Origin of the sequence: Synechococcus sp. MIT S1220 (assembly GCF_047303025.1) — a bacterium.
Taxonomy (GTDB): Bacteria; Cyanobacteriota; Cyanobacteriia; order PCC-6307; family Cyanobiaceae; genus Parasynechococcus.
In genome coordinates, this window is record NZ_CP138939.1 from 739,040 (window position 1) to 969,725 (window position 230,686).

179 protein-coding genes, 5 tRNA genes and 2 pseudogenes (2 of these 186 cut by a window edge) are annotated in these 230,686 nt (G+C 53.8%); 86 read left to right on the plus strand and 100 right to left on the minus strand.

The features are described from left to right. Nucleotides 1-591, minus strand: partial view of a UDP-glucose 4-epimerase GalE gene (gene galE, locus SIB64_RS03580; protein ID WP_413441945.1) — the 5' portion only. It extends 444 nt beyond the left edge of the window; the window shows 591 of its 1,035 coding nt (coding positions 1-591); the start codon lies at nucleotides 589-591; its stop codon lies beyond the left edge, outside the window. Between the two features lie 99 nt (nucleotides 592-690). Here galE and SIB64_RS03585 point away from each other — a divergent pair, with 99 nt between their 5' ends. From SIB64_RS03585 to SIB64_RS03620, 8 genes are read left to right on the plus strand one after another with little or no spacing between them, the layout of a single operon-like run. Next, a complete protein-coding gene (locus SIB64_RS03585) occupies nucleotides 691-1,446 on the plus strand; it encodes a peptidylprolyl isomerase (protein ID WP_413441946.1) in 756 nt (251 codons plus the stop codon). Further along, nucleotides 1,443-4,409 carry a type I secretion system permease/ATPase gene (locus tag SIB64_RS03590; protein WP_413441947.1) on the plus strand — a complete coding sequence of 989 codons (2,967 nt, stop codon included), beginning with the start codon at nucleotides 1,443-1,445 and terminating at the stop codon, nucleotides 4,407-4,409. Before SIB64_RS03585 ends, SIB64_RS03590 begins: the two co-directional genes overlap by 4 nt. 2 nt (nucleotides 4,410-4,411) lie before the next feature. Then, nucleotides 4,412-5,713: an HlyD family secretion protein gene (locus SIB64_RS03595; RefSeq protein ID WP_413441948.1), complete on the plus strand. Its 1,302-nt coding sequence runs from the start codon at nucleotides 4,412-4,414 to the stop codon at nucleotides 5,711-5,713. A 5-nt stretch (nucleotides 5,714-5,718) separates the two neighbouring features. After that, nucleotides 5,719-6,969, plus strand: a complete 1,251-nt coding sequence (locus SIB64_RS03600; RefSeq protein ID WP_413441949.1) for a glycosyltransferase family 4 protein — start codon at nucleotides 5,719-5,721, stop codon at nucleotides 6,967-6,969. Between the two features lie 36 nt (nucleotides 6,970-7,005). After that, nucleotides 7,006-8,295 carry a histidine--tRNA ligase gene (gene hisS, locus SIB64_RS03605; RefSeq protein WP_413441950.1) on the plus strand — a complete coding sequence of 430 codons (1,290 nt, stop codon included), beginning with the start codon at nucleotides 7,006-7,008 and terminating at the stop codon, nucleotides 8,293-8,295. Between the two features lie 57 nt (nucleotides 8,296-8,352). Then, nucleotides 8,353-9,315 (plus strand): UDP-glucuronic acid decarboxylase family protein, encoded by a 963-nt coding sequence (locus SIB64_RS03610; protein ID WP_413441951.1) that lies wholly within the window; start codon nucleotides 8,353-8,355, stop codon nucleotides 9,313-9,315. Then, on the plus strand, nucleotides 9,312-10,748 hold the full coding sequence (locus SIB64_RS03615; RefSeq protein WP_413441952.1) for a nucleotide sugar dehydrogenase: 1,437 nt from the start codon (nucleotides 9,312-9,314) through the stop codon (nucleotides 10,746-10,748). The genes SIB64_RS03610 and SIB64_RS03615 overlap by 4 nt, the downstream gene beginning before the upstream one ends. Beyond that, nucleotides 10,745-11,770: an NAD-dependent epimerase gene (locus tag SIB64_RS03620; RefSeq protein WP_413441953.1), complete on the plus strand. Its 1,026-nt coding sequence runs from the start codon at nucleotides 10,745-10,747 to the stop codon at nucleotides 11,768-11,770. The genes SIB64_RS03615 and SIB64_RS03620 overlap by 4 nt, the downstream gene beginning before the upstream one ends. Before the next feature lie 104 nt (nucleotides 11,771-11,874). On the opposite strand, the gene SIB64_RS03625 is transcribed toward SIB64_RS03620, so the two are convergent. The 6 genes from SIB64_RS03625 to SIB64_RS03650 all read right to left on the minus strand — a co-directional run bounded on the left by SIB64_RS03625 (nucleotide 11,875) and on the right by SIB64_RS03650 (nucleotide 14,100). Next, the gene (locus tag SIB64_RS03625) at nucleotides 11,875-12,075 is read right to left on the minus strand and encodes a photosystem II reaction center protein J (protein WP_413441954.1); all 201 of its coding nucleotides are present in this window, start codon (nucleotides 12,073-12,075) and stop codon (nucleotides 11,875-11,877) included. Nucleotides 12,076-12,085: 10 nt separating this feature from the next. Beyond that, nucleotides 12,086-12,205 (minus strand): photosystem II reaction center protein L, encoded by a 120-nt coding sequence (locus SIB64_RS03630; RefSeq protein ID WP_413441955.1) that lies wholly within the window; start codon nucleotides 12,203-12,205, stop codon nucleotides 12,086-12,088. Between the two features lie 14 nt (nucleotides 12,206-12,219). Next, the gene (gene psbF / locus SIB64_RS03635) at nucleotides 12,220-12,357 is read right to left on the minus strand and encodes a cytochrome b559 subunit beta (RefSeq protein WP_413441956.1); all 138 of its coding nucleotides are present in this window, start codon (nucleotides 12,355-12,357) and stop codon (nucleotides 12,220-12,222) included. Between the two features lie 5 nt (nucleotides 12,358-12,362). After that, the gene (gene psbE / locus SIB64_RS03640) at nucleotides 12,363-12,611 is read right to left on the minus strand and encodes a cytochrome b559 subunit alpha (protein ID WP_413441957.1); all 249 of its coding nucleotides are present in this window, start codon (nucleotides 12,609-12,611) and stop codon (nucleotides 12,363-12,365) included. A gap of 71 nt (nucleotides 12,612-12,682) precedes the next feature. Continuing rightward, complete coding sequence (locus SIB64_RS03645) at nucleotides 12,683-13,696, minus strand: photosynthesis system II assembly factor Ycf48 (RefSeq protein ID WP_413441958.1); 1,014 nt, start codon at nucleotides 13,694-13,696, stop codon at nucleotides 12,683-12,685. Continuing rightward, nucleotides 13,696-14,100: a rubredoxin gene (locus tag SIB64_RS03650; RefSeq protein ID WP_413441959.1), complete on the minus strand. Its 405-nt coding sequence runs from the start codon at nucleotides 14,098-14,100 to the stop codon at nucleotides 13,696-13,698. The genes SIB64_RS03645 and SIB64_RS03650 overlap by 1 nt, the downstream gene beginning before the upstream one ends. 83 nt (nucleotides 14,101-14,183) lie before the next feature. On the opposite strand from SIB64_RS03650, the gene SIB64_RS03655 reads away from it, so the two are divergent. Genes SIB64_RS03655 through SIB64_RS03665 form a run of 3 tightly spaced genes read left to right on the plus strand, consistent with a single transcriptional unit; the run spans nucleotide 14,184 to nucleotide 15,856 of the window. Continuing rightward, nucleotides 14,184-14,546, plus strand: a complete 363-nt coding sequence (locus tag SIB64_RS03655) for an NAD(P)H-quinone oxidoreductase subunit 3 (protein ID WP_413441960.1) — start codon at nucleotides 14,184-14,186, stop codon at nucleotides 14,544-14,546. An 18-nt stretch (nucleotides 14,547-14,564) separates the two neighbouring features. Next, nucleotides 14,565-15,296: an NADH-quinone oxidoreductase subunit NuoB gene (gene nuoB / locus SIB64_RS03660; protein ID WP_413442859.1), complete on the plus strand. Its 732-nt coding sequence runs from the start codon at nucleotides 14,565-14,567 to the stop codon at nucleotides 15,294-15,296. After that, a complete protein-coding gene (locus tag SIB64_RS03665) occupies nucleotides 15,293-15,856 on the plus strand; it encodes an NAD(P)H-quinone oxidoreductase subunit J (protein WP_413441961.1) in 564 nt (187 codons plus the stop codon). Before nuoB ends, SIB64_RS03665 begins: the two co-directional genes overlap by 4 nt. Nucleotides 15,857-15,870: 14 nt before the next feature. On the opposite strand, the gene SIB64_RS03670 is transcribed toward SIB64_RS03665, so the two are convergent. Further along, nucleotides 15,871-16,944, minus strand: coding sequence for a glycosyltransferase family 61 protein (locus SIB64_RS03670; RefSeq protein ID WP_413441962.1), 1,074 nt, complete (start codon nucleotides 16,942-16,944; stop codon nucleotides 15,871-15,873). Nucleotides 16,945-17,046: 102 nt separating this feature from the next. Between SIB64_RS03670 and SIB64_RS03675 the strand changes: the two are divergent. After that, nucleotides 17,047-17,354, plus strand: a pseudogene (locus SIB64_RS03675) (NAD(P)H-quinone oxidoreductase subunit K); the annotation flags it as partial. 497 nt (nucleotides 17,355-17,851) lie between these two features. Here the strand turns inward: SIB64_RS03675 and SIB64_RS03680 are convergent. Further along, nucleotides 17,852-19,252, minus strand: coding sequence for a gluconeogenesis factor YvcK family protein (locus SIB64_RS03680; protein WP_413441963.1), 1,401 nt, complete (start codon nucleotides 19,250-19,252; stop codon nucleotides 17,852-17,854). Between the two features lie 66 nt (nucleotides 19,253-19,318). On the opposite strand from SIB64_RS03680, the gene SIB64_RS03685 reads away from it, so the two are divergent. Continuing rightward, nucleotides 19,319-20,125: an ABC transporter ATP-binding protein gene (locus SIB64_RS03685; RefSeq protein ID WP_413441964.1), complete on the plus strand. Its 807-nt coding sequence runs from the start codon at nucleotides 19,319-19,321 to the stop codon at nucleotides 20,123-20,125. 5 nt (nucleotides 20,126-20,130) lie between these two features. After that, nucleotides 20,131-21,054, plus strand: a complete 924-nt coding sequence (locus SIB64_RS03690) for an MlaD family protein (RefSeq protein WP_413441965.1) — start codon at nucleotides 20,131-20,133, stop codon at nucleotides 21,052-21,054. Nucleotides 21,055-21,064: 10 nt separating this feature from the next. Here the strand turns inward: SIB64_RS03690 and SIB64_RS03695 are convergent, their stop codons facing one another. Beyond that, on the minus strand, nucleotides 21,065-23,137 hold the full coding sequence (locus SIB64_RS03695) for a putative cobaltochelatase (protein WP_413441966.1): 2,073 nt from the start codon (nucleotides 23,135-23,137) through the stop codon (nucleotides 21,065-21,067). A gap of 38 nt (nucleotides 23,138-23,175) precedes the next feature. On the opposite strand from SIB64_RS03695, the gene folK reads away from it, so the two are divergent. The 3 genes from folK to SIB64_RS03710 are packed head-to-tail and all read left to right on the plus strand — an operon-like array spanning nucleotide 23,176 to nucleotide 25,736. Continuing rightward, nucleotides 23,176-23,670, plus strand: coding sequence for a 2-amino-4-hydroxy-6-hydroxymethyldihydropteridine diphosphokinase (gene folK / locus SIB64_RS03700; protein ID WP_413441967.1), 495 nt, complete (start codon nucleotides 23,176-23,178; stop codon nucleotides 23,668-23,670). 57 nt (nucleotides 23,671-23,727) lie between these two features. Further along, nucleotides 23,728-24,288, plus strand: a complete 561-nt coding sequence (locus SIB64_RS03705) for an NUDIX hydrolase (protein ID WP_413441968.1) — start codon at nucleotides 23,728-23,730, stop codon at nucleotides 24,286-24,288. Next, nucleotides 24,288-25,736: an FAD-binding domain-containing protein gene (locus tag SIB64_RS03710; RefSeq protein WP_413441969.1), complete on the plus strand. Its 1,449-nt coding sequence runs from the start codon at nucleotides 24,288-24,290 to the stop codon at nucleotides 25,734-25,736. The genes SIB64_RS03705 and SIB64_RS03710 overlap by 1 nt, the downstream gene beginning before the upstream one ends. Nucleotides 25,737-26,073: 337 nt before the next feature. Here SIB64_RS03710 and SIB64_RS03715 read toward each other — a convergent pair whose 3' ends face one another. From SIB64_RS03715 to SIB64_RS03735, 5 genes are all read right to left on the minus strand, one after another. Then, entirely contained in the window at nucleotides 26,074-27,351 is a 1,278-nt protein-coding gene (locus SIB64_RS03715; protein WP_413441970.1) for a protoporphyrinogen/coproporphyrinogen oxidase, read from the minus strand. Further along, a complete protein-coding gene (locus SIB64_RS03720; protein ID WP_413441971.1) occupies nucleotides 27,351-28,319 on the minus strand; it encodes a hypothetical protein in 969 nt (322 codons plus the stop codon). Before SIB64_RS03720 ends, SIB64_RS03715 begins: the two co-directional genes overlap by 1 nt. Before the next feature lie 145 nt (nucleotides 28,320-28,464). Beyond that, complete coding sequence (locus SIB64_RS03725) at nucleotides 28,465-51,045, minus strand: Ig-like domain-containing protein (RefSeq protein WP_413441972.1); 22,581 nt, start codon at nucleotides 51,043-51,045, stop codon at nucleotides 28,465-28,467. Nucleotides 51,046-51,285: 240 nt separating this feature from the next. Then, the gene (locus tag SIB64_RS03730) at nucleotides 51,286-52,494 is read right to left on the minus strand and encodes a DegT/DnrJ/EryC1/StrS family aminotransferase (protein WP_413441973.1); all 1,209 of its coding nucleotides are present in this window, start codon (nucleotides 52,492-52,494) and stop codon (nucleotides 51,286-51,288) included. Nucleotides 52,495-52,527: 33 nt separating this feature from the next. Then, nucleotides 52,528-53,112: a thioredoxin family protein gene (locus SIB64_RS03735; protein ID WP_413442860.1), complete on the minus strand. Its 585-nt coding sequence runs from the start codon at nucleotides 53,110-53,112 to the stop codon at nucleotides 52,528-52,530. 64 nt (nucleotides 53,113-53,176) lie between these two features. Here SIB64_RS03735 and SIB64_RS03740 point away from each other — a divergent pair, with 64 nt between their 5' ends. After that, nucleotides 53,177-53,710, plus strand: a complete 534-nt coding sequence (locus SIB64_RS03740) for a hypothetical protein (protein ID WP_413441974.1) — start codon at nucleotides 53,177-53,179, stop codon at nucleotides 53,708-53,710. Nucleotides 53,711-53,760: 50 nt separating this feature from the next. Here SIB64_RS03740 and SIB64_RS03745 read toward each other — a convergent pair whose 3' ends face one another. From SIB64_RS03745 to SIB64_RS03760, 4 genes and pseudogenes are all read right to left on the minus strand, one after another. Then, nucleotides 53,761-54,231, minus strand: coding sequence for a pentapeptide repeat-containing protein (locus tag SIB64_RS03745; RefSeq protein WP_413441975.1), 471 nt, complete (start codon nucleotides 54,229-54,231; stop codon nucleotides 53,761-53,763). A 114-nt stretch (nucleotides 54,232-54,345) separates the two neighbouring features. Then, a pseudogene (locus tag SIB64_RS03750) lies at nucleotides 54,346-54,657 on the minus strand (pentapeptide repeat-containing protein); the annotation flags it as partial. A gap of 136 nt (nucleotides 54,658-54,793) precedes the next feature. Continuing rightward, nucleotides 54,794-55,222 carry a hypothetical protein gene (locus SIB64_RS03755; RefSeq protein ID WP_413441976.1) on the minus strand — a complete coding sequence of 143 codons (429 nt, stop codon included), beginning with the start codon at nucleotides 55,220-55,222 and terminating at the stop codon, nucleotides 54,794-54,796. Further along, complete coding sequence (locus SIB64_RS03760; RefSeq protein ID WP_413441977.1) at nucleotides 55,219-56,148, minus strand: FAD-binding domain-containing protein; 930 nt, start codon at nucleotides 56,146-56,148, stop codon at nucleotides 55,219-55,221. The genes SIB64_RS03755 and SIB64_RS03760 overlap by 4 nt, the downstream gene beginning before the upstream one ends. An 82-nt stretch (nucleotides 56,149-56,230) precedes the next feature. On the opposite strand from SIB64_RS03760, the gene fabI reads away from it, so the two are divergent. Beyond that, entirely contained in the window at nucleotides 56,231-57,013 is a 783-nt protein-coding gene (gene fabI / locus SIB64_RS03765; RefSeq protein ID WP_413442861.1) for an enoyl-ACP reductase FabI, read from the plus strand. Between the two features lie 362 nt (nucleotides 57,014-57,375). Here fabI and SIB64_RS03770 read toward each other — a convergent pair whose 3' ends face one another. Next, nucleotides 57,376-68,700 carry a PA14 domain-containing protein gene (locus tag SIB64_RS03770; RefSeq protein WP_413441978.1) on the minus strand — a complete coding sequence of 3,775 codons (11,325 nt, stop codon included), beginning with the start codon at nucleotides 68,698-68,700 and terminating at the stop codon, nucleotides 57,376-57,378. Between the two features lie 447 nt (nucleotides 68,701-69,147). On the opposite strand from SIB64_RS03770, the gene hisB (SIB64_RS03775) reads away from it, so the two are divergent. Then, nucleotides 69,148-69,759, plus strand: a complete 612-nt coding sequence (gene hisB / locus SIB64_RS03775) for an imidazoleglycerol-phosphate dehydratase HisB (RefSeq protein WP_413442862.1) — start codon at nucleotides 69,148-69,150, stop codon at nucleotides 69,757-69,759. Between the two features lie 119 nt (nucleotides 69,760-69,878). On the opposite strand, the gene SIB64_RS03780 is transcribed toward hisB (SIB64_RS03775), so the two are convergent. After that, entirely contained in the window at nucleotides 69,879-81,890 is a 12,012-nt protein-coding gene (locus tag SIB64_RS03780) for a PA14 domain-containing protein (protein WP_413441979.1), read from the minus strand. Nucleotides 81,891-82,419: 529 nt separating this feature from the next. On the opposite strand from SIB64_RS03780, the gene hisB (SIB64_RS03785) reads away from it, so the two are divergent. The 3 genes from hisB (SIB64_RS03785) (at nucleotide 82,420) to SIB64_RS03795 (ending at nucleotide 85,379) form a co-directional block, all read left to right on the plus strand. After that, nucleotides 82,420-83,028 (plus strand): imidazoleglycerol-phosphate dehydratase HisB, encoded by a 609-nt coding sequence (gene hisB, locus SIB64_RS03785; protein ID WP_413442863.1) that lies wholly within the window; start codon nucleotides 82,420-82,422, stop codon nucleotides 83,026-83,028. Between the two features lie 67 nt (nucleotides 83,029-83,095). Beyond that, nucleotides 83,096-84,565, plus strand: a complete 1,470-nt coding sequence (locus SIB64_RS03790; RefSeq protein WP_413441980.1) for a carotenoid oxygenase family protein — start codon at nucleotides 83,096-83,098, stop codon at nucleotides 84,563-84,565. Nucleotides 84,566-84,734: 169 nt separating this feature from the next. Then, nucleotides 84,735-85,379, plus strand: coding sequence for an SIMPL domain-containing protein (locus SIB64_RS03795; protein WP_413441981.1), 645 nt, complete (start codon nucleotides 84,735-84,737; stop codon nucleotides 85,377-85,379). Nucleotides 85,380-85,394: 15 nt separating this feature from the next. On the opposite strand, the gene SIB64_RS03800 is transcribed toward SIB64_RS03795, so the two are convergent. The 7 genes from SIB64_RS03800 to SIB64_RS03830 all read right to left on the minus strand — a co-directional run bounded on the left by SIB64_RS03800 (nucleotide 85,395) and on the right by SIB64_RS03830 (nucleotide 96,640). Continuing rightward, nucleotides 85,395-89,456 carry a M10 family metallopeptidase C-terminal domain-containing protein gene (locus tag SIB64_RS03800; protein ID WP_413441982.1) on the minus strand — a complete coding sequence of 1,354 codons (4,062 nt, stop codon included), beginning with the start codon at nucleotides 89,454-89,456 and terminating at the stop codon, nucleotides 85,395-85,397. Nucleotides 89,457-89,527: 71 nt separating this feature from the next. Further along, nucleotides 89,528-91,105 carry a BCCT family transporter gene (locus SIB64_RS03805; protein ID WP_413441983.1) on the minus strand — a complete coding sequence of 526 codons (1,578 nt, stop codon included), beginning with the start codon at nucleotides 91,103-91,105 and terminating at the stop codon, nucleotides 89,528-89,530. Between the two features lie 115 nt (nucleotides 91,106-91,220). Further along, on the minus strand, nucleotides 91,221-92,408 hold the full coding sequence (locus SIB64_RS03810) for an FAD-dependent oxidoreductase (protein ID WP_413441984.1): 1,188 nt from the start codon (nucleotides 92,406-92,408) through the stop codon (nucleotides 91,221-91,223). Further along, nucleotides 92,408-93,460, minus strand: a complete 1,053-nt coding sequence (locus tag SIB64_RS03815; protein ID WP_413442864.1) for a Glu/Leu/Phe/Val dehydrogenase dimerization domain-containing protein — start codon at nucleotides 93,458-93,460, stop codon at nucleotides 92,408-92,410. Before SIB64_RS03815 ends, SIB64_RS03810 begins: the two co-directional genes overlap by 1 nt. Then, the gene (locus SIB64_RS03820) at nucleotides 93,460-94,497 is read right to left on the minus strand and encodes an SAM-dependent methyltransferase (RefSeq protein ID WP_413441985.1); all 1,038 of its coding nucleotides are present in this window, start codon (nucleotides 94,495-94,497) and stop codon (nucleotides 93,460-93,462) included. The genes SIB64_RS03815 and SIB64_RS03820 overlap by 1 nt, the downstream gene beginning before the upstream one ends. 89 nt (nucleotides 94,498-94,586) lie before the next feature. After that, nucleotides 94,587-95,180: an RdgB/HAM1 family non-canonical purine NTP pyrophosphatase gene (gene rdgB / locus SIB64_RS03825; protein ID WP_413441986.1), complete on the minus strand. Its 594-nt coding sequence runs from the start codon at nucleotides 95,178-95,180 to the stop codon at nucleotides 94,587-94,589. Continuing rightward, nucleotides 95,177-96,640, minus strand: a complete 1,464-nt coding sequence (locus SIB64_RS03830) for a phosphoglucomutase/phosphomannomutase family protein (RefSeq protein ID WP_413441987.1) — start codon at nucleotides 96,638-96,640, stop codon at nucleotides 95,177-95,179. The genes rdgB and SIB64_RS03830 overlap by 4 nt, the downstream gene beginning before the upstream one ends. Before the next feature lie 53 nt (nucleotides 96,641-96,693). Here SIB64_RS03830 and SIB64_RS03835 point away from each other — a divergent pair, with 53 nt between their 5' ends. Continuing rightward, on the plus strand, nucleotides 96,694-98,175 hold the full coding sequence (locus SIB64_RS03835; protein WP_413441988.1) for a TM0106 family RecB-like putative nuclease: 1,482 nt from the start codon (nucleotides 96,694-96,696) through the stop codon (nucleotides 98,173-98,175). Here SIB64_RS03835 and SIB64_RS03840 read toward each other — a convergent pair. Both SIB64_RS03840 and pyrE read right to left on the minus strand, forming a co-directional pair. Then, nucleotides 98,145-98,975 (minus strand): YgfZ/GcvT domain-containing protein, encoded by an 831-nt coding sequence (locus tag SIB64_RS03840; protein WP_413441989.1) that lies wholly within the window; start codon nucleotides 98,973-98,975, stop codon nucleotides 98,145-98,147. The genes SIB64_RS03835 and SIB64_RS03840 overlap by 31 nt on opposite strands. Next, a complete protein-coding gene (gene pyrE / locus SIB64_RS03845) occupies nucleotides 98,972-99,553 on the minus strand; it encodes an orotate phosphoribosyltransferase (RefSeq protein WP_413441990.1) in 582 nt (193 codons plus the stop codon). Before pyrE ends, SIB64_RS03840 begins: the two co-directional genes overlap by 4 nt. A 32-nt stretch (nucleotides 99,554-99,585) precedes the next feature. Between pyrE and SIB64_RS03850 the strand changes: the two genes are divergently transcribed. From SIB64_RS03850 to SIB64_RS03865, 4 genes are all read left to right on the plus strand, one after another. Continuing rightward, on the plus strand, nucleotides 99,586-100,089 hold the full coding sequence (locus tag SIB64_RS03850) for an occludin/ELL family protein (protein WP_413441991.1): 504 nt from the start codon (nucleotides 99,586-99,588) through the stop codon (nucleotides 100,087-100,089). Between the two features lie 38 nt (nucleotides 100,090-100,127). Continuing rightward, a tRNA-Ile gene (locus SIB64_RS03855) sits at nucleotides 100,128-100,200 on the plus strand. Nucleotides 100,201-100,213: 13 nt separating this feature from the next. Further along, entirely contained in the window at nucleotides 100,214-101,497 is a 1,284-nt protein-coding gene (locus tag SIB64_RS03860) for a hemolysin family protein (protein ID WP_413441992.1), read from the plus strand. A gap of 37 nt (nucleotides 101,498-101,534) precedes the next feature. Then, entirely contained in the window at nucleotides 101,535-102,542 is a 1,008-nt protein-coding gene (locus SIB64_RS03865; RefSeq protein ID WP_413441993.1) for a Gfo/Idh/MocA family oxidoreductase, read from the plus strand. On the opposite strand, the gene SIB64_RS03870 is transcribed toward SIB64_RS03865, so the two are convergent. Next, complete coding sequence (locus SIB64_RS03870) at nucleotides 102,526-105,729, minus strand: glycoside hydrolase family 15 protein (protein WP_413441994.1); 3,204 nt, start codon at nucleotides 105,727-105,729, stop codon at nucleotides 102,526-102,528. The genes SIB64_RS03865 and SIB64_RS03870 overlap by 17 nt on opposite strands. Before the next feature lie 48 nt (nucleotides 105,730-105,777). Between SIB64_RS03870 and SIB64_RS03875 the strand changes: the two genes are divergently transcribed. Further along, nucleotides 105,778-106,527, plus strand: a complete 750-nt coding sequence (locus tag SIB64_RS03875) for a WecB/TagA/CpsF family glycosyltransferase (RefSeq protein WP_413441995.1) — start codon at nucleotides 105,778-105,780, stop codon at nucleotides 106,525-106,527. A gap of 4 nt (nucleotides 106,528-106,531) precedes the next feature. Here the strand turns inward: SIB64_RS03875 and SIB64_RS03880 are convergent, their stop codons facing one another. Further along, the gene (locus tag SIB64_RS03880; protein ID WP_413442865.1) at nucleotides 106,532-106,675 is read right to left on the minus strand and encodes a photosystem II reaction center protein K; all 144 of its coding nucleotides are present in this window, start codon (nucleotides 106,673-106,675) and stop codon (nucleotides 106,532-106,534) included. 31 nt (nucleotides 106,676-106,706) lie between these two features. Next, entirely contained in the window at nucleotides 106,707-107,825 is a 1,119-nt protein-coding gene (tgt, locus tag SIB64_RS03885) for a tRNA guanosine(34) transglycosylase Tgt (protein WP_413441996.1), read from the minus strand. A gap of 43 nt (nucleotides 107,826-107,868) precedes the next feature. On the opposite strand from tgt, the gene SIB64_RS03890 reads away from it, so the two are divergent. Then, nucleotides 107,869-108,654: an adenosylcobinamide-GDP ribazoletransferase gene (locus SIB64_RS03890; protein ID WP_413441997.1), complete on the plus strand. Its 786-nt coding sequence runs from the start codon at nucleotides 107,869-107,871 to the stop codon at nucleotides 108,652-108,654. Here the strand turns inward: SIB64_RS03890 and SIB64_RS03895 are convergent. Then, on the minus strand, nucleotides 108,596-109,747 hold the full coding sequence (locus tag SIB64_RS03895) for a sensor histidine kinase (protein ID WP_413441998.1): 1,152 nt from the start codon (nucleotides 109,745-109,747) through the stop codon (nucleotides 108,596-108,598). The genes SIB64_RS03890 and SIB64_RS03895 overlap by 59 nt on opposite strands. A 402-nt stretch (nucleotides 109,748-110,149) precedes the next feature. Here SIB64_RS03895 and SIB64_RS03900 point away from each other — a divergent pair, with 402 nt between their 5' ends. Next, nucleotides 110,150-110,518, plus strand: coding sequence for a DUF3155 domain-containing protein (locus tag SIB64_RS03900; protein WP_413441999.1), 369 nt, complete (start codon nucleotides 110,150-110,152; stop codon nucleotides 110,516-110,518). Nucleotides 110,519-110,522: 4 nt separating this feature from the next. On the opposite strand, the gene SIB64_RS03905 is transcribed toward SIB64_RS03900, so the two are convergent. Beyond that, a complete protein-coding gene (locus SIB64_RS03905) occupies nucleotides 110,523-111,107 on the minus strand; it encodes an alpha/beta hydrolase (protein WP_413442000.1) in 585 nt (194 codons plus the stop codon). 56 nt (nucleotides 111,108-111,163) lie between these two features. Here SIB64_RS03905 and purH point away from each other — a divergent pair, with 56 nt between their 5' ends. Continuing rightward, a complete protein-coding gene (gene purH / locus SIB64_RS03910; protein ID WP_413442001.1) occupies nucleotides 111,164-112,726 on the plus strand; it encodes a bifunctional phosphoribosylaminoimidazolecarboxamide formyltransferase/IMP cyclohydrolase in 1,563 nt (520 codons plus the stop codon). A 54-nt stretch (nucleotides 112,727-112,780) separates the two neighbouring features. Next, on the plus strand, nucleotides 112,781-113,239 hold the full coding sequence (locus tag SIB64_RS03915; RefSeq protein WP_413442002.1) for a DUF4079 domain-containing protein: 459 nt from the start codon (nucleotides 112,781-112,783) through the stop codon (nucleotides 113,237-113,239). Here the strand turns inward: SIB64_RS03915 and SIB64_RS03920 are convergent, their stop codons facing one another. The 4 genes from SIB64_RS03920 to sfsA all read right to left on the minus strand — a co-directional run bounded on the left by SIB64_RS03920 (nucleotide 113,240) and on the right by sfsA (nucleotide 117,636). Then, complete coding sequence (locus tag SIB64_RS03920; RefSeq protein WP_413442866.1) at nucleotides 113,240-113,872, minus strand: DUF1997 domain-containing protein; 633 nt, start codon at nucleotides 113,870-113,872, stop codon at nucleotides 113,240-113,242. It lies immediately after the preceding gene. Between the two features lie 53 nt (nucleotides 113,873-113,925). Beyond that, entirely contained in the window at nucleotides 113,926-115,131 is a 1,206-nt protein-coding gene (locus tag SIB64_RS03925) for a 4-hydroxy-3-methylbut-2-enyl diphosphate reductase (protein ID WP_413442003.1), read from the minus strand. A gap of 109 nt (nucleotides 115,132-115,240) precedes the next feature. Further along, nucleotides 115,241-116,725 carry an ammonium transporter gene (locus SIB64_RS03930; protein ID WP_413442867.1) on the minus strand — a complete coding sequence of 495 codons (1,485 nt, stop codon included), beginning with the start codon at nucleotides 116,723-116,725 and terminating at the stop codon, nucleotides 115,241-115,243. Between the two features lie 164 nt (nucleotides 116,726-116,889). Continuing rightward, nucleotides 116,890-117,636, minus strand: coding sequence for a DNA/RNA nuclease SfsA (sfsA, locus tag SIB64_RS03935; RefSeq protein ID WP_413442004.1), 747 nt, complete (start codon nucleotides 117,634-117,636; stop codon nucleotides 116,890-116,892). A gap of 70 nt (nucleotides 117,637-117,706) precedes the next feature. Here sfsA and murJ point away from each other — a divergent pair, with 70 nt between their 5' ends. After that, complete coding sequence (gene murJ, locus SIB64_RS03940; RefSeq protein WP_413442005.1) at nucleotides 117,707-119,314, plus strand: murein biosynthesis integral membrane protein MurJ; 1,608 nt, start codon at nucleotides 117,707-117,709, stop codon at nucleotides 119,312-119,314. On the opposite strand, the gene SIB64_RS03945 is transcribed toward murJ, so the two are convergent. Genes SIB64_RS03945 through SIB64_RS03955 form a run of 3 tightly spaced genes read right to left on the minus strand, consistent with a single transcriptional unit; the run spans nucleotide 119,301 to nucleotide 120,166 of the window. After that, entirely contained in the window at nucleotides 119,301-119,564 is a 264-nt protein-coding gene (locus tag SIB64_RS03945) for a cytochrome-c oxidase (RefSeq protein ID WP_413442006.1), read from the minus strand. The genes murJ and SIB64_RS03945 overlap by 14 nt on opposite strands. Nucleotides 119,565-119,591: 27 nt before the next feature. Beyond that, nucleotides 119,592-119,882, minus strand: coding sequence for a DUF3181 family protein (locus SIB64_RS03950; protein WP_413442007.1), 291 nt, complete (start codon nucleotides 119,880-119,882; stop codon nucleotides 119,592-119,594). Nucleotides 119,883-119,911: 29 nt separating this feature from the next. Then, nucleotides 119,912-120,166 (minus strand): hypothetical protein, encoded by a 255-nt coding sequence (locus SIB64_RS03955; RefSeq protein WP_413442008.1) that lies wholly within the window; start codon nucleotides 120,164-120,166, stop codon nucleotides 119,912-119,914. Between the two features lie 88 nt (nucleotides 120,167-120,254). Between SIB64_RS03955 and SIB64_RS03960 the strand changes: the two genes are divergently transcribed. The 7 genes from SIB64_RS03960 to SIB64_RS03990 all read left to right on the plus strand — a co-directional run bounded on the left by SIB64_RS03960 (nucleotide 120,255) and on the right by SIB64_RS03990 (nucleotide 126,835). Next, a tRNA-Arg gene (locus SIB64_RS03960) sits at nucleotides 120,255-120,328 on the plus strand. Between the two features lie 132 nt (nucleotides 120,329-120,460). Then, on the plus strand, nucleotides 120,461-121,750 hold the full coding sequence (gene glyA, locus SIB64_RS03965; RefSeq protein WP_413442009.1) for a serine hydroxymethyltransferase: 1,290 nt from the start codon (nucleotides 120,461-120,463) through the stop codon (nucleotides 121,748-121,750). Nucleotides 121,751-121,842: 92 nt separating this feature from the next. Beyond that, nucleotides 121,843-122,991 (plus strand): glycosyltransferase family 4 protein, encoded by a 1,149-nt coding sequence (locus tag SIB64_RS03970; RefSeq protein WP_413442868.1) that lies wholly within the window; start codon nucleotides 121,843-121,845, stop codon nucleotides 122,989-122,991. Beyond that, a complete protein-coding gene (locus SIB64_RS03975) occupies nucleotides 122,984-124,243 on the plus strand; it encodes a competence/damage-inducible protein A (protein WP_413442010.1) in 1,260 nt (419 codons plus the stop codon). The genes SIB64_RS03970 and SIB64_RS03975 overlap by 8 nt, the downstream gene beginning before the upstream one ends. Before the next feature lie 26 nt (nucleotides 124,244-124,269). After that, nucleotides 124,270-125,688, plus strand: coding sequence for a 3-isopropylmalate dehydratase large subunit (gene leuC, locus SIB64_RS03980; RefSeq protein ID WP_413442011.1), 1,419 nt, complete (start codon nucleotides 124,270-124,272; stop codon nucleotides 125,686-125,688). After that, nucleotides 125,688-126,302 carry a 3-isopropylmalate dehydratase small subunit gene (locus SIB64_RS03985; protein ID WP_413442012.1) on the plus strand — a complete coding sequence of 205 codons (615 nt, stop codon included), beginning with the start codon at nucleotides 125,688-125,690 and terminating at the stop codon, nucleotides 126,300-126,302. The genes leuC and SIB64_RS03985 overlap by 1 nt, the downstream gene beginning before the upstream one ends. A 65-nt stretch (nucleotides 126,303-126,367) precedes the next feature. Beyond that, nucleotides 126,368-126,835, plus strand: a complete 468-nt coding sequence (locus SIB64_RS03990) for a pentapeptide repeat-containing protein (RefSeq protein WP_413442013.1) — start codon at nucleotides 126,368-126,370, stop codon at nucleotides 126,833-126,835. Here the strand turns inward: SIB64_RS03990 and SIB64_RS03995 are convergent, their stop codons facing one another. Together SIB64_RS03995 and SIB64_RS04000 are read right to left on the minus strand one after the other, a co-directional pair. Continuing rightward, nucleotides 126,836-129,808, minus strand: a complete 2,973-nt coding sequence (locus SIB64_RS03995; protein ID WP_413442014.1) for a DUF3769 domain-containing protein — start codon at nucleotides 129,806-129,808, stop codon at nucleotides 126,836-126,838. Between the two features lie 95 nt (nucleotides 129,809-129,903). After that, complete coding sequence (locus SIB64_RS04000) at nucleotides 129,904-130,023, minus strand: photosystem II reaction center protein I (RefSeq protein WP_006172424.1); 120 nt, start codon at nucleotides 130,021-130,023, stop codon at nucleotides 129,904-129,906. Between the two features lie 37 nt (nucleotides 130,024-130,060). Between SIB64_RS04000 and SIB64_RS04005 the strand changes: the two genes are divergently transcribed. Then, on the plus strand, nucleotides 130,061-133,051 hold the full coding sequence (locus SIB64_RS04005; RefSeq protein WP_413442015.1) for an alpha-mannosidase: 2,991 nt from the start codon (nucleotides 130,061-130,063) through the stop codon (nucleotides 133,049-133,051). On the opposite strand, the gene psbN is transcribed toward SIB64_RS04005, so the two are convergent. Continuing rightward, nucleotides 133,039-133,179 (minus strand): photosystem II reaction center protein PsbN, encoded by a 141-nt coding sequence (gene psbN / locus SIB64_RS04010; RefSeq protein WP_413442016.1) that lies wholly within the window; start codon nucleotides 133,177-133,179, stop codon nucleotides 133,039-133,041. The two genes, SIB64_RS04005 and psbN, sit on opposite strands and share 13 nt — an antisense overlap. An 84-nt stretch (nucleotides 133,180-133,263) precedes the next feature. Between psbN and psbH the strand changes: the two genes are divergently transcribed. Genes psbH through SIB64_RS04030 form a run of 4 tightly spaced genes read left to right on the plus strand, consistent with a single transcriptional unit; the run spans nucleotide 133,264 to nucleotide 134,594 of the window. Continuing rightward, on the plus strand, nucleotides 133,264-133,464 hold the full coding sequence (psbH, locus tag SIB64_RS04015) for a photosystem II reaction center phosphoprotein PsbH (protein WP_006849996.1): 201 nt from the start codon (nucleotides 133,264-133,266) through the stop codon (nucleotides 133,462-133,464). A 9-nt stretch (nucleotides 133,465-133,473) separates the two neighbouring features. Then, nucleotides 133,474-133,707, plus strand: coding sequence for a TatA/E family twin arginine-targeting protein translocase (locus SIB64_RS04020; protein WP_413442017.1), 234 nt, complete (start codon nucleotides 133,474-133,476; stop codon nucleotides 133,705-133,707). Nucleotides 133,708-133,719: 12 nt separating this feature from the next. Beyond that, a complete protein-coding gene (gene pth / locus SIB64_RS04025) occupies nucleotides 133,720-134,340 on the plus strand; it encodes an aminoacyl-tRNA hydrolase (protein WP_413442018.1) in 621 nt (206 codons plus the stop codon). After that, nucleotides 134,337-134,594, plus strand: a complete 258-nt coding sequence (locus SIB64_RS04030; protein ID WP_413442019.1) for a DUF3146 family protein — start codon at nucleotides 134,337-134,339, stop codon at nucleotides 134,592-134,594. The genes pth and SIB64_RS04030 overlap by 4 nt, the downstream gene beginning before the upstream one ends. On the opposite strand, the gene SIB64_RS04035 is transcribed toward SIB64_RS04030, so the two are convergent. The 4 genes from SIB64_RS04035 to rph all read right to left on the minus strand — a co-directional run bounded on the left by SIB64_RS04035 (nucleotide 134,572) and on the right by rph (nucleotide 137,763). Further along, nucleotides 134,572-135,012 carry a resolvase gene (locus tag SIB64_RS04035; protein WP_413442020.1) on the minus strand — a complete coding sequence of 147 codons (441 nt, stop codon included), beginning with the start codon at nucleotides 135,010-135,012 and terminating at the stop codon, nucleotides 134,572-134,574. The genes SIB64_RS04030 and SIB64_RS04035 overlap by 23 nt on opposite strands. Next, nucleotides 135,009-136,202 (minus strand): DUF3084 domain-containing protein, encoded by a 1,194-nt coding sequence (locus SIB64_RS04040; protein ID WP_413442021.1) that lies wholly within the window; start codon nucleotides 136,200-136,202, stop codon nucleotides 135,009-135,011. Before SIB64_RS04040 ends, SIB64_RS04035 begins: the two co-directional genes overlap by 4 nt. A 27-nt stretch (nucleotides 136,203-136,229) precedes the next feature. Then, the gene (ntcA, locus tag SIB64_RS04045; RefSeq protein ID WP_413442022.1) at nucleotides 136,230-136,949 is read right to left on the minus strand and encodes a global nitrogen regulator NtcA; all 720 of its coding nucleotides are present in this window, start codon (nucleotides 136,947-136,949) and stop codon (nucleotides 136,230-136,232) included. Between the two features lie 70 nt (nucleotides 136,950-137,019). After that, nucleotides 137,020-137,763, minus strand: a complete 744-nt coding sequence (rph, locus tag SIB64_RS04050) for a ribonuclease PH (RefSeq protein WP_413442023.1) — start codon at nucleotides 137,761-137,763, stop codon at nucleotides 137,020-137,022. Nucleotides 137,764-137,916: 153 nt separating this feature from the next. On the opposite strand from rph, the gene SIB64_RS04055 reads away from it, so the two are divergent. Together SIB64_RS04055 and dcd are read left to right on the plus strand one after the other, a co-directional pair. Then, on the plus strand, nucleotides 137,917-138,507 hold the full coding sequence (locus SIB64_RS04055) for a cob(I)yrinic acid a,c-diamide adenosyltransferase (protein ID WP_413442024.1): 591 nt from the start codon (nucleotides 137,917-137,919) through the stop codon (nucleotides 138,505-138,507). Continuing rightward, nucleotides 138,507-139,100, plus strand: a complete 594-nt coding sequence (dcd, locus tag SIB64_RS04060; protein WP_413442025.1) for a dCTP deaminase — start codon at nucleotides 138,507-138,509, stop codon at nucleotides 139,098-139,100. Before SIB64_RS04055 ends, dcd begins: the two co-directional genes overlap by 1 nt. Before the next feature lie 240 nt (nucleotides 139,101-139,340). On the opposite strand, the gene SIB64_RS04065 is transcribed toward dcd, so the two are convergent. From SIB64_RS04065 to SIB64_RS04075, 3 genes are all read right to left on the minus strand, one after another. Then, the gene (locus SIB64_RS04065) at nucleotides 139,341-141,317 is read right to left on the minus strand and encodes a hypothetical protein (RefSeq protein WP_413442026.1); all 1,977 of its coding nucleotides are present in this window, start codon (nucleotides 141,315-141,317) and stop codon (nucleotides 139,341-139,343) included. 91 nt (nucleotides 141,318-141,408) lie between these two features. Further along, the gene (gene thyX, locus SIB64_RS04070) at nucleotides 141,409-142,131 is read right to left on the minus strand and encodes an FAD-dependent thymidylate synthase (RefSeq protein ID WP_413442027.1); all 723 of its coding nucleotides are present in this window, start codon (nucleotides 142,129-142,131) and stop codon (nucleotides 141,409-141,411) included. Between the two features lie 56 nt (nucleotides 142,132-142,187). Further along, nucleotides 142,188-142,751, minus strand: coding sequence for a thioredoxin domain-containing protein (locus SIB64_RS04075; RefSeq protein WP_413442028.1), 564 nt, complete (start codon nucleotides 142,749-142,751; stop codon nucleotides 142,188-142,190). A gap of 63 nt (nucleotides 142,752-142,814) precedes the next feature. Here SIB64_RS04075 and SIB64_RS04080 point away from each other — a divergent pair, with 63 nt between their 5' ends. Further along, nucleotides 142,815-143,315, plus strand: coding sequence for a hypothetical protein (locus SIB64_RS04080; RefSeq protein WP_413442029.1), 501 nt, complete (start codon nucleotides 142,815-142,817; stop codon nucleotides 143,313-143,315). On the opposite strand, the gene SIB64_RS04085 is transcribed toward SIB64_RS04080, so the two are convergent. Then, nucleotides 143,247-145,313 carry a transglycosylase SLT domain-containing protein gene (locus SIB64_RS04085; RefSeq protein WP_413442030.1) on the minus strand — a complete coding sequence of 689 codons (2,067 nt, stop codon included), beginning with the start codon at nucleotides 145,311-145,313 and terminating at the stop codon, nucleotides 143,247-143,249. The two genes, SIB64_RS04080 and SIB64_RS04085, sit on opposite strands and share 69 nt — an antisense overlap. A 48-nt stretch (nucleotides 145,314-145,361) precedes the next feature. Here SIB64_RS04085 and SIB64_RS04090 point away from each other — a divergent pair, with 48 nt between their 5' ends. After that, complete coding sequence (locus SIB64_RS04090; RefSeq protein ID WP_413442031.1) at nucleotides 145,362-145,565, plus strand: hypothetical protein; 204 nt, start codon at nucleotides 145,362-145,364, stop codon at nucleotides 145,563-145,565. A 78-nt stretch (nucleotides 145,566-145,643) separates the two neighbouring features. Further along, complete coding sequence (gene glmM, locus SIB64_RS04095; RefSeq protein WP_413442032.1) at nucleotides 145,644-147,038, plus strand: phosphoglucosamine mutase; 1,395 nt, start codon at nucleotides 145,644-145,646, stop codon at nucleotides 147,036-147,038. Here glmM and SIB64_RS04100 read toward each other — a convergent pair. Genes SIB64_RS04100 through SIB64_RS04115 form a run of 4 tightly spaced genes read right to left on the minus strand, consistent with a single transcriptional unit; the run spans nucleotide 147,025 to nucleotide 151,233 of the window. Beyond that, a complete protein-coding gene (locus SIB64_RS04100) occupies nucleotides 147,025-147,954 on the minus strand; it encodes a BadF/BadG/BcrA/BcrD ATPase family protein (protein ID WP_413442033.1) in 930 nt (309 codons plus the stop codon). The two genes, glmM and SIB64_RS04100, sit on opposite strands and share 14 nt — an antisense overlap. Further along, entirely contained in the window at nucleotides 147,954-149,249 is a 1,296-nt protein-coding gene (locus SIB64_RS04105; RefSeq protein ID WP_413442034.1) for an IctB family putative bicarbonate transporter, read from the minus strand. The genes SIB64_RS04100 and SIB64_RS04105 overlap by 1 nt, the downstream gene beginning before the upstream one ends. A gap of 3 nt (nucleotides 149,250-149,252) precedes the next feature. Continuing rightward, complete coding sequence (trmB, locus tag SIB64_RS04110) at nucleotides 149,253-149,963, minus strand: tRNA (guanosine(46)-N7)-methyltransferase TrmB (protein WP_413442035.1); 711 nt, start codon at nucleotides 149,961-149,963, stop codon at nucleotides 149,253-149,255. Nucleotides 149,964-149,976: 13 nt separating this feature from the next. Beyond that, the gene (locus SIB64_RS04115) at nucleotides 149,977-151,233 is read right to left on the minus strand and encodes an FIST N-terminal domain-containing protein (RefSeq protein WP_413442036.1); all 1,257 of its coding nucleotides are present in this window, start codon (nucleotides 151,231-151,233) and stop codon (nucleotides 149,977-149,979) included. A gap of 69 nt (nucleotides 151,234-151,302) precedes the next feature. On the opposite strand from SIB64_RS04115, the gene SIB64_RS04120 reads away from it, so the two are divergent. Beyond that, nucleotides 151,303-151,914, plus strand: coding sequence for a DUF3177 family protein (locus SIB64_RS04120; protein ID WP_413442037.1), 612 nt, complete (start codon nucleotides 151,303-151,305; stop codon nucleotides 151,912-151,914). Nucleotides 151,915-151,917: 3 nt separating this feature from the next. Beyond that, nucleotides 151,918-152,211, plus strand: coding sequence for a hypothetical protein (locus tag SIB64_RS04125; RefSeq protein ID WP_413442038.1), 294 nt, complete (start codon nucleotides 151,918-151,920; stop codon nucleotides 152,209-152,211). On the opposite strand, the gene ileS is transcribed toward SIB64_RS04125, so the two are convergent. Both ileS and SIB64_RS04135 read right to left on the minus strand, forming a co-directional pair. Then, the gene (gene ileS / locus SIB64_RS04130) at nucleotides 152,196-155,117 is read right to left on the minus strand and encodes an isoleucine--tRNA ligase (protein WP_413442039.1); all 2,922 of its coding nucleotides are present in this window, start codon (nucleotides 155,115-155,117) and stop codon (nucleotides 152,196-152,198) included. The genes SIB64_RS04125 and ileS overlap by 16 nt on opposite strands. Before the next feature lie 27 nt (nucleotides 155,118-155,144). Next, complete coding sequence (locus tag SIB64_RS04135) at nucleotides 155,145-155,720, minus strand: hypothetical protein (protein WP_413442040.1); 576 nt, start codon at nucleotides 155,718-155,720, stop codon at nucleotides 155,145-155,147. A 51-nt stretch (nucleotides 155,721-155,771) separates the two neighbouring features. Between SIB64_RS04135 and SIB64_RS04140 the strand changes: the two genes are divergently transcribed. Together SIB64_RS04140 and SIB64_RS04145 are read left to right on the plus strand one after the other, a co-directional pair. Continuing rightward, nucleotides 155,772-155,853 (plus strand) — tRNA-Leu (locus SIB64_RS04140). A gap of 97 nt (nucleotides 155,854-155,950) precedes the next feature. Beyond that, complete coding sequence (locus SIB64_RS04145; RefSeq protein WP_413442041.1) at nucleotides 155,951-156,145, plus strand: hypothetical protein; 195 nt, start codon at nucleotides 155,951-155,953, stop codon at nucleotides 156,143-156,145. Nucleotides 156,146-156,311: 166 nt separating this feature from the next. Here the strand turns inward: SIB64_RS04145 and SIB64_RS04150 are convergent, their stop codons facing one another. Continuing rightward, nucleotides 156,312-156,434, minus strand: coding sequence for a hypothetical protein (locus SIB64_RS04150; RefSeq protein WP_413442042.1), 123 nt, complete (start codon nucleotides 156,432-156,434; stop codon nucleotides 156,312-156,314). Then, nucleotides 156,431-156,637, minus strand: coding sequence for a chlorophyll a/b-binding protein (locus SIB64_RS04155; RefSeq protein WP_413442043.1), 207 nt, complete (start codon nucleotides 156,635-156,637; stop codon nucleotides 156,431-156,433). Before SIB64_RS04155 ends, SIB64_RS04150 begins: the two co-directional genes overlap by 4 nt. A 172-nt stretch (nucleotides 156,638-156,809) precedes the next feature. Between SIB64_RS04155 and SIB64_RS04160 the strand changes: the two genes are divergently transcribed. Further along, the gene (locus tag SIB64_RS04160) at nucleotides 156,810-158,399 is read left to right on the plus strand and encodes an NCS2 family permease (RefSeq protein WP_413442044.1); all 1,590 of its coding nucleotides are present in this window, start codon (nucleotides 156,810-156,812) and stop codon (nucleotides 158,397-158,399) included. A gap of 167 nt (nucleotides 158,400-158,566) precedes the next feature. Beyond that, entirely contained in the window at nucleotides 158,567-159,589 is a 1,023-nt protein-coding gene (crtR, locus tag SIB64_RS04165) for a beta-carotene hydroxylase (protein ID WP_413442045.1), read from the plus strand. A 595-nt stretch (nucleotides 159,590-160,184) separates the two neighbouring features. On the opposite strand, the gene gatC is transcribed toward crtR, so the two are convergent. The 5 genes from gatC to SIB64_RS04190 form a co-directional block, all read right to left on the minus strand. Further along, on the minus strand, nucleotides 160,185-160,478 hold the full coding sequence (gatC, locus tag SIB64_RS04170; RefSeq protein WP_413442046.1) for an Asp-tRNA(Asn)/Glu-tRNA(Gln) amidotransferase subunit GatC: 294 nt from the start codon (nucleotides 160,476-160,478) through the stop codon (nucleotides 160,185-160,187). After that, entirely contained in the window at nucleotides 160,475-161,263 is a 789-nt protein-coding gene (locus SIB64_RS04175) for a creatininase family protein (protein ID WP_413442047.1), read from the minus strand. The genes gatC and SIB64_RS04175 overlap by 4 nt, the downstream gene beginning before the upstream one ends. Before the next feature lie 312 nt (nucleotides 161,264-161,575). Further along, a complete protein-coding gene (locus SIB64_RS04180; protein ID WP_413442048.1) occupies nucleotides 161,576-163,003 on the minus strand; it encodes a hypothetical protein in 1,428 nt (475 codons plus the stop codon). 270 nt (nucleotides 163,004-163,273) lie between these two features. Then, complete coding sequence (locus tag SIB64_RS04185; RefSeq protein WP_413442049.1) at nucleotides 163,274-163,996, minus strand: queuosine precursor transporter; 723 nt, start codon at nucleotides 163,994-163,996, stop codon at nucleotides 163,274-163,276. Between the two features lie 13 nt (nucleotides 163,997-164,009). Beyond that, nucleotides 164,010-164,804: a VanW family protein gene (locus tag SIB64_RS04190; RefSeq protein WP_413442050.1), complete on the minus strand. Its 795-nt coding sequence runs from the start codon at nucleotides 164,802-164,804 to the stop codon at nucleotides 164,010-164,012. Between the two features lie 451 nt (nucleotides 164,805-165,255). Here SIB64_RS04190 and SIB64_RS04195 point away from each other — a divergent pair, with 451 nt between their 5' ends. Continuing rightward, nucleotides 165,256-165,507: a hypothetical protein gene (locus SIB64_RS04195; protein ID WP_413442051.1), complete on the plus strand. Its 252-nt coding sequence runs from the start codon at nucleotides 165,256-165,258 to the stop codon at nucleotides 165,505-165,507. Between the two features lie 316 nt (nucleotides 165,508-165,823). Here the strand turns inward: SIB64_RS04195 and SIB64_RS04200 are convergent, their stop codons facing one another. Next, nucleotides 165,824-166,222, minus strand: a complete 399-nt coding sequence (locus tag SIB64_RS04200) for a hypothetical protein (protein ID WP_413442052.1) — start codon at nucleotides 166,220-166,222, stop codon at nucleotides 165,824-165,826. Between the two features lie 34 nt (nucleotides 166,223-166,256). Between SIB64_RS04200 and SIB64_RS04205 the strand changes: the two genes are divergently transcribed. From SIB64_RS04205 to SIB64_RS04215, 3 genes are all read left to right on the plus strand, one after another. After that, nucleotides 166,257-167,411, plus strand: a complete 1,155-nt coding sequence (locus SIB64_RS04205) for a hypothetical protein (RefSeq protein WP_413442053.1) — start codon at nucleotides 166,257-166,259, stop codon at nucleotides 167,409-167,411. 646 nt (nucleotides 167,412-168,057) lie between these two features. Continuing rightward, nucleotides 168,058-168,696: a DNA-3-methyladenine glycosylase gene (locus tag SIB64_RS04210; RefSeq protein ID WP_413442869.1), complete on the plus strand. Its 639-nt coding sequence runs from the start codon at nucleotides 168,058-168,060 to the stop codon at nucleotides 168,694-168,696. Then, the gene (locus SIB64_RS04215) at nucleotides 168,693-169,730 is read left to right on the plus strand and encodes an aspartate carbamoyltransferase catalytic subunit (protein ID WP_413442054.1); all 1,038 of its coding nucleotides are present in this window, start codon (nucleotides 168,693-168,695) and stop codon (nucleotides 169,728-169,730) included. Before SIB64_RS04210 ends, SIB64_RS04215 begins: the two co-directional genes overlap by 4 nt. Here the strand turns inward: SIB64_RS04215 and SIB64_RS04220 are convergent. The 5 genes from SIB64_RS04220 to SIB64_RS04240 form a co-directional block, all read right to left on the minus strand. Then, complete coding sequence (locus tag SIB64_RS04220; RefSeq protein ID WP_413442055.1) at nucleotides 169,682-171,187, minus strand: NAD(P)/FAD-dependent oxidoreductase; 1,506 nt, start codon at nucleotides 171,185-171,187, stop codon at nucleotides 169,682-169,684. The two genes, SIB64_RS04215 and SIB64_RS04220, sit on opposite strands and share 49 nt — an antisense overlap. Nucleotides 171,188-171,278: 91 nt before the next feature. Next, nucleotides 171,279-171,620, minus strand: coding sequence for a DUF565 domain-containing protein (locus tag SIB64_RS04225; protein WP_413442056.1), 342 nt, complete (start codon nucleotides 171,618-171,620; stop codon nucleotides 171,279-171,281). A 222-nt stretch (nucleotides 171,621-171,842) separates the two neighbouring features. After that, complete coding sequence (locus SIB64_RS04230) at nucleotides 171,843-172,043, minus strand: hypothetical protein (RefSeq protein WP_028953540.1); 201 nt, start codon at nucleotides 172,041-172,043, stop codon at nucleotides 171,843-171,845. Nucleotides 172,044-172,089: 46 nt separating this feature from the next. Then, nucleotides 172,090-172,263, minus strand: coding sequence for a hypothetical protein (locus SIB64_RS04235; RefSeq protein ID WP_413442057.1), 174 nt, complete (start codon nucleotides 172,261-172,263; stop codon nucleotides 172,090-172,092). Between the two features lie 7 nt (nucleotides 172,264-172,270). Next, nucleotides 172,271-172,343, minus strand: a tRNA-Ala gene (locus SIB64_RS04240). Nucleotides 172,344-172,400: 57 nt separating this feature from the next. Here SIB64_RS04240 and SIB64_RS04245 point away from each other — a divergent pair. The 7 genes from SIB64_RS04245 (at nucleotide 172,401) to SIB64_RS04275 (ending at nucleotide 179,265) form a co-directional block, all read left to right on the plus strand. Then, nucleotides 172,401-172,640 carry a DUF2555 domain-containing protein gene (locus tag SIB64_RS04245; RefSeq protein ID WP_413442058.1) on the plus strand — a complete coding sequence of 80 codons (240 nt, stop codon included), beginning with the start codon at nucleotides 172,401-172,403 and terminating at the stop codon, nucleotides 172,638-172,640. Beyond that, nucleotides 172,630-173,904 (plus strand): bifunctional phosphopantothenoylcysteine decarboxylase/phosphopantothenate--cysteine ligase CoaBC, encoded by a 1,275-nt coding sequence (coaBC, locus tag SIB64_RS04250; RefSeq protein WP_413442059.1) that lies wholly within the window; start codon nucleotides 172,630-172,632, stop codon nucleotides 173,902-173,904. Before SIB64_RS04245 ends, coaBC begins: the two co-directional genes overlap by 11 nt. A 184-nt stretch (nucleotides 173,905-174,088) precedes the next feature. Next, the gene (gene psbO, locus SIB64_RS04255) at nucleotides 174,089-174,916 is read left to right on the plus strand and encodes a photosystem II manganese-stabilizing polypeptide (RefSeq protein ID WP_413442060.1); all 828 of its coding nucleotides are present in this window, start codon (nucleotides 174,089-174,091) and stop codon (nucleotides 174,914-174,916) included. 110 nt (nucleotides 174,917-175,026) lie between these two features. Continuing rightward, complete coding sequence (gene sat, locus SIB64_RS04260) at nucleotides 175,027-176,199, plus strand: sulfate adenylyltransferase (protein WP_413442061.1); 1,173 nt, start codon at nucleotides 175,027-175,029, stop codon at nucleotides 176,197-176,199. Nucleotides 176,200-176,244: 45 nt separating this feature from the next. Next, the gene (gene ftsH / locus SIB64_RS04265; protein WP_413442062.1) at nucleotides 176,245-178,092 is read left to right on the plus strand and encodes an ATP-dependent zinc metalloprotease FtsH; all 1,848 of its coding nucleotides are present in this window, start codon (nucleotides 176,245-176,247) and stop codon (nucleotides 178,090-178,092) included. Next, the gene (locus SIB64_RS04270) at nucleotides 178,076-178,759 is read left to right on the plus strand and encodes a bifunctional 4-hydroxy-2-oxoglutarate aldolase/2-dehydro-3-deoxy-phosphogluconate aldolase (RefSeq protein ID WP_413442063.1); all 684 of its coding nucleotides are present in this window, start codon (nucleotides 178,076-178,078) and stop codon (nucleotides 178,757-178,759) included. The genes ftsH and SIB64_RS04270 overlap by 17 nt, the downstream gene beginning before the upstream one ends. A 62-nt stretch (nucleotides 178,760-178,821) precedes the next feature. Beyond that, nucleotides 178,822-179,265 (plus strand): hypothetical protein, encoded by a 444-nt coding sequence (locus tag SIB64_RS04275; RefSeq protein WP_413442064.1) that lies wholly within the window; start codon nucleotides 178,822-178,824, stop codon nucleotides 179,263-179,265. Nucleotides 179,266-179,273: 8 nt separating this feature from the next. On the opposite strand, the gene aroC is transcribed toward SIB64_RS04275, so the two are convergent. The 4 genes from aroC to psbA (SIB64_RS04295) all read right to left on the minus strand — a co-directional run bounded on the left by aroC (nucleotide 179,274) and on the right by psbA (SIB64_RS04295) (nucleotide 183,937). Then, nucleotides 179,274-180,362: a chorismate synthase gene (gene aroC / locus SIB64_RS04280; protein ID WP_413442065.1), complete on the minus strand. Its 1,089-nt coding sequence runs from the start codon at nucleotides 180,360-180,362 to the stop codon at nucleotides 179,274-179,276. Nucleotides 180,363-180,446: 84 nt separating this feature from the next. Continuing rightward, nucleotides 180,447-180,902: a cupin domain-containing protein gene (locus SIB64_RS04285; protein WP_413442066.1), complete on the minus strand. Its 456-nt coding sequence runs from the start codon at nucleotides 180,900-180,902 to the stop codon at nucleotides 180,447-180,449. Between the two features lie 41 nt (nucleotides 180,903-180,943). Then, entirely contained in the window at nucleotides 180,944-182,245 is a 1,302-nt protein-coding gene (gene guaD, locus SIB64_RS04290) for a guanine deaminase (RefSeq protein ID WP_413442067.1), read from the minus strand. A gap of 612 nt (nucleotides 182,246-182,857) precedes the next feature. After that, nucleotides 182,858-183,937, minus strand: coding sequence for a photosystem II q(b) protein (gene psbA, locus SIB64_RS04295; RefSeq protein WP_413442070.1), 1,080 nt, complete (start codon nucleotides 183,935-183,937; stop codon nucleotides 182,858-182,860). Nucleotides 183,938-184,199: 262 nt separating this feature from the next. On the opposite strand from psbA (SIB64_RS04295), the gene gap reads away from it, so the two are divergent. Both gap and SIB64_RS04305 read left to right on the plus strand, forming a co-directional pair. Next, on the plus strand, nucleotides 184,200-185,201 hold the full coding sequence (gene gap / locus SIB64_RS04300; protein WP_413442068.1) for a type I glyceraldehyde-3-phosphate dehydrogenase: 1,002 nt from the start codon (nucleotides 184,200-184,202) through the stop codon (nucleotides 185,199-185,201). Between the two features lie 244 nt (nucleotides 185,202-185,445). After that, complete coding sequence (locus tag SIB64_RS04305; RefSeq protein ID WP_413442069.1) at nucleotides 185,446-185,889, plus strand: hypothetical protein; 444 nt, start codon at nucleotides 185,446-185,448, stop codon at nucleotides 185,887-185,889. 306 nt (nucleotides 185,890-186,195) lie between these two features. Here SIB64_RS04305 and psbA (SIB64_RS04310) read toward each other — a convergent pair whose 3' ends face one another. After that, nucleotides 186,196-187,275 (minus strand): photosystem II q(b) protein, encoded by a 1,080-nt coding sequence (gene psbA, locus SIB64_RS04310; RefSeq protein WP_413442070.1) that lies wholly within the window; start codon nucleotides 187,273-187,275, stop codon nucleotides 186,196-186,198. A 179-nt stretch (nucleotides 187,276-187,454) separates the two neighbouring features. On the opposite strand from psbA (SIB64_RS04310), the gene SIB64_RS04315 reads away from it, so the two are divergent. Continuing rightward, nucleotides 187,455-189,032, plus strand: a complete 1,578-nt coding sequence (locus tag SIB64_RS04315; protein WP_413442071.1) for a photosystem II high light acclimation radical SAM protein — start codon at nucleotides 187,455-187,457, stop codon at nucleotides 189,030-189,032. Between the two features lie 305 nt (nucleotides 189,033-189,337). On the opposite strand, the gene SIB64_RS04320 is transcribed toward SIB64_RS04315, so the two are convergent. The 3 genes from SIB64_RS04320 to SIB64_RS04330 all read right to left on the minus strand — a co-directional run bounded on the left by SIB64_RS04320 (nucleotide 189,338) and on the right by SIB64_RS04330 (nucleotide 191,861). Then, nucleotides 189,338-190,255 (minus strand): CPBP family intramembrane glutamic endopeptidase, encoded by a 918-nt coding sequence (locus SIB64_RS04320; RefSeq protein ID WP_413442072.1) that lies wholly within the window; start codon nucleotides 190,253-190,255, stop codon nucleotides 189,338-189,340. Further along, nucleotides 190,256-190,570 (minus strand): ATP-dependent Clp protease adapter ClpS, encoded by a 315-nt coding sequence (gene clpS, locus SIB64_RS04325; protein WP_413442870.1) that lies wholly within the window; start codon nucleotides 190,568-190,570, stop codon nucleotides 190,256-190,258. It abuts the gene before it with no gap. A gap of 64 nt (nucleotides 190,571-190,634) precedes the next feature. Further along, nucleotides 190,635-191,861, minus strand: a complete 1,227-nt coding sequence (locus tag SIB64_RS04330; RefSeq protein ID WP_413442073.1) for an LL-diaminopimelate aminotransferase — start codon at nucleotides 191,859-191,861, stop codon at nucleotides 190,635-190,637. Between the two features lie 102 nt (nucleotides 191,862-191,963). Here SIB64_RS04330 and SIB64_RS04335 point away from each other — a divergent pair, with 102 nt between their 5' ends. The 3 genes from SIB64_RS04335 (at nucleotide 191,964) to SIB64_RS04345 (ending at nucleotide 197,491) form a co-directional block, all read left to right on the plus strand. Next, nucleotides 191,964-194,600, plus strand: a complete 2,637-nt coding sequence (locus SIB64_RS04335) for a TIGR03960 family B12-binding radical SAM protein (RefSeq protein ID WP_413442074.1) — start codon at nucleotides 191,964-191,966, stop codon at nucleotides 194,598-194,600. A 261-nt stretch (nucleotides 194,601-194,861) separates the two neighbouring features. After that, nucleotides 194,862-196,877 carry an Rne/Rng family ribonuclease gene (locus SIB64_RS04340; protein WP_413442075.1) on the plus strand — a complete coding sequence of 672 codons (2,016 nt, stop codon included), beginning with the start codon at nucleotides 194,862-194,864 and terminating at the stop codon, nucleotides 196,875-196,877. 11 nt (nucleotides 196,878-196,888) lie between these two features. Continuing rightward, on the plus strand, nucleotides 196,889-197,491 hold the full coding sequence (locus SIB64_RS04345; RefSeq protein ID WP_413442076.1) for a ribonuclease HII: 603 nt from the start codon (nucleotides 196,889-196,891) through the stop codon (nucleotides 197,489-197,491). On the opposite strand, the gene SIB64_RS04350 is transcribed toward SIB64_RS04345, so the two are convergent. Next, nucleotides 197,429-198,016, minus strand: a complete 588-nt coding sequence (locus SIB64_RS04350) for a DUF1997 domain-containing protein (protein WP_413442077.1) — start codon at nucleotides 198,014-198,016, stop codon at nucleotides 197,429-197,431. The two genes, SIB64_RS04345 and SIB64_RS04350, sit on opposite strands and share 63 nt — an antisense overlap. A 30-nt stretch (nucleotides 198,017-198,046) precedes the next feature. Between SIB64_RS04350 and pheA the strand changes: the two genes are divergently transcribed. Beyond that, the gene (gene pheA / locus SIB64_RS04355) at nucleotides 198,047-198,889 is read left to right on the plus strand and encodes a prephenate dehydratase (protein ID WP_413442078.1); all 843 of its coding nucleotides are present in this window, start codon (nucleotides 198,047-198,049) and stop codon (nucleotides 198,887-198,889) included. Here the strand turns inward: pheA and SIB64_RS04360 are convergent. The 9 genes from SIB64_RS04360 to SIB64_RS04400 all read right to left on the minus strand — a co-directional run bounded on the left by SIB64_RS04360 (nucleotide 198,879) and on the right by SIB64_RS04400 (nucleotide 207,405). Continuing rightward, complete coding sequence (locus tag SIB64_RS04360) at nucleotides 198,879-199,808, minus strand: methyltransferase domain-containing protein (RefSeq protein ID WP_413442079.1); 930 nt, start codon at nucleotides 199,806-199,808, stop codon at nucleotides 198,879-198,881. The two genes, pheA and SIB64_RS04360, sit on opposite strands and share 11 nt — an antisense overlap. Then, nucleotides 199,808-200,470 carry an LON peptidase substrate-binding domain-containing protein gene (locus SIB64_RS04365; protein WP_413442080.1) on the minus strand — a complete coding sequence of 221 codons (663 nt, stop codon included), beginning with the start codon at nucleotides 200,468-200,470 and terminating at the stop codon, nucleotides 199,808-199,810. The genes SIB64_RS04360 and SIB64_RS04365 overlap by 1 nt, the downstream gene beginning before the upstream one ends. Before the next feature lie 56 nt (nucleotides 200,471-200,526). Next, entirely contained in the window at nucleotides 200,527-200,847 is a 321-nt protein-coding gene (gene rpsJ / locus SIB64_RS04370; protein ID WP_413442081.1) for a 30S ribosomal protein S10, read from the minus strand. Between the two features lie 117 nt (nucleotides 200,848-200,964). Next, entirely contained in the window at nucleotides 200,965-202,164 is a 1,200-nt protein-coding gene (gene tuf, locus SIB64_RS04375; protein WP_413442082.1) for an elongation factor Tu, read from the minus strand. A gap of 44 nt (nucleotides 202,165-202,208) precedes the next feature. Next, nucleotides 202,209-204,284, minus strand: a complete 2,076-nt coding sequence (fusA, locus tag SIB64_RS04380; RefSeq protein WP_413442083.1) for an elongation factor G — start codon at nucleotides 204,282-204,284, stop codon at nucleotides 202,209-202,211. Between the two features lie 89 nt (nucleotides 204,285-204,373). Beyond that, the gene (gene rpsG / locus SIB64_RS04385; RefSeq protein WP_413442084.1) at nucleotides 204,374-204,844 is read right to left on the minus strand and encodes a 30S ribosomal protein S7; all 471 of its coding nucleotides are present in this window, start codon (nucleotides 204,842-204,844) and stop codon (nucleotides 204,374-204,376) included. A 52-nt stretch (nucleotides 204,845-204,896) separates the two neighbouring features. Then, nucleotides 204,897-205,271: a 30S ribosomal protein S12 gene (gene rpsL / locus SIB64_RS04390; RefSeq protein ID WP_413442085.1), complete on the minus strand. Its 375-nt coding sequence runs from the start codon at nucleotides 205,269-205,271 to the stop codon at nucleotides 204,897-204,899. A 73-nt stretch (nucleotides 205,272-205,344) separates the two neighbouring features. After that, nucleotides 205,345-205,671 carry a HesB/IscA family protein gene (locus SIB64_RS04395; RefSeq protein WP_413442086.1) on the minus strand — a complete coding sequence of 109 codons (327 nt, stop codon included), beginning with the start codon at nucleotides 205,669-205,671 and terminating at the stop codon, nucleotides 205,345-205,347. 18 nt (nucleotides 205,672-205,689) lie between these two features. Continuing rightward, entirely contained in the window at nucleotides 205,690-207,405 is a 1,716-nt protein-coding gene (locus SIB64_RS04400) for a phosphodiester glycosidase family protein (protein WP_413442087.1), read from the minus strand. Nucleotides 207,406-207,509: 104 nt separating this feature from the next. Here SIB64_RS04400 and gltB point away from each other — a divergent pair, with 104 nt between their 5' ends. Then, nucleotides 207,510-212,117: a glutamate synthase large subunit gene (gene gltB, locus SIB64_RS04405; RefSeq protein ID WP_413442088.1), complete on the plus strand. Its 4,608-nt coding sequence runs from the start codon at nucleotides 207,510-207,512 to the stop codon at nucleotides 212,115-212,117. A 15-nt stretch (nucleotides 212,118-212,132) separates the two neighbouring features. After that, complete coding sequence (locus SIB64_RS04410) at nucleotides 212,133-212,441, plus strand: YciI family protein (RefSeq protein ID WP_413442089.1); 309 nt, start codon at nucleotides 212,133-212,135, stop codon at nucleotides 212,439-212,441. Here SIB64_RS04410 and lipA read toward each other — a convergent pair. Then, on the minus strand, nucleotides 212,419-213,288 hold the full coding sequence (gene lipA, locus SIB64_RS04415; RefSeq protein WP_413442871.1) for a lipoyl synthase: 870 nt from the start codon (nucleotides 213,286-213,288) through the stop codon (nucleotides 212,419-212,421). The two genes, SIB64_RS04410 and lipA, sit on opposite strands and share 23 nt — an antisense overlap. Before the next feature lie 199 nt (nucleotides 213,289-213,487). On the opposite strand from lipA, the gene SIB64_RS04420 reads away from it, so the two are divergent. The 3 genes from SIB64_RS04420 to SIB64_RS04430 all read left to right on the plus strand — a co-directional run bounded on the left by SIB64_RS04420 (nucleotide 213,488) and on the right by SIB64_RS04430 (nucleotide 217,194). Next, nucleotides 213,488-213,561: transfer RNA gene (locus SIB64_RS04420), tRNA-Pro, on the plus strand. 980 nt (nucleotides 213,562-214,541) lie between these two features. After that, the gene (locus SIB64_RS04425; RefSeq protein ID WP_413442090.1) at nucleotides 214,542-215,243 is read left to right on the plus strand and encodes a hypothetical protein; all 702 of its coding nucleotides are present in this window, start codon (nucleotides 214,542-214,544) and stop codon (nucleotides 215,241-215,243) included. 1,366 nt (nucleotides 215,244-216,609) lie between these two features. Then, complete coding sequence (locus SIB64_RS04430) at nucleotides 216,610-217,194, plus strand: tetratricopeptide repeat protein (protein ID WP_413442091.1); 585 nt, start codon at nucleotides 216,610-216,612, stop codon at nucleotides 217,192-217,194. Nucleotides 217,195-218,591: 1,397 nt separating this feature from the next. Here the strand turns inward: SIB64_RS04430 and SIB64_RS04435 are convergent. Beyond that, complete coding sequence (locus SIB64_RS04435; protein ID WP_413442092.1) at nucleotides 218,592-218,951, minus strand: hypothetical protein; 360 nt, start codon at nucleotides 218,949-218,951, stop codon at nucleotides 218,592-218,594. A 260-nt stretch (nucleotides 218,952-219,211) separates the two neighbouring features. Between SIB64_RS04435 and SIB64_RS04440 the strand changes: the two genes are divergently transcribed. Then, nucleotides 219,212-219,427 carry a hypothetical protein gene (locus SIB64_RS04440; protein WP_413442093.1) on the plus strand — a complete coding sequence of 72 codons (216 nt, stop codon included), beginning with the start codon at nucleotides 219,212-219,214 and terminating at the stop codon, nucleotides 219,425-219,427. A 414-nt stretch (nucleotides 219,428-219,841) separates the two neighbouring features. Continuing rightward, the gene (locus SIB64_RS04445; protein ID WP_413442094.1) at nucleotides 219,842-220,063 is read left to right on the plus strand and encodes a hypothetical protein; all 222 of its coding nucleotides are present in this window, start codon (nucleotides 219,842-219,844) and stop codon (nucleotides 220,061-220,063) included. A gap of 662 nt (nucleotides 220,064-220,725) precedes the next feature. Here SIB64_RS04445 and SIB64_RS04450 read toward each other — a convergent pair. After that, entirely contained in the window at nucleotides 220,726-220,962 is a 237-nt protein-coding gene (locus SIB64_RS04450) for a chlorophyll a/b-binding protein (RefSeq protein WP_413442095.1), read from the minus strand. Nucleotides 220,963-221,120: 158 nt separating this feature from the next. Then, nucleotides 221,121-222,245: a hypothetical protein gene (locus tag SIB64_RS04455; protein WP_413442096.1), complete on the minus strand. Its 1,125-nt coding sequence runs from the start codon at nucleotides 222,243-222,245 to the stop codon at nucleotides 221,121-221,123. A gap of 283 nt (nucleotides 222,246-222,528) precedes the next feature. Here SIB64_RS04455 and SIB64_RS04460 point away from each other — a divergent pair, with 283 nt between their 5' ends. Then, the gene (locus SIB64_RS04460) at nucleotides 222,529-222,831 is read left to right on the plus strand and encodes a DUF805 domain-containing protein (RefSeq protein WP_413442097.1); all 303 of its coding nucleotides are present in this window, start codon (nucleotides 222,529-222,531) and stop codon (nucleotides 222,829-222,831) included. Nucleotides 222,832-223,011: 180 nt separating this feature from the next. On the opposite strand, the gene SIB64_RS04465 is transcribed toward SIB64_RS04460, so the two are convergent. Both SIB64_RS04465 and SIB64_RS04470 read right to left on the minus strand, forming a co-directional pair. After that, nucleotides 223,012-223,149: a hypothetical protein gene (locus SIB64_RS04465; protein WP_413442098.1), complete on the minus strand. Its 138-nt coding sequence runs from the start codon at nucleotides 223,147-223,149 to the stop codon at nucleotides 223,012-223,014. 186 nt (nucleotides 223,150-223,335) lie between these two features. After that, the gene (locus SIB64_RS04470) at nucleotides 223,336-224,868 is read right to left on the minus strand and encodes an iron uptake porin (protein WP_413442099.1); all 1,533 of its coding nucleotides are present in this window, start codon (nucleotides 224,866-224,868) and stop codon (nucleotides 223,336-223,338) included. A gap of 354 nt (nucleotides 224,869-225,222) precedes the next feature. Between SIB64_RS04470 and SIB64_RS04475 the strand changes: the two genes are divergently transcribed. From SIB64_RS04475 to fldA, 3 genes are all read left to right on the plus strand, one after another. Beyond that, nucleotides 225,223-225,771, plus strand: coding sequence for a Crp/Fnr family transcriptional regulator (locus tag SIB64_RS04475; RefSeq protein WP_413442872.1), 549 nt, complete (start codon nucleotides 225,223-225,225; stop codon nucleotides 225,769-225,771). Nucleotides 225,772-226,907: 1,136 nt separating this feature from the next. Continuing rightward, nucleotides 226,908-227,063 (plus strand): hypothetical protein, encoded by a 156-nt coding sequence (locus tag SIB64_RS04480; RefSeq protein ID WP_413442100.1) that lies wholly within the window; start codon nucleotides 226,908-226,910, stop codon nucleotides 227,061-227,063. A 191-nt stretch (nucleotides 227,064-227,254) separates the two neighbouring features. Next, nucleotides 227,255-227,764, plus strand: coding sequence for a flavodoxin FldA (fldA, locus tag SIB64_RS04485; protein ID WP_413442873.1), 510 nt, complete (start codon nucleotides 227,255-227,257; stop codon nucleotides 227,762-227,764). Between the two features lie 44 nt (nucleotides 227,765-227,808). Here the strand turns inward: fldA and SIB64_RS04490 are convergent, their stop codons facing one another. From SIB64_RS04490 to SIB64_RS04505, 4 genes are all read right to left on the minus strand, one after another. After that, a complete protein-coding gene (locus SIB64_RS04490; protein WP_413442101.1) occupies nucleotides 227,809-228,771 on the minus strand; it encodes an NAD(P)/FAD-dependent oxidoreductase in 963 nt (320 codons plus the stop codon). Nucleotides 228,772-228,780: 9 nt separating this feature from the next. After that, complete coding sequence (locus SIB64_RS04495; protein WP_413442102.1) at nucleotides 228,781-229,533, minus strand: alpha/beta fold hydrolase; 753 nt, start codon at nucleotides 229,531-229,533, stop codon at nucleotides 228,781-228,783. A gap of 107 nt (nucleotides 229,534-229,640) precedes the next feature. Continuing rightward, complete coding sequence (locus SIB64_RS04500; RefSeq protein ID WP_413442103.1) at nucleotides 229,641-229,844, minus strand: hypothetical protein; 204 nt, start codon at nucleotides 229,842-229,844, stop codon at nucleotides 229,641-229,643. A gap of 441 nt (nucleotides 229,845-230,285) precedes the next feature. Continuing rightward, on the minus strand, nucleotides 230,286-230,686 hold the 3' end of the coding sequence (locus tag SIB64_RS04505) for a chlorophyll a/b binding light-harvesting protein (RefSeq protein WP_413442104.1). Its footprint extends 634 nt past the window's final position; 401 of the gene's 1,035 nt are visible here — the last part of the coding sequence; its start codon lies beyond the right edge, outside the window; its stop codon occupies nucleotides 230,286-230,288.

Sequence of the window (230,686 nt, forward strand, 5' to 3'; positions counted from 1 at the left end):
GCCGAGGGGGTCTTCGCCGATCTGGCCACTGGGATGGGCTCCTACAGGATTGAAGTACCGCAGACTGGCGATCCGCCAGCCTGCGTTCCGGCTCAAAGCGTCCAGCATCTGTTCAACAGCCCGTTTGGTCTGGGCGTACGGGTGGATGGGATCGGTGAGGCTGTCCTCGCGTAAAGGGAATGTGATCGGAGCGCCGTAAACCGTCGCGGTGCTGCTGAAGACGAGTGTGCTGCAGCCATGCCGTTGCATCACTTCAGCGAGCACCCGGCTGCCGTTCACATTCACGTCCCAATAAAGAAGTGGATTGGCAACCGACTCCCCCACCGCCTTGAGGCCGGCGAAGTGGATCACCCCATCGAGTTCACCGCAAGAGCGGAAGGTCTGATCCAGCAGGTCGGCATCACGTACATCTCCCTCCACGACCTGGATCGTGTTCCGTTGAGCGAGCGATTGGACGCGTTGCAAGGCCAGCGGGCTGCTGTTGCTGAAGTTGTCAACGATCACCAGCTCATGGCCCTGTGCAAGCAATACCAGGCAGGTGTGACTGCCGATGAATCCGGCACCACCGGTGATCAAGAGGCGGCAGGTCATGGTCCTCGGTCCGGTCCATGAACGATTCTGGAGCAGGCGATGTGATCCCAGGTCAGGCCAGGAAATTGCAACTAGTGTTCGACCGTTGACGGACCTGCAGTGGAGAGTGGATCAGCACTGGCTGAGCTGAAACGGCTGATCGGATCTGATGGTCGTGCCCTTCTGAATCGCTACAACCTGCTCCGGCCCCTGGTCGAGCAGATGGTGACGACTGAGTCGATTGCCAGTACGCAAGTCAGTGATGAAGAACTTGATCAGGCGAAGCTCGGACTGCTTGAACGTCGCGGTTATGAAGAGCTTGAGCAATGGCCAGAGCTCCTCACCGAATTGGGACGGCCTGAAGCGATGGTTCTGGACCAGCTGAAGCGCGGCATTCAGCAGCGGTCAACGGCCCGTGAGCAATTTTCAGCCAAAGCCGAAGCACGCTTCCTCGAGCGCAAGAACGAACTCGATCAGGTTGTGTACAGCCTCCTGCGGCTGGAAAATCGTTTTCTCGCACGGGAGCTCTACCTCCAGATTGAATCCGGGGAGTCCAATTTCGCCGATCTGGCGAAACGCTACGCCGAAGGTCCGGAACGAAACACCAACGGCATCGTTGGTCCGGTGCCCTTGACCCAGGCCCACCCGGTGCTTGTTGAGAAGCTGCGGGTGTCCCAGCCAGGAGTGCTGCTGGAACCATTCCGGATCTCCGACTGGTGGTTGGTGGTGCGGTTGGAGCGCTACTCACCAGCCACCTTCACCGACGAGGTCTCCGACCGAATGTGCAAGGAGATGTTCGACGAGTGGATCGCCGAGCAGACAGCAACTAATTTGAGCCGGCTCAACGGCAACGTCGACGCCAAAGCTTCCCGATGACCATGTCTCCGACGTTTCCTCTCCTCAAGCACCCCGCCTTCCGAGAGCTCAGTGAAGCCGGGGCTGGTCGCCTCGAAAAGGGCACGCGGGTGCTGCGCTTTGAGTTGGGCCAGCAGCTCTCCGAGCCGGATGACATCCCAGCGCGGGTTCTGATCCTTCTCCAGGGACAGGCGCGACTGGTGGGTCGCCACAACGGACGCCTCACCACGGTGGGCAAGTTCGGCCCCGGCAGTGTGATCGGAGCCGCAAGCCTGATGGTCGGCAAGGCCTGCGAGAACGTTGTGGCGTCCCAGGAGGTTGTGGCCTGCGCCATTAGCGATGAGCTCTGGACTGATCTCTACGCGTCAGAACCATCCTTTGCGGCCTGGTGTGATCGTCAGCTCTGGCCGCAGGAGCTCCTGCAGCTTCTCGAGGTGCTGGCAGCTCAATCGCCAACCGCTGAAGACACAGCGCTTGAGCTGCTTGAGGCGGCGTTGAAGGAGGCCGAACGCTGCAGTGCGGATGAGGAGTCGCTCCAGAGCGCACTCAATGATGGCCAGTCGATTTACGTGTCCTCGAGCTGGGGAACTTGCACCGTCGGCCAGCCGGTTCTGTTGTTGTCGGATGTGGATCAGAGTCAGCGGTTCAGGCCGCGGCTTGTTGCCCTTCCTCCGCAGATCCAACAACGGCTTGAGGGTTCTCCGTCAAAGGATGCAGCTGATTCAAGTGGAGAGGCTGGTACCGAACCGGTCAGTGGCGAGCTGATCCCCTTCGAATCGTCGGAGGATGGCGAAACCCTCCCACCGGTCAGTCGCTACAGCCCTGAGCGCAATGTCGTCGACAGTCTCCGTTTGATTCGCGGGGATGGTCCTCTGCCGGAAACGCTGGCCTGCTTCCAGATGCTCGCTCAGCTGATGAAGCTGCCCTTCCGGCGTGATTCGATCGAGAAGGTTCTGCAGGACAACCTGCGCCGTGGACTGACACCCAATCTTCAGCTCTGCGGGCAGTTGGCAGCGAGTTTGGGATTGCACGTGATGGCGGCAAGGGTGCCATCAGAAGCAGGGACGCGTCTGCAGGTGCCGTCAATGGTGCCTTGGAAAAACGGCTTTGCCCTTGTGGTGGCCAGTCATGAGAAGGGTCTGACCCTTGCTTCGCCGAAGCACGGCATGGTGACCCTCGATCCGTCCGAGCTGGAGGACAACTTCCCTGAAGGCATCGAGCTCCTGCTGATGGAGCGCTCCAATGCCACACCCGATCAGAAATTCGGCCCGGGCTGGTTCTGGCCGGCTTTGAAGCGGTATCGGGGCGTGCTGATCCAGGTGCTCGCCGCCAGCTTCGTGGTGCAGCTCTTCACCCTGGCCAACCCGTTGCTGATTCAGGTGATCATCGACAAGGTGATCAGCCAGCGCAGTCTCGACACCCTTCAGGTTCTTGGCATCGCGTTGGTTGTGGTGACGATTCTTGAGGGTGTTCTGGGCAGCCTTAAGACCTTCCTCTTCGCTGAAACCACCAACCGGATCGATCAGCGGCTTGGTGCCGAGGTGATTGATCACCTCCTGCGCTTGCCGCTCGGTTACTTCGACAAACGCCCGGTTGGTGAACTCGGAACCCGGGTTGCGGAACTTGAGAAGATCCGAAACTTTCTGACAGGCCAGGCCCTCACCACGATTCTTGATGCTGCGTTCTCGCTGATTTATATCGCCGTCATGGTGGTTTACAGCTGGCTGTTGACTCTGATCGCCCTGTCGGTCCTGCCCATTCAGGTGGGCCTGACGCTTTTGGGTGCACCACTGTTCCGCCGCCAGTTCCGCTCAGCGGCAGAGGAGAACGCCAAAACCCAGAGCCACCTGGTTGAAGTGCTCACCGGTATACAGACCGTGAAAGCCCAGAACGTGGAAATGGTGAGCCGCTGGCGCTGGCAGGAGTTCTATTCCCAGTACATCGCCAGAACCTTTGAGAAAACGATCACCGGCACGGCCCTGAACCAGACCAGTCAGGTGCTGCAGAAAATCTCCCAGCTGATGGTGCTCTGGATCGGTGCATCGATGGTGCTGAGTGGTGATCTGACCCTTGGTCAGTTGATTGCATTCCGGATTATTTCCGGGTATGTGACACAACCGTTGCTTCGTCTTTCCACGATTTGGCAGAACATCCAGGAACTACGGGTCAGTTTTGAGCGTCTCGCCGATGTGATCGACACGCCGGAAGAGTCTGATGAAGTTGATAAGTCGAAGGTGATGTTGCCTCCCCTTCAGGGTCTGGTTCGCTTCGAAGATCTCTCGTTCCGATTCCGTCCTGGTCAGCCCGAAGTTTTGAAGGACATCAACCTCGAAGTTCCATCTGGAACATTCGTGGGCATCGTCGGCCAAAGCGGAAGCGGCAAGAGCACCTTGATGAAGTTATTGCCACGGCTGTATGACCCCGGTGAGGGTCGGATTGTGATCGATGGGTATGACATTGCCAAAGTTGAGTTGTATTCACTACGCCGTCAGATTGGTATTGTTCCCCAAGATCCTTTGTTATTTAGTGGCACAGTGAGTGAAAATATTGCTCTTACCAATCCTGAGTCATCGAGTGAAGAAATCGTCCGAGCTGCTCGACTGGCAAATGCCCATGACTTCATCATGGATCTTCCAAGTGGGTACAGCACATCTGTTGGTGAACGCGGGGCATCGCTGAGTGGTGGCCAGCGTCAGCGCGTCGCGATCGCTCGCACTTTGCTCAGCAACCCCAAGTTGTTGGTGATGGATGAGGCGACGAGCGCTTTGGACTACGAAACTGAACGGAAGGTATGCGACAACCTGCTCGATAACCTGAATGATCGAACCGTCTTCTTCATCACCCATCGCCTCTCGACGATTCGCAATGCAGACATGATTGTGATGTTGGACAAGGGTGCCATTGTTGAAGTGGGCACCCATGACGAATTGATGACACACCGGGGCCGTTATTACGCCCTTTATCGCCAGCAAGGGGACGCCTGATCATGAAATTGAATCTCAAAAATCCATTCAATCGTCAGCCTTCAACGCTCTCAGAGCAGTCGGATGTTCAGGATGTCAGCGGTGAAACTGTTTCAATCACCAAATACGACGAATCGGTGCTCCAGCAGGGTCGCTTCTGGATGCGTACCGTCACCTGGACCCTGATTGGCACCACGGTGTTTGGAGTCGGCTGGCTTGCTCTCGCCCGCACCGAGGAGATCGTTGTGGCAACGGGGAAACTCGAGCCGGTTGGCTCCGTTCAGGACATTCAAATGCCCATGGGGGGTGTGGTGGAAGAGATTCTGGTGACAGAGGGCGAAGAGGTTCAGGCTGGCCAGGTGTTGATCAAACTCGATACCGAAACCAGCAAGGAACAGAAGAATTCCTACGAAACACAGATCAAGGCACTTGATGAAACACTCAAGCTCAAAGAAAAGGAGTTGCTTCTTGAAGCTGAGGAGAAAAAACTGAAGCAAATTGAGCTTGAGCGCACCCTTGAGATGAGTGAAGAAGAGGAGTTGATGTTGAATAACAAGTTGGTGCTCGAAACTGAAATTCTCCGTCGTTATGAGATGTTGAGGCTTGCCGGAGCTGAGTCCGAATTGCAAACTCTCAGCCAGAAGAATCGGGTTGAGGAGACCCGTGGTCGGTTGATGCAGGTGAAGGTGGAACGGATGCGGCAAACCGCCGTTTTGAATCAAGGCATCCAGCAGCTGCAGCAGAACATGAATCAGTTGGAACAGTCGATCCAGCAATTGAAGGTTCAGCAGGCCGACCTGAAGGCCAAACTGACCGAGACGAATGTCACGCTGCGGTATCAGGAACTGAGGTCACCGGTGCGCGGATTGGTGTTTGACATGGAGCCAACCTCACCCGGGTTTACCGCCCAGGGCACCCAAACGGTGATGAAGGTCGTCCCCTACCGAGAGGGCAAGGGTGGGTTCGGTGCACTTGAAGCAAACGTTGAAGTTCCCAGCAACAAAATTGGTTTTGTCCGCCCCGGGATGGAATCCGATATCAGCATCGATTCCTACCCCTCCACTGATTTCGGTGTGCTTCAAGGGGAGGTGGTCAAGGTTGGCTCTGATGCATTGCCACCTAATCCACAGGAGCAGCGTCAGGAGCTTGCTTTTCCCGTGACGGTTGAATTGGCCAGCCAACAGTTGAAGTTAAAAAGTGGCAACCAATTGCGACTGGGTGTTGGCATGAGCCTCACCGCCAATATCAAGCTTCGCAAGGTGTCGTATTTGCAGTTGCTTCTTGGTGAATTCCAGGACAAAGCTGAGTCGTTGCAGAGGCTCTGATCTCAATGCGAATTTTATTTATACACCAGAACTTTCCTGGTCAGTACGTTCATATTGTTCAGAGATTAGCTCAGATTGGTAATCATCAGTTGGTTGCACTTGGTATTAATGAGCTCGACCGTAATCGACCATTGCCAGAACAGCTTAATTATTTTCGTTATCGCTTGGATCGTGGCAACACCCCTGGGGTGCACCCCTTGGTGATGGAGACGGAGACAAAGATGATTCGTGCAGAAGGATGTGCACGAGCTGCGCATCAACTCAAAGCCAAGGGTTTTGAACCGGATGTGATTCTTGCTCATCCCGGTTGGGGAGAGCCCCTGTTTCTTCGAACAATCTGGCCAAATTCTCCTCTGCTCTGCTATCAGGAATTTTTCTATAACGAGCACGGCTTCGATTCCAATTTCGATCCCGAATTTCAGGAGGAGCGCTCATGGAAGGCCCAGGCAAAGCTGATCATGAAAAATGCATACCTGCACGTCACTCTTGAACAAGCCAGCTGGAATGTGTCGCCAACCCATTTCCAGGCAAGCAGTTTTCCTGAACACTGGCGGAAGCGCATCAGCGTTGTTCATGACGGCGTTGATACCAAGCGAGCCGCCCCCAATCCGAACCCCGAATCGCTCATCCTTCCGGACGGAACGGAATTGAAGCCTGGCCAGCCGATTGTGACCTTCGTCAATCGAAGACTTGAGCCGTATCGAGGCTGCCACACGTTTCTCAGGGCCTTACCGGCCTTGCAGGAGCAGTGCCCTGACGCACGCATTGTGATCGTTGGTGAGACCAAAGGAGTGAGTTACGGCGCTGCGTGCCCCGACGGTGAGTGGAAAGACCAGTTTCTTGCCGAGATCGAGGGGCGTTACGACCCTTCCCGTGTGCACTTCACAGGAACTCTGCCCTACACCCAATTCATTCCCCTTCTGCAGCTGAGTGCCTGTCACGTCTATCTCACCTATCCCTTCGTGATGAGCTGGAGTCTGCTGGAGGCGATGGCCTGTGGTTGTGCTGTCGTCGGCTCGGCAACAGCACCCGTTCAGGAGGTGATCAGGCACGGCAGCAATGGCCTGCTTGTGGATTTCTTCTCCCCTGCTGATTTGGCGGCGGCCGTGACGGAGACGCTTCAAAATCGAGACCAAGCTCGTGCATTTGGAGAGGCGGCCCGCCGCACCGTGCAACGCACTTACGACCTTGATCTTTGTGTCACGCGCCAGCTGGGATTGCTGGACCTTGTGGCCAGTGGAAGCATCAACGCCTGAAACGGCAAACTGAGACGGGATTCAGAACCGTTCGATTTGACGCAGCTGCAAAGCCTGAGGGGCATGGTGGATCTGCTGCCGGAAGCGATGCAGCGCTGGCAGGCGGTGGAGGACGCGGCCCGCCGGTTGTTTCAGCGTTCTGGTTTTCTGGAGATCCGCACCCCACTTCTCGAAACCACCGAACTGTTCTGCCGAGGGATCGGCGAAGCAACGGATGTGGTGGGAAAGGAGATGTATAGCTTCAGCGATCGTGGTGATCGCAGCTGCACCTTGCGGCCGGAGGGCACGGCTTCGGTGGTCAGGGCCGCCCTGCAGCACGGATTGCTCAGTCAGGGGCCGCAACGCCTTTGGTATTCAGGCCCAATGTTCCGCTATGAGCGCCCTCAGGCCGGGCGACAGCGGCAGTTTCATCAGATCGGTGTGGAGTGGTTGGGGGCGGACAGTCCCCGTAGTGATGTCGAAGTGATTGCCCTGGGCTGGGATCTACTCGCCAGCCTTGGCGTAGGGGGGCTGGAACTCGAGCTCAACAGCCTTGGCTCACCTGAGGATCGAATCGCCTATCGCGAGGCTCTGGTGCGCTGGTTGGAGCAACGGGCGGACCAGCTCGACGATGACTCCCGTCAACGGTTGCAGGTCAATCCGCTGCGCATCCTGGATTCCAAAAACAAGGCCACCCAGGCTCTGCTTGATGAGGCGCCAACGCTTGCTGATGCGCTTAGTGACGCCAGTCGTCGTCGGTTTGATGAGGTTCAGCAGGGGCTCGACACCCTGGGGATCCCGTTCAGGATCAATCCACGCCTTGTGCGGGGCCTGGACTACTACGGCCATACAGCGTTCGAAATCACCAGCGATCAGCTGGGTGCGCAGGCCACTGTTTGCGGGGGTGGGCGCTACAACGGGCTGGTCAGTCAATTGGGTGGTCCAGCAACACCGGCGATCGGCTGGGCACTTGGCATGGAGCGGTTGATTCTTGTGCTTGAGGCGGCGTCGGAAGCGGATCCTCAAGGACCTGCTGCTCGTCTCACGACGCGTCAAGTTCCAGATGCTTTTTTGGTGAATCGGGGAGAATCGGCTGAGCGGCTTGCCTTAGCCCTAGCCCGGTCCTTGCGTCAAGCCGAATTGGCGGTGGAGTTGGACGGGAGCGGATCAGCGTTCGGCAAGCAGTTCAAACGCGCCGATCGCAGTGGTGCCCGTTGGGCTCTGGTGATTGGAGAGGAGGAAGCCGAGCGGAGCGAGGTGCGCCTCAAGCCGTTGCATGGTGATGGTGAGCCCATCACCCTCAAGTTGGCAGATCTGGAGGGCCTGATCACCCTGCTGCGACGCTAGGAATCAACGTGTGACATCACGCCATGCGTGGTACTTTGCCTGGGATTTTGGGTGTGTTTGTTGATCAATCTGGTGACGGGAGGAGCCGGTTTCGTTGGCTCCCATCTGATTGATCGCCTGATGGAAGCAGGCGAAGAAGTGATTTGCCTCGATAATTATTTCACCGGACGTAAAAAAAATATTTCTCAGTGGATGGGTCATCCACGTTTTGAACTCATTCGCCATGATGTAACGGATCCGATCCGTCTGGAATGTGATCGGATCTGGCATCTGGCTTGTCCAGCATCACCTGTTCACTATCAGTTCAACCCGATCAAAACATCCAAGACCAGTTTTTTAGGGACGTACAACATGCTTGGCCTGGCAAGGCGCGTTGGAGCGCGTTTATTGCTCGCAAGCACCAGTGAAGTGTATGGGGATCCAGAGGTGCATCCTCAACCAGAAAGTTATCGAGGCTGTGTCAATACAATTGGCATTCGAAGTTGTTATGACGAAGGAAAGAGGATTGCGGAAACTCTCTGCTTCGATTACCAGCGAATGCATGAAGTGGAAATTCGTGTCATGCGAATTTTTAATACTTACGGCCCGCGCATGCTGCCAGATGATGGTCGGGTGGTCAGTAACTTCATCGTTCAGGCTTTAAAAGGTGAGCCGTTGACGCTTTATGGAGATGGCAGCCAGACGCGATCCTTCTGTTTCGTTGACGATCTCGTGGAGGGCATGATTCGTTTGATGAATGGATCTCATACCGGTCCAATGAATATTGGCAATCCCGGTGAGTTCACCATTCGTCAGTTGGCGGAATTGATCAGAAATAATGTCAATCCTCAGCTCCCGCTGATTGAGAAGCCCTTGCCGGCGGATGACCCTCTCCAACGTCAGCCCGTGATTGATCTGGCTCGTCAGGAACTGGGCTGGGAGCCGACCATTTCACTGGAGCAGGGACTCGAACCGACCATTGATTGGTTCCGTAAGGTTCTTGGACTTCAACCCGGTGGATCCGCCGAGGTGTCTTCATGACAATCCAGCGCATCTGTTGCATGGGGGCGGGTTACGTCGGTGGCCCGACCATGGCGGTGATTGCAGACCGGTGTCTGGATGTACAGGTCACCGTTGTCGATCTCAACGAGCAGCGAATCGCGGCTTGGAACGATGCAGACCTCAGTCGTCTTCCGGTCTATGAACCGGGTCTGGATGCTGTGGTGGATCGGGCGCGGGGCCGCAACCTTCATTTCTCCACCGATGTGGATGGCGCGATCGCCGATGCCGACATGGTGTTTATTTCCGTCAACACCCCGACGAAGGCCCGGGGGCTTGGTGCAGGGCAGGCGAGTGATCTGCGTTGGGTCGAGGCCTGTGCTCGTCAGGTGGCCAAATCCGCGCGTGGCCACACGATCGTTGTCGAAAAAAGCACCCTTCCGGTTCGTACAGCTGAAGCGATTCGCACCATTCTTGAGGCAGCTCAGGCGCCCCTGGCTGAAGGGGAAGCGCCACGGACATTTGCGGTTTTGTCTAATCCCGAATTCCTGGCTGAAGGAACGGCCATTCGGGATCTTGAAACCCCTGATCGTGTTCTGATCGGTGGTGAAGATGACAGCTCCATCGATGCCCTGGCCGGTGTGTACGGCCAGTGGGTGCCCGGTGAACGGATCCTGCGCACCAATCTTTGGAGCAGTGAACTGTCCAAGCTCACCGCCAATGCTTTTCTGGCTCAGCGGATCAGTTCGATCAATTCAGTGGCGGCTTTATGTGAGAACACTGGGGCTGATGTCCGCGAGGTCGCCCGCGCCATTGGTACCGACAGTCGGATTGGTCCCAAGTTCCTGCAGTCCGGCCCGGGTTTCGGAGGCAGTTGTTTTCAGAAGGACATTCTCAATCTGGTGTATCTCTGCCGTCACTTCGGTCTGCCGGAAGTCGCTGATTACTGGGAGAGTGTGGTGCATCTCAACACCTGGCAGCAGCACCGGATCTCCAGGCTTGTGGTTCAGCGTCTCTTTGGGACGGTCACCGGAAAACGTCTTGCGATCCTTGGCTTCGCCTTCAAGGCCGACACAAACGACACCCGTGAAGCTCCGGCGATTCGGATTGCCCATGATCTGCTCGAAGAAGGTGCGCAGCTTGCGATTCATGATCCAAAGGTCGAGTCTGCTCAGATTTCTCGCGATCTCCGACAGGATGCTGAGGTGCCGGATGCTGGAACCGGCATGACAGCCAAGACCCTGAGCGGTCAGGGAGCCTGGTGGGCAGCTGGCAGTGTTGAACAGGCTGTTGCCGGTGCTGATGCCGTTTTGATCCTGACCGAGTGGACGCAGTACCGGACGCTGGACTGGAAGGATCTTTCCGCGCGAATGCGCCGTCCAGCCTGGGTTTTTGATGCCAGAGCCGTTGCCGATCCGAATCAGGTGCGCGCTGCCGGGCTCACGCTTTGGCGTGTGGGTGATGGAGCTCAGTGAGCCGAACCGTTCTTGTCACTGGTGCTGCAGGCTTCATCGGTGCGGCGCTGAGTGATCGGCTGCTTCAACAGGGTGATCGGGTGATTGGTGTTGACAATCTCAACAACTACTACGACCCAACGCTTAAAGAAGCGCGCCTACGGCGCATTCAAGCGAAGCCCGAGGCGGCGGACGCATGGCGTTTTGAGCGGCTGAATCTCGAGGATGATGCGGCGCTGATTGCTCTGTTCAACGACGAGCGTCCTCAAGTGGTGGTCAATCTTGCGGCTCAGGCTGGTGTGCGTTACTCCCTCGAAAACCCCGCGGCCTACATCCAGAGCAACCTTGTCGGTTTTGGAAACATCCTGGAGTGTTGCCGCCACCACGATGTCGGCAATCTGATTTACGCCTCCAGCAGCTCTGTTTACGGCGGTAATCGCAATCTGCCTTTCCAGGAAAGGCAGCCGGTGAATCATCCCGTGAGCCTCTACGCAGCCAGTAAGAAAGCCAATGAACTGATGGCCCATACCTACAGCCATCTCTACGGTTTGCCGGCAACGGGTCTGCGTTTTTTCACGGTATACGGCCCATGGGGACGGCCGGATATGGCCCCAATGCTCTTTGCGCGCGCCATTCTTGATGGGGACTCGATCCAGGTGTTCAATCACGGTCGGATGCAGCGTGATTTCACCTTCATCGACGACATTGTTGAAGGGGTGCTGCGTTGTTGCGCGAAACCTGCCACTGCAGACCCTCATTTCGACGCTTTGGATCCAGATCCATCAACGGCAGCAGCTCCGCACCGTCTGTTCAATATCGGGAACAGCCAGCCCACACAACTGCTGCGCTTCATTGAAGTGATGGAAGAGGCCTTTGGCCGTGAGGCGATCAAAGATTTTCAGCCGATGCAGCCGGGGGATGTGGTGGCCACGGCAGCGGATACAACAGCCCTGGAGGCTTGGGTTGGATTTCGCCCTTCAACAACGATTGAAACAGGTGTGGCTTCGTTCGCGCAGTGGTATCGCTCGTACTATTCGCTCTGAATCTTGAGAGAAGCCCCTGCTGACGCTCGCTGCAGGGAAACAAAAAGAGCAACAAAAAACCGGCCCTGCGGCCGGCTGATTTGATTGCTTGAGTTGAATTGAAGTCAGGCAGAACCGACGCCCGTGTAGGAACCGTAGAAAAACAGACCTACGACGAAGAGAACAGCCATGCCGCCTGCAGTGGCAACCAGCCACAACGGCAGGACACCTTCCGTCCAGCGCGACCGCCAGGGAACGGCTGGGCGCCCGTCAGGCAGACGATCGGGAATACGACCGTCGGGATACAGAGACTTCTTTCCGCTCATGAATCAGGCCTCAATTGAAGAAGTAGCTGGAAAACAGCACACCGGTGGTGAACACGAACAACAGCCCAAGAAAAAGGCTGGTGCGGTTGAGTTCAACCGGCAGGTTGTTGGGATTGGGATTGCGATCCATAGATCAGGGCTCAATCAGCGACGGATGAATTGCATCGCGGCCAGAGCACCGAGGAAGAACACGGTTGGCACGCCGAGAGTGTGGAGAGCAAGCCAGCGCACCGTAAAAATCGGATAATTGCGTGGCGTGGTGGAGACTGGAGCTTGGGTCATTGGAGTTATTTCAGGCGGACGTCGAGCTCGGACTTGCCCTCATACCGCTGGCTCACAACAGGAGCTTTGGCTTCCGTTGCTTGGAAATAAGCGTCGGGTCGAGGTGTCCCGAAGGCGTCGTAGGCCAGGCCTGTAGAAACGAACAGAAATCCTGCCAGGAAGATCGACGGCAGGGTCACTGCGTGGATCACCCAATAGCGGATGCTCGTAATGATTTCGAAGAACGGGCGTTCCCCTGTGGAGCCTGCAGCCATGGCTTTGGGCGTATCAGCTCGGAGATTCTAGAAGCTCAGCTCGGTGGACGGTCAATCCGAGCTGAGCTCAGTTACACAGCGTTGCTGACCCAGCGCAGCAGGTTGCCCCGCTCACCCAGCACAAAGGCGTGGTCAGCATCGATCACGATGCGGGTGAAATTGCTGGGCTGCCGATCGCCAACGGGATCGATTTCCCAGCTGTCTCCACCGTCCTGACTGACGAGAAGGGTCCCGTTACCACCTCCGGCCCAGATGGAACCCTCGTCATCCCAGGCCATGTCCATATATCCGTAGCCGTTGGTGATCGGAATGATTGGCTTGCTCCAGCTTTCCAGATCGTCCTGCTCATCATTCAGGCGGATTTGGGCGCCACGGGCGAGCATCCAGAGATTTCCATCGGGTTGATAACCAATGCTTTGCAGGCGCTGACTGCTCACGCGCTGGTGCACTTGCCATACAGGGTCACCGGGCTGCCAGGTGGCATAGAAATTGCCCAGGCTGCTGACGCTGACGTAGCTGCCGTCCTCACTTCGGCGCAGATCACGAACGGCGCCTGCCGCATCGGTGACCTTGGCCTCCCAGCTGCCACCACCATCATGGGTTTCATAAACCGCGCCCACATTGGTGGCAAGTTCAGCCGAATTTTTGGACAATGCCGTGATCAGGTAAGGCTCACCCGGCAATTTGGTGTCCAAAAACAGCCGCGTCCAATTCTGACCGGCATCGGTGCTGTGCATTAGCAGGCCAGGTTGACCGGCGATCCAGCCCTCTGCTCCGTTGAAGTCGATGCTGATCAAACGGAAGTTTTCTTCATCCGGCAGGTCGAGGCTGCGGGGATTCCAATTGGAACCTGCATCGTCGGTTTCCTGGATCATCCGATTGCTACCGACGAGGAATCCATGGTTCCGATCGGTAAAAGCCACATCGAGGGGATTGGCTTGGGTTTCGAGGTCCTGGGCCTCCCATGGACTTGAGACGGCAATCGGCAGACGCGTGGTGACGCATCCACTCAGCCCGACGCTGATCAGGACAGCCAGGGCAAGATTGAGAAGTGGGGTGAAGAATTTGGTGATGGTGCGAGGCATCAGCGCAAGGAGTAGAGGGACAGGAAAAATGCGAAGGCAAGCGCCATGCTGCCGAAGATGAGAACATTCTTCTGACCAGGCGTGAGGCGGTTCACCCCCAGCCCGAAATTGAGGTTTTCCTCGAAGCCGCTTGCTTTGGTTCTTGGTCCGATATCCCTAAAAGCGGCGACACGGCTGCGGCAGACCGGGCAGCGAAAGCTCAGCGGATCGAGATCCTCGAAGGCTGTACCGGCTTGGATCCCCACCTTTTTGACCCCTTCATCCGGGTCATAGACGTATCCGCAGCTGCGGCACTCGAAACGGTGGGTGCGGGGATCAGTTGATTGCTCGTCCCCGCTGGAGGCCTCGGCGATGGTTTCTACCGGAGCTGTCGTGGACTCCGCAGACTGGATCTCGTCGCTCACCGCTGTGCTGCCATGCCGGCTGACTCTATCGACGTCAACTCTCGGCAGTGAATGCCAAAATGAGTTGGACTACGGGGACATCCATGTTTGCCCTGCCTGGCTACGACGCCTTCCTGGGGTTTTTGTTGATAGCTGCTGCCGTACCGATTTTGGCGCTGATCACCAACAAAGTTGTGGCTCCAAAGAGTCGCGCAGGTGAGCGTCAGCTCACTTACGAATCAGGCATGGAGCCCATTGGTGGTGCTTGGATCCAATTCAACATCCGCTACTACATGTTTGCTCTGGTTTTCGTCATCTTTGATGTCGAAACCGTTTTCCTTTATCCCTGGGCTGTCGCGTTCAACCGCCTTGGTCTGTTGGCTTTCATCGAAGCTCTGATTTTCATTGCCATCCTTCTCGTCGCTCTCGCCTATGCCTGGCGCAAGGGTGCTCTCGAGTGGAGCTAAGTCATGCCTGAAACTCCTTTGTCCAACACACCTTCGATCACTGCGGTTCGCGACCTGCGGGAAGCAAGCTGTGGACCGATTGGTGCTCCATCGGTGACGAGCGATCTCAGTGAAAATGTGATCCTCACCAGTTTGGATGACCTCCATAACTGGGCACGACTCAGCAGCCTCTGGCCTCTTCTTTATGGGACAGCCTGCTGTTTCATCGAATTTGCTGCCCTGATTGGTTCCCGGTTCGATTTCGACAGATTCGGCCTAGTTCCGCGCAGTTCGCCGCGACAAGCTGATCTCCTGATCGTGGCCGGCACGCTCACGATGAAGATGGCTCCTGCTTTGGTGAGGCTCTATGAGCAGATGCCTGAGCCCAAATACGTGATCGCCATGGGCGCCTGCACCATCACCGGCGGCATGTTCAGTGCTGATTCCACAACAGCTGTTCGTGGTGTCGACAAACTGATTCCCGTGGATCTTTATCTCCCTGGTTGTCCTCCACGGCCAGAGGCGATTTTTGATGCGGTGATCAAACTTCGCAAGAAGGTTGGTGATGAGTCGCTCGCAGAACGTCGCAAGCATCAGCAAACGCACCGTTATTGCACTGTTGCCCATTCGATGAAGCGGGTCGAGCCTGAAATCACCGGTGCCTATCTGCAGGCGGAAACCCAGCGTGCTGCTCTTGCCGAAGCACCTGGACGCAAACTGGCCACCGACGCCGCTGTTCTCACCCCGGCCAAGGAGCCCGTTGAGTCATGAGCGAAACGCCCAAATCCACACCACCGAGTGAAGAGACAGCAGCTGTAGCTGTTGTTGAACCGGGTCCTGTCAGCCAATGGTTGCAGGCACAAGGGTTTGAACATCAATCGCTCGACGCTGATCACCTGGGTTTGGAACAGATCGGTGTTGAACCGATGCTGCTTCCAATCATCGCCGCTGCTTTGAAAGGAAACGGTTTTGATTACCTCCAATGCCAGGGGGGATATGACGAAGGACCTGGTGAACATCTGGTTTGTTTCTATCACTTGGTGGCCTTGAATGAGAAGGTGGAGGCCATGTCTTCAGGGGTCGATGCCAAGATTCGAGAGGTTCGCCTGAAAGTTTTTCTCTCTAGGGAGGGAACGCCAACGCTTCCTTCGGTGTATGGGTTGTTCCGTGGCGCTGATTGGCAGGAGCGCGAAACCTTCGACATGTTTGGTATTCAGTTTGAGGGACATCCACATCCCAAACGTCTGTTGATGCCTGAAGACTGGAAGGGTTGGCCCTTGAGAAAAGATTATGTGCAGCCTGATTTTTATGAAATGCAGGATGCTTATTAATACCTTTTCGTAGATTATTGTTTTTCTAGATTTTTTAGAAAGCATACAAGTCGATCTATGTCTGCTTTTGAGTAATTTTTTTGATCTGCAACGCGCAGGTGAATATATTCTAGGCCAAGAGATACTGCGATGTCTGCATAGGAGGAGGTTCCTCTTTCCCCAAAAATTTCAACAACTTTCGTTCTATTTTTGCAGCCTATGATATTTGTCATTCCTGCCCCATGCAGTCCAATAATGATGTCTGCGCTTTGAAATGCTTTCATTTGTGTTTGTATAGAAATTTCTTCTAAGTATAAAATATTGTATGAATATGATTCGATCGCTTTCTCAAGTTCGTCCTGATTTGCGAATCTTCTTGCCGGTGACTTTCGCGATATAAAAATTTTTTTAGGCATTATTTCGTCTAATTGTTCGGTTAATTTGAATGTCAACCTTCTAAGCTTTTTCAAAAATCGCCTGTTAGCCAAACATGCTGGATGTTTCAGGCTAAGGCCAAGCATCCCTGATTTGGCGAAGGTATTTCCAGGCCCCCCAAAGGAGTTTGCGCAAAAAAGTAATTGCTCAAAATGAATGCACTGCAACTCCTTTATGTAAATGACTTTGGAGTTTGGCAGCATATTATTGATGATTTTTTTAGCCCATGGCCATGTTGATTCGTAGAAGATAAATTGATCAACAGTGATTTTGCATTCCTGGCACTGCCAGGCTCTAATGAGGTGGTCGAGTGTTGTATGGCACATGTTCCCATCAGTAAATCTATCTCCGCAAAAAAATGAAATTCCTGAAAGTTGAAGCTCGTCTGGTTTGTCCCAGACGGATTGGGTTTTTTCTATGTAAGACGATCTAATTGTGTTGTCTCTGCTGAAACTTGAAAGAATTATTTCATTTGACGCATTTTTCAGAATTAATCCTCGAGTCTCAGTTATTGGCTTTTCATCTTTTGTTTCTTGATTCTGAATTGGGATGATATTGCTAAACAGAAGACGAGCATTTTTTAGGCTGTAAAAATATGTATCTATTCCGAACTTCCTGTTGCATTTAAGCTCGAGTTGGAGTTCAGAAAATTGCATTATAAAACACTTTGGCATGCCTATGGTTTTGCATCATATCTCACGAATCATTCCGCATCAAAATATTTCGTCTGCAAGCCGAATCTTTTTATATCTGCCACTCAATTCCTCTGCAGAATTGCTGTTCGCGGCTTCGATAAGCTGATTCCTGTTGATCTTTATCCTCCTTTGGGTGTCCTCTTTGGCTGGAAGCGATCTTCGATGCGGTGATCAAGTGTCTCAAGAAGGTGGGCAATGAGTCTTTTGCAGAACGTCGCAAGCGTCGGCAGACGCATCCCCATTGCGCCGTTTGGCATTCGATCAGGCGTTACGAAGCTGAGATCATCGTGTGCGTTCCTGCAGGTAGGACAAAGCACAGCGGCTGTAGTTGTGGTTTGACCCGGTCCGCTCAGCCAATGGTTGCAGTCCCAAACGTGTTGTATGCCTGAAGATTGGAACGGTTGGCCGTTGATAAACGATGATGTGCAGCCTGATTTGGATGAAACGAAGGATGGTCATTAATGACTCATTGCACAGGTGAATTTCCTAGGCAAGTTAGGGCATAACTGAATATGCTAATTACGGGTAAAGTTCCTCTAATTTCTTGGAGTTTTGAAGCATTCCATCGGTGAATTGCCAGGATAGGCCTTTTGAGGTCAGTGCTTTTTATTGAATGGCTGGGCCTTGCCAGGCCATGGGGGTGGTGGATTGAGCAAAGTGTTGGCTCAATTTGACGTCTGCTGCTTGCAATTGTGATTCCTGGCGAATGCAAGTTCGTTAAATTGCCGATTTGGCTCGTGATGTAATCGTCGCAGTAGTTTGTCGTCTTGGCAGGAAATTCGTCAGTTATCTTTGAAGAATTTGCCGATATTTTATTGCTGTATTAACACCTTAAGCGTGTTGATTTAAAACAGGAAAAGTGATTAATCTGCCACCTTTTCTGGCATCAGCGAGTCGCATTCGATCCAGTCTGTTGTGAGCGGTGGCTGCGGTAAAAACGCATTACCGCTAAAGCCAGGCTGCGTGGGTCGTGGCGCAGGGTTGCAGTCGGACGTGCTCCTTGCAGGGGTGCCCGCATCACGTCGTAGCCATCACGCCTTAGTGAATCGGCATCACATTCGACGGGGTCAGCACCTCGGCTCCTGTAGTGCTCAACGAGCGGAGAGGAATCCAGGTCGTCCTGGGCCAGAACGGCTGTGAACAAGCGCTGATCAATGCCAATGCTGGCCAGCTGTGCTTCGATTGCGCGCAAGTGCCCGCTGACATCAAGACCGTCTGTCTCGCCTGGTTGAGTCATCAGATTGCAGATGTACAGGCGCGGTGCACGGCTGCTGTGAATGGCTGAAACGAGTTCCGGCACCAACAAGTTGGGCAGGAGCGAGGTGTAGAGGCTTCCCGGGCCCAGCAGGATCAGATCGGCGTTGGCAATGGCTTCCAGGGCGCGCGGCAAGGCGGGGGGGCGTTCTGGCAAGCAGCCCAGACGGACGATCGGACTGGGAGCCTTGCCGATCTTGCTCTCCCCCTCGATCCGCTCGCCGTTTTCCAGTTCCGCCCAGAGCCGCACGTCCACATTTGTGGCGGGCACCACCTGTCCTTGAACAGCCAAAACCCGACTCGAGGCGGTGATCGCTGTTTCGAGATTGCCGGTGATGGCCGTTAGGGCCGAGAGGAACAGATTGCCGAAGCTGTGACCCTCCAGGCCGCTGCCAGCGGAAAAGCGATATTGGAACAGGCGTGTGAGCAGCGGTTCTTCTGTGGAGAGTGCTGCCAGACAGTTGCGGATGTCCCCTGGAGGGAGGACCCCGAGTTCCCTGCGCAGCCTGCCGCTGCTGCCACCGTCATCGGCGACGGTGACAATGGCGGTGATATGGCTGCTGTAGCGCTTCAGGCCGCTCAACAACGTTGAAAGCCCTGTCCCACCCCCTATCGCCACGATGTTGGGGCCGCGGTTGAGGCGGCTTTTGGCGCGCAAGGCATCCACCAGCACCATGTCCTTGTCCGGTGCCAGAGCCTGTTGGATCGATCCGAAGCTTCGGCTTTGTCCCCAGAGCACCAGGCCGATGCCGATGATCACCACAAGCGGGCCGGTGACCTCCCGGGGAAGCACGGTCGTGATCGTGCCCAGAAACCAGCTGAGCGTTTCGAGAATCCAGTAGATCGGTTTCAGATCGGCCCAAACCGCCGCTCCGAGCAGGGCCATCAGCAGGCCGAGTCCGGAGGTGAGCAACCAGCGCTTCACCACTAGGCCAGGCTGCAGCCAGCGCATCGCCCGCTGGGAGCGGGTGACAAGATCCCGCCGGCGCGTGGCCCGCAGCACTCTGGCCTCTCGTTTACGGTGCGGGCTCACGGGCGCCAATGCGTTTTGGTTCCAGGCGTCTGACGAACTGTACGAACGCTGTCTAGCCGAGCCAGGATGGCGTCTACCCGACGCTCTTTGGTGCCCGAGTCCCAGCCCGTTGTTGAGATGCGTGATCTCACGATGCGGTGGGGAAGCCGTTGTGTACTCGATGCGGTCAATCTGCAGATGCAGCCTGGAGAGCGGCTGGCAGTGGTCGGTCCTTCAGGGGCCGGCAAGTCCACCGTGCTGCGATTGCTGGCCGGATTGCAGCTGCCCACCGCTGGAGAGTTGAGCCTGTTTGGCGAGACGCAGACCTATCTGCGCCTCGACCAGGACAACCCACCGGACGTGCGGCTTGTTTTTCAGAACCCTGCGCTGCTGGCGTCGTTAACGGTGGAAGAGAACGTTGGCTTCCTGCTTCGCGAGAAGGCGCGGATGTCGAGTGCTCAGATACGAGAGCGGGTCCAGGAGTGCCTGGAGGCGGTGGGATTGTTTGACGTGGCACATCTCTACCCCGGTGAGCTGAGCGGCGGGATGCAGAAACGGGTGAGCTTTGCGCGGGCCCTGATTGATGATCCGCAACGCAGTGATCAGTCGATGCCGTTGCTGTTGTACGACGAGCCCACAGCTGGGCTCGATCCTGTGGCCTCAACCCGCATTGAGGATCTGATCGTGAAAACCACCACAGTGGCGGGCGGATGTTCGGTGGTGGTGAGCCACGTGCGCAGCACGATCGAACGCTCCGCTGAGCGGGTGGTGATGGTCTACGACGGTCATTTTCAGTGGCAGGGGTCGGTGGAGGAGTTCCGCACAACGGATAACCCCTATGTCGAGCAGTTCAGGGCCGGTAGCCTGCGCGGACCGATGCAGCCTGCGCACTGATCCCTATGCGACGCAGTGTTCGTGATGCCATCGTCGGTTTCTCCGTGATCGGAGCGATCGTCGGCTTTACGGCCACGATGGCTTGGATGCGCGGGGTTCGTCTGGGCGCCAATGAGTGGATGATCACGGTGAAATTTGCCGATGCCAGTGGTTTGGCGGAGCGTTCACCGGTCACCTACAGGGGCATCCTCGTGGGCTCTGTGAAAGCCATTCGTGTCACCCCCGCAGCGGTGGTGGCCGATCTTGAGATCAGCCAAGGCGATCTCAAGCTTCCGATGCCCGTTACAGCCACCGTGGCACCGGGGTCCCTGCTGGGCGGTGATGCCCAGGTGTCCTTGGTCAGTTCCGGTCCGCCCCTGGCCAGCGATGCAGCCTTACCCCGTGCAGGGGATTGCAAGCCCTCCAAACAGCTTTGCCATCAGGGCACCATCAAGGGATTGCAGGCTCCAAGCATCACGAGTGTGACCCAGACCTTGCAGGAGCTGCTTTCGCAAGCCGAGGAGGCGCGCTTGGTCCCAGCCCTGGCGCAATCGACCCGACAGTTCGAGACCACCTCTAAGGATGCTTCGACGTTCCTCAAAAACGCTGACAGCACAGCCCGAGAAATCGATGCCCTGGTGAAGCAGTTGCAGGTGGAAATCGCCAAGGCCGAACCGATGATCGCCAATCTGAATGCCGCCACGGCCAATGCTGTGGAGGCATCGACCCATGTGAACAACATCGTGGCCGCCTTGGATAATCCACAAACTTTGAATGAATTGCGCCACACCGCTGCGAATGCCAGCGAATTGAGCGCCAAGATCAATGCTGTGGGCGGTGACGTGGCCAAACTCACCTCGGATGAGGAGTTCATGGCCGGCCTCAAAAGTCTGACGATTGGCCTGGGTGAGTTGTTTTCTGAGCTCTATCCCGCTGAGACATCCCAGTGATCTCTGATGATCAGATGCCGCTGATCGCGTCCATGGCCACAGCGGCAATCGCCTGATCGCTGGCCTTCGGCAGTTGCACGTACTTTCCGCCCGCGGCTTCGGCGAGATCTTTGCCCATGCCGCTGCCGATGAATTTGCGCTCGGTGTCGATCACCAGCAGCTTGATGCCGAGCATGCGGTAGCGGCTGGCCACGTCCAGCACTTCCTTCTTGAGGTCGGGTTTCTCCTCCCCCTCCAGCACCGGCTGCCCCAGGGAGGTGCTGAGGGGTACGTTGCCGCGTCCATCGGTGATTGCAACCACCACCACCTGGCCCAGATCACCGGTGGCCAGTGCATTTGCGCCGACGCGGGCCGCCTGCGTTAGGCCGTGGGCCAACGGTGAACCACCACCGCAGGGCATCGATTCCAGCCGCCGGCGAGCAGCGGTGATCGAGCGGGTGGGGGGCAGCAGCACCTCGGCATGGTCGCCACGGAACGGGATCAACGCCACCTCATCGCGGTTTTCGTAGGCCTCGGTGAGCAGCCGAATCACGGCGCCTTTGGCGCTCTGCATGCGGTTCAGCGCCATGGAGCCGCTGGCATCGACCAGGAACACCACAAGGGCCCCGGCTTTGCGCTGCAGCAGCTTGGCGCGCAGGTCGGCCTCTTCCACGATCACCGCCCGTTCCGGCTGGCGTTCGCGGCGCACCTTTTGGTACGGCGCTGCAGCGCGCAGGGTGGCGTCCACTGCGATGCGGCGCACCGGCCCGCGGGGCAGCATCGGTTTCACATAGCGGCCGCGGCTGTCGCTCAACACCACAGATCGGCTGCCGCTGTTGCCGCTTTTGCTCTTGGCGGCATTGAACAGCAACAGGTCGGGGTCGATGGCCACGGCCTCGGGATCGAGCATGAACTCCTCGGGAATCGAGGGTGGCGCCTGATCCTCTGGGGTGTCGTCCTCCTCGTTCTCGGGTTCGTCGTTGTCGTCGTTGTTGTCCTCCGGCGGCTCCTCTTCGTCTTCCGGTGGCGTGTCGCCCTCCGGCGGTGGAGGGGGCTGCTGGTCTTCCGGCGGCGGCGGCTCCATCTGCTGATCCGGTGGCGGCATCTGGGAGGCCCGTGGGGCGATCACCAGGGCGACGGCCACCTGCAGGTCGTCGGCTTCGACCCGATCACGACCGCTCAGGGCGGCATGGGCTTTGGCCACGCGGACGGCATAGAGCTCGGAGCGGTGTCCTTCAACGCCCCCGCGGATCGCTTCGGTGACCAGGTATTCGATCTGCTCCCGGCTGATCTGCACATCCGGCAGCCACTGCCGGGCCAGCAGCAGCTGGGTGGCCAGGGCATCGGTGTCCTTGTTCCATTGCTCCGCAAAGGAACGGCTGCATTGGCCATGGGCCAGAACAGCGTTGGTGATCTCCACCCGCTGCTCGGTGCTTACCAGTTGATCGGCGGAAAGCGCAATCGCAAAGCGATCGAGCAGGTGGTCACGAACGTTGCCCTCCTCCGGGTTGTAGGTGGCAATCAGCAGGGGCCGGCAGGGATGGCTCAAGCTGAGGCCTTCCCGTTCCACGCGGTTCTCACCGCTGCCGACGGCCGCCAGCATCAGGTTCACGATGCCGTCATCGAGCAGGTTGAGCTCATCGACGTAGAGCACCCCGCGGTGGGCATCGGCCAGCAGGCCGGGCTGGAACACGGCACTGCCGCTGGAGAGTGAGGCGGCCACATCCACCGCACCGACCAGTCGGTCTTCGGTGATGCCGAGCGGGATCTGCACGAATGGCGCCGGGATCACGCGTGATGGGGCATTACCGCTGATTTGCTGGCGGGTCGCCGCATCCCATTCCTCTGGTTTGAGCGGGTCGAGGTTGCGGCCGATGCCGCTGCCCGCATCAAGGATGTCGATCGGCGGCAATAGGGCATGCAGGCCGCGGGCCAGCACGGATTTGCCGGTGCCGCGCCCGCCGGCAATCACCACACCACCCAAGCCGGGGTCAACGGCGGCGAGCAGCAGCGCCAGCTTCAAGGTGCCATGGCCGGTGATGGCAGCCAGCGGGAAGGCGCGGATCGCCTGGTCGTCTTTCACCACCACACCACTTGCCACCATGGACGCGTTCAGCCCGTTCGTGGGCGCCAGTCTCGCCGATGCCAGCTTCTGACGATCAACAGTTGGCGGTGGCCCTCGGAGCGAACCTGCCCAGTGCGGCTGGTGCTCCGCGCCTCACATTGATTGCGGTGCAGCCGCTGCTGGAGCAGGCGATCAGCACTTGGAGTGGTCAGCAGCCTGGTTTTTCCTGGTCACCGTTGATTGAAACCGAGCCGGTTGGCGGCCCAGCCAATCAGCCCAACTATGTGAATGCTGTGGTGCTGGTTAAGGGGCTTGCTGCGACACCAACCGCTGCAGTTGCGTTGGCTCTGCTGGATGCGTTGCATGCCCTGGAGCGGCGCTACGGGCGGAACCGTGAGCTGGAGCAGCGCTGGGGGCCGCGCACGTTGGATCTGGATTTGTTGTTCTGGGGTGAATTGCGCTTTGAGCACCCGCGTTTGGTGCTGCCGCATCCGCGCATGCATCTGCGGACGTTTGTGCTTGAGCCGTTGTTGGCAGCGATGCAGGCTTCTGTCCCGTCTGCGCAACGTTGAAGCAGGCGGTCATCCCTGCTCACCCGCCATGCTGGTGCCCCTGCTGGCTTGATCCCAATGGCACCCGTGCCCGCCCCGGAGCCCTTTGAGCTGCTGGAGACCGTTGAGGCCGTGGATGCGCGCAAACTTCGCTTTGAGCGCAATCGGATCAAGTTGCCGATGGGTGTGGAGGGCACCTTCGGGATCATCCGCCATCCCGGAGCGTCTTTAGCGGTGCCGATCACAGATGACGGCCAGGTGGTGCTGCTGCGCCAATACCGCTTTGCCGTGCAGGCACGCCTGCTCGAATTTCCAGCTGGCACCCTCGAGGAGGGGGAAGACCCCTTGGACTCCATGAAACGGGAACTGGGCGAAGAAGCGGGTTACAGCGCGGAGCGTTGGGATGCCCTCGGGCCAATGCTGCCCTGCCCCGGGTATTCCGATGAGGTGATCCATTGCTTCCTGGCGCGGCAGCTCACCCCCCTGGAAAACCCACCGGCGGGAGACGACGACGAAGACCTTGAAGTACTGCTGATGTCCCCCCAGGAGCTTGATGCCCAGCTGGCGTCTGGAAATGAATGGCTGGATGGCAAGAGCATCACCGCCTGGTTCCGTGCCAAACAACTGCTCGGACTCTGATGACTGCTGCGCCAACCACCGCCAGCCGCACCTTGTTTTGGCACCGCCGCGATCTGCGCTTGGCAGACAATCTCGGTGTGTGTGCTGCTGTTGAGATCAGCCCAGCGGTGACCGGGGTGTATGTGCTCGATCCCCAGGTGATCACCCCGCCTGAGCATTTGCCACCGATGGCACCGGCAAGGTTGTGGTTTCTGATTGAGAGCCTGATTGAGCTGCAACGGCGCTGGCGCGATGCCGGCAGCCGGCTGCTGATCTTGGAGGGTGATCCAGTCGAGTTGTTGCCTCGCTTGGCGGCGCAGATCCAGGCAGAGGCGGTGGTTTGGAATCGGGATGTGGAGCCCTATGCCCGCGAACGGGACCGGCAAGTGGCCAAGCGGCTGCAGGCCGATGGCCGCAAGGTGATGGTGGATTGGGATCAGTTGCTGATTGCCCCGGAGCGTCTCAAAACAGGAGCTGGTGATCCTTACCGGGTGTATGGCCCCTTCCTGCGCAATTGGCGCGGCCAGGTGCAGGCCCACCAGCCCGACACCGCATCGGCGCCCACCGGCTTGATCGATCTTGAACCGGCCTTGCTGCCGGAGTCTGTCTCGCTTGGCTCCTATCAGACGAACCATGGCTTCGCGGGCATCGATCTCTGCCCGTGCCGGCCAGGGGAATCGGCGGCGTTGGAGCAACTCAGCAGCTTCTGCGATGCGGCTCTGTATGAATACGAGCCGGATCGCAATTTTCCCAGTGTTGTTGGCACCTCTTATCTGAGTGCGGCGTTGAGCGTTGGCACCCTGAGCCCGCGTCAAGCCTGGTGTGCGGCGCAGGAGGCGCGTGCGCAGGCCCGGAGCGACGAGCAGCTTGCCGCGCTTGGTGTTTGGGAGCAGGAACTGGGCTGGCGCGAGTTTTATCAGCAGGCGCTGTTTCATTTCCCGGAACTGGCGGACGGCCCCTACCGCGAGCAGTGGCGTCGCTTCCCCTGGGAGAACAACGAAGCATGGTTTGCGGCCTGGCGCGACGGCATGACCGGGATGCCGATCATTGATGCCGCCATGCGTCAGCTCAATCAGAGCGGTTGGATGCACAACCGCTGCCGGATGATCGTGGCCTCCTTCCTTGTGAAGGATTTGATCTGCGATTGGCGCTGGGGCGAACGGGCCTTTATGGAGCTGGAGGTGGATGGCGATCTAGCGGCCAACAACGGCGGCTGGCAATGGAGTGCCAGCAGTGGCATGGATCCCAAGCCCTTGCGCATCTTCAACCCCGCCACCCAGGCGTCCAAGTTCGATGCTGAGGGGGAGTACATCCGCCGTTGGGTGCCGGAGCTGCGCCACGTGAACACCAAGGATCTGCTCAGCGGTGACATTGGTGCCCTGGAGCGCCGGGGATATCCCGAACCTCTCATTGAGCACAAGCAGCAGCAGGCACTGTTCAAATCCCTTTATGCATCGATTCGTAGTTGAACCGCTTCTTTGAGATTGCGCGACACTGATTGTCGATTGAGGGTGTGTTTTTTAAGCGGCTTGAATCAGAACATCCTTGTTCGTCCTTTTCAGGTTGTTGGATTGTTTCCGTTTTTGATTGGATCAGTGTTGAGTTGTCGCGTTCGAAGGTTTTTTGTCCACGAATGGGTTGGGAGGAAATGGGGTTATCCGCTGCGGGATGGATGGGCCTTGAACTTGCCCCTTCAGGACGAGATGAGCTGCGATTAGCAATGATGGTGTAACGATTCAGTCTTGAGACCTTTCAGCAATCTAAGAAAACAACAACCGGGCTTTGATCTTCAGTTTGGCATTAGATCTATTGTTTTAGTTTACGTGCTAGTTCAAGGCCTTGGCGCATGCATTCGTCTGAATTCGCATAATCCCACGCACCAAATCGTCCAATTGAGTAAATGTTATGTGTTCGTAGGAAGGCCTTGATCGTTTGAATCGAATCGGTTTTTTTATGGGTATTGATTGGGTAACCATGGGGTAGATCGATGATTTGTGTTTGGATAATGTCCGTCAGGCTGTTAATGATGCCGGCATCAATCAGCCAGCAGATGCTCTGTTCTGTTAAGTCTTCATCTGTCGCTGGAGGCTTGGATTCTGAATAGGATATTTCGCACATGATTGCATGATTGTCGCGTTCTAATAGCAAAGGAGAAGATGTGTGATTGAAGGCAACCTTATGCGGTGGAATCTTGGGATCGGCAATGTAGATGCGTTGTGGCACTGTTGTGTTGTGCAGTCTGGCCAGAACAAGGAGGATTTTCAGCGATACTTGTTTGAGATTGTTGGTTAGTTCTAGAATTGAGGATGGACAGTCGTTGATGCATTTCAGTAGTTGTGTGATCGGAATTGTGGAGACGATCGTCTCCCATTCCCATCGATCTCTAGTTGTTGTTGTTAATGTTTGGTTGCGAATGTCAATCTGATTGACTTCTTGCTCAAACTGGATGTGTTCGCAATGCTTGGCAAGCTCTTCAAAAATTTGTCCGAAACCTCCATGAAGCGGATAGCCAACTTTGCTATTGCTTTGTAAGGGCTTGCGTTGTTTCTTGCTTTGATTTTTAGCGTCCATGCTTGTGGCGATCCGTTGGTCAACCCAGTCAATGCAGATGTCAGTTAACGGATGAGCCCACAATTTTCGATTGTATGGCAGCATGAAGTGATTTGAGATTCCAGTCCCGAATTTGTTGATGATCCACTCTTCAAAATTGGCACTTTGTGCTGCTTTTGTCGTATTCCCTGGGCTACTGATTTCGCAGTCGTCGTTGATATGTTGATTGTTGAGCTTTGGATAGTGATGCTGGAAGGGATACGGGATGAGAGATCCTTCAATCCACACCTGTGCATCTCTTTTTTGTTGGTGCCAATTGTCTCCCATGATCGTCTGAACGAGAGATGCTATCTCTGGATGGGGAGTGTGAAATGAATGGCCTCCTAGGTCGAAAACACCGTCGAATATTTTCACCGATTTCGACAACCCTCCCGCGCGGTTCTCCTTCTCGAGAATCAATGAATGGCCCCCGTATTCATAGGAAAATGCAAGCCCAGCGGGTCCGGCGCCAAGAACGATTGTTTTGGCATTCATCACATCAATAGTGGTTTTAGAGCAGTGAGTGCTTCTCCGCTCAGTGAGAAGAGGTTGTTGTCTATTGAAATTTTAGACACCCCAAATAAGCCTTGTCCAAGTTCTTTGATGTTGCAAGCTATGGCTAAAGTCAGAGAATTATTGTTTAAGTATTTGTAAGGTCCATGCTTGTAGGCGTGTGGATATTCATATTGTTCTCTAGCGCCTAGGCAGTCAATGTTATGCAATAAGAGAAGTAGTGAGTTGTCAAAATAAGCGATGGCATGCGAGCCTCCGCCTTGAACGCCAATAAAGATATTGGTCTTTGCCATCATTTCTAATTTCGTTTGATTGTAGTGCAAGTTGTTATTTATACATAGCTCTTCGAGGTCGATGGTGTGTTTGAAGTCCTGCAGGATCGATCTGTCTGGGTAATCGAGCTCAGCATTGGTGTCTTCAACGTAATCACTATTTTGAACTTTTCGAGTCGGCCGGCTGTAGATCACCGTGAATTGATGTTTTGTTTGCTCCAGAAAATAGCCAAGGCTCATTAGGGGGATGTAGTTGATGGGCCCAAGGCCCCATTCCATGATGAATTTGTTTTGAATAAAAATGATTGGCTTGTCGAAGGATTGTCCAGCAGCTTGGTAGTGCTTTCTGTAGTTTGGATAAACATGCCATCGTTTAGCTGTCGCCGTGTAGGTGCTTGAGGACGGCCAATACCGGTATTTTTCGGCAAGCCAGTGTCGTTTTTCGTTTTTTTCTGAGAACTGTTCGTTGCTCAGAAAAAAGTAATAGGGTCGCATTCCATTGTAGGAAATAATTTTCCGTTGTTTCAGTAATCCTTCTTGGTTGAGCCAGGCGACAAAGGGTAAAAATGTTGTGAGTTCCGCTCCGTATTCACCTGTGTATTCTAAATATCCTTTGTGCTTGAGTTGTTCAAGAGTCTGTTGGAGCTTGATTTCGTCTTGGTGGATTGCTTCTCGCACGATGAATGGTTGATGCGAGTCTCTTCATTTTAGCTGCCAAACCTCGTGGGGCAATCTTGCGTTGAAGCCTCTGGTTGCAGGAGCGGATTTGATGTTGTTCAAGCAACCCTTCGGTTCCAACTATCAAGATTCTGCTATTTTATTGTCACATCAATTCAGTCAACAGGCTGTGATTGTCGATGATGTTGAATTCGTTGTTGTCGCTGGTGGATGAATGATGGAAGGGCGAGAGGGTTGTGTTAATAAGATTTGGGCTTAAGTCGTTGTTGGATGACAGGATGTCATGGTGAATGAGTCTGCTTTGTTTGTTGTCTTTGTTGTTGGGTTTGTTGTTTGAAGAGGTGAGGGAGTCGTTGCCGGAGTTTTTGTTTGTGTTGGATTTGCCGTTGTTTTTATTGTTGTTGTTGGTGATGGGATCGGAGTCGATGAACTTGAGCTGTTTGCGTTGTTTATTGGAGAGTGCGTTGATGAAGGAAGTGGAGAGCCGGCGTTGCTGCTTTGGCGAAAAGGCTCTGAGTTGTTTGAGGGAGAAGGAGGCGATCTGATCGGGTTTCAGGGAATTGAGGAGGCCTGGTTTGAGTGCAACAAGTTTGTTGGGCTGGATGGCCTTGAGCTGATCGGCGGAGAGAGCGTTGAGATCTTTTTTCCCGAAGGCGGCGAGTTGTTTGCCTTTGAGGGTCCGGAAGAGTGCGGTTGGGAGCTTTTGGAACTGTTTGGTTGAGAAGGCAGCGAGGGTTTTGGGCTGGAGTTTGCTGAATTGCTTGGGGTTAAGGGCGGAGAGGCTGCGTGGTTTGAGCTGCTTGACCTGGCGCGCTGAGAAGGCCGCGAAGCTGTTGGGCCGGAAAGCGGCGAGCTGTTTGTTGTTGAGGACGGAGAAGAGTTGGGGCTTGAGGGCGCTGGCCTGCTTGGGCTGGAAGCCTTGGAAGGCGGCGGGCTTGAGCTTGTCGATCTGGGCTGGAGCGATGGCTTTAAGGGAGCCGGTCTCGAGCGCGTTGATCTGTTTGGGAGAGATGGCCTGGAAGAGGGAGGGCTTGAAGGCAGCGAGGGTTTTGGGCTTGAGGTTGCTGAATTGCTTGGGCTCGAGCGTTTGGAGATCGGCTTTGGCGTCGCCGAGCGGCGCGCTGATCAGTGCCTTGATCGGATCAGCGCTGCTGGGGATTGTGGTGGCTGGAGCTTTGGTGGGTGTGGTTGTTGCGTTGGCTTTGTTGGGAGCTGGCGTTGTTGGTGGTTTGGTGGTTTTGGTTGTTGGTGTTGGGGTGGGATTGGTTTTGGAGGCGGGTTGATCGGGCTTGGTCGGTTTTGTGCCTGGTTTGATGGGGAATTGGGGCTTGGTCGGTTTTTTGCCTGGTTTGATGGGGAGCTGGGGCTTGGTCGGTTTTTTGGTGGGTTTGGGAGACGGAGAGGGTGAGGGTCCTGGGGACGGAGAGGGTCCTGGAGAGGGTGAGGGCCCAGGGGACGGAGAGGGTGAGGGAGACGGGGCCGGTGAAGGAGCGTTGGCGTTGGCATCAACGATCAAGGCCGGGTCTTTGACGGTTCCGGGAGTGGGGTCATCGTCGTATTTGCCGTTATCGCGCACGTAGACGGTGAGGGTGTTGAGGTCGTCATCCCATTTGGCACCTTCACCAGTGCTTGGGTTGTAGGTGAAGTTGAAGAAGGATTTGGTGAGCGAATCTTCTTTGAGATAGACGGGTTCTTTGGTGCCTTTGGGAAGAACCCAGGAGAGGTTGACGATTTTGCCGTGATTTTTGCTGTCGGGGATGGTGACGTTGAAATCGAGGAGGCCCGTGATCGATTTGACCTCTTTGGAGGCATCATCGACACCGGCTGTTTTGGTGGCTTTCGCAAGCAGTGGAGCGGTGGCCTTTTGCACCACTTTGACGGCAACGTCGTAGTTGGTTTTGGCGGAGCCTTGAACACCACCAACGAACATTTCGATATTTTTGTCACTTGAATCAGACTGTGAATTCGCGATCGATACGATCTTTGATTGGGCGGTATTGCCGAATTGCTTGAGGACGGCCCCATCGGTAGTGCCGACCTTGACATCATCGTCGTTGGCGCTTGTGGATTGCCCAGCACTGATGTTGGAGTCGCCGGTGATGTCTTGCGCGAAGGTCTTTTCGTTGAGTTCAGCGGCGGTATAGAACTGATCGAGTTCCGGTTGGATGGTGCGTTTGGAATCGAGGGTGATGATGCGATAGATCACATCCGATTCGGCTTTGTAGGTGTTGGTTTCGCGGACGGCAAGTTTGTAGTAATCGTCAGAGGTTTTTCCGGTTGTGCCGTTATCAAATTTGTTGGAGATCGCGAGAGCTTCTGATTGGAAGCTGGTGTCTTTGTCGTAGGACTCCTTGACGTTGAGATCGACGTAGCCGCCATCGGGGCCTTTGATGGGATTGGTGGATGCCCCTTCTTTGATGAAGAGGAAGCCATTGCTGCTCTGGCGAAGCCTGGAGCCGGCGGTATCGGTGGCGATAGCGGTGGTGGAGTTGGCATCGATGGTGGCGATGGATCCATTGCCGTCGATATCGAGCTGGAAGGTGCTTTCCAGGGCGATGGCAGAGAAGAAGCGGGCCGAGGTGGCCCAATCGAGGGTGGATGTGTTCGCTGCGATGTTGTAGGTCTCGTAGCGCAGGGTTTCGTTACCGCCGTCAGTTTCAGTTTCTTTGATGAGGAGTTTGTAGTAATCGTCGCTGCTATCGCTGGCTGTGCCGTTGTCCTGAATGTTGGAGATGGCGAAAACTTCAGCTTTGTAGGACTTGCTGTTCACCGTCCAGCTGTGCTCAAAGTTCAGCAGTGCACCGGCGGCATCGACAACGGCATGTTTTGTGGAACCACCTGCGGGCTGAATGTAGAGATTGTTGTTGGAATCGAGGTGAGGTGTGGCGCCGCGGGTATCGGAATTAATGGCATTGAAGGTTGCATTAGCGGCTGACCAGATGCTGCTGTCACCGTCGAGATCTTGTTTGAGATCGGTTTCGTGAATGCTGGCATCTCCGAAGGTTTCGGATGCAAAGGAGAGGACGCCACTGAGTGAGACTGTGTTGGTTTGCCAGAGGGTGAAGGCTTTGCCGGATTTGGGTTGGATGTGGTGTTTGGTGGCGAGCTTGTAGTAGTCGTCGGAGGCGTCAGAGGGGGTTTGATTGTCGTGTTTCTCGACGGCGAAGGGCGTGACGGTGATCGTCTCTTCAGTGGAGGATTCGGAGTGGGCGAGGGCGATGGGGCCATCGTTGTCATCAACGATGGCGATGGTGCGCCCGCTGTCTTTGATGTAGAGGGACTCCTCTGAATCCTGGGCGAGAACAGCACCTGTGGTGTCGGAGGAGAAGGCGGTGGTGGAGACGCTGGTGGCGGATTCAATGCCGCCTTTGCCGTTGAGGTCCTGGTTGAAGTCGGCTTCTTTGCGGCGGATGCCTTTGGACCTGGAGCCGGAGGCGGGGTCAAGAATGCCGGCTTTGGAGATCAGCCAGGTTTCCCAGAACGTGGTGGATTGTTGCTGTGAATTGCTGCGTTGTTTGTTACTGGATGCGGATGCTTTGGACTCGGTGATTTTGACGGCGAGTTGGAAGCAGTCTTTGCCGCCGACTTGCTTGGATTCAACGGCGACCGCTTCTGAGGTGACGGTGCGTGTTTGGTTACCAAAGCTATCGGTGTAGGTGTAATTGAAGTTGGCGGTTTCACCGCTGCTTTCCTTGATGGGGATGCGGGTGTCATCGCTGGTGTCAACGCTGTCGTTGTCATCAACGATGAAGAGCGCTTTGTTGTTGTCGTGTTGGAGGCCATCGCCGCTGGTGTCTGTGGCGACAGTTTTCAGCGCGGAGGTATCAATGCCAAATTTGTTGTCGCCATCAAGATCGGCATTGTTTTTGTTGGTGCCAAAGAGGGACTCGCTGCCTTGAATGGAGGCCAGGGAAACGATCAGGTTGGGATCGAGCACCCCGTCGGCATTGGCATAGCGGAGTTCCCAATCAATGTTGGTGGAGCTTGGTGTGGTGTTGGTGTTTTTGAGGGCGATGACATAGCCGTTGGTGCTGATGCCTTTGCTGTTGGTGTAGGAGGTGGACTCAACGGCGACGGCCTGCGAGGTGAAGGCGCCGCCGGAGAAGGAATCGGTGGTGTTGAAATTGACGCGGTCGCCCCAGGCTTGGCTGAGGGGGATGTGTTCGTCGTCGCTGGTATCGCTTGTGGTGTCGGCGTCGGAGAGGATGTAGAAGAAGCCGTTTGAATCGCGCTTGAGCAGGTCGCCGTAGCTGTCGGATGCGACGGATTGCAGTGATGAGAAATTGAGGCCTGTGGCGCCGGATTGATCGATATCTTCCTTGAAGAGCTTGGATTCTTCTGCTGAGATGTCATCTTTAAAGATGACATTGTCGTAATCAACAATTCCCTGCTTGTTGATGGAATAGATCTCCCAATGGCTGTCTGATTTTGTGACGCCAGCGGCATCTTTTTCAGTGGAGGCGACCTGAACAGCGAGGCTGAAGGACTTGTCTGGATTGCGCTCAACAGCAACAGCTTTGGATGTGGATGAGCCGGCACCCCAGGAATAACTGTGATCGAAGGAAACGGGGCTGCCGCCAGATTCGGTGATGCTGATGCGATTGTTGCCGTTGTTGTTGGTGATGTAGAGGAGTTTTTTGGTGTCTTTTTGGAGGCGGTGTCCCTTGGTGTCTGTGGAGAGGAATTTCAGGCCAGGGATATCACCTTTTTTTCCGGAGCCATCAAGATCTTGATGGAAGAAGTTTTCAAAGGAACTGATGGATTGTGTCCAGACGTTTTTCTCCCAGTTGATCTCACCGCTTTGGTCGATGGCATAGATCTGCCAGTTGGTGTCGGTTTGTTTGTTGCCGTCGTTGTCTTTGAAGGTATTGGTTTGCCTGACGGCGAGCTGGTAATAATCGTCGGAATTGTTCGATGGGGTTTGGTTGGTATTTTTTTCAACGGCGATCGCTTTCGATTTGTAGCTGCCATCGGCCCAGCGCGACGATTGCTCGATGAAGCTGTCTTTGACTTCTAATTTGGTTGAGCCATCAATGATGTAGAGGGATTTAGCATCATCTTCTTTCAGAAGGATGTTGTGTTTGTCAGTATTGCGTGATGTGAGTTGGATGGTTCCGGTATGGGTTTTGTTATCACCGTTGAGATCTTGCTTGAAAATGCTTTCGTATTTGAGGATCGAGCGTGTAAAGATGGAATCATCGAAGTTAAAGACCCCGGTGTTGGCATTGACCTGATGCAGCTCCCATTTGACGTTTGTGTCGGTTGATTTGTCTTCTAAGGTTGTGGATTCTTGCTGCTTGATGGCGAGCAGGTAATAGTCATCGGAGCTATCGGAAGCGGTGCCATTGTTTTGCTTGTCAGAGACAGCAAAAGGAGTGAGCTGGAAGCTGCCGGTGTCCCAGGAATGATTGACCGAGAAGCTTGGCGATCCGCCGTTGGGGTCTTTGAGCGCCAGAAGGGAGCTGTTGTTGGAGCCATCAAAGAGGAAGATGGCGCCTTCTTTGGAGAGTTTGGCGGTGTGCCCTTGTTTGTCGGTGGCGAGGGTGGAGAGTTTGGAGATGTTCAGGCCAATCTGCTTATCACCATTGAGGTCTTGTTTGAAGACCTTTTCGTAGCTGGCGATGGAGGGGGTGAAGGTTGGCGGTGTGGACCAATCGAGAACGGCCTCTTTGCTGGAATCGCCGTTGATGTCTTTGTAGGTGAGGGTATGGATTTCCCACATGACGGAGTCTGAGCTGCCGTCATCGCCGCTGTTGAGATCGGAGCCGTTGTTGTTAACGGTGGTGGGGCCGCCACCACCATTGCCACCGCCATCACCACCACTGCCGGAGGAGGTGTCGGAGAATTTGATCGCAAGGGAGAAGCTTGTTGGTGTGGTGTTGTGTTGCTCCACAGCAAAAGCTTCCGCTTTGAAGGTGCCGCCTTCCCAGCTGGAGGAGAACTCGAGTTGGGGAGTTTGGCCGTGGGAATCGAGGATTTTGATGTTGTTGGATCCATCCCAGATGAAAAGCCTGTTGCCCTTGTTGTCCCGTTTGAGGGTGACACCGGATGGGGAGGAATCGGGAGTAACGGTGTCGGTGGAGATCAGCTGAAGGGAGTTGAGATTGAAGCCTTTGTTTGTATCGCCATCGAGATCTGCATCGAAACGAAGCTCATAATCTGCGATGGGGACGTTGTAGGCGGTTTGATTCCAGAGGATGTTTCCGTTTTGATCGATGGAATAGACGATCCAGCTGTCATGGGAATCGCTACCACCTTCAAAGGAATGGGTGGATTGCTCATAGACCGCCAAGAGATAAACGTCATCAGAGGTATCTGAGGAGGTGCCGTTATCCCAGAGCTGAACCTGCCTGGATTGTCGTTTGAAGGAACCGCCGGGGAAGGTTTCCGATTCATCAAAACGAGCGGGCCCGAATTCATCTTTAACAGGAACTGTTGCGCCAGCTTGAGAAAGGATAAAGAGCTCGTTGTTTTTATTGAGAGCGAGTTTGTCTCCGGTTGTGTCGTCGGATTTAGTGGTTAGAGCATTGGCTTTAAAGCCGATGGTGTTATCGAGGTTGAGGTCTTCTTTAAAGAGCTTTTCTTTGGAAGCGATATCACCGTGTTGGAAGGAGTTTGAATCGATGACGCCAGCGGCAGAGAGCTTGGCGGTTTCCCATTTTGTGGAGTTAGGTGAGTGAGAATCGCTAGTTTGGATGGCGATGATGAAGGAGCCATCGGGGAGTTGTTCAACGGCATGGATGGAGCGTGAGCCGCCGTTCCAAGAATCAATGAGTTGAGCGGGTTCACCCCAGGATTCAGTGATGAGGAGAGGAGAGTTGAGGCGATTTTCATCAAGGATATAGATGTTGTTGTTTTGATCTTTGAAGGCGGCGTGTCCTGTTTCTCCTTTGCGGATAATTTTTAGTTTCCCAGGATTAACACCGATGTAATTGTCTTGGTTAAGATCCTGCTTGAATTCTTCTTCTACCTGCGCGAGCGAGAGGATTTCAACGCTGTACTCGAATGTGCCACTGTTATTAAAGATGTATTTGTACCATTCTTCTGATGCCTTGTTGTTGTCTGCAAATGTTTCCTTGATTGCAACTGCGTAAAAATCTTTGCCCTTTTCTTTGAAGCCTTCTACGGCTTCCACCGCGAACGAGCCAGAGATGCCTTGCTCGGTGTCTTTCCAGCTGGATTCAGCAAGTTGATGATCTTCTCCCAGCAGTGGTTTGACTTTTGCGGATGTTTTGCCGTCGATCAGGATCGTAACCTTGCCGTTGTCTGGATTGATTGCAAAACGATCACCAATCTTGTCCTTGGTCGAAATCGTATCCGCAATTGATTCCGCTGTGAACTGAATAAGATTGTCTCCACTCGCCTTGAACTGATTTCCGGATTTGTCTTTAAAGATGTTGCTCGCTGTAAAATCAAGTTTGTATGCTTTGCTGTTGACTAGATTGTTTTTGAAGTCGATATTGACTGTGTTGCCGGCATAGGAAACGCGTGAGCTATTGGCTTGGAGGGTTTCAATGGTTTGATTGTTGGCTTTGTCTTTTAAGAGGATGGAACCCTTTCCAGCAAGGACGGGTTCGTTGAAAGTAAGAACAACATTTTGCTTGATATCTAGCTTGCCGTTGTTGACTGGTGTAGTGGATAGAAGAATGGGCGGATCGGCATCTTCTGTTTCAAAGGAGGTGTTAAGACCTTTGAAATCGTTGGAGGAGCGATCAGTGACGATCCCTTTGGGTAGATTGAGTGTGTAGGTGCTTGTGCTGAGGAATTTTTGTTTGGGTGTGATGGTGAGTGTGTTATTTGTGATATCAATAACATCTGAATTGGTGATTTTAATTTTGCGTTCATCCTGCTGACCATCACTCAAAGTGAGTGTGCCTTTGCCGGCATTGATGTTTTCATTAAAAATCAACTTGATTGGAGAATTGATGCTGACATCCGTGCTGCCTTTGCCGGGTGATCTGGCGGTCAGGACAGGGGCAGTGAGATCAGCGGTTGAGAAGTTGAAGGTTGTGAAATCACTGATGCCAGCAAAGGCATTTCCGGCTTGATCGGTGATCGCCCCTGGCTCGAGCAAGATGCTGTAGGCGCTGTTTTCAAGCAGGTCTTTTGATGGGGTGATGATCAGCTGTGTGTCATCGATGGAGACTTGGTTGCTGTTGACATTGATTTCGCGATGATCATTGCCTTGATCGGTGATTAAGAGTTTGCCGCTGCCGATTTTAATCGGTTCATTAAATTGAAGGATGAATTGCTGATTGGTTAAAACACCGGTTTGATCGTCTGCTGGTGTGGTGCTTTTCAGCGTGGGAGGGAGAATATCTTGGGTTGTGAATTGAATGGTGGTTTGATCGCTGATACCAGAGAAGGGATTGCCAACGAGATCCAGCACTGCAGTCTGGGGGATCTGCAGTGAATAGGAGGTGGAACTGTTGAGATCAGCGGTTGGCTTGATTTTCAGAACCTTGTCACTGATGCTGATTTGCGTTTTGTCGGTGATATTGATTTGGCGGACATCTGCATCGCCATCGCTGATCGTGATCTTGCCTTGCCCGGCTTTGATCGCTTCTGTGAAGGTGAGTTTGATTTCACTGGCCACCGGGATATTGTCTGCACCTTTGCTTGGCGAGATGGTCTTTAATCGAGGCGCAACCGTTTCAATGGTTGTGAAATTAAGGGATGTTTTGTTGGTGATCCCCGCATAGGGATTGTCATGGGTGTCGGTGAAGGCACCCGCCGAAATTTTGATGTGGTAGTTGCTATCTGTGGCGAGGGGCTGGGCAAGATTGAGCGTTAGCGTGTTGCCATTGATGTTGATGCGGTTGGAATTAACAATGCTGATGCTGCGCGCATCGCCGTTCTGATTGTCCAGCTCGATGCTGCCTGCATCTGCCTGGATCGGCTCATCAAAGTTGAGCTTGATCGTGCTGAGATTGCTGATATTGACGGCGTTATCAGCGGGTTGGCTGCTGAGCAACTTTGGCCCGGTTTGATCGGAGCTCTTGATTGTGAAGCTGTTGGAGGATGGGGCTGTGTCTGTGAATCCCTCGGTATCGGTGTAGCTGATCTGTGCCTTGATTGCCTTGTTGAGATCGGCGTTTGTCAGTGTGTAGGTGTCAGCGGTGGCGCCAGTGATGGGGTTGCCATTGCGCAGCCATTGCATCGAGCCGCCGCGGAGCAGATTGGGGCTGCCCTCTGGGTCTTCACCGTCAAGATGGAGGGTGAGCTTTTGGCCGACAACAGGAGTTCCCACCAGTGAGATCTGGGCTTTGCCGGTATCAACGAGGCGATGAATGTCCGTTGGTACAGACCCGGCTGCAACGGTGTTATTGTTTTTCTTGACTGCGGCAAAGGCTGGATAGAAGTAGGAGTTCTTGCCCTGTGAAGCGGTGAACTGCCGGCTGGATGTGGCCTTAAGGGTGAGTTCCTGGTTGTTTTCGTTTTTGCTGTAGACGCGCACATAACCATCACGATCAAAAACCCAGCGGATCGCTTGGTTGAGGGAAGAACGGTTGAGGTCCTTGCCCGATGGAAAGGTGTAGCCCGTTCGTTCAAAGATGTCTCGATCAGTTGTATTAACAATTAAGGCCCTGCGATCCTCGTCCCTCTGATCCCAAAGCGACGCCAGATCCGGCGATGGCATCGAGTTGGTTATTGAGTGGGAGTCGCTAATTAAACTGTCGTAGAGCTCTTTACCAGCGGATTTGATCTGCAGCGGGCTGCGATCTTTGTAGTTGTAGAACCAGATGCCTTGGTCTGTGGTGGGGGTGAATTCAATGGCACCACCTTGCTCAAGAGGCGTGACAAGCGCTTGAACACTGGGATGTTGATCAAGAAGAGTATCGGTATTGCTTTTGAGACCGGAGCCTTGGAGTGAGCTGTATTGCGCGGTTGTGAAATTGAGCGAAATTTTGTCGGTAATACCGGCAAATGTATTGGGGGTACTGGCCTGATCGGTGATGGCGTTATGACTGATATTGAGGTAGTAACCGCGCTCAGGTTGAAGTGTTGGGCTTGGATTAATCGTTAGCTTCTTGCCGTTAACAGAAGCACTGGAAGGGATGATGGAATCATCAAAGGCAGCATGCAATCGGATGTGCCCGTTGCCGGAAAGCTGGATATTTTCATTGAATGTAAGAACAATATTGTCGCCCTCATCGAAGCCATAGGAATCATCTGCCGGAGTGGATGTTTTAAGGACCGGTTTGTCAGTATCGGCAATATGGAAATTGAATGTGGTGGCGTCACTGATCCCCGCGAAGGCATTACCGGCTTTATCTTTGACGGCCTTGTTGTCGATCTTGATGGAGTAATTGGTATTGCTTGTCAGATCAGCAGACGGATTGATGACAAGGGTTTTAGCGTTTTTGATCGAAACCTGCGTGCTATCAGAGGCCTGAATTTTGTGAGTATCAGATGAACCATCATTGAAGGTGATGCTGCCATCGCCAAGGGTGATGGGTTCACTGAATTCAATTTTGATGTTTCCAGATTTATTGTTATCTTTTGAATTATCGAAAGGCGATGTGCTGACAATAATTGGCGCTGTTGCATCGCCTGTTTTGAAATTAAAGCTTGTAGTATCGCTGATACCTGCGTAGGGATTACCAGCGATGTCTTGAATCACACCGGAGGCAATCTTGATGTGATAGTCGCTGTTTTCTTGAAGTGGAGATGCTGGGGTGATAGTGAGACTTTTGTTATCAATTTCAACCTCACTACTTGTGATATCAATATTGCGAAGATCTGATGCTCCATCAGAGAAGAGGATGGTGCCTTTTCCAGCTTTAATCTTCTCGTTAAAGGTGAAGACGATCTTGCTATTCGCGGCAACAGAGCTGCTGTTATCTGCAGGGGATGTGGAGGCAAGGAGAGGCTTATCAACATCCGCGGTGGTGAAATTGAGGGTTGTCTTATTGCTAATACCTAGATAAGCATTGGTATTGGAGTCGAGAACTGCCGTGGAATCGATCTTGATATGATAATCCTTCTTACTTTTCAAGCTTGCAGATGGATTGATAATGACTTCATAGCCAGCGAACTTGATTTGCGAGTCACCAACTGAGATAATATGTTTGTCTGAACCGTCATCACTTAAAATAGAAATATTGCCACTACCGGCTTTGATCGGTTCGTCAAAGACAAGAATAATATCTGAGCTGGGAGAGAATGTTTTGGAGTCATCTTTCGGATTACTGCTACTCAGCTTTGGCTTTGTTAAATCTGCCGTGGTGAACGATAGATCGTCCAGTGGATTGTAGGCATTTCCTGCGCTATCCTTAATGGCTCCTACTTCTATTTTAATCGAGTATTTTGTATCACTTGCTAGGTCTTGGCTTGGATTGATCGTTAACTTGGCACCACTGATGCTCACCTGATTCGAACCAATCGGAATTGACGTCTGATTGTTTTGATCGTCAGTGAAAACAATGTTTCCAGACCCGGCTTTGATGGCTTCGTTAAAGGTGAATACAAGGTTGCTGCTGGCCGTTACGTTTGTTGCATTATGAACAGGCTCAGTTTTGTTTAAAAGGGGCGCATTCTCATCAACTGTGCTGAAATTAAGTGTGTTCGCACTGGTGATGCCCGTGAAGCTATATCCTTTTTGGTCTGTAAGTGCTCCTTTATCAATTTTAACGTAATACTGACTGCTTCCATTCAGATTTTGTTTCGGATTAATAATTAACCTGGAGCCACTAATGCTAACTTGTGATGCATCGGTGATTGGAATGATTCGATTGTCTGAAGCACCATCGCTGATCTGTATCGTGCCTTTGCCGAGACTAATTGCCGCATTGAAGACAACTTCAATGTTGCTATCTCCCCTCACATCAACACTGTTATCAGATGGAGATGCGCTAACGATCCGAAGCAGTCGTGATTCGCGCGGGGTGAACAAAAGAGAGAATGTTGCTGCACCGACACCTTGTGCCTCTTGTTCGGATGATGGATTGCTTGGCTTTAATTGGCGCAAGCGAAGCGTAAATTGCTCTCCGGAACCTGTTGTTTCATAACCAATATCTGATCGGCCACTACTTGTGATTGAATCAACTACTTTTTGCTGATCATCAATAATCTCGGCTTCATACTCCGCTTGATCAGCCATATTGATCTCAACATTGATCCTTTGCTCGAGGCCAGCAAGAGCAGAACTGCCCAACTGGTAATAGAGCCATTCACCATCTTCACTTAAAGAGGCTGGGGCCGTTGTACCCATTCTCAATTCAGGTCGGCTGATCACACCTAAATCAGATGCCTTGCCCTTGAAATTGGCAAGTGTGCTTGCCTGTTGATCACCCTGATGGGTGCCTTTCTGGTTGTTGTAAATCGTGGAGGGAGTCGTATCCGTTGGAGCATCTAAAATGATTGAAGCGGCATGGATGGGAACACCAGAGTTCTTGACTTCCAGGATGTAGTCACCACTGGTAAAATTCTGCCCTTCAACAAGATTATCTTTATCTGATTCGGCAACATTAATTCCTTCAGCATCGAAGAGCTTCAGGGATAGACCCGATAGCGTCTCATGGTCGGATCGAACTTGAATGCTGGGCTGGGCAATGGTTGCCTCAGGTATTGTGAATTTAAAATATTTCGTCGTGGCACGATTCAGTGCTAATTGATTTAATTCAATCTTGGCGCCAGATAAACGGCCCAAATCAAAAGCATCAACTTTGGTTTGATTGAACGACGACCAATCAAAAACTTCAATGATCTGCTGCTTTGATGCTTGCTGGCCCAATCGAGTCTCACTGCGCTGGCTGAGTCGACCCTCCCCGTTTAAAAATTGATCCCACTTCGTATCCCTGATGAAGTTGGGATGGGGATTGGTGTACAAATCACCAGCTCCACCCCAACGGGGGTAATAGATTGATAAGCCATCGGCATACATTTCAGATGCCGATTTGGCAACAACGCTTGTCTCAAGCTTCGCGACAACGGCATTAGCCGCATTGCGCAAGGATGAACTAAAAACAGTATTTTGGCCCACACCACGCATGAAAGCGCCCAGGTCAATCGTATAACTATTACCGCCATAATGAGGAGCGAATTCTCTAGCAACTTGAAAATGAATGCGTTTATCTTGACTTACCTTTTTGGATTCATCCACAAAATGCGCAATTGCTGCGGCCAGATCGGTTAATTGATTCGTTTGAATTGCCGACAACGTATCTTTGAACAAACCATCATGACGGCCATGATTCCAGTCGTAATCTTCAATCATATTTTTCACTAGCAACTCAGGCGTCTGTTCATAGGGATAGGAGTTCAATGCCTGGGCATGGGTTCCATAATTACCGCTACCAGCACCTGATACGGCTTCACTGCCCATGGTGTATTTGGCTGCATTCTTGAGTTCGTAGGCAAATTCGAGCGTGCCGGTGAGGCAGCCATCGAGTCTCAGAATTTCAAGATCGACAGGCTGGTGCTGATCTGTCTTTAATTTCTCCAGCTCAGACGCGACTTCTACAATCCCAAGTGAATCTCGGCTTTCATTGTCATTAATGATCGTTGAAAGGCCAAGGGAATGGCCATGAATGAAGAGAGATTGGTTCTCAGCAGGAGCCTGTTGATCTGCCCATTTCACAAAATCAACCACGGTTTGCGGATCTCCCATATTCTTCTCACCAAGAACCTCGAAATCCGAAGAAATCCACTTCATGGTGGAATCAGCTTTGAGGATGGCACGACCCGCTGTATCCCATTTGCTTTGCCGCCCGGCCCCTGTGGCATAGTTACGGCTTCCATTCATATTTGGCTGGTCCCACATCACAGCCAAATTCACATTTGAAGATAAGCGGCTGAGTTGATCTTCTAAGAGCTCGATTGTATATTTAATATCAATATCCTGATAGGCAGGGAAGTAATACATGAGGGTCCATGCATCCTTCCTGGTTGGATCATTGGGCAATTCATAAGCAATATCGTAGTTATTGGTTGAATTGCTCTTGCTTGATACTTTCAGATTGTATTTGCCTGCAGACACGTTATCGAGTGAGATTGTCGCACCTAATTCTGTGGAATCTCCAACTTTAAGTTGATTACCATTCGCATCAAGCAAACGGAAATCCAACACACCATCTGGCTTGTAATATTCCAAGCTAATATGATCATTGGCTGTGCCTTTGAATTTGGTTTCAAACGAGAAATAATCAACATCATTTTGATCATGAATACTTAGATCTCGTTGCCAATGGCGCCCAGTACTCGGGCCAAAAGCATAAGCATCCCCCAACGTATTATTGCCTTCGTAAGGATCAACTTGTACATCTTTTTCCGGGAGGTTGAACTCCAATTCATATTTAGCCTCACTGAAAAATTGAATATGCGGAACGACAACTAAGGAGTATTCACCTTTTGGAAGTCCATCCAAGCTGATCGACTCATTATCAGTATTACTACGCGATGCACGTTTATAGAGAAGAGGTGCTCCAGTTTTTGGATGTATCTCAAACAATTTCCACTTGAATAAGCGATGATCGCCGGTTTTCACAGCGTCTTTAAAATTTTTCTGATTGTTAGCAAACAGGTACATATCAAAGTCTGTATACCATTCCTCAAAATAGGCGTTAATAAAGCTATTGGCATCTCCTTTTTGCCTTAATTGGAATTTATAAACATCGAAATCTTTGAGTCCATTTGATGTGGCACTACTAGGGTTTTTGAGCCACTGATTACCCACAAAGGGATTCGCACTCAAGTTTTCTAAGTCGTATGATTCTTCAAAGAACCAATCGTTAGTATTCAGATCATTATAGACATCACCTAAAGGTTCAGGAATCACCCGTTGAACAGGGGCGGCGCGGGTAGGATCGTGTCGAATCGAATATTCTGCGATTTTATTGATCTCTTGTCCCCTTACTCTCCAAAAATATTGTCCTGGTTCAAAGGGCCAACCACCCGAATTGGTGGTGAAACCTCTATGGGTTGCAGTATCAACTCTATTAATGAATACCAGCTGGTCTTCACCAGGTATTTTTTCAAAAACATCAACATAGATTCTATTCTTTTGTTCCAGTAACGACCAGAACTCTGGGCCATTTTGTTTAGCATCAAATTTTGCTGTATACCAATCCTCTGCATTATTTGGGCTTAATGTTGCATTAATATCTTCCCAAGCTTTCAAATGTCCATCTGGTACAAGCTCAATGGGAGTATAAGCCTTTGCTTGTGTGTGATTATTGAGAGTATCTTCTTCCAGAGAAGGCACAGAATCTAAAGATAGATCCAAGAAATAATCGTTAATTGTGCCACGGCCAATGACTTTTAATAAATAATCATCAGCAGGGAGCTCAACCAAGTCAATTCTTTCGTGATTCTCAAATCCGTAGGAATAATCGATTAACTCTTTGCCATCCTTAGATAGTAATTCAAGATCAATATTCCCCAATTGATTCCAGAACTGAACCTCGATGTAATCCTTACCCAGATCCCATCGGTGAGCTGTTTTATGTTTGGTTGTGAATTTAAAATAATCAACTTTGTCATCGCCGCCAACTGTGTAGCCACTATTTTTACCGGTTGTGATTGCTTTGGCAGTGCCAACCGCATTGTCTTGAATATGATGATCGCTCACATTATCGTTGATACCAACAAAATCAAAATCATATTTTCCACCAGGGCCAGAAATCTTTAGTTCGTAATCACCAATCGGTAGATTGTGAAGTGAGATCCACTCATAATTTGATTTAGATGAAGAGAAATCAGCAGTTTTAACAACAGCCTTACTGGTAAGATCAATGATTTCGAGCTTAACATTATTGGTGAGGTGGTGAAAACGCACACCAATTCCTTGATCAGGCTTGCCCTTTTCAGTTAACTTAAACTGACGCTTATCAATATCACCACGTGACAGGGTTAAATCTTTCAATGAAAATCGGGATGATGCAATACCTAAGCCATACGATTCATTGATTTCAAGTGCTTCGTAAAAATCTTCTGTTTTAAGCTTTGAGAGAGGAATATTGGCATCGATTGTGTAACGCTGTGACTCAAATTCTTCTGTTTGAATCTTATTTGGATCAGCAAAATCGATGAACTGTTTCGATTGTACCCTGGCAAAATAAACACCAGGTGACAACCCCTCTAAATTAAATGTTGTCAGATTATCGCCAACAGTCTTAGTCTTGACTTTTTTTCCCCATGCGATCCGTGGTTCTGTAACTTCACGATCTTGTGTATGCCACCGAACATCTGATGCGTTCTGAGCAATACCGTTGTCACGGTAGAGAGAGGCAACAACATTGCCCTCAACACTGAAGAAATCTGTCGCAGACCCTCTACGTGGAAGGATGATTTTATAAAAATCTAAATCATTGCGATAATGTAATGTGACATCTTTAATTCTAGTGTTTTCCTTGCTTTGATCAACTGGCGTTGCTGTTTTCTTCGTATTGTTTCCTGCTCCTTTCTCAAACTGGTCACCCTTTGATTGGCTTGGTGGCCCATTGAATGAAATACTGTATTGATTACGAACATCAATACAAGGCACATTAGCTTCAGTATTGTAGCTGTCGAGATATAAATAGTACTCCCCTGCCTTAAGGCCACCTATATCTATTCTATTGACATTACTTTTACGATTATACTTTATTTTTCTCTGATGATGGTCGGAGGGAGACCTATTGGGATCTCCTAAGCGATTCAATATGGAGTCAACTCTTCTAATCGTAAAGCCTGGTGCTATGGATTTTTTGGAAGAAACTTCAATATAATCATCAATATCAGCATTGCCTTTTAGTGTGAATTTGTATAAATCCTGTGCATTGGGTGATGCAAAATGACAGTCTCCGAGGGGAAGCCTCTGTCTACCAGGACTATCTGATTCAAGCACTAAGTCATCAAATTTAATCTTTGATCCATTGGATTTCTCATTAACAATACCCAAATCAGTTGCCTTTGCGTAGGCATCATCGTCAGTAAAATGAGCATCATTATCTTCATAACGATCATCACTTGCCTTGCCACCTGTATACAGTTTTATCTGATAATCGCCGTAGTCTTCAACAGAATCATCAAAATTTCGTTTAAGTTCCTTGGCTTGTACTTTTAAGTAATAGGTACCCGGATTAATCTGTCCCCATACCCTCAATGGTTGCGCGAATGTATCTGTGGCACTATGAAGTGTAACTCCTTGATCATTAACAAGGAAAGCATCAATATCTCCCTTCCTCCAAGCATAATTAAGTGAGCCATAAAATTGATTCGCTTGTATTGGATGTGTAATATCAAATTTGTACCAGTCAGTATCGAATCGAGTATGAATACTGCCTTCAATATACATATCACCAACCCAGTTATCATCAGGATCAAGGGTTACAGCCCTCTCCATTGTGTTGTTGCCATGGGCCCCCTCATGTTCATCCCCCTTTCGTTTGCCTGTTGAGGGATCTTTCTCCGTTAAATTAAATTGAATTTCATATTTAAGACTATTGCCACCATGCGATTGACGAAAAAGATGGTTTTCATTCCACTTACGTCTAACTACTAAATGATAATCTTTACCACCATCGATATAATGCAGAGCATGGCGATTTCTTTGATTTGTCCATCCATGAAATTCTTTAAAATCTTTTGACCATATTTCACCAGTAAAGATGGATTTAACATCATTACCATATGATCCATTATTGTGCAGGCCCACAATGTCTATCGAATCATTCTCGCCGAACTTGATATCCTCGAGGCTGAAGCTATAGATATCAATATCCCACGTATCCGAATTCGACCTCTCTCCAGAAGCATCCAATGTTAAGTCGGTAATAACCTTCTTGCCCTTGATTAATCCAAGAGGTGTAGCATTTCCCTGTTCATTATTGCCGCCATTGGCTTCAAAGCGGTCTGGCGCTGGGTAGTAGGAATCTGGCAGGCGAGAATATTGTGGATCAAGCGTAAATGAATATTCAACTGGAGTGATCAATAGGTTCGATATATTCTGGGTTAGATTTTCACCAAAAAGATCAAGATAATAATCATTGCCAGGTTTTAGTATTCCTGAGCCAACCCTATTTGTAATTATATTGCCATCTTTATCAAGTATGTTATAATTAACCTTACTGCCATAATCTCTTTCCATAACAGATTCAACCATTGAGTGTTGGAAAATATTTCTTGTTTTCTTGGGAACCTGGAATTTGAAGACATCATGATCAGCAGTGAAGCTGCCTTCGCCTCCAGAAAATGAAAGATTATTGATCGTTGTTTTATCAGTGATTAATCCCAGATCAATGGCACTTTTAATGGTGTTATTACCACCATTGGCCTCATAACGATCTGGTTTGACAGCTATTTTGATACTACCATTGGCGACTAATGTGTATTGGGTTGGTTTCAGTGAGCTGATCTTAATTTGATAATCACCGGCTTCAAGACCTTCCAACGACAAGACTTGATAGCTGGTGCCTGCATAATCGTTAAGCGTCTGTTCTTTCGTTTGAAAAGCCCGGCCCAGACCAACTGACGATCGTAATTGTGTGTTCCCTGTTTTGTTGAAGAGTTTTAGTTTTGCTGATTCGATATTTACTTTTCCAGCGCCTCTACCGTAGTCGCTATATTTGTTATTGTTCTGATGATCACGCTCTGGCTCCTTGATGGCAATATAATCGTTGTAATTACCTTGTTTCGTTAATGTAAAACTATAGGTGTCTACATCATCGGAATTATGAATTGTAAGCTCATGCATCCGCTTATATGTCTCAGAAAAATACAACGGAAGAGTGGCTTCGCTGTCATCTCGATCATCGATATCCTTCGCGTTATCATCGTAATCTGGTTTCTCAATAACCGTTTTAATTGAGTATTCATTCGTGGCACCATTGACACCACTGACTGCAATGATGATATCGCTGTAACCGTTGAGGAATGAGATCGATTCATCATCACTCTTTGTATCACTCTTTACGGAATTAGAATCAAAGCCAGATAAATTATCAGCATATTTTCCTATCTCTAATTTTAAATCACCTTTGCCATGATCGAATTCAAGGCTTACGTTTGTTCTTCCTGTATTTGTTGAATTAACGAGCCGGTAATAATCGATATCGCTCGCCGAACTAATCGAAAAATTGGTAAATTTAGTGGTGCCTGCTTTAATATCACCAATCGGAAAGGCGGTGGCCCATGTTTCGTTGCCTGTAACGTTTTTAGCGGCTTCTTCTGTGTGTGAATTGTAGGCAATCGTATGATTGATACTCTCATAGATTTCTCCATTCGTTTTTGTAGCACGTTCTCCAACCTCAATGGAATAATCACCAACACTGTCATCTCTTGCCCCCAGCTTAAGTTCATAATCACCAGCTGGTAATTGATCAACCTTTATACTTTCATGCGATGAGCTTGTATCTGAATTGAAAACAACTTGACTACTGCCAGCCCTATAAAGCTTCGCATAAAAATTCGAAATATTTTTATCATGTTTTAGTAGTAGTTCGCCTATCTTTGATTCCTTCGTGAGTTTAAACTTAATCGTATCGATATCATCAAATTTATTGATTTTTAGAGATTGCTTGCTGCTATTTTTATCGAGTGTGCCCCAATCAATCGTTGCCTCATCAACGCCATAGGATGCTGCCGTTGGCGTATTGAATTCAAGTGAAAATGGTAACCCTTTTTTGTTTTCCGCTCTTTTCACAATCAAAATATATTTGCCTGCTTTAAGCCCATTCAGGCTTATTTCTGGGGAAACATTTGTTGTATTCGGTGAAATTGTTTTGCTTGCAACGATCTGGCCGTTGGAATCCATCACTTCTACACTATCTACTGTTTTATTATTAAAATCACTGTTTGTATGCACCTTAACGTTATGAGCTGCCCCAGCATTATTTAGCAGCTTAAATTTAAAATATTTAACACCCCTATCATCACAAAGCCTAAGGTTATCTTTATCGCCGCCCACGAAGTTGGTTCCTGATAGTGAACCAAGTTCTAGTAGGCTGTAGCTTCCGTTTAGTTGTTTAAAGACATCCTGATTGATTGCCGAACCAACGTAATAGGGAATTCCGTAATTTGCATTGCGATTGTTGAGATTATTACGTTGTTGCATATCAGCATCACTCTTATTGCTGATATCACGTACGACCAAATAAACTAAATCACCATTTTTGACCGACGACAAATTATGCGAAGATCCGCTATTGATCAAAACCCCATTCTTGTCGTAAAAACTAAAACCGACACTGCGACTGATGAGTGAGCCGGGCATTATATCCGCCGTCTTTGTATATTTGTTTTTATAAACATGGGTCTCGTTGAGATCTAAATACTTCTGAATGGCCCCTGATTGGTCTTTATCAATGACAGCATTTAGCTTATTGGCATGTTCTATTTCTGTTTCCGCTGATTGACCTGTAAAACCTGCAGCATTCTTATCGGTTAACGATTTAATCTTTTTATTGTTATCTGAACTGGCAACATAATTGAGCTTAATTGTTTTATTGATCGGTATGGCAGATGCCAATTTTAAGTAAATAATATTATTAACAATCCTCAGACTATCGATCGTTTGACTTGCCCCATCAGCGGTGATCACAAAATCAGTTGTATCGGGCAGTGTTGCTTTGAGGGGTTGATTATAATGAACAGCAACTTCTCCATAACCATGATGGAAGGCGTCGTTCCCATTGCGGTCGATTGGCCAATGGGATGGAACTTTGACAACCTGGTTGACAATGAGATCACTATCAGATCCGGTTTGGAAGAAAAATTCTGTTGACTTGCTGATCGGCTTGGCTGAATTATTATCGATATCCTTGATCACATCTTTTGCATAATTCAGATAATATTTGGTGTTATCATTTAGCTTACTGGTGGGGTTAATCGTTAGTTGCTTGCCAACGATGCTGACTTGATTGCTATCTGTAACACTAATGGTGCGTGTGTCAGAGGCTCCATCAGTAAGAACAATGTTGCCACTACCTGCTTTGATATTTTCAGTAAAGGTAAGGGTGATATTGCTTTCTGGATCAACATTGTTTGAATTTCTCGCTGGACTTTTTCTGACTATTTCTAGTTCTGAGAAATCTGCTTCTAATTTGATTTTATAATCACTACGCCCACGTATTTCATTAGACACGCTCAAGTAATAGGTGCCGGGTTCTAATCGCCTTGAGATAGCAGGTTTGACGTTAGGGTTGTATCCACCATGGCTGGCAAGTTCTTTGCCAGTTTCATCCAGGAGTTGTATGTTGTGCTTATAGCTTCCTGTTTCTAAGCTTATTGTGTATTTTCTGTTCTGATCGATGACGAGTCTGATCCAATCTATATCTTTGCTTACCCCATACCAGGCAGATTTATTAGAAGCAGTTTGTGTTATTTCTTTGTAGGGATTGTCTTTTGAAAATGTATGCTTGATTTCACCTTTTGTTGTATTGTCTGCGGGATAATCTTCAAATTCTGTCCTGAACTTCCATTCGTTTGCTTTTAGTCCAGCAAATTCATTGCCAGCCTTATCGACAAAAGCACCTTTGTCGATCAGCACATAATAATCTTCACCATACTTTAAAGGACTGCCTGTCTTATCTTCTAGGCGGACAGAGTTATCGAAGCTGTCCCATACATCTCCTGTTCTATTGCCTACCCAATATCTTCTTGTGTCGTCGGACCCATTGGTAATTGTGATGTATTTTTTATTCTGACTATCTTGGTTGGCCTTGACCTCTTCATCAAAGTTAATGTCAAAGCGGAAGCTTTTGAATCCCCAGTCATCGATAACCTGAACTGCCGTTTGATTTCTTTGTGGGTAGCGAGGATTGATGTTTGGAGGTGTTCCATCTCCATCCGTCTTGAAGGTGAGTTTTGTATTGTCATTCAGACCAGCAAAGGCATTGCCTGAAGGATCGACAGCAAATCCTGGGTCTATTTTTACATGGTAGGTTGACGCTTGTTTTAACGTTGTATTCTTGGAAGGATCATTTAATGCTGTTTTCGTTTGTGCATAGCTATATGTAGGTCCGCTTACAACATCTCGGCTGGGGTGTGCGTCATACCAATGAAAATCATCTGCATTCATCACGATCTCGTGATCACCTGAGATGAACTTGATCTTCCCAGAGCCTTTAACTACATTTTCATTGAAATTAAGGGTTAACCATGTTTTTGTATTGATGGCTATTGGATTCGTACCACTAAATTGGTAACCCTTGGCTAGATCCTCTTTCCAAATCTTATATCGATTGTTCACGACTCCAGCGCTTAGTGTTACCTTTGGGCCGACGAGGACAGGGCCGCTACTGAATTCCGCTTTGTATTTGTGACCATCGATCACAATATTTCCATGGTCTAAGCTTTCTTTTATCCTTTTTTCAACTCCCCGAACTCGATTTGAAAAGCGCCTGCCCTCATCACCCAATGTATCTTTCTTGCCATTGATGCGTGTATCGATCGCATGGCCTAATTCTTCAAGGATGACACCAGTCAGATCTTCGACGCTTGCCTGTTCAAGATAGTTTTCACTCAAACCAATCAACTCTTTGCCGTCTGGCCCATTGTTGATGTATCCAGCCTTCACACCATCAGGTATGCCAGTCTTCAGAGTTTTGATCTCGATCGGGGTTGTCTTGTCAATCCATTGATCAATGGCATCCAGCGTTGCGCTGTCTTTGGCCTTTGGGCCATAGACCTCGTTAAGTAAATCAACCCATCGTCGTCGCTTCTCTCTCAAGCTTCTGACGGCCTGAATTGCCGTGTCGTAGGCGGCTGATACGACCTGTGTATAAGAGCGTGTTGGCTTAGTCATTTCTACTTTTCACTTCTTTATTTTCTATCCTACCCTCTTTTATTCCCTAAGTCTGCATTTATTGCCTTAAGAAAAAGACTTTTATTAATTGCGAAAGTTGTTTTGTAGAATTTTTTGGGTAATTGCTGGTTTCGATTCGGCTTTGTTGCAAGCTTCTTGTTTTATTTGGCCCTATTTCTTGTTTATTTGTCTCGTTGCCATGCTGTTCATGGGCATTGGCGATGGCGGTCTATTGCTTGTTTATGCAGCATTTTGCTTGTTTTCTGACATGGTGATGATCTCCTGCATCCCATAGAGTTTGCGGAGAGATGAAATAACATGCTGCTGCTCGATTTCGCTGAGTTCTGGGAAAATTGGCAGGCTCAAAACGTTATGGCACAGTTCTTCTGTTTCTGGTAAGGAGCCCTCTTTTAATCCCAGGTCTGCATAGGCCGGTTGCCGATGAATTGGTATTGGATAATAAATAATCGTATTCACACCCTCCTCGGCTAGGGAGGTTTTCAACCAGTCTCGATGTTCACTCTTGGCTTCTGCTGAATGATTGCTCGATGCTCTTGATGCATTCTGGCCTGCGGATTCATTGTTGATTTGGATAACAAATTGATTCCAGCTGTGTCCTTCATCTTCACTTGGTATTTTGATCCCTGGGATGTCGGATAACAGCTCTTGATACCGTTTCGCAATGGCTTTTCGCTTCTCGATCCATCCCTGCAATCGTGGCAGTTTGACGTTCAAGACCGCTGCTTGCAGCGCATCGAGGCGACTGTTGTAGCCCAAGGCTGTGTGCAGGTATCGCTTCGGCATGCCGTGAACGGCGAGCTCGCGCATGGTTTTGGCGAGCTGAGGATCGTTTGTTGTTGCAGCACCACCGTCTCCGGCTGCTCCCAAATTCTTCGTGGGGAAGAAGCTGAAACAGCCAACATCACCGATGCTCCCCACTGGCTGTTCTCCCCACATGGCACCTGTGGCTTGAGCACAGTCTTCGATCACGCGCAGATCGTGCTGTTTCGCAATCGCCATGACTTGACCCATATCGACGGGTCTGCCGAACAAATGAACAGGGATCAGGGCCTTTGTTCGTTCTGTGATGGCAGCCTCGATTAAATTGAGATCAATCAGGCACGTGTTGGGGTCTACATCGACAAAAACAGGGGTGGCACCAACACAGCTAACTGCCTCTGCGGTTGCAAAAAAACTGAACGAGCAGGTGATCACCTCATCTCCTTCACCAATCCCTAAGGCCCTGAGCGCCAGAACCAACGCGTCTGTTCCGCTGTTGCATCCGACCGCGTGCTCGCAACCGACGTAGCTCGCGAAGGACTCCTCAAAGGCCTTGACCTGAGCTCCGCCGATGTACTGACCGCTGCGAAGGCTCGCGAGTACGGCCTCCTCTAGGTCTGAGCCCAGATCTTCGATCTGTTGGCTGAGGCTGAAGGGAGGCACATTCATGGCAGCCACCATAGGCGGATCCTCCTTTGGTCATCATTTAAACCAGGCGGGTTCCTGACCTGGGTGCCATTTCAGGTTGCACCCCACCGATGCAATCTGCTCTGCATCCACGGGTTGACCGACCAGCACGGCGTCCATGGCGCGCCGCAAATCCTCACCGTTCAAAGGTTGCTGGTTTCCGGGGCGACTGCTGTCCAACTGGCCCCGGTAGCGCAGTGTGTGGTCTCCTGATGCCCCCCCGGCAAAGAGATAGAACTCAGGTGTGCAAGCCGCCTGCAACGCTTTGGCCAGGGTCTGGTCCTGATCCATGAGATAAGGAAAGCTCCATCCGTGGATCTCTGCCTGGTGTTGGAGCTGCTCAGGTCCATCTTGGGGGTGTGTGATCAGGCTGTTGCTGCTGATGCCGATCAGCTGGATGCGATCGCCATAGTCCTGCTCAAGGCGGCTCAGTTCCGGTTCAATGTGCTTCACGAACGGGCAGTGGGCGCAGATCACCATCAGCACAACTGGGCGATCATCCAGCTTTGAGCTGTCCAACCGTTGGCCATTGGGCATCGGCAAATCGAAGCCCGGTAAGACCGTGTTCAGTGGAAGCATCGTGGACGGGGTGAGGGCCATCGATCCGATGCAGCAACCTTGATCCTCTAGCAAGATGCAGTTCAACGACGCTCCGTTGTGATTCATGCCGGTGCGGAAGCGTCCACCAGCTTTTGTGCTTGCAGGTTTGTTGACCCTGTTGGCTGCCTGTAGCGACGACCAGGAGCCTTCAAGCTCCTTGCCGATTTTTGCGTTGCAGCGCCATGAGCCCCATGACGGGTTGGCTGTGGTGAGTCAGCCCGATGGTTATGGGCTGCATCTTTATCTCGAAACAGACACCAGCAATCCGGGTATTTGCCAACCGCGCTGGATTCCGGATCCTGCTCGTTTGTTCAACGGCAATGGAACGGCACCTTTCAGTTCCGGGACTGCATCGCGACAGGAATTCTTCGAGGCCATGCAGAAGCCCGCTGTTTTGAAGGCGGCCCGCCAGGAACTGGAGAAGCTCTGCTTGAACCGCGCCCCTGACGCCACGTGGCAATGGGTGGATCCACCTCTTGCTACAGGCGAGATCTCGCCTGTAGCCCTACCGGCTTGGGAGGAGCAGGATTTGCTGACCAATCCGAACGACGAGCTGAAGCGCCAGGAATCACTTCTCGAGGACGCTGACGGTGGGTAGACACGACGAGTGAGCCGCGCATAGATCAAATGGATGACAAGTTCTGTGGTTCAGAGCTCGTTTTGTGTTGGCGGGCATGCAAACAGGTTGTTTTGGTTTTTATCGCCATTGGGACAAGTAATGTTGAACCAATCTGAACTGTTATTCCGGGCAGGATTCAGATTGAAGCGATAGAAATTAGAGTCATCAAAGACGTTATTTTCGAGACTGAGTGAACCATTGAACGTCGTCTCAGAGAAGTCGGATGCATTGAAGGTTGAACGACTTAAGGTTGCGTTTGTCAAGGTGACATCCTTGAAGTTTGTGAGGCTATCGCCAGTGGCGTTCTCAAAATCAACGTCCTTGATGGTTGCATTTTCGAAAATAGTTCCACTTAAATCGTTGTTGAGTAATTGATTTCCATCAAGTGTTTTACCCTTGAATGATGCACCTTTTAGTTTAGTGTCACTGAAGTCAAGATCCTTGAGGTTCTCATCGTCGAGCTCTCTGAAATTCAAGCCGCTGAGGTCAGCACCGATCAATGAGAATTGATCATCGCCAAGGCCATTCAATTGGGCCAGATCGAAATCTTTCAGAATCGCATCATCGAATAAGAGCTTCTTGCCAGGGTCTAATTGGATGTCTGTAATGCTGACGTTCTTCAGCGTGGCATCAGTAAATTCAACATTGGTTAAGTTTGCTTCATCGAAAATTGTTCCTTGTAAACGCGTTCCAATAAATGTGGAGCCTGTTAGATCAACACCTGAGAAATCAAGTCCTTGTAAGTTAAGACCATCAAAATTTTTGTTTTTCAGGGTAGATTGCGTTAAGTCAATTTGATCGAGGCTAACCGTTTGTAGTGCTTCTGGATCGCCGGTAAGGGTGCTACCTTCTAGTTCTAATCCGGTAACTCCATCTAGGGTGACATCATCTAAGGTGGCACCTTCTAGATCAGCATCAGTTAAGATCGTAGAATTAAGGCCAACATTTTTTAAGGATTGGGTTTTTCATTTATGTCCATGATTTGTTGTCCTCTTCCAGTGTCTGTTGTCATCTTTTCGGACGGCTTCCTTGGAATGTTCAACCGTCCTACACGTCAGTTCCTCAATAGCCCTGCCACACCACCGGTTCCGCCTCTCGCCAGTAGCGGCTGAAGCGACCCAGCCGGGGCGGCCGAGGCAAGTCGACGAATGGTTCGCCGTCGAGAATCCACAGCGGCAGATGCTGATCGATCACTGCGGCGATGCGATTCAGTCGAGGATCCACAGCTCCACTGGTCACCACCCCATCAGCACTGTGGCGTTCGGCAAAGGCCAGCACCTCCGCGGCCACATCGCCCTTGCGAATCGTCACCGGTAGTTCCAAGCAACACTCGTAGAGAAAGCCCAGGCGCTTGCGGCTCATCCGCTGTTGTTGAATCCAGGCTTGATCGAACACAAACAGGGCAGGAGCCTCAGGGCAATCTTCCAGTGCCGCATTGGATTGGCCGAGCGCTTCTTCGTGCACCCACACGATCGGACGTTGCAGATTCATTGATAACGCTGGGTGCTTTTTTGAGTTGAACGGCTGTTGCGTGAGCTGTTGTTGCTTGAACGGCTACTCCTTGTTTGGCCATCGCGCCGCTGCGGCGCTCCAGCACGGATGGGTGCCTGCACTACAAACAACTTTTGTTCCAGTTCGTCGTAGCTGGCATCAAATGGGCACCGGTTCGCGCTGGCACAGCTCTTGCAGTAGCGCCCGTCGCTGTAACGCTCCAGGTTGTCGCGATTGAAGAAATAGGGCTTGTGGCTGAAGGTGCTGGCGACCCATTGCCAGCTCAGCTGGTTGCTGGCCGGGTCACCGTCGAGCAGGTGTTCGAGAAACCAATCAGCCCCCGCTTTCCAGTGCACTTTGCGCCAGTGCACCAACCACGCCGCCATCCACATCCGCGCGTGATTATGAAGCCAGCCTCGGTTCACCAAGTCGTCGCGAAAACTGTCCATGCAAGCCAGTCCCGTGAGTCCTTCGCGGACGTCGTCGGGTAGGTCCTTGCTGTAGCTGTTGGCGGCGTGGCCCGTCTTGAAGTCTTCGCGGTCCTCGTTGATTCGATCGCCAAGCTCTTGCCACATCCGCTGCCAGAAATCGCGCCAGCCCAGCTCATTGATCAGCTTTTGGCCCTCCTCGCGGCTGCGGATCCGTTTGAACATCGCATCGCGCACCTCTGCCAGGCTGAACACGCCGTGGCGAATGTACGGAGACAGTCTTGTCACGGCGCCATTGAGGTGATTGCGGCTGCGGGCGTAGCGCTTCGCGTCAACCCGTTTCAGCATCGCTTCCGCCGCACGTCGCCCGCCTTGGATCGCACTCAGCTCCCCTTTGGCTTCAGGAAATTCTTTGGCCAGTAAGGCGTTAAGCGCGTCGCGTGAGTTGAAATCCCGCGGCAGATCACCACTGATGGGCGGAGATGGGGCGATGGTCACCAGCCTTCGACAGCATCAACTCCGAGATTTTGGCGAGGGATGGGGGAGAATCGCGCGATTCAGACCCTATCTCTGCCCAACGATGCTGCTTGACCTCACCGGTAAGAAGATTCTCGTCACCGGCATCGCCAACAACCGCTCGATCGCCTGGGGAATTGCCCAGCAGCTGAAAGCTGCTGGTGCTGAGCTGGGGATCACTTACCTGCCGGATGAAAAGGGTCGCTTTGAAGCGAAGGTGCGGGAGCTCACCGCTCCGCTCGAGCCGAGCCTGTTCCTGCCCCTCAATGTGCAGGATGCCGATCAAATGGCCGGTGTGTTTGCCGAGATCAAGGAGAAGTGGGGCGTGCTCGATGGCTTGGTGCACTGCCTGGCTTTTGCCGGCAAGGAGGAATTGATCGGCGATTACAGCGCCACAACCGCGGATGGCTTTGCGCGCTCCCTGGATATCAGCGCTTACTCCCTGGCTCCCCTCTGCGCCCATGCCAAGCCGTTGTTCAGCGAAAAGGCCGGCGTGATCACCCTGTCCTACCTCGGGGCTGAGCGGGCCATCCCCAACTACAACGTGATGGGTGTGGCCAAGGCGGCCCTGGAGGCCTCCGTGCGCTATCTCGCCGCTGAGCTCGGCCCTGAAAAGCAGGTGCGGGTCAATGCGATCAGTGCCGGACCGATCCGAACCCTGGCGAGCTCAGCCATCGGCGGAATTCTTGACATGATCCACAACGTGGAAGGCAAAGCTCCACTGCGCCGTACGGTCACTCAAATGGAAGTGGGTGGCACCGCCGCATTCCTGCTCAGTGACCTGGCCAGTGGTATCTCCGGTCAGACGATCTATGTCGATGCTGGCTACTGCATCACTGGCATGTGATTGCTGCGTATGGCATCAAGCGTGACCAGCGGCTGGCGTCGTTGGTTGTTGGCATGAGCCACACGTGATCGATGTCTTAAAAGTTTGGCGCAACGCGCCACTCCCGATAACCCGAAATCTAGTTGTTATTAACTTGGCTTCTGTGAATCATGCGTATTCTTGGAGTTTTTAATGCTTGATTGTGATTGGTTCTCATCCCCCCTGGGGAAATGGGCTTACAAATCGATGCAGGGGAGAAGGTAGGCCAAGATTGTGCTGTGGAGTTGTTTGTGATAGTTGAGTGTTGACCCCACTCACCCAGTTTCGCTAGGCGAGCCGGTGGAGTGGGGACGATTGGTTAACTAAAGGCCCATCGAGCTATTTTACACCAGCGAATCACTATTTATAAGGGTTTGATCGTCTAAATTCATGAACGTCGTCATAATGTTGTCACCCGCTTTAAGTATTAGATTATCTCCTTTTTGTGAGAATGTTAGTTCTAGAGCGGGGTCAACTTTGATGGTATCTCCTTGGTTTGCATCGAAATCTTTGATGATATCTTTCCCTGTTGAAAGCACGAATTTGTCGCGTCCCTGTCCACCTTTCAAGAAGTCATCGCCGCTACCTCCATCCAAGAGGTCATTGCCAGGACCTCCAACCAAGACATCATGGCCTTCATCGCCAAAAAGTCTATCGTGTCCGGATTTCCCTGTTAATTTGTCATCATCTTGGCCTCCCTTGAGTTTGTCATTGTTGCCGCCTCCGATTAAATGATCTTGCCCTGTATGGCCCTTGAGAACATCTGAGCCGTTGCCGCCTTTGATGAAATCGTCGCCTTCATTTCCTTGGATGCTATCGATTCCTCGACCTCCATAAAGGATGTCATCGTCAACGCCACCATCAATCGTATCTCTTCCCGAGCCACCTTTTAAGTAATCATTACCGGCGCGTCCTTTTAAGACATCAGAACCTGCATTGGCATGCACGACATCGTTGCCATGTTTTCCAATGATTTGTTCATCTTTTTTATGGCCAATCTTCACAATATCATTTTGGGTGATCTCGATAAAGTCTTTAGCTGATTCTTGAATCTTCTCTTGGAATTGCCTTGACCGAGCTTGTTGATCTGAGATGTTGTGGATTCCATCCAAGAGATTTGCAATGTTGTCACGGTAGGTTTCAAAGGCAACTTGCTTGATTTCATGAATCTTCCTAAGCGATATTGATCCGTCTTTCAAAACTGCTTCGTATTTGGCATCGAGCTCTACTCCGGCTTGAGCAATCAAGCTGGCTGCTTGATATAAAAATTGCTGTTGTTGTTTTGTTGTTGTTTGATCCAGGCTCTTAATTGTCTCAAGAATCGACATCCTGATTTTGTTGTTGATTTCTCCTTTTTCTGGATGCCTAAATAATGCGTGAGTGAAGGTTTTAGCGATATCGAGTTTGAAGCTAATTTTGCCGGAATCAGGATCTTTGCTGAAAACATCAATGACTTTAGTGAGTAAATCAAGATTCAGGTGAATTTTGCTGTGGGCGATATAAGTAGAGAGCTGATCTTGAACTTTGGGGTGATCAACCGATTTTCGTTGTTTGAGATCAGCGAGAGGATCATCGTTTAAGTAATCGAATTCACCTAGAGAGAACAGTTTGCGAATTTGCTCATCTGCATCGACTGCCTCGTAGCCCAATTCGATGGCCAGCGCGTAAAGGGTGGTCAGTGGTGAGATCATCTCTCCAATGAGAGCGATGAAGGGAATCTCGAGAGGAAGGCCGGTGGTGCTGTCGATTCCACCAATCGCTGTCAAATGCCCTTCGCTTGGATCAATTTGACCGTTTTGATTGGTGTCAAATTGCCTTTCATTGAGATCCAAAAGATAGTAACCATCTTCTCCTGTCTTGACGCTTGGTTCATGGCTATCGATCCAGCCATTGGAATTGACATCGAAGAAGATGGTGCTGTCTTCTAGATGACCGTTGGATGCAGTTCCAGATCCATAACGACCACCAATCCCGAATTTAAAGATTGGAATCCTGGCAAGCTTTTTCTCCCAAACTGTTTTCCAGAATGATACGAACCAAAGATCAATACCAACTTGTATACGTGCTTCTAAATAGGCAGCGAGATCTCCAACGATCTCGAAAAGACTGAGTGGATTATTAATGCGATTTGCAATTTCATCGGCATAGATTTTTCCATCACTGTTCCCACTAAGTTCACCAACGTCAATCAGATCCAATTGGGCTGCAGCCTCAATGCCGCCGGTTAATTCAGCGCGTGCTATGAATGCATTTAGGCCTGCTCCTGCACCCATACCAGCATTCATCTGAAATTCAGGACTATCAACACCGCCATGCTGATCATCGACATAGAAACCATTTGCAAATACTTTCCAGGAATCTTCCAGATTAAAGTCATCATCTTTCCATTGTTCAAATCCTCTTGTATCTAGGCCGAAACTCAGATCGGCGTGTGCATTGAAGTTTCCCTTGATGATCCCATTTATGGGGCCCATTGGGAATCTCAGATCTAGCGCGGAATTAATATTGAAAGAAGGTGTTGCATCAGTGGCATCACTATCTGACAGGGTCCACTTCAAAATATCTGTTGTACCGCCAGTCAGAAGGCTTGAGATACTACTGGGATCTTCAATGAGAGGAATGCTAATACCTATTTCTTTCATCTTATTGAAGATTTTCACATAGCTATTTTTCTTTTTTTTCGAATTTATACTTCGCTCAATGCTTTCTTCCTTTTCGGCCTCGCTTTCTTCATTGCTATCGGCTTCTGTTAGCTTGTCGTTTTCATCGCTCGAAAATGTATATTCATAGTCTCCAAAAGGGATTAGGTAATTATCTCCCTGCGCGCCCATGGTCTCGTACTCGCGCACGAGGTCCATCAGAGATTTGACTTGGTCTAAGAACACGATGGCTTTATCTAATTTCTTTTGGCGACTACTCTTGACGCCGCCACGTGAGCCTAGGTTGGTAAACCATTGGATCAATTCCATAACGACGACACGCCCGTCGTCGTCCTGATCAAGTGTTCCCGTAAGACCTATTTTGCCGAAAATTTGTGTGTCAGTGTAGAGGGCATCAACAACGGGATAAAGTGGATTTAAAATACTATCAATTTGTGAAATTACAGGGCGGCCTAAATCAGTTACGAAAGAACCGAGATCTAAATTGACATTGCTAACAAATAGTGTTTTTGGCTCATCTGTTCCAGGCAACGGTAGATTCGCCGCGACATCGAACAACAACGAAGGAACTGCTTTGCTACCACCTGCAGATGTCGTAGTTTTGAATGATATTGCCGCACCGCCGTCGATTGATACGTCGATTGCCTTTGTGGATAATTTACTTAAAGGTAACATTCTGTTGTCATCTGATTCTGTACTTTCTTCTTCAGGTTGTAGATCTTGAGTTGTTTGATTCGATCCAGTATTCGCACTGTTGTCTGGCTCTGCACTTTCTTGTATAGATTTTGTATCCTTTATCGGTGCGCTAGGCTTGGGTTTCGTATTTTTATTGGGTTTTAGGCCTTTTCGTTGAGATCTAGTCTTTTTAATTGATGTAATAGGCATCGGATTGGTGCCTTGATTCGCCACCGTATTTGTCTGTTGTGTATTGTCCTGTTCTGGCTCTTCTTGTTGAGCATTTGGGTCTGTAATTATTGCATTAAGCGTAATATTCATATTGGTACTTTGATCGTTAATTCTTTCCGATTCAGCATCTTTGGCATCGAATTGTAGGAAGCCAAGCCCTCCTGTGAATGTAAATGGATCGTCCTCGTCTCCTAAATTTGCTTCCAAGGTCGCCTGTATGTAGCTGCCTTTGTCGTTCTCATTCTCTAAATCAGCAGTTTTGATGTACGGGCCTTTGTTATCATTTTGTGTTGGAATATAAAGGTCCAGGGCACCTGTTACATCACACTTGAGATTGAGATCACCTTTGGTTTTTAATCCGAGTGATGGAATGCCGAAATTGGCATCGAGTGGAATTTCTAGTCGTTTACTATAATTAAAGTCCAAATTAATGTTGACTGTATGATCTTCATCATCAAGGAGATCGATTGTGACATGGTCTCCATCTGTATTAAGCCAGTAATTAATCTCTTGATTGATTAATTTTTCAATAGATGCGATTGATAAGGAATTGAGATTGCTAATTTTGTCTGCAATGGTGTTGGAAAAATCGTAGAAGAAACTGCCGGTTTTCTGATCAGATGCGCCGATGAAAGGAAGTTTATAGTCACTGATTTCATTTTGAAGTGTTTTTAACGATTCACTAATCGAGTTGCCAACATCACGGTCAAGTTCCTTATCTTGGATAGTAATGTACTCTTTGTATTGGGTGAAGAGTTCAGATTCGCGTGCTTCTCCATCTGGACCAGGTCCAGGATCTGAACTCCATTTTGCATCGACTGTATCTCCGTTTGTACTTGAAAATGTAAATTTCAGGGCAGCAGGATGAATTCCGTTTTGCGCCTGCTGGTTTGGATTGGTGGGGATGCCCCCAATAAATTCACCCGTGTCGGAGTCGTAGGTTAATAAATCGAGGACTTGCTGATCTCCTTTTCGGTTGGAATTATCGTCGTTTGTGTATTCTTCTTTGAATGCTTTAAGCTGGTTTGGATCTGTGGGCCTATCGACCAAAATTCCATCTTCAATGATGTTGTCGTCGAATGCTTTGACGGTGATCGTCTGTGGTTGAAACCATTTGTCCGGAGCAAATGTAATTGTAGAAGACTGGATGCTATCAATCTGCTGGACAGTTGTGGATGTATCGTTTGCGGCTCCACTTCTTGGCTGCGGTAGTCGATACTCGTCAATCTCCACTATTACATCGTTTTCCGGCTGTGCAGTAAGCCCAATAAAATAAGCTGCATCTTGGCCACCCTCCTGTGCTGAAATCTCAACGCCAGAGTGCATAATATAAAAACCAGCAACATCGTCGTTAATGATCTTCATTGTGGCAGTGTTCCTACCACTATTTGGATCTAGCTGGTAGTTTGCATCCGTCCCAGATGCAACATTTGGTTCAACCAGCTCGACGGTAAAAGATCGATCATCATTTGTTTTGCGATCGTCGATCGGGATCACAAAGACATCGCTTGATGTCTGTCCAGGTGCAATGCGCACTTCTCCGGTTGTGTTGGGAAACTGTGCATTTTCAGCAAATGTATTTGGACTGCTTGTATTGCTTAGACTGCTTGTACTCACTGTGTATTGAACAACAATTCCATCGGAGCCTGAAGAGGAAGGAGCAGGATTTGATAGCTCGACACGGAATTTGCCTGGATCACCATCCTCTTGCGTATTTTCGATAGGAACGATCGAAGCAGTTGGAAGATCGTTGTCGACGATTTCCACTGGAACTGGTTCGACTTGTATCGAGGTGTAGGCCTCGTCTTCGGAATTCACATTGATCAGTAAACGACTCGTGGTGATGTCTTCGACGAGAGTATCGTCGTAAGCCTTGAGCCGAATTGTTTGTTTAATATCCCAATCATCGGGAGTAAAAGTAATAGTATCGGCTTGATCTAATTGTTCATCATTGACCGTAAATTGTGAATCTGAAGGTGCCAATTCAAGCGTCACGTTGCTACGTGGCTGTGAATCCAATGCAACATCGATGTAACCATTTTCATCTTCGCCAATGACATTGGTTTTTGTGTGGATTTTTACGCCCGCCTGATCGTCATCTTGACTGACTAGCGACAAAACAATATTTTCTTGTTTATTTGATGACGTTACCTTTTTATACTCAGGATCTTCACTGTTTATCCGTTGATAGACGTTGATGTCTTGATCTCCGTCGACAACCTCATCATCCTCGGGTGTAATGGAAAAACGTTGATACTCGTCCCAATTCTCTGGTGTAAAGGTAAAGGCAATGAGTGACTGATTTTTTTCTAATCGTATTTGTGTTTGTTGATCGTCAAGTTCCTCCGGGAGTAGTAGTGCTACATCTTCTCTGTTGGTGTAAAAATCTTGTTGAGATGTAGAAGTGGAGGTGGGTGTGCTGATTTCACTTCCATCTTCGAGGTTCCAGAACTCAATGCTGCTAATAAAGGTGCCGCTACTTGTGATTTTTTTATTGACAACAAAACTGTTGATATTCGAGTCATTGTCCATTGCCAAATATGCTTGTCTGATGAGAGCATCATTCGGAATTTGAGATGTGTTCTGCGTACTTTTGACTAATGTGTTATTTGAGTGTGCCCCACTTTGAATGCTAATGTTGTCATAGATGAGAAAGTCGTTACTGATCCTTACTGGCTTGCCGTTATCTGTACCTGTGTTGTTATCCTTATTGTTGTTGTTATCTGCATTGTTCAGTTCATCCACCTCGAGATAGACGGTTACGTTTGCGATGGGTTGGCTGTTAAGCCGAATATGACCAACATAATCGCTGCCACCTTCGTTTAGATTAATTGGATTGATACCTTCTACTTGACCTGAATCTTGAGAGATAACTTGTCCATTACTTGTGATCTGTCCAATGACAATACCTGCCTTATCTTGGTCGTCAATAACTGTAAGGCTTTGCGTCCCATCTGGCATTTGAAGATAGGATTTGGCAAGCGTGATGAGATCACTGGATGCTGAAAGACCTTCCCCATCGCTTACGTCGATGACAGATGTTGTGACGAGAGCATCGCTTTCAAGCTCGTGTTCGCCTGTTGTCAGCAGAGAGAATCGGACGGTATCAAAGTTTGTGCAGTAAGGATCTAGGCTTGCATTCAGGGCTTGGCTTATGTCTGTGTAATGGAAAAAGTCTAAAACTGTTCCTGCATTTAGATTTGGGATATTTTGGTTGGTTTCATCGACCTTTAGCGTCACCTCATATTGATCTAAGCTTGATTCCGCTGTCAATTCGTTTGTGTCTTGGCTATTCCAAACCTGTGAATTATCGGGTGTGAAAGTAATAGAATTCGCGTTTTCATTCGGCCCGAGAGTGACTTGCTCTAAAAGCTTAATTGTGAAGATATTCGTATCGCTGTTGGCGCTTTCTGATGTGACATTATCTGTACTGTTCTCTGGAATGTTATCGGCACGACTCGTTTGATTTGTTGTAACAAACGAAAGTTGTTGCCCTTGTGGCAAGATAATTTCTGTCTGCTCATCATCCGATCTCACAAGATCTGCGCTGAATGTTTCGCTATCAATGTTTAGATTGTTAAGGGTGATTTTAATTGGGTTGTCTAGTTTTTCTGGTGAATTATCGAGATTTAATTCGACGAACTCATCCAAGACTTGATACTTTTTATTGTTAGCATTAGCAACCATATCCTTTGTCGGATTAGACGTTAGTTGTGTAGAGTTGCTATCAGTTTCAGAAACTATTGTGTAGTGAGTTTCCGCCTCACCAGTGTTTGAGGTATCAGTCTCTGAGGTATTAGTCTCTGAGGTATTAGTCTCTGAGGTATCAGTGTCAGATGCTTCACGTTCTAATCTGAGTTCTTTGGGCTGATTGTTGTAGAGGGTTAATTCGCTTGTGAGTGTTATTTGAAATTGTGGCCGTTGGCTAATTTCTTCAGTGCTTGCGTTTTCAATGTTTGATACGTCGCCGAATACTAGAATGTCTCCTTGCTTTAAATCGAGTGATTCGTTGCGTGAGCTCTCTAGCGAGAGTGTCAAACTGTCACCTGAATTTGAGAAGTCGTTAATACGTATGAGATCAGGATGATCGGCTTCATGGAGCAAACGTAATGATACGGTTTGATCTGGTGTCGCAATTTGATCTTCTGGTGTTGGCGCTGTATTATTCGCGTTGTTTTCTACAATGTCGTTTGATTTGATGCCAATTGTTGCTGTGTCTTTGCCTTTTTTTATCAAAACATGCCAATCACCCACTCGGCTAAAATATTTGGAAGGGACTGACTCGGTAAAACGTGCTGTATTATTTTGGGCAGGCCTATCCCATTGCAATGCAAATGAGGGATCATTTGCATAAGGTTTGTAATCAATTTCTATGGGCACAAATGTATCGGCTTCGCCATTGTAAACTTGACTTGTTGTACTATCTGTGAAATCAGAATCTAGATCGTTGTGCAATGTTTGCCCATCAATCTTCAATGAGGCGCCACCTAGTCTTGTAATGTTAAATGTGTATTGTCCCGAATAAGGTATGTATAGGTAACCATCCCACTGAACAGTTGCGTTTTTCGAAACATCCGTAAGTTCAAAGCGGTTACTATTGTTGAATGCATTAATATTGGATATTGTGCTAGTTAAGGGTTCACCATTTTCGCCTTTCTCCACTTGGCCATCCTTGGCCCGTTGTGGTTGGCTTATTGTCTGAACCAATCCACTTTTGTAATGCTCGCTATTAATGTCGATTTCAAATGTATCAGGCCACGCGATTTGGCCAGTCCTTGATTGTTGAGGATCAAAATAGATGACTGTGTCTTCCTCTGCAGTAATTTGGGTTGAATTATCACTGGGATCAAGTAGGTTTACATTGATGTATCTTCCCTCTTCAGGTGTGCTTTCGTGAAGCTCATTTGGGGAGTTGTTTGCTGTTTGCCCATAAAAGCTGTCTGACAATTTGGCTATGGGAGCTCCGTGAAACCTTTTAAGCTTGATGTTGCTATTAATAGGTTCAAGGCTAGATGTTTCTGTACTGACAATTCCAATAGGCAGTGTATTATCTAAACTGTTGTACGCAAAATCCTGGCCTGCTGTCGTAAAAACAAGAGCTCCTTTTGTGTCGCCACTCTGGCTAGGGTTGCTAGTTAATTTGAAGTTGACAGCTTGAATGTCATTCCAATTGTCTGCGGTGAATGTAATTGTTTGCTTATCGGTTCCTTGCAGCGTGCTTTGGCCAGTAGTTAATATTTTTTGTGCAATTGTGATTGTTACATCCTCTTTAATTGCTGATTTCAAATTGATGCCAACCTCAACGTTTGCCTGTTCTCCGGAGCAAATATTGCTGCTCAAATTTAGATCATCTATTGGTGCCCATTCGTCTCCCTCGGGGCTAAAAAAGTTGATGCCTGCACTATCGTTGTCACGTATAGTTGCAGTTGTACTACTTAGGCTTTTTGTATTGATCGAACCCGATGCTTGCTTGCTTGCTTGATTCTTGCCTAGCAAATAGCTGCTTGAATCACTCTCCAGTAGTGATACTGTGATGCTTTGATCTCCTTCTGGGTAGGCATCATCGATGGTAGGAATTAGGAGTATGGTTGAATCTGATTCAGCAGGTATAGTAATTAACGAATAGGATTCGGTTTCTTGTATTGATCTATTTGCATCGTGTGTGAAGATCTGCTCACTAGTTCTGGTGATATTTTCACCTTTAAGACTGTATTCTGTAGTAATTTTGATATCTTTTGACGTGTCAATCCTCGGTCGATACCACATGTAACGGTCTGAATATGAGGTGAAAATATTGTTCTTGATATTGCTCCCATTGAAAGTTTTGATGCTTTTCCAGTCATTGCCATTTAGTTGCTGAATATCGCTAGACAGAACATTAATCTTCTCGAGATATTTTTCATTGAAAGCGATATCTTGTCTTTTAAAAGACCCAAGGCCCGACGGGGGTAGAATGGATTGAACGATGCTTGGGCTCTCTAATATTGTTTGTAGAGGTGATTGTGATTGCCTGTCAGTTGTCTCATCCTCATTGCTTTCGTATTGGGTGCTTACAGTGAATTTGATATCCGTGTCTTGTTTTGCAACTTGACTCAGCTTGAATTGGTAGTAGGCACTACCACCCTCGATATTGTTGATGTCGCTTTTTTTGCTGCGTTTGACAGTTGCAGTGGGGAGAATTCTATTGTCATTTCCTCCTTCCTTAAGATTGACAATCGGGTTGGCCGTATCGTCTGATGGCACTAGTAATTGCGTGGCCTGAATGGCGTTGTAATTTGAATCATCGCTTGTTGCCGTGGCTGTAATTGTTGTTGGGCTGTTGATGACACCAGTAACTACTGTTTGTGCTTCACTCCAGTTGTCTTTATTAAATGTCAACGTGGAGATTGTTTCTGCCGCTGCTGGACCGGATGCGCTGTCAATTTGAGACGTGATTGCAATGCTTACATCCTCTCGGGGCTCACTGGTGATATGGACATCGAAGCTGGCCACATTGGTGATGTCTGATGCGCGGATGGTCGAGATACCAGTTCTATTTTTCGGCGTTATCTTGATGCTCGGAACAAAACTCCTAGGGTTTATCTTGTCTTGGATGAGTATTGATTGGCTAGCATTGTAGTAGCGGTTATTTGTAGAATTAAGGATTGTGTCTATTGTTTTTAGTTTTTGTTCCTCGAGAAATGTTGTTCTAACTAGTAGATCTTGACCACTTTCAATGCTCCATGCTGGTAGATTGTTATTTGAAAACCCAAAATTGCCGTTGGGTTGATTTTCGAAAATATTGCCATTTAAAGTCGCGGCGTCTAATTTTTGCCAGAAATTATCAATGATTCCATTGCCATCGATATCAATGTTGAATTTGGTTTCCCAGCCGAGCTCAGTCGCTTGCTGAGCTTCTTTCCACCCAGAGGTTCCGGTGATTGCTGCATTGGAGTCTGCGTACCAAATGTTGTATTTGCCCTCGTAAGAGGAGGTTCCTTTAGCGAGGATTTGAAAGCCCGAGTCGATATTGATGGCTGCAATGAAATCCCAGTCCTTGCTGTAAGCGTCTGAATAGCCAAGTTCAATTAACTTTCCGTTTTTAATGAGGTGGTAATTTTTTAGGAGAACATTGTTGTCGTTAATGGGTGAGCTACTGGAGGATCCATCCCAAAGCCAGCCATCGCCATTGATATCCATGTTGAACTTGCTTTCCCAACGCCTCTCAGAGGCTTGGTCAGCTGTTATCCATCCGGAGTTTCCGATGATCTCACCAGTGGCGTTGGTGACCCAAATGAGGTATTTGCCCTGCAAGACGCCGGTTCCTCGAGCAAGGAGTTCAAAGCCTGCACCTTTAAAGTGTGATGTACAAAAAATGAAGTAGCACCCTAAGCGCGATGGGGTATAGACGGCTCTAATAACATTATAGTTATCGGTGTTAGCGTCGGATAAATATTTACCATCGTCGTTGACATCGTATGCAATGCCATTTCGAAACACTTGGTAGTTGGCATGGCCGCCTACCAGAGCATTGTTGTTCGTGTTTCGTGTGTAAAACTCGAGTTGAAAACTATCGGGTTCGACCGAGCCCCATCTTATTTTTTCTGATATAATACTGGAGGCAGTAAACGTTTTATTATTCCTAGAAAAACTTCCCAGGATTTTGTAGTACCAGTTGTTTTGGTTTAACCCCTCCAGTTCGTAGACTGAGTTTATTTTGGCGTAGGTTTTGTTGCCTTTGGGGCATTGTTCATTCGTAATGCTTTGAGCAACATTCAGGCTTATTGTTGCTGTTTCGTCCCCTTCCGCGATTGCATCTGCAATCGCTGCAATGTAAACCTTCTTGGAGGTTGTTCCCTCCGGTAAAAAGATTATATTTTCAGCACAGCTAGGATTGTCTTTATTTAGCGATAATTTTGGCGCGTAATAATCCTCGCCGACAGTCGCTATTTGGCTGGCTCCGCTGCCTTTCAGAATCGTGTAAGGAACATAAAGCCCCTGCGGGCCAATTTCGCCTCCCGTTACATTAATCGTGAACCACCCCTTGGATCCCTCGACGGCGTTTCGGCTTAAGGAGGGTGGCCAAGATGCTGCAAGAGAAATGACTGGTTTGTTTGCTGTCAAAGGGGTTTTTGCTTTAACTTCTTGTATAAAATTTGACTTAAATCAGGATGGTAAGTCTTGATACATTTTAAGCGATTATATTAATAATTTTTGGTATTTTTATTGCCATGAGTTCTTTTCTTGTTTGCTTTGCTTGAGGGGCAATTTTATTCGAATTGCTCTTCTTTATACTTAATAAAAAATTTATTGTTGATCTTATTTTCTTGAGAACTAATCTCATTTTTTGCTTATTTGTGAGCCGGCGAGGCCATCGTTTGGTTTTCGTTTTCATTGCACCTCCGCTGAGCCTTAATACAGCGAACCCTTTTTCTTCTCCAGGAGATGGACGTCAGAGCGCCTAGCCACTCAAAAGCTTTCATCAATCGTCCAACAAAGCAAACCGATCGACGGCGGTAGGTTCCTCATTCGCTGATGCTGCGGCACGATGAGATCACTGCGTTCAATGGGATGGCCCGTCTAGGAGAAATCCACCGAGTCACCGGTGAGACGGATGTCAACGTTCGCTTGGACCTGGACGGCAGCGGCCAATGCCAGGCCAGCACCGGCGTGGCCTTTCTGGATCACATGCTCCATCAGATCAGCAGCCATGGGTTGATCGATCTGAACATCCATGCGGTGGGTGATACCCACATCGACGACCACCACACCAATGAAGATGTGGGGATTGCCGTTGGTCAGGCCCTGGCGCAGGCGCTTGGCGATCGGCGCGGTATCCATCGCTTCGGTCATTTCGTGGCACCTCTGGATGAGGCTCTGGTGCAAGTGGCACTCGACTGCTCCGGGCGCCCTCACCTCAGCTACACCCTCAAGATTCCCACCCAGAAAATCGGCACCTACGACACCGAATTGGTGAAGGAATTTTTTGTGGCGATCGTGAACAACAGCGGCCTCACCCTGCATATCCGCCAGTTGGACGGGGCGAACTCCCACCACATCGTGGAAGCCTGTTTCAAGGCCTTTGCCCGGGCGTTGCGCATGGCCACCGAGATCGACCCGCGTCGGGCCGGTGCCATCCCCAGCAGCAAGGGTGTGCTGGAGCAGGCGGGGTCCACATCTTGACGCAACAAAGTTGATCCAAATGTTTAAAGTGAGCTAATCTGATTGATCTATAACTTCGAGCAGCAAAAACACCCAAGTGCTCATGCTGCTCCCAATTCGTAGGACGAAGTGTTGAACGCTCAAATGAATTGTGCGTGTTTAAGGAAGGATTCTTTGTTGATCCCTAAGAGAGTTGTGTTGATACCATCTTCACTTTGGATTGTGAGATCATCGCCATTTTGCATGAAGCTAAGCGGTACATCAGTTTTAATTTCAAGTTGATCTCCCCTTCCTTTCCTGAGCTTGAAGTCCGTAATAGTGTCGGCTCCTTCAGAAAGGATGAACAGATCCTTTCCTGCACCTCCTGTTAGAAGGTCATCTCCACTGCCGCCTTTGAGTGTGTCGATACCGCGTTGGCCTTCAAGGATATCGTCGCCTGATTTTCCAGATAGGTGGTCGTGGTGAGCCTCTCCAATCAGGTGATCGTTTCCGCTCATCCCGAGTAGGCGGTCATCCCCTTTGCCGCCGAATACAGTGTCATCACCCTTTCCCCCTTGCAGAGTATCCAAACCGGCTTGGCCTTCCAGGAGATCCTGATGCGATCCTCCTTCAATGAAATCATTGTCCTTGCCGCCTTTGAGATGATCATCTCCCGATCCTCCATTCAAAGAATCAAGACCATTCATACCACTGAGAACATCTGCACCCGAACCACCATTTAAGACATTATTTTTGTTGGTTCCTAACACGAAATTGTTGTTAGTAGTTACTTGAATAAAGTCTCCATGAGCATTGGATAGTCTGTTTCTTATGGCCTTGATGGTTGATGCTGGATTGCTTTTACGGTGTAGGCCATCTGATAGGCCAAGTATGTTTTCTCTGTAGTGATGGAATGCTTTTGTTTTAAGAGCATGGATTTTATCAAGTGTTAGAGACTTCCCTTTTGAAAGTGCATCGAGTTTTGCGGCAAACTCGATCGCAGCTTCTCCGGTGAAGGTTGCTACATCAATCAATTCGTCTGGTAATTGGGAAGCTGGTTTTTTAAAGATACTTTCTATTGTTTCGATGATCGCAAATCGGATGCTATGCAAGAAGGGAGATTGCTCTGGTTGTCGCAGCAGCGATTCTGTGAAAGCATCAATCATATCAAGCTGCTCTTCTGTGGATCCTAAAAATTCGTCAGACAGATGAGTTAGGCTATTGGATAATAAATCAAGAGTAAAATGAATCTTGCTATGAGCTAGATAGGTTGCAACTGCATCTTTATGCTTAGGCTTTCCGATGGTCTTGGCTTTTTTGATTTGTCTGAGGGGATCCTTTTCGTGGAACTGAAATTCTCCCATCCCGAAAAGAAGTTGTAATCTTTTATTCACCTCTTCGTTGTTGTTGCCTTTGGCGAGAGCAAAGGTCTGTAAGGTCGTCAGAGGCGAGACCATATTTGAGTCAATAGCCCCAACCATAGGAATACGAACCTCAAGATTTGTTGTTGTATCTGTACCTCCAATCGCGATCAGCCTTCCTTCATGATTGTTGATGGAACCATCGAAATTTTTGTCGAACCTACGATGATCAATATACAAACTATGCTTAGATGACTCATTAGTGATGATCTTTGGCTCCTGATAATCTACTCTGCCGTTTGAGTTGGAGTCAAAGAAGACTGTGCTTCCATCTATGTGTCCATTAGAAACAGTTCCATTTCCATAACTACCACCAATTCCAAATCTAAAAATTGGGATCGTAGCAAGACGCTTTTCCCACACTGTTTTCCAGTAGGAGAACAGCCACGCATCAATGCCGACTTGCACTTTGGCTTCTAAATAAGCCGCAAGCTCACCTACAATGTTGAATAAAGTAAGTGGATTTTCAATTCTACTACTAATTTCGTCAGCGTAAATCTTTCCGTCAGATGTATTGGAGATCTCACCAACATCAAGTAAGTTCAGGCCGGCGCCGGCTTCAAGACCACCAGTAACGCTGGCTCGGGCGACGAACGCGCTTAGGCCTGCCCCTGCTCCCATATTTGCATCTAACTTGAACTCATCTATATCAATGTTACCTTGTTCATCATCGACATAAAATCCATTGAATACTTTCCATGCACTTGCTGGCTTGAAATTATCGTCTTTCCACTGTTGCATCCCTGACGTATCAAAGCCAAAACTGAGATCAGTCGTCGCATTAAATCCACCTTCGATAAGACCACTGATCGGTCCCCAGATAGGAAATGACTTGTTGACTGATGACTCTACATTCAAAGATTTGGCACTCGGGACTGAAGGATCACTGCTGGATAATGTCCATTTCATCAGTTCTGTTGTATCCCCTGTAATCAAGTTTGATACTGTCTCCATATACTCCTCTTTATCCAACAACGGAATTGTGATTCCCATAGGCGACAACTTATTCATAATACTGCTGAAACTATTGGCATTGCTTGCTTTTTTTGCTTGCGTAATTGGTGCAGTTGGTAACGTAGTAGCACTGTTTTTACTGAGCGCTTGAGTATTTCCTTCATTAGCATTAAAATTGCTTGCGCTAAATTCATAACTCGGGAATGCAATCTCGAAGTTTTGTCCAGAATTTCTAAGTTGCTCTATTTCTCTAATCACTGTAGCAATATTATTAATATTATCAATAAAGTCGTGAGCCTCTTGTAGCTTCCTTGTGCGTGACGATCGCGCACTCGGAGATAAGTTAGTAAACCACTCCACAAGATCCATCATCGACACTTGATTGTCATTGTTTTGATCAAAGTAATCCGTTAAGCCAATCTTGCCAAATAGTTGTGTGTCTGCGTATAGAGCATCTAGGATTGGATAGATTGGTTCTAATATTGAATCAACTTGTGAAATACTGGGACCCGCTATTCCCGTAACAAAAGAGCCTAGATCAAGTTTAACATCGTCGATGTATAAAATTTGCTCATTATTAGATTGAGTGAATGGAAATTCAGATGCCATTTTAAAGTTAAAGGATGGCATTGCAGAACTGCCGTTAACTGAGGTCTGTACATCAAACGAGAATTGTGCTTTAGACTGGGGATCTACTTCGAAAGATATCAATTTTCCAAGATTTAGTGGATTGTTGATTGCGCTTAGTAACTGCGAGAAGTTCAGGGTTCCTTGACCTGGGTCAGGGAAGGCTTTTACGGTGGCTTGCAATTGTGTCTCACTATTGTTTGCAAATCGAGCAGATGTTGCGTTGGTCCCCTCAATTTCCAAAAAGCCAAGCCCACCTGTTAATTTAAAATCATCAGAGAGTGCACTGGTGATTTGAGCCTGTAAATAGGTGTCCTTTTCTCCTGCTTCATTTTCACCAGTTTTTAAATATGGGAGTGATCCTGATTTTAAGGGTATACCAAAGCTGAGCTGCCCTGAAATGGCTAAATCTGTATTCAAAATTCCTTCACTTTGAATACCCAATGATGGGTTACCTAGGTTTGCATCAAGAGGGATATCAAAGCCTGTTTCAGTACTATCAAGTTCTAGAACGATATTTATATCTTTTGTTTGACTTGTTTTATCTAGTGTGACTGCAACCAATTGTTGCGTCGGATTGGTAGGCACTTTCATATCAAGGTGCTCGACAAGTTCCTGCGTTAAAAGTTCTTTGATTGCAGCTGGGGTGATAGCACGTGCATTACTTAGTTTGTCTGTTAATCCATGAATCAATGAATAAATATTTTCTCCAGTTTTTTGGTCAGATTTGCCAATCATCGGTAGAGCAATATCATTGACCTGATCCTGCAGAGATATGAACGATGTGTTGATGACACCCTTAGCTTCTTCAGGGAGAGTCTCGTCTAGTACGCGAATATTTTGGATATGATTCACGAAGCTTGGATCTTTTACTGTTGTGCATGTACCAATTAGGGTTGAACTATAACAAGGATCATCACTTGTAAACTTGAATTTAATAGCGGCTGGATGGATTCCATCATTCTGAATTGTACCTTGAACGCTATCACTATCAGTAATTGGATTTCCTGTGTCACCATATGTGACGAGCTTAAGTTCTTCATTGTCTTGACCACTGAAAAGCATTTCGCCGTCTTCAAGTATGTAATCTCGCAAAGCACCAAAAGTGATCGATCGGGGTATGAACCAATTATTTCTAGTAAACGTTTCTGAAACATTAAATTTATTTGCCTGTGTTTGTCCAATAAGTTGTGGTACATTTTTGCTGTTATGGTTAAGCTCTTGCTCACTTAATTCAACAGTTACATTGTTTTCGGGTTGTGAATTGAGCATCAAGTAGAATTCTGTATTCTCACCATTCTCTTCGACGCTAATGTCATCTCCTTGATAGACGAGAGTGAAGCCTGCTATGTCATTATTGATGATCTTTACAGTTACAGAATTATTGACTGATTGACTACCTTCTCCTAATTGATATTTATCCTCAGTTGGGCCAGTTGCTGATGAATCTAGTAGATTTATTTTGTAGCTTACTCCTGGTGAAGCCTCCAAGTCATCAATTGGGACAACAAAAACCTCGCTTTGTAATTGCCCGGGTGGAATTCTTACAGAACCCGTAGCACTCGGTGCTTGTAAAGCAGTAATAGGTGGGTTAGGTTGACCATCTTCATCAAGTAATTGAACACTGTAATTAACAACGATACCGTTTGAACCAGCGGCAGAAGGTGCTGGATTTGAAAGTTTCACTCTAAAGTTTCCGGGCTCAGCACCTTCAGTTCCATCATTAACAAATTCGATCGAAGCTGTGGGCACGTCATCATCAATAATCTCAACAACAACAGGATCAATCTGTAAATATTCGGCGTCAAAATTTGCATCTGCGGATTGACTTGTTATTTGTAATTCACTTTTCGTTATATCCTCCACATTTTTATCGTTGACAGCCGTTAACTCAATCGATTGTTTAATATCGTAATTATCTGGTGTAAATGTTAAAAATTCTGCTTGCCGCAACGTGTTGTGTCCTATTTTAAACTGGCTGTCCGAAGGGGTGAGAGTAAGAGTGACATTATCGGTTGGCTTTGTATTGAGTGAAATCTCAACTTCTCCGTTACTACTTTCTTGAATTTGGGTAATTGGATTAACAATAACGCCAGCTGTATCATCATCACTATTTTTGATTGTTAAAATTAAATTCTCATCTTGGTTGCTTGAATCGTTTGTTAGTTTCTGGTACTCAGTATCTTGACTACTGACCTGGTGAAATATATTTACTGTTTGGGTTTCATCATCAATGATATCATCTATAGGCGTTAAGGTAAAAGGTTGCTGTGTGTTCCAGTTGTCCGGTGTAAATGTAAAAGCAACCAATGATTCAGGCGAGAATTGTTCTTCTACAATTTCTAGGCCCAAATTATCTCGTATTGATTGCAATTTTTGGGGATTAGCAAATAACCTGACCGGCTTTGAACTGTCTGCTGCTACTTTTTCGACTGTGTATTTATTCGTTGTAATGTATTCGATTTCTTCTATGTTCCCGTTCGAATTATTATTTTCATATGCAACTGTAAATCCTTTTATTCGTGGTCTTGAATCCATCTTTAGAATGGCTTCTTGTAGGAAATCCTCATTACTTGATCTAGGTGGTTTTCTTGTCCGCAGATTATTAGTATTGGCGTTTATTGTGATATTTACATCTTTGATAAAGTCATAATCTTTTTGAATTGCTACCTCACTCGCATCATTTGTCTCAAGATATACCGTCACGCCCTCTGTTGGCTGGCTGCTCAATGCTATGTATCGTGTTTGTGAAATCCCATTTTCTTGTAATTGTATTGCATTTGCTGGATTGATTGGATCGTAGTCACCGTTGATGAGTTCGGAGTACACAACTTCTGCATTACGGTTATCCTTGATATTTAGGGTGCCAAGAGTACTAGTTTCTCCGGTCTCGCCGGATTCGGGAAATTGATAATGTGCGACCGGTTTTGAGACATCAACATTTAAAGTCTGGCTTAGATCTTGCTGAGCTTCACTAAAATCAATCACTGTCATCCCCGCCTCTTCCATATCAGATCCTTCCGCTAATTCGTCTACCACTACGAGTGAGAATGGTTTCGCGGTTGGTGGAGGATTAGTTGTACATTTCTGTTCTGGAGTATCTTGTGTAAAGCGGAGGCTGGTTCCTTTAGGAATAATGCCATTTATATGATCAGTACTACCGATCTCAAAAAATGCCTCATAACTCTTCAATGATGCCTCTAAATTCTGATTGTTTAGTGTATTGACATCTTCCTTATCGATTTCATTTGGAATTGTGAAATTTATAACTTGCGATTGGTTTGGACTGTCGTTTAACGTGACATCTTCAGATACATTAATGGTGATCGCTACTTGTTCACCTCCAGCAGCATCATCTGGTGTGACTAGAGTGATCTCTTGTCCCTGCAATATAGTTACTGATTTAGCCAATTGATCGTTTCTAGTTATTGTTCCTGTGTAAGTAATTGCATCTGATGATGCCGTTATATTGCTCAGTGTGATTCCTAAGGGATTCTGCGGAATTAGATTGTTTTTAATTTTAATATCGATAACATCGTCAATAAGTTGATATTGTTTTGGGGTGTTCGCGTTTAAATTTGTTGCAAAATCACCTTCATAATTTTCAGTGTAAGTAAATTCTTCGGTTTCTCCCTTATAAATAGTCTTTGGATTCTTGTCAAGATCAAGGGTTACGGTATTTTCTGGATTTTTATCTTTATCTCCCAGGGTGCTCAAATTTAACTCCAAACTATTTTTATTAACAGTCGATGTTGTACTGCTAGCTGCCACTGAGTCAACAACATCATTGGATGCATTCGATGACAAAACAAGTGATTCTCTGCTACTAGTCTCATCAAGTTTGATTGTCAATGATTTTGCATTATTTGCATTATTTTGTGGAAGTGACACATCTAATAGATCAGTACGATCCCTCAATAATTTTATATCAATTTCTTGCTGTGGTTTAGCTATTTTATCTTGAATTGCTTTGATGTCAAAACTTGCAGAAGACATCCCTTCTGGAATAACTACATGCCATGCTCCAATACGGCTTAAGTATCGCGAAGGAATATTTTCTTCGTCCGTATCTGTATTTAGTTCAATAGGTCGTACCCATTCCAGATCTATTTGAGGAGTTTGGTTGCCATTTGGGTTGTACTCCAATTTGAAGGGGACAAATTCCCCTGCCACACCAACAAAGGGAGTGGAATTGAGTAGAGTTGTATTGACATTTGCATCTATTTGATCAATCATTACATCACCACCGACTGTTAATGATGCACCTCCTGTAACGGTTAGCTTGAAATCATAGTTGCCAGATTCAGGTAGGTATAGATAACCACCCCAAGAAACAGTCTGTTCAGAGCCTGCCAGCGACTGGAGGAGATCGCTAATGTCAAAAGGATTCTCTGTTGAGCCACTACTGCTTGGGGTTGCTGCTTGCTGATTACCACCATCATTAATATATCGCTGTAAGCCAGATAGATAATTATTATCGGGTATTGTTATATCATAACTAATTGGCCACATTTTACCGTCCGTGCTTTGTTGTGACGGTTCGAAGAAGATTACTGTCTCTTCCTCTGCTTTAAAATCATTCCAATTAGTTGACGTATAAGGCTCTTCCTTAAGTTTAACAGTGAATGTGCTTGAGTCTGGCGATGCTTCATCTTCTTCGGCTTCGTTGATGATCTTATTTGTATCTTGCTTAAGAACAGCGATAGGGGTATTTGGGTCTTGCGATTCAACTCCATCATTATCCCCAGCTACATCGGCATCTGTCGTAATTGGCGTGTCTTTATCGATTAAAATGATAGGTAAATCAGCTTCAAGTTGGCTATAAAATGGTTCGGCATCATTTTCTTCTGTCTCAAAAATAAGGGCGTCTAGATTACCCTCTGAATTACTTTGGTCGGGATCGAATGTAATCTCAATCGTCTGTGGTTCATTCCATGGCTTTTGGTTTGTATCAAACGTTAGCGGTGTTTTGTCAAATGTAATATTTGCTAAGCCATTTTTACTCGGCGTGACAGCAACTGTACTCCTGATTTCAGATGTTAGTCTTACGCCTATTGTATATTTGTAGGGAGGACACGCATCCTCGGCTATATTAAATTTGTCAATTGGCACCCATATTGTTTTGTTGCTGCCCTGAGTACCAGTCGTGCTGCCAGATGCGGAGCTAGATGTCGTTGTAGGTATCGTTCGTTGAACCACAAACTCAATTCCAGGGATATCATTATCCTTAATGATTGATTTTGTATCATTATTTTTACTTGAAACTGAATAACTATTTGGTTGAGAAGATTTCTTCAATTTGACATGTAAGAATTCCACTCCCTCGGCAATTTCATCATCGATTGATTTGAAATTAAGAATAGCCGTACGTTTTTTTGCTGGAATAATTATTGATTGTGGAAGAGTTAGATTTTCAATGTCTGTTGAGTTTAAATCTGCTGATGTACTGAGATCAAAGTTTATTGTCGTGTCTGTTTTGTTTGGCTTGCTAAGACTAAAACGAAATCCTACCGTTTCTCCTTCTTCTCCGCTGATGGTATTCACAGACGCTTTTGGTATTAAGGTGCTCTGCGGTTTATTTTCCCATAGGCTAATATTTCTTAGGTCAGTGGAGTCTGCTGGATAAATTAATTGATTAGCCTTCAAATCTGATGAATTGCTGTAGAAGTTGTCATTGCTATTGCTTGTCGCAGTTAGTTTAATCGCAGTTAGTTTATTTGGATCTTGTTGAATATCTGTTAGGGAAACTTGTTGCGGGTTTTCCCAATTATTAGCATTAAATGTAAGCGTCGTAATTGGTTCGTCATTGCTATCAACAATAGTTCCACTACTTGTTGGTATTGCATTATTTGCGGTGGGATTATTTATAAATGATGCACTTAGGGAAACTGTAACATCCTCCCTTGGTTGACTATCAATTGAGATATTGAAACTGGCTTCTTCTTTATTATTGCTTATATTTTGTGCTCTTACTGGTGTGGCTCCTTTTCGATTTGCAGGGGTGATTGAAATTCCCGGCAGGAATGGATACACACTTTTATGATCGATAAAGCTTGTCGGCCCTGTATTTTTTTCAACCTGAATGCCGTCCCACCATAATGAACGTGACTCAGACGATGGTAGGCCTGACAATTTGACTTGAATATTTTTAGAGAGATCGTTCTCAATCGTTTTTGTAACTGAAAAACGTTTCCAGCGAGTACTAAGTCTAATTGATTTATCCTTTATGTTAGTGTTTGTGCTGTCATCCGCTTTGATGACATTTGGGAAATTTGTGCTTATCAGTGCTTCGCCTTGTTCATTCGCCTCTAATAATGTAATGCTTGCGGCTGTATTCTTTTTGTCTGCCTTTGCCCAGACGCTAAAAGTGTAGGTTTCTCCTTTGTTTACCTCTGCAATATTCCACACCTTACGATCTTCAAGCTCTGCAGATGACAATCCAAATGTTTGCGTGTATGTTTCTGCCGGACTATTATCATTGCTGGCTGTCGTCGTCATTTTTAATGGGACACCACCCGCAGGTGAATCAATGATTGATTCGTCCTGAGTCGTTGTTCCATTGACGATTGAATCACCAAATGGTGCTAATGATAATGTGGTTATCTTTGGTTTTTGTAGTAGTGCGGTTGGGCTTGCTTTTTGTATTTTTAAATCAGCATAGTAACGTTTGCCTACCGCTTGACTTTCATACGCTGCTGCCTGGGGAGATGAAAAAGTTTCATCTTCGCTCTCCCCCACCATCCATTGGAATGATGAGTAGTTATCTGGAACTGTGATTTCTTGATAGCGTTTTTCCCAGGTTATTCCATTTATTGTTTTAACTTCTTGGAGTTTGCCAATCCCCGCAGGTGAAAGGACGTCTTTCCCATTAATTTGGCTATAAAACATTTTATCCGACTTTTGATAATCACTCGATCTGGCATACCAACCGCTAAGGATATATTTTTGTCCAGCGATCAATTCAGATGTTGAGGATGGTTCAATTATAAATTTAGTACTTGGCACTACAGAATTGTTTGCAGCTGCCACAGTTGGGGTTTGTTCCAGCACATTTTGACTGCTGCCTGGATTCTCCATGGCAATAATTTTGTTGCCTGCGCTCGACGGGGGTTTTGAAAAATCAGGCGCAAAAATGATATTATTTTGTGGAGTTGCATTGTTGGTTAAATTTAGGCCACCATATAGGTTGATCGGATTGAATTTAACCGCAAATAAATTTTTAGGACTGTTGTCTTGGCGATCGGTTATCTGTAATGTTGCATTGCTGTTCTTTATTGTATAGTTTGGACCGAGAAAGAGGTTTTCTTCAACCTCTTCCTGCCCCGCATCGCATCCACTCGTGTAATTATAGCCATCTTGAATAAGTCTGATTTCGACCGATTCATTGCCTTCCGCGATTGCATCTTCGACTGCAGGAATATATATGTCTACTTTGCCTGACCCTGGTTTTATATTTATCATATTTTCAGAGTTGCAGACATCAACTCTGCTTGTTTTTGGAGCATAGTAATCAACGCCTCGAGTTGCAGTTGAGTTGCTTGTTATTTCATAGGGGACAAACAATTGTCTAATTGTGCCCTGGTATTCAGATGGATTTTTCTTAGCTTCTGTTTCATTTCTCGCAACATTGATGACAAATTTACCCGGCTCTCCTCCTTCCTCCGCATTAGTGGTTGCTGGATCGATTGAAAGTACAGCAAGATCCTGAGGGTTTTCATTTATTGCCCACTGATACAATTCTAAGTCTGCATACAGACGAGAACCTTGCTGTTGTGTGCTTTGACTGTTAGGACCTAATGCTCCTTTGCCGATATACCATTGGAGTTCTCCTTGATCATCCGGAATAGAGAAGTCAACATATCTTTTTTCCCACCATATTGGCTGACCATTTTGATTCGTTTGTCTGTGATCAATTAAATGTCCAAGTCCACTTCCAATTTTTAGATCACGACTTGAATAAAACGAATCAGGTGTTACGAAGTCATTGCCGCCTCGAAGATCTGTGCCTGAACCCGCATTATAAAAAGCTGTACTAACGTAATTCAATCCATCTGATCCTACATAATCAACCACAATTTTTATATCATTCCCTTTGAAATTTATTGAATTCTGTGGAAGTTGGATTTCTGGATAATGAATATTATTATAAATTGAATTTTTACTTATATTGTGCGTTGCTGTGCCCCAGTCTGTACTGCTTGGGATTTTTTGGTAGACGTTGATCTGGTCAATGGGTTGGTCGGCTTTTGTTAGCCCCTGTAGCGTTGGGTTTAGATGAATTATATCTGCTACAGTTAACCATTTTTTTACCATTTTGATCGCCTGATCCCCTGGATTGAGGCTTCTTTCAACAAAAGTCTTTGACGAGGTGGGAGCTTGTTGATTCGTGCCTAATGTATTTGCGTTCCAAATTTGGTAACTTTCGTAAGCATTTCCATCTTCATCTTTAAAGCTTGTTATCGCAAGCACATCAGTATTTTCGTCATGGGCAACGTTTTCGACTGGAATTGTTGCCAAGGGATCTGTAGACCCACCGGAGTCCCAATTCCAAAGGGGCGTTGCCGTGTTCCATTGCGTCGTATTAGTTAGATCGTTCCCTTGATATTGAGGTGATTTTGGATAATTAGCTTCGCCTGTATAAACTCTCTCAATTAGCTTTATGTTTGTGATCTTACCTGGAAATTTAAATTCTTTGTCAATCGAAAGTGACGAAGTAATGCTTAGTGTCTTGATCGGGAATAATGTCGGGTCATCGACATCATGTTTGAGGTCATAGATGGCATTGAACATGGCATCACTGCCAACATAATTTTCTGTTGTTCCGTACCAGCCTGAAAGGCGATAGCGGCGATCAGGATGAAAACGTAGGTCAGAAGTGCTTCCTGAATCAAGAGTGATCAGTGCAGCATTGTTCTTTTTCGTTTGCTCTAGAACTCCGCTAGTAGATGCGCTGGGATCTGAAAAATTTGTACTGATACTAAAATTTGTAGGCGCTGAGAAATTATCTTTTATGTAGTCCTGCCAATTTTTTGTCGGGTTTCCCGAACTTCCGTCTTCCCACGTTAGAACATTTGGGTTTATTGTTTTGCCATTTCCGTTAGTTTGCACATTCGAGCCAGGATTGCTGGTTGCTTCTGCAGTATTTTTTGTATTTGCCATTACAAGAAACATTTTTTTATACTCTAATATTTCTGCTAACTTTCGAATTCAAGCTTAATCTTTTTGGCCTGAATTGCGTTAAGTTTGGTTAATCGTCTGTCTGGAAAAGAGCCGTCTGCCGTTCGGTTGGGTCGGTATCGTTCACTGCTTCGGCGCTGAATTGGAACCAACTTGCCGATTTATTTAGTTGTTATCACAATTTTGTGAGTTGTTTTAGGTAATTGCCATTTCGCGGCAATTTCATACTTGGATGTTGTCTTATTTCATGGCTATTGCTTTTTGTCTGGCCCTCTTCCATTAATCATCGCAGTCCCCTGATTACTGCGAGATAGTGCGATCATGTTGATATCTCAATATTACTCTAGCCCCTGTTGCTACTTACAACCGCAGCGACTGGGCCAGTGCCTTTTTCAATATGAATAAGAAGCTCTTTGATGTAGCTGATTCCATTGCTTGAGATTCAGAGCCTGCAGAATTGGAGGGTACCGCCGATCGAAATTCGCTGTTGCTGCGGCACGATGAGATCACTGCGTTCAATGGGATGGCCCGTCTAGGAGAAATCCACCGAGTCACCGGTGAGACGGATGTCAACGTTCGCTTGGACCTGGACGGCAGCGGCCACTGTCAAGCCAGCACTGGCGTGGCCTTTCTGGATCACATGCTCCATCAGATCAGCAGCCATGGGTTGATCGATCTGAACATCCATGCGGTGGGTGATACCCACATCGACGACCACCACACCAATGAAGATGTGGGGATTGCCGTTGGTCAGGCCCTGGCGCAGGCGCTTGGCGATCGGCGCGGTATCCATCGCTTCGGTCATTTCGTGGCACCTCTGGATGAGGCTCTGGTGCAAGTGGCACTCGACTGCTCCGGGCGCCCTCACCTCAGCTACACCCTCAAGATTCCCACCCAGAAAATCGGCACCTACGACACCGAATTGGTGAAGGAATTTTTTGTGGCGATCGTGAACAACAGCGGCCTCACCCTGCATATCCGCCAGTTGGACGGGGCGAACTCCCACCACATCGTGGAAGCCTGTTTCAAGGCCTTTGCCCGGGCGTTGCGCATGGCCACCGAGATCGACCCGCGTCGGGCCGGTGCCATCCCCAGCAGCAAGGGTGTGCTGGAACAGGCGGGCGTTAACTGAACTGAACTGCGGGCGTCGCGCTTCACAGTCCGTTACGAGAGGATGGGAGTCCATTGAGCGCCAGCCCGTGACCGTTGCCCCTGCCCGCAGTTACGACCGCAGCGACTGGGCCAGCGCGTTCGTCAACGTGGAGCAGGAGCTCACGGATGTGCCCCTCACCCCTGTCCGGGGATTGGTGCCGGCGGACTTGAAGGGCACGCTTTATCGAAACGGCCCTGGCCGGCTTGAGCGCAACGGTCACCGGGTTCACCACCCCTTCGATGGCGACGGCATGATCGCCGCGATGCGGTTCGAGAACGGCAGCGTTCAGCTCAGCAACCGTTATGTGCGCACCGAGGGTTGGCTGGCGGAGGAGAAGGCCGGCAAGGTGCTCTACCGCGGCGTGTTCGGCAGCCAGAAGCCTGGTGGCCGCTTCGCAAATGCTTTTGACCTGCGGTTGAAGAACATCGCCAACACCAATGTGGTGCGGCTTGGTGATCAGCTTCTGGCTCTTTGGGAGGCAGCCGAACCCCACGCGCTGGATCCAGACAGCCTCGAGACCCGCGGCATTTCCCTGCTCGATGGGGTGCTCAAGAAAGGCGAGGCCTTCAGCGCCCACCCCCGCTTTGACCCAGGCCATCACGGCCGCCCTTGCATGGTCACCTTTGGGGTGAACACCGGCCCGCGAAGCACGATCCGGTTGATGGAGTTCGCCACGGAGGGCCCTGATGCTGGCTCCCTGCTCCACGACCGTTCCGACAGCTTCCCCGGATTCGCTTTCCTCCACGATTTCGCCATCACACCAAACTGGGCGGTCTTCCTGCAGAACGCCATTGCCTTTAATCCCCTGCCGTTTGTCACCGGGGAGAAGGGGGCTGCCCAATGTTTGGCTTCGAAGCCTGGCGGGAAAGGTCGCTTTTGGTTGATCCCAAGGGATTCGGGCCGCTTCGCTGGACAGAAGCCTCGGATTCTCGAGGCTCCCGATGGTTTTGTGTTCCACCACCTCAACGCCTACGAGGAGGGTGATCACGTGGTGGTGGACAGCATCGTCTATGACGATTTCCCCTCCATTGGCCCCGATGACGACTTCGCTCAGGTTGATTTCGATTCGGTGCCTGAGGGAATCCTGCACCGTTGCCGCCTCGATCTCAGCCGGGAATCGGTACAGACCGAGCGGATCAGCGAGCGCACCTGTGAGTTCGCGATGGTCAATCCGAGCCAACAGGGGCGTTCTGCGCGCTTTGCCTGGATGGCTGTTGCCGAGCGGGAGATTGGGAACGATCCCCTGCAGGCGATTCAGAAGCTTGATCTCAGGACGGGCAACTCCACGATCTGGAGTGCGGCACCCCGTGGCTTTGTCAGCGAACCGCTGATGGTGCCTCGCCCGGGTTCCGAGCGAGAAGACGACGGTTGGGTGATGGATCTTGTTTGGAACGGGGCACGCTCGGCCTCGGATCTGGTGATCCTCAACGCCGACGATCTGGCCGAGGTGGCGGTGTTGGAACTCCCTCTCGCCGTACCGCATGGACTGCATGGCAGCTGGGCGGAGGCGCGCTGAGACAGTTAGATCCGCTCACATCCCCAACCGTCTCGGACACGAACCGGTTGCATTGGAGCGCTTCATCAGCGCTAGATCGAGATCAGGTTTGTCGGTCGTGATGCCCATTCGTCGAGCGTTCAAAATTTGCTTAGCAGCCTTTTCTGTTGCTTTTACGGGCCTGATCTTGATGCCTCCGCAGGATCCGGTTTTGGCGCAAGAACCACCTTGTTCAGGCACCTTGCTGCAGTTGTCGGTCTCTGAACAGGGCAAGAGCACCGTTGACCGTTTTCGCTTCTCGCTGGCGCTCTCCGGTGAAGGGACCAGTGAGCAGGCTGCCTTGACGCAGCTCAATCAACGCTTGGGCCAGTTGCGGCAATCGCTGCAACCTCTGGTTCGGGGACGCTTGGTTGTTCCATCTCCCTCCACCTATCCGCGAGCAGGAACCAATGGCGCGCCGCAGCGGTTCGTGGCCAACACCGGTGTGTCGGGGGAGGTGAACCGGCAGAACTACAACCCGTTCATTCAGGCTGTGGGCGGGCAGCCCGGGGTGCGGATGCAGGGGATGGAGTCGATCGCCAATGAACGCGATGAAACAGCACTTCAGCAACGCTTGATGGCTGCAGCACTGCGGCGAGGAAAAGCGGAGGCGGACGGTACCGCTGCGGCAATCGGAGCCTCCCAGGTGCGGTTGTTGCGGATCAACCGCAGTGATGCGATTCGTGGTCCCAAACGGGTGCAATTGTCTGCCGACACACGCTCTGGTTTTGATCCTGGTGAAGCGCCGGAGCCGACGGCAACGGTGCGCATGGAACTCCAGTACTGCCTCACTTAGGCCGAGGCTGAGGCTTCACCATCCCTCGTTCTCAAGCATGACGGGATTGAGGGAGGCAGGCGCCTCCTGCTCCGTTTCGGCTCTGCTGTTGCCCGGGAGGTGATGGTCAACATCCAGAGCCTCGATCACCCTGCGCTCTGGGGCCGCTGAACCATCGGTGTGGCGTTGCCTTCTGGTGGCAGACCGTGATTGAGCAGGACTTAAGCCAAGAGCCCTGCGCTGCTTGTTGTTGAGATCTTTCAAAACTCTTGGGCGTATGGCATCAACCTGGCTTTGGCTGAATTGTGAAAATTGTTTGACAGTCATGTCCGTCAACGTCGTGACGAGCATGGCCCTGATTTGCCTTGGCGTTAAAGATTGCAAGGCCTGATTGTTGAGTCGTCTGGCCTGGTTTCCAGACATTGTTCGAACTAATTTCGAGGGTAGTTCACTGATTTGCTCGGGCTTTAGCTTGGAAATTGCGCCTGCTGCAATATTTCGGAATTGGCGCGTCGAGAAAGTGGCCAACACCGAAGGTTCAAGATTTGAGGCCTGCTTGCCAGTGAGGTTGGCAATCGAATCTGGTTTGATTCTGCTGAACTGCCTGGCGCTCAACACGGCAATCACCTTGGCTGGTAAGGCCCTGATTTGATCCTTCTTGAGGCCAAGAAGCGCTTGTGGTTTCAAAGCTGCGGCTTGATTCGTTGTGATGCCGCGAAGTGTTCGGTTGGGAAGATTCCTGATGTCTTTTCGGTTAATGCCGCTCATTGATGCAGCGGGGATTTGTTTCCACTGTTGTCTGTTAATTGTGCTGAGCCATGCTGGTGAAAGAGCCTCAATTTGCTTTGCTTTTAGGCCGCGAAACGTTTTGGCACGTATCGCTTGGATGTTCTCTTGCTTGATGCCTGAGAGTGCTTTTGGCTTGAGGGCTGCGATTTGGCTGGCGTCAAGGGATTGGAAGACGTCGCGTTCAACTTGTTTGAGCATGTCCCGCCCAAGTTTGCTGATTTGTTCTTTGCTGAGCGTGTTGAACGCGGTGGGGATCCTTGGTGTTGTGTTGCTGGCTGGATTGGTTTCTTGGCTTGGAGTGATCGATTGGCTCGAGATCGGTTTGACCCCAAACGGACTGGGAACGGTCGGGAGCGGTGGTGGTGTTGAGGGCTCCCGTTCCGGCTCCGGTGAGGATGGCTCTGGGGTGGGCACTGGCGTCGGCGCCGGGGTGGGACCAGGCACGGGAACAGTGATGGGCCGAGGAACTGGGGGGGGTGTTGGTGCCGGCGTGGGGACAGGTGTGGGTGCCGGCGTGGGGGCTGGGGTTGGTGCCGGAGCAGGAGCAGGAGCGGGAGCTGGTGCTGGAGCAGGAGCGGGAGCTGGTGCTGGAGCAGGAGCTGGTGCCGGAGCTGGTGCCGGAGCAGGAGCTGGTGATGCGGGGTTGCCTGACCCATCGGTCCGCACAATCAGCGTCTCCTCATCGTGGTCTCCAGCGTTGAGGCCCAGCAGCAGAATCGATCCCACGGACGCGACGCTGATCAGCGCATCACTCCCGGCCTGGGTGATCGAGTAATCCTGGCCGGTTTCGATGCCAACACGGTCTCCCTGGGGGATGCTGAAGTCGGTGACGCGATCGGATCCCGCGCCGAGCTGGAATTGATCGGCACCGGTGCCGCCGGTCAAGGTGTCGTTGTCAGCCCCTCCGATCAGGCGGTTGGCGCCGCTGTTTCCGATCAGTGTGTTGGCGAGGGAATTGCCAGTGGCGTTGAGGTTGCTGGATCCGGTGAGGGTGATCTGCTCCAGATGATTCCCGAGGGTGAAGCTGATGGAGCTTTGAACAAGATCGGTGCCTTCGCCGCTGGATTCGTTGATGACGTTGTTGGCATCGGAGATGACATAGGTGTCATCCCCGGCGGCTCCAGCGAGGGTGCTGGCGGCGGCATTGCCGGTGAGGGTGTTGTTGAGCGAGTTGCCGGTGGCGGAGAGTGCCGATCCGCCGGTGAGGGTGATCTGCTCCAGATGATTCCCGAGGGTGAAGCTGATGGAGCTTTGAACAAGATCGGTGCCTTCGCCGCTGGATTCGTTGATGACGTTGTTGGCATCGGAGATGACATAGGTGTCATCCCCGGCGGCTCCAGCGAGGGTGCTGGCAGCGGCATTGCCGGTGAGGGTGTTGTTGAGCGAGTTGCCGGTGGCGGTGAGTGCCGATCCGCCGGTGAGGGTGATCTGCTCCAGATGATTCCCGAGGGTGAAGCTGATGGAGCTTTGAACAAGATCGGTGCCTTCGCCGCTGGATTCGTTGATGACGTTGTTGGCATCGGAGATGACATAGGTGTCATCCCCGGCGGCTCCAGCGAGGGTGCTGGCAGCGGCATTGCCGGTGAGGGTGTTGTTGAGGGAATTGCCGGTGGCTGTGAGTGCCGATCCGCCGGTGAGGCTGATGGCTTCGGTGTTGGCGGGAATGGTGAAGTTGACGGAGCTTTGAACGAGATCGGTGCCTTGATTGCTGGATTCGTTGATCTGATCACTGGCGGAATCCACCACATAGGTGTCATCACCGCTGCCACCGGCCATCGTGTCGTTGCCGCTGCTTCCATCAATGGAGTTGTTGCCGCTGTTCCCTGTGAGTGTGTTGGCGAGGCTGTTCCCGATCGCGTTGATATCGCCTGAACCCGTCAGCGTGATGTTTTCTACGTTGTTGCTGGTGGTGTAATTAACGGAGCTTTGGATCAGATCGGTGCCGGCACCGCTCGATTCGGTAACCACATCACTGGTTGAATCCACCACATAGGTGTCATCTCCAGCCCCACCGAGCAGGGTGTCGTTCCCAGAATCACCATTGAGGCTGTCATTCCCGTTGCCTCCTTCCAGGCTGTTGTTTGCTGAATTGCCTCGGAGGCTGTCGTTGCCAGTTCCACCAACGGCGTTTTCAATAACTGTTCCGGCGGCAATGGTGAGGTTGCCGATGAAATTCCCAATGTTGGAGGGGTAAAGACTGGATGATGCTTTTTCTGTGGCTCGAAGATCAATGGATTGGTTGTCGCTGAATCCGCCAACATCCAATGTGTCGACGCCAGATCCGTCGATCAGCGTAAAAGCGGTTGCGTTGGCGTAGTCTTTGAATTTGGCAAAAATTTCACTGGTTGAATCTGCGATATTCGTATTGAAGCCATAAGTTGTATCTCCCGTGAAGGCATTGTTGATGCCATATCCGTAGCCCGCATACATATCGTCGAGCGCAATCCAGTCCACCGACATGGGCGAGCTGAGATAGGCTTTTGTTGCTGTTATTGATGTATTTTCGCTCTGATCGAAATACGACATCATGGTGCTTTGCCATGAATCATTGGCGTATTTGGCGTCGCTGGAATAATTGGCGGAGCCGTTGTAATTGCCTTGGTGGCCTAGCCCTAGGCCATGGCCGATCTCATGAAGGATCGTTTGAAAGGTGTAATTGCCAAACCCGCTTTGGCTTCCATGCCAGCCGGAGTTAATATTGATGTTGACGTAATTGATAGCTCCGCCAAGCCGGGTTGTTGATGCGTACGCGCCACTGTTTTTATCTCCAAAGCGAAAATCTGCATCGACATCAGACGTCGACTGAAAGTCAATCCCCAGTACTTCTTCGAAAAGCTTGAATGCTTCAGTAACTAAATGTTGACGCGCTGAAGAGAGGCCGTCGGAGTCGAAAAGATTGCTTGTGGTGTTGTAGGTGATGACGCCATTTTTGGCGTAAGTTCCGCTGTTGCTGAGGTTGAACTTGCGGGCGCTGGAAAATCGATCGGTCCAGAAGCCTGAGCGCAGGTAATCGGCAAGGGTTTGGTTGCTCTCTGCTGGCCCGGCAAATAATGCATCTTCTGATTCACTCCCAATCAGAAGTTCGCCAACATTTAAACCATTCTCGTCTGGGAGTGTTCGGCAGCAGGGGCATCCAGCAGGATGCCCGAAAGGTACGAAGTTGCTGAGCCTTTGGGAAAGAGGATTATTGGGATCGTTTGATATGGGATAAGTTCTGTAGGTGTTGCCAATATTGTGAATATAATTGAATCTTTTCTCGCCAATAGCAAAGTTTTCTTGTGATTTTCTCTCTTGAATCCCAGTTGTCATGGGAGTCAATGACGCCTCTTAATGGTTGAATTCACCCTACACAATGAATTCAATCTGTGTTGGTGACAACCCTACAATTGTCGGGTTTGTGACGCGTTTCCCAAACGCCGATGTTCCAGCCATGCGAGCCGCGGCGCCATCCAAAGCGTGCTCAGAATCATCGGTGTGACCGGTACGGCTGTGATCACGATGAAAGCCTGCAGTGCGTTGATCGAGGTGCTGTCGCCCAGGCCGCTGCCAATGCGCAGCAACGCGAGGGTCAGGCTGCCGATCATCAGAGCCCAGAACAGCCGTAGCGGGGCAGGGGGCTCATCTCGCCCACTCACCACCATGGCCGCGGCGTAGCTCATCGAATCGGCACTGGTGCACATGAACAGCACCACAAGCACCAGTCCGATCGGGATCAGAACTCCTGACAGCGGCAGTTGATTGAGGATTGTCAGAAACGTTGCCGCCGCGGCATTGATTCCCTGTTGGGCGAGCGCATCCGTGATCGGTGCACCCTTGAGATCCAGGAACATTCCTGTACCTCCCACCAGCGTGAACCAGACGTTGGTGACCAAAGGGCAAAGGATCCCAACGGCCAAAACCAGTTCCCGGATGCTGCGGCCGCGACTCACCCCAGCGGTGAACAACCCCATCAACGGGGCATAGCCAAGGAACCAGCCCCAAAAGAACACGGTCCACCAATTCAGCCAGCTGCCTGTGTCTGCATTCCTGGGCAGCAGAGCCATCTGCGGCAGATGGACCAGGTAAGTGACCATGCCACTGAAGAAATGCCAGATGAGCCACACCCCGGGGCCCAGCAGTAACAGACCGCTCGCCAGGGTGATCGTGAGCCATACATTCAGTTCAGACAGCCACTTGATCCCCTTTTGAATGCCGCTCACGGTTGAGGTGGCGAACACGGCTGTGAGAAGCACAACCACCAACGATTGCAACCCTGCACTGTCACTGAGCCAAGGCAGTTGTCCTGCTGCATCACTGAGTTGCAGTGACAAAAAGCCAAGCGGACCAACGGTTCCGGCGACCGCTGCCACCACCGACAGTCCATCGGCCAGGTCGCCGATCGCTCCATCCACCCACGCTCTTGGAAGGATGCTCACCAGCAGTGAGCGGGGGCGCAGTGGTTCTCCGCGTTGTGCCCGAATTGAAAAGGTGATTGTGGTGGTTGTGGCGACAAGCGCCCACGCCAGAAAGCCCCAGTGGAGAAAACTCACGGCCAGGGCAGGATCCACGGCTGCTGGACTCTTCCCCGTCACATCGGCGAACACCGGCGACGGCGTGAGGTAGTGGAACAACGGTTCAGCAGCGGACCAAAACACGCCGCCGCCGGCGAGCAGCGTGCAGATCAGAACGGAACACCAATCGAAAAATTTGAGGTTCGGCTTCGCATCCGGGCCCCCGAGGCGCAAGCCTCCAACGGGGCTGACAGCCAGAACAACGGCAATCAGGAACAGCGCAACCACCATCCATTGCCAGGTGCCCCCCAGCAGGGTGCTGACCAGGGTTTGCCCTTCTTGGGTGAATTGTTTGGCTGCATCGAGGTCTACCGCTGACAACAGCAGAAAAAGCAGCAGTGGAACCGCGCCGATCCAAAGGGGTGGTTGCTGCCACCAGGGGCGGATGGGGTTGGGCGATTCAGACATCGATGCAGATGCAGGAGAAACGTCAGACGCGAGGGGGATCAGCAGACCAGCTCGGATGGGGCAACAAACAACTGTTCTTGGGTCAAACAGCTGTTATTGGGTCAAACAGCCGTGTTCAAGAACAAACAGCCGTGCGTTGGTGACTCCAGCAGGAGAGGTCAACGGACGGTGATGCGTTGCTGGCCAGGCGGGCGAGGGAGTCTCCGATCAGGGGAGCGAATTTGAACGCCTGCCCGGATCCACCGGTAAACAGGCTGAGCTTTGGTGACAGCCTGTCGAGCACGAAATTCACATCACGGGTCATCGCGTAAGGGCTGATGACGGTCTCAATCCGTTCCTGCACACCTTCGAGGGACTCAAACAAGAACGCATCCAGGAGCTCCACAAGCCTGGTCGGTGGTGCTTCGGTCATCTCTTCGGGTTCGCTGACCCTGAGCTCTGGAGGTGTCCAGTCGATCCCGGCTTTGATGCGGGGGCGACCGTCCGCCGCGTGACTCAACACGGGGAAGCCGTAGTACAAACCCCCGTCGTCACCACGTTCTTTCTGAAAGCAAAACCACTGGGGATAGCGATCGGCCAAGGAAGGATCCACGCTGTAGTGGGCCCAAAGCATCGGCCAGATCTCCAGCTTCGGTGCCAGGTTCAGAGGCGCCAGCAGCTGGCGGCTCCAAATGCCGCAAGCGACCACCACCTGGCCGGCATGGATGCGATGTCCGTCGTTCAAGGTCACACTGCCTCCCACCGCATCGACTTCGATCACCGGACAGTGTTCGATCAGTTGATGGCCAGCACTGCGGGCGGTACGGATCCAATGCTCCACAACTTTGTCGCTCCGCACCGCGCCGGCGGTGGGTTCAAACAGGCCTGTGAAGTCGGGCTTTGGCTTCAAGGGGAAGCGATCAGCGATCTCCTTGGCGGATAGCGCTTCGTAGGGGATGCCTTGGTCGTCCATCACCCGTCGGGCACCGGGGATGGATCCTTCGATCGTTTCTTCATCCCAGCTTTCGCCGTAGAAGAGCAAACCGTGGGTTTCACGCAATCCACCGCCTGCATGCACTTCCTCCTCCCGCCAGAGGCGATTGGCTTCCCTTGCAAGCCTGCAGAGCACGGGATCGGAGTACATCTCGCGGAACATCCGGGTTTCGCCGAAGCTGCTCCCCCTGGCATGGGCCAGGGTTTTCGACTCGAGAAGCACCACGTCAGTGATGCCGCGACGAGCCAGGGAGGCAGCACAACTCAGGCCTGCCATGCCGCCGCCAATGATCACGACTGCAGCCCGTGTTGGGGGAGACAAAGTGCTCATCAGACCTCTCCAAAGCTGAGGCCGATTGGATCCAGACCCGGATGGGCTGCGACCTGCTTGAGCGCTGCATCCACGGTCAGCCCTTGATCACGCTGCTGCAGAAAGCGCCTGGCGCGGTTCCGCACTTCAAGACGTACAAATTTGTAGACGTCTTCCGGCCGCGCCGAGCGCCATGCCGCCGGGCAGAACCGCTCAATTGAGTCGGCGATCACCGCTCCCGCATTCACGAGAGGGTCGGGCAGCACAACCATCCCTTTCCTGCGCAGCTCATCCGCCAACGGGGGATGGGCAAAGGGTGCATTGGCGGCGGGAACAATGGCGCGACTGCGCAGGCGATGACTCATCTCGGTGGTAATCAGTCCGGAGACCGAGCAGGGCAGCAGCAGATCGAGATCCAGATCCCACCACGGAGCATCGGGCTGGATCGGCGTGGCACCTGGGATGGCCGCACGCCGGGGATCCAGATCGATGCAGAACACGGTCCAGCCGTGGTCGAGCAGGGTTCTGGCCACGCTGCCGCCTACCGCACCGCAGCCATGGACCAGCGCCCGGCCTGGGTCCACCGCATTCAGCTCTCCCCCCAAAACGGCTTCCGCTGCACCAATCGTTCCGTGGGCGGTGGCAGCGCTGGCATCGACCGGACTCCCCACCGCCGCCAGCACGTGGGGCGTGAGCGCCATTAGGCGCTCCATGTCCTCAAGGTTGGTGTTGAGGTCGCAGCCTGTGATCATCGTCCCATCAAGGGAATGCAACAGGTCTGCCGTCACATTGATCAGTTCCTCTTTGACGGCGTTCGGCCTGGAGGCTCGGGCCACGATTTTGCCGCCGGCAAAGCCCGTGCCGTACAGGTCATGTTTGTTGGTCATCAGCCCGGCCAGGCGTTTGCCATCGGCGAGGCAGACCGCATCATCCGCATAGTTGAGGAGGCGCAGGCCCCCATTGGCGGGCCGTTGCACGTCCGTGACTTCAGCTACCACGAACACCGATAGGTGATCCGAGATGTGTTCGGCCAACAGGGACACGTTGGATCGCTCTTGTGTGGAGGCGCGCATCAGGCCACGCGCTCCATCATCTGGTGGTGTTCGACGTAGTCGAGGCTCCACTGCTCCGGTTCGGCAGCAATGCGGTGTTGAAGTCGTTTGTACAGCTCATCGGCGGCCTCTTCGCCGCCTGCAGAAGCGAAACTGTGCCGGCTCCAGCTGCGAATCGTGGCCATCAACCCTGAAGCGAAGGTTGCTGTGTCGCGGTCGTTGTTCCAACGGCGGCGGTACGGGCAGGTCACGTACACCGTGCGCTCATCAACCAGCCGCAGGCCGTTGCGATAGGGCTCCGAACCGCTGTCCATGAGCGGAGCGGTGAATTCTTCGGGGGATTTGTAGAAGTTGAGGATCGTTCCCTTCTGGTAATCGGCCTCGCTGACCAGGCCTTCGGTCATCAGGTCGTGCCAGATCTGATGCAGCTGATCGAAGACATGACGGGTTTCACCGCCGTTGTTGCCGAGGTACAGGCCCTTGCTGTCGCGGGAGAGATTCACCGTCAGCAGCCGTCCTCCCACCTTCAGCTCGCGACTGCGCAACGCAAGGATCCGGGTCCAGTCGCTGAGGGCCTGGGCGCTGAATCGCTCGAGGGCATCAGCGTCGTTTGAGGCCAGCACATGCACATGGCCGTCCAGAGGGCCTGGGGATTGACTCAACCAGTGCATCGCTGTGGCGGAGAAGCCGAAACTCACCGTCTCGGGTGCAACGGTGGGCTCGTAGAAACTCCGCGCGCTGATCAGGACCGTTGGCGCCGCTTGCCCTGGGATTTGAAGCGCCAGGTTGCTTGCCAGGGCAGCGTTGTCGTTGCTTGGCAGGTCGTTGCCGATCAACGTGAGATGGGCTTTGGGCTGACGGGCGTGCAGGCGATCAAGCAGGCGAGTCCACAAACTGACGGCGGTCCCCCCGTCTGCTGCTCCGTAGTCAATGAGCACATGGTTGGACTGATCGTCCAGGTGGTCCACACAGGTCAGGGCCCAATCCGAAGCAGCTTCAATGCAGAGCTGAGCACCTTCGGTCTGCGCGCTGTATCCAGTGGTCATGGCGATTGCCATCGACCTCGTCAGCGAGAGCTGACAATGTAACGAATTGTTATGCGAGTGGTTGGCTGGTCGCCCCCGGCTCGGCTTGGTGGCACCCCGTCTTAGGACTTGGCGAGAAGCCTGTCCAGTTCTGGTTGCAGCAGGGCAAAGGCCCGTCCGCGATGCCCATGCTTCTTCTTCTCGTTGGGCGTCATTTCCGCAAATGTGCGACCTGTCCCTGTGACTTCGAAGACCGGGTCGTAGCCGAATCCGTCGTCGCCACGGGGTTCGCTGGCGATCGAGCCATCGCAGCGTCCCTCCACTTCCAGGAGCAGTTCGCCACCGGGTGCGGCAATGCAGAGCGCTGCGCAGAAGTGGGCTGAACGATCAGCAACGCCGTTCAAGGCGTTCAGCAATTTGGCGATTCGTTCCTGATCGGTTGGGGCGTAGCGGGCTGAATGCACTCCCGGTGCTCCGGCAAGAGCATCAACGCTCAACCCCGAGTCATCGGCCAGGGCCCAGTCACCGGTCAGACGGGCCACGACCTTGGCCTTGATGCGGGCGTTGTCGCGGAACGTGCTCCCCGTCTCATCAACGTCCAAACCGTCCGGCTGGGCTTCGACCTGGATTGGGAGACCGCTGAGCAGCTGTTTGAACTCCCGAATTTTGCCCTGGTTGCCGCTGGCAATCACCAGACGGCGCTCGTGGCCGCTCATGCCGCCTCCGCGATCGACCGGGCCCAGGCCAGCACGGTTGCGACACGGTCGGCATCGGGTGCTTCGCAGTAAAGCCGCAGCAGTGGTTCCGTCCCCGAGAAGCGGAGCATCAACCAGTGGCTCGGTCCGAGTCGCAGCTTCACCCCATCGGTGGTGATCACCTCGTTCACGGCAACGCCGGCCACTTCACGCGGCGGGGTTTCGGCGAGCAGTGTTTCCAAGCGTCGTCTGGCCTCCATGCTCGCCAGTCGAAGGTCCAGCCGGTCGTAATGGCTGGTCCCTCCATGCTTGCTCTGGAGCGTGTCCAGCCGCGCTCCAAGCGGTTCACCACCTTCCACAAGAGCCTCTAGCACCAGCATTGCCGCGAACAAAGCATCGCGTTCCGGCAGGTGCATGCCGAAGCCGACACCTCCAGACTCCTCACCACCAATCAACACCCCTCCCGCCAGCATCTCAGCGGCGATGTACTTGAAACCCACCGCGAGTTCCAGGACCTGACGCCCCTGTCCTTCCGCCACCAGTCGCATCAGATCCGATCCGCTCACTGTTTTGACCACCGAGCCCGGCAGTGCCCGTGCCCTCGCCAGGTGATCGATCAACAGAGGCATCAGCAGCTGCGTGCTGCAGAAGCGGCCTGTTTCATCCACCGCCGCGATGCGATCGCCATCCCCATCGAACACCAGGCCGACCGCAGGGGTGCCAGCAGCGGTGGAGGCTTGCACTTCGGCAATCAACTCCTGCAGGTAGGGCGCTAACGGTTCGGGGGGGTGCCCCCCGAACAGTGGATCGCGCTCGCTGCGGATTTCCTTCACCACATCGGCGCCGTCCGCCCCCAGCAGTTCCGGGACGCAACCCGCCGCGGAGCCGTGCATCGGGTCGACGATCACTCGAAGGTTCGTTTGCTTGAGGCCCTGCACCAGGGCCCTCAGGTCAAGCTTGCGGCGCAGTCCTTCCAGGTGTTCGGCTCGACCGTCGAAGCGTTGTGTGTTCGCCTGGATCGGCGTGGTGATGCCTCCGGCGGCGAGGCGTCGCTCCACTGCAGCGGTGAAGTCCCCTTCCACGGACCCGCCGAAGGGACCCTTGATCTTCAGACCAAGCCATTCGGGAGGGTTGTGACTCGCTGTGATGACCAGCGCACCGAGAGCCTGGCGTTCGACGACAGCCCAGCTGCACGCGGGCGTTGGAACGGCCGTCTCGGTGAGGAGTGGTTCGAGGTCACATCCATGAACGGCTGCTGCGATCGCTTCGGCGAGCTCGGGCGCCAGAAACCTGCGGTCGTAACCGATCACCACCGTGCGGCTGTTCAGACCATCCGGAGCGCGAAAGGCGAGTTCCTGTGCTGCTGCCGCTGCGACCGGCAGCAGGCGGTCCACCGTGATGTCCACGCCGAGAACACCGCGCCAGCCGTCCGTGCCGAATTGGATCGGTGCTGGGCCCAGGGGCAGAGGGGCCGAGGACATGGGTTTGCTTGCAGTGTTCTGGATTTAGCAGGCGGTCGCCGTAGGGTCGCCTCATGGGTGACACCCCGCCTGCCGCCAACGGTCTTAATGACCGCTTGCTCCGCAGCTGGTTGCGCTGCCGCCGCAAGGCTTGGCTGGATCTCCATGCCGATCCTGATCTGAGGCAGTGGACTGCCCATCGCAACCTTCAGCTCGATGCTCAGCAACGCTGTTTTTCAGCCCTGCTGGGCGAACCGCCCGGGCATGGGGAGCAGGCCTGTCAAAGGGGAGATCTGGGCGTTGTTGGTCTGCGTCTCAAAGGCCGCGGAGCTGATGGTTCGGCGTTGGAGGCTCACCCGCCGCTGCTGATGCGGGTGAAGGGGCAAAGCCGATGGGGAGCCTTTGCCTATCAGCCCGTGCTTGCCCGTCAGGGCAGGCGCCTGACCCGCGAACATCAGATCCCCCTGGCTCTGATGGCTGATCTTCTCGGTCAGGAGCAGCAGTCTCCCGTCACCGCGATGCTTGTCGTTGGTGCGGGGCCGAGGCGGCTGGAACGGCATCGGGTCGGCTACTCCTCAGGGCTCCGTCGCCAGCTTGGTGAAGCCCTGCGGAAGCTGAGCCTGGATCTGGAGCGCTCAACCCCGCCTGTCCTTGCCGCCGATCGCCGCAAATGTTCGCTCTGCTGCTGGCGTCAGCTCTGCGGCAGGCAGGCCTCAAAGGATGGCCATCTCAGTGAAGTGAGCGGGATCGGCGCCAAACGTCGGGAGATGCTTCACGAACTCGGCATTCAGGGTCTGAACGACTTGGCCCAGGCCGACCCTGAACAGCTTGCGCTTCAGATGGAGCGCTTCGGGGATCAACATGGGGAGGCAGCGCGCTCGCTCGTGGCGCAGGCCCGCGTTCAGCGCGATGGGCGACCGGAGCGGCTGGATCCGACGAGCGCGTTACCGGAACTGGAGGCTGCTCCTGGAGTTCTGCTTTACGACATCGAATCGGACCCGGATGTACGGCACGATTTCCTTCATGGTTTCGTGCTGCTCCCTCGGCGCGCAGATGGACGTTGGGACCCAGAGGCTGCTCGGTATCACCCGCTGCTGGTGCTCAGGAAGCACGATGAAGCGCTCGGCTGGCGGCGTCTTCACAAACTCCTCTGTGCGTATCCGAGCTGGCCAGTGCTGCATTACGGCGAAACCGAATCCCTGGCGCTCCGTAGGCTTGCCCAGCGTCAGGGTCTGCCCGAGCCGCAGCGGGCTCAGATCAGCACGCGGCTCATCGATGTTCACGCCCGTGTTCGTCGTCACTGGCGTTTGCCTCTCAGCAGTTACGGATTGAAGTCCGTCGCCAGCTGGCGGGGTTTTCGCTGGAGCCAGGCCGGAGCGGACGGGGCCAGGGCGTTGCTCTGGTGGCGCCAATGGCAGGGGGATGGCCCTCAGCGACGACGTCGGTCTCAGACGTTGCGTTGGATCTTCCAATACAACCGGGATGACTGTCTGGCCACCTGGGCTGTGGCCGACTGGCTGTCGCGTCAGGATCCCGATGGCGTTGGAGGTGGCTGAAACCCTTCTGGACAGGAGAGCGTCAGCTGTTGACCCTCAGGGCCTTCCAGGTTGAGAACATCCAGGTGCTGGCGCCTGATCAGAGCGAGGCCGATCCAGCTGTCTTCAGCGCCGATCCGCAGGCTGGTCGTCACCACTCCGGCACGGTCAGCACCCCGTTGGAGTGTGTCCCCTGGTTGGATCTCCTCCTGCCCCTGCCAGCACCGCAACTGCTGTTTCACCCCGCCCTTGCTGGCGAGTTTGGCCATGGTCTCTTGGCCGAGGTAACAGCCCTTGCTCAGGCTGACCCAGCTGGCAAGTCCAAGTTCAAAAGGGTTGGTGGCACCGGTGATCTCGCCACTGCCGGTGGGAAGGCCTCGAAGCACGCGCCAGAACTCCAACTTGTCGGAATCGGCGGCGGGCAAGGCAGCCCACTCTTCGGGCAGCGAGGCGTCTGCATCCAGCCACTGCACCCTGTCGTCTCCGAACAGCTCCTGCAAACGTCGTTGACGGTTGGCGGCCTTAAGGCGCACGCGATCAGCTGGAAAAATCACCTGGTCGAACCCTGCGCTCACCTGGTCGGCATCGCCGGCCAACACCAGCACGTCGGCACCCAGTGCGTCCAGGCGGATCTCCAGCAGGGCGCGGAGTCGCCCGGTGGCAGTGAGCCAGCAGCTGGAGATCAGATCCGCCGTGCTGTTTTGCAGATCCGCACTGGTCTGGCCCTGCAGAAAATCGCGGGCTCCACTGCCGTCAAGCCGCAGGCTCGGGAACGTCGCGTCCCAGCAGAGGGGCGTCTTTGGATGGGTCAGCCGCGTCATGCTGCGATCTCTTCGGAACAGGCCGCGACTTGCGAAAGCTGAAAGAGGCTGACCAGTTCCAGACCGGCGTTTTGCATCGCAGACGCGCCCCCCTCGTCACGATCCACGATCGTCACCACCCGACGCACGACATAGCCGGCGTTTTGCAGTTGATGAACCGCTTTCAGCGAGGACCCGCCAGTGGTCACCACGTCCTCCAGCACGGTCACCAGAGCACCTGGCGCTGGCAGGGGGCCTTCCAGCCACGCGCCCGTGCCATGCCCTTTGGCCTCTTTGCGCACGATCAAGGCGTCCAGAGATCTGCCGGCCAGGGCGGCGGCCATAGCAACCCCGCTCACCAGGGGGTCCGCCCCCAGTGTCAGTCCCGCGACGGCCACGGCGTCGGGTTCCACATGGGAGAGCATGGCTGCGCTCAGTAGCGCGAGGCCATGGCCGCTGAGACTCACCGGTTTGCAGTTGACGTAATGCTCGCTGGTTCGGCCGGAGGCCAGCGTGAACGAGCCCCGTTTGTAGGCGTCCCTGGCCAGCCGTTGCAGCAGGGCTTGCGGCTCCTCAACTGGTAGGGGAGGCATGGGCATGGGGCTGGCCGCGGCGCTGATCTCTCCTTAGTTTGCGCTTAAAGGAGAGCGAAGCCGTGTTGCTGAGCCTGTTTCTGCAAATCGGACTTCTGGCAGCACCGACCATGGCCGGGCCGGTGGTGTGCACCACCACCTTGGAGGCCCCCGATCCACAGGCGGATGGCGCAGCACCGGTGCAGCTCACGCGCTGTGAACCCGTTGAGAGAACAAGTGAATTTCTGGAACGCAGGTATTCGACCTGGAACGCCCCCTTCGACAGTGGGGTGAACGTGTTGCATCAGGTCACGGATCTGCTTGGGATTGCCGTTGGTGGGACGGATGGAACCCGTTTTATGGGCTTTGGCTTCCCTGACCAGACGGTCATCTGGGATGGAACCGTGATGCGGAACAGCATCGATGCATTGATGGAGGCCCAGAGTCCCCCCATTCCATGGCGTTCGACCGACATCCCCAGCGGATTGGATGGCAGCCTTACGCAGCGGAATGCACCCGCCAGGCCCGTGGTCGAGGTCGCTCCTGCCCAGCCTTTGTGGTAACACTCATGGAGGTGTGGGTGTCCCGGCATCGATGGTCTGGGGGTCTAGCAATCTGGTGAATGCAGCGAACTCATAATTCGCCTAAGGCGAGTTCGATCCTCGCGACCCCCATCCAATCTCTCTGATGCGGCTGCCATTACTGGCCCTGCTTCTGGTCATCCCAGCTTTTTTCGCTGCCGCAGAAGTGGCCCTTCTCCGGCTTCGTCCCAGTCGGGTCGAAGTTCTTGTCGAAGAAAGGCTGAAGGGTGCCCAGGCGGTTCAGCGCCTTCAACGACGACTTAGACGCGCCTTGATGGTGTCTCAGCTGGGGGCCACCCTGGCGCTCGTGGCTGTGGGCTGGGTGAGCCGGGGACTCGGCAAGCAGCTCTGGCCGGATGGCACCCCGGGGGCGCCGTGGTTGGACGCAGGCTTGTTTCTCCTCGTCGTGCTGATGGCAACCCTGCTGGCGGGATTGATGCCCAAGGCCTGGGTGCTGAACCGTCCCGAGCCGGCGGCCTTGCGTCTGGCGCCTCTTCTTGAGGTGGTGACACGGGTTCTCTCCCCTCTGCTCAATCTTCTTGAAGGGGTCGCTGCACTGTGTCTGCGTTTGGTGGGGCTGACGCCGCAATGGGATTCCCTCGTGCCCGCTCTCTCTGCAGACGAGCTGGAAACCTTGATCGAATCCGGCAGGGTCACCGGTCTGTTCCCTGATGAACGGAACATTCTCGAGGGGGTGTTCGCGTTGCGGGATACCCAGGTGCGGGAGGTGATGGTTCCCCGTTCTGGAATGGTCACCCTGCCCCTGGATGTGAGCTTCGCGCAGTTGATGGAAGCGGTTCACAAGACGCGTCATGCCCGCTTTCCTGTGATCGGGCAGTCGCTTGATGATGTGCGCGGCATCCTCGATCTCCGGCAGATGGCCGAGCCGATCGCCCTCGGGCAGCTCAGGCCGGATTCGCCTCTGGAGCCCTACCTGCAGTCCACGGTGCGGGTGCTGGAGACCAGCACACTTGCCGCGTTGATGCCCTTGATCCGCAGCGGGCATCCGCTGTTGCTGGTTGTTGATGAACACGGGGGGACGGAGGGGCTCGTCACGGCCGCTGATCTGATGGGCGAAATCGTCGGAGATGATCTGCAGGAGGCGTCGGATGAGCCGGAGCTACTCCAGGAGGAAGGCCGATCCGATGTGTGGATCGTGGCGGGGGATCTGGAGATTTTTGAACTCAACCGTCAGTTGAATCTCGATCTTCCGGAGGCGGATGACCATCACACCCTTGCTGGTTTTTTGTTGGAACGTCTCCAGCACATTCCCTCTCCAGGTGAAGCCCTGCATTTCAGCGGGACGCAGTTCGAAATCATGGCAATGAAGGGCCCACGGATCGAACGCGTGCGGTTGATTCTTCCCGTGCCAACTGAGAGTGAGGACTGATCACCCTTAATCTTCTTTCAATCGTTCCGGTCAACACATGTCCCCCGACCCGATGGTTCCGGTCAAGGTGGGGGTCATTGGCATCGGCAACATGGGTTGGCACCACGCCAGGGTGCTGAGCCTGCTGCGGGATGCAGATTTGGTGGGTGTTGCCGATCCTGATGCGGATCGCGGTCGCCTGGCGACCGATCAGTTCGGATGTCGTTGGTTCGAGGACTACCGCACGATGCTGCCGGAGGTGGAAGCGGTCTGTATCGCTGTTCCGACCCTGCTCCATCACCCGGTCGGGATGGCCTGCCTGGATGCAGGCCTGCACGTGCTGATCGAGAAGCCGATCGCGGCAAGCCAGGATGAAGCCTCCGCATTGATTGATGCGTCCCACAGGGCAGGTCGTCTTCTGCAGGTCGGCCACATTGAGCGGTTTAACCCCGCTTTTCGCGAGCTCATCAAGGTTGTGGCGAATGAGGAGGTTGTGGTCTTAGAGGGGAGGCGCCACAGCCCCCATGCCGATCGAGCCAACGATGTCTCCGTTGTGCTGGATCTGATGATTCACGACATCGATCTCGTTCTTGAGCTGGCACAGGCACCGGTGGTGCGCCTGGCCGCAGCAGGCGGCCGCAGTGCGGAGGGGCCGATTGATTACGTCAACGCCACTTTCGGTTTTGAAAACGGTGTCGTGGCCAGTCTGACGGCCAGCAAGATGAGCCATCGCAAGATTCGCAGCCTGAGTGCCCATTGCCGCTCCAGCCTGGTTGAAACCGATTTCTTAAATCACACCCTTCACATCCACCGCAGAGCCCACGAGTGGTATTCCGCCGATCACGGTGAGCTTCTCTATCGGAACGATGGCTTCATTGAGGAGGTCAGCACCACCTCGATCGAGCCGCTTTATGCGGAACTCGAGCACTTCCTGCAATGTGTGCGCGGCCGAGAAACCCCCGCCGTTGACGGTCGGCAGGCCTCCCGCGCCCTTCAGCTGGCCGACCTGATCGAGCAGGCGGTGGAACATCCCGACATGGGCGTTCCGCTTACCGATCCGATCTGACCAGCCCCTCCCGCTCCGCCAGCTGCCTCAGGGCTGCGATCTGCCAGCGGCGGCAGTCGGCCGGTGATGAGGCATAGAACTGTCCCCAGGCTTTGGCCTTGTACAGCGAGTAGGCCTTGGGATCCATTTCGGGGTGGGTCAGTTGCCAGCCCACACGCACGGCATGACCGATCACAACATCCAGGGCCAGGTCGTCGTTGAACTGAACCTCAGGGTTCGCTTCAACGAAGGCCATCAGGGAGAGGAGACACTCGGCGCAGAGCTGCCGGTATTCCGGTGCTTCGATCCGGCTCAGCAGATGTTCCACCTGGGTGGCGAAGTTGCGCTCCCCGGCCGTTTTTTCCAGCACCAAACGGCTGTTGAGTCGGTTGCGCCGTTCGAGCTTGTCCCCGATCACAAGACCCCGGCAATGCTGCAGGAGGGACCAGATGCCCGCATAAAAGTCACGCGGTACTCGCTGCAGGCTGCCGAGGCGAATCCGGTGCTGCAGCCATCCACCTCCGCTCGGACGCTCTTCCCGCGGTTCCGGCACCTTCCACTGCACGCGGCCACTGAGGTGGAGTTGCTCACCGCGTTCCAGTGCTGCACGGGCATGGTCCATGTCGATCAGCACATTGCGCAGGCGGGTGCGGATCGCATGGGGAGCTTCGCAGCAGACGGCCTCGAAGGCTTCGTCTTGGCTGAGGCCCCCTTCGCTGGCCAGCTCTGAGGTGAGCAGCAGGAGCAATTGACCCAGCTGCAGGGTGAGACTGCCTTTCAGCAGAGCTGGTTCGCGACGGGCGATGCCATCAAGTGCGAGCAGCAGTTCCTGCTCCAGCATGCGTTCTCGTCCATCTTTGCCGCTGGTGCGTTCGATCAGGCCCGCGATCGCCACGCTGGACAGGGGCGTGCTCAGTCGGGATTCGGCCGTGTAATTGCGTCCGACAACCACCTGTTTCTGGCGTGCCAGCAGGTCGGTGAGGGCATCTTCCAGCTGGGGATGCACCATCCCCATCGCGCCTGCGCAGCGGCGCACCACATTCCAGTCCTGACAGCGCAGGCCATGGTGATAAACCTCGTTCAACAGCGTTTGGAGATCCACGGCTTTCCCGTCTGGCCCGGTTTGAAGCTCCCCAGGCTCCAGCCGTTGGTTCATCAGCTCCAGAACCTCCGCCTGCTCATGGAGTGAGGCGCTGCTCCACAAGCGCTGACGAAGCTGGTCGATTGGGGTGTCATCCAGCTCCTGTTCCTGGGCTGCTGTGAGGTCGCCCAGATCCGTGGCGTCACGAAGAACCGGTCCTGGTCGTTCCACGCTGGGTTTGGGACGGAACGAGGCTTCGCCGATGCTGTTCAGCTCTTTCCACTGTCCTTGGGCCATCAGGTTGCCAAGCCGGTCGAACTGCACGGGAATGCCATCGATCGAGCCCGTCAGCAACGTTCTGCCAAGTTTGAGGAAGGCGGTGTGATGCTGCTCAAACGCCTCAGCGCTGACCGGGATCACCAGCAGCGGTAATCCACTCCCCTGCCAGTGCCGCTGCAACAGATGCAGTTCATCAACGACGGTATCTGCGAGTTGCAGTGGGTCGTCCGCCAGGTAGCTGATTGAGTCCTCCAGGACTGCGGCGGTGAAACAGAGGGCCTGACCGCGATGGCGATAGAAGCGGGCGGTTTCTTCTGTTTCAACCCGTTGCGGTGGCTGGCCGCTCAGCCCGAGGCGCTGGTTGGAACCCAGGCTCTGCAATCCCTGGGCCAGAGAGCTGGAGGGAAGGATGCCCAAATCGCCGTTTACGTCCACCGGTAATCCGGCGGCGATCAATCCATGCTGAACCGAGGCGGTTTCCGGTGCCATCGCCACAAGGACGGATTCGGCACCCAGAGGTCGGCTGAGGCGACGATCACAGGGGTCTAGATCGACCGGTCGGACCAGTCCAGCCAGCAGCATCTCGCCCAGCCACACCAGGCTCTGGGTCCAGATCAGAGGCACATTGGCGTTGGCTTCACGGGTCTGACTCCCGGGGTTGCGGCGTTCCAGCTCCACCACGCTGTCTGGAACGCGGTAAAGCTCCGGGTACAGCTGCTCCCCATCCAGCTTGACGGCCAGGGGTTTGAGGCGCCCATGCCAGTGGTGCGCATCGTCCCAGCGTTCCTCGCAGCAGGCGGTGACCAGTTCAAACCCGAGAAACAGCGGCCATTCCGATTCAATGTTCTGGAAGGCCATCAGTTCCTCCGGCTCATAGTGCAAACGGCTGATGTCCTCCACGGCCGTCTGATGGCCGTCGCGCAGGAAACGCTTGTATCCGTAGGCTCCGCCCAGCTCACGTCGGATCCGTCTGACCGTGCGATCCGTGAGATGACGATCCTCCACGGCCCATGCGGGGTAGCCGACCACGGATAGGCAAGCGCTGTCGGTCTCCTTACTGGCTGATTCCCTCGGCAACAGGCTTTCCAGGGCACGCCGCAGCCGCACGATTGCTCCCTGGGGGATCAGCAGCTGGACGCTTCCATCGCCATGGGGGCCGAACAGATCGACCCCATCCAAGGCTTCCAGTGCGGCCTTGGCCATTCCGATGGAACTGGCGTTTCGTTCCGGGAGTCCGTGATTTCCCTTGTCCCCTCGTTCCCAGATGCCGTAATCGCGCGTGCGGTACGCCTTGGCGATGTAATGCACGAGGCTTTGCAGAAAATCTGCTTCATCACGGCTGCGGACCACGGGCAGTCCGGCTTGGGTCAGCTGGGCAAGCTGCAGGAGGAACAGGGATGTTGCATCCAGTTGCAGATGCCCCCAAGCGTCATCAGCCACCACGGGGTCTCCGCTGTTGCTGTCGTATTTCGCGTGGAGGGCATCAAGAGGGTCGAGGCTGTGTTTGAACCGTTCCACCTTGTGGGACTGGCGCATCATCGAGCGCAGCAGCCCGCGCATCAGGGCCAGGACCCGTTCATTCAGCTCCCAGCTGCGGCTGGATCGTTCGCCGAAACGCCGTCGATGCGCGATGGCGAGGGCCCAGACGCATTGCACCGAATAGACACAGTCACGAACCCAGGCATCCCCGTAGTCGCCATGCACGGTGTGGGCCGTGCTGGCCGGTAACAAACCGCTGATCGGGTCCTGCCGTTCCAGGACCACGCGTTGGATGGAACGATCAAGGTTCCGCAGCACCTGATCCGCCGGTGAGTCGTCGGTGGTTGATTCCAGCGAGAACAGAACCATGACCCTCTCCAGAACCGCCTCTAAATTCTCCATCTCCGTGCTTCGGCGATGGATTCCGTCACCACGACCCCTGATGATCGCCGCCGTTGCAGCGTTCTTGGAATTCCAGTGGATGCATGCCGCGATGTTTGTGCGGCTGCCATTGGCTTGCATGTACGGGGTGGTGGCCGCATCGTCACGCTCAATGCGGAAATGACGATGGCGGCCCGGGAGGACCCGGATCTAGGCGATGCAATCACCTCCGCAGATCTTGTGATTCCCGACGGTGCAGGCGTGGTCTGGGCCTTGTCCAGGCAGGGGATACGGGTGTTGCGGAGCCCCGGAATCGAACTGGCCTGGAGCCTGCTGTCCTACGCCGCACGCCATCATTGGCGCGTCGCTTTGATCGGAGCGGCGCCTGCGGTGATGGAGAGCCTCCGGCAGATTTTGCCTGCCAAACATCCAGGCCTTGACCTCGTCATGGCAGTAGATGGCTATCAATCTGCTGAGAGATGGCCCGGCCTGGAATCCGAGCTGCTGAAGCTCAAGCCCGACCTGGTTCTCGTGGCGCTTGGGGTCCCCCGCCAAGAAATCTGGTCAGTCCGCCTATCCGAAGATGCATCCGGATTGTGGATGGGAGTCGGTGGAAGCTTTGATGTTTGGGCAGGAACGAAAAAAAGAGCACCGGCCTGGATGGGCCGGTTGCAGATCGAGTGGTTATACAGATTGATCCAGGAGCCAAGTCGCTGGCGCCGCATGCTTTGTCTTCCAGCCTTTGTCTTGGAAGTGCTGCGCCGAGGCGAACGGGTCAGTCGCTGAGAAATCAGCGGAAACCGACGGATGCCTGCCAGACGAAGGCAAGCAGAAGGAAGAACAACGGAATCAGGGGAAGTATGTCCACCAGCGGTGAAAAGGCCTGGTAGGCCTCGGGCAGCTGAGCCAGCAAGTCGAGCGTGAAGGCGGCCATCCCTTGTGTCATTCAGGCGTTTGGACGGACGCTACCACGCGTAATGGGCTGGTGAGTCGGGCTCCCATGGAGCGAAATCCTCTGAAAAACAGCCGTCTTGAATGGCGCGTCCCATGGCCGTGGTGAAGCGGATGAGCTGCGTGATGTTGTGCAGGCTGAGCAGGGTGAGTCCCAGTAATTCCTCACTGCGGATCAGATGATGCAGGTAAGCCCTTGTGTGCTGCTGGCAAGCAAGACATGGGCAACTTGGATCAAGGGGTGTGTGGTCATGCCGAAAACGGGCATTGCGCAGATTCCATCGCTCACCCCCAACGAGGGCGGTGCCATGGCGACCGAGGCGAGTCGGTAAAACGCAGTCGAATAGATCGATGCCGTTCGCCACGGCTACGGCCATCTCCCGCAACGTTCCGATCCCCATCAGGTAGCGAGGTCGGTCGGTTGGTAGTAGCGGAGTGACATCGCGAATAATGCGATGCATCTCCTCCACCGGCTCCCCCACACTCACGCCTCCAACGGCGATGCCCGGCAGATCGAAATCCGCCACAGCTCTGGCGCTCTCACGGCGGAGATGCGGGAAACATCCCCCCTGAACGATGCCGAACAGGGCTTGATCTTGCCGTTGATGGGCATTGACACAGCGTTCCAACCAGGCGTGGGTGCGCCGGCAGGCGTCCACAACGTCATTTTCTGTGGCTGGATAAGGAGGGCACTGGTCGAAAGCCATCGCCACGTCTGCGCCGAGCTTCATTTGAATTTCGGTCGCGACCTCTGGTGTCATCTCGATCGTGCGTCCGTCCCTGGGATTACGGAACACCACACCGTGGTCATCGATCCGATTCAGATTTCCCAGGCTGAAGACCTGAAATCCACCCGAGTCGGTCAGCATCGGACCATCCCAGTTCATGAAACGGTGCAGCCCTCCGGCCGCCTCAATCACGTCTTCTCCAGGTTGCAGATGCAGGTGATAGGTGTTCGAAAGCACCATCTGCGCACCGGTCTGACGCAGCTGTTCGCTGCTCACGCCCTTAACCGTGGCAAGGGTTCCCACCGGCATGAACCTCGGAGTCTGCACCGGTCCGTGCGGGGTCTGGAAGGAGCCGCAGCGGGCGGATGTCCGCGGGCATTGCGCCGTGATCTGGAAGCCGAACAAAGCAAATGCAGCCCTTTGCCGAACCTACGTTGAAGCTCACCCTGTGACCGCTCCGATCGCTCGTCGTGCCCCCCCCTGGTTAGGAGATCTGGCAGGAGCCTGGATTTTTTACTCCATCCTCCCGGCCTGGCCGTGGCCCTCGCCCCGTTTCGAGCGGATTGCTCGGTTTGCTCCCTGGATCGGTTGTCTGCTCGGATCACTTCAGGCTGGTCTGTGGATGCTGCTGGTTCAGCTGGGCTGGTTGTCCGTCGCCGTTGCTCCCCTGGTGCTGGCCGTCGGAATCTGGCTCAGTGGTGGTCTGCATCACGACGGCGTGATGGACACAGCCGATGGCCTCGCCGCCGGCCGGGAGCGACGACTGGTGGCCATGGATGACAGCCGCGTCGGGGCCAGCGGTGTGCTGGCACTTGCGATGGTCCTTCTGGTTGAGGCGTCTGCCTTGATCCAGCTGGACGCGCAGGCACCACTCGCCCTGGTGTTCGCGGCTGTCATAGGGAGGGGTGCGCCGCTTTGGGCCATGGCCCGCTTTAAATATTTGCGGTCGCAGGACACGGGCACCGCAGCGTTTCACAGGCTCCATGGACGTCTTCTCTGGGATGCGCTGCCTCTGCTCCTGGTTTTGGTCTTGTTTGTTGTCTTCGCGGGGCTGAAGCTGGTGTCCCTGCTGATCGGTTGTGCCGTCGCTGTGCTGGTGCCTGAGCTGCTCGGTCGGCGGCTTGGCGGCCACACCGGCGATTCCTATGGAGCGTCTCTGGTTCTCGCCGAAGCTTTCACGCTGCTGTCGCTGGCACTGGTGGAGACGGTGGCAATGGTGGAGACGGCCAGCTGAGCTGGAAGGCATTGCCTCGCTGCGGCAGGGTTGCTGACAAATTGGATGGCGGGATAATCAGGGTGAGATCCCCGCCCTGCTGCGCCGCCAGATCTCTCGCCAGCGCCAAACCAAGTCCCGTTCCCGGCCGGTCGATTCCTGTGCTCCCGCGCTCTCCCCGTTGGAAGATCCGCGTCCGTTCATCCTGCGGAATCCCGGGACCGTCATCCCAAATGGAGAGACCGTTGTCCTGGAGCAACAGGCCGATGCTGGATCCGGAAGGGCTGTAGCGGAAGGCGTTCTCGAGCAGGTTCGCCACAATTTCAAGGATGGCGGCACCGTCGTTGGCCGTTGCCCTGCAAGACCATTCAGGCCACTGCACTGGCCCGTGCCAGGTGCGTCCCTGCAGGGCTGCTGTGGCCGCGGCACGTTCAATCAGAGGCTCGAGCAGCTCCCGCATGCTGACGTTCACCGGGGAGAGTCCGGGTGGGAGCATCAAGGGGCTCTCGGGACCAGCACCGGCTGGAAGGGCGTCGTTGCCAAGACCATCCAAAGCATCGAGGTAACGTCCGATCTGGGTTTGTTCGCTGAGCATCCCCTCCACCAGTCCTCGGTGCTGGCTGTCCGGTTCAAGACGTCGCATCAGCAGTTGGGCATAAGTGCGCAAGGCCGAGAGCGGATTGCGCAGCTGATGAATCAAGGTGCGTGTCTGATCCCGTTGGTCAACCAACTCCTCTCTTAGGCGCAGGCATTCCAGTTCGAGCGTGAGGGCATGGCTGATGGCTGAAGTTCCGCTGCGAAGCGTCTGATCCAGCTGCGGATTCCAGTCTTGGCTTGGATCCAGTTCGGCCCTGATCGCTCCGAGGATGAGCGGCCCGTCTTGCAGGGGATACCAACGTCGCTCCCTCGCCGGCAGCCGTAGTTCGGGGTCCTGATCAACGGCGGGGAGTCGGCGCTTTGAATCCTCGGGCCATTGGCGCACGAGCTCGAGGGCTGGCCCCGATTGATCCGATGGTTTGCTCAGGTAGAGGGCGAGCCGATGAAGCGCCGTCGTTCGGCAGAGGGGAGCAAGCTGCTGGTCAACGAAACTGAGATAGCGAGCCGTCAGCTCCATAGCGCCTGAAGGACGAATGGCAACAGATCCATTGATCGAATGAGGCCAGGGACTTGAAAAATATGGGAAAAGTCTTAAAATCTTGCAATTGACCGAGGTAGCGCTTGATACAGGCGCTTGCCTGCCAAAACCTCAGAAAGGTTGCAATTTAAACGCGACCATAGCTACAGCAGAGGCAGAAGCGTCCCCTGCTGATTCTGGGCTACGGCCCTGCTGGGTAATTGGCGTACTTCCGATGGGCACGGCACATCCGTGACCATCTTGTGACGCGGTCCAAAGACGTTCCTGCGTCGCCCTGTCTTTGCGAATTGGCTTGAGCGGTTATGCCGCTGAGCATCGTTTTGCGTTGACAGACCTGTTTCTTGTTAACCCCCCCCTTTTTGCCCCTCCCAGGAGTCCTCCATGTCCAAGAAGCGCAAGCGGATTAGTCGCCGTCGTCTCGCTGGTCAGCGGGTCCTCGCCCATGTTGCGACCCATCATCTTGAAACCGGTGAGTACAAGCCCGTCACTGCGGCTCGTCGCTTCATCGCTGAGGGCGGTCTCGTTCCTCCAGCTCTTTTGAATGTGCGTCGGAATGAGCACACGACCGATCGTTTTTTCTGGGGTGAAAAGGGTCTGTTCAGTGCCCAGTACGCCGAGGAAAATCATTTCCTCTTTCCATCGTTGCGGACAATCGTTGACTCGATTGGTGAGGACCAATTGTTTGAAGGCCTCGATCTTGCTTCCGATGACTGGGAGGAAATGGAGGAATACGAATACGCCTTTGTCTGAATGTTCAGACCTGGCGGCTTCTTGAGCTGTTCAGCATCCGATCCAATGCCTTGCTGATCATGGGAATTGCACTTTGAGGGATGGTGTGACCGTCGTCAAAAACCATGCGTTCACGGCGGTCTTTGTTGAGTTGGTTCCAGATTGCGTCAATCGCTTCGATGGGGACGATCTCGTCGTGTTTTCCATGAAGCACCAGCACATCGGGATGATCCTGGTTGGGCTGCCAGGCCGGATGGGGGTAGCCACTGCAGGAAATCACCCCGGCTAGGGGCAACTCACAGCCGCAGTGGAGTGCCATCGCACCGCCCTGTGAAAAGCCGAAAAGCACCGTTGATTGCAGCGCCTCCTCTCCGCCGTTCAGGCCAAGCAAGCGGTTCTTTAGATCGGCAACAGCCTTCGGAACGTCTTCCCACCGCGCTGGGAATAGTCCGTACCACTGGCGCCCGCTTGTGTCGGGATGGGGGTGAGGCGCGTCGAGGGCGATGACATCGAGCGTTGTCGAATGGAGTTTGGACAGGGACTCTCCAAGGGGCCGAAGGTCATCGGCATTGGCTCCCCAACCATGCAGAACGACCAGGCGATGGCGCATCTGTCTGTCAGTTCACTGATGTTTAGGTTGGCTCAAGACTGCGTGGCCCGGAATCCATGGCACCTTTCGCCCTGTTGAGTGTCTCTGACAAAACCGGTCTTGTGCCGTTGGCAGAGGCGTTGCTTCGGCGGTTTGGTTACCAACTTCTTTCCAGTGGAGGCACCGCAGCAGTCCTGGAGAAGGCAGGACTGGCGGTAACACGGGTCTCGGATCACACCGGCGCACCTGAAATTCTGGGTGGACGGGTGAAGACCCTGCATCCGCGTGTCCATGGTGGGATTCTCGCCAAACGTGCTGACGCGACCCACAAGGCAGACCTCGATCATCAGCAGATTCCTCTGATTGATCTTGTGGTCGTCAATCTTTATCCCTTCCGTGAAACTGTCGCCAAAGCGGATGTGACCTGGCAAGACGCCATTGAGAACATCGATATTGGTGGGCCTGCCATGGTGCGTGCGGCAGCGAAAAATCACGCCGACGTCGCTGTTCTTACAAGTCCTGATCAGTACGACAGCGTGATCGCTGCCCTTGGTGAGTCTGGCGAGGGAGTGCCTCCAGCGATGCGCAAACAGTTGGCTTTGGAGGCTTTCCGCCACACCGCCGCCTACGACACGGCCATCAGCACCTGGATGGCGTCCCAGATGGAGATCGACGTCGATCAGTGGCTTGCAGCGGTCCCGTTGCGGCAGACCCTTCGTTACGGCGAAAACCCGCATCAGAAAGCCCGCTGGTTTAGCCAGCCGAAGCAGGGCTGGGGCGGGGCTCTTCAGTTGCAGGGGAAGGAACTCAGTACCAACAACCTTCTCGATCTTGAGGCCGCTTTGGCGACGGTGCGTGAGTTTGGGTATGGCACTGATGGTGCGCGACCTGCGCAACAGCCTGCAACTGTTGTGGTGAAGCACACCAATCCCTGCGGCGTTGCGATTGGATCCTCTGTACCTGTGGCGTTGACACGGGCTCTCGATGCAGACCGCGTCAGTGCTTTTGGTGGCATCGTGGCGATCAATGGACTTGTGGAAGCCGCCGCCGCACGCGAACTCACCAGCCTGTTTCTGGAATGCGTCGTGGCCCCTGCATACAGTCCTGAAGCCAGGGAGATTTTGGCGAGCAAGCCGAATCTGCGACTGCTGGAACTGGCTCCCTCTGCAATCGATTCTTCCGGTCCCCATCACGTGCGCAGCATTCTTGGTGGCTTGCTGGTGCAGGATCTCGATGATGGGCTCATCGAGCTGGATGGGTGGACTGTGGCGACCCAACGGCCTCCAACGGCTCAGGAGAAACAGGACCTTGAGTTTGCCTGGCAGCTCGTGCGTCATGTCCGCTCCAACGCGATCGTCGTTGCACGGGATGGCCAGAGTCTGGGCGTCGGTGCTGGCCAGATGAACAGGGTCGGATCCGCCCGTTTAGCCCTCGATGCGGCTGGGGAGAAGGCTCGGGGAGCAGTCCTCGCTAGCGATGGCTTCTTTCCGTTTGATGACACCGTGCGGCTGGCGGCAAGCCATGGAATTAGGGCCGTGATTCACCCTGGTGGCAGTCGACGCGATGCTGATTCGATTGACGCCTGCAATGAGCTCGGTCTCGCCATGCTCTTGACCGGTCGCCGACATTTTCTGCACTGAGATCGGGAGTGGTCCATCGGCTCCTAGCCTCGCCGGGTCGTTCCAAGCAGGTCGATGCTGGCCACCCTTCCCTTCAGCCTGAATTTTGTACACCCGCTAACGGAGTGGGCGCTCCTCGCCGCTGGTGGATGGGCTCTCTACCTCGGCATCAAGGTCAAAAAGATCCGTACCGGCACGCCGGAGCAGCGCAAGCAATTGATCCCTGGCAAATTTGCCCAGCGCCATTACCGCTGGGGGAGTCTGTTTCTAGCGGTGATGACTCTGGCCACGTTTGGTGGCATGGCGGTGACGTATCTGAACAACGACAAGCTGTTCGTTGGCCCCCATCTGCTGGTGGGTCTCGCCATGACCGCGATGGTTGCTGTCGCGGCATCGCTGTCGCCACTCATGCAACAAGGCAATTTGATTGCCCGCAAAGCGCACGTGGGTCTGAATATGGGCGTCATGACTTTGTTCCTCTGGCAGGCCTTCACGGGTCTTGAAATTGCCAACAGGATCTGGGTCAACCGCTGATCAGAAGGCAGCTCGGCGCCGAGGTGGGCAATCCAACCCATGTGATGCATGGAAATCTGCCTGAACCTTCCAGGTCAGGCGTCGCGAGATCTGTCTCACAATCTGTTTGAGAAGAAGGTCCCCGCTGGACTGCACCAACTGCTCCGGAAGCATGGTGATCACCCGAGGCAACCGGATCCAGACACAGAGATCCAGAGTCCAGCTCACAGCGGTGGCATCCTCCGGGTTGTCCTGCGTTGATCGGGCCCATGGCTCCAGTGCCATCTGGGCCTTGAAATCAACGTCGTAGTAATCGCGGTGATCTGAGGCTGCCGAGCCGGAGTGAATGGTCTCGATCCGATAAATCCGCTTCTGCTGGGGCAGAAGGCGGAGCTCGATGGTGGGTTCCACTTCAAATCCGAAATTCCCAAACCGCCCCAGAGTGAGGGAATAGGACTGGCCATCGATGGCAACCACCTCCATCGGAGAGGCGCAGCGTTGAAACCAAACCTCATGTCGGTCGAGGTAATCAGCAACGGTGCCCGCATCAGCCAGCATCTCCATCTGGTCTGAAAATGTGCTGCGATAACAACGGACCTCGGGGTCGGATCCCTGTCGCAAATTGCCTGGTTCGGATCGCGACAAAAGCAGCACGTTGCAGGAAAAACGCCGGCGAGGCAGATCGGATGCCCCCAAATGTAAAGCGTTTATGAAGACGGGGTTTCGCTGAGCCGCATCAGTTTCTGAATCACTTCTTCTACGGCCCGGTCCGGGGTTGAGGCGCCGGAGGTGATTCCAACGTTGACCGGTCCAGCCGGCAGAAAGTTGGTTTCAGTGGTGAGCTCCTCTCCCAGAGGTTTGTGGCAGATGGTGTTGTCTGCACTGATGCGGTCGGGCGTGTCGATATGGAAGGAGCGAATCCCGCGACTGATCGCGATCTCCTGGAGGTGGGTTGTGTTGGAGGAATTGAAGCCGCCGATCACCACCATCAGATCTTGAGGTTCATCCACCAGGGAGAAGATGGCGTCCTGCCGTTCCTGGGTGGCATCGCAAATGGTATTGAACGCCAGGAAATGTTCGTTCAACTGGGTCGGACCATATTTCCGAAGCATGGTGCGCTCAAACAGTCTGCCGATTTCTTCTGTTTCGCTTTTGAGCATGGTCGTCTGATTGGCCACGCCCAAACGTTCCAGATCACGATCAGGGTCGAATCCAGGTGAGCTGGCTTTGGAGAAGCGGGCCATGAAGGACTCGCGGTCACCGTTGCCGAGGATGTACTCAGTAACCAGATGGGCTTCCTCCAAATCGAGGACCACCAGATAGGTGCCTGCGAATGAGCTTGTGGCGAGGGTCTCCTCGTGCTTCACCTTTCCGTGGATGATCGAAGTGAAAGCGTGTTTTTTATGCTTTTCAACAGTGGTCCACACCTTGGAAACCCACGGGCATGTGGTGTCGACGATGTGACAGCCCCTCTCGTTCAAGAGCTGCATTTCCTGAACAGTGGCACCAAAGGCGGGAAGGATCACAACGTCACCTGAGCCCACGCCCGAAAAGTCCTTGACGCCCTGATCAACCGGGATGAACTCCACATTCATCTCGCGGAGATGGTCATTCACCGAGGGGTTGTGAATGATCTCGTTGGTGATCCAGAGCCGTTCATCCGGATAGTGCCGACGCGTCTCATAGGCCATGGCAACGGCGCGTTCCACTCCCCAGCAAAAACCGAACGCTTCAGCAAGACGCACCTGCAATCGGCCATGGCTGAGTTTGTAGCCGTTGTCCCGGATCGTTCCAATCAGGCCGCTTTGGTAGGCCTGCTCCAGACTCTCGGCGACCTCCTCGGCGCGACCAAAGCCACGACGGTTGTAGCGCTCCGAATGGTGGAGGGAGCGCTTGAAGGCGTGGGTGTCCATGGTTGGCTCCGGGGTGCAGCGACTCTATTGGGGAAGCCGGAATCGCACGGGCATTAAAAAGCCCGGCTGTTGCCGGGCCAGAGGGATGCACAAGGCGCGAAGCGCTTGATCAGTTTGAGGTGATCGCGAAGTCGGGATAGGCCTCCATCCCATGTTCGCCGATGTCCAAACCTTCGGTTTCCTCTTCTTCGGTGACACGGATTCCGCCGAAGATGGACCCGATGATCTGCCAAGCGATGAAACAGGTCACGATCGTCCAGATCGCATAGGCGCCAGCACCGAGGGCCTGGATGCCTAATTGCTCAATTCCTCCACCGACGATAAGGCCAAGTGGGGAACCATCACCCTGAATGTCCTTGCCCCACAGACCGATCACAACGGTTCCCCAGACACCGCAGGTGCCGTGAACGGAGAATGCACCAACTGGATCGTCGATCCCAAAAGAATCAAGGGCAGCCACTGAAATCACCACCAAAATGCCGCCGACGGCTCCAGCAACCCATGCGCCAACCATGTCGAGGTTGCCGCACCCTGCTGTGACGCTCACCAGGCCAGCAAGGATGCCGTTGATGATCATCGTGAGGTCTGGCTTTTTCGACACGAGAGTCGAATACACGGTGGCTGCAATCGCGCCGCCTGCAGCGCCAAGGGTTGTCGTGACAGCGACGTAGGGGACCCACTGGTCCATCGCAAGCTGGGAACCGGGGTTGAATCCATACCAACCGATCCAAAGAATCAGCGCGCCCAACGTGGCAATCGACATGTTGTGGCCTGGAATGGCCTGTGTTTTGCCATTCACGAATTTTCCGATCCTGGGCCCAAGCAGTACAGCGCCAACGAGCCCTGCCCATGCTCCAACGGAGTGGACGATGGAAGAACCTGCAAAATCGATGAATTCCTTGCTACCAACACTGTTCAGCCAACCACCGTTCCATTCCCAGCTGCCAGCGATGGGATAGATGACGGCTGTTAGGACAAGAGCGAAAAGAACGAACTCTCCAAACTTGATTCGCTCGGCCACAAGACCGGAGACAATCGTTGCTGCTGTTCCAGCGAATGCGGCCTGAAACAGGAAATCAACAGTAGGTACAAGACTTGCTCCTTCAATCATCTCTGCCGTGACGGCAGGATCGAAGAAAAATCCAAGTGCTCCACCTTTCCCGTAGTAGAGGAGGCCTGGAATGATGGCGTCCCCATACATCAGGGAAAAACCAACGAACCAGTAGGCGGTAACGGCCAGAGCGAAGACAAAGAGATTCTTCGCCAAAATGTTCACGGCATTCTTTTGCCGGCACATCCCCGCTTCAACCATGGCGAAGCCGGCGTTCATGAAGATCACGAGGATCGTCGCAATCAACAACCAGAGGTTGTTTGCAAGGAAGGCAGCATTGAGATCGGGAAGATCAGCGGCCTTGGCAGACAGCGTAAAAACCCCTAGCCCAAAAAGAGCCAATGGGATGCACGCTGCCCAGAGAAGGGAGCGGTTGGAGCTCAGTCCTCTGATGCTCTGTAAAAGCATCATCGGACCTTCAAGCAGAGAGGCGTTCTGAAGGGTTTTACGCCGCCTGAACTGCTGTGGTACTGCAGTCGTCATGGATGGAAGAGTGCGGGGCTGCGGTTCTGTGATCTTTGTAACGGTTGTGTAGCCCGTAGTAACGGGTCGGGCCAACCCTGACGTTCAGGGATGGGCTTAACCGTACGACTTGATACAGAAAGAAGTCTCGTGCATCGGTTTATCAATTTCTTATTAAGCTTTGGTTACATTTTGTACGGTTTTAATCCTCTCCATAGAATTTCATTGATTCGAAATTCAAAGCAGCACGGCAGCACCTCTACGCCTGTTGCTACTGCGGTTCTGAACATCTCTCCATAGCGCGGATCGGCCTGGTCTCCTGGTGCAAAGTCGGTTACGTCAGGCCTGCTCAAGCAGGGAACAAGAACAGCGCGAGCACCAGTCAAGACATCCATGAGTTCCTCCAGGTGCTTCTGCCCCCGTTCGGTGACGGTGTCCGGAAAAAGTGCAGTTGAGCCCTCCGTCCAGGTGGTGTTCTTCACTTCCACGTAGATCAACCGTTTGTCAGGGTTGTCTTCCCCAGGCGTCAGCAGCAGATCGATCCGACTTCGTTTGTTTTTGCCGTAGGGCACCTCGGCTCTGATCATGCCGATTGCTCCGAGTTGATCGCTGAGATGACCTGCCTCAATTAAGGCTCGAATCAGACGATTGGGAAGAGCGGTGTTGATCCCGACCCAACAAGGTGTTCCATCGGCACCGGGGACCTCGGCTTGTTCCCAGGTCCAAGCCAATTTGCGCTTTGGAGACGGCGCATGCCTCAGCCGCACCCGTTGACCGGGAATCAGCACGCCAGACATCGGCCCTGTGTTGGCGCAATGGGCCGTGACCGTCGTGCCATCACTCAGTTGCACGTCAGCCAGAAAGCGCTTGTAGCGCTTGATCAGCACGCCTTCACTTAAGGGGTCGAACGTCAAAATCGCTGGTCCGGTCATGGCTCTAGCCGCGTTGTCGCCATGGTGAACGCGGCCGCCCCCACAATGCGCAAATTCAGAACGAGGTTGGATGGCGCGATCACTCAAGGGCATTGCCCTGATCGTCACGTTCGGCACCCTCTTGAGCAAATTCGGCGGTTTGGTGCGACAGCTGGTGATTGCTGCCGCCTTCGGAGTCGGCGCGGCCTACGACGCCTACAACTACGCCTACGTGTTGCCCGGTTTTCTGCTGATTCTCCTGGGCGGCATCAATGGTCCATTCCACAGCGCCATGGTGAGTGTGCTCAGCCGGCGCCCCCGCGCCGAGGGTGCGCACGTTCTTGCAGCCCTGAACACGAGCGTCAGCGCCCTGCTAATTGGGGTCACTTTGCTGTTCGTGTTGGCAGCGGACCCGCTGATCACCCTTGTGGGCCCTGGCCTCAACGCCGATCTGCATCGCATTGCCGTCGTGCAACTGCAGGTGATGGCTCCGATGGCTCTGCTGGCCGGTCTGATCGGTCTTGGCTTCGGTTCCCTCAACGCAGCGGATGAATTTTGGATTCCCGCCGTTTCGCCTCTGATGTCAAGCCTCGCCTTGATCGTGGGGGTCCTGGGGTTGTGGTGGCAGCTCGGGGATTCGATCGCTGTGCCTGGCAATGCCTTGCTTGGTGGTGTGGTTCTCGCTGCAGCCACGTCGGCCGGTGCGTTGTTGCAGTGGTTGATCCAATTGCCTGCTTTGATTCGTCAGAAGTTGGCCCGTTTCCAGCTGGTCTGGGATTGGAACCATCCCGGGGTTCGTGAGGTGTGGCGGGTGATGGGTCCGGCGACCCTGTCATCGGGAATGCTGCAGATCAATGTCTTCACAGACCTCTTTTTTGCATCGGGGATCATCGGCGCCGCCGCTGGTCTTGGCTATGCCAACCTCCTGGTGCAGACGCCGCTGGGCTTGATCTCCAATGCTCTGCTGGTGCCTCTGCTCCCGACTTTCTCGCGGCTCGTCGCACCGGAGCAGAGGGATGAGCTGGTGGCGCGGATCCGTCAGGGCCTGATGCTCTCGACTGCGGCCATGGTTCCCCTCGGAGCGCTGTTTGTCGCCCTTGGTGGTCCCATCGTGGCTCTGGTCTATGAGCGAGGTGCGTTTGATGCCGATGCGGCCCATTTGGTCACTGGTTTATTGATGGCGTATGGGCTTGGGATGCCTGCCTATCTGGCCAGAGATGTGTTGGTGCGGGTCTTCTACGCCATGGGCGATGGAACCACGCCTTTTCGCCTTTCCGTGGCCGGGATCGGGCTCAATGTCGTTTTTGATTGGCTGTTGGTGGGTGGTCCCACCCCCTGGGGGAACCAACTGCCCTTCAGCTTCGGCGCCCCAGGGCTTGTTCTGGCCACTGTGGTGATCAATGTGATCACCTGTGCTGCGTTATTGCTGCAGCTCAAAAAACGGTTGATCAGTTTGCCGCTTTCGCAATGGTCTGGAGATGGCTTGCGGCTTTGCCTCGCAGGCTTGGCAGGGGCCTGCCTCGCTTGGGGGCTATCCGTTGTGATCGGCTGGACCGATGACCTGATCGGTCTGAGCCTCCAGGTCGGACTCTCTGGTTGCCTTGGGCTCGGATTGTTCGCCTGGTGCGGCACCGCCCTTGGTGTTCCTGAGGTTCGGGATCTTGTCCGAACTGTTCGCCAGAAAATCAGGACTCGCTGATCCGCACGTCTCGCTCCTCCCTCACCTGAATCGGAAGTTCGAGTTGGTGCCGGCCGATCAGTTGCGCACCCTGGACGGAAAGAATCCTCGCCTCGATTCCGTAATTCCGAAAGGCTTCCTCAAGTTCCTGGATCAAGGCTTTCTCAACCTGAGCTTCCGGGTCGACAACCGTGCCGATCAGCCGTTCGCCAAGGGGGCCGATCCGTTGACGCACCACCTCGCGGGGATTGCTGAGTTCAATGATCACCACCTCGCCGGCCCCATCGAGATTGCAACCTTATCGGCAGTAAGGCTCCAGGATCTCCTCAAGTTCACGAAGCTGTGCAGGCGGCAACAGCCTCGACAAGGGCAGTTGGCTGGCGCCTCCTGCCAACGACACCTTCACCGCTTCGATTGATTGTCGTGCGGCAACAGCTGCTCCCTGATCGATCCTGGCGCTGCACTCGATGGCGAGCGGTTTGGCAAGTTCGGCATCACCGAGATACAGGTGCCAGCCGCTGATTTGCACAAACAGCCTGTCGGCTAGTGACGCCTGCAGGTCCTGAAGGTCGGAGGCTGATAGCGACATCTAACCCTTGATAACCAAACCATGCTGCCTCAGCTCTTGTCGTCACCGTCGCTGCCCTGAGGACGTTTGATGACGACAACCGAGAGATGGATCAACAGCGCGGACAACCAGACACCGGTGAACCATGGCAAGCCCTGCCAGGGGTGGCGCATCTCCTGCACGAACCAGACACCGCTGTTGATTGCGGCAAACACGCCGGCATGCAGGCACAGATTCACAATCCGTTCGAAGTGCCGGTAAGTGGGATCGTCGGGATTGGCAGGTCCGTACCAGCGGATCGGCATCAGCTCGTGATCGAAGTGTTCTGATCCTGGCGAGCGCAGGCGTGAGTTGACGATGGGACCCTCGATGGGGTCTCATGGATTCACTCAAGCGCTTGTAGCTCAGCGGATTAGAGCATCTGACTACGGATCAGAGGGTCGGGAGTTCGAATCTCTCCAGGCGCGCTCTCCAACTGCCTTCCGGGCAGTTTTTTTTTATCGATCATCACAATGGTGTCTGTCTTGTCCCGTCAGGACCAACTGTCACGGCACTGAGCTGTTTCTTACGATTGCACTAAGTGAAGTTGGGTTTCTGTCATGGGTGAGCAGCAAGGTAGGGCGATTTTGGCGCCCCTGGATGCTGCCGATCCAGCTATTGCAGAGCTGATCGGGGCTGAGTGTCAACGCCAGGAGTCCCACCTTGAGTTGATTGCTAGCGAGAATTTTGCGTCTCAGGCGGTGATGGCCGCCCAAGGTTCCGTCCTGACCAATAAGTACGCAGAGGGTTTACCCCACAAGCGCTACTACGGCGGCTGCGAGCACGTTGATGCGATCGAGGAGTTGGCGATCGAACGGGCCAAGCAGTTGTTTGGTGCCGCATGGGCCAACGTTCAGCCCCACAGCGGTGCCCAGGCCAATTTCGCCGTCTTTCTGGCGTTGCTGCAACCCGGCGACACGATCATGGGCCTGGATCTTTCCCATGGAGGTCACCTCACCCATGGGTCACCGGTCAACGTCAGCGGCAAGTGGTTCAACGTTGTTCAGTACGGCGTGGATCGGCAAACCCAGCGGCTGGATATGGAGGCTGTCCGCCAGCTTGCGCTTGAGCACAAACCCAAGCTGATCGTCTGCGGTTATTCCGCGTACCCGCGACTGATCGACTTCGCGGCATTCCGCGCCATCGCAGATGAGGTGGGTGCTTATCTGCTCGCCGATATGGCCCATATTGCTGGGCTTGTCGCTGCTGGGGTGCACCCAAGCCCTGTACCACACTGTGATGTTGTGACCACCACAACCCACAAAACGCTGCGTGGGCCCCGCGGTGGTTTGATCCTCTGCCGCGATGCAGACTTCGCCAAAAAGTTCGACAAAGCTGTGTTCCCTGGAACCCAGGGCGGTCCTTTGGAGCACGTGATTGCTGCCAAGGCCGTTGCGTTCGGAGAAGCTTTGCAGCCCTCGTTTAAGGATTACAGCCATCAGGTGGTGGCCAATGCCGCCGCTCTTGCGCAGCAATTGATCAACAGAGGAATCGATGTGGTGAGCGGTGGAACCGATAACCACGTGGTGCTTCTGGATCTGCGCGGCATCGGGATGACCGGCAAGGTGGCGGATCTGCTGGTGAGTGATGTTCACATCACGGCCAACAAGAACACGGTTCCGTTTGATCCTGAATCGCCTTTTGTCACCAGTGGGTTGCGACTGGGTACTGCGGCACTCACCACCAGAGGCTTCGATGCTGATGCCTTCCGAAAGGTGGCCGATGTGATCGCCGATCGACTGCTGAATCCTCAGGACGATGCCATTCAGCAGCGTTGCCTGGCTCGGGTGGAAGCTCTCTGCAACAAGTTTCCTCTGTACTCCGAAGCCAAGCAACCGGCGCTTGCCTGACTGGTCCAGCCTCACTTGGACTGAATGGGAGGCTCTTCTTAGGATCTGTGAACCTTCAAAACATGAAGGTTCAACACTCCACAGGAGCTCCCGTGCCTCTCACCATCAGCCCGATTGCGGTTGCCTCGGTGAGTTTTCTCCTGGCTGCAGTCATTACAACTTTGCTTGCCCCCGTCATTCGCAGGCTTGGCCTGCGTTTCGGGCTCACTGATAAGCCTGACCCCCGCAAGCAGCACAGCACTCCAATGGTGCGACTCGGCGGTGTGGCGATGGTGCTGGGCTTTGGCTTGTCACTTGCTGCCATCTGGTGCTTTGGGGGCTTCGGGTTGCTGGCTCCTGCCCGTGATCAGCTGATCTGGAGCACCCTCGCCGGTTCTCTCTGTTTCTTCTTTATCGGCCTCGCCGACGATCTTTTTGCGCTGTCCCCCTGGCCGCGGCTGGCGGGACAGGTTCTTGTGTCCTGTGTGATTTGGAGTGAAGGCGTACGAATCGGGGCCATTGATCTTCCCTGGATCAGCGCCTCGGGAACAGCAATTGCCCTGCCCGACAGTCTCAGTCTTCTGGCCACCGTGATTTGGCTGGTCGGCATCACCAACGCGATCAACTGGCTGGACGGGCTGGATGGACTGGCTGCCGGTGTGGCTGGGATTGCCGCAGTGGGACTGGTGTCCGTGAGTTTTTCTCTCCACCAGGCAGCTGCTGGCTTTCTGGCTGCAGCGATGGCGGGTTCCTGCCTCGGTTTTTTGCGACATAACTTCAATCCGGCTCGGATCTTCATGGGCGATGGGGGGTCTTATTTCTTGGGTTTTACCCTCGCGGCGATCAGCATCGTCGGCCCGGCCAAGGGGCTCACCACGGTCAGTTTGCTGCTGCCGTTGCTGATCCTTTCGCTTCCGCTGGCCGATATGTCGGCGGTGATCATGGGCCGTCTTCGCGAAGGGCGTTCTCCCTTCCATCCCGATCGCCGACATCTTCATCATCGCTTGCTCCGAGCTGGTTTCAGCCATCGCCGTACCGTGCTGCTGATTTATGTGTTCACCCAGTGGCTCGCTGCTCTAGCCCTTGTGGTCGCCAATGCTGAGATGCGTTTTCTGTGGCTGGCTCTTGCCTCGGCGATTCTTGTGGCAACCGTCGTGATCAGTCGGCGGCAACTGCAAACCGAACTGGCCTTGCGCGAAACCTCACCGATGGCTCCAAGGGAACCGCGTGATATCGCTTCGTTGAGCGATCGACATGGCTGAGCCCAGGGTTGAAATCCTCTGCGTTGGTACGGAGCTTCTGCTTGGGGACATCCTGAATGGCAATGCCAGGTGGCTCGCAGAGCAGCTTGCTGCGCTCGGGCTGACCCACTACCGCCAAACGGTTGTTGGGGACAACATGGAGCGTCTGAGTTCGGCCGCACTCGAGGCGGCATCCCGCTGTGATGTGCTGATCACAACAGGTGGTCTTGGCCCCACCCCCGATGACCTCACCACGGCATCCTTGGCGGCAGCGTTCACAACTCCGCTCGAGGAACGCGGAAAGCTTTGGCAGGAGATCAGGGCCAAATTAGGAGCGAATGGGCGGCCGGTGGCGGAAAGCAATCGCCGTCAGGCCTTCCTTCCACGGGGGGCAGAGGTGCTGCCCAATCCGGTTGGCTCGGCGCCCGGAATGATCTGGACGCCCCGCAAGGGTTTCACCGTTTTGACGTTTCCAGGGGTTCCGTCAGAGATGCGGGCGATGTGGTCCGCAACGGCGGAACCGTGGTTCAGAGCTCATAAGGGAAGCTCTGGAGTGCTGGTGAGTCGTCAGCTCCGTTTCACCGGGATCGGCGAATCCACCCTGGCTGAACAGGTTCCTGATCTGCTTGAACTTGAGAATCCGACGGTTGCTCCCTATGCCGCTCTTGGCGATGTGAGGCTGCGACTGACGGCCCGTGGAGACAATGAAGCTGCGGCGTCGCGCCTGCTTGATCCTGTTGAACAGGAGTTACGTGAGCGTTTCGGGCCGCGTTGCTACGGCATGGATTCCGACACGTTGCCCTCGGTTGTGCTCCGGATGCTGCGTGAAGCCAGGGAGACCCTGGCTGTTGCCGAATCGTGCACTGGTGGTGGACTGGGCGCAGCGATTTCGACGATCCCCGGCTGTTCTGATGTCTTTCAGGGCGGTGTCATCGCTTATTGCAACGCTGTCAAGCAGTCGTTGCTGGCTGTGCCGGCAAATGCTCTCTCCGTCCATGGAGCGGTTTCGGGGCCGGTGGTGCGGGCCATGGCTTGCGGAATCCGGGATCGGCTCGGCACAGACTGGGGTGTGGCTGTCAGTGGGATCGCAGGTCCCGGTGGTGGTTCGGAGGCCAAACCCGTGGGCATGGTGTATCTGGCCGTAGCAGGTCCTGATGGTTGTGAGGCGACGCTGGAACGCTTTGGCTCCCGTCGAGGACGGCAAGCCATCCAACAGCTCAGTGTGATCCGCTCCCTTGATCGGTTGAGGCTTCGCTTGCTCTCACGCAGGTAGTGTTTCCTGTCCCTGCAGCTGCGCCGTTGAGTTCGGGCACCCTCTACGACAAGGTCTGGGAATTGCATCGGGTGGACGATCTCCCAGGGGGCTCAACGCAGCTGCTCGTTGGTCTGCACCTGATTCATGAGGTCACGAGCCCACAGGCGTTCGCCGCGCTAAGGGACAAGGGCTTGACCGTGCGCTGTCCCGAGCGGACCGTGGCCACGGTGGATCACATCGTTCCCACCACCACTCAGACGCGACCCTTCAACGATCCCCTGGCTGAGGAGATGTTGAGCACATTGGAGCGGAATTGCCTCGAGTACGGCATCCAGCTCAATGCGATCGGAAGCGGCCGTCAGGGCATTGTTCATGTGATCGCCCCCGAACTGGGCTTGACCCAGCCCGGAATGACGGTGGCCTGCGGCGATTCGCACACCTCCACCCATGGTGCCTTTGGAGCGATCGCCTTTGGGATCGGCACCAGTCAAGTGCGGGATGTGCTTGCTAGTCAGAGCCTGGCCATGAGCAAGTTGAAAGTCCGGCGTATCCGCGTTGATGGCCATCTGGCCAAGGGAGTCAGCGCCAAGGACCTGATTCTGCATGTCATCCGCACCCTCGGAGTGAAAGGGGGAGTTGGCTTCGCCTATGAATTCGCCGGCACGGCGATTGAGGCCCTCTCGATGGAGGAGCGGATGACCCTCTGCAACATGGCGATCGAGGGTGGTGCCCGTTGCGGCTATGTGAATCCGGATCAGATCACGTTCGATTACCTGCGTGGGCGGCCCCATGCTCCCTCCGGTGAATTCTGGGATCGGGCGGTGCAGTGGTGGAGCAGCCTGGCCAGTGATGCCGATGCCGTGGTCGATGATGAGGTGGTGTTTGATGCCGCTCAGATTGTTCCTACCGTCACCTGGGGGATCACACCGGGACAGGGATTGGGCATTGATGAACGGATCCCCTCACTTGATGTGTTGGATCCGGCGGATCGCCCGATCGCCGAAGAGGCTTACCGCTACATGGATCTCCAGCCCGGTACCGCCATCGCAGGAGTGCCGGTTGATGTCTGTTTTATCGGTAGCTGCACCAACGGTCGTCTCAGCGATCTGAGGGCTGCTGCCGCCGTGGCGCGTGGTCGCCATATTGCCGATGGCATCAAGGCGTTTGTGGTTCCCGGTTCGGAACAGGTGGCAAGGGCCGCCGAAGCCGAGGGCCTCGACAGGGTGTTTCGTGCTGCAGGGTTCGAGTGGCGGGAACCCGGCTGTTCGATGTGCCTGGCCATGAATCCAGATCGGCTGGAGGGCCGTCAGATCAGTGCCAGTTCGAGCAACCGTAATTTCAAGGGCCGGCAGGGTTCGGCAAGTGGGCGGACCCTCCTGATGAGCCCCGCGATGGTGGCCGCCGCTGCTGTCCATGGGCAGGTCACCGATGTCCGCGGTCTCTCCCTTCACCCAACGTCCTGATGAGCAGTTTTCCAAGCGGTTCCATCCAGCGTGTTGCTGGAACCGCTCTCGTTGTTCAAGGGGAGGACATTGACACCGATCGGATCATTCCTGCCCGTTTTCTGAAGTGCGTCAGTTTTGATGCGCTTGGTGATCAGGTGTTCGCAGACGATCGCCAGGAATTGAACGGGAGCCATCCCTTTGATCAGCCAGCTTTTCAAGGGGCATCGATCCTGATCGTCAACGGCAACTTTGGTTGTGGCTCGAGTCGTGAGCATGCTCCGCAGGCGCTGATGCGGTGGGGAATCCGTGCTGTCGTGGGAGTCAGTTTCGCGGAGATCTTTTTCGGAAATTGTCTTGCCCTGGGAATCCCCTGTATGACGGCAGCGAGTGAAGAGATCCAGCTGATTCAACAGGCGGTGATCGAGGATCCCGGTCGTGAGTGGTGTCTCGACTTGATGGCGCTCGCCCTCGGATCCGCTCAGGATCGCTGGGCTGTATCTCTTGAACCAGGACCATTGGACATGCTGCGCAGCGGACGCTGGGATGCCACGTCTCAGCTGCTTTCAAGGGATTCAGAGCTCACTGCCTTGATGAAGCAACTTCCTTACATCAACGGTTTTCAGACGGCCTAAGCAGCCGACGATCCGCTGCGCAAATAGACGCGTGGGTCTATGAAGTAGACAGAGCTGGATTGTCGATGGGTCGGTTTGCTGTTCCTTGCGCTCTAATCCTGGCCGCGTGCCTTGGTCCGATGACCCCTGTGGCCTTGGCCTCGGTGCTGTCTCTTCCAGTCGAGCCTGTCACGCGTTCTGATTTGCAGCGTTTGCTCGAGGATGGTGCCTGCCCGGGATGTGATTTAAGCGAAGCGGATTTGTCGGGAGCCCATTTGATCGGCGTTGATCTCCGCAATGTGGATCTTCAAGATGCTGACCTAAGCGAAGCCAACCTTGAAGGTGCTGATCTCAGCGGTGCCCGCTTGAATCGTGCAGATCTTCGCGGAGCGAATCTCACGAATGCAGAACTCACTGATGTGGATCTCAGAGATGCTGATCTCAGTGAGGCCGTTGTCATCAATGCCTATGCTCCTGGCGCCCGTACCGAAGGAATACGATATGCAGGAGCAGATTTAACCGGGAGCCATCTCATCTATGGCGGTCCTGATTAATCAAAGCGGTAAATCGTCATCTCCTTCATCAATGCGCATCGGGTTGTAGGGAACAAACGGTACGCCGGTGCCATTGAAATTAAAGTCGTTCAATCGGAACCGGATGCCACCAATTCCCTCATAAGGATTGAAGTAAACCCCGACGTCATAGCTGCGCCTCTGCCAACGGAATTCGATGTTGGAATTGATGACATCGCCGTAGTACTGGGAGCCTGGGTCAACATTTATGTTGACCCCTGTGCTGATCAGCAGCGGGCCTGCAATCTGCTGCGTAAGCCCGAAACCAAGGGTGCCGAAGTCCACAACACGGTCGAATTCAAATGGGCTGGCACCATTTCGCAGCGTGCCTCCACCGATCACGGTCAATTGGGTGAAATCCAGAAACGGTTTACTGAACGTTCCAAAGGTGACGGTGGGGCCCCCACTAAAACTGAGCGTCTTCTGGTGACCTCCGCTTCCGTATGCGGCCAAGGTGCTGTTGATATTGGTGTTCAGTGTGAGCCCAGGCACTACAGGGACCGGTGAGTACCGGAAGGCGGCCTGAGGTGTTAACTCGGCAGTTTCACCGGTGAGCAGTGGGAAGCTGCTGGTGAGTGACCCGAACAAGCTGCCGCGACCTGTTCTGAGCATGCGGTCCTTGTTGTAGCGCTCGGCGTAGTAATCACCGAATGCTCCGCGGATGAGGTAGCTGTGCTCGGTTGTGCCTTTGCTCCAGCTGCCACGCTTTTCGCCATAGAGGCCGTATGCCGCTTCGATGTCGGTTTCACCAAGGGACCCATTCCAGGTTCTGTAGCGGTAAGCCCCGAAAAGATTGGTGCGCATTGAACCAAGAGCACCAAGTTCGATGTCGCGTCCGAAGCGTCCCCAGAAGCGGCTCCCGTTGATGAAATTCTCTGGATTCAGGGTGCTGATGTCCGCGTTCGCCTTCAGCTTGTATGGCCCATATCGTCCCTGGAGTTCAGCGTCGACTCCAAGAAGATCGCCGGCCTTGTTCGGTTGCGTGACCCTGTTGCTGGTGGCGGGCTTTCCTGGTTTGACGTAACTGTCTGTGGTTCCATCAATGGCTCGCTGCACCATCACCTGGGGTTGCAATGTCAGGTTTGTCTGAGATCCGATGCTGATGGGCTCGAGATTGCGGCCGACATAGAAGCCGTCACGATCCTTGTTGTCGATCCCGAAGACCCAACGGTTTTCGACTTCTTCTTCCTGCTGAACCAATTGGCGACGGCTCACGGGCACAGGGAGGCGATCCTCCACCAGAAGACGGTTGCGCCTCGCTGTAATCAAGATGTCGCCATTCGCCTGTTCACGGGCGATCACCCCTTCCGCGTCTATTCGCGTCTGCGCCGGGGTGAAGGGGTCGTTTGTGAAACCCATACGATCGGCTGTCCAGCCACGGGGTGTGATCCGCACTCGCGATGCCTGAATCCTCCAGCGGCTGATCGTTCCATCAATCAGTTGATTCGTTCCAAGTCGCTTCAGTTGGGGCACTTTCACCACTCCAAAGCGGTTCTCATCCTGGATGGAGGAATTGATCCGCCCCACGGGAGTGAGGTTGCGCCGTTCAATCGCGAACGTGCCACGGAATTCAACATCCGAGACCCGTTGATCAATCGCTTCGATTGCTTCGTTGCGACGGGCCTGTTGCTCCGCTGGGGACAGATCTGATGGTTGGCGTTTTGCCTGTTGAGGGACGTGTTCCTGGGGTTGTCCACCATCCCCGAGAGCCACCGATTCAAGCCGTTCCGAGAGGGGTGAAGGGCGCACACGCTGCTCACGGTCAGGGTCAGGGCATCCCAGCGGTGGAGGCATCACGCTTGATTCCTCGGGAGGCTGGTCTTGTCCCCAGCGGTATCGAACACCCACGAGGTAAGCGTTGCTGCCCTCGGTGACGCCGTTGTAAGTCCCGAAGGCACCGGAGCGATGGTGAATCCGGCCGACCACGGAGAGATCGGAGGACACCGCTGCTTCGACTTCAAATCCGAGATAGTTCAGTAGTTGGGTGTAGTTCTCGCGGAATGTTTTTTCGTAAAGGCTGTAGTCAGTGTTGTAGCTGAGCCCTTCAATGAATCCAAAGCTCAGCCAAGGCTGTACCCAAAGTCTGGCTCCGATCCCAAGAATTCCTTCCCCGAACGATTGAGCCGGCAGGTCCGCGAACGGGGTCTTCTGATTGAATTCGCCACCCCGCTGCTGCTGGGCTGCATGGCCGAACAGATCTGCTTCGAGTTCCAGAGACAGGGGACCAGCTCGGAAAATGCGTTTCTGCAGCCCGATTCCCATCAGATATTCCGGCCGCATGCGGCCGTTGAACAGGAAGGTATCGCCAAAATTTGAGTCAATCGACTGGCCTCCCCAGGCCGTCACCGCCCAGGGTTCTGGATGCCAGTCGGGGACAGAAGGCATGTCGGGCGGACAAGCCATATCTGATGGAGCAATAGGCCTGGATGGCGCAACTTCCGTGATTGGCGCAACATCCGTGGGTGGCGCAACACTGATCGCAGTGGGCTGATCTGTTCCGGCTTCAACCTGCTCTGGTGTGGGCTCTGAAACTGCCCCAAGCCCAGAGAAGTCGCTACTCAGGGCTTCGAGGTCGATCACGCCGTAGACGTCATCGAGCTCACCCTCGTTTTGCAGAAAGTTGTACCGAAACGCTGAGGCTTGAAAGAATTGTTTGCCGCGGTTCAGACGGATCGATCCACGGGCGAAGAGGCTTCGGAACCCCGCATCGAACTCAATGCGATCGGCCTGGATGATGGCATTACCAAGAACAACGCGGACGTTGCCCTCAGCGATGGTCACCTGACGACGGTTGTCGAAATATTGTTCATCCGCCTGCAGTTGGATGGACGCAGGAGGCGCTGGAGCCGTATCAGCCGGCAGTTCTTGTGCAAAGACTGGCAACTGTGCCAAGCCACCTAAAGGACTGGCGATCAAACACCCGGCGATGCACAGTGAGAGGCGCGACGCCGCCAAGGGGTTCCTGCTGCGGCCCGTGATCCTGCCACTTCATAGCGAGCGGAACAGAGGCTGCAGACCAGTGATTTGCGCGGACCGCAAACCTGTCTGATTCAGTCTTCGAGATCCTTGCGGCTTGGAGTGCGGCTTGGGTCGCTCGCCAGAAAACCGAATACAAAAATCCCGATAAAGAAGAAGACGACCGAGTAAACGGAGATCTTGAGGGCGAGCATGGAGACCGACCGGCGTCTGTGACAGCGGCATCATCCTATGGGGCATGACAGGGTCAAGAACGAACAGGACGCCCTGCAGACCAGGCGATCGGAGTGGATTGAAACGTTTCGACGTCGCTCCAGGTGCGATCTGCGGTCGGGTTGGTACCGCTGCGAAGACCCAAATCGCTCCCGTTTTATCGATGAGTCATGGGGGCGGGAGCACCGTCCCGACTGGGCTGAGCGTGGTTTGTTGATCTGGCCAAGGGGCCGTCAGTGGCTGCGCCTGGCACAGGATTTGCGCTGGCCGGAGCACTGGGACGCCGGACCAGCCAATCAGGCCCGTTTGGCGTTGAGCTGGTGGGCGGAGTGCATGCGGCTCTGGGTGAACGGTGTGCTCGTGCACGAGGGGGATCTGTTCGATACCGCCTGCCGATGGCGTTTACCGGATGAATGCCGTTCAGGCGATGGGTTGCTGGTTCAGCTGGAACTCTGCAGTCCTGGCCATGACGACGGTGCCCTGATCTGCAGTTCGCTTTGCCTCGAACCCGTTTCCCCTCAGTGTGATGCGGATCTGGTACGAACACCGGAGGCTCTGGAGCTGCACCTTGAGGCGGGGGGGGTGTTGCCGAACCAGTGCCTGCAGATGGATCCGGCAAGCCCTGAGGCGTTGCAGGTGGTCCAGTCGCATTTGGCCAGTGCAGACCCCCAGGTCGGACTGATCCACTGGTTGGGTCATGCCCATCTGGACCTCGCCTGGCTCTGGCCGGTGGCCGACACCTGGGTCGCCGCGGAACGCACCTTCCGCTCGGCTTTGGCGTTGCTCACCGCGGCCCCCGACTTGCATTTTGCCCACTCCACTCCAGCGCTTTACGCCTGGCTGCAGAAACACCGCCCGTTGCTCTTCAACGAGATCCGTGCCGCCAGCCGGGCTGGGCGATGGGAGCCGATCAATGGCCCTTGGGTCGAGAGCGACTGTGTTCTGGTCAGCACAGCGTCTCTCTGGCAGCAGTTCCAGATGGGTCAGGCTTACAGCAAGCAGGTGTTCCCTGAATGGAGCCATGCGTTGGCGTGGTTGCCGGACAGCTTTGGCTTTGGAGCCGGGCTTCCCGGGGTGGCAGCGCGCAATGGGATTCGATGGTTCTGTACCCACAAGCTGGCCTGGAATGCCGACCACCCCTTTCCGCATCGCTTGTTCCGTTGGCGTGACCGCGGTGGAGATGAGCTGCTTGCCTTGATGCTTCCGCCGATCGGTCGGCGTGGAGATCCCCTGGAGATGCTTCAGGAGCAGAGGTCATGGCATGCCGCCACAGGTGTGGAGGAGGCTCTGTGGATTCCTGGGGTCGGGGATCACGGTGGAGGGCCGACCCAGGAGACCCTTGATCAGATGCGCCTTTGGGATGACATCCCCCAGGCAGTGCCACGGCGATCCGGCACGGTTCGCGGTTTTCTTGAAACCTTGGAGCCCTTGGCTGCAGGGTTGCCGGTCTGGCGGGATGAGCTCTATCTCGAACTGCATCGGGGTTGTGGCACCAGTCGCCCGGATCAGAAGCGCCACAACAGAGCTCTCGAGCGTCTGCTGCGTGAACAGGATGCCGTCGCTGCCCTGCTGAGGCTCAGGGGTCATCCCACGGAGCCGGCTGATTGGAGGGCGCTGTTGTTTCAACAGTTTCACGACATCCTGCCCGGCACTTCGATCCCGGAGGTGTTCGATCAGGCCGAGCCGATTTGGCGTGCGGCCCGACGTGGGGCCACCGCCGCTCGGGATGCGGGGATTCAACGCTTGCTTCAAGCTCGACCTGGGCACCAGGCTGAAGGTGCCGCTGAAATAGCCTGGCTGGGATTGCAACCGTTAGCAGCCTGGTCACCTGTGCTGCGCGTTCCCGATGGGGTCTGGCAAGCACGGGGGAAAGGGCTTCCCCAGCAGGGGGCGTTTGGGGGCGGCGCCTGGGTGCAACTGCCCAGGCAGCATGGGATGTCTGCTCTGGCACTGAAGCGGTCTGATGTTTCGGAACCACCGGTCTCCCCCGTGCGAGGTGAGGTGAAGGTGGAGGCCATCGGGAGCGGTGTCTGGACCATCCGCAATGACCATCTCTCTTGCGACATCTCTTCTGAGGGGGTGTTGCAGCTCCGTAATTGCGAAGGTCATGCCCAGCTGGCTCATCCGCTGAAGATGCGTCGCTTTCGGGATCGCGGCGAGTTCTGGGACGCCTGGGATCTACCTGCGGACTATCGCCAGCATCCTCTCCCTGTGGAGATGAATACAGAGCTGCAATGGCTGGAACAAGGCCCTCTTGTGGCCCATGCCAGGTTGCAGGTCCGCATTGGCAGCAGTGCTTGTCGACTGGATGTGAGGCTTTGTGCGGACTGTGCCTGGTTGGAGCTGGTGTGCACTGTCCATTGGCAGCAGCGCCATGAGCTGCTGCGACTCGAGCTGCCGCTCGCTCAGCAGGCTGTGCGATTCGCTGCAGACACCAGTGGTGGCGTGCTCGAACGTCCAGCGCATTGGTCCACGGATCGTGAGAAGGCCCGTTGGGAGGTTCCAGTGATTTCCTGGATGGCGTCCCAAACGGCAGCGCCAGGTGGCGGACTCGCCATGCTTTTGGATGGTCCGCAGGGTGCAGACGGTGTTCCAGATCGGATGGGGGTTTCCCTTCTGCGTGGGCCGACCTGGCCCGATCCCAGTGCCGATCAGGGTGTGCATCGCCATCGTCTGGGTTTGATGCCCCTGGAAAGCATCTGGTCCCGTCATGGGGTTCCCCAGGCCGCGCTCGCCTTCCGTGAGCCCGGTTGGTGGGGCCCAGCGGATGGGGTTGAAGATGCGTGTTTTCTGCCGGGGTGTCCGAAGGACTTGGTGCCCCTGGCGATGCTGCCCGATTCTGACGGCGTTGCCCTGCGGGTCCTCAACCCAGGAGCAAGCCGCTGTGAATGGGAACCGGGAATGACCTGGACGATCAGACGGCGATCGTCCGGGGCATCCAATGCATCAAACCGGATCACCATCCAGCCGGGAGAGCTGACGGAGCTGATCCTGCGTCAGTCTTCGTGATCATCAAATGGGTCATCCAGGCCCTTCGATGGAGGGCCAAAGGCTTGATACACCCCAAAACCAGTGAGCCCAAGCAGAACGGTCAGCACGCCAATGGCGACGGACATGGCTGGTGAGGAACTTTCCATCACATCTCTCGACAGGATCAACCCCAAACCGGAGCCGGCCCCTACAGTATCCAGACTTCACACGACCCGAGACCGAGCGTCGCCATGGCTCAACGCACCCGTCTGGGAGATCTCCTCCGCCCTTTGAACTCCGAGTACGGCAAGGTGGTGCCTGGCTGGGGTACCACTCCGGTGATGGGCATCTTCATGGTGCTGTTCCTGGTCTTCCTCCTTGTGATTCTTCAGCTGTACAACAAGTCATTGATCCTGGAAGGGATCAATGTCAATTGGAATGGCTTGGGCTGATCTGATCCCATGAACATTTTCGGCGTCGGTCTTCCCGAAATGGCGGTGATCGGCGCCGTTGCTCTTCTTGTGTTTGGTCCGAAGCGTTTGCCTGAACTCGGCAGAACGCTTGGCAAAACTCTTAAAGGTTTTCAATCGGCCTCAAAGGAGTTCGAACGAGAAATCAACAAAGCGATGGCTGATCCAGAGGAGGTTGCTGGTTCCGAAGAGCGGTCTGGGGACAGCCTCCCACCCAGTTCCTGATCGCAGTGCGTTATGGAAACGGCCCTTCGCCTGGTGGTTGGGTTAGGTAACCCAGGATCCAAATATTCCGGTACCCGCCACAACATTGGATTCATGGCCCTAGAGCGTTTGGCGGCCAGGGAGAACGTCAGTTTTCGTCAGCAGTCCAAGTTGCATGGGCTCGTCGCTGACATTGGTGCTGGTCAGCAGAGGCTGCGGCTGCTAATGCCTCAAACCTTCATGAATGACAGCGGGCGATCGATTCGTGCTGCTCTTGATTGGTTTGATTTCACTCCGGAGCAGCTTCTTGTCCTCGTTGATGACATGGATCTGCCCCTCGGGCGCCTGCGATTGCGCGCCCAGGGCAGTGCCGGCGGTCACAACGGTTTAAGGAGCACGATCCAGCATCTGGGCATGCAGATGTTCCCTCGGCTGCGGATCGGGATCGGAGCTCCGGCCGATAACCCTGCGGAACGAAAAGCTCGCACTGTTTCTCATGTTCTGGGCTGCTTCAACAATGCGGAACAACCTCTCGTTTCATCCGTCTTGGATGAAGTGATCGATGGCATTGTGCGCATCCAACGCCTGGGTCTGGAACGGGCCGGCAACCGAATCAACAGTCTGCGTCCGGAGGATCTGGTGAACAGCCGATGACGGCTCTTCCGGCGACCACGGCTCATCTGCGCGTCTTGCGCCAGTGTTTCCAGGAGAAATTGCTGGAGGGAGAAGTGGCGGCAGGAGGATTTCACTGGGAGTTCTGCTGGTGTTTCGACCGCGGTGAACTGTCAGTGGAACCCTCTTTGGGCCGAGCTCTGATTCAAGATGCCCTGCGTCGTTTTCTCGTGCGCGCGGATTACAAGTTGGAGCCAGGTGGGGATTATGTATTCACGGTGCGGGCTCGGTTCTGAACAATGGCCTGGGAATCGGCCATCGACAGGTGATTTCAAGGTGTTCTTCCACCATCAAGAGAGCTGCGATGGCATCGAGTTCGCCAGGTGGAACGCGCATGCCAAAGGGGAGCAAAGCCCGCCAATCCTTGGCGGGCCAGAGCTCCCAGAATCGCGCTCGGGCGCGCAGGGTGGTGCCCCGTTCGTTGACTGTCTGAATCGTGGCAAGCGATTGCAGGCGTTCCGCCCATCCCTTGGCTCCGGTGCCATCTCCGATCACGATCAGATGCACCGGAGCCTGTCCGTGCCATGTTTTCAGGGTCGGAAGCACGGAGTCGCTGCGCAGCACCGCCCCGCTGAGTACGGTTGCACCATCAACATCCACAAGAACGAGACCGCATTTGCTGCGGCCGGGGTCCAGGCCAGCGACGCGGGTCATCGCGCCACCCGAATCGCGACAAACACTGGATCTGCGCTGTCACTGGTCCTTGCGGCGATCACCTGCAGGGTGACTCTTTCTCGCGGATCCTCGCCAAGGGACTGCGCCAGTTGCCCCACTGCATTGGCATCGAACTGAAGCCCTTCGGTGAGCGAGCCCCGGCGCTGCATCTCTGCAAATGCGGATGCCAGCAACAGATTGAGTCGTGTTCGGATCGCTTCCGGTGAGCGAGCATCCGCGTCCAGCGTTGCAGTGGCGAGAACATCTCCTTCGCGGGCGACCGTGCGGTTCGGCCGAACCTCAGGGAAGGCATAGACCACGTTTTCCCCACGCAGAACGTTGGTGGCTGAACGCATGGAGACAACCCATGTTCCCGGCTTGCTGATCATTGTCTTCAGGCGTTCCACGTCGCTGCGTGGCAGGAGAAGAATCTGTCGGTCAGGGGCTTCACCGGGTCTGACACGGCTGTAAGCGGTGAGATTGGCCTCCTGGAGGAGCCGGTCGATCACACTTTTTGCCTGCCCTGGATCATCCAGTCGAACGGTGGCCTTGGCGAGGGTTTGACCGCTGCGGAGCACCACGGCGCCCCGCCGCAGGGCAATCAGGTTTCGCTCCAGTTGCTTCAACTCGTTCTCACCATCGCGAATTCGCTGACGCACCTGTTCAAGCTCAGCCTCTGTGCGACGGATGTCGGCATCGCGGGCTTGGATATCGCGACTGAGGCGTTTCTGTTCGGCCTCCAGTCGGACCCGTTCCTTCTGCAGGGGAGCTATCGCTTTGCGGAGCGTGACGGCCCGTTCCTTCGATTCGGTGAGCTTGGTTTCCACCTCCTGAACTTCTGCGCGAGCCTTAAGACGTTCTGCCTCGGCTGCCGCGAGGGCATTACGGCTCGTCTCCAGTTGTTTTCGGCTGCTGCTCAGTTCCTGGCGGTTATCAGTCAGCCGTTGCTGCAGTTCATCAAGTTCAAATAGACCGACTCGCAGCTGACGACTCACCAGCAGCAAAAGGCCGAGGGAGAGAGCACTGATCAGGCTGCCGGTGAGCACCGTGATCAGAACAGCGGTCCGACGTGGCCGCATGTTGAACAGACTCAGGCGTGCCTTGCCAACACGACTTCCAAGCCGATCTCCCAAGGTTGAGAGAACACCACCCAGAATGAGTAGTGCTGCAATGAGCAGCCAACCGCTCACAGGAGCGGCTCCCGCACAGCGGAAGACTCAGCTGAACCGCTTGGCCAGGGCGATCGGATCGAGGACTGTGATCTTCTTGCGATCAATCTGAACAAGACCTGATTGGCGCAAGTCTCCCAGCAGACGGGTGATTGTGACGCGGGTGGATCCGATCGCTTCAGCAATCGCCTGATGGGACAGCCGTAGATCAATGGTGATGCCCAGGTCGTCGGGCACCCCGAAGTCCCTGCAAAGAACAAGAAGGAAACTCACCAGACGGGAGGACATGTCCCGATGGGTGAGCGTTTCGATCATGGTTTCGGTTTGTAGGATCCGGCTGGACAGGCCCTGAAGCAAACGCAATCCAACTCCTGTATCCGCCTCGATCGCCGCGCGCACCGAAGCTGCTGGGGCAGTCACCATTTCCACGCGGGTGAAGGCAACAGCGTGATAAAAGCGATCGGAACGGTGGCCTGTCAGGAGAGACAGAACGCCGAACAAGCTGTTCTCACGCAGAAGAGCCACCGTGATCTCTTCCCCGGATTCGTAGACCCTTGATAACCGAACGGCACCGCGACGGATTAGATAAACCCGCTCGGCAGGATCGCCAGGGAAGAAGATTGTCTTGTTGCGTTCCACCAGCTCGGTGCTGGCTCCATCGAGATCCCGGATGACCTCAAGCAGCGACCGACTGGCGTTCTCCGAAGTTGATGTGGCCGCCGGAACCTGAGGGGAATAGCGACTGAAACCACTGCTAACTGCGCTCATGGTTTAGACGCTGGGTCCAGTGAACTATTCGAAAGGTAAAGATCGGCGAAGGTTCATCCTGTAACAGTTATTACTGATTCCCATGCAGGTCCGCCAGCGCCTGCCTTTGGCCCACCATGAGCGTGTTGATTCCGGGTTCAGCAAGGTCCAGCAATTGATTGAGTTGTTGGCGGTTGAACGGTGCTCCCTCCGCTGTGCCTTGGATTTCCAGTAACTGCCCATCGGCCGCCATCACCACATTGAGATCAACCTCCGCATGACTGTCTTCGCTGTAATCCAGGTCGAGTAAGGGGCATCCGTCGATCAGTCCTACGGACACAGCGGCCAGTTGCTGACGGATCGGATCACGATCGATCAGACCCTGTGCCATCAAAAGTTGTGTTGCCTGCCGCACCGCCAGCCAGGCGCCTGTGATCGACGCAGTGCGCGTGCCGGCATCCGCCTGGATCACATCGCAATCGATCAAGAGCGTCCGTTCCCCCAGCGCTTCCATGTCCAGCACCGCCCTCAGGCTGCGACCAATCAACCGCTGTATTTCCTGGGTGCGGCCCGACAACTTCAGGAGTTCCCTCCTTTGCCGTTGCGGGGTGGAGCCGGGTAGCAAGCGGTATTCGGCGGACACCCAGCCGAGACCCTCCCCCTGACGCCAGCGTGGAACGCTCTCGTCGAGGCACACGCTGCAGAGCACGGCAGTTCGACCGGTGCGCACGATCAGGGAACTGAGGGCAAAACCCATCGGATTCCAGTTGATCTCGAAACGGCGCAGGTCTTTGGCACCACGGCCATCAGAGCGGCTCGGTCTGTTCTCGCCCATCGAAAAGCAGGAGTCGACAGAACCAGAGCCTGGCAGGTGCTGGATGACACCCTCATGGGGTGACGCTATGGGTAGTGTAGGGATGGTTGTGGACTTGCTTTCCACCGCTACATTCAAGGTCAGTCAGGTCAGAGCCTGGCGACCGCTAATGCGATGACCGTCAGCCTGTCCACAAGCCAGAGATCTCCTGATTCCCGCAACAAGGATCATCGGGCCCTTGAACGTGCCGGATTGCGTCCAGTCGCGCTCCGATCTCCCTTGCAACTGGTTGCTCCGGAAGGTCAGCTCCAGATTCATACCGCCCCTTACCGGGGAAGTTTCTCAACGGTGTTCAGCCAGGCGATGCGAGCGGCAGGCCTGGGCAGCCGTGTTCTGATCGCACAATTTCTCAAAGGGGGCGTGTCCCAGGGGCCGAAGGACTGTGTTCGCCTCTGCGGAGGTCTGGTCTGGTTGAGACCTGATGTGCAGGCTTGTCTCACAGAACCAGATCAGGCTAATGCCCATGAAGCGGTTGATGAGATCTGGCAGCTCTGTCGTCAACACCTTCTCAGCGGTAATCTCGATCAGTTGGTGCTCGATGAAATTGGTCTTGCTGTTGGTCTTGGTTATCTCAGAGAGGATGATCTCGTCAGCACCCTTCAGCAGCGTCCAGGCTCGATGGATGTGATCATCACCGGTCCTGCGATTCCTCCCAGTGTGATGGAGATGGCTGATCAGGTGACGGAGTTGCGGCGAGGTTTCTGATGCTGAAAAACGACCGTTGGATCACTGAGCAAGCCGGCCAGGGAATGTTGGAGCCATTCCAAGACGGTCTTGTTCGCCACCTTGATCCCGATCAACGCGAACGTCCCGTTCTGAGCTTCGGCTGTTCGTCCTACGGATACGACTTGCGATTGTCTCCGCAGGAATTCATGATTTTCCGGCATGTTCCCGGGACAGTGATGAATCCCAAGCGATTCAATCCTGCCAATCTGGAGCCGACACCTCTGCATGAGGATGAGGACGGCTCCTATTACATCCTTCCAGCCCATTCCTACGGGCTGGGCGTGGCACTTGAGAAGCTGAAGGTTCCACCCAACATCACGGTGATCTGCCTTGGCAAGAGCACTTACGCTCGGTTGGGGATCATCGTGAATACAACACCTGCAGAGGCGAGTTGGGAGGGACATTTGACCCTCGAATTCAGTAATAGTTCAGGGGCTGATTGCCGTATTTATGCAAATGAAGGAATCTGTCAATTGTTGTTCTTTGAAGGAGATCCGTGTGATACAACGTACAGCGATAGAAAGGGTAAATATCAGCATCAACCCGAGCGGGTCACTTTGGCGCGTATTTAAGCCGCTGAATGGTCATTTTCATGGCCTGGTCACAATTGAACGAGGGCTTAAAAATACCAAACTTCATTGATTATACTTTGCACTTAAAAAATAATATTAGTTTTAAATTCTTTTAATTGCCTCATTCAATTGTCATTGATTTCTTTGCATAAAAATCCGCCAACCTTTAGGTTGGCGGTGGTCGGATTCAAAATTGCATTCCTGCAATCAGTAGTATTGGAGAGATGGCATCTTCGAAGTCTATTCTCCCACCAGAATATTGGTTTCCGTCAAGGGTGTGCTGTTTGGTAGGTCAGCAATCATTCCTCCCTGATTCTTGTTGCCAAATCCTTTCGAGTCGCCATTGCCGTCTACAAAGAGATCTCCCTTGGGTTCGTAGTAAACAAGATCAACTCCCTCAAGAGAAGCTTGTTTGAATTCTTTCTTATTGGTGGCGACAGTGATATCAGGTTCAGACGCTTTTTCTTCTTCGAGATTTTCAACCAGGCTGTCGAGTGATTGACCAGAAAGATTCTCTTTTTTGTCTAAATTGGCAATTAATGGGTCAGTGTCACTCTTTTTGTCGGCGAAACCTTTCCCGGAGTCATTTGTGTCAATATAAAGCTCTCCCTTGGGCTTGTAATAGACAAAATCGTGATCTTCCTTGGAAATGTTGTTTAGGTCTTTCTTAGAGTTTGCGACAGCAATGTCAGGGTTTCCGCTCAGATCTTTCAGGACGGAGTTGGTGATGATCGGATTGAAGAATACCTGATCTGCAATGATAATTTGATCGCCTTCCTTGGTGTTGAAGTCCACCACCTGATCGGCCTTTTTCTTGGAGTATGGCTCATTTCCGGAGAAGTAAAAGCGATCGGCACCGTCTTTGCCCTCGAGCTTGTCTTTGCCGTCACCATCGGCGATTAAATCGTCACCTGAAGTTCCTGGGACCTTTTCAGACTTTTTGCTGTCGCCAGTGATGGCTTGGGAAAGATTGATGTTGACAGATTTTAATTCGAATGAATTCTCGATGGTAATAATGTTATCGATGTCATTTGTGTTTTCGACGCTGCCAATATCTCCTGTTTGAACATTGCCGCTGCCGGTATTGTTGATTGTTGTGTTTGTGTTATTGTTCGTGTTGGTATTCGTATTTGTCGAAGTATTCGTATTGTTCGTGTTGTTTGTCGTGTAGTAATTGTTGATGACTGTTGGGCCGGATTGCGCCCCGGGTTTCGTTGCTTGCGGAGTGGGGACGGGTGCTGGGCTGGCCGTTGGGACGGGAGCCAATGATGCCCCTGGAACCGGCTTGGGGATCGGAGTGGGAGTGGGGGTGGGGGCAGAAGCGGCAAAGCCGGGGGTTAGTTGCTCGACGCTGAGTGTGTACTGGCCCACATCAAGGTCATCGGCATAGGTGTCTAAGTCAACTCGAAGATAATAATCGTCGCTCGATTCAATTGGTGATGTTGTGTAGATACCGTCGTTATATACGTAGCCATTTCTTCTGTTCTGGTCGAACGACCAGTAATTAATTGTAGATATTCCATTGGGTTTATACCATGTGATTTTCGAATCGTTCAAGTCATAGACTTCTGATCCACCCGCGACTTGAAATTGATAGGTCGCGCCTTTGAGAAGTCTAACTTTGAACCAGTCTTCGTCTGAGGTGTCCTCTGGCCCTAGAATACCTTCGACTGAACCTGAGGCCAGTCCTGACCCATCAACTGCAAGGGGAAATGTGTGAGCGTTGGTGTAGCGATTGCCGAAGTCGTCAGCCATGGTTGATGCAAGTGATTGAGTGAGGTAAGTAGTAAATCCTTCGGTTAATTGATTGACGCTTATACTGTAGGAACCAACATCAAGATCGTCAGCGTAACTATCTAGGTCAACTCGCAAATAATAGTCATCGCTTTCCTCAATGGGTGTAGTAACAAGGATTCCATCCTGGTAAACATACCCATTTCTTCTCGATTGGTCATATGACCATGATTTCAATGTTGATATGCCGTTTGGCTTGTACCAGGTGACTTTCGCGTCATTCAGGTCATAAACTTCGGGCCCTCCTATCACCTTAAATTCATACGTTGCTCCTTTTAGTAGCGGGATTTTGAACCAATCTTCATCGCTGGTGTCATCCGGGCCGATCGCGCCGCTCAGTGAGCCCGAGTACAGGCGATTGCTGTTGGCTGTAAGAGGAAATGGATAGGCACTGGTGTAGCGAGATCCGTAGTCGTCAGACATGTGGATAGGCCTTTTGTCTTAAGTCATCTAGCTCATCCAGTTTCGCAGCACAAGTGATATTGCCCGCTGTTCAAAAAACCATTAGGAAAGTTCAGGGAGCCAGCCGCGCCCGGTGGAGGCGACTCTTTTCGTACCAGGCTGCGAACTGCGGTGCCCAATCCACCAGATGTGGCCACATCAGATCGCAGAGTTGACGGATCTCGAGCTGGGCATCGAGCTTGGCCCTCAGATCCATGAAGTGCAGAAAGGCCCGCAAGCTGAAACTCACGACGAAATGCTGGCGGTAGTCGAACGGGAGAATGCCGCGGGCATGTTCCTCGGCAAAACCTGAACGCAATAGGTCTCTGTATCGTTCGGCTGCTTTGCGGCAATGGTCGAGATCGAGATCGCGCTGGTCCTGGGTGTAGGAGTATTTCTTCCCGCGGCGGTCGCTGTATTTGCCAACGGGTCGGAGATAAACAATGTCTTCCAGGTCCAGTTCGCCGTCGGCCGCACGGCAGATCCGTTCGCCTGTGTAGCGCATGGATTGCACATCGAAGCTCACTCCAACGCGATGGGTTCGAGCCTGTTGCATCACCGAGTGAGGAAACCAGCCGACATTCAGCACAATCTGGGCATGTTCAAGGGGGCCGAAATGTCCGCGTTCACCTGCCAGCAGGCGTTTGACGCAGATTTCGCCGGCTTGTGTTTCGTCTGGCCAGCTGTCTCGATCCTCAGCAACAAACCCTTCGCAATAGTCCTGATGCATTGCGGCGTAGACGCATTGCTGCGGATTGGGCGTGGCAGCGATCAGGTCGACCCTGAAACGGTCCATCGGTTGGCCGGCATGTCTATGGGCTGATCATGACGGTTGGGATCTTTGTTGGCTGGTCAACCGTGGCTCCGGGGTCCCGCTGTTGTTACAGCAGTGTCCATGGTTTTGTCAGGTCTGAGGTTGCTGATCGTTCCTTGGCCCATCCCACGCAGGGCAGGCAACGGGTCATCCCGGATCAGGGCTTCGCCGATCGATTGCAACTCACTGGGCTGTCTGACACCGATGGAGCGGCCTCGAACCTGGCCATCAGGCCCGAAGAGGTCCAGCTGAGGAATGCCGTTGACGTCGTAGCGGTCGATCAGATCCTGCCAGCGGGGGTTGTCCACATTGACCAGCACCACATCAAGCCGATTCCGGGTGGCCTTCTCCAGCTCCAGCATCGCGGGCGCCATCTCCCTGCAGGCCTGGCACCAGTCCGCATAGAACTCAATCACTGTTGGACGTCCGTTGCTCAATGCTGTTTCGGGCTCAAGAGAGCGGCGGGCCAGCTGCTCCATGGGGGACTCGCTTTCCAGGCCACCTCGCACCAGCAGCAGGGTGACGGCCAGCCCGAGGGCTACCGCCACCAAGAGCAGCTTCTGGATGGGTCCGAGCAAGGGCTGCCGGGAGCTGCCAGTCATGCGTTGAGCTGCAGTACTTGCACTCTGGCAGGCCTAATGCTTTGCCGCGGCTAGCGTTCAGCCATGGCTCTGATGCGTCTGCTGATCCTGCCGCTGCGGGCTCCGATGCTCCTCGTCCTGTTCGCCACCGCCGTGGTAATGGGCAATCACTGGACGTTGTTGCATGAGCATGTTCACGACACCCGTGGCGTGAGCATTCACCTGTTTTGGACGGTGGAACTGCTGCAATCGGTGGTGGTAGTGGTGATTTGCTCCCTGCCCGACCTGTTTGTTCGGCGTGTGTCCCTTTTGATGGCCTCCAGCCGGGTGCTCAGCCTGGTAGTCATCCTTCTGCTGGTGATCACGCTCGGCATCTATCTTGCCCTAAGGCTGCATCTTTTTGCAGACATCCTGATTATCTCTTCCGCTGTCCTGCTCGCACGCTTGGATCTCACACGCATCGGGGTGGTTCCCCCTGCGGTGCTCACCGTGTGCTTTCTGCTTTGTGTTCTGCTCTCAGGGATCTGTATCGGACATCTTTTGCCTGATCCCCGCACGGCCTGGTTTGCAATCGGAATCCGTTGAGCCTGTGTAGAGCTGGAGATTGTCCAAGACCTTTTTGACGTAGTACCGCGTTTCCGGATACGGGATGCGTTCCACCCAGAGTTCCGGCGCAGTGCTGAGCTCGGTGGTTCGCCACGTGTTCACCGCGCCCGGTCCAGCGTTGTAGCTCGCGACTGTAAGGAAGGGATTGCCATCCCAAATTCGCAGCAGGGTGCGCAAATAAGCGGCTCCGAGATCGATATTGAAGCCTGGATCATTGAGCTCGGTGTCCGTCAGGGGCCTGCCGGCCATCTCAGCAGCTGTCGCGGGCATCAGTTGCATTAAACCGATCGCTCCCGCGATGGAACGCACCCCTGGTGAAAAGCGGGATTCCTGCTTTGTGATGGCCAGCAGCAGCTCAGGGCGGAGTCCATTCGTCTCGGCGCCAGTGCTGAATTCCGACGCGAACAGAACAGGCGCCTGGCTTTGCCGCAGTTGTTGGCGCTGCTCACATGTCATGCCCCGCCAGCGGAGGCTGAGCCGCCACAAACGATCCAGTCCGGTCCAGACATCCCCGATGGCCAGCCGCAGTCGACCCTCCACCAACTGTTCCGGATGGGGCAATGGTTGAACGGCGGCATGGGTGAGGCGCCAGTGTTCCCAGGCTTCGTTGTTAAGGCCAAGTCGCCAGAGCGTGTTCACAAAAGCGTCACTGCTGTCCAGAGCACTCCAGCCCAAGGGCTCAGCGAAGCGCTTCGATGCCGGCTCGGCGTCCAACGCCAGATCCTCGGTCTGCGCGTTGAGGCGCACCCTGGCGCGCCAGCGGTAATAACCGGCGGATTGTGAATCGATCAGCTGATTCCAGATCGTTTCGGCGGCGTCATCTTGACCCACGCGTTGATTGCTGAAACCCAGCCAGAACAGCCGCCGCGCTTCCAGGGGGTCGGGGAGGGTTCCGGATGGCAACAGCTCCAGCAACTGCGTTGCGATCAACCAATCCCCGTGCAGCAGGGCTTCTCGTGCAAGGTCCCACTGCAATTGCCAGATCTCGGGGTCATCCGGCCATCGCTGGATCACATCAACGGCGTTGTTGCCGTTGGCGAGTCGCACCCTGGCAGCGGCGACGGCCGCAGAACCGCTGGCCAGTGATTCAGGAAGTGCATCCAGCAGGCTGGGATCAGGACGCAACGGTTCGCTCAGAAGGCGAGCCGCAGCCGCGCTTTCGGGTGCCATGGGATGGTCCTGTGCGAGCTGAAGGAGCATCTGGTTAGCTTTGTTTTTTGCCTCGGCGTCGCCGTAGAGATGGGATCGCGCGATCGCCAGCGCTGCAGCGGGATCAGCATCAGAGTTGTTGAGGCACCGTTGGGCAGCGTCTGCCTCGCCGAGCTGAGCGAGGCCAAGGGCGAGCTGCTGCCTTTGGGCAGGCGTGGGCTGTGCTGCAGTGCTGTCTTCACAGGCGTCCTTCAGCCGTTGGCTTGTCCCCGGCCAGCGAACACCCCAGCGCGCCAGATGCAGGGCTCCTTGATGGCCATGCTTCGGATCAGGCTCCATTGTTTGCGCAGCCGCCAGGGCGGCTGGATGCCCGGGTTGCTTGTTCAGCAGCTCCATCAGCAGTTCCGGTTGCAGGCCGGCCAGCCGGTTGCGAGCCCAGGCGGAGGTTGGTTCCGCTGGAAAGCGCTTCAGCAGCAGGCGCCAGAGCTGTTGTGCCCGCTGGTGCTCCTGCAGGTCTTCCGCTGCCTGGGCCTCCAACCCCAGCGCGACGGCCGCTAGCGGTGATGGGCCCCAGCCTTGGCTTGCCAGCAGGCGTTGACGTCGCGCTGGGTCGTCATCCAGCTTTGAGACCATCAGCAACGCTGCTTCCCGTCGGCGATCGGGATCGACAGACCATCGGTAGGTTTGCCAAAGATGGGCCGATGACGTGTCGGGCGTCAGAGGTTGATGCCGTTGTCTCAGCTGCCGTTGTCCGAGCACCGCAGCGCTGAGGCTGATGGCTGCTGTGCCGATCAGCAGGACAGCTCCGACGCGGAAACCTGCGTGCACTCTTGGCCGGGGACTGCTGTCATTCTGTTGTGTTCTTCATTTTTGGCGATGCCATCCCATCGGCCCTACGGACGCCCGGGTCGCAGCCAGCGTTGGCGTACTTGGTTGGCGCTGACGCTGGCCTTGCTGGTTTGGGTTCTGCGATGGATCTGGCCATTGCAGCTTCTACCGGGTTGGTTCGTGGCGGTTTTGTTCGCTTGGGCAGGACTTGAGTTGATCGGAGTGCTTTGGTTCCCGCAACGGTCGAATTGAGGGCGGAGCTGCACCTGTCCCCTCGTCACTTCCCTGGCCAGATCAGCGCCCGTAACCTGCAGTCCACGAATGAGACCCATGGTTCAAAGCACGGTTCATCCCATTGGCCCCAGCCTGGGGAACGCTGTGCCTGGCTTTGGGACTGACGGGATCCGCGGCAGGGTTGGAGAGGTGCTCACGCCGGCGCTCTGCCTTCAAGTCGGTTATTGGTGCGGCCGCGTTCTGCCAGACCAGGGCCCGATTCTGATCGGACGGGATTCCCGCAGCAGTGGCGCCATGGTGTCGTCAGCGCTCACGGCTGGGCTGACTGCTGCTGGTCGCGAGGTGTGGACGTTGGGCCTTTGTCCAACACCAGCGGTACCGCTCCTGATCCGAGCACTGGGTGCTGCGGGGGGATTGATGGTTTCAGCGAGTCATAACCCGCCGCATGACAACGGGATCAAGGTTTTCGGTGCTGATGGCGCAAAGCTCGGCGCCGCCCAGCAGGCCAGCATTGAGGAGGGCTTGCGGGGCGATTCGGCTCTCGAGCCCCATGATCACGCTCGATGCGGCCCGTCTTTGCATCGCCCTGAACTGCTTGCCTCCTATCGGGACTGCCTGATGGCCTCGGTGCACCAGCAACGTCTGGATGGGGTGCCGATCGTGCTCGATCTCTGCTGGGGATCTGCCACGGCCTGTGCCGCTGAAGTGTTCGAGGCACTCGGGGCGGATCTGACGGTGTTGCACGGCGAACCAGACGGTGACCGCATCAATGTGAACTGTGGCTCCACCCAGCTGGATCCATTGCGCCAGGCCGTGATCGAACGGAAGGCGGCCATGGGTTTCGCGTTTGATGGCGATGCGGACCGCATGCTGGCTGTTGACGGCCGCGGCAGGGTCGTGGATGGCGATCACGTTCTGTTCCTCTGGGGTTCCGTTCTGCAGGACCGCCAGGTTCTTCCCGATCAACGGCTCGTCGCCACCGTGATGTCCAATCTCGGGTTCGAGCGGGCCTGGCAGGACCGTGGCGGGGTGCTTGATCGCACCCCAGTGGGAGACCAGCACGTCCATGCGGCGATGCTGTCCAGTGGTGCTGCTCTGGGTGGGGAACAGTCCGGTCACATCCTTTCGGCCTCCCACGGGCTCTGTGGCGATGGAGTCCTAACGGCTCTGCAGCTGGCAACGCTGTGCCACAACCAGCGGATCACGCTTAGTGACTGGCTGGATTGCAGCTTCAAGGCTTTCCCCCAGAAGCTGGTCAATGTCCGGGTCCCGGATCTTGGCCGTCGTAAGGATTGGGCAGCGTGTGAGCCGTTGGCCGACGCGGTCCGTGCCGCTGAGACAGCGATGGGGGAGAGCGGCCGCGTCCTGGTTCGCGCCAGTGGCACGGAACCGTTGTTGCGGGTCATGGTCGAAGCCGCTGAAACAACGGATGTCGAGTCCTGGACGGAGCGTCTGGCATCCCTCGCTGATCAACACCTCAACGCGGCCTGATCACCAGATCCCTGGCCAGATTCAACGCTCCATCGCAGGCGTCGCCCACAGGGTCACACCACTGGGCCTCGGGCAGCGTTTCTGAGAGGGCTTCCCTGACTGCGTTGCGGAACAGCAGAAGATGTTCGAAGGCACCACCCTGCCCAACCACCTGCGGTTGGCTGAGCCCGAGGACCACTGCCACAGCATGGATGCTTTCAGCCTGCGCTGCGGCCGAGCGATCAACAATCCATCGCGCTTCTTTTAAACCGTTCTCTGCCGCTGATACCACTGCAGGTGCGAGGGCGGCGAATTGAGCTGTTCTGAACGCAGGACTAACCACCAGGGCTTTGAGTTCCTCGCTGCTGCTGCATCCCAGAAGATTCCAAAGTTCCTCCCGCAGGGGATGATCCGGGAGCCGGCCATCAGCCATGCGCAGGCTCAGCTGCAGTCCCTGATGGCCGAGATCGAAGGCTGCGCCAGCCCCATCGAGCCGCCAACCCCAGCCTCCGCAGCGATGTTCCACGCCTTGTCCGTTGCGGCCAACGCAGATCATCCCGGTGCCACTGATCGCAACGATTCCAGGTTGTTCGGGGAACGCACCCCGCAGAGCCGTGCGTTCATCACCCGTTGCCAGGGCGCGTTCAGGCGCTAAGTCGAGGGTGCGGGCCATCAGCCGACTAGCCCTCTCCTCCAGTGGCGTTCCCCGTTCAATCCCGCTGGCACCGATCACCGCCGCATCGAGGCTGCCGATTGCTCCGGCATTGGCGCTGCTGGTGCGGATGGCTGCTTGAAAGCGCTCGGTGCCGTTGGCTGCCTCCAGATGGCTGATTCCCGGGCCCAGCCCCGTCGCTATTTCACGCCAATGGTCTCCCACCAGCTCAACGATTCGGCAGCGCGTCGTGGTCTGTCCTGCATCAAAACCGGCCAGCAGCATTAGCTCGTTTCGTTGGACGACGGCGTCTGCGCTGCCAGGGTTGCCAGGCAGAACCAGCCGATCAACTGCACTTCTGGCCGGAAGAAGATCGTGTCGGCAACGCCCTGGCCGAGCAGGCCCGCAATCGCGGCCAGGCTGGCCAAGCAAGCGCCGGCAGCCGGTTCATCCAGGCTGAGCCCGCGCAGGCCACTGCGGAAACTGCTGAACAGGAGCCCCAGACTGGCGAGTAGACCGGCAACGCCCGTTTCCACCAGAATTTCAAGCGGTACGGAATAGGCACTCAGCGCATTGAACTTGGGTTGCTGATACAGCGGATAGATCCGGTTGAAGGCGTTGTTGCCGGGGCCGATACCAAGCCACGGCCTGTCCTGAACCATGTCGATTGATGCCAGCCAGACGTTGATTCGGAAGTTGTTGGAGCTGTCACCGCGACCCGCCATCAGGCTCACGAGGCGCGTGCGGATCGGTTCGACTTTGGTTGCTGCGATGGCAAGCACAGCAGCACCCAGGAACAGCATCAGCAATGGGGCCAGTCGTCTCAACATTGGGGGCCAGTGACGTGTGGCGCGAATCAGCAGCAGAACAACAAGGACAGACAGACAGCTCACCAGCCCAAGCCAGCCTCCCCGGCTGTACGTCAACACGGTGGCGAGGCCCCCGAGCAGCAACGTCACGCCAGCGAAGAGGCGGCTGCCGATTCCGCTCCATTGCAGGACAGCTACAGCGGCCAGCGGCAGCATGGCCAGCAAATAGCCCGCTAAAAGATTCGGGTTGCCAAGCGGTCCATAGATCCTGATCGTGCCTTCAGTGATTGAATTCGGATCGGCCCATAGCGCCAACTCCTCCGTTGTGGCATACAGCTGGCGCAGAGCCAGAACACTGCTGAGCAAGCCACCGCCGAGCAGCGCCGCCACCAGCCGATTCCACCAGCGCGGATCACGTTCCAACACCTTTCGGATCAGGGCATAAACGCCGAGGTAGCTGATCAATTTGACCAGGCCTTTCGCCGCCGCGACTGGTACTGGAGAAAAGCCGGTGGCCAGCGCGGCGATGCCGAGAAAGAGCAGCAACCAGCCGCTGATCGGACTGATCCGTTCTGCCGGCGTCACCAGTGACCAGAGAAGCCACAGCAACCCTGTTGCCGCGATCAACAGAGCCAGCCCCGTCCGAGTCAGGAGTGGCAGGCCGGATAGCAGAAGCATCAGCACGGAGGCCGATAACCACTCGAGGCGGTGGAGGACGTCGTCTCCCACCCTCAGCTGGCCCTGCCAGCGCATCAGCAGTGGAACGACCATCCTTCAGGTTCCGGAGCTGACGGTATCGGCGGGATTATCGATCGCCTGCCACTCCCTTTCCAGTGCTGCCAGCTCAGGAAGCGGTTGGTGGTTCCGTAGGAAAAGAACGCGGTAGATCGGTAAGCCCTGCTCGATTGCGAGTTGCTCCCGCTCCGTGGGAACGCCGAGTGGGTTGTCCGACCTCCAGGGCCGATTTTCCTGCTGAGGGCGTTCGAAACAACCGCTGAGCTCGGTGAGCGTCACCATCGGATCGATCACTTCCAGCACATCGCTCTGCAGAAAAAGGTCCCGGCCAGGTTGCAGTGCGGCTGCGATCGCCAGCAGGAGTTCCGGTTGGAGAACGCGGCGCTTGCGATGCCGTCGCTTGAACCATGGATCCGGAAACTGAATCGAGACCCGTTGCAATCGGTCTGCAGAGAGCTGTGCCATCCAGCCCTGCAGGCTGATGTTGGCGTTGCAGAACAGCACTCGTACATTTCCAAGCTCGCTATCGCGTGCTTCTCGGTCCGCGGAGAGGACGAGAGGTCTGCGGATCTCGACGCCAAGGTGGTTCCAGTCCTGATCGCGTCTTGCGATGCCAAGGATGCAACGCCCGCGGGCACATCCGATGTCGAGGTGGATGGGCTTTTCAGGATGTCGAAACAGCTCCTGAGGAGAGGGCAGTTGCAGAGGAAGTTGAAAGAACCTGCTGAGGGGATTGACGTGTTGGCGCAAGGATTCGATTGAGTTATTGCGGGTCGTGTTGCAACAGTGCCCAGCAAGCGGTGTAACCGTGCAAATGGGTTGATCCGCCAACGGGTCCGATCTCACCGTTGCAGAAGGCTCCCGCCACCGGCAGCTCGGGCATCACCTGCCGGGCGAGGGAAACGTCTCCGTTTGGAGTGCCGAATAGTCCCTGGCCGCGACCCAGACAGGCCATCAGTAAGCCAAACGAAGGTTCAGTTCGGCCGTCAATAGCTTCCTTGAGCAGCTCGAGGGCGTCCTGTCTGGAGGCATCCGCTTCGCGCAGTTGGAATTGCACGTTCTGACCTGGCCGCACCCGATCAGCCACGGCTACCGCTCCATTGTTCGGGTCCACACCGATCAGGTTGCGAACCAGAAATGCCCCCTGCACGGAGTTGGTGCCATCGGGGTTGACCTGCAGATCCCTGCTTTCGATGCCGAGGAACAACGAGTGACGCACTAGATCCCGCTCCCGTTCGGTGAGGTCAGCGAGAACTCTCTGTAGACAGGCGACGGGACTCGCCTTGCGGGTGCCATCGCTGAGCTCAAGCAAGACGTTGCGCTGCACCTGCTCAATTGAGAACACAGGGCCGATTGGCCGACATCCCTGGGCGACGACGGGATCCAATTTCCAATCGCCACCGATGGAACAGATCACCGCACCATTCAAAACCTTGTCGTTCAGCAGCAGGGATCCGTGCGGCGCATTGTGAGGACCAGCGACCCCACCGATTCTCGGTGCAGAGGGATAGGCGTAATCAAGGCCGCTGATCAGATCGTTAATCCCGTTGCTGGTTGGATCGATCAGAACGATCTGACTTCTGCAGCTTTCAGGGTCGATCCCCACCCAGTCCTGCCATTGCTGTGCCGCACCGTCGAGATCGGGTAAACGCTCAGTATCCAGAGCTGCAGTCTTGATCTGCAGTCCCGGCAGGGTGAGCAGTGAAACACTAAGTGCAGGTTTTTGCTCCACCTCCGAGGGTGTGCCGCTGGAGCTGGTACCGATCACGCCACCGCCGGCACAGCCGATCCAGTGCTTGGCCGTGAGGCGTTGGCGGAGGAGGGGAAGAAGTCTGGGCAGATCGCTGGCGTAATTGGTCGAGGCGAACACCAGTGCCAAATCGGCATCGCCACGACGACCCAGGCTCTCTGCTACGTCCTGAACTGACTTGTCCAGCGATGGGTGGGTGGACAAGGCAGTGCGACAGGTCGGCTTGTCGGTGGATCCTCTGAACCAGTCGAGTGGAGAGAACGAGGCCATGGTTCGGACCTTATCAACCTTGAAGCACGAAGCGAGGGATTGATAATGACGCCACCTTGAACCGCTGCGGTGAACGAGCTGTCCTATCGAGCTTTGGTCTGGCTGACGTATCGCCTTGCCGCCACGTTTGCTCTTGGGCTCCCCCTGGTTCTGTTGGTCTGGTCCGCCGTCCGCCGTGAGACCTCGATGGTTCGTCTCATCAGCCTCTATTGGAAGGTGGCGAGCCTGATGGCAATCAGCATGCTCCTGCTAACCAGTCAGCAGCCGCTTGGCTACGTGACGGCACTGATTGCACCGCTGTTGATGGTGGTGTCGGTTTGGTTCTGGGTGGATCTCAATGAGGAACTCGAGGATCTTCCCGCCTGGCGTCCGTTGCCGCTGACCGTGCGTGTTTGGCGTTGGGCCCTCTCCGGGTCTGGGTTGTTGAGTGTGGTGATGACCGGCACTGCGTTGAGCTGTACACAGGTTGTGGATGGGGCGTTCTGTGCTGCCTGGGTCGAGGCGCCCAGGGGCCTGCATCGCTTGGTTGAAACCGTGTTCGGATTTCTGTTTGGAGGTCAGTGGACCGAGAGCGTGGCGGGCTTCATCGGCTATCTCGCTCTTGTCGCCTACCTGGCAGGCTTTCTGCAATGGCTGCTCGTGCGTCTCCCGAGGCAGAGAAGGGTCGCTGGAGGCTTCTGAGCGATGTCAGATGTTGATTTGATCCATGACCTGGAGGAGCGCACCCGCCTGCGTCCAGACCGCGTCATCCGCCTATCGGGGCAGGTGTCCGATGAACCGTTCGAGCTGCTGATCTTCCGTGGATTCAGCAGCAGCACAACGCATCCCACAGCGTTTGATCCCGATGCATCCGTTCTCCCTGAAGGAACCCTGCTCAAGCGAGCAGAGTTGTTGCTGGGTCCGCTGAATCCAGCTGGAGAGACGTTGCTCGCCGGACCGATGGACCCCGCGGACCTTCTGGTTCAGGCCAGCTGGTGAGCGCGTCTGTTCAGTACGCCGGTGCAACGACCACAAAGATCGGGATGTTCGCTGTGCTGTCCGACGTCGGCTTCGTAGTGCCAGCAGCGTTCGCATTTGATGCCGCGGGCTCGCGTTATTTCGATCACCGCTTCGTCATCGTCCTGGCTAGCCAGCACTTCCGCCCAGGGTTCCCCTCCAAGCTGCAGCTGGGACACCAGTAGCCAGTCGCGCAGGTCATCGACTTCACAAGTCCCGTTGTCCTTCAGCCAGCCCAGTGCTGACTGCAGTTCGCTGCTCCGGGCGTCGATCCGCACAGCAGCCTCCAACGATGCGCCCAGTTCCTGACGGCTGCGGCAGTCTTCCAGCACTTTGTTGACGGAGGCGCGCAGATCACGGAGCTGCTGCACCGGCGCCATCAACGTGTCATCTCTCCAGCTTTCAGGAACGGTGGGCCAGCCACGCAGGAACACCGAGCGTTCCTCCAACCGGTAAGGGATGTTCTGCCAGATGTCCTCCGCCATATGGCAAAGCACTGGAGCGATCAATCCGGCGAGGCGTTCAATGATCAGAGCCATCACGGTTTGGCAACTGCGACGGCGCTGGTCCGCAGGTGCGCTGACGTACAGCCTGTCCTTGGCGATGTCGAGATAGAAGTTCGAGAGATCGGTGACGCAGAAATTTTGCAGCAGTTGGAAGAAACGGAAAAACTCACAACTTTCGAAGGAGGCTGTAATCTCATCCATCACCTCTGCGGTGCGCTGCAGCATCCAGCGATCCAGCAGCGGTAGCTCTGCCACCGGCACGGCGTTGGTGCAGGGGTCGAAATCGTGCAGGTTCCCCAGCAGATATCGGCTGGTGTTGCGCACTTTGCGGTACACATCCGCAAGCTGACGCAGGATCCCTGCACCGATCGGTACATCAGCCGAGTAATCCACGGAACTCACCCAGAGGCGCAGCACATCCGCTCCATAGGGCGGCTCCTGTTTTTGGTTCTTGCCGCCGGCAATGATCACCATCGGATCGACAACGTTGCCGAGCGATTTGCTCATCTTGCGGCCCTTCTCATCCAGGGCAAAGCCGTGGGTGAGAACCCGTTTGTACGGCGCGTGGCCATTGACCGCCACAGAGGTGAGAAGCGAGCTCTGGAACCAGCCGCGGTGCTGGTCGGACCCTTCTAAGTAGAGATCGGCGGGATAGCTGAGGTTGTCCCTTTGGCTGGCAACAGCGGCCCAGCTGGAGCCGGAATCGAACCACACGTCCATGGTGTCGGTGCCCTTGCGCCACTGATCGGCCTGGTCTGCGAAGGCGGGTGGCAGCAACTCGGCTTCGTCCTTTTCCCACCAGATGTCCGCGCCATGGGCGCCGATCAGAGCCTCGATGTGGTTCAGGGTGTCGGCGTTGAGCAGCACCTCGCCATTGCTGCGGTTGTAGAAAACAGGAATCGGCACCCCCCAGGTGCGCTGGCGGGAGATGCACCAGTCTCCGCGTTCCTTCACCATCGCCTCGATCCGGTTGCGGCCGGAGGCTGGAGTCCATTCCACCTGATCGATGGCATCGAGGGCTTGCTGGCGGAAGCCGTCCACGGAGGCGAACCACTGTTCGGTGGCGCGGAAGATTGTGGGCTTTTTCGTGCGCCAGTCGTAGGGATAGCGGTGGCCGTAGGCCTCCTGCTTGAGCAGAGCGCCGGCTGTCTCGAGCGCTTCGATGATCGCCGGGTTGGCGTCCCTTAGAACGTTCAGGCCCGCGAACGGACCTGCTTCCTCGGTGAGGGTGCCAGCCTCATCCACGGGACAGAGGACCGGTAGTCCGTTCTTCTGGCCGGTGTGGAAGTCATCGACGCCGTGGCCGGGGGCGGTGTGGACCAGGCCCGTGCCGGTGTCAGTGGTGATGTAGTCGCCACCGATCACCACTGGGCTGGTGCGATCCAACAGCGGGTGTCGATAGATCAGCCCAGCCAGCAGGGCTCCCTTCACGGTGGCCTTGCGTTGGAGAGGGCGCTCCAGGGAGTTGCTCAGGGCTTCGGTCAGGTCAGCAGCCAGCAGCAGCAGACGGCCCTGGCCGTCGTCGACCAGGGCGTAGTCGAGCCGTTCGTTCACCGACACCGCAAGGTTGGCCGGCAGGGTCCAGGGCGTGGTGGTCCAAATCGCGACCCGAAGCGTCTCTCCCAGCGCAGTGGCATCGCAGGGCAGCGCAAGGTTTTGGTCGCTGAGGGCCTTGCGGAGGGCCTCCGGCAGCTCCACGGCCGGGAAACCGACGTAAACGCTTGGGCTGGTGTGGCCGTCGGGGTATTCCAGCTCAGCCTCGGCCAGAGCGGTTCGGGAGCTGGGACTCCAATGCACCGGTTTGAGCCCGCGATAGATGTGCCCCTTGAGGACCATCTCCCCGAACACGCGGATCTGGGCGGACTCGTAGTCCTTCTGCAAGGTGAGATAGGGCTGGGCCCAATCGGCCCAGATGCCCCAGCGCTGGAAGCCCTTCATCTGGCCTTCCACCTGTTTGCGGGCATAGGTGGCAGCTTTTTTGCGGAGCTTGATCGGCGTCAGGGCCCTGCGCTGCTCCTGATCCATGGCCTGAAGCACCTTCAGCTCGATCGGCAGGCCATGGCAGTCCCAGCCCGGGACGTACCGCACGCGACGGCCACGCAGCACCTGATATTTGTTAATGACATCCTTGAGCACCTTGTTGAGGGCATGGCCCATGTGCAGGGCTCCATTGGCGTAGGGAGGTCCGTCATGGAGGGTGAATCCAGGGCCTTTGTTCTCCAGACCAAGCTTCAGATCAATGCCCTGATCAGTCCAAAACGCCTGTAGCTCCGGCTCCCGCTTGACGGCATTGGCGCGCATGCCAAAACCGGTCTGCAGCAGGTTCAGCGTGTTTTTGTAGGAGGGACGTCCTTCGGCGGCGTCGCGCGTCTCCTTGCTCACAGGGTTCCCCAGCTGGAGAGGGGATTATCAGTCTTCGACTCCGTCGGTTGCAGGTTCGGGCGGCGAGTCTGTTGAAGCTGATGAGGGGGCTTGCATGTCCTTGGCTGGATCCTGACGTTGCTCTGGACCGGATTCCCCAATGGATTCTCCAGAAAATTCCCCACTGGATTTAGCCGTGGATTCAGAGTCAGGGCGAACCCACTTTTTGCCTGACACGCCTGAGCGGCCGGACGGCTTCAGCTGGCGTGCCATCCCACCAATGCCGGCTCCAAGGCTGCTCGCTGCTTGAACGAGTTGTTGCAGGTTGGTCGTCCAGTGCTGAAGAGAACCCAATCGCTCCTGCTCCTCCTCGCTCAGCACTCGCCATCTCGCCTGGCCCACCTCAAGACAGAGGCGGCTGATCAAGAGGCTGCTGCACAGAACGGCAAGCATGGGTGAACCACGCAGTTGCTCGCTGTCGGTCACCAGCACAAGCCCCAGAAGCAGTACGACCGCGCCCCAGACGCCATCGCGCGGGCGACTGAGTTCAACGGCCAGCAATGGAAGCAGCAACAGAGCGAGTCCGAGCAGAAGACAGAGATCGCCGCTGAGAGTTGCCAGCATTTGGGATACCGATCTGTCTTCATTCTGATTGCTCCTTAAAGTGCTGAACGAGCCCACCTGGCGGAATTGGTAGACGCGCTGGTTTTAGGTACCAGTGGCTTATGTCGTGGGGGTTCAAGTCCCCCGGTGGGCATCTCAAACATCTGTTTCTGGCCGGCATCTGTGAACCGTTGTCTCAATCAGGCGGTATGTCTTGAAAAAGCTGGTCTCATAACAGCCCACCACGGAGAATGGTGGGCCAACCGCGTCAGTTCAAAATGGATGTTTTCGAACAAATAGAACGGTTGAAGAAAGTGCTTGAAGTTGCCCGAACTAACAACAATCAATTATTTATTGAAAATATTGAGCGCGAAATTGCAGCCCTTGAATCTGGGAAGATTTCTCCAATTGTTCAAATATATCTCACTGAAGAGGAGCGTACCTGAGAAAAACTGAAAACCTATCTAAAGTTCATCGATTGCATCAAAAAAAATTTCGAAGTTGCCAAATTGCATTAGCTAAAAAGGCAACTTGGCTTTGGGTGCAACTTACACTCAAAAACGACCTGTCTATTTGAACAAGCCGATGATTTGAAAAGATTGAGAGAAAATATCAATCCTGTTTGTCTTTAAGAATCGGCAAATCTGTCGGTTGTTTCAGGACAAAGACAACTCCGATCGTCAGAGCTGCCGAGACAGCAATCAGGATCGTGATGGCGGATGAATAGTCGTTCATCCGTTGATACCAAAAATGCCGAAACCGACCTGATGAACGATCCCCTGACCTGTCATCGCTTCCGTTAACAATCCGATCAGGAAACCAAGCATGGCGATACGGCCATTCAGGAGCTCAGCGCGGCTCATCCGTTCGGATTTGATTTGGGACGCTGCCGCGTCTTGAAACCATTGATCGTTAGGCGAAGCAGAGGACGAATCCATGACGCAAATGCGTGTCAAGAAATATTAAGCAAAATATTGAGAAACGTGAAGAGCCTTGGGGCCCCATGGCGGCGCTCTCATTTCTTTTGGCTGCCCTGTGCTCAATTCATTTCTCGGCCCGGTGGAAACCTGGGACTATGACAGCAATTAGGAGTCGTTCCTCGATGGATGCATGCCCAGATCATTGCTGCGCTCTTGGTCCTTGCATCGCGGGGACCTGGATGGGTTTCTGGCTCTCAGTCTCAACAACCTGATCACCCTGCTGCTGGCTGTCGGACTGTGCCGAAGCGTGCTCGGCTATTCCGACATGCTCCTGTTCAGCACGATCATTCCGGCGTCAGGGGTCAGTCTTTTGCTCGGCAATTTTGCTTACGCACGATCGGCGCGCCGACTGTCTCGTCAAGAAAGCCGTCAGGACTGCACAGCGCTTCCTTACGGCATCAACACCGTCACGCTTCTGGCCTACATCTTCCTGGTGATGTTGCCGGTGAAGCTGGGAGCTCTGTCTGCAGGGCTCAGCGAAGCGGAGGCGGTGGAGGCGTCCTGGAAGGCAGGAACGATGGCTTGTCTGGGGTCTGGATGCATTGAAGTCTCCGGTGCTCTGGTTGCACAGCAACTGCGTCGCTGGCTGCCGAGAGCCTCGCTCCTCTCCACCCTCGCTGGGATTGCCTTGGGTTACATCTCACTGGGTTTTTTGCTCAGGAGTTACGCCTACCCCGTAGTGGGCTTGCCCACCCTGGCGATTATCTGTCTGGGATATTTCGGACGGGTCCGCTGGCCTCTGCCGACAGGGTTGATGGCTGTTCTGCTGGGAATTGGCCTGGGCTGGATCAGCGGCTTAATGCCCCAGGATCCAATCGCCTGGGAGAGGGGACTTGGTCTGGTCGCCCTGCACCTGCCGGTGTTGCAGCTTTCAGCACTATGGGACGCGCGCATGGACTTATTCCCGTGGCTTGGTGTGATCATCCCGATGGGCTTATTCAATGTTGTGGGTTCTCTGCAGAACCTGGAGAGTGCTGAAGCTGCAGGCGATCGATACCCCACCGGAAACAGTTTGCTGATTAATGGTTTGGGAACGGTTGTGGCGGCCGCCTTTGGTTCCTGTTTTCCCACAACGATCTACATCGGGCATCCAGGCTTCAAAGCCATGGGTGCACGAGCTGGTTATTCCTCGCTGAATGGTGTGGTGATGGCCGCGATCTGCTTGCTCGGCGGGCTTGGCGTGTTGGCGTTGCTTGTTCCGATCGAGGCGGGTATGGCGATCCTGCTGTTCATCGGTCTGAGCATGACTGCACAGGCTTTTCAGAGCACACCCCGGAAGCATGCACCGGCTGTTGCGCTGGGCATGCTCCCGGGGTTAGCGGGCTGGGGAGCGATGCTGCTGAAGGCAGGACTGCGAACCGGCGACGTCGGAACAGTGGATGCGCCTTTTGGAGAAGCCTTGATCGGGGAGCTGGCTGGATCCGATATCTGGGCGAAGGGTCTTTTTGCTTTGGAGCAAGGGCAAATCATCACAGCCATGCTCTTGGCGGCTTGGCTCGTCTACTTGATCGAAGGCCGCTTCAGGGCCGCGGCAACCTGCAGTGGCATCGCTGCGGCACTGTCCTGGTTCGGGATTTTGCACGGATGGACCTTTTCCACGGGCGACACAGTGGTTCAGTTGGGTTGGGGTGCTGGAGCACCTTGGGCACTGGCTTATGGGCTTGTCACGTTGACGACTGTCGCGGCGCGTCCCTTCCACGATCAGAGCGCGAAGACTTAAGACCGCGTCGGTTGGTCAAGCGATGGTCGGGTCGTTTTAGTAGGGCTGTTGGCCTCCATTGAGCGGCCAAGACGGCCGCTCTGAATTTGACCCAAAAGGCCCGCTTTTCGCTCCTTCTTTGCCTAACTTGGTTTTGGAATGTTTCAGATGAACAACCTCTTGCACGGATGACCCAGACCTCTGCTCCAGTTCGGCAGCCACGTCTGGCGTCCGTTCCCAGGGAGTTTCTCGATCCCCCATCAGCCTGGAACCCCACCGTGGGACTGTTTCTGGGGGGATATGCCCTGGCCGTGCTCACCGGTTTTGGATGGTTCGCGTGGGGATGGCCGCTGCCGGTGTTACTCGGCACGGGCTTTCTTGCCTTGCATCTTGAAGGCACGGTCATCCATGACGCATGTCATAACGCTGCGCATCCCAATCGCTGGATCAACCAGCTGATGGGGCACGGCTCGGCTCTGTTGTTGGGATTCAGTTTTCCGGTCTTTACCCGAGTTCATCTCCAGCATCACGCCAATGTGAATGATCCCAAAAATGATCCGGATCACATTGTTAGTACCTTCGGGCCGCTGTGGTTAATAGCACCTCGATTTTTTTATCACGAGTGGTTCTTTTTTCAAAGGCGCCTTTGGAAGCGATGGGAGCTGTTCCAGTGGGGGCTTGAGCGAAGTGTCTTTATCGTGATTGTACTTGCGGCGCTTCGATTCAATTTTCTGTCCTTTGTTTTCAACTGTTGGTTTGCACCCGCACTGATGGTGGGTGTCACATTGGGGCTTTTCTTTGATTATTTGCCTCATCGTCCATTTTTGTCGAGAAACCGCTGGCGAAACGCAAGGATTTATCCCGGCCAACTAATGAATTTTCTTATCATGGGGCAAAATTATCATTTAGTCCACCACCTATGGCCGTCCATTCCCTGGTTTGAATACAAGCCCGCGTATGAGGCCACAAAACCCCTTTTTGATTCCAAAGGTTCTCCTCAGCGTCTCGGAATTTTCGAAACAAAATCCGACGGATTTAACTTCTTGTACGACATTCTTGTTGGTGTTCGCAGCCACAAACCTCGTCGAAGCCGCATGCGGCGCGTCGCGAGAATGTTGCCGGGGAGCCGGCTACAACGTCGTTGGATCGGTCTTCTTCACAAAACTGCAGTCAATCCTTCACGAGGTTCTCGCTCAGCAGCAAGGTCATAGCTGGTAGTCGTTCATCGCAAACAACTAATAAAACTTTGGTATTTATAATCTGATATGTTTGTTGTTTTGCAATGAACGATAAATGAATGTCAAGATAAAATGATTGAATTTCTTGGCTTTGTTCTAATTCTAATAATTTTCGAATATTGATTCGTCACAATAATTGGATCATACTCGTAAGTATTGGCCTATGCTTGACGAATTTGTCTTGATCTACGGGGAGTTGATCATAGTCTATTGAAGTGATTCATGGTTTCGTCGGTGATTCTCAAACAAGCCTCGGCCAGCTATTCTCAAGTGTGGTCTTTGTATTTGTCTTGCAATTAAATCTTGACGGATCAAAAAAATTGAGATCTGAACACTGCGCCAGTAACAGCAACGATGATAGATGTTATGGTCAAAACTGTAAATGCCTCTTTTTGCTGTTAGTCATAAGACGATAGACACCAAGGTTTGGCTTAGATAGTCTGTTGCTTCGCGACATTCATGGATGCTTGGATGAGCATTAAATGTGGATGAAAGGTAATAATTAGCCACGACATTGAAAAGTATTAAAGATAACCCCCGTTGTGATGAACAAGCTGGAGGCCTGCTCCTACTCGGCGAGGATTTTTGGCACGCGATAAAAATCACCTTCGCGGTTGGGTGCCTGGTTGAGAATGTCCTCTCGAACAGCGGTTGGGTCGATGGCGTCCTGCCTCGTCACATTCACCACCTCAACGGCACGGGTTGTTGGAGGAACATCCGTGGTGTCAATCGACTGAAGCTGTCCGACGTAGTCGAGGATTGATTCCAGTTGTTCGGTATATGTCTCCACCTTCTCGTTCGGTAGATCAAGGCGGGCGAGCTGAGCAACCTTTCGGACGTCGTCTGCGCTGATGTGGCTCATGCTTCCTTCAGGAATCGACGTAGATCCTCGCTCAACGCCGTAGCGGCTGTCTCCAGGAACGTGGCGCCGTGTTCGGCAGTGGCGAGAGATGGGTGAGAACCCATCCGTCCATCTGGATGGCGACGCCGGAAATCCTCAGGACCATGGATCGGTCCGGCTGGAGCAGGGTCATCTAGGGGACGTTGCTTGCTGATCAGGCTGGGTTCCACCTGCAAGGTCACGGCGATTTCACTGGGTGTGGCGTGATGTCCTTCTTTGGAACCGTAAAGGTCCCGAGCCTGTTGCATCACGGGACCACTCATGAACCAGTTGGAAAGACGGCAGCGGAGTTTTGGTGCGACGGCCAGGCCACGGCTTGCGGCGGTGCCATGGGCTTGTGCGAAGGCTGCTTTGGTGGTGGCGATGTTGCCCCCATGGCCATTGATCACGAAAACGCGCTCAAATCCGTGACGGGCCAAGGACAGCACCAGATCATGCAGAACGGCGAGCAAGGTGGCTGGCTGCAGACTCATCGTTCCTGCAAAACCAAGATGGTGTTCGGCCATGCCGAAGGCTTGAGCAGGCGTGACGAGAACTCCAGTGCGTCTGCCCACGTCCAGCGCGATGGCCTCGGCAGTCAGAGCATCCGTACCGATGGCGCCTGTGGGGCCGTGTTGCTCGGTTGAACCGAGCGGAATGATCACCCCTTTGCAGTGCTTGAGATACTCCTCAACCTCAGGCCAGCTGCGAAGAGCAAGGCGGATGGCTTCGTTGCTCTCGACGGGGCCAGGAAGCATGTCAGTCATGCCGTTCAGTGAGCGGTTCCGTTTCCGTCGTATTGGTCGGTGTTGTAGTAGCCGCCTCGGGTTCCGAAGAAAAGGCATGCCAGTGGGAACAGCACAATGCTCGCGAGTAGCACGGTGCCCAGGTTGAAGCCGGAAAGAGCGGCGTCCATTAGTTAATTCATTCCATTTTCATTCTAATGAAAAAAATTTGATTATTGCAGTCTTGATTTTAAAATGATCATATAGTGTGTTGCAACGCTGCAGCAAGAGCTGCGAATGCTGGAGACACTTGGCAAGGGGCTATGCAGGTAAAAGTTTTAAGCATTTTGAATCCTAAATGTGTTTTGCCAAGGAATTCGCGACATCTTGTATTACTCTGCTCCAATCTCCTTGTTCTTTTTGTCTAAAGAGTTTTGCTGTTGGGTACCAAAAAGTTGTATTACCTTTGTCTCCCCATCTCCACTCTGGGCAGCTATTTAGCAAAACCCATGTTGGTGCGCCTAGGGCTCCGGCAAGGTGTGCAATAACGCTGTCACAGGTTAAAATTAGATCGCAGGATGCTATAATTGCAGCAGTTTCTAGCATACATCTTTCCTTCTCTATGCATTTTAGGAGTGGGGTAAATTTTTTATTAAAACCACAAGTGGATATCTGTTCTGACCCTTCATCTTTCTGGAGTGAAATAAACTCAATGTCAAAATTATCGGCTAGCGCTTTGAACTTTGATAAAGGAATGGAACGGCCAATGCTCTGATTGTATAGACGTTCATTTCCCTGAAAGCCCTGCCACTTTATTCCCACTTTAAATTTATTGGACTTGCTGAACCTATTGCACCACTTTGTGATCAGATCTTTCCTTGCTGTTATGTAGGACGAGCTGATGATTGGATTGTTTGGTGTTACTCCTAAGATTTCGGGGATGGATAAAAGTGGAATCCATGTATCGATTTCTGAGTTTTCTGCAATGGTATTTTCCTGGCATTCAGGATCTAATCCGGATTCGCGTACAAGGCTGACAAGAGATTTTTGGATAAATGTTTTTATTGAAATTCCTCTCGCTCTCAAGGTAGCGCAGTATCGAATGAATTGAATTGTATCTCCTAGTCCTTGTTCACTAATGATCCCAAGCCTTTGGCCCGGTTCTAAATTTTCCCCATTCCATTTATTCCCATGAGGTAAAGCATGGATTGCGGATGTTGATGGATTCTCAAATCTCCAGCGAAAATGCTTCCATCCGCTTAGATATTGTCCTGAAGAAAGCAGTGCTGTAGCTTTATTGTAATGCAACCCTGCATTATTCGGCTCGAATGTCAGTGCTATTTCGTAGGAACGTGCGGCTTTGCGTGGCTTGTTATTCAATTGCAATAATACTCCGATATTCATTAAAGTGCCGACATGTCCTGGGAGGTGTTGAATGGAAAGGCGGTACATTCTAAGGGATTGTGAATATTCCCCTAGAGCGAATAGGCAAATGCCAAGATGAAACCAGGCAAGACTCTGGTTGTTTGTCCTTGCTGACTTTGTAAATAGGATTAATGCTTCATTGAATTTCTCGACCTCCATCTCAGATATTCCTGCTTTCAGTAGGAGTTCGGCGTTTTTGGCTTGTCGTTCTGTTGCAATTTTATAAGAGCGAAAAAAGTGAGTCTTTTTCCCCTGGCTTTTGAATAAAGTTGCTAACTTAATATAGTTGTTTGTGTTTATTGGCTCGCGTAGAATCGCTTTTTTTGTTGCAAGGATTTCTGAATTCTCCTTTTTCATGCTCTTTAGGATTGTCTATGGCTTGAATGATTTTGTAGAAATTGAATACTACCCTGGGGCTTGCCTTTCAGGCCGTTTAATGTGTGGGTTTTGCTCATGGCACAAGAGTGGAATGCTCCAATTTTAGTGGAATGTAAACATATTTTGTTTAATTTTAGTCCTGTTGAATTGTTATGAGTTTGTCTTTACTGATAAGTGCATGTATCAAATTGCGATTTGGTTGGCTTTTCTCGTCAGCATGTGATTAGACATGGCACTGATTTTTTTGGGTCAGTCTGGATCATTATTCGTGTCAATGTGGAGAATTTTTCGCAACCAGCCCGTCAACCAGATGAAAGGGAGGGTGTCGGCCAAGGCGGCAAGCATTTTGAACAAGTACCCGCTCGCAATGAAGCTGCCGAGCTGGGGCAGCACGGGGGCGTCGGGCTGAACGGGCAGCACATGGGCTCCGTAATGACTGATCAGAACGACCGCACTGGTATCAACGAGCTGGCTCACCAGGGTTGAACCGTTGTTGCGCAACCAAAGGGCTTTCCCTTTTGTGCGTTTCTTCCAGAAATGGAACAGACGAACGTCGACGAATTGGGCCGTCAGATAAGCCACCATCGAGGCACCGACGGCACCAAAGCTCAGCTGCTGAAGCGTTCGGAACGTGGAGTCGTCGGTCCCCGGCATGGCCGGTAGAACTCCTCCTAGCCAGAGGATCAGGACGACCCAGCCATTGAGGAGGAGACCCACCCAAACCACTTGATTGGCCCGTTGTTCGCCCCAGATCTCACTAATCAGATCGGTGCACAGAAACGTGATTGGGTACGGCAAGGCACCCACTGCAACTACAACAGGCCAGCTTCCAATTACTCCGAGTTGGAGGAATCGGGTGAGGCCGAGCACATTCAGCATCCCCAGGGTGCCGAGAAAAAGGCCAGCTAAAACAAGAAACACCCCATCTCGACGACGTTGAAGCTGTGCAGTTGAAAGGTCTTGTTTGTTCATCACGAACCGGCCATTAACAGGGCTTGTAGTGGCTGAACGAGAGGTAATCCTGCCGCCATGAACCGGAATGAATCGGCCGGCTGAATCGCGCAGTGCTCACGCTCCAGCCTGCGGTGGTTTGATCCTGCCGCATTGGAGCATGTCGTTCCAAAACCTGGGAGCGAATAATGGTTTGGATCGGTTTCGGTTCCAATGCGAGTAATCTGCTGTGAACAACGTTTGAATCAAGACTGGTGCACAGAAGCAAAGTGTGATCGAAAGGATTTCGAATCACGAGATCTTTGTAACTGAATGCGATCGCTGCATCTTCGCCCAGTTTGTAAAAACGCCCTTCTCCGTAAGCATCGATGCTGTGGTTGTGCCTTTCAAGAATGGTGCAGCCGCCGTAGAGAAATAAGTGGTAGAGGTTCGTAGCGATTAGGCATAACCCCCCACCTGCATCAGAGAGGACTTCCCCTCCAACAAACACGGGGCCAGAGCGATAACCATTCGCTTGTGTGGGTTCATCAAGATGCTGAGAAAGGCTGAAAGCTTCTCCTGGCTTGATCAAACGGTGATGGATTCTGCTGATGGCAGTCGCGAGATTGTGCAAACGGTTGGTTCGTGTTGTGGCATCTCCCCTGTTGGGGATGGGCGTGGTGGAGGTCTGCCAGGTGTGGGCTCTGGCCTTCCAGGCTTCAGCACGTGTGCTGTTCAGGCAATGACGCCGAACGGAATTTGGGTAACGCCTCCAAAGGCCAATGGCTCGGCAGCCAGTCAGCCGGACCTGTCGTTTCAGCGATCGAGGGAGCCGAGAAACCAAGGTCATGGCTGCCGAGATGCCGGGGTGAGGAGCGCCGGCTGTTCAGATTGATATTCTTACCCGGAGTAGAACGAAGATGAGCAGAAGCGTCGCTCAAGCTGTTGTGTGAACCGATCTGTTTGGGTCCAGATATCGATGAATCGCCTTGGTTGAATGATTGGTGTCCTGCCAAATATGAATTTTCTAGAACGAATACCCTTGAAAATGGTCTTGCCTTTGTTAAGTAGATGCTAAAATCATTGCTAAATAGTCAAATTTATTTCGGTTTAGTTGGTCTCTTTTAGGTGCACTGAGTGCTCAACACTTTGATCTGACTTACTGCCAAGAGCAGAAATTTCCGTAGCTGTAGGGACCATTCCAGATGCCTGCCACTTTGCTGTTTTGGACTACAAGTGCCTTTTTGGCTGAAAAGCAGGAATTTTTACAAACAACGAATCCATTCATCCCTGCATGAAGGATGATTTTGGATGGGCAGACTCCACTCATTTTACTGATGATTCGATTCAAGCTGTTGTCAACTTGGTATCGCTCTAAATGGCTGCCTGTACATGCATTGGCAGGTTCAGTGGGGAGAACAACCAGAGTGGAGATGCTGAACAAAGTGGTGATGATTGAATTGTTGAAAGCCATCTCTCTTGAAGTTTTGAAGCGACCAAAGTTAACGCTCTGGGATTGTGCTCATCATCAGCCTGGATTTAGTTTGGACTGATTGGTCTTGCTGAAGATGTTTGCCTGTTCCCAAATGGATGATGTGCTGTTCTTGGTTATACGATATGGTCGATTTTTGTGGTGGTAGAACTTTTTAGAGGTTGGCGATTGCCTCGATAAAGGAAGGGATCGACGTTTTGCTGATCGGAATGTTTGATCAACTCTGTTTCGCAAGGAACAGTTTGGGGCGATAGATCGGACCTTGCGTTGTTTATTTTTGTTGTTTTTGGACGGTACTACTTGTTGTGGTTAGTGTTCTTTTAAATGGCTATCTCTCCAATGCGACCTCTCTTTAGGCGTTCTGAGAATCCTGTTGGTCATTCCTCCAGGCCTCTGTTCAACTTTCCGTCGATTCCTTCGGATATTGGAGACGTTCCCTCACCGCCTGAGGTTCCCGATGCTTCCAGCGATGGCCCTCCGGAAGGTGTGCCCGCGATTCCAGATGGGGTGATGCCTCCTGAGGGGGTTCCATCGATTCCAGATGGGGTGATGCCTGAGGGGATTCCATCGATTCCAGATGGGGTGATGCCTCCTGAGGGGGTTCCACCAATTCCAAGTGGGGTGATGCCTGAGGGGATTCCATCAATTCCAAGTGGAGTGATGCCTGAGGGGATTCCATCGATTCCAGATGGGGTGATGCCTGATGGGATGCCGTCAATGCCGGCAGACTTTGCGTCGCTTTTGCCTGGGCAGTTTGACGGGTTGTCCCCAGCCATGCTGGGAGATTTAGCGCCTACTCAGGTTGCGGAGTTGCCCTCCGATGTTGTGAAAAGCATTAACCCAGAACAGTTTGATGCACTTGCAGATCAGGCGTTTGGCGGTTTTCAGCTTGGGCACATCAAAAATTTGCCAAAAGATTTGTTCTCCAAGTTCGATCCCAAGGCTTTTCAGGAGCTTTCTCCTGAGGCGATGGGTGGCTTTGGACCTCAAACGTTTGGAGAGCTACCTCTGGACGTACTGGGCGGCTTGCAGGCTGGGCAGCTAGCGGAATTGTCAGCAAAAGTGATTAAAAGTTTTGATGCTGATCAGTTTGATGCATTGCCGAAAGGTGCTTTTGGTGGTTTTACAGGTGATCAGATCAAGGCTCTTACAGATGATCTGATTGCTGAGATCAGCGCAAAGGAATTCGCGCTACTGAGTGGAGATGCTGTTGCAGGCTTTAAGCCGACACAATTCTCTGAATTGCCTGAAAAAGTCGCAAAAGGTTTTAATTTGGAACAGTTCGAGGCTCTCGCAAGCAAGGTTTTTGGTGGCTTTCAGCCTGGGCATCTCAAAAACTTGCCGAGGGATTTGTTTCCCAAATTTGATCCTAAGGCATTTCAAAATCTTTCTCCGGATGCGATGGCTGGTTTCTTACCCAAAACATTTGGATCGCTTCCTTTGGATGTATTGGGTGGAATTCAGGCTGATCAGTTGTCAGAACTTTCGGCAAAAGTTATTAAAAGCCTTAGTAGTGCCCAGTTTAATTCCCTTCCAAGCGATGCATTTGAAGGTTTTGATGGCGATCAGATCAAGCGCCTTGCAAAAAAACTTTTGGCTGATATTAGCCCAGAGGACTTTGCCGAGTTGAGCCCTGATGCAATTTCCGGATTGAAGCCCTCAGCTTCCAGGAAGCTAGACCCCACTGTGTTTGAGGGGCTTGATGCCGGCCAGATGAGTGGTTTCAACCCCAAGACGCTCCGTAAACTCAATGAAGATCAAGTGGAAGCTATTCCTGGTGAGGCTTTCGGTGGCATGACGACAAACCAAGCCAAGAAGATGAATGAGGTGATCGCAAGTGGCTTCGATCCAGAACAGATCCAGTCAATTAAGCCGGAGTGTCTGGCAGCTTTGCCTGATCCAGTCTTTCGGTTGCTGGAAGGTGATCTCTCGACGTCCCAGCTCAATGGGCTAGAGAACCTTTGAGGGCATTGACTGATTGATTTAAAAATCATATAGGGGCAATGAAATGTTTGCTCCCACTTGGTTTCCATGTCTTCAGTCTATTGCTGTATTCTCCAAGAGTGCCTACATGATTCCTCTACCGTTTCGCAGGGGTCAAATCCCTGATCTTGCGGTCTTCAGGTTGGTGAAACAAGAAGGCTTATTGAGGAGTATTTTGCATCGCTGGTCTTCGTCGAGAGTTTGTTGCGACCGAATGATCTTCAAGGCTCTGCTTTGGCATCTTTTTGATTTCGATTCGGAAGTTATCGACATCCCTCGATCATGTCCTCTGTCCATTGAATGGTCCGAAGGTTGTTCTGGAGAAGGCTTCTCCGTGCCAAAAGTGTTCACTGCTGAGAGTGTTCTCTGCCGAAACTCTGCATGACATTCGTGTTTGCCTGAAGCAGCAGATCGCTTGTTTTTGCTCTTCTTCTAGGACTTAAAGGGCGACACAAAGCAATGCCACGCAGTTCCTTGGAACGTCAATCTCACAATCCAGGGGAAGTATTTCCCTGATGACCTCATGATCAGGGTGAGAAACTGATTATTGAACCATGCATTGCTGAAATCCTTGCAGCTCGTTCTCTTCTTTGTGCTCCTCACTGTTTAGTTATTTCAAGCACGTTCCATCGCCAGCCAGGCCATCAATTCCGATTTCCCTGCTCTGCCGCAATCCTTCTTCTGCCGCCCTGCGGAAGTAGTGGGACCTGAGTTGGTGGGCTGCAGGTTGGTGAAACGCCAAATCGACGGCAGCGTGCTTTGGGGTGTGATCGTGGAAACAGAGGCGTATTCCCAGGATGAGCCTGCCTGCCACGGGTATCGCCGCCGCTCACCGCAAAACGAAACGCTCTTTGGAGCGCCAGGGCGCTTTTATGTCTATGTGAGCTACGGCATCCATCACTGTGTGAACGTGGTGACCGGCCGGCCGGAATGGGCGAACGGTGTTTTGCTTCGTGCGGTCGCGATGCCGGAGGAGCCGGAGCGGGTTGCCGCTGGCCCTGGCTTGCTGGCTCGCCGGTTTGGACTGGATCGGAGCGATGACAGCTGTCCTGTCACGGGCGAACATGAAGTGTGGATGGCTCCCAGAGTCGCCACGTTCACGAACCCCCCGCTTGTGACGACAACGCGCATTGGGATCTCCCAGGGAGAATTGCTCCCGCTTCGTTGGTATTTGAAATCGAGTCGCAGCGTGAGCCGCCGGGTCAAGGGTGACCGCACTCCCCCTGTGGATCGGTCGTGGTTCCCCTTGCCGGAGCCCAACGGATGAGCGGATGGAGCCATCGGCATGTTCTCGACCTGGCGGCGTTCTCGCGCGAAGACTTTGCTGCAGTGCTCGAGTTGGCCCATCGCTTTCGCTCGCTGCCCGTCACCGGTGCGCGCAAATTGCCTGCTTTGCAGGGGCGCTTGGTGGCCAGCCTGTTTTTCGAGCCCAGTACCAGAACCCGCAGCAGTTTTGAGTTGGCCGCTAAGCGGCTGTCGGCCGATGTGCAAAGTTTTTCACCTTCGAGCAGTTCCCTGAGCAAGGGGGAGAGCGTGCTGGACACGGCCCGAACCTATGTGGCGATGGGTGCGGATGTGCTTGTGGTTCGGCATCGTTCAACCGGTGTGCCGGAACAGCTCGCCTCTGCCCTAGACCAGGCGGGTGATCGCACAGTGGTGCTCAATGGTGGGGACGGTTTGCACAGTCACCCCAGTCAAGGTCTTCTTGATCTGTACACCCTTGCCCGTTATTTCGATCCGGCGCATCCGCTACCGGAAGTGCTCCAGGGCAAGCGTGTGGCCATCGTTGGTGACATCCTGCATTCGAGGGTGGCTCGCTCCAACCTCTGGGCTTTGACCGCCTGCGGTGTGGATGTGGTGCTCTGTGGCCCGCCCAGTCTTGTGCCTGCTGCGTTCGCTCAGTTCGTGGAGGAACCTCCACCGGGACAAGCCCTCGATCCTGTTCCACATCGGGGACGGATCACGGTCGAGCGCACTCTCGAGCAAGCCTTGCCCGGCGCGGATGCAGTCATGACGCTTCGCCTACAGAAAGAGCGGATGGGGCAGCAGCTGCTCACGACGCTGAACCGCTATCACCAAGATTTTGGCCTGACCCGCGATCGTCTGGCCCTTTGCGGTGCTGATGTACCAGTACTCCACCCCGGACCGGTGAACCGCGGGGTGGAGATGGCCAGTGAAGTTCTGGATGACTCGGCGATCTGTTTGGTGGAGGAGCAGGTCCGCAACGGCGTGCCGATCCGAATGGCGCTTCTTTATCTGATGGCAGCCGCTGATTCGTCGCTGGTGTCGATCAATTCTTGAGTTTGTGGAATCCCAGACAGCTGGTGTGAGTAGTAATCCATTGCTGCTTTGAGAGCTGCATCTGGGGAGGCAATGGATGGACCCTCTCCTGCCTGCATGGGGAAATGCGCATCCGCGGCATCGAGAGCCATGTGTTGACTTGGCATGCCGGTGAGAAGCATCGCGGCGCGTTGCTGGGTCAGCAGCGCGAAGATCCATTTGATCGAGAGGCTGATCCGATTTTCCAGGCCGGGGATCAGTACCAAGTGAACGAAAGCCCAGAGGATCCAGCCGATGCCGCCGGTGAATTTGAGGCCGCGCAGGTCGGCAACAGCGCTGGAACGATCCAGTACGGCCATGCTTCCGAAGTCGAAGTACCGGAAGGTGGGTCGTTGCTGATCGGCGATGATCGCCGCAATGTCTTTGCCGATGAACGTGCCGGCCTGCTTTGCTGGTGCGGCCATGCCCGGTAACGGGTGGCCGTTGCTGGTGTGGCTGTAGTTGCACAGATCCCCAGCGACCCGGATGTCGGGATGACCTGGAACGGAGAAGTCGGGTTCAACAATCACGCGGCCGCCGCGATCGGTTTCGCAGTCGGTAACGGCTGCGAGCTTTTTCCCGAGCTGTGAAGCCCGCACCCCTGCTGTCCAGATCACAGTGGCGGCCTGAATGCGGACGTCTCCATCCGGGGTGCCCACGATCACTTCTCCAGGACGCATGGTTTGAACGCGACCCTTCGACAGGAACTCGATGCCGTCGTCGGTCAGGGATTGAAGGGCTGCAGCAGAGATCATCTCCGGCATCGCGCGCAGCACACGTTCACCAGGATCAACCAAGACGATGCGCGTCTTGTCTGGATCCAGTTGTTTGAAGGCATTTTTCATCGCCCAACGCATCAGTTCCGAAACGGCCCCGGCCATTTCGCAACCACTGGGGCCGGCGCCGACAATCACAACGGTTTGGAGGAATTCGCGTGCTTCCGGGTCCGGCGTCTGCTCGGCCTGCTCCATCGCCATCAGCAAGCGGCGCCGGATCTCCTCGGCGTGCTCGAGGATTTTCATCGGGGGCGCGAATGTGCGCCATTCCTCATGGCCGAAAAAGGTGCTGCCCGATCCTGTGGCCAGCACCAGATGGTCGTAACTGCAGGCCTTGCCGTTGAAGATGATTTGTTTCCCTTCAGGCTGGATATGGGTGACCTCCCCGAGCAGCACCTGAACATTTCTCTGTGTTCCGACGAGTTCGCGGAGCGGCGTGGCGACATCACCCCGTGAGACCAGACCTGTTGAGACCTGATAAAGAAGGGGTTGGAACAGATTGAAATTTCGTTTATCGATCAAGGTGATGCGCACATCTGCATCCTTCAACGCCTTACAGGCATGAATACCGGCGAAACCACCGCCCACGATCACGACGTGTGGTGCTCTGCGTAGGCGTTCTTCAGGCGGTTCGAGTTCGAGAAAAAAATGCTCGCCTGCCATGGGAGACGCCGAAGCGGTTGCGTTAAGCAAAGACTATGAACAGCATCTGCGTTTGTCCGCCTCTGCGTATCGTCTGAATCACGAGGTGTGATCAGATCAATTTGAAGGCTTCCATGAACAACCCATAGAGAATCCCGAGCCTGAAGCAATCAATGAGCTGAATTGCCAAGGGCAAAACTCCCTTCTTCACCCAATTGCGGCGCAAGCGAACGCTGAGTTCACACAAACCGACGATCACCAGCGAAGCGACCGGATCCATCTGACCAAGGACTCCAGCAATCGAGGTGATGGCGGTCCCACCGAAAAAACCTGTGAGCAGGAAAATGATCAGGAGAGAGAAGCGTCTCCACGGATTGATGGCCCACTGTTCCAGGCGACCATTGGCCTCGCCGATGTTGGTCTGAAGACGCGTGGATTGCAGTCTGATCGCCATCAAATTGCAGGAAGAACGTCCAGCGAGCACTGGGTTTGGATGACTGTTGTTGCGTGATCGTTCAGCTCTGGACTTGAAGCTTTGAAAAGACTTTTGCTCACGCCCACCTCAGGTCTTTACGGTTTCAATAAAAAAGCCCGGGAATGCAATCCCGAGCCGGGGGATGGGGACGGATGAAGCAAAGCTTGCCGTGGCAGGTTTGGCAACCGCCTTTTGTCGGGTCTAGCTCGATTCTGCTTTTGCTTTTCTGGATGACTTCCCTTCCAGAAGTTCGAGCAGAGCTTCCATTTGTGCCATCACACCCCGCACCTCGCCTGCTTCCGGAAGAAGTCCGTCTTCCATGACGCCCTGATGCATCTCCCGCAGCTCCTGACGGATGTATCGCAGATGACTGACGACCTGCTCACGTTTCGACTGCGACATCAGTAACAGGGTATTTCACCCATCCCTTTTACCCCATGAAGTGTCGCTATGGCCGCGACTGAAAATTCGACATCCCACCTGCAAGGGCTAGCAGGGTGTAGGTGATCAGCGCCGAGGGGCGAACCAGGATCGTGAGAAGCACCACGATCGCCATCACTGGCAGGAGCATCAGTCTCGATCGGCGACGACTGAATGAATGCATCCGGTCTGCGGCGGCCACCACACAGTGGAGAATAGGGGATTCGAACCCCTGACCTCTGCGGTGCGATCGCAGCGCTCTACCAGCTGAGCTAATTCCCCAGTTATGGAACGCTAGCGGTCAGAGTTGGGCCACACTGAAGTAGTCGGCTTCCCGTGATGCACACCGTTCCCAACACCACAGGCACGCCCGAGGCGTCAATCACACCGGAACGGCTCGCGGCGTTCGATGAGTTGTCGATCGCTGAACTGGCTCGTCGGCTTGATGAGGACGATTATCCGACGCCGTTTGCGGGGCTTTCCGACTGGCATCTCCTGCGATCCCTTGCGATTCATCGACCAGAGCTGGCGCGGCCCTATGTGCACTTAGTGGATCAAGAGCCTTTTGATGAGGACTGATCCAGAGCGTCCTCTCCAGGGACGTCGCCTTCTGGTGGCCGCAAGTGGCAGTATCGCTGCGGTCAAAACGCCTCTTCTGGTGAGTGCCCTGGTCAAAGCCGGGGCTGAGGTGAGATGTCTGCTCACGGCGAGCGCTGAGAAGTTGGTCAGCGCTTCAGCGCTGGCTTGCCTCAGCCGCCATTGCTGTTATCTGGAGAGGGACCAATGGGATCCAGCCTGCAGTCGACCGTTGCATATCGAATTGGCGGAGTGGGCTGAGCTGGTGGTTGTGGCTCCGCTTAGTGCAACGTCCCTAGGGAGATGGAGTCAGGGAATTGCGGACGGCTTGCTGGCCAGCACGCTGCTGGCCAGCGAAGTGCCTGTGCTGGCGGCCGTGGCGATGAACACGGCGATGTGGAAACATCCCGCAGTTCAGCGCAACTGGGACACGCTGCAGACTTTCCCAGGCGTGCTGCCTTTGGCGCCGGGAGCGGGACTGCTGGCGTGTGACCGTATCGGCGATGGGCGGATGGTCTCCCCCGAGTTGATTGAACTGGCGGCGGCGTCGTTGTTCAGCCGTGGGATGCAGCATGCCAACGCTGAACGGGACTGGTTGGGTCGATCCCTTCTCGTCAGTGCTGGGCCAACGGTGGAACCCATCGACGCGGCAAGGGTTCTGACCAACAGAAGCAGTGGACGGATGGGCGTACTCCTCGCTCAGGCCGCCCGGATGCGTGGGGCTGATGTGGTTTTGGTGCATGGCCCTCTGCAGGTTCCCGATGCCTGGCGGGAAGGTCTCCATGACCTGCCTGTGCAGACCGCTGCCGAGATGGGTGAGCTCCTCATCAAGTACCAACCATATGCGGATGCTGTGGCCATGGTGGCGGCCGTGGCTGATTTGAAACGCAGGGATGGTGGCTTGAGTTCGAAACCTGCAAAAAACGAGTTGAACTGCCTGCTGAGTGGGGGCTGGGAAGACGTGCCTGATCTACTTCAACAGCTTGTTAGGCAGCGTCCGCAAGTGCAGCGCCTGCTGGGTTTTGCTGCTCTCTCTGGATCAGAGGATGTGCTGCTCGAACGGGGTCGCATCAAACTTCAAGCCAAGGGCTGCGATCTGCTGATGGTGAATCCGATCGATCGTCCTGGCCAGGGTTTTGGCGACGTTCGCAACGGCGGCTGGCTGCTGGGAGATCAGCTGCAGTTGCGTTTGCCAGCCATGTCCAAACTTGCCTTGGCGCATCATCTGTTGACAGCCCTGCGCGAATCACTCCCCCGGATGTCCTGATCGGCTCGGCTTCTCAGCCGTGGATTGAAGGCCTGAACCGAACCAGAAATCAGGTCTGCTCTCTCGATCTCAAGACAAAGTTGTTGAGACCTGCAAAAGGCCAGGCGTGGCGACGATTTAGCACCTGTAGGATCCCGATCGGATCGGTTTAGACCGCACATCAGCAGCCTCCTGGCTTTTTCTCATGCGCATTCGTCCCCTACTGGCCATTGTGCTGGCCCTCTGTCTTTCTCTAGTCACCGCCTGCAGCGGCGGCAGCGAAGCAGTTCAGCGTGCCGGCACCAACGTCACCTATGACGACATTCGCAACACCGGCAAGGCCAACGACTGCCCCACGATTCCCGATTCGGCCCGTGGATCGATCCCCCTGTCCGTCGGAGGGAAGTACGAGCTACGCGATATCTGTATGCATCCCGTTCAGGTTTACGCCAAGGAAGAGCCCACCAATCGTCGCCAGGTCGCACAATTCGTTGAAGGCAAAATTCTCACTCGATTCACGTCCAGTCTTGATGAGGTCTTCGGTGATCTCACCGTCAGTGATGACGGCCTTGCCTTCCAGGAAAAGGGTGGAATTGATTTCCAGCCCATCACGGTGCTAATCCCCGGTGGTGAGGAGTTTCCTTTCACCTTCTCCAGCAAGTCTCTGAATGCAACCGCTGAAGGGTCAGCGATTACAACCAGTACCGATTTCGATGGCGTTTATCGCACCCCCAGCTATCGCACCAGCAACTTCATTGATCCGAAGGGTCGTGCTTTGACCACGGGTGTGCAGTACGCCCAGGGACTGGTCGCTCTCGGTGGTGATGATGAGGCTCTTGAGGCTGAAAACAACAAGCGCTACATCGACGGTGAGGGAACGATGAGCCTCTCGATCACCAAAGTCGACCCTGAGACTGGTGAATTCGGCGGAGTGTTCACAGCGGTTCAACCGTCCGACTCGGATATGGGTGGCCGTGAAATCGTCGACATCAAGATCAGTGGCGATCTCTACGGGCGACTCGAGGAACTCTGATTCTTCGCTTGTTTGTTCCACTCGTTTTCAGATTCCGGGGGCCATGGCCCCCTTTTTTTGTGTTCAGTTGAGTCATCTGGGAGAATCTCGCCGCAACGATTCCCCAGGCCATGACCGCCAGCGCCCCCGCAACCAACCAGCGATCCGGTGTGATCGCTCCTTACGGAGGCACCCTGGTGGACCTGATGGTTCCTGCGACGGACCGCGACGCTGTGAAGGCCAGCGCCACAAAGACGATCGAATGTTCCGATCGCAACGCCTGTGATGTGGAGCTGCTCAGCGTTGGTGGTTTCTCCCCCTTGCGCGGTTTCATGCACCAGGAGGATTACGACGCGGTAGTGGCTGGACACCGCACCGCGGCTGGTCACCTGTTCGGGCTCCCCATCGTTCTGGACACCGATCGCGACGATGTCGTTGTGGGTGACAAGGTTCTGCTCAGCTACAAGGGTCAGGATCTGGCTGTCCTCGAGGTCGAGGACAAATGGGAACCCAACAAGGTTGTTGAAGCGAAAGGCTGTTACGGAACCACCTCTCTCGAGCATCCGGCTGTGCGGATGATCTCTATGGAGAGAAAGTGCTTCTACCTCGGTGGAAGCCTGAAGGGACTGGAATTGCCGCAGCGCGAGTTCCCCTGCAAGACCCCGGCAGAAGTGCGGGCTGGCTTGCCTGATGGCGAAGACGTCGTGGCATTCCAGTGCCGCAATCCGATTCACCGTGCCCACTACGAGCTGTTCACCCGCGCTCTGCATGCCCAGAACGTGAGTGAGAAGGCTGTGGTGCTGGTTCACCCCACCTGCGGACCAACCCAGCAGGACGACATCCCCGGTGCGGTTCGTTTCCAGACCTATGAGCGTCTGGCCGCTGAGGTCAACAACGAAAGCATTCTCTGGGCCTATCTGCCCTATGCCATGCACATGGCGGGCCCCCGAGAGGCTCTGCAGCACATGATCATCCGTCGCAACTACGGATGCACCCACTTCATCATTGGCCGCGATATGGCCGGCTGTAAGTCCTCATTGACAGGCGAGGATTTCTACGGTCCCTACGACGCACAGAACTTCGCCAAGGAGTGCGCCCCGGAACTGACGATGGAGACGGTGCCATCCCTCAACCTGGTCTTCACCCAGGAAGAGGGCTACGTCACGGCCGAGCATGCGGAAGCACGCGGGCTGCACGTGAAGAAGCTGAGCGGAACCCAGTTCCGGAAGATGCTTCGCAATGGAGAGGAGATCCCTGAGTGGTTCGCCTTCAGGAGCGTCGTCGAAGTACTCCGCTCCGCCTGAACTCTCAGCAACGCATTAACATTCCTTCATTAAGCGATCAGATCCTTGAACAAACGCTGGCGCAACATTGGTCTGTACGTCCTCCTTGTGGTGGTCGTGATCGTGGTCGGGACCGCTTTCCTGGACCGAGACGATCCAGCCACTGCGGCGCGGACCCTTAGGTACAGCGATTTCGTCGAGGCCGTCCAGGAGAATCAGGTCAGTCGTGTGCTGATCTCTCCTGATCGAGGCACCGCTCAGGTCGTCGAAAACGACGGACGTCGTGCCGAAGTCAACCTTGCGCCGGATAAGGATCTGCTCGGTTTGCTGACGGAGCACAACGTTGATATTGCGGTTGCTCCCACCCGTCAGCCCAATGCATGGCAGCAAGCTGCAGGAAGCCTGATTCTTCCGCTGCTGCTGCTTGGTGGCTTGTTCTTTCTGTTCAGGCGTGCTCAGGGCGGCGGCGGTGGCAACCCGGCGATGAATTTTGGTAAGAGCAAGGCCCGGGTTCAGATGGAGCCGGCGACTCAGGTGACCTTCACCGATGTCGCTGGGATCGAGGGAGCCAAGCTCGAACTGACGGAAGTCGTTGACTTCCTCAAGAATCCAGATCGATTCACCGCGGTGGGGGCCAAGATTCCCAAGGGGTGTCTTTTGGTTGGTCCTCCTGGAACCGGTAAAACCCTTCTCGCCAAAGCCGTTGCTGGTGAAGCTGGTGTTCCCTTCTTCTCCATCTCCGGATCCGAATTTGTGGAGATGTTTGTCGGGGTCGGTGCCAGCCGAGTTCGTGACCTATTTGAACAAGCCAAAAAGAATGCCCCTTGCATCATCTTCATCGACGAGATTGATGCCGTCGGTCGCCAGAGAGGTGCAGGTCTCGGAGGTGGCAACGATGAACGTGAACAAACCCTGAACCAGCTCCTGACGGAAATGGACGGTTTTGAGGGCAATACGGGAATCATCATCATCGCTGCCACCAACCGTCCCGACGTTTTGGATGCTGCGTTGATGCGTCCTGGCCGTTTCGACCGTCAGGTCACTGTGGATCGTCCCGATTACGCAGGTCGGCTTCAAATTCTCGGCGTTCACGCCCGCGGTAAGACCCTTGCCAAAGACGTTGATCTCGACAAGGTTGCTCGCCGTACGCCTGGTTACACCGGCGCTGATCTGGCGAATCTTCTCAATGAGGCTGCCATCCTCGCTGCCCGTCGGGAGTTGACGGAGGTCAGCAACGACGAAATTAGTGACGCAATTGAGCGAATCATGGTGGGCCCTGAGAAGAAGGACGCCGTGATTAGTGAGAAGAAGAAGTGGCTCGTGGCATATCACGAGGCAGGTCACGCGATCGTCGGCGCTTTGATGCCTGATTACGATCCCGTGCAGAAGATCACCATCATTCCCCGAGGCAATGCGGGAGGCCTGACCTTCTTCACTCCGAGCGAGGAGCGCATGGAATCAGGTCTGTACTCCCGAGCGTACCTACAGAATCAAATGGCCGTCGCCCTTGGGGGTCGTGTCGCTGAGGAGATCGTCTACGGAGAAGACGAAGTCACCACAGGGGCCTCCAATGACCTTCAGCAGGTGGCTTCAACAGCCCGGCAGATGATTACCCGTTTCGGTATGAGCGACAAGCTCGGACCTGTTGCCCTTGGTCGTTCCCAGGGCGGTATGTTCCTAGGCCGCGACATTGCTGCCGAGCGCGACTTCTCGGAGGACACCGCCTCAACGATCGACCAGGAGGTTTCAGAGCTGGTTGATGCCGCTTACAAGCGTGCCAAGCAGGTGCTCACCGATAACCGTTCCATCCTCGACGAGCTCACTGAATTGCTTGTGGAGCAGGAAACCGTCGATGCGGAAGAATTGCAGGATCTTCTGATCAAGCGCGACGTTCGGATTGCCGAGTACGTCTGATTTTCAACGGCAAATCTGGCTGGATCGTCAGGAGGCATTGATTGCCTCCCTGAAGGTTCAGCCCTTGCTCTTGGTGGTAAGGCCAGAGCGTTCCGATCTTCAGAATGCGGACGGCGAGAGTCCGCTGCTCCACCAGCTTCGAATCCTTCACGATGCCGGGCTACGCCACCTTGAACTGGCATGGATTGATCATCCAGGTTGGCCAAGGTTGGTGGAGCGTCTTCGGAGGTGCTGTCCAGGGTTCAGTCTTGGTGCTGCTTCGGTCGTCCGTCTGCAGGGTCTTGAGCAGGCCAGCCAGCTCGGCTTGAACTACGCCATGGCTCCATGTTGGGATCCATCGCTCCAAAGGAGAGCTCGATTCCTTGCCATGCCTCTCGTCCCTGGAGTGTTCAGTCCGAGTGAGGTCCATCAGGCTATTCAGCATGAGGCACGTCTTGTGAAGCTGTTTCCCGCAGCGAATCTCGGTTGCAGTTACTGGTCACGTCTGGAGGCGCCATTGGGAGGTCTTCCATTCGTGATCGCTGCTGGTGGATTGTCACTTGGGGATGTGACCTCCTGGCTGGCCTCAGGCCATGGAGCTGTTGCTCTCGGACGTCGAGCCATCGGTCCAGAAGGGGTTGACCCCGCTTTGTTGCAGTGGCTTCAGCAGTCGACGACTGGGCATTAACCCCACCCGCTGGTTGTCATGAGACCGGGATGCTACAGATGAGATAGCTGTCGTCCTGCGTTATGTCGCAGCTCACCATCAAGCTGAGCGACAAGGCTGATGCCCTGATTGCCCAACTGCAGAAGGAAATCTTCAACCGTCGCCGCAAGAAAGTCTCGGCTGCCGGTGTCGTGGAAACTCTTGTCGAGAGTGGCGCGAAATCGCAGTCCGATAAACGCTTCGCCACCTCCTGGACCAATCTGATCAAGGACATTGAGAAGGCAGCCAAGCTGGCCTATGCCCATGGCAGCAAGCCGTCCAGCCTCACCGATGAGGAATGGGCGCTTGTTCTGAGTCACCGCAGCCGTGCCGGTTCCCGCCCGAGGCGCTCGGTGAAGAAGAAGGTTGCGGTTCAGAAACCGAGCAGGCGCACTCGCACCAGAAGCTCAGCCCAGGGATCAGGCTCTGGCTCGCAGACGCAGGACACGCCGACGGCGAATGGAGCAGCTCCAGTTGTCGCAGTCTGAGTTCAGGTTCACCAAAGACTGCATTGCCCCTGTTGGCGCAGCAGGTGATCAGCAAGGACTAAGGCCACCATTGCCTCCACCATCGGCACGGCCCTTGGAAGCACGCAGGGGTCGTGCCTTCCTTTGGCGGCCAGGGTGGTGGCATCCCCTGCGGCATTCACCGTCTGCTGCTCCTTGCGGATCGTTGCTGTCGGCTTGAAGCCGACGCGCAACACAATGGGTTCGCCGTTGCTGATGCCTCCCTGAATGCCGCCGGAATTGTTGGTCGCCGTGTGCAGGCTGCCATCCTCCGTCGGCAGAAAGGCATCGTTGTGTTCGCTGCCTCGTAGCAGGGTGCCTCCAAAGCCGGAGCCGATCTCGAACCCCTTGGTGGCGGGCAGGGACATCACCGCCTTGGCAAGATCCGCCTCCAGCTTGTCGAACACCGGCATGCCTAGTCCAGAAGCAGGTTGTCGAACCACGCATTCGATCACTCCCCCGCAGGAATCCCCCTCGCGACCGATCGTTTCAATGCGTTCGATCATCTGGGCCGCCACATCAGGGTCAGGACAGCGAACAATGTTTGATTCGATTGCTTCATGCTGCACGGTGCTTGCATCAACCACGGCCTCAATGGTGTGAATCCGTTTCACCCAGGCCAACACTTCGGTTCCAGTGGCCCTCTGGAGCAGTTGTTTGGCGATCGCGCCTGCGGCAACCCGGCCGATGGTCTCCCTCGCTGAAGCCCGTCCACCGCCACTGCTGGCCTGAATCCCATATTTCACCTGATAGGTGGCGTCTGCATGGGAGGGTCGAAATGCCACAGCCATGTCCTTGTAATCCCCAGGGCGTTGGTCCTTGTTTCGCACAAGCATGGCGATCGGGGTCCCGAGAGTCGTCCCCTCCATCACGCCACTGAGGATCTCCACCTGATCCGCTTCCTTACGGGGTGTGGTGATGTGGCTCTGCCCTGGGCGACGTCGATCAAGTTCCGCCTGGATCGCCTCCAGATTGAGCTGGAGTCTTGGTGGACACCCTTCAACAATCACGCCGACGCCTCCGCCATGGGATTCGCCGAAGGTGCTGATCCGGAAAAGGTCGCCAAAACTGCTGCCCATGGGATTCAACCACTCGTTGGAGGCTACGTAGCGACGATCGCCGATGTTCGGATCTCGCTTCGGAAATCCTGACCGATCGGCACGTCAGAGCAGGTCGGCTCGAATCCCGTGAGGGTGTTGCGCGATGGGCTGGTCCCGCAGCATTTCGAAGTCGTCGAATTGGAAACCCGGTCCGACGCAGCAACTCACCAGGCTGTGGTTTCCTTGGCTCCGTGCTGCCATCCAGACGCCGGCATCCACGCAGGCCACGGGATTCATGCTGGAGAGCTCAAGTTGCTCAGAGGTTGCTGACTCTTGGGGATGTCTAAAGAGGCTCAGGGGGGCACCGCTGATGAAGGTCCAGATCTCATCTCCCCCCTGCACACGGTGCCAGCGGCTCAGATCATCTGAGCAGAGAAGAAACAACACCGTCGTGATTGCACAGCGTTGTTTTCCATCCGGCCTCTGGACCTGAATCCCACTGCGCTGCACCTCGCGATACCAGCCACCCTCGGGATGAGGTTGCAGCTGCCAGGAGGACACCACATCGTCGAATGTCATGCCCTGAGTCTTTGAAGCCTTAGTCATCCTTAGTCATCCTTCTATTCATCACGATGGTGCACGGCATTGCCGGCAAGGTATGTGCTGCGGACCATCCGGTCATCACCGAGCATCATCAGCACGAACATCACATCGGCAGGTGTTCGAGCATGTTCCATTCTCCACTCGATGAGTGGTGTCGCTTTCTTATCAAGAACGACAAAGTCGGCTTCTTTCCCAGGTAGGAAATTGCCAACGCGATCGTCAACCGAAAGGGCTTTGGCCCCTCCGAGTGTGGCGTAATAGAACGCTTCCCAAGGTGATAACGAATAACCTTGTAACTGAGCCATCTTATAAGCGTTTTCCATTGAACTCAGCATAGAAAGTGTATTTCCTGCTCCAAAATCCGTGCCTAGAGCAACGTGCACATTGTGATTTTTTGCATTTTCGAACTTAAATAAGCCGCTTCCTAGGAAGAAGTTTGAGGGAGGATTTGGGCATAGGACAGACCCGGTTTCCTCGACTCGTTTGAAGTCTTCGTCCTCCAGGTGGATGCAGTGCCCGAAAATGCTTCGTCTTCCTAGTAAACCAAACGAATCATAGACATCGAGGTAACTCTTGCATTCGGGGAATAATTCGAGTGTGAATTCAATCTCTTTTGGGTTCTCGCTGAGGTGAGTTTGGAAGTAAATGTCATCATGTTCACCCATTAATCGAGAGGCTACGTTCATATCTTCTCGAGTGCAGGAGATCGCAAAGCGTGGGGTGACTGCGTAAGAGAGTCGGCCCTTGCCATGCCACGCGTCGATCAGTGAAGAGCAGTCCTCATAGTCTTGTTCTGGCGAAGTTAGAGAAATTCCAGCTGGCATGTTTCGATCTGCCATCACTTTTCCCGCCACAAAGCGCATATTTAATGAGTCTGCTTTTTTGAACAAGGCGTCTACAGATTCCTTGGCCCAGGATCCATAGACCGCCATGGTGGTTGTGCCGTTGCGTAGCGCTTCTTTGATGAAAATATCGGCGCGTTTTGAGGCGATTTCTGGATCTTTGTAAGCCTCTTCTTCTGGGATAATGGTGTTGAGCCAGCCCAGGAGCTGTTCTCCATAGATGGCCACAGTGGTGAGCTGAGGGGAATGGACGTGCAGATCAAAAAAGCCAGGCACAAGAACCGCGTCATTGTGCTGAATCACTTTTGTTCCGGCTGGCAACTGGTGCAACAGCTGGTCAGCCGGACCCATCGATTCAATTACACCCTCTGAAACGGTCAGGAGTCCATCTTCTATGAATTCAACACAGTCTTCTTTGAACCGCGGATCTGCCAGTAGGTGAAACAATGAACCGCGATGTGCAACGGTTAAAGTCATGAATGGCAATCTTTCAAGCACCTGAACAGTACACTGCAATCAGCCCGATGCAGGCTTTTTTTAAGAGAAGATTCAAGTTAAGAATGAATTGCAATATTTCTGTTGCTTGCCATCAAAGTCGTTAGCTGAGAGTTTGTTGTAGGTGCTACAGGATAAATGTCAAGAATCGAATGATAAAATATGTATTTGTTGGCCATTGCTGCCTTTTGATTGATCTTTTCGAGAATTGATTTGATTTCTGTGTTGCCAGAGGCGGATTCGATTCGTTTGTTGTATTGATTTGCTCGGGTGCAAGAGTGAGAATGATCTGTGAGCAAATTGGCTTGATATCAATTCAATGATGGTCTCGTTAGGTTTTGTTGGACCTTGAATTATCTAGCTAGTAGTTAAGGTAGAGATTTCAATGCCAGAGTTGGATGGAAAAACAAAAAAAGATTGAATGAAGGTGACGTTGTGTCAAAGGATTTATTTCCATTTCTACTGATCACTATTGAGTCTGTCTTTGATTATGTAATTTCACCACGAAAAAGCCCCCACCGAAAGGTGGGGGCTTTCCGATTCAGTTGATCTGAATCGTTGTTCTATTCCAGAAGGAACAGAGTTGATTCCAGATCAACCGATGGCAGGAGCTTGGAGAGCCACAGGAGTGGACTCAGCAGCAGCCAGGTCGAGGGGGAAGTTGTGAGCATTGCGCTCGTGCATCACTTCCATGCCGAGGTTGGCGCGGTTCAGCACATCAGCCCAGGTGTTCAGGACGCGGCCCTGACCATCAAGGATGGACTGGTTGAAGTTGAAACCGTTGAGGTTGAAGGCCATGGTTGACACGCCGAGGGCGGTGAACCAGATGCCGACAACGGGCCATGCAGCCAGGAAGAAGTGCAGGCTGCGGCTGTTGTTGAAGGATGCGTATTGGAAGATCAGGCGACCGAAGTAACCGTGGGCAGCCACGATGTTGTAGGTCTCTTCCTCTTGGCCAAACTTGTAGCCGTAGTTCTGGGACTCGCTCTCGGTGGTTTCACGCACCAGGGAGGAGGTCACCAGGGAGCCGTGCATGGCGGAGAACAGTGATCCACCGAAGACACCTGCGACACCCAGCATGTGGAAGGGGTGCATCAGGATGTTGTGCTCGGCCTGGAACACCAACATGAAGTTGAAGGTGCCAGAGATGCCCAGGGGCATGCCGTCAGAGAAGGAACCCTGACCGAAGGGGTAGACCAGGAACACTGCGGAAGCAGCAGCCACAGGTGCGCTGTAAGCAACGCAGATCCAGGGGCGCATGCCGAGGCGGTAGGAGAGTTCCCACTCGCGACCCATGTAGCAGAAGATGCCGATCAGGAAGTGGAAGACAACCAGCTGGTAAGGACCGCCGTTGTACAGCCACTCATCGAGAGAGGCAGCTTCCCAGATGGGATAGAAGTGCAGGCCGATGGCGTTTGAGGAAGGAACAACAGCACCGGAGATGATGTTGTTACCGAAGATCAGAGAACCAGCGACAGGCTCACGGATGCCATCGATGTCGACCGGAGGAGCGGCAACGAAAGCAACGATGAAGCAGATGGTGGCAGCCAGCAGTGTGGGGATCATCAGCACACCGAACCAACCGACATACAGACGGTTATTGGTGGAGGTGACCCACTCACAGAAGGCCTGCCAGCTAGAAGCGCCGGAGCGCTGCTGGAGGGTGGTGGTCATGAGAACGGAAATTGCCTTTGGGTCGAAACCCGTTGGCTTGTAAAGAAAGTCGGTAAACCGACCCACCTAATGTAAAGGAAGTTTGCGCGTTGTAAACGTCTTTTGAGGGCGGGTCCTTCAAGCGTTGCTGATTTCATTGATCAGCTCAGCTGATCAATGGCCCCATTGCGTCCGCGCTCATTCTCGTTTGTGGGGGACCCCAGAAGAGAGTGAGCACTGCTGCTGAGCCTCTCTATAAAAATCTCAACAGGGGTTTTGAGGCATGACGATTCGGATTGGGATCAACGGGTTCGGTCGTATCGGTCGCCTTGCCTTTCGTCATGCAGTTGCCAATCCAGATGTTGAGGTCGTGGGCATCAACGACCTGATCAGCGTTGATTATTTGGCGTATTTGCTGCGATATGACTCAACCCACCGCCGCTTCCCCGGGGAGATCCTTGTTGAAGACGACCAGCTCATCGTCAACGACTGCGTGATACGCACTACATCTGAACGCGATCCCAATAATCTTCGTTGGGGTGACATCGGTGTCGACTACGTGCTCGAAAGCACGGGTTTTTTTCTGACGGATTCGACAGCAAGAGCTCACATCAATGCGGGGGCGCGCAGGGTTGTGATGAGTGCTCCATCCAAAGACGACACACCGATGTTCGTGATGGGGGTTAACCACAGCAGCTATGCCGCTGAGGACATCGTTTCCAACGCGAGCTGCACCACCAATTGTTTGGCTCCAATGGCCAAGGTTGTGCATGACCAGTTCGGCATCGTCAGCGGTCTTATGACGACAGTCCATGCCACGACCGCTACGCAGAAGCCGGTCGATAGCCCTTCTTTAAAGGATTGGCGCGGCGGACGTGGTGCCGGACAGAGCATCATTCCCAGTTCCACGGGAGCCGCAAAAGCTGTCGGTCGGGTGATTCCCGAATTAAACGGCAAGCTCACAGGTATGGCCTTTCGAGTTCCTACTCCCGATGTCTCCGTTGTTGATCTCACGGTCAACCTGTCGCGTCCCACCAGTTATGAGGAGGTGAAGGAGGTTATGAAAGCGGCATCAGAGAACGGCCTTTCGGGGATTTTGGGTTACACAGAAGATCCGATTGTTTCCAACGATCTTCTTGGTGAAAGCTGCACGTCTGTCTTTGATGCAGGTGCTGGAATGGCTTTGAATAACAAGTTTATGAAATTGATCGCCTGGTACGACAATGAATGGGCTTACAGCTGCAAATGCATCGATCTAATGCTACACATGGAATCCAGAAAATAAATCAATCGTCAGTCGGGTCGTCCTCTTATCGCCAAGCGCATGTTCAATGATTCAACAGTAATGGTTGATGAAAATGTAATTAGTGCTCGTGATGGCAAGCCATACAAGCCCTCTGGCAGTTACTCGGGATGGAACCAAATCACCAATGAACACAACAGCTTCAAGATCTCTCAAAGACGACTCTTTGGCAATGTCAAGACAATCGAAGACCCAAAAAACTAATTAATGCTTGAACACAGTGGTGATGGTCCCCGCAACAGAGATCACCGCTTTGTCTCTGAAGAAACTGTATCTAAACTGGATTAAGGGAGATAACGGTTTTCGGAGTGAGTTAGGAACAAACAACAAGTTCAAACTCAACCTTGGTCAAGGAGATGACTTCTTTAAGATCTACGATGAACAAATTCTTGGGCAAGATAGTCCGATCAGCCTTGGTCCCGGCAATGATTGGATTGGATTGGATTGGATTGGATTGGATTGGATTGGATTGGATTGGATTGGAACGGAGGGCAACACGTTTAACAAGGCCATCAATGTCAAGCTTGGACGCGGGGATGACATCATCAGCAATGGCTACAACATGATCATCCACCATTTCAATCCAAGCCAAGATTCCATCAAAATGGGAAGGGTATCTCTCACAAGGTCCTGCAAGACAGAATTGAGTCCGAGCACGGGCTGGCCTTGATTGGCATCACCGACTTTGATGCACTGAATATTGATTGTCACTCTGGTTATTATCCAAAACATGAATCCTGCTCCATTGAATTCTCAAAGTAATATCCCGAGGGAATCGTTATGAATCCACGGCCTTTTGATTGAACACTTTTTCATCTAAACAGCAAAAGAATTGAACATCTTCTCTCTTTAGAGCTTTAGAGCTTGTCTGGAATTCCTCCTACCACGAAAAAGCCCCCACCTTTCGGTGAGGGCTTTCCGATTCAGTTGATCTGAATCGTTGTTCTATTCCAGAAGGAACAGAGTTGATTCCAGATCAACCGATGGCAGGAGCTTGGAGAGCCACAGGAGTGGACTCAGCAGCAGCCAGGTCGAGGGGGAAGTTGTGAGCATTGCGCTCGTGCATCACTTCCATGCCGAGGTTGGCGCGGTTCAGCACATCAGCCCAGGTGTTCAGGACGCGGCCCTGACCATCAAGGATGGACTGGTTGAAGTTGAAACCGTTGAGGTTGAAGGCCATGGTTGACACGCCGAGGGCGGTGAACCAGATGCCGACAACGGGCCATGCAGCCAGGAAGAAGTGCAGGCTGCGGCTGTTGTTGAAGGATGCGTATTGGAAGATCAGGCGACCGAAGTAACCGTGGGCAGCCACGATGTTGTAGGTCTCTTCCTCTTGGCCAAACTTGTAGCCGTAGTTCTGGGACTCGCTCTCGGTGGTTTCACGCACCAGGGAGGAGGTCACCAGGGAGCCGTGCATGGCGGAGAACAGTGATCCACCGAAGACACCTGCGACACCCAGCATGTGGAAGGGGTGCATCAGGATGTTGTGCTCGGCCTGGAACACCAACATGAAGTTGAAGGTGCCAGAGATGCCCAGGGGCATGCCGTCAGAGAAGGAACCCTGACCGAAGGGGTAGACCAGGAACACTGCGGAAGCAGCAGCCACAGGTGCGCTGTAAGCAACGCAGATCCAGGGGCGCATGCCGAGGCGGTAGGAGAGTTCCCACTCGCGACCCATGTAGCAGAAGATGCCGATCAGGAAGTGGAAGACAACCAGCTGGTAAGGACCGCCGTTGTACAGCCACTCATCGAGAGAGGCAGCTTCCCAGATGGGATAGAAGTGCAGGCCGATGGCGTTTGAGGAAGGAACAACAGCACCGGAGATGATGTTGTTACCGAAGATCAGAGAACCAGCGACAGGCTCACGGATGCCATCGATGTCGACCGGAGGAGCGGCAACGAAAGCAACGATGAAGCAGATGGTGGCAGCCAGCAGTGTGGGGATCATCAGCACACCGAACCAACCGACATACAGACGGTTATTGGTGGAGGTGACCCACTCACAGAAGGCCTGCCAGCTAGAAGCGCCGGAGCGCTGCTGGAGGGTGGTGGTCATGAGAACGGAAAAATATGTCCCGGAAAGGACGGTTAAGGAAGGGCAGGAAGCCCTGCCTGCGGTGAGTGTAAAGGAACATTGCGCTGTGTGTAGTGACCTTTACGAAGCAATTGTGAAGAACTTTGTTCGCTACTTGCATCCGCCCTTGTTAGCGTCCACATCGCCTTTCGGCACCGACGTTGTCCTCAGCTCAGGAGCGGGTGCTGTTTGTACGGCTCCCCTGCAACCCCATCTTCCCAATCGGTCCGATCTATCTCGCGGACCATTTGCATAAGTGCTTCACGGAGATGCCTCAGCGCATCCTCGATCTCGCGGCTTTGCCTGTGCTGGACGTGCAGCGGGTCCTGCTCACCACCGTTGATCAGTTCCGCCCTTCCCTGCTTGTCTTCTCCTGGAGAGATATTCAGATTTACGCCCCGGTGGACGGCCGGGGGGGCAATCCTCTGCAGAACTCTTTTGAGGTGTTCTATGCCCGCAATCCCCTGAAGCGTCTGCATGGGGCGCTCGGTGGATTGCGGTTGATGACCAGCCATTACGGAGAGCTGCATCGCAATCAGGGGCTGGTGCGTCAGGGCCTTCGCCGAGCCAGGCGCCATCAGCCATCAGCTCGTGCTGTTCTTGGCGGCGGGGCCGTCAGCGTCTTCTATGAACAGCTCGGTAAGTCGCTGCCGAAGGGAACGATTGTGTCCATCGGCGAAGGTGAGCCGCTGCTCGAGAAGCTGTTGCTCGGCCAATCACTGGAGAACGAGCGGTGCTTTGTTGTCGGTGATCCGCCACGCCCTGGTCTGATCCATGAGCAACCGGAAAGTCGGCCCAAAACGGCCTGCGACTACGACTACATCGCGACTATCTGGCCGCAGCTCAATTGGTATCTCGAGGCAGGGGATTTTTACGTCGGGGTGCAAACCAAGCGCGGTTGTCCCCACAACTGTTGCTACTGCGTTTACACCGTGGTCGAAGGCAAGCAGGTGCGCCTGAACCCGGTGGATGAAGTGGTGAAGGAGATGCGTCAGCTTTATGACCGAGGCGTCCGCGGCTTCTGGTTCACCGACGCACAATTCATCCCTGCGCGGCGTTATATCCAGGACGCCAAGGAGCTGCTGCGGGCGATCAAGGCGGAGGGTCTGACAGGAATCCGCTGGGCTGCCTACATCCGCGCTGACAACCTCGACCCCGAGTTGGCGCAACTCATGGTGGAGACAGGGATGAGTTATTTCGAGATCGGAATCACATCCGGCTCCCAGGAGCTCGTGCGCAAGATGCGCATGGGTTACAACCTGCGGACGGTTCTAGAGAGCTGCCGGATGTTGGCGGATGCCGGTTTTCGCGATCACGTGTCCGTGAACTATTCCTTCAACGTGATTGACGAGCGACCAGCGACGATCCGCCAAACCGTCGCCTATCACCGTGAGCTCGAATCCATTTTTGGTGCAGACCGAGTCGAACCCGCCATTTTCTTCATCGGGCTTCAACCCCATACACACCTGGAGCAATATGGGTTTGATCAGGGATTGATCAAACCCGGTTACAACCCGATGAGCATGATGCCCTGGACGGCTCGAAAACTGCTCTGGAATCCTGAGCCGATGGGCAGCACATTCGGTCGCATTTGTCTTGAAGCATTCGACCGAAATGCTGAAGATTTCGGCCGTACCGTGATGGGGCTCCTGGAGCGTGACTATGGAATTTCGCCCCTCCAAGAAGCATTGCGAGCCCCGGTGAAAGGGCGTGCAGCGATCGCCGAGGCATATCGATAGCTCTGGCCAATATCAGGGCTGTTGGGTAATAATTTAGCTTTAAGATTGTTTGTTGTTTGGACAACCATTTTAGAGTTTAACAATCCATTTAATGTGGACTTTAGACATGAGTTTTATCGGTCGGCTGAGATGCGGCAATCGTGGCTAAAAAGAATTTTTTTAATTGGTCCGCCTGCAGTTGCTACTTCCCACTGCAGCCTGTAACTCGTGAAGTCTTAAAATTGGAACTTCAATTAATTGTCGTGGCGGTATTTGTCAGAAAAGCCTTTATATCCCCGCCTTTGTCTTGCTATTTTGGTGCGGTTTCACTCAGACAATTCGACGGATTGTGTTAAGTCAGGATTTTTTGAAGGGAGATGTGAAGCGGTCCCGATGCCTATTGGCCAGCCTTTGTTTTTCGACGTGAACAAGATCACGAGCAGGGCCGTGATCGCCACAACGCTTCCGAGTGGATTGGGTTGCAGTCCTCCTGGCCCCACGAGCCATGCTGGTGTCGTCGGCGACAGCTGCAGGAGTCCGGCTTCAAGCAAAAACCAACCGCCCACAAGACCTCCGTGTAGACCAATACAGCCCCATAGGGAGCCTTGATCCTGGCGACGTCGCTCGGCGAGCAGCAATCCCAGCAGGAAGAGCCCAACCAGCAGGCTGAGCATCGGAATGACTCCCAGGTTGAACCGGGTATGCACCAGGCTGAAGACAATGGCCTGCCCCAAGATCCCCCATTTGGTTCCGAACAGAGTGCGGAGCTCTTCAAGCAGCCATCCTCGGAAGATCAGTTCTTCCGCGAAGCCCACACCGATGATCAGCAGGATTCCATTCAGCAGTTTTTGAAGTGAGCATTCGCCAAGCCAGTTGCCCCAGGCTCCGACCAGGATCGGCAGAACGATCACGGTCAGCAGAATCAGCGCCCAGATCAATCCTTGAAACAGCACGACAGTCATTCTTGGGCGCCCATCACGCCCTCCACCGCTGATTCCAAGAGTTCTCCATGGGTGTTTGCTGGTCCAGCGAACCCTGCTCCAACGCGGCAGCAGCGCCATGAACATCAAAAAGCTGAACAGGGTTCCCAGCGGTGAGACGTTGGATTCACTGAGGCCAAAAGGTGTCAACAGCTGTGCTGTCAACCAACCCATGGCATAGAGGCAGGGGACGAACAGCAAACTGGGGAGCCATGGGGGCTGAAGCCGTAGCAGATTGTTGAAGGATGGGATGGACGGGTTCAATCAGCTTTCCGGTTCGATCGAGCTGGTGAGACCTTTGGCTTTGAGGGTTTCGCAGTAGAACTCCGCCGGCTCAATGTCGCAGACGATGACCAGACCAACGCCTGAGTTGTGGGCTTCGAGCATGACGGCAAGAGCGTCCGGCTCGCTGAGCTGAGGAACCACCTGGCGCAGGGTGTTCACCACGTATTCCATGGTGTTCACAGGGTCGTTGTGGAGCAGGACCTTGTAACGCGGGGCTTTTTTGCGCACGCGCTCCGGTGCCTTTTCCATCACCGCAGCCCCACCGGGGCTGCGACCTGGGCTCTCCACCGCCATGACGAAGGGTCGAACGGAATCGAAATTTAAAGGGAATCGGAGCATGGCCGTTCGGTTGATGGGCTCAGAGTGCTGCGATTCGCGCCATCGCCGCATCAACATTGGCGCGGCTGTTGAACGCAGACAGCCTGAAATAGCCCTCGCCCGCAGCGCCGAAGCCGCTGCCGGGGGTGCCCACCACATTGGCTTTGTTCAACATGTGATCGAAGAACCCCCAGGAATCCATGCCCTCGGGGGTCTGAATCCAGACGTAGGGAGCGTGCTCTCCGCCGTAAACGGTCAGGCCTGCAGCGCTGAGTTCCCGGCGGATGATCGCAGCGTTTTCCATGTAGAAGCTCACCAGGTTCTTCACCTCTGCCTGACCGGCATCGGAATACACCGCTTCTGCTCCGCGTTGAACGATGTAGCTCACGCCATTGAACTTGGTGCTCTGGCGGCGGTTCCAGAGTCCCCAGAGTTCCACCTCCTCCCCGTTGCTGGCCTTGCCCTTGAGCCCCTTGGGCACAACGGTGAGGGCGCAGCGGGTTCCTGTGAAGCCCGCATTCTTGGAGAAGGAGCGGAATTCAATCGCGCATTTGCGCGCCCCTTCGATTTCAAAAATGGAATGGGGGATCGCGGGATCCTGAATGAATGCCTCATAGGCGGCATCGAACAGGATCAAAGCCCCATTGCTACGGGCGTAATCCACCCAGGCTTGCAGCTGCTCCTTGCTGGCGACTGCCCCGGTGGGATTGTTCGGAAAGCAGAGGTAGATCAGGTCGACCGGTTCAGAGGGAATCTGCGCTGAAAAGCTGTTCTCCGCACTGATCGGCAGGTAGGTCAGGCCGCCGTAACGGCCTTCATCGCCGGAATCGCCGGTGCGTCCAGCCATCACATTGCTGTCCACGTACACCGGGTAGACAGGGTCGGTTACGGCGATGCGATTGCCCTCCCCAAGGATGTCGAGGATGTTGCTGCTGTCGCACTTGGAGCCGTCGGAGACAAAGATTTCATCAGCGCTGACCTCACAGCCGCGCGCCTGGAAATCATTGTGGGCGATCGCTTCGCGTAGCCAGGCGTAGCCCTGCTCAGGGCCATAGCCGTGGAAGCCTTCGGCCGTTCCCATCTCATCGATGGCGACTTTCATGGCATCGCGGCAGGCTTGAGGCAAGGGTTCCGTAACGTCGCCGATACCGAGCCTGATCAGCGAGGCGTCGGGATGGGCAGTGCTAAATGCCTTGACCCTTCGGCCGATTTCCGGAAACAGGTAACCAGCCTTGAGTTTGAGGTAATTGCCGTTGACCTGAACCACGGAACAGCGAGGGGAGAGTGATGAGCAGGCATCTTGCCGTGTCGGCCGGTTCGACGGTTAATCCATACGATGCAATCAGGAGTCAGAACATCCGCCGTGGTCATGCCTGCTGTGGATCACCCCGTTGATTTCCATGCCCTTGTGGACAGTGGAATCAACAAGCCGGCCCGGTACATGGGCCATGAGCTTGGAGTTGAGGAACGGGACTGGCAGACCGCCTCCGTGCGCTGGGCTCTCACCTACCCAGAGATCTATGAGGTGGGGTCCAGCAACCTGGGGCACATTATTTTGTATTCGATCCTCAACGCCGTGCCAGGGCAGTTGTGTGATCGCGCTTATCTCCCCGCCGCCGACCTGGCTGCCCGGCTGCGGGAACGGCAGCAAGCGCTCTTTGCTGTGGAGAGTCGCAGGCCGCTGCCTGCCTTTGACATTCTCGGCTTCAGCCTCAGTTATGAGCTGGGTGCCACCAACATTCTCGAGATGCTGGATCTCTGCCAGGTTCCGATCCGGGCAGCGGAGCGGGGCGATCGTCCGCTCACCGACCCTGCATCACCACCGTTGATCTTCGCCGGCGGACCCACTGCCACCAGCAACCCGGAGCCCTACGCCGCATTCTTCGACTTTATTGCACTGGGTGATGGGGAGGAGCTTCTTCCGGAAATCGGCCTCGTGGTTGCCCAGGCGAAAGCGGAGGGTCTGAGCCGATCGCAACTGCTGAGGGATCTGGCCCTGGTGCCGGGGGTCTACGTGCCTTCCCTGTATTGCGTCGGCCCAGACGGCGTCACACTCAAACCGCTTCACACTGAGTTGCCGGAGCGGGTGCTGCGCCGTGTCGCAACGCCCATGCCTCATTACGCGATGGGACTGGTGCCCCATGTGGAAACGGTGCACGATCGGCTCACGGTGGAGATCCGCCGTGGCTGCACTAGGGGCTGTCGCTTTTGTCAGCCCGGCATGCTCACCCGCCCGGCTCGGGATGTGGAGCCGGAGGCGGTGATTGAGGCGGTTGAGACGGGCATGAAGCAGACCGGTTACAGCGATTTCTCCTTGCTGTCTCTGAGCTGCAGCGACTATCTGGCCTTGCCGGCGGTCGGCGTAGAGCTGCGCAATCGTCTGGCCGACCAGAACGTCACCCTTCAGCTACCGAGCCAACGGGTTGATCGCTTCGATGAGGACATCGCCCATATCCTCGGCGGCACCCGCCAGGCCGGGCTGACCTTTGCGCCGGAGGCCGGGACGCAGCGGCTGCGGGACATCGTGAACAAGGGCCTCACCGATGACGACCTGCTCAACGGTATCCGGACCGCCATGCAGAACGGCTACCGCAAGGTGAAGCTCTACTTCATGATCGGGCTGCCGGGTGAGACCGACGCCGATGTGCTCGGTGTTGCTGAGACCTGCGTCATGCTTCAGCAGCGCTGCCGCGATCTGGGGCGCTTGAACCTCAACATCACCATCAGCAATTTCACGCCGAAGCCCCACACGCCGTTTCAGTGGCACAGCGTGTCCTCCACAGAGTTTCTGAGACGCCAGGCCCTGCTCCGTGAAGCGTTCAAGCGGTTGCGGGGGGTGAAGGTCAATTTCACCGATGTGCGCCTGTCGGCGATGGAAGACTTTGTCGGCCGCAGCGACCGTCGTCTGGCACAGGTGATCGAAGCTGCTTGGCGGGCCGGTGCAGGGATGGATGCCTGGTTTGAGTCACTCGATCGCACCTATGCCGCCTGGACAGGGGCCATCGCCGCGGCCGGATTGGAGGGCCGCTACCGGACGATGGAACTGGGGAGCTGGAGTGCAGTGGCCGCTCTCGACCGCGACGATCTGGAGGCGTTCTGCGCTCAACCTCTGCCCTGGGATCACATCGACAGCGGCATCGACAAAGGTTGGCTGGCGGAGGATCTGCAGCGGGCCCTGACTGCAGCGGTGGTCCCCGACTGTTCCTTTGACGGTTGCAGCAATTGTGGAGTGTGTGGGCCTGATCTTGGCCACAACGTGGTGGTTCCCGCTCCGGAGGTTCCCATTCAGGTGCCGACTCAGGCCCCGCCCAGCGATCGCTGTTGCCGGCTTCGGATTCGCTTCGCCAAGACCGATGCGATGGCGCTTCTGAGCCACCTCGATCTGATGCGCATGCTGGAGCGTGCTCTGCGCCGCAGTGGTTTGCCGATCAGCTTCACGGGCGGCTTCCATCCGCTGCCAAGGATTCAGATCGCATTGGCACTCCCCCTCGGGGCGGAAGCCCACAGCGAATGGATGGACCTTGAATTCAGCGAAGTTCTCCCCGAGGCTCACCTGATCGAGCGCCTGCAGCCATTGTTGCCCGCGGGGATCAACCTGCTCGAGTGTCGAAAGGTGCCGGTCAGCGGTCCGAGCCTCTCGCAGCGGATCACAGCGGCTGTCTGGAGTTTTGATCTGTTCCTCGCAGGCGAAAACAGCCGGGATGTCGCACCGGTGGATTGGTTGGCGGCTGTCGGGGCCGTCGTTGCATCGGAGTCATTGATCTGGCACGACACCGATAAGAAAGGTCGTCCCCGCCAGCGGGATTGCAGACCCTCCCTTCAGGTTCTGGAGTGTCTTCGCCTTCAGGAACAGGGGCGCATTCGGCTGCGTCTCAAGGCCGAGGTTGATGCCTTGGGTCGGAGCATTCGGCCGATGCAGATCCAGCATTGGCTGACAGAGCATCTGCAGTGCAGCATTGGGATGGACCGCCTGTGCCGCGACGGGCTCCTCCTCTCACAGTGCTAGTTTCTAAAGAGGTCGAATGGATGTTTCAGAAACATTCACTCGTCTTCCGCGGTTGATCTTGCTTCAGTTCAAGCAGCCCGTAACCAGTTCCCGATAGGCGGTTCGTTCCGATCTGAGCCCAGGGAAAACCAGAGGAGTTTCTTCACTCCGCGCCATTCAGGTCTTTAAGACCTCAATTCAATTCTTTTGCCCCCCGCATCGGATGGTCGTCAGACATCTGTGCGGATTAGAGCTCATTGCGGGCTCCATCTGTGTTCATCCATGCCCCAGCAAATTGTCATCGCTGAGCAATTGCGGATCGCCGCAGTGCTCACTGATGATCGCGTTGATGAGTTAATCGTTGCGCAGGGTCGATATCAGATCGGTGATGTTTATCTCGGCACCGTTGAAAATGTTCTGCCGGGAATCGATGCCGCCTTCGTCAACATCGGAGAGAGTGAGAAAAACGGCTTTATTCATGTCACAGATCTCGGTCCCCTGCGGCTGAAGAAAGGATCCGCCGGGATCACCGAACTGCTCGAGCCTCGTCAGAAGGTTCTGGTGCAGGTGATGAAGGAGCCGACGGGCACCAAAGGTCCTCGGCTCACAGGCAATCTCGCTCTGCCAGGGCGTTATCTGGTGCTTCAGCCCCATGGCCAAGGTGTGAACATTTCACGCCGGATTAGCGCGGAATCCGAACGAAACCGTCTGAGAGCTTTGGGTGTGCTTATCAAACCTCCCGGGGCCGGACTGCTCATTCGCACCGAGGCCGATGGAATCAGCGAAGACTTGCTGATTGATGACCTCGAAGCGCTGTTGCGCCAATGGGAGGCGATTCAACAGGCGGCGGAAACCGCGTCACCACCAGTTCTGCTGAATCGTGACGAGGACTTCATTCATCGCATCCTGCGCGATCACATGGGTCCCGATTTGGTTCGGGTCGTCATCGACGAGCCGGCTGCAACGGAACGGGTGACCAGTTTCCTGGGACAGGACGGGTCCAATGTGCTCGTCGAAGCCCACAGCGAGCCCTCCGAGCTGCTGGAGCACTACCGGATCAATGCCGCCATCCGTGATGCGCTCAAACCGCGGGTTGATCTTCCCTCCGGTGGTTACGTGATCATCGAGCCCACCGAGGCGCTCACGGTCATTGATGTGAACTCAGGCTCGTTCACCCGCTCGGCGAATGCGCGGGAAACCGTCCTTTGGACCAACTGCGAAGCAGCGATCGAAATCGCTCGACAGCTCAAGCTTCGCAACATCGGCGGCGTGATCATCATCGATTTCATCGATATGGATTCACGCCGTGATCAATTGCAGTTGCTCGAACATTTCACGACGGCGGTGCGCGATGACGCGGCGCGACCACAGATCGCACAGCTGACGGAACTTGGCTTGGTGGAGCTGACCCGCAAACGTCAGGGGCAGAACATTTATGAGTTGTTCGGTCGCGCCTGTCCCAGTTGCGGAGGACTGGGACACGTTGCCGTGCTTCCCGGCAAGGATCTGCTAATGCCTGTGGCCACTGCCTCCGGCCTGGTGCGATCAGCAGCATCTGCCCGTGCGGAGGTGGTTTCACCCTTGGAAGCTGGTGGAAACGGCCGCCGACGACGGGGTGGGCGGGGTCGTGCGTCCTCAGACGTTCCCGCTGCTGCACAACAGGTTTCTATTTCGGCCACTGCTGATGCAGACCCGGCACCCGAGGAGCGTCAGCAGCAGCAGGAGGAGGGCAGTTCGTCAGCCGCCGCAGCACCAACTCGCCGTCCAGAGCCGGAGCTGGTTGCGGTTCCGATGACACCTGAGCAACAGGAGGTTTATGGATGGTTGGGGCTGGATCCCGCATTGCTGCTGGAGTCACAGCCGGAATCAGACCATGTGCTCGTTCGTGTGGTTCGTCCCGGCGAGGATCCTGAGGCCGTTCTGGAGGAAGCCCGTCAACAGCTTGCAGCCAGCTCTGCACGCCGCCGCCGGCGCGGGCGTGGCGGACGGGGATCAGGATCAGGCCGAAATGGTTCGACGACAACACCGGTCGGCAACAGCTCGTCGGATCCAGTAGCCGCTGATGACACTCCTGTCCAGGATGATCCCAAACCGCTGATGGTGGAAATCACCCCGCTACCGCTGCCGGTGGACTCTGCGCCTTCCGAAAGCATGGTTGTCGTGACTCAACAGGATGGTGCGGGTCTGGATCAGTCCCAAGCCAGCGCTGAGCAGCCCCCTGAACCTGAAGCAAAGCACGAGGAGATCGAGGAACCGCGTCGTCGTCGTCGTCGGTCGTCGGCAGCTGGCTCCAGCTGAATTCTGCTCAGTTGACGGTGGATGTTCCAGCGGGACCAGGGGTGGCCGGTGTGGATGAAGTGGGTCGTGGATGCCTGTTTGGTCCCGTGTTTGCGGCTGCTGTTGTGCTGGACATCAAGGCGGCTGGGAGGCTTTTGGAGGCCGGCCTCACTGACAGCAAGAAGCTGACGGCCAAACGCCGGCAGGCTCTTGTTCCACTTATCGAGCAAAACAGCATCGCTTGGGCCCTCGGGCAGGGCTCAGCCCGGGACATTGATCGGCAGGGGATCCGGGCGGCGACGGAGTTGGCCATGCTTCGTGCCTTGCAGCGTTTGCCGGAACAACCATCGCTGGTGTTGGTGGATGGATCGCTGCCGCTGCGGCCCTGGACAGGGCATCAGCAAACCATTGTTGCTGGCGACAGTCTCTCCGCGGCGATTGCTGCGGCCAGTGTGCTGGCCAAACAGGCCAGAGATGCCTTGATCAGGCGGCTGGCGCTTCGTTTCCCGGGCTATGGGCTAGAACGCCATGCCGGGTATGGCACCGCTCAGCACCGTCAGGCGCTCCTGTTATCAGGCCCGACTGCCCTGCACCGCCGCAGTTTTCTCCGTCGTCTTCTTGGCACTCTCGATTGAGCTGCACCAGCGGTGGAAATCACTGAGCAGCTGCTGACCAACACGGGCCTTGATGCCAATCAGAATGCCACTGAGGATCGATTCGCCTGTCGATTCGATCAGCCGCCGCGGAATCAGCCGCAGGAGTGCTGGCTGGCTGACCTGAACGGCCAGTGAAGCGTCGCCCACCAACCCGGTGGGTGTGGCATTAAGGATCGCTTCAAGGGTCAATTTGAAGTCATCTACCACGCCAAGACCCTCGAGTTCGCAGTCCACAGCGCGCATCACGATGGACTCGTCTTGGTGTTCGGTTTCGAGGATGACAACAGGGGTCACCTGAAGTTGAAACACCTGAAGTTTGGTGACCAGGTAGCGATAACGGCCAGGCCCAATGCGCGTGAGTTGTTGACCGTCCAGCAGTGCTGCGATCAGGCGATCGTCCTGTCGGAGATAGGCGGGAAGGTTCTGTGCCTGGCGACGGACAGGGAGATCAAGGTGCTGACTGGCCTTGAAAGCCAGAGGCATGGTCGACGCTCGGCGCGTCATGATCTTATCGAGTCCGTGCCACCAGCCCTGATGCCTTCACGCATCGCATTTCTTGGTCCGGCGGGCACCTATGGAGAGAAAGCCACTGCGGCGCTCATCGAGCTGGAGGGGTTGGCTGATGCCGAACCGGTGGCCTGCGTGGGATTGCGCGCTGTGGTGGATCATTTGGCATCCGGTCAAAGCGATGCCGCGGTTGTCCCCGTGGAGAACTCCGTCGAAGGTGGTGTCACCGCCACGCTCGATGCCCTCTGGAGGCATCGAGACCTAACCATTCGTAGAGCGTTGGTTCTGCCGATTCGCCATGCACTGCTCAGCGATGGAGATCTGAACTCGATCACCGAGGTGTTGTCTCACCCGCAGGCTCTCGCGCAGTGCAGCGGCTGGTTGGCTTCCCATCTCCCGTCTGCACTGCAGCTGCCGACCAGCTCAACTGCCGAGGCGGCCCGCATGGTGGTGGGCAGTCGATTCAGAGCAGCCATCGCTTCCCGTAAGGCTGGTGATGAACGCGGATTGAATCTTTTGGAGTATCCGATTAATGATGTGGCGGGTAACTGCACCCGGTTCCTGTTGTTGCAACGAGGGGAACGGAGGCTGTCCGGTGATCTCGCCAGCCTCGCCTTTTCACTCCATTGCAATGCGCCTGGAGCTTTGCTTGAGGCCTTGGGTTGTCTGGCTCAGCGCAACCTCAATATGAGCCGGATTGAATCCAGGCCGTCGAAGCGGGAGCTCGGAGAATATGTGTTTTTTGTGGATGTTGATCTTGCAGGCCAGTCGACGTCGGCTTTGAAAGCATTAATTTCCGATCTTGAACCGATGTGTGAGCATCTGGCGCATTTTGGGGCTTACCCCAGCTCGGAGTTGATCAGCGATTGAGGCGGAACACACCGAATTGCATCAAGCCTGTGGCGAAAGCCCAGCGCATCAACAGCAGCGTTGGTGTCTCCCGCAACCCTTGAATCACAGCCTTTGGACCAAGCCCGAGAACAGCTCCGGGTCGTCGTATGCCTTCGACAATTGAATCGATCCAGGAGGGCAAGGTGGGTTGGGTCCAATCACCGGTGCTGATCGCCCCCCTGTTGTGTTGGCTGACTTCAAGGTTCTGTCGGAAGCCTTTGATGCTGGCGAACTCAGGGTGGGCCCATTGGGTGAGGAGTTGATGCATCACCCAGCGTTCGTTGCGGTTCAATGCTCCATCCGAGGGGTCCCTGCGGTTCCAGTCCGCAACGGCGAGGCATCCACCAGGACGCATCACTCGTAATAGTTCATCGGCAAACCGCTGTTTGTCGGGCATGTGCGGCCCCGCTTCCACACTCCAAACGGCGTCGAACTGTTGATCGGCCAGTTGAAGATCCAGGGCATCCATGACCTCGAACCGACAAGACAAGGCTTCGGGTGTGAGTTCGGTAGCACGCCGAACCTGTGCGCTACTGATGCTGATGCCGAGAACATCAAATCCATAATCCTGCGCCAGGATCCGTGCGCTGCCCCCGATGCCACACCCCACATCCAGCACCTTGGACCCCCTGGGCAGCTGGTCGAGGCCACTCCAGCGGACCAGCTCGTGGACGAATGCCTCCTTGGCTTTGCGGAAATCCCGATCGGACGGGGGAGTGCCGTAGTGGCCGAGGTGCACATGTTCTCCCCAGAGACGTTCCAGGAGACGATCATCGGTCCAGGCGTCGTAGGCGGCTGCCACGCTTTCGGAGGAGGTGTAGCGGCGGTTGCGACGCTTCCACAGCAGAAAAGCAGTGGCACTGAGTCCACCGGTGAGGAGAAGTGCTTCAGTCAGCATCAGGCGTCGCTGTTATCGGGATTGGAGAGGGTGTCTTTGAGAACAGTGCGGGCTGCCAGTTGTCGACGGGTGTTGTCGAGCATGTCGAACTGACGCTGCAGCCGTTCATGGGTATCGGTGAGTTCCAGCAGGCCTTGTTGTTCACCTGCTGCTCGATTGTCGAGATGAGCCCCGATCCAGAAAGAAAGCTCGCGCGGTAGGTCGGGAAGGTCTTCGGGCAAGGTCACATCCCTGCCCTGGAGTTTTGCGGTGAGATTCACCACGTCGTGCAGCGCATCTCGAACTGTGGTGCTGAGATCGTTCAAGCCGTCCGGATTTTCAACTTCATCGTCTTCCACCCAGCTCACCATTGCGGAGCGAAAGGGGGTTTCACGGGTGATGTTGAGCACCCGGAAGCGTTGCTGCCCAAGCGTGACAATGTAACTGCGCCCGTCGTCTGTGGTTTGGTGCTGCAGAACTTCTGCGCAACAGCCAATTTCAGCCATTTCCCGATTAGAGGGATCAATGCGAACGATTCCAAAGCGCTTGTCGGATTCAAGAACCGACTGCAGCATCATTCGATAGCGGGATTCGAAAATATGAAGCGGTAGGAGTTGCTGCGGAAACAGGACGACGTCCGGCAGAGGAAACAGGGGTAGTTCCCTGACGGAAAAATCACTCACGAACGCCGTCTGACTGTTGGATGAATCCTAGGAAGAGGCCTGCTGCTCTGACGAGATCAGAGCTTCACCTCGATGTCCACGCCACTGGGAAGATCCAGCTTCATCAGAGCATCAATCGTCTTTGCGGATGGGCTGTAGATATCAATGATGCGGCGATGGGTCCTGGTCTCGAAGTGCTCACGGGAGTCCTTATCCACGTGAGGGGAGCGCAGGACGCAATAGATTTTGCGTTTGGTCGGTAGAGGAATAGGGCCGATTGCGGTTGCGGCGGTGTTGTCGGCTGTTTCGATGATTTTTTCGCAGGACAGATCGAGCATGCGGCGATCAAACGCCTTGAGGCGAATGCGGATCTTCTGCTGAGCGATCGCGGTGGTCATGGGAAGACAGGGTCAGATCCCTGATGGAGTGGATTGGGTTGTCGAGGTTCGAAAAAGGGGTGAGGGATGGCGAGATCGAAGCCTCAGTCCATCCCTCCGAGATCTGTCGATCTCAGATCATTCGATGATCGTGGTCACAACGCCGGCACCGATGGTGCGACCACCTTCGCGGATCGCGAAGCGCATGCCGGTTTCCATCGCGACGGGGCAGATCAGCTCACCGGTCATCTTGATGCGGTCACCAGGCATCACCATTTCCACAGCCGAACCGTCGTCAGCGGTGAAGGCGGTGATTTGTCCCGTCACATCCGTGGTGCGGATATAGAACTGCGGGCGGTAACCAGCGAAGAAGGGGGTATGGCGTCCTCCTTCTTCCTTCTTCAGGACGTACACCTCACCCTCGAATTTGGTGTGGGGTGTGATGGAGCCTGGCTTCACAAGCACCATGCCGCGTTCAATGTCTTCCTTCTGGATGCCACGCAGCAGCAGGCCGCAGTTATCACCAGCCATGCCCTCGTCGAGGAGTTTGCGGAACATCTCAACACCGGTGACGGTGGTTTTGCGAGGCTCACGAATGCCGACAATTTCGACTTCCTCACCCACTTTGACCTTGCCGCGCTCGATCCGGCCGGTGGCCACGGTTCCACGACCAGTGATGGAGAACACATCTTCCACTGCCATCAGGAAGGGCTTGTCGACTTCCCGCTCGGGTTCGGGGATGTTGGCGTCAACAGCAGCCATCAATTCTTCAATCTTGGCTTCCCACTCGGCTTCGCCTTCGAGAGCTTTCAGACCAGAGACTTGAACGACGGGGATTTCATCGCCAGGGAAGTCGTAGCTGTCGAGCAGTTCACGCACTTCCATCTCGACCAGTTCGATGATCTCTTCGTCATCGACCATGTCGCACTTGTTGAGAGCGACCACAAGCGCGGGAACGCCCACCTGTTTTGCCAACAGGATGTGCTCTTTCGTCTGAGCCATCGGGCCGTCAGTGGCGGCGCACACCAGGATGGCGCCGTCCATTTGAGCAGCACCGGTGATCATGTTCTTGACGTAGTCCGCGTGGCCGGGGCAATCCACATGGGCATAGTGACGGGTATCGGTTTCGTACTCGACGTGGGCGGTGTTGATGGTGATGCCGCGCTCACGCTCCTCAGGAGCCCCATCGATATCTGCATAATCTTGCTTCTCGGCCTGACCCTTTTTCGCGAGCACGTTGGTGATCGCGGCGGTGAGAGTGGTTTTGCCATGGTCAACGTGGCCGATCGTGCCGATGTTGACGTGGGGCTTGTTCCTTTCGAACTTCTCGCGTGCCATGAGTGTTTAAAGAATCGAGGGGTGAATGAGGTAGTTAATAGAGATCAGGAATTGCCCTGATTCTTGGAAACGATGGCTTCTGCCACATTGCGAGGAACTTCCTCGTAGTTTGCGAATTCCATCGAGAAAATGCCCCGGCCCTGGGTCATCGATCGGAGCTGAGTGGCGTATCCGAACATCTCAGCCAGGGGCACCTTGGCTGAGATTTTGGAGGTGCCGTCTTCAACCGATTGGCCTTCAACTTGTCCTCGGCGTGAGGACAGGTCGCCGATGATCGAACCGAGAAAATCCTCGGGGACCTCGACTTCGACCTTCATCATCGGTTCAAGCAGTACGGGGTTGCACTTCTTGACCCCATCCTTGAAGGCCATGGATCCGGCGATCTTGAACGCCATTTCCGACGAGTCCACATCGTGATAGGAGCCGTCGGTCATGGTGACCTTCACGTCGATGAGCGGGAATCCTGCAATCACACCGGATTCGCAGGTCTCCTTCATGCCCTGTTCTGCGGGCTTGATGTACTCCTTTGGAACAACACCACCGACGATCTTGTTCACAAACTCGAAGCCAGAACCTGGCTCACCGGGTTCCATTTCGATCACGACATGACCGTACTGGCCTTTACCACCTGTCTGACGGGAGAACTTGCCTTCTCCGCCTGCAGAACCACGGATGGTTTCCCGGTAGGAAACCTGTGGAGCGCCGATGTTGGCTTCCACTTTGAATTCGCGAAGCATGCGATCCACAAGGATCTCAAGGTGAAGTTCACCCATGCCGGCGATCACAGTCTGACCGGTTTCTTGATCGGTGTTGACGCGGAACGTGGGGTCTTCCTCAGCCAAAGCGACGAGGGCTTTTGAGAGCTTCTCCATGTCGCCTTTCGTCTTGGGCTCCACCGCCACGGAGATCACGGGTTCCGGAACGAACAGGGTTTCCAGAACAATCGGATCATCGGTCGAACACAGCGTGTCACCGGTGGTGGTGTTCTTCAGGCCAAGCACAGCTCCGAGATCACCTGCTCTGAGTTGATCAACCTCCTCACGATCATCGGCCTTGAGCACCACCAAACGCGAAATCCTTTCCTTGTTGTCTTTGGTGGAATTCAGCACATAGCTGCCCTTGGACAGGACACCGGAGTACATCCGGACAAAAGTCAGTTTTCCGTAGGGGTCGGCCATGACCTTGAAGGCCAGGGCACTGAACGGAGCGTTGTCGTCAGAGGGGCGAACCGCTTCCGTCCCATCAGGAAGAATCCCCTGGATCGGGGGAACATCGATGGGAGCGGGCAGGTAATCGATCACTGCATCGAGAACCAACTGGACGCCTTTGTTCTTAAAGGCAGAACCACAGAGCATCGGCACAAGACCGTGCTTAAGGACACCTTCGCGAATTCCTTTTTTCAGATCCTCGGAGGAGAGCTCACCTGTTTCGAGAAACTTCTCGATCAACTCCTCGTCCGTCTCGGCGATGGTTTCCATCAACGTATTGCGCCACTCTTCAACCTCATCGGCCATCGCTGCAGGCACCTCGGCCTCTTCGATGTCGGTACCGAGGTCGTTTTTATAGATGTAGGCCTTATTAGAGACAAGGTCGATGATGCCGCTCAGTTCTCCCTCAGCACCGATCGGCAGCTGAATCGGAACGGCATTGGCCTTCAGGCGATCCTTGATCTGGCCGTGAACCTTCAGGAAGTCGGCTCCCGTGCGATCCATTTTGTTGACGAACACCATCCGGGGCACGGAGTACCGGTCGGCTTGACGCCATACGGTTTCTGATTGGGGCTGAACGCCACCAACCGCGCAGAACACCGCGATAACACCGTCCAGAACGCGCATCGATCGCTCCACCTCAATGGTGAAGTCCACGTGGCCAGGAGTATCAATAATATTGACGCGGTGATCCCGCCAACTGGTGGAGATGGCAGCAGCCGTGATGGTGATACCGCGCTCCCGCTCCTGGGCCATCCAGTCGGTCACTGCGGCGCCGTCATGCACCTCGCCGATTTTGTGCACCACGCCTGAGTAGAACAGAATCCGCTCAGTAGTGGTGGTTTTGCCGGCATCAATATGTGCAGCGATACCGATATTTCTGACGCGTTCCAGGGGAAATGCGCGGGACACAGGAAAGTCTCCGGAGTGGGGCGTTAAAAGGCGGGTGAGACTCTACAGGCCAGACGTGAGCAAAAGTGCTTTGCGCTGACCTGGGAGGCTCAGTATCTGTAGTGGGCGAAAGCCTTGTTGGCTTCAGCCATCTTGTGCGTCTCTTCGCGCTTGCGAACAGCGTTGCCAGCTTCATTGGCGGCATCCATCAGTTCACCGGCCAGCTTGTGCGCCATGCTGCGACCGTTCCTGGAACGAGAGAAGCTCACCAGCCAGCGAAGCGCCATGGCTGTGCCGCGTTCCTGGCGCACTTCCATTGGAACCTGATAGGTGGCGCCACCAACGCGTCGGGCGCGAACTTCCACCAATGGAGTGGCGTTCTTCACGGCCGTTTCGAACAGTTCCAGGGGATCGCCACCAGTCCGTTCGTTGATCAGACCGAAGGCGTCCGACAGGATCCGCTGGGCCGTGGACTTCTTGCCGTGCTTCATCAACCTTGCCACCATCATCGTGGCGAGACGGCTGTTGAACTGCGGATCAGGAAGAACCGGGCGCTTTTCAGCGGCGTTGCGGCGGGACATGGAGGGTCAGATCGTTGTGGTCGGTGAAAACAGTGGAGTGACGTTCCGGGAATCAATCCTTCGGAGACTTCGCTCCATATTTGGAACGAGATTGGCGACGGTCCTTGACTCCAGCGGTGTCAAGGGTTCCACGAATGATGTGGTAGCGGACACCGGGCAGGTCTTTGACACGACCACCGCGGATCAGTACGACGGAGTGTTCCTGAAGGTTGTGGCCGATGCCACCGATGTATGCGGTCACCTCGAAACCGGAGGTCAGACGCACACGCGCAACTTTGCGCAGTGCGGAATTGGGTTTCTTTGGCGTGGAGGTGTACACACGAGTGCAGACACCCCGGCGTTCGGGACAGGCCTTTAAGGCAGGTGACTTCGTCTTGGCCTTAAGGCGCTGACGCTCCGTACGGATCAGCTGTTGAATAGTTGGCATCGAGGGTCGGCTTGCGGTCGGACTCCCCGACCTGATTCGACAATCCGCCACTTTACCCGGTCGTCCGCCCCTTTTAGGTGCGGCTGAACGAACTGCCGCATGCACAGGTCTGAATCGCCGTGGAGCTGCGGATCAGAAAACCGCCTCCACTGAGATCACCGCGGTAATCCAAGCAAAGCCCCTGCAGGAGCTTGTGCTGGTCCTTTGGGGCATGAAGGGTCACCCCGTCGGCTCTGGCGACGGCCACCCCGGTGAGTTGCCCCGGCCGGATTCGAACCAAGTGCCGGGCGCAATCCCCTGGTTTGAGATCCAGATGCATCTGTCCGGGGGTGCCGGCGACGGCGGCCTGGCGGCCCAGCTCGGCTGCGGCGGAGGCGGTGAGTCGCAGGTTGTCAGCCATCGGTTGATGTGACTGGGCTCACCACAATGGCAGGGCTGGCTGTGGCACCAGCCCAAGTCCGTTGTGGATGCGAGGTGAACTGCTGCTGCCAGTCATCAGCGTTTGTCCTGCCGCAAGCATGGTTGTGGAACTGCCCCCATCCAGATTGAGCGCATTGCGAAGGCCCAACTGCTGAGCTGCCAGGGCGGTTTCAAGCAGGCTTGGCCCTCCGGCGCCGGCGCTGCGGACTGTGAGCAGCCACGTCCCTCCCCGTCCATGGCCGACCACGGTCCTCGGCGCTGTCAGTTCCACGAAGCCAGGGCTGAACCCTTCGCCACGGCCATTCAGCACCACCCGCCCGGCCTGCATCAACAAGGGGCCTCCTCCGAGCACATTCGGCAGGCGTCCCACAGGATTGCTGACCCGTTCCTTCACGGTGGCGCGATCTCCCACGCCGGCTGGCAGGGGTGCTCTGCCTCTCGCCACGATCAGATCGCCATGGCGGGGTAGCGGAACCCCTCGCCGAAGCTGGTCCGTGCTGTAGGTCGCGGTCACCGTGCCGTCCTGCAGGAGGATCGCCTGCTCTCCGCCGCTCAGGGAGCGGTATGTGGGCCCCCAGGCGGCCGTGTATCGACTCAGGCCCCGTTGGACATAGCCGCTGTTGAGGAAGCCCAGCCCCCAGCGCCGCCCACCCTGGACCTGCAATTCCTGATCCAGGCGCAGCCGACCGAACTCGGGTGTTTTGCCCGTCTCCCAGGCCACAACGCCGCGGTTGAGGATCGGACCCGAAAGCCACACCCCTCTGAGGCGCAAAGCGCCGAGGGGAAGTTGCTGAATCCGGTTGAAGAAACCACCGTTCACTGCCACCAGCGCGCCAGCTGGCGCGGCCAGTTGGTCCAGGTACCGCAGCCCTTGCTGACGGCCTGCCATGGGCAGCGGCATCAGGCTGAGGCCGAGATGGTCCAGTTCACCACCGGCCCGGAGAATCTCCAGGGGCTTGACGCCCACCCGAATCCTGCGGCGGTCCAGCACGAGGCCCCGACGCACCAGGGTTGCGAGGGCCGGATCGGTTAAGGGCAGTGCCGTTGGTGCGCTGAGGGCGACGTTGGAGCGCTCGGATTGGTGCTTCACTCCATCCAGCACAACCCGCCACGGGGTGGCAAGGGTCAGGCTGCGCAGCTGCGCAGCCTGACCCTTGAGCCGCAGTCCGGACGCTGTCTGGAGCGGTGCCAGCCCCAGTCGTTTCAGCTCGGTCTGCTGACGAGGACTGCTTTGTAGATCGAGCAGAAGATCGTTCCCTTGCCGCTGCACAAATACCGGGCCGTTGAGGTCCAGCACCAGGCGGTCAGCGGTGCTGCCTTTTCCCTGCCGCAGCTGTTGTAGGCGAGGTCTGGGAAGCGTCAACTCCAGGCGAGCCCCCTGGCGCTTCAGTTCCACCCCGACGTCCCTGAGCCATTTGGCGACATCGATGCCGACCTCATCCCCAAGGGTTTTGGTGGGCAACGCGCCTAGCTGTGCGCGGCGCCCGAACCATTCCAGTTGTGCCTGGCCGTTGGATTCACTGCGGTGAAAGCCGAGTTGGGCCTCCAGAACTTCGAGTGTCAACCAGAGTTCCGCCGGTTGATCAGCTCCTCCACCCCGCCAGATCCAGACTGTTTGAAGGGTTTGTCCGGCGATCACCACACGATCGCCCTGCTGCTCTGGAGTGGCTCGCAGCAACGGCGGTGGAGCTGGCAGCTGGGCGATTGGCAGCATGGAATGCGGGGGACGGAAACACGCCTGCCTAGGATCGTCAATCGAGATGGTTCTTGCAGGGGAAGTCGTCGCTGCAGACCCATGCGTCCGCCAGGTTGCCGTTCATGTCCGAATCCCTCCCCAACACAGTCTCTGCTTGGCCTTATCGGGACACGGCTGCGCCAGCGAGTGTGTCCGGGGAGAAGGATGCCTGTGGCGTGGGTTTCCTGGCGCAACTCTCCGGGGAGGCCAGCCATTGGGTGCTTCAGCAAGCTCTGCGTGGACTGGATTGCATGGAGCACCGCGGTGGTTGCGGTGGTGATGGGGATTCCGGTGATGGCGCAGGGATCCTTTGTGCCATTCCCTGGGCGTACCTGAAAGAGGTATGGCCTCAAGCGTCAGCGGCAAGTGGCCTGGGCATGATGTTTATGCCAACGGATGCGGCCCGTCAGGCGGAAGCCCGTCGCTTCTGTGACGAAGAAGCGGTTTCCCTGGGATTGGAAACCTGCGGATGGAGGGAGGTGCCGGTCGACCCCTCGGTGCTCGGTCCGCTGGCCCGTGCCAATGCACCATCGATTCAGCAGTGGCTGATCGCGTCCCAGGTCCAGGGTGATGCCTTGGAATCGCTGTTGTTGCGGTTGCGTCGCCGTGTTGGTGCCAGAGCCCGTCAGGTGCTCGGTCAGGAGGGATCGCGGGATTTGTATGTGGCCTCCCTGAGCAGTCGCACCGTCGTATACAAGGGCATGGTGCGCTCGGAAGTCCTGGCGCGGTACTACACCGATCTGCGTGATCCGCGCTTTGCGGTGAGTTTTGCGGTTTATCACCGCCGCTTCAGCACCAATACGTTGCCTCGCTGGCCCCTGGCTCAGCCGATGCGACTTCTCGGCCACAACGGAGAGATCAATACGCTCCTTGGCAATCTCAACTGGGCCAAGGCATCGGAAGCCAGTTTGGAGAACGTTTGGGGTGATTCGGCAGAGGACCTGATCCCTGTTGTCAATCCCGCATTCAGCGACTCGGCCAATCTCGATGCCACTCTTGAGTTGATGGTGCGCAGTGGTCGTTCGATCACCGACAGCCTGATCACGCTGGTGCCGGAGGCGTTCCGCAATCAGCCCGATCTCGACTGCCGCCCGGATGTGACGGCGATGTACGAGTTCAATGCGGGCATCCAGGAACCCTGGGACGGCCCAGCACTGCTGGTGTTTGCCGATGGCAAACGGGTTGGCGCCACCCTCGACCGTAATGGTCTTCGGCCAGCCCGGTGGTGCACAACCGAAGACGGTTTTGTGATCATGGGATCCGAGACCGGTGTTGTGGATCTCAGCGGCAAAACCGTTCTGCAGAAAGGACGGCTTGGTCCTGGCCAGATGATGGCCGTGGATTTGGAACGCGGGCTGCTCCTCGATAACTGGGCCGTTAAGGAGGATGCGGCCATCCGCTTCCCGTACGGCGACTGGTTGAAGCAGCACCGGCGCAGCCTGGATTCGCAGCCCTGGGTTCAGGAGCGTCAGATCGGTGAACTGGATCTGCTGCGCTTGCAGACCGCCATGGGATTCACCGCGGAAGACCATGACCTGGTGATCGGTGACATGGCCGGTCTGGGAAAGGAGCCCACGTTCTGCATGGGGGATGACATCCCTCTTGCGGTCCTCTCCAATAAGCCGCACCTCCTTTACGACTACTTCAAGCAACGCTTCGCTCAGGTCACCAACCCGCCGATCGACCCGCTGCGGGAGAAGCTCGTGATGAGCCTCGAGATGCATCTGGGTGAGCGTCGCCCGGCACTCAAGCCTCAGGCAGAAGCGGCATCGATGATTCATCTCGACAGCCCGGTGCTGAACGAATCCGAGCTGGCCTCCATCTCTAGGCAGGGCCTCCCCGTGCAGTCGCTCTCCACCCAGGTTTCAGTGGAGGCCTGCGCCGGTGGTTTGGAGGCAGCGCTACGGGCCTTGTGTGAGGCGGCGGAGCAGGCGGTCCGTGGAGGAGCTCAGGTGCTGGTGCTGTCCGATCGGGTCGGTGCGTCCGGCGCGGCGGCTCAACTCTCAGCCACCACGGTGGCAATGCCTGCGCTGTTGTCCGTTGGTGCGGTGCATCACCACCTGCTTCGTCAGAAACTGAGGCTGCACTGTTCGCTGGTGGTGGACACGGCCCAGTGCTGGAGCACCCATCACCTGGCATGCCTGATCGGCTATGGCGCCAGTGCCGTCTGCCCATGGCTCACCTGGGAAACCACCCGTCATTGGCTCGCCCATCCCAAAACACAGAAGCGGATCGAGCAGGGCAAGCTTCCCGCTCTTAATGCCGACATGGTGCAGTCCAATGTGCGTGTCTCGCTGGAGAATGGCCTGCGCAAGATTCTCTCGAAGATCGGGATTTCGCTGCTTGCGAGCTATCACGGCGCTCAGATTTTTGAGGCGATCGGCCTTGGTGCCGATGTGATCGACACCGCCTTCAGCGGCACGACCAGCCGTGTCGCCGGCATGACCTTGATGGAGCTGGCCAACGAGACGCTTTCTCTCCACGCCAAGGCCTTCCCAGAGCTGAATCGAAGCAAGCTCGAGTTCATGGGATTTGTTCAGTACCGCAACGGTGGTGAATACCACCTCAACACTCCTGAGATGTCGAAGGCGTTGCATGCGGCGGTGAAGGCCGGACCGGGTTACGACCATTTCTCCACCTACAAAACCCTGCTGCAGAGCCGCCCGGTAACGGCCCTGCGCGATCTGTTGGAGTTCAAGTTGGCGGAGACGCCCCTGCCCCTCGATCAAGTGGAGAGTGTGGAGAGCCTCTGCAGCCGTTTCTGCACGGGCGGCATGAGCCTCGGTGCGCTTTCCCGTGAGGCCCATGAGGTGTTGGCCGTGGCGATGAACAGAATCGGAGGCAAAAGCAACAGCGGAGAGGGTGGAGAGGATCCGGCCCGGTTCCAGGTGTTGAACGATGTGGATCTCGAGGGGCGCTCGGCCTCGTTCCCCAGTATCGGTGGTTTGAGGAATGGCGACACCGCCTGCTCAGCGATCAAGCAGATTGCCTCAGGTCGCTTTGGTGTTACAGCGGAATACCTGCGCAGTGCCAGGCAGCTGGAGATCAAGGTCGCGCAGGGTGCCAAACCGGGTGAGGGTGGGCAGCTGCCCGGTCCGAAGGTGGACGACTACATCGCAGGGCTGCGGAACAGCAAGCCAGGTGTGGCCTTGATTTCACCACCGCCACATCACGATATTTATTCGATTGAAGATCTTGCTCAGCTGATTTACGACCTGCATCAAGTGCATCCCGCTGCACCAGTGAGTGTGAAGTTGGTGGCGGAAATCGGGATCGGCACCATCGCCGCAGGTGTGGCGAAGGCCAATGCCGATGTGATCCAGATTTCTGGTCACGACGGTGGTACCGGCGCGTCGCCGCTCAGTTCGATCAAGCATGCCGGCAGTCCCTGGGAGCTGGGGCTCACCGAAGTGCATCGAGCTCTGCTTGAAAACGGCCTGCGCGACCGGGTGCTGCTCAGGGCAGACGGTGGCCTGAAGACGGGTTGGGATGTGGTTGTCGCCGCTCTGCTCGGAGCGGAGGAATATGGCTTCGGTTCGGTGGCGATGATTGCCGAGGGCTGCATCATGGCCCGTGTTTGCCACACGAACAATTGCCCTGTGGGCGTTGCCACCCAGAAGCAGGCTCTGCGCAAGCGTTTCACGGGAATCCCTGAGCACGTGGTGAATTTCTTCTGGTATGTGGCAGAAGAGGTGCGTCAGCTGATGAGCCTTCTTGGTGTGGCTCGGATCGCTGATCTGATCGGCCGATCCGAGCTGCTCAAACCCAGGGCCGTTGACTTGGCCAAAACCCGATGTGTTGATCTTTCAAGTCTGCTGGAGCCGATCAACGGATCTGAGGACCGCTCCTGGCTCCATCACAGCTCCGAAGCCCACGGCAATGGTCCGATCCTTGAGGACCAGCTCCTGGGGGATGCTGACCTGTTGGCGGCAGTGGACAGCCATGGTTCCTTGAGCCGCACCTTGGGGATCATCAATACCGACCGCAGCGCCTGCGCCCGTCTGGCGGGTGAGATTGCGCAGCGTCACGGCAATCGTGGCTTCCAGGGCCAGCTCGATCTCACCTTCCGTGGGGCGTCTGGCCAGAGCTTTGGTGCCTTCCTCGTTCAGGGCATGAATGTGCGTCTGGAAGGGGAGGCCAACGATTACGTGGGCAAGGCGATGAACAGCGGCCGGATCACCCTGGTGCCGTCTGATGCCACGGCCAATCCCGGCGAGCAGGTGATCCTTGGCAACACCTGTTTGTACGGCGCCACCGGTGGTGAATTGTTTGCCCTCGGGCGTGCCGGAGAACGCTTCGGGGTGCGGAACAGTGGAGCCCACGCCGTGGTTGAGGGCGCGGGTGACCATTGCTGCGAATACATGACCGGAGGTGTGGTGGTTGTTCTGGGAAGCACGGGCAGGAATGTTGGTGCCGGAATGACCGGTGGGGTGACCTTCCTTCTGGATGAGGGGGATCGGGTTACGCCCCGCGTGAATCCGGAGATTGTTGCGGTCTGTTCGATCACCACGGCTGAGCAGGAATCGATGTTGAAGGGGTTGCTTGAGGCCCATGTGGCCGCCACGGGTAGTCCAAAGGCTTTGGCCTTGCTGGCCGAATGGCCGGCGGTGAAGGATCGCTTCAAGGCGCTGATTCCACCGAGTGAGCGGGCTGCCATGGGCCTGGCGGACAAGCAGGCGGTGGCTGCCTGATCGAGGCACCGTTCTGTGCCCTGGTTCGCCAAACACGAAACGTTCACGCCGTCAGCGGCCGCTCTTCCAATCGAGCAGAGGCGGCCCCATCTCGAGGCCCATCGCCGTTGGGTGGACCAGCAGGCAGTTCAGGGCCGTGTCATTCGCAGTGGCTTTCTGGTGGACAGCTGCAGGCGTCCAGGCGGAGGGGGCCTGCTGATCTTTGAAGCCGATTCCTATGACGACGCGCTCGAATTGGTGCAGCAGGATCCGATGATCACTGCGGGCCTCGTGAGCTGGACCTTGCAGGAATGGATCCCCGTCAGCGGGGATGGCTGGCCATGAGTCGCTGCACTTCACCGGCGTGGTAGCTGCTGCGGGTGAGCGGTGTACTCACCACCTGCAGGAAGCCAAGTTCCTCTTCACCGATGCGTCGGTAATGGGCAAACTGATCCGGCGTGACAAAGCGGTCCACGGCTAAATGTTTAGGTCCAGGTGAGAGATATTGACCAATGGTCACGATGTCCACGAGATGGGCGCGTAGATCGCGAAGCACGCCGATCACCTCCTCGTCGGTTTCGCCGAGTCCCACCATCAGCCCCGATTTGCTGTACGCCTTTGGCCAGTCGGCCCGCACCCGTTGCAGCAGCTCAAGTGATCGCGTGTAGAGGCCTTGGGGGCGAGCCCGCCGGTACAAACGTGGAACTGTTTCGATGTTGTGGTTCAACACGTGGGGTTCCGCCGCCATCACCGTGGCCAGAGCCTCCCAGTTCCCGCATAAATCAGGGATGAGCAGTTCGATGGTGGTGAAAGGCGAGCGTTGTTTCACCTGCTCGATGCAGGCCACGAATTGGGAGGCACCACCATCTGGAAGATCGTCCCGGTTCACCGAAGTGATCACCACATGCCTCAGCATCAGGCGAGCTACGGCCTCACCGAGCCGCTCCGGTTCAGTGGGATCGAGTGTGCGAACGCTTCTGTCGAAATCGATGTCGCAGTAGGGGCAGGCCCGGGTGCAGCCCGGGCCCATGATCAGGAAGGTGGCCGTGCCTCCGGCGAAGCATTCACCAATGTTCGGGCAGCTGGCCTCCTGGCAGACCGTGTTGAGTTTCAGGTCAAGCAGCAGGTCGGCCACAGCACCGATGCGCTCCCGCTGTGGGGCTTTCACGCGCAACCACTCGGGCTTGAGCACGGAGGACCGGACAATTGTTGAGTCTATCAAGCGGAAATAACCTACGGTTGCGTTGAAACCAATAGGCGTGCAGTTTTTGCTTGGTTTGTTGAAAGTAATGAGGGCTTTAGTAGTGATCCATTCGTCAGATGTCTTTGCAGCACAATCAGCCGAGATCAAGTTGATCAGGCCAGCCCATCGTCGTCTAAGATAACCTCAACGGGATGTAGCGCAGTTTGGTAGCGCACTTCGTTCGGGACGAAGGGGCCGCAGGTTCGAATCCTGTCATCCCGATTTGGTGGCCCGTTGATAATTCACTTTTTTAGTTTGAAGTAAACGACAATACAGCGCAACACTGACTTGAGTGCAAAATTGAACCAATGGCCTGTCATGTTGTAAGTGCAGCGCAGGCGCCTTTCACAGTTTTGAATACTCATATGATCTATGGCTTTATAGATCGATTAGAAACCTTACTGCTGAGCTGCTTCAAGCGGTGGACTCCTGTCCGTTTGGGGATGCTTGGAGCAATTTCATACAACATAAAAATTGTTTTGAGGTGGATTTGGGAAGGACTGGTAATCAACATCTCGGACAATCAAGGGTATTCACCGCTCCAGAATTTTTAGAGGCCCAAGCCACTGCCGACAGTAGAGCGCTAACCGGAACAAGAATCAAAAGGCGATCTGTACCGTTGTTATCTAGTCGGATGTTGACAGGATCTCTTTGATTATTTTGGCCAATGCATTCTTTTATTGGATCGCCCGAATATTATTTGATGGGTGGCTTTTATGGCTTCCTCGTGACGACCGCCGAGCTTGATTCCATTTGCGTTTGAAACGCGTAGTGCTTGAACCTAAAGAACTTGTTCGGTATGTAAATATATTATGGAAGCAATCGATTCTGGCATTGATGTTGCCTTGCTGATTAGTTCCTGTATCATTGGTTTGTTGTGTTTCACCAAAGTGACAGGCTTTTGAGAACTCTTACTTTCTTCGCTTCTTTTTTTAGTCGTGCCAGTAATGGCGCAAGCTAACAGGCAGTTATACGAAGAGCGATTGATTTTATTTTCGGTCTATGAATTTCTGGCGAAGCGTGGTGCCAATACACCATTGCAAAGAGGAATAGCGACAACAGGGATGTGCGGCTGGCGAGTTGGGCGGTGATGACTGCTTCAAATATACTGACAGCCGTCGATATTGATTGGCTTTCTTGCGGTCAACCAAATTGCCAAAAAGTGAGTATAATACGGAGCCTATTCGATTTATCGAGGAAACATGTCAGAAGAATCAATAAATATCAGTACGTCAGATCGGTCTAGTTCCTTTAGCTTCATTCGAAGGAATAGCCCTAAAGGCGCTGGCCAGTTCAACGTTGGCACAGGCTCCGGCTTTGACGCGGGAGATTGGGCGATAACGCATTCCAGTGGCAGTGTGGGGCAGCCTTCCGATCAGAAAGTTTCTGGTCATTGGAGCTTCTTTTCAGAAAGAACAATTCGTTCCTCAAAAAGACCAAAAAACTGGGATCAATTCGTTGACTTGGAATGTGGTGGCTTAGAGATAAGTGGAAAAGGAACGGCAAAGATTTTTCTGTATAAAAAAGATAGTGATTGTGGTAAATCGCCTGGAACTGCTGGTAAAAAAAGGCTGATCGGCAAGGGGAAATACAAGGCTGGTGATTCTTTTGGGCCTTCAAATTTATTCGAAAACGATAATTTGACCAATGGCTACCTCGGGATCAACCGTGTAGACACAACCAGCACTCGTAATGGTAAAACAACTGATCGTGTCAAATACTTTATGCGTCTACTTGACGACACTGGAGATCAAGGGGCAATGTTGATTCAAATGGATTTGAAAAAAAGCTTTGTGGCGCCAACTAAAAAGCAGAGTAATAAATTGGGTCTGGTTGGTGAGCTGACGTCACCTTTGGGTGTCCTTGCAGGGGATCTGGATTTTAGCTCCATCATTCCTGCTTAGATGACCTTTTAACTTCCCTGGAAAATATACAAGCATATCAAAGATAGTTTGGAAAATGAATTAATACTTTTACGAGTGCTTTCGTTTCTACTTAACTTGTGTATGTTTTTATGCAGCTTTAGGTTCTTTGTCTTGTTTTTGACGCAAGCCAATAGCGGAGCCCCGTAGCATGAGGAGTCGCTCTTTTTCAGTTGCCGGCTTGTTTGCAACGGATGTGTGAATTTGCTGGCACGTTTAAGCATGAAAAGCAGATATTTGGCCCAACATGTAAGTGAGTAAAGCAAACAGCCGGTTCATATGACAAGAAGACTGTGCTTTACCTATGCCCAATAAGATCAAACCTGCCTCACTAGCGAAGCAGAATACTGCAGTAGAACTCCACTCACTGAAGCAGTAAAACCTTCTGTTTGCAAGGGGTCGTCGTTGACGCTGCATCCCACCAGATCTTAACCACCAATAGGTTTCATCCATACCAAAAATGGTTGGCATGGCTCACCACGCTGACTGTGATCTTGTGAATGTCGAGAGCAAAACAGTATCCATTTATAACGATGCTTTGTTTTCAAAATAATAAACAACATTGCCTTTAGTTTGGATGTAGTGATTCTCGTCATTGCATTATCAGCTGTTTTTCTTGCAATCGCCGTTGCATAATTAGCTTTCTTCCAATTCCGCGACCATACTTGCAACTTCCATCCATACTAACTTTCTTATTCTGAGATTCGTCTTTGACGATCAAGCTCAATGATCTTGTGTACATTCGTTCGGAAATGTCAACTGTGATTCAGGGCAGTGCCTTACGCGGTTTGCGTTTCTTATTGAGGCTTTCGATCGTTTCAAGGTTTTCCTTAAACGTATCAACCACATCCTCTGCTATTTCTGGCTCAGGCTTTGATGCTGTATTGAGAGATCATTCAGGTAATCAAAAAAACAATTTAAAATCCATTATTTCAGCACTGATTTGGAAGTTTATAGCCATAATATGGTCAGTATATTTACATTTCTAAACCATACTTAGTCAATGGAGAAATAGCTTTCTAGTTGTCTCCCTATGCCCGATCTGTCAACTCTCGACTCAATGATGCCACCGCTGCTCCAGGGTGCAGCCGCTGCACAATTTATTTGGCTTCTTTGGCTCTTCGGCGTGAATCGGTTTGCGACTGGTTGAGCCATTGCTAGCTCGGATTGGAAGACCTCACAACGGTGCATCGGCCTTTGGTAACTATTCATCTCGTAGCGATGGGAGTACCGTTAATGTTTCGATCAACAGGATTTCAATTACCTGTTACTAGTATCACCTTTAAATATGATGAGTACATCAAGATTAATCTTGTACGATTACTGAGGCTTTTCGAGTAATCAACAGATGCTAGACGATGTTCGCAAACCCCCTATTGACGAGAACAAGGATGGTTTAGGCCTTGAGGAGCAGGAGAAAACTACAGGCATTAGCAGCCTAAGTGTTTTTTTGGGAATTCTCCAATTCGTCGGAACAGGATTCATACTCATTGTCATTATAGGAATGAATATTCTGCTTTTTCAAGGATTGTTTCATGTTTGGCTTCGAAAAAACGATCAAGATTCTTACGCGACACATGTTATCAATGGTAATCTAAAAATGAAAACAGGAGATCATCAAGGGGCCGTTTTTGATTTCGATATGGCATTAGAAAAGAATCCTAATAAAGCTGAAGCATTCGTCCTTAGAGCTACTGCAAAAGGTTTGCTAGGTGATCATCAAGGAGCTATTATTGATTACAGTAAAGCTATCAAGATTTATCCCGAATATCCAGGTTATTATAATGATCGTCGTATCCTTAAAGAGTTGAATGGAGATTTTGAGGGAGCTTGTGCCGATTGGAAAAAAGCGGTTGATCTTGGACTTCTTACTGATATGCGATTCTCCGGACTAAACTTGTCATCAGAGTTGATGGAAGGGAGATGTCAATAAGTGATTCGTCATCGTTACACTTGATCTCCAAAGTACTAGTAGGGCTGAAAACTATTTAAGACTCATTAAGGCGAACCTGAATGTTCACCGATTGGAAATGCCGTTCATGTCGGGTAGTTTCAGACCAGGGCCAGGAAGAAAAATTTAAATTACCAGCTCTTATCAGAATGAGGTGTTTTTTGTTCGAACCACTTTCTAGCGTGCAATTTCAGGACAGCGGTTTTGCTACTTCACAAGCACTTCACCAGGCGATAGCTTCATAAACACCAATAAGCAACAATCTTACACACCCGATGGGATGTGATCTTAAAAACGTCAAAGGCTTAAAGTTTCAGATGATTCAACATAAATACTCCGTCTAATGATCTCTTTTGGTGGCATTTAAGTCAATTTTTATTTGAAATCAATCAATCTTCGAGACTCCCAAAGGAGTTGCTGATCTACACGACATCACCTTTGACTGGACCAGCACAATGACGGATCCGGCTCTTAAGTATTTAACGTTAACACACACTGGCAATCATCTCCCTCTAACGAAGGATGCCTTGGAATTGATCGGAGGCGATCACAATCAGTTTCCAAATAAAACACCTATAGATCATATAATGAATTCAGGTGATTCTGATGAAATCAGTTGATGTACAGCCTCGTTTCAATGATGAAAGCTTCATTCATCGCAAAGATGACCAAGCTAATAGCTACTTTGCAGCCAATGTGAAATTCTGGTAGACTTATTATATCCTCCCTAGGCTTATTATGCGGAAATTTAATGAATGCCAGCAACTTGATTTATTCTCAATTCCAAGATATTGTACCTGACAATAATTTGAAAGATAACAATCGACAATCGGTTGATTTCAAGCCTGAATGAAATCACTGGGGAGATCTATCCAGCGCACAGGCGCAAATTCAATCTGGTCAGGGTGTTGCCAGCGAGCAACAAAGTTATACGATTTTGAAGGGATCAAAGGGTGAGAATCTTTATATTGGGAAAATATACGAACATGACTTTGTTCAATTTACATCGAATCAATGCTGTAAATTATATCAATGATCTTGTCCTCTCTCGCGGGGTAACCTCTGGTAAATCCACGATAAAACCCTAACTAAATGCGAATAACTATTGACCAGGAATTGCTCTATTTATCAATGTGGGTTTGATGATGCAATCATTCTCTGTGGGTTGTTAGTAGATTTTTGCCATAAAAATTTCAGCATGATCAAGGCTGAATCGTTTTTTAAGTTTGGATCTTCCCTTTCTAATTTTTAGTTGTTATGCTTTGGTTGAAATGATGTAAGACCCGAACTCTTCCAAAAAAATAAATTCAAAAATCTTTGGTGTCTTGCAACTTTTGATTTTTGGTTTCATCTAATTGGACGGTCAAAACGATGATCTTTTAAGTCTTGTGCACGACCACTGGCCCTGAAACGGGATCCGTGACCCCAAGCTCTGGAGATAGTTCTTCGAGGAATCCTCTAACTGCGTTGAGATGTTCAATCATGAAGGGGCGAGCTGCCACAAGTTTCTCTTCGCTTTCCCAGAGACCAACAAAACAATATCGACGCTCGCCCGTCTTCGCCAGATAACGATCAGACATACCGTCTGGCGTCGCCCACGCTTCGACGGCTGCCAGATACTGTTCTTCGCAACCCTCCTTAACGATTACACGAACGTTGTTGAGGTACTTCGTTGTCAAGGCGATCTCCTTTTTGATGATTTTCGCATGTTTCCCAAAAGCAACAGTGGCTTTAATCACCAAACCCAGTTATTGGCAACGGCATGGAATTAGGCCTTCCCAAATTTTTCTTGTTTATATCAACGTACGGGGAAATCAAGGTTGTCTCGAAAATGCAACGACCCATCAGCCCCAAGATTGGTTGTGTGTCTACTGGCGCTCTAGGTTGACTTGGCTTTACGACGACTGCTCTGTTGTTCAGTCAGCTGATTCGCCTCTAAAATCGGTGGGTAATAGGACTGAATGTGAATTCCGGATCTGTACGACGGCTCATTCTTACAGTGGCCACTGGTTATCTGACTATTTTTGGTGTGAGGCAGATTCCCTATGAGTTTGACAATGAATGGCTTGTTGTTGTTCCCGCGCTCGTTCTGGTTTATGCCCTTACCGTTTGGCTTGATGGAAAGCTATTTAAGGATGATGCTCCTCAAGTTTTGCAAGACAATCAGAAATCAGAACGTAAAATCAGTGAGATTAAGAAGGGATTTAGATCTTGATTTCATGGTATTTGATCGTAAAGATTTGGCTTTTTTCTTTAAAATGTTGTGAAAATATTGAAAATGTCTATGCATTAAAGTAAATGCTTTGTTGCCCTTAAATAAGAAAATAATTTGGGGCAATGTGTGGGGATATGCAGCCAATTCTTATCTGCTTTTCGATTCTTGATTTGCCATAGATTTTTGATTTATTATTTATTCAAGCTTGGATGTGCGCCTCAGGAAGCGTTCTCCCGATTGTGATCTTTGCTTCAATCTGCCCAGACAGGGTTATCAGGATCGGTTCGCCATCGTGTTGTGACCCCGATCACAATAATGCTTGAGCTGCATCATTGAGTGATCTTCTGAACGCGATGATGATGGTTTCATCGTCGGGGGCAATCCCGACGTAATCACAATCCCACAACTCTCATCATGATCGACAACGAACAACTCAGTCTTGATCAACTGCATCAAATCAATGGTGCTGGTTTCAAAAATGAATATGCGAAGCTCCTTAAGCCTAAGGCGTCAAAGAAGATCAAAATGCGTAAGCCTCTTACTCTCAAGGATATTATCAATGGTGGCGGATCTCCTGGCCCATATCTTCCTGGCCCCAGCTATATCAATCAAAAGATCTTTTATCCTGTTGTCTAATCGGTTCCAATTCTGAATATCTTGTTAGTTAAAATTATTGTTATGAATAAAATTGTTAAACTTTTATGTTTCTGTAATCTCTACGAACGACGCTATATGATTTATTTGGATCAAAAATATAAGTTTTAATTGTCATAAGGTTGGTTGTGAGGCTGTCCGTGCCCAGCCTCACGTGCCAGCTGCCTTCCATCTGCTGCTGGCAATATCAATATAATTCTCTCTAAGATAAACAATGTTTGAGTCTTCCCTGATCTCGCTATCAACTTTTAATATCGGTATTTGAAATTTTAATGCCAGCGTTTACGTGTGCCATTGACGAAGGACTTGGATGCTGCTAGTTCCTTTCAATGTTTAGGCTGTTGATTCTAATTCTTGTCATAAAAAAAGGTTGGCAGCCCGTGTGAGCAACCAACCCTCGATACTCAAGTGAGGTGTTTTAAGCTTCGCTTGGTTGATTCATTTTGTAGATGCTCAAAACCAGGCATGCAGTTGTGAAGCTACAAAACAAAACCAGCAGGTCTTGTGAGGTGAATGTCATGGATTGGATCCTTGATTCTTGAGAACAGGAAGATCTGTTGGCTGTCTCAACACATAGACGACTCCAAACGTAAGGAGGCCAGTGATGAGAATGAGGGAATAGATCGCAATGGTGTAATCAGTCATCAGAAACAGAAAGGCAGATACTGCGTGCGGCAAGCGGCAAAGCCGTCAACGAAACCGCCCAAGCCAATTTGGTGAGCGATGCCGGCACCGGTCAGTCCTTCTGTGATGACGCCGATCACGATGCCCAGCATCGCCATGCGGCCATTGAAAAGCTCGACGCTTTTCAGCTGGGCCATATGGATTTCGCGAGCAGCGGTGTCTTGAAACCACTTGTCGTTAGCGGAGGGGGATGGCATGAACCTTTCGCGTATGAACGAATGTTACAGCATTCGTTACGGAATGTAAAGGGATGCGGCGTTGGCTCGCGCCTTCTTCGACGCCCTGTGCCCTTGATCGGTCCGACGCGCTTCCGCTTGGGATTGGTATGACCCCGTTGTGAGGGCTTGCAGGCAAGTTATGCAATAAACGTATTGCCAATAATTTCCAAATGACCAAAGCACCCCGCACTTGTGATCTCTTTCAGAATCGTAATAGGTTTTTTATCAACCATAACAGTTGCATTTGCTTTACTCTCTTTCAAAGTGACTGTGCCGCCCTGATGTGAAATCTGGATGATGTCTTTTCCTCTCTCAAACCAGTAAATTGTGTCTAAACCTTCGCCTTGTTTAACGTTATACCGGTCGTTACCTGCGTGCCCATAGAGCTGATCAAGGCCTGGCCCACCGTCCAGATAGTCATTTCCTTCAAACCCACCGAGTGTATCGTTTCCAGACGAACCAATGATTGTGTCATCTCCACCGCCTCCAATCACATTTTCACCCCTCGGGTCTTTGGCAATTAAGTAATCATTGGCTTCAGTATGGAATTGAGACGGTTTTTGATTTGCGTCTAAACGGTGCACTGTGAGTGATTCGTCTGCGCATTTTTTTTGAAGTGGAAAGGGAATTCTTGTTGTTACTTTGGCTTTAGGATTGTCTTCCTCTCCCCAGAGCTCAACCATTGTGTTGAGGTCATTGATCGAAAAATCTTTGTAGTAGAAGCTTTCATGTATCGCAGTATTGTATGACATTGCAGTTGTCGCCGTTGAAAATTCTGGATTATTTGGTTTGTTTTTAGGGTGTTTTAATCCCAGTGCATGCCCTAATTCATGGGTAATTGTTGCCATCTGGTCGGAGGCTGATCTGGAGTTTTTGCTGAGAATGTACGCGACCCCGTTATTGCCAGGTCCAGCTTGTGGATTCCAGATATTCTCACCTGTTGTAGCTTTGTCCCAGGGAGCACTCACATGCTTGACAGAGAAAAAGATTAAATGAGCCTTTTCTGGGCTTTTTACCTGCGCGAAGTCGACGTTAATGATCGGGTCGAGATGCTGTATTAATGTTCTGATCCATTTTTTGATTCCTGGCCTATGGGGTGTTCCCTTCACTTTGTATGTAAATGTATTTCCATATTCTGTCTCGAGTATTCCTCTGAAAGGTGTTTGTTCAATGTGATAGCGAATCGTTCCATTCCTTCCAATCAGTTGCTCAAGGTTTCGTTCTTTTTTGGGACTTTTTAGCCATTTTGTCTCAAAGCTCATCGCTGCGTCAATTCTGCATGCGTACAGTCAGTCTATGGCGGCACCCTATTTTTTCAATGGCAAAGAGGCAAGATGACAGTCGCAGTCGTTGTATTCTCTGAGAACACTGATCGAATTTAAAATTTGTTTGTGATCCGGCCGATGCTTGCTTTGCTGTGGGATGGCACTTTGAAGGTGCTTGCCCTAAGCGAGACTAATTAACAAAAAGAATATTTACGGCATCTGTAAAGGTCTGGACAGCCAGGATCAATCACTTATTTTTAGTCTGATTTGACCTTGGACCATGCTTGATTTTTATGCTGGCTTTTGGCAAAAGGGTTTTGATTTTGAGGGGCGCACCAAGCGTATTGACTATTGGAAGGTCATTTTGGTCAATGCGATTCTGGGAGCGGTTCTCTCCCAGATTTCGAATCCAATTTATCTCTTGTTTCTTTTTGCTTGCATTATTCCTGGCCTTGCGATCCTAATTCGACGCATCCGAGACACTGGCAGGCAATGGCCTTGGGTCTTTATTGGCTTGGTCCCCCTGATAGGAACTCTCTGGCTGCTTTGGATTGTTCTGAGTCCGTCCGTAGGTGGCGATTGATTCTTCGGCCGTATTTTTCCGTCGATTGTGCTGAACTTCTTCTTTTCGCAATATTGTTGTATTTTGTTGAAGCCTGGATGATAGCGTCATAAGCTTTTGCGAAGGTTTGTATTAATCTTATGTTTGTTTTTCATAGGGTCATCGCTTTCGTTACCCTATCTTTTTCTTGGATTTTGCTCCTCAGGGCTCTTGCTCTTGACATCCTCTGAGTATATTTTTTTGTGATTTGCCGTTGTTTTGCTGGTTTTCTTTGGCTGCAGATTGTTTCTTTTTTGTTGAATTTGTTGTCATGCGTCTTCGCTTTAGCGTGCTCGTCACGGCAGCAGCTGAATGCCTTTCAGTCTCGAATGGTGGGTCTACCAATCCTGATCAATCCTCTCAGTTTCCTGATCTCTTTTTTCTGACCCAGGTGAACCTCGTCGAAGACCCGCTCTATCCGCCTTGTTTTGAACATGTGCTGTGTTGTCTCGTTCTTTGCCCGGGCTGCGCTACGGCTTTTCGGGTTCAGAAGGTCAGCGTTGTGAGAACCAGGGCTCCCAGTTGTTGAACAGTGCGTCCGGTCGGTGTTTGTTGTCCGAGGGGTCGCGACAGGAAGAACAAGGCCGGCGTCACGCTGATGCCATCGCTCAGCTGCAGTTGATACCAACACTCCCAGACGTAATTGCCGTCCTCTGGCGTTGACCCTCCATAGAGGCTGGTCGCGAACACTGGTTGCCCCACCGCCATGCCGGCGCTTTGTCCACTGCTGTCAATGTCCTGCCATTGCAGTCCGATCGTCCACGACTGGCTGCTCTCCACCAGGCCCTTGGTGTCCCCGTTGCCGTCGTATCGGGTGGAGTTGATCCCCCAACCTGCGCTGACGGAGGGCAACCAACCGCTCTCCAGCGGTTGCCATGAGCCTCCCAGACCCAAGGCATGGGTGAATCCTCGGTTCTCCTGGAGACTGTCCACAACTAATGGTGTTCCGTAGGGAAACAAGCCCTCATCGTTCTGCATGCCGGAGTAGGTGGCAGCCAGCGTCCATGCGCTGTTTTGGTATGCAACCTGGAACGTGCCGGTCCCCCCAGCGTGGGCTGTGGCGATACCGCCTCCCCTGGCGTCACCACGGTTTCCATTGATGGCCACGTAGTTGGCGGACACACTGAAGCCATTTGCTGACTGCCAGCTGAGTCCTGCACCCGCTCCTTGGTTTTGGTTGTATGCCATGGGGGCTCCGCCCATGGTGGTGACATTCAGGATGGGGGTGGTGGCGTACACGCTCGGCCAAACCGTCAACATGTCGTCCTGCCCCACATTCGGCCCCACAGTGACGGTGACTCCGGTTGCTGGGGTGAACGTATAAAAGATTTTGTCGATGGCCAGGATGGGTTCGCCGCTGGCATTGGCAGAAAAGGCGCTATCCAGGGCGGAGCTGGTGCTTGGTGTTCCATTCAGGCTGCTGTCGTCACTGAAGTTGGCCGCACGCAGGGTTGTGTTGAGCTGGTCTTTCCCGCTGAAACTCGTCTCAAGGTTGAGCTCGAGATCAAACAGCAGATTGGCGGCGCCGAGCCTGCTGTTTTGATTGGAGACCACACCACCAGCGGACCCCTTGAAGGCATTGCCATTCACCACGAATGTGGCTTGTCCGTCCAACTTGGTGGTGGTGGTGGAGAACTGAGACGATTCCAGTTCACCGACGCGGGCTTCCAGACCGTCGACGCGGCCGCGGATGATCGCCAGCTCACGCTCGAATTCCTTGATCAGGCGACGCAGTTCGCCGGTGATTTCGGTGATGCGGTCGAGGCAGGTATTCAGCAGAGCGGCAGCCTCGTAACGGGTCATCGCCCGGTTGCCGCTGAAGCTGCCGTTGGGATAGCCGGCGACGCAGCCGTAACGCTCGATCAGGTTGGCCAGTGCCTGGTAAGCCCAGTCGGTCGGGTAGACGTCAGAAAACTGGGTGATGCTGGTGACCTGCTCAATGTCTTCGTCGGACGCGTAGTCCGACACGCCGTTGATGTTCAGGTCAGCGGCCAGAGTCGGCACGGGTGCCAGCACCACGTTCACAGTTGCTGCTAATCCGACAAGTGGGGGACAAACCCGCTGCACAAATAACGACAGATCACACCAAACAGAATTTAATGATTTTCTGACATGTGGAGCCTTTGACGGATCGAGTGTGCGCTTTGCGCGTTTGTGTGGAGAAAATCGCACGCTGTTGCCGCCCAGAAGCCTCAGATTGAGGTGATTTTTGTTTGGATTTGAGCCCGAAAGCGCGGCTTGCTTGTTGCTATTGAGAATGACTTGCATTTCTGCACGCCTGCCATTACTGTTGCAAGCAATTCTCAATTTCATTAGCCGGTGACCGTGTCCGCCTACAGATTTCTGCCGGATGACCCGGTTGCGCCGATGGCGATGCCGAGGCTCCAGACCGTTCTCCTGGATCCTGCTGGTCGTGGACAAGCCACAGTTCTCGAAGTGATGGAGGGTGTTTGTCGCGTCTATTGCCCCTGTGAAGAGACGGAGGGAATGACATTGGCGTTTCTTCAGTCGGGAGATCGGCTGCGGACCGACCGTCTGTGCAGTGACGGGGCCTGCGTTGAGGCCTTGACGGCACTGAAATTCCGTCGTGATGCCGTTGGGGAGGAAGAGCGGGGAGTGGATGCGGTGAATGAATGGACACTGCAGCTGCTGAGAGTTCGCCACCTTGGTCAGGCTGAACAGCGTTTGCATGCATTGCTCGCCTTGCTTGTCAACAGACTTGGCCTGCGCTGTAGTGACGCCTTCCAATTGCCGTTTCGGTTAACCCATGATCGTTTTGGTGAGTTGATTGGGGCAACGCGAGTCACCACAACCAGGCTGCTTTCGAAATGGCGACAAGCTGAGTTGCTTGACATGAGTGGAGGCGATCTTGTGATGCGCTTCTCTCCAGAACTAATTGAAAGCTCACCGCTTAGCTTTTGAATGAGGATGAAAGATGGCTGACAGCGTTCTTGGGAGTCTTTGTCGAGAAGCCGAGTGCATCTGGCGAAGGAGGATCGACATTCGTCGAGCACAGCAAAGATGCTTCAATATTCAGCTTGTTCAACGGCTTCAGAACGAGTTTGACTCTCTCTCGTTGCGAAGTCTTGAAATTCAGAAGATATCTGTATTTCTAAAAAGGCAAGCAGGAATGGAGTGTTTGTGTTTGTCTTTATTAGATGAAATTATTCGCCGCTCTCTGTTGGTTTCGAGCCAGCAGAGCATGGCGAGATCCTGACATCATTTAAACTTGCAATTCCAGTGAAGATTGGTGTAGCAAAAATAGCTCGATGCTTCTCGCCGGGCTATTTTTGTCTGCTTGGACTGAGAAGTATTTCGGTAAAATGTTGAGAGAACAATTGTTCATATGTTACCTCCATATACAGCGATTGTTTCTTTTTCTTGAGCGCGAAACTTGATAATACAGTTGTCGTCCTTGGACGGGACCGACAGCCCCAAACGAACTGCCTCCGGTCTTGATGGTTGATCGGAGGTGGGAGGGGTCTGTATCGTTTTGGATCGTCGTTTCGCTTCGACGAACCCAACAAAGAATCTTCCGCCACAGGCCTTGGGATCAGTGGCAACATCACTTGATAACTCGAGCGGAAATAATGAAATTGGTTCACGTCCCCGAACCGAGCCGAGAGTTGGAGCGACAACCCTCTCGGTAGCGATCACCATCAAATCTCAGCACTCAATCAGCCTGGAGTGCTGAGAGATCGCTACGAATCTGCTCAATGTCGTACCTAGATGATCTCCTAGAGTGATCGATTCGTCACGAACGTCTAGTGCATCAAACGTGTCGCCGAATTGATTCAGCAGCCACAATACAAAAGTCATCCTGTAGTGGGATTGACAGCCCCATATGCACCCGACCTTGTCGTTGGTGAATCGGCAGGGTTGGAAGGGGTTGTTTGGATTGGGATTGTTTCCTTTATTTGAGGAGAAACCCTATTAACAAATTTTTTTTAGATAATTAATGATCATTTTATTGATGGAATTAAATTTTACATGAATATGTTCATGGCTTGAGTATTGCGCCGATTCCCTCCTAAACTTTCATCCTGTACGCCGGCATTATGGTGCTTGCAGGTAAAGAAGTGCTTGAGAAATTTGTAGACTTCATCGAGTCGGACCCTCAAGAACGTAAAATTTGGCTTGCCAGAGTGCGAGAAGCGGGTTTTGATCAAGCTCTTTCAGAGTTTCGTCAAAGCAAGGTTAATAACTTCGATTAAACACATTGAGTCAACAACATCATCCTAAAAGCTATTTGTTGTTGTTAAAAACTTTGGCTTGAGCTCCTTATCGCCTCCATCCGTTGATCGCGACTTGACATGGAAGTGCGTCGTTCATTACAAGTATCATGATCATGTTTTCTGCGTGAGGTTTGTTCGTCACCCAGAATCTTCTGGCAAGCAGGAAGCCAATGGCCTTCACCATTTTTTTTGCAACATCCACGGGCAAAACAGAGGATATCGCTGATCGCCTGAAGGATCTTCTCCCAGGAACGGAAGCCAAGGATGTTGATAACATCAGCTCCTCAGACGAGTTGGTTTCGGCCGAAGCTCTGATCTGTTGCGTGCCGACTTGGAATACCGGTGCTGATGAAGCTCGATCTGGAACAGCATGGGATGATTATGCCCAGGAGATTCCTGGATTGGATTTTGCGGGCAAGCCAGTCGCGATCCTCGGTCTGGGAGATTCCTCCGGGTATTCGGATTTCTTTTGTGATGCGATGGAAGAACTTTATACCGCGTTCTTGCAATCCGGAGCCAAGTTGATTGGCAAAGTTCCTACTGATGGATATACATACGATGACTCTAAAAGTGTTATAGATGGCAAATTCTGCGGTCTGGCAATCGATGAAGACAATGAGTCAGAAATGACAGATGAACGTCTCAGCAACTGGGTGAAACAGATTCAATCGGAAGCTTGAATTAACAATTAAGAAGATTAAGCGCCCTGAAATAGGGCGCTTTTTTATTGATGAACCCAATCGAGACGAAAATTCTTTCTTTGATTAAGAAACCGATCAATTGCCATCGCTGCAATACATCCATCTGCGCAAGCGACGACAGCCTGCTTGAAAGGTGTATTTCTAATATCTCCAATGGCCCAAACGCCAGAAATTTCAGTCATCATATTTTCATCAACACAAACTCCTCCTTCCGCATTTAATGTTACCTGTCCATGCAAAAAATCTGTGATTGGGAGATTGCCAGTTGAATAAACAAAAACACCTGTTGTATTCAGTGAGATGGTTTCACCCGAACTTTTTTGTTTTAGCTCAACGGAATTTACGCCTTCGTCATTTCCCTGGATGGCCACCACACTTGTTCTCTCCCATTGCCGAACATTTTCAGCACTATGTAGGATGTCAACTCCATTCAAAGAAGTACCGGGTTTTTTGTTAGTAATCCAATGAACGCACGAGGCAAACTTGGTGAGAACCAGTGCTTCGTCGATGGCTTCTTGATTGCTTCCATAAACGACGACTTCCTGATTCTTGTAAAAAGCACCATCGCACGTCGCACAATAGCTAACACCTCTGCCTAGGTATTCATCTTCGCCGGGAAGTGTTGATGTTCGACCCATCGCACCAGTTGCTAAAACCAGTGTTCTGGCTTTAAAAGTACCCTCAGGAGTGTAGACAGTTTTGATATCCTCATTGGTTTCAACGCCATAAACTTGCGTTTGGACATATTCGGTTCCGTAACTTATTGCCTGATCTCTCATCAGTTGCAATAAATCAGCACCTGAAGTTTCTCGACTTACTCCAGGATAGTTTGCAATTTTATGAGTGATTGCCAGAGCTCCTACCGCTGGATTTTTATCGAGAATGCAAGTTTTTAAGGAGGATCTGGATGTGTACAGAGCACAGCTGCATCCCGCTGGTCCACCACCAATGATGACAACATCATAGTGGAGATTTTCGTTTTCCATCTAAGGATCTTAGCGTGCAGTGAGCGAGTTGGTCGGAGCTACGTCTGGGAATGAAGATGTTGGAATCATATCGAGGAAAGCGTTGATCTTCTTGGCGGTTAAAGCTGGCTTATGAAAATGGAAGAAATGCCTTCCAGTATCAACTGAATCGTAGTGATCACCAAGTTTTAATTTGCTATTCCAACGTGTTTTTGCGGCTTTATCTACAACAAAATCGTGATTTCCATTAATTATTAATGTAGGTACTTTTGGGGCTTGCAGGTGACCGCTTAGGCTGTTTGAAAACAAAGAACTGATGACAAAATCACAATCTAGGCATTTTGCCATTAACTTTGCGAGAGTTGCGATGATTCTTTGATCATCAACATCAAACAGCTTTGAAGCCAAATTTGCAAGGATCTTGTCTCTGCTGCAAGGTAATTGACCTCGCATTACATGATAATGCGAGGTCCAGTGGTTGGCATTATTTGTATCGACTGATAAGAGAGTAAGAGAGCTCAAAATCTCAGGATATTGTTGTGCAAACAAGCAGGCTATGGTTCCGCTAATCCCATGAGCAACCACATGAGGGCGTTGTTTCGAGGAAACTATCGATTCGCGCAGGAGGTTGTGAATTGTGTCTATGGTGCAAGCCTCATCAGGGTCGTGCTGAAATGACCATCGCTTAACTCTTCTGGACGCTGTTAGAAGGCGGACGAGGCGACAGTTAAATCCATATAGGCTGGGCTGAATATCCAACCAAATAATCTCTGGACTACCCATGTGGTGATGTTTTAGAGATTGTCGGATTTTTGCCCATTTCCAGATTGAAGGAAACTACATCTCCTTGCCTTAAAAGCTACATTCGCATCCGTGCAATGAACCTAGATTCAGCACGTTTTTAGTTTAATTTTTTTTGTTTTGACTTGACGTTTCAGCGAACAAACCAAACGCTGCTCCACGGGATCAGCGTTGGCCTCAAGCTGTGTCAGATCTGAGAATGTTTCTTCTGTGATGCTTTGGAAAGTCACTGCATCAAGGTAAATACCAACTATTTTGGATTGGTTGGATGCTGTCGACGTTGTTGTTGCCAAGGTTTTTAAGGCTTTGTCTTTTTATTGAATGATCTCCATCGTCCCATTGCGACAGCCCATCTGATGTAATCAATGATCGCCTGCTCAGTAGTTTCCTTGCTCTCTCGATGCTATCGATGAACAAGCTCTGATGTCATCACTTTTTAGAATTGAATTAGTCCTACAACTTGTATTTTAGAGGTTTTATGCTTATGAATGAAACACTCAATAGTTGGGATATGTGGATGCGTGAACTTTCTAAATTGCCAATGGTCAAACCTGAACACATTTCCTGTGACTCAATGACGATCGATATGACAACTCTAGCCAGCTCTAGATGCCTTCTCCGTTCGCCAAGAAGCGAATTCAGGGACAAGTAAAATCGCCTAGCTTCAATCGGCGTGGTATAAAAAAACTCCTCCCTCGAAGAGGGAGGAGTATAAGCGAGACTATAAAATCAGTTCAGCTGATTTTTGCTGTTTCCATATTTTCAAACGCTTGAGAAACGCTCTTGAAATTGAATCCCATACTCCTAAGAGCATGCCAGAAATGCCCCTGGAGGAAGAAGAACGCAAGGTAGAAGTGAGTATTCGCAAGCCACGCTCTTGCTGTATGAGCATTACCAGCCAGTGTTACCGTGTCGCTGAAATATGGCGAGAAAGCAAAGTTAAGCTTGAGGGCTTCACCATAAAGTTCGGTTGGGTAAATTGTTGTATTTTGTGCACACCAGATACTGGTCACAAACCCCATCAGTGCAATTCCAGCCAAGGAATAGGAAAGAATCGCTTCACCGGAGAAAATCAAGACTTTTTTAAATGGTCCAAAGGGGCTTGAAATAATGTGCCATACACCACCAATCGTCA

Excerpts from the sequence above, each read along its gene's own strand:
- SIB64_RS03590 (WP_413441947.1), top strand. The coding sequence starts at position 1,443 with ATGACCATGTCTCCGACGTTTCCTCTCCTCAAGCACCCCGCCTTCCGA.
- SIB64_RS03595 (WP_413441948.1), top strand. The coding sequence starts at position 4,412 with ATGAAATTGAATCTCAAAAATCCATTCAATCGTCAGCCTTCAACGCTC.
- SIB64_RS03600 (WP_413441949.1), top strand. The coding sequence starts at position 5,719 with ATGCGAATTTTATTTATACACCAGAACTTTCCTGGTCAGTACGTTCAT.
- SIB64_RS03615 (WP_413441952.1), top strand. The coding sequence starts at position 9,312 with ATGACAATCCAGCGCATCTGTTGCATGGGGGCGGGTTACGTCGGTGGC.
- SIB64_RS03625 (WP_413441954.1), bottom strand. The coding sequence starts at position 12,075 with ATGAGCGGAAAGAAGTCTCTGTATCCCGACGGTCGTATTCCCGATCGT.
- SIB64_RS03630 (WP_413441955.1), bottom strand. The coding sequence starts at position 12,205 with ATGGATCGCAATCCCAATCCCAACAACCTGCCGGTTGAACTCAACCGC.
- psbF (WP_413441956.1), bottom strand. The coding sequence starts at position 12,357 with ATGACCCAAGCTCCAGTCTCCACCACGCCACGCAATTATCCGATTTTT.
- psbE (WP_413441957.1), bottom strand. The coding sequence starts at position 12,611 with ATGGCTGCAGGCTCCACAGGGGAACGCCCGTTCTTCGAAATCATTACG.
- SIB64_RS03645 (WP_413441958.1), bottom strand. The coding sequence starts at position 13,696 with ATGCCTCGCACCATCACCAAATTCTTCACCCCACTTCTCAATCTTGCC.
- SIB64_RS03655 (WP_413441960.1), top strand. The coding sequence starts at position 14,184 with ATGTTTGCCCTGCCTGGCTACGACGCCTTCCTGGGGTTTTTGTTGATA.
- SIB64_RS03665 (WP_413441961.1), top strand. The coding sequence starts at position 15,293 with ATGAGCGAAACGCCCAAATCCACACCACCGAGTGAAGAGACAGCAGCT.
- SIB64_RS03670 (WP_413441962.1), bottom strand. The coding sequence starts at position 16,944 with ATGCCAAAGTGTTTTATAATGCAATTTTCTGAACTCCAACTCGAGCTT.
- SIB64_RS03685 (WP_413441964.1), top strand. The coding sequence starts at position 19,319 with ATGGCGTCTACCCGACGCTCTTTGGTGCCCGAGTCCCAGCCCGTTGTT.
- SIB64_RS03690 (WP_413441965.1), top strand. The coding sequence starts at position 20,131 with ATGCGACGCAGTGTTCGTGATGCCATCGTCGGTTTCTCCGTGATCGGA.
- SIB64_RS03695 (WP_413441966.1), bottom strand. The coding sequence starts at position 23,137 with ATGGTGGCAAGTGGTGTGGTGGTGAAAGACGACCAGGCGATCCGCGCC.
- folK (WP_413441967.1), top strand. The coding sequence starts at position 23,176 with ATGCCAGCTTCTGACGATCAACAGTTGGCGGTGGCCCTCGGAGCGAAC.
- SIB64_RS03705 (WP_413441968.1), top strand. The coding sequence starts at position 23,728 with ATGGCACCCGTGCCCGCCCCGGAGCCCTTTGAGCTGCTGGAGACCGTT.
- SIB64_RS03710 (WP_413441969.1), top strand. The coding sequence starts at position 24,288 with ATGACTGCTGCGCCAACCACCGCCAGCCGCACCTTGTTTTGGCACCGC.
- SIB64_RS03715 (WP_413441970.1), bottom strand. The coding sequence starts at position 27,351 with ATGAATGCCAAAACAATCGTTCTTGGCGCCGGACCCGCTGGGCTTGCA.
- SIB64_RS03725 (WP_413441972.1), bottom strand. The coding sequence starts at position 51,045 with ATGACTAAGCCAACACGCTCTTATACACAGGTCGTATCAGCCGCCTAC.
- SIB64_RS03730 (WP_413441973.1), bottom strand. The coding sequence starts at position 52,494 with ATGAATGTGCCTCCCTTCAGCCTCAGCCAACAGATCGAAGATCTGGGC.
- SIB64_RS03735 (WP_413442860.1), bottom strand. The coding sequence starts at position 53,112 with ATGGCCCTCACCCCGTCCACGATGCTTCCACTGAACACGGTCTTACCG.
- SIB64_RS03740 (WP_413441974.1), top strand. The coding sequence starts at position 53,177 with ATGCCGGTGCGGAAGCGTCCACCAGCTTTTGTGCTTGCAGGTTTGTTG.
- SIB64_RS03755 (WP_413441976.1), bottom strand. The coding sequence starts at position 55,222 with ATGAATCTGCAACGTCCGATCGTGTGGGTGCACGAAGAAGCGCTCGGC.
- fabI (WP_413442861.1), top strand. The coding sequence starts at position 56,231 with ATGCTGCTTGACCTCACCGGTAAGAAGATTCTCGTCACCGGCATCGCC.
- hisB (WP_413442862.1), top strand. The coding sequence starts at position 69,148 with ATGGCCCGTCTAGGAGAAATCCACCGAGTCACCGGTGAGACGGATGTC.
- SIB64_RS03780 (WP_413441979.1), bottom strand. The coding sequence starts at position 81,890 with ATGTTTCTTGTAATGGCAAATACAAAAAATACTGCAGAAGCAACCAGC.
- hisB (WP_413442863.1), top strand. The coding sequence starts at position 82,420 with ATGGCCCGTCTAGGAGAAATCCACCGAGTCACCGGTGAGACGGATGTC.
- SIB64_RS03795 (WP_413441981.1), top strand. The coding sequence starts at position 84,735 with ATGCCTCCGCAGGATCCGGTTTTGGCGCAAGAACCACCTTGTTCAGGC.
- SIB64_RS03800 (WP_413441982.1), bottom strand. The coding sequence starts at position 89,456 with ATGACAACTGGGATTCAAGAGAGAAAATCACAAGAAAACTTTGCTATT.
- SIB64_RS03805 (WP_413441983.1), bottom strand. The coding sequence starts at position 91,105 with ATGTCTGAATCGCCCAACCCCATCCGCCCCTGGTGGCAGCAACCACCC.
- SIB64_RS03810 (WP_413441984.1), bottom strand. The coding sequence starts at position 92,408 with ATGAGCACTTTGTCTCCCCCAACACGGGCTGCAGTCGTGATCATTGGC.
- SIB64_RS03815 (WP_413442864.1), bottom strand. The coding sequence starts at position 93,460 with ATGCGCGCCTCCACACAAGAGCGATCCAACGTGTCCCTGTTGGCCGAA.
- SIB64_RS03820 (WP_413441985.1), bottom strand. The coding sequence starts at position 94,497 with ATGGCAATCGCCATGACCACTGGATACAGCGCGCAGACCGAAGGTGCT.
- rdgB (WP_413441986.1), bottom strand. The coding sequence starts at position 95,180 with ATGAGCGGCCACGAGCGCCGTCTGGTGATTGCCAGCGGCAACCAGGGC.
- SIB64_RS03830 (WP_413441987.1), bottom strand. The coding sequence starts at position 96,640 with ATGTCCTCGGCCCCTCTGCCCCTGGGCCCAGCACCGATCCAATTCGGC.
- SIB64_RS03835 (WP_413441988.1), top strand. The coding sequence starts at position 96,694 with ATGGGTGACACCCCGCCTGCCGCCAACGGTCTTAATGACCGCTTGCTC.
- SIB64_RS03840 (WP_413441989.1), bottom strand. The coding sequence starts at position 98,975 with ATGACGCGGCTGACCCATCCAAAGACGCCCCTCTGCTGGGACGCGACG.
- pyrE (WP_413441990.1), bottom strand. The coding sequence starts at position 99,553 with ATGCCCATGCCTCCCCTACCAGTTGAGGAGCCGCAAGCCCTGCTGCAA.
- SIB64_RS03860 (WP_413441992.1), top strand. The coding sequence starts at position 100,214 with ATGCGGCTGCCATTACTGGCCCTGCTTCTGGTCATCCCAGCTTTTTTC.
- SIB64_RS03865 (WP_413441993.1), top strand. The coding sequence starts at position 101,535 with ATGTCCCCCGACCCGATGGTTCCGGTCAAGGTGGGGGTCATTGGCATC.
- SIB64_RS03870 (WP_413441994.1), bottom strand. The coding sequence starts at position 105,729 with ATGGTTCTGTTCTCGCTGGAATCAACCACCGACGACTCACCGGCGGAT.
- SIB64_RS03875 (WP_413441995.1), top strand. The coding sequence starts at position 105,778 with ATGGATTCCGTCACCACGACCCCTGATGATCGCCGCCGTTGCAGCGTT.
- SIB64_RS03880 (WP_413442865.1), bottom strand. The coding sequence starts at position 106,675 with ATGGCCGCCTTCACGCTCGACTTGCTGGCTCAGCTGCCCGAGGCCTAC.
- SIB64_RS03895 (WP_413441998.1), bottom strand. The coding sequence starts at position 109,747 with ATGGAGCTGACGGCTCGCTATCTCAGTTTCGTTGACCAGCAGCTTGCT.
- SIB64_RS03900 (WP_413441999.1), top strand. The coding sequence starts at position 110,150 with ATGTCCAAGAAGCGCAAGCGGATTAGTCGCCGTCGTCTCGCTGGTCAG.
- SIB64_RS03905 (WP_413442000.1), bottom strand. The coding sequence starts at position 111,107 with ATGCGCCATCGCCTGGTCGTTCTGCATGGTTGGGGAGCCAATGCCGAT.
- purH (WP_413442001.1), top strand. The coding sequence starts at position 111,164 with ATGGCACCTTTCGCCCTGTTGAGTGTCTCTGACAAAACCGGTCTTGTG.
- SIB64_RS03915 (WP_413442002.1), top strand. The coding sequence starts at position 112,781 with ATGCTGGCCACCCTTCCCTTCAGCCTGAATTTTGTACACCCGCTAACG.
- SIB64_RS03925 (WP_413442003.1), bottom strand. The coding sequence starts at position 115,131 with ATGGACACCCACGCCTTCAAGCGCTCCCTCCACCATTCGGAGCGCTAC.
- SIB64_RS03930 (WP_413442867.1), bottom strand. The coding sequence starts at position 116,725 with ATGACGACTGCAGTACCACAGCAGTTCAGGCGGCGTAAAACCCTTCAG.
- sfsA (WP_413442004.1), bottom strand. The coding sequence starts at position 117,636 with ATGACCGGACCAGCGATTTTGACGTTCGACCCCTTAAGTGAAGGCGTG.
- murJ (WP_413442005.1), top strand. The coding sequence starts at position 117,707 with ATGGCGCGATCACTCAAGGGCATTGCCCTGATCGTCACGTTCGGCACC.
- SIB64_RS03950 (WP_413442007.1), bottom strand. The coding sequence starts at position 119,882 with ATGTCGCTATCAGCCTCCGACCTTCAGGACCTGCAGGCGTCACTAGCC.
- SIB64_RS03955 (WP_413442008.1), bottom strand. The coding sequence starts at position 120,166 with ATGCCGATCCGCTGGTACGGACCTGCCAATCCCGACGATCCCACTTAC.
- glyA (WP_413442009.1), top strand. The coding sequence starts at position 120,461 with ATGGGTGAGCAGCAAGGTAGGGCGATTTTGGCGCCCCTGGATGCTGCC.
- SIB64_RS03975 (WP_413442010.1), top strand. The coding sequence starts at position 122,984 with ATGGCTGAGCCCAGGGTTGAAATCCTCTGCGTTGGTACGGAGCTTCTG.
- SIB64_RS03985 (WP_413442012.1), top strand. The coding sequence starts at position 125,688 with ATGAGCAGTTTTCCAAGCGGTTCCATCCAGCGTGTTGCTGGAACCGCT.
- SIB64_RS03990 (WP_413442013.1), top strand. The coding sequence starts at position 126,368 with ATGGGTCGGTTTGCTGTTCCTTGCGCTCTAATCCTGGCCGCGTGCCTT.
- SIB64_RS04000 (WP_006172424.1), bottom strand. The coding sequence starts at position 130,023 with ATGCTCGCCCTCAAGATCTCCGTTTACTCGGTCGTCTTCTTCTTTATC.
- SIB64_RS04005 (WP_413442015.1), top strand. The coding sequence starts at position 130,061 with ATGGGGCATGACAGGGTCAAGAACGAACAGGACGCCCTGCAGACCAGG.
- psbN (WP_413442016.1), bottom strand. The coding sequence starts at position 133,179 with ATGGAAAGTTCCTCACCAGCCATGTCCGTCGCCATTGGCGTGCTGACC.
- psbH (WP_006849996.1), top strand. The coding sequence starts at position 133,264 with ATGGCTCAACGCACCCGTCTGGGAGATCTCCTCCGCCCTTTGAACTCC.
- SIB64_RS04020 (WP_413442017.1), top strand. The coding sequence starts at position 133,474 with ATGAACATTTTCGGCGTCGGTCTTCCCGAAATGGCGGTGATCGGCGCC.
- pth (WP_413442018.1), top strand. The coding sequence starts at position 133,720 with ATGGAAACGGCCCTTCGCCTGGTGGTTGGGTTAGGTAACCCAGGATCC.
- SIB64_RS04030 (WP_413442019.1), top strand. The coding sequence starts at position 134,337 with ATGACGGCTCTTCCGGCGACCACGGCTCATCTGCGCGTCTTGCGCCAG.
- SIB64_RS04035 (WP_413442020.1), bottom strand. The coding sequence starts at position 135,012 with ATGACCCGCGTCGCTGGCCTGGACCCCGGCCGCAGCAAATGCGGTCTC.
- ntcA (WP_413442022.1), bottom strand. The coding sequence starts at position 136,949 with ATGAGCGCAGTTAGCAGTGGTTTCAGTCGCTATTCCCCTCAGGTTCCG.
- rph (WP_413442023.1), bottom strand. The coding sequence starts at position 137,763 with ATGGGCGAGAACAGACCGAGCCGCTCTGATGGCCGTGGTGCCAAAGAC.
- SIB64_RS04055 (WP_413442024.1), top strand. The coding sequence starts at position 137,917 with ATGACCGTCAGCCTGTCCACAAGCCAGAGATCTCCTGATTCCCGCAAC.
- dcd (WP_413442025.1), top strand. The coding sequence starts at position 138,507 with ATGCTGAAAAACGACCGTTGGATCACTGAGCAAGCCGGCCAGGGAATG.
- SIB64_RS04065 (WP_413442026.1), bottom strand. The coding sequence starts at position 141,317 with ATGTCTGACGACTACGGATCTCGCTACACCAGTGCCTATCCATTTCCT.
- thyX (WP_413442027.1), bottom strand. The coding sequence starts at position 142,131 with ATGGACCGTTTCAGGGTCGACCTGATCGCTGCCACGCCCAATCCGCAG.
- SIB64_RS04075 (WP_413442028.1), bottom strand. The coding sequence starts at position 142,751 with ATGACTGGCAGCTCCCGGCAGCCCTTGCTCGGACCCATCCAGAAGCTG.
- SIB64_RS04080 (WP_413442029.1), top strand. The coding sequence starts at position 142,815 with ATGGCTCTGATGCGTCTGCTGATCCTGCCGCTGCGGGCTCCGATGCTC.
- SIB64_RS04090 (WP_413442031.1), top strand. The coding sequence starts at position 145,362 with ATGCCATCCCATCGGCCCTACGGACGCCCGGGTCGCAGCCAGCGTTGG.
- glmM (WP_413442032.1), top strand. The coding sequence starts at position 145,644 with ATGGTTCAAAGCACGGTTCATCCCATTGGCCCCAGCCTGGGGAACGCT.
- SIB64_RS04100 (WP_413442033.1), bottom strand. The coding sequence starts at position 147,954 with ATGCTGCTGGCCGGTTTTGATGCAGGACAGACCACGACGCGCTGCCGA.
- SIB64_RS04105 (WP_413442034.1), bottom strand. The coding sequence starts at position 149,249 with ATGGTCGTTCCACTGCTGATGCGCTGGCAGGGCCAGCTGAGGGTGGGA.
- SIB64_RS04115 (WP_413442036.1), bottom strand. The coding sequence starts at position 151,233 with ATGGCCTCGTTCTCTCCACTCGACTGGTTCAGAGGATCCACCGACAAG.
- SIB64_RS04125 (WP_413442038.1), top strand. The coding sequence starts at position 151,918 with ATGTCAGATGTTGATTTGATCCATGACCTGGAGGAGCGCACCCGCCTG.
- SIB64_RS04135 (WP_413442040.1), bottom strand. The coding sequence starts at position 155,720 with ATGCTGGCAACTCTCAGCGGCGATCTCTGTCTTCTGCTCGGACTCGCT.
- SIB64_RS04145 (WP_413442041.1), top strand. The coding sequence starts at position 155,951 with ATGGTGGGCCAACCGCGTCAGTTCAAAATGGATGTTTTCGAACAAATA.
- SIB64_RS04150 (WP_413442042.1), bottom strand. The coding sequence starts at position 156,434 with ATGAACGACTATTCATCCGCCATCACGATCCTGATTGCTGTCTCGGCA.
- SIB64_RS04155 (WP_413442043.1), bottom strand. The coding sequence starts at position 156,637 with ATGGATTCGTCCTCTGCTTCGCCTAACGATCAATGGTTTCAAGACGCG.
- SIB64_RS04160 (WP_413442044.1), top strand. The coding sequence starts at position 156,810 with ATGCCCAGATCATTGCTGCGCTCTTGGTCCTTGCATCGCGGGGACCTG.
- crtR (WP_413442045.1), top strand. The coding sequence starts at position 158,567 with ATGACCCAGACCTCTGCTCCAGTTCGGCAGCCACGTCTGGCGTCCGTT.
- gatC (WP_413442046.1), bottom strand. The coding sequence starts at position 160,478 with ATGAGCCACATCAGCGCAGACGACGTCCGAAAGGTTGCTCAGCTCGCC.
- SIB64_RS04175 (WP_413442047.1), bottom strand. The coding sequence starts at position 161,263 with ATGACTGACATGCTTCCTGGCCCCGTCGAGAGCAACGAAGCCATCCGC.
- SIB64_RS04180 (WP_413442048.1), bottom strand. The coding sequence starts at position 163,003 with ATGAAAAAGGAGAATTCAGAAATCCTTGCAACAAAAAAAGCGATTCTA.
- SIB64_RS04185 (WP_413442049.1), bottom strand. The coding sequence starts at position 163,996 with ATGAACAAACAAGACCTTTCAACTGCACAGCTTCAACGTCGTCGAGAT.
- SIB64_RS04190 (WP_413442050.1), bottom strand. The coding sequence starts at position 164,804 with ATGACCTTGGTTTCTCGGCTCCCTCGATCGCTGAAACGACAGGTCCGG.
- SIB64_RS04195 (WP_413442051.1), top strand. The coding sequence starts at position 165,256 with ATGATTTTGGATGGGCAGACTCCACTCATTTTACTGATGATTCGATTC.
- SIB64_RS04200 (WP_413442052.1), bottom strand. The coding sequence starts at position 166,222 with ATGGCTGGGGACAACCCGTCAAACTGCCCAGGCAAAAGCGACGCAAAG.
- SIB64_RS04215 (WP_413442054.1), top strand. The coding sequence starts at position 168,693 with ATGAGCGGATGGAGCCATCGGCATGTTCTCGACCTGGCGGCGTTCTCG.
- SIB64_RS04220 (WP_413442055.1), bottom strand. The coding sequence starts at position 171,187 with ATGGCAGGCGAGCATTTTTTTCTCGAACTCGAACCGCCTGAAGAACGC.
- SIB64_RS04225 (WP_413442056.1), bottom strand. The coding sequence starts at position 171,620 with ATGGCGATCAGACTGCAATCCACGCGTCTTCAGACCAACATCGGCGAG.
- SIB64_RS04230 (WP_028953540.1), bottom strand. The coding sequence starts at position 172,043 with ATGTCGCAGTCGAAACGTGAGCAGGTCGTCAGTCATCTGCGATACATC.
- SIB64_RS04245 (WP_413442058.1), top strand. The coding sequence starts at position 172,401 with ATGCACACCGTTCCCAACACCACAGGCACGCCCGAGGCGTCAATCACA.
- coaBC (WP_413442059.1), top strand. The coding sequence starts at position 172,630 with ATGAGGACTGATCCAGAGCGTCCTCTCCAGGGACGTCGCCTTCTGGTG.
- psbO (WP_413442060.1), top strand. The coding sequence starts at position 174,089 with ATGCGCATTCGTCCCCTACTGGCCATTGTGCTGGCCCTCTGTCTTTCT.
- sat (WP_413442061.1), top strand. The coding sequence starts at position 175,027 with ATGACCGCCAGCGCCCCCGCAACCAACCAGCGATCCGGTGTGATCGCT.
- SIB64_RS04275 (WP_413442064.1), top strand. The coding sequence starts at position 178,822 with ATGTCGCAGCTCACCATCAAGCTGAGCGACAAGGCTGATGCCCTGATT.
- aroC (WP_413442065.1), bottom strand. The coding sequence starts at position 180,362 with ATGGGCAGCAGTTTTGGCGACCTTTTCCGGATCAGCACCTTCGGCGAA.
- SIB64_RS04285 (WP_413442066.1), bottom strand. The coding sequence starts at position 180,902 with ATGACATTCGACGATGTGGTGTCCTCCTGGCAGCTGCAACCTCATCCC.
- guaD (WP_413442067.1), bottom strand. The coding sequence starts at position 182,245 with ATGACTTTAACCGTTGCACATCGCGGTTCATTGTTTCACCTACTGGCA.
- psbA (WP_413442070.1), bottom strand. The coding sequence starts at position 183,937 with ATGACCACCACCCTCCAGCAGCGCTCCGGCGCTTCTAGCTGGCAGGCC.
- gap (WP_413442068.1), top strand. The coding sequence starts at position 184,200 with ATGACGATTCGGATTGGGATCAACGGGTTCGGTCGTATCGGTCGCCTT.
- SIB64_RS04305 (WP_413442069.1), top strand. The coding sequence starts at position 185,446 with ATGGTCCCCGCAACAGAGATCACCGCTTTGTCTCTGAAGAAACTGTAT.
- psbA (WP_413442070.1), bottom strand. The coding sequence starts at position 187,275 with ATGACCACCACCCTCCAGCAGCGCTCCGGCGCTTCTAGCTGGCAGGCC.
- clpS (WP_413442870.1), bottom strand. The coding sequence starts at position 190,570 with ATGGCGGTGGAGAGCCCAGGTCGCAGCCCCGGTGGGGCTGCGGTGATG.
- SIB64_RS04335 (WP_413442074.1), top strand. The coding sequence starts at position 191,964 with ATGCCTGCTGTGGATCACCCCGTTGATTTCCATGCCCTTGTGGACAGT.
- SIB64_RS04340 (WP_413442075.1), top strand. The coding sequence starts at position 194,862 with ATGCCCCAGCAAATTGTCATCGCTGAGCAATTGCGGATCGCCGCAGTG.
- SIB64_RS04350 (WP_413442077.1), bottom strand. The coding sequence starts at position 198,016 with ATGACGCGCCGAGCGTCGACCATGCCTCTGGCTTTCAAGGCCAGTCAG.
- pheA (WP_413442078.1), top strand. The coding sequence starts at position 198,047 with ATGCCTTCACGCATCGCATTTCTTGGTCCGGCGGGCACCTATGGAGAG.
- SIB64_RS04360 (WP_413442079.1), bottom strand. The coding sequence starts at position 199,808 with ATGCTGACTGAAGCACTTCTCCTCACCGGTGGACTCAGTGCCACTGCT.
- rpsJ (WP_413442081.1), bottom strand. The coding sequence starts at position 200,847 with ATGACCACCGCGATCGCTCAGCAGAAGATCCGCATTCGCCTCAAGGCG.
- tuf (WP_413442082.1), bottom strand. The coding sequence starts at position 202,164 with ATGGCACGCGAGAAGTTCGAAAGGAACAAGCCCCACGTCAACATCGGC.
- rpsG (WP_413442084.1), bottom strand. The coding sequence starts at position 204,844 with ATGTCCCGCCGCAACGCCGCTGAAAAGCGCCCGGTTCTTCCTGATCCG.
- rpsL (WP_413442085.1), bottom strand. The coding sequence starts at position 205,271 with ATGCCAACTATTCAACAGCTGATCCGTACGGAGCGTCAGCGCCTTAAG.
- SIB64_RS04395 (WP_413442086.1), bottom strand. The coding sequence starts at position 205,671 with ATGGCTGACAACCTGCGACTCACCGCCTCCGCCGCAGCCGAGCTGGGC.
- SIB64_RS04400 (WP_413442087.1), bottom strand. The coding sequence starts at position 207,405 with ATGCTGCCAATCGCCCAGCTGCCAGCTCCACCGCCGTTGCTGCGAGCC.
- gltB (WP_413442088.1), top strand. The coding sequence starts at position 207,510 with ATGTCCGAATCCCTCCCCAACACAGTCTCTGCTTGGCCTTATCGGGAC.
- SIB64_RS04425 (WP_413442090.1), top strand. The coding sequence starts at position 214,542 with ATGTCAGAAGAATCAATAAATATCAGTACGTCAGATCGGTCTAGTTCC.
- SIB64_RS04430 (WP_413442091.1), top strand. The coding sequence starts at position 216,610 with ATGCTAGACGATGTTCGCAAACCCCCTATTGACGAGAACAAGGATGGT.
- SIB64_RS04445 (WP_413442094.1), top strand. The coding sequence starts at position 219,842 with ATGATCGACAACGAACAACTCAGTCTTGATCAACTGCATCAAATCAAT.
- SIB64_RS04450 (WP_413442095.1), bottom strand. The coding sequence starts at position 220,962 with ATGCCATCCCCCTCCGCTAACGACAAGTGGTTTCAAGACACCGCTGCT.
- SIB64_RS04455 (WP_413442096.1), bottom strand. The coding sequence starts at position 222,245 with ATGAGCTTTGAGACAAAATGGCTAAAAAGTCCCAAAAAAGAACGAAAC.
- SIB64_RS04460 (WP_413442097.1), top strand. The coding sequence starts at position 222,529 with ATGCTTGATTTTTATGCTGGCTTTTGGCAAAAGGGTTTTGATTTTGAG.
- SIB64_RS04475 (WP_413442872.1), top strand. The coding sequence starts at position 225,223 with ATGCCGAGGCTCCAGACCGTTCTCCTGGATCCTGCTGGTCGTGGACAA.
- SIB64_RS04480 (WP_413442100.1), top strand. The coding sequence starts at position 226,908 with ATGGTGCTTGCAGGTAAAGAAGTGCTTGAGAAATTTGTAGACTTCATC.
- fldA (WP_413442873.1), top strand. The coding sequence starts at position 227,255 with ATGGCCTTCACCATTTTTTTTGCAACATCCACGGGCAAAACAGAGGAT.
- SIB64_RS04490 (WP_413442101.1), bottom strand. The coding sequence starts at position 228,771 with ATGGAAAACGAAAATCTCCACTATGATGTTGTCATCATTGGTGGTGGA.
- SIB64_RS04495 (WP_413442102.1), bottom strand. The coding sequence starts at position 229,533 with ATGGGTAGTCCAGAGATTATTTGGTTGGATATTCAGCCCAGCCTATAT.